Here is a 226002-nt window from a genome sequence, read left to right on the forward strand (position 1 = left end):
GACGAGCCAGGCGCTGCCCAGGACGTGGAGGCTGTGGGCGGTCGCGAGGCCGAACACCGGAACCACCACCGCGATCACGGCGTAGACCCGGCAGACGCGGTGCAGCGTGCGGACGGTGGCGAGGTGGGCGGGGTCGCCCGGTGCGGCCGCGGCGCTGCGGGCGGCGGGCGGGAACATGCCGGCGGCCACGGTGACCGGGCCGATGGTGATGATGGCCGCCAGGACGTGCACGGCGAGGAGGAGTTTCGTCACGGGAGGGCGTTTCCGGGGTGCTCGGGAGTCGGGCGGAGGGGCTGGTCGTCAGAAGGCGGCGGGTACCGGGCCCGTGGCGCGCCAGACCGTACCCCGGCGCTCGTGGTCGAACAGCTGCTCCACCGCGTGCGCGATGCGCGGGCCGAGTTCACGCTCCAGCAGGTAGAGGCCGAGGTCCAGGCCGGAGGTGACGCCGGCTCCGCTCACCAGGTCCCCGTCGTCGACGACGCGGGCGTCGATCGCGACGGCGCCGGCCGCATGCAGCAGGTCGAGGCCCAGACGGTTGGTGGTGGCGTGACGGCCTTCGATCAGCCCGGCCATGGCGAGCACCATGGAGCCTCCGCACACGGTGGCCACGATCGAGTCCGGCCGGTCGAGGGCTTCCTTCAGCAGGGCCGGCAGCCCGGTGGTGACCGTACGGGCCAGCAGCGCGGGGATGGTGTCCCGGCTGCCCGGCGCGTCCGGGTCCGCCCCGTCGGCCGGCCCGTCCGCGGCGCCGAGCGGTCCCGCCGCTCCCGGTACCAGGAGCAGGTCGGCCCGCTGCGGGTCGAGGCGGGCGGTCGCCCGCAGGGTGAGCGGCCCGGAGCCGCTGGGCACCTCGCGCGGGCCCTCGGCCGAGACGAGTTCGACGGTCAGCGCGCCCGGAGCCGCCATCGAGCCGGCGAACAGCACCTCGTACGGGGCGATGACGTCCAGCGGGTCGAAGCCGTCGAACAGCACGATCTGACAGAGCATCGGCAAGGGTCCTCTCCAGGGGGTGGGACACCCCACGCGGGGTGCCGGAGCCGACGGTAGTCACCGCCATCGGCGATCAGCAGTGGCTGGATTGCCAGCTTCCACCGGATTCCGGCCAGGCCGGAAGGCGGCTGTTCCGTGCCCCTTCCCGGCCGCCGGACGGGCGAGGTGCCGCGATCGGCGGCTTGGCCGGAATGCGGGGCAGCCCTAGGGTTGGGCCATGCATACCGTGGCCGTCCTCGCACTGGACGGAGTCATCGCCTTCGACCTGTCCACTCCCATCGAGGTCTTCGGACGCACCCGGCTGCCCGGCGGCCGCCCCGCCTACCGCGTCCGCGTCTGCGCGGCCGCGGGCGAGGTGGACGCGGGCGCGTTCACCCTCAAGGCGCCCTGGCCGCTCCGGACCCTCGCGGAGGCGGACACGATCGTGCTGCCCGGCGTCGCCGACCCCGACGTGCCGTTCCCGCCCGAGGTCCTCGACGCGCTGCGCGAGGCCGCCGGACGCGGCACCCGCATCGCCTCGATCTGCACCGGCGCCTTCGTACTCGCCGCCACCGGCCTGCTCGACGGGCTGCGCGCCACCACCCACTGGGTGGCCGCCCCGCTGCTGGCCGCCCGGTACCCGGCGATCGAGGTGGATCCGGACGTGCTCTACGTGGACAACGGGCAGTTCCTGACCTCGGCCGGAGCCGCCGCAGGACTGGACCTGTCCCTGCACCTGATCCGGCGTGACCACGGCTCGGCCGTCGCCGCGGACGCCGCCAGGCTGTCCGTCATGCCGCTGGAACGCGACGGCGGGCAGGCGCAGTTCATCGTCCACGAGCACCCGCCCGCCCCGCGCGGATCCACGCTGGAGCCGCTGCTGCGCTGGATGGAGGAGAACGCCCGCTGCGAGCTCACGCTGGACGAGGTCGCCGCGCGGGCCGGGATGAGCGTACGCACTCTGAACCGCCGCTTTCGCGAGCACACCGGCACCTCGCCCCTCCAGTGGCTGCACCGTGCCCGGGTCCGTCAGGCCCAGTACCTGCTGGAGACCACCGGCCACCCCGTCGAGCGGATCGCCTCCCAGGTCGGCTTCGGCTCGCCCACCGCCTTCCGGGACCGCTTCCGGCGCATCACCGGCACGAGTCCGAACGCCTACCGTCGCGCCTTCCAGGGCCAGGCCGCGCGGTGACCCCGGCCTTCCGGCTCCACCGCCCCGCCCCTGAGCTCACCCCAGGGTGAACAGGAAATTGGCGGAGTTGTAGTAGTCGGGCAGCTGCACCAGCGCCGAACCCTGGCGCGGGGGATCGGACTTGGGCCAGTTCCGCGGGCCCAGCAGGTGGTCGGCGTAGTCGCTCCTGGAGACCGGGGGCACGAACCAGAGCCGGAAGGCGCCGGATCGTCCGGCCTGCTCGGACTTCCAGAGCTGCGTCTCACGGCCGGGGCCGGAGCGGCAGGCGCGCAGGGTGACGTCGACGACGTTCCCGCCGGCGCCGGTTCCGTCGAGGCAGGTCCCGGTGCCCGTGTTCCGGAACTGGTACGTGTTGCGGCCGGCGGGCAGGCGCTGCCAGCCCTGGGACGCTTCGCCGGTGCACGCCTGGAGCCGCAGCGGCCCTTCGGAACCGCTGCCGGCGAAGCCCACGCACAGACCCGACGCGGTGTTGACCAGGCGCAGCCCGGTGGGGGCGGGGGTCGGCGAGGGCGCCGCGGAGGACGGCGCGGGGGTGGCGGGGGTGGAGGGGGCGGCGACGCCCGACACGGGGAGGCCGATGGACACGATCGGGGGCGCCGACTCCGTCGCGTCCGGCAGCGGGTACGGGTCCGGCTCCTCGCTCGGCTTCGGGCTCGCGACCATGGGTACCGGCGCCGCTTGTTCGATCCGCTCCTCGGCCGGCAGCAGGGCGAACGCGGTGAGCGTCGTGCCCGCGACGGCCGCCGCCGCGGTCCACTTCGGCGCGCCGAACCGCGCCGCGGCCAGCTTGAGACCGACCACCTTGCCCGCCGCCAGGTGGTGCGCGCCGTGCGCACCGGCGGACAGCACGGAGGAGGCGGGGTGCCACAGCAGGATCCCGGCCGGCAGCAGGGCGCCCAACCGGTTGTTGACGGCCCGCAGATCACGCTCGGCCCGTCCGCACTCCCCGCACGCCCGCAGATGGCGTGACAGGTCCCTGGTGATGCGCTTGCCCGGCCGACGCAGCGCGGCGGCGAGCAGGCCGCCGTAGTGCCGGCACTCGTCGCTCGCGCTCTCGTCCAGGTGGGCGCGCAGGTACGCCTCGCGCAGGCCCTCGCGGGCGCGCGCCGCCAGCGAGCCGACGCCGCCCGCCGATATCCCGAGGCGCCGGGCCGTCTCGGCCGCGGGCTCGCTCTCCACGACCGCGTGCCACAGGACGGCCTGCCAGCGCTCGGGCAGCGACCGGAACGCGCGCAGGACCAGCGAGCCCTCCTCGGCCGCCAGCGCGGCGCCTTCGACGTCCTGGTCGTCGGACAGACCGGCGGCCCACGTGTCGAAGTCGTCCGACAGCTGGGTGCGGGCGCCCCGGCGCGCCCATTCGACCGCGACCCGGCGCACGCAGGTCAACAGGTACGCCCGCCAGGCGTACTCGGGGCCGGCCCCCCAGGCGACGGCCCGGTAGGTGCGGGCGAAGGCCTCGGCCGCGAGGTCGCCGGCGGTGGCCGGGTCGCGGCTGCAGGTGCGCGCGTAGGCGAGTACGGAGTCGTGGTGACGGGCGAACACCTCGCCCATCACGTCGCCGACGTCGGCACCCGACGCCGGGTCCCGCTCGCGGAGCAGCGCGCAGAGCTCCGCGTCGCTGAGGTCGTGGAGGTCCTGCCGGCGGGCAGTTCCCGATGTGCTCAACCTTGCTCCCGTTGACTTGCTGATGGCCGGCGTGGCGAATGCCAGGCAGGTGGGCAGTGGGGTGCGACGCTGCGCCCGGCCGGAATTCGCGCAAGTGTGCACGCTCCGGGGGTCCGTGGGCAACCGTGCCCTCGGGGACTGTCCGGCCTGACGCATTTTCAGTAAAGGCCTGGCAAAGCGGCGGGAGCGTGCCGAGGTCAAGCCCTCTCCCGAAGGGGATGCGGGTTGTTCTTGAATGGTCGCTCATGTATTTTTCTCACATGCCCAGACCCCGAGAGTTCGAGCCCGACGCCGTCCTGAACGTGGCCATGCTCCGGTTCTGGGAGCGCGGGTACCGGGCGGTGTCCGTCGAGGATCTGGTGAAGGCGACCGGGGTCAAGCCCGGCAGCCTCTACAGCGCCTTCCCGGGCGGCAAGCGTGCGCTCTTCCTGAAGTCGCTGGAGCGGTACTCGCAGCTGGTCGTCCCCCAGAAGCTGGGTGCACTGGAAGCGTCCGGCGCCTCGTTGGACGAGATCCGGGGCTACTTCGACGGACTGGTGCGCGATCTGCTCAGCCCCGAGGGCCGGCAGGGCTGCCTGCTCGTCAACACGGCGATCGAGAACGCCGCCGAGGACGACGAGGCGGCGGCCGTCGTCCGCGGACATCTGGCCCGCCTGGAGCGGTGCATGACCCACGCGCTGGAGAACGCGGCCCGCAGGCGGCAGGTGCGCGCCTCGCTGGACTGTTCCGGCAGCGCCAAACTGCTGGTCGCCACCTGTCAGGGGCTCATGGTCGTCGGCAAGGCCGATCCCGATGAGCGGCTCCTGCGTGCGATCGTCGACAACGCCTTCCTCGCTCTCGCCTGACGGCGGGGCATACGGGCCACCGTGTGCGGTGGCCCTTCTTTCGCGCCGATAGTTGAATGACTGCTCAAGAATGGAGTCGGTACATGAAGGCCATCGTCATCTCCGCCCACGGCGGACCCGAGGTACTCACCCTCACCGAACTGCCGGACCCGGTACCCGCCGACGGCGAAGTGCTGATCCGGGTCAAGGCGTTCGGCCTCAACCACGCCGAGGCCTACATGCGTAGCGGCGCCTGGGGGAAGGTCGCGGCCGTCCCCGGCATCGAGTGCGCCGGGGTGGTGGAGGCGAACCCGTCCGGCGAACTCGCCCCCGGCACGCGGGTCGTGGCGATCCTCGGCGGCATGGGGCGCACTCGCAACGGAAGTTACGCGGAGTTGGTGACCGTACCGGCCACCAACGTGGTGGCCGTCCGCTCTTCGCTGGACTGGGTCGACCTCGCGGCCGTTCCCGAGGTGTACGCGACGGCGTGGAGCGGCCTGTTCGGCAATCTGGACCTGCGGCCGGGCGAGACGGTCCTGGTGAGGGGAGCGACCTCCTCGCTCGGCCAGGCCGCGGTCAACCTGGCGGTCGACCACGGCGCCACCGTCCTCGCCACGACCCGGGACCCGCTGCGGGCGCCCCTGCTGAAGGAGCTCGGGGCTGCCGACGTGCTGATCGACGACGGCGCGCTCGCCGTGCAGGCCGCGGAGCGGGAGATCGGCGTCGACGCGGTGTTCGATGTGGTCGGCAACAGCGTCCTGCGCGACTCGCTGGCCCTGGTCCGGCCGCGCGGCCGCGTCTGCCAGCTCGGCTTCCTGGGCGGATTCGAGCCCGTACGCGACTTCGACCCGATCGCCGACCTCCCCAGCGGGGTCCGGCTCAGCTTCTTCGGCAGCGCCTTCGTGCTGGGCACGCCCGCGTTCCCGCTCGGCGACGTACCGCTGGACGAGATGTACGCCAAGGTCCAGTCCGGTGTCCTGCGGGCCCGTCCCGCCCGGGTCTTCCGGTTCGAGGAGATCGTGGAGGCCCACCGGGCCATGGAAGCCGGAGAGGCCCTCGGGAAGATGGTCGTCACCGTCGGCTGAACCCCTGCCCCGGGGCAGCCGCGTTAGCTGCCGGGCCGCACCACGAAGGCCACCGCGTCCACGGGTCCGCTGCGCCGGAAATGCAGGACGAAGGGGACGGCGTCCCCCTCCTTCCAGCGGACCTTCACCCTCGCCATCACGTCCACGGAGCCCGGCCTCATGGTCAGGCGGCCGCCGGCCGGGATGTCCAGGGACGCGACCATCCGCATCGCGTCGGCGCCCTCGCCCACCCGCTCGTGCCGGCTGAGCATCACCTCCTCCAGGGCCGGCGAGGTCACGGACACCAGTTGGTCATCGGCTCCGCCGGTGTTGGCGATCGTGAAGAAGGCGGCCGTACGTTCCTTGTCGGCGTAGGGCAGGAAGACCAGCCCTACGCCGACCTCGATGCGCGCCGGGCTGCCGGCCGCCCCCGCTTTCGTCCACGCCGTCAGGCCGACGAGCGCCGTCAGACAGGCGACGAGGGGCACGAGCGCGGCGACCAGCCCGTCGCGCAGGCGCCGGCGGTCGGGCCGTCGTCCTTCGGAGGCCGTCCGGCCGGGAGAGGAGGTCATCGGCGGGAGGCCTTTCGGAAGGCGGCCGCGGAGCGCGCGGGCGAGGGCCGCCAGGTGCGCAGGCGCAGGCTGTTGGCCACGACGAGGAGCGAACTGGCGGACATCGCCGCCGCGGCGACCATCGGGTTCAGCCACCCCACGGCCGCCAGGGGAACGGTCACCAGGTTGTAGCCGAACGCCCACACGAGGTTGAGGCGGATCGTCGCCAGCGTGCGCCGGGCGAGGTGGACGGCATCGGCGACCGCCTCGATGTCCCCCCGTACGAGCGTCACGTCGGCGGCCCCGATGGCCACGTCCGTTCCGCTGCCCATCGCGATCCCGAGGTCGGCCTCCGCCAGCGCCCCCGCGTCGTTGACGCCGTCCCCGATCACCGCCACCCGGTGCCCACGCCCCTTCAACTCCCTCACCAGCGCGGCCTTGTCCTGCGGTGTGCAGCGGGCGTGGACCGCGGCGATGCCGAGCTCCGTCGCGACCGCCCGGGCCGTGGCCTCGCGGTCGCCGGTGGCGAGGACCGGCTCCAAACCCAGCCGCCGCAGCCGGTCGACGGCCCGGAAGCTGCCGGGGCGCAGGACGTCGCCCAGCGCGACGAGGGCCTCGTCGGCCCCGTCCACCCGCACGAGGACCGGCGTGAGCGCGGCGGCCTCCGCCTCGGCCAGCGCCCGCGCCAGCGGGCGGGGCAGGCCGTCGCCGGGGACTCGTACCTCCACGCGGTGGCCTTCCACCTCACCCGCGACGCCGTGCCCCGGGGTCGCCCGGAAGCCGGTGACCTCGGGCAAGGGGCCCTCGCGCAGCAGGCGCCGTGCGCAGGAGACGAGCGTGCGGCCCAGCGGGTGCTCGGACCCCTGCTCCACGGCCCCGGCCAGCCGTATCGCCGCGTCCCGGCCGACACCGCCGTCGACGGCCGTGACCCGTACGACCGACATGTGGCCGGTGGTGAGGGTGCCGGTCTTGTCCAGAACGATCACGTCGACGTGGCGAAGGGCCTCCAGCGCCTGCGGTCCGCTGACCAGAACGCCGAGTTGAGCACCGCGGCCGGTCGCGGCCATGAGCGCGGTGGGGGTCGCCAGTCCCAGGGCGCAGGGGCAGGCGACGACGAGGATCGCCACGGACGCCGTGACGGCGGCCTGCGGATCGGCCCCGGCGCCGAGCCAGAAGCCGAGGACGGTGACGGCCAGGGTGAGGACGACCGGTACGAACACGCCCGCCACCCGGTCCGCCAGGCGTTGGGCGCGGGCCTTGCCCGCCTGGGCCTCGGTGACCATACGGGTGATCCTGGCGAGCTGCGTGTCCGCGCCCACCGCGGTGGCCCGTACGAGCAGCAGCCCGCCCGCGTTGACGGCTGCGCCGACCACCGGCCGGCCCGGGCCCACCTCGACCGGGTCGCTCTCCCCGGTCACCAGGGAGAGGTCCAGGGCCGAACTGCCCGAAACCACCACGCCGTCGGCGGCGACCCGTTCGCCGGGCCGCACGACGAACTCCTGCCCCGGTCGCAGCTGTTCGATCGGCACCCGGCGCTCCTCGCCGCCCTCCCGCACGGTCACCTCCTTGGCGGCCAGCCCGGCCAGGGAGCGCAGGGCCTCACCGGTGCCGCGCCGGGCGCGCGCCTCCAGGTGGCGGCCGGTCAGGACGAAGAGGGGGACGCCGACCGCGGCCTCCAGGTAGACGTGCGCGACATCGCCTCCCGCCGAGGGAAACGGGCTGAACGGCATCCGCATGCCCGGATCGCCCGCACCGCCGAGGAACAGGGCGTACAGGGACCAGGCGAACGAGGCGAGGACGCCCAGGGACACGAGGGTGTCCATGGTGGCCGCGGAGTGCCGCAGCCCGCGGGCCGCCCTCAGGTGGAACGGCCAGGCGCTCCAGACCACCACCGGGGCGGAGAGCACGAGGCACAGCCACTGCCAGTTGCGGAACTGGAGCGCGGGCACCATCGACAGGACGATGACCGGCAGGCAGAGCAGAGCGGTGATCAGCAGCCGCTCGCGGTCCTCGCCGACGTGGTCGCCCTGCGCGCGCCCGCTCGGAGGGGTCGTGGGCGGGGCCCCGGGCGGGGACACGGGTGGGACGACGGGTTCGGCCCGGTAGCCGGCGCGTCCGACCGCTGCCAGCAGCTCGTCGGTGGTGACGTCCGGGGGGTGGGTCACTCTGGCCCTGCCGGTGGCCAGGTTCACCGCGGCGCTCACGCCGTCGAGCCTGGCCAGACGCTTCTCCACGCGGTTCACGCAGGCCGCACAGGTCATGCCGCTGACGAGGAGGTCCGTGGTCAGCGGGGCGACGTCCGCCACCTCGGCCGTCACCGCCCGGCACCCGGGTGCATGCCGCCGCCCATGCCGCCCATGCCGCCGGGATCGGAACCCCCGGGCGAGCCCGGATCCGTCCGCGGGGAGTGCATGCCGGGCGCGATGGGACCGGCTGCCGCCCCGACCCCGTACGCGAGGGCGAACATCGCCAGGAGCAGCAGCACGAACCCGGCCCATGCCGGGGGAGGCGCCCACCGCCCCGCCACCGCCGGCACCCGAAACACCGAGGGTCCTTCTTCGGTCATCGACTTCCCTGATCCGAGGATTCGCTCACGGATCTCCGCTCCATGAGCTCCGCGGAGGTGGTCGGACGAGACGGAGGCGCAGTTCCCGGAGGCCGGGATGGATCTCGGCGCCGGCAGGGGGGCGGCTCAGGCCGCGCAGCGCCCGGGTGCGTCCGGTACGCCGAAGGGCCCGGACCGCGTGGCGCGGTCCGGGCCCTCTGCCGCCCTGCGGGGCGGTGCGTCAGCTCTGTGCGGTGTCGTCGCCCGCCTGCTCCGTGCCCTCGGCCGCGCCCGCCTTCTCGCGCATCTTGCGCACCAGCTCCGCCTTCTGGTCGGCCGCGCTCCGGCGGTCGAGGTTGCGGTGCGGACCGTTGTTCTGCCGTTCGGCGCGGGACTGCCGCTTGCGCTGGCCGCCACCCTGGCCCACGGGGTTGTTGATGTTCTTGCTCACGGTCACGGTTTCTCCCGGCATGATGTGAAGTGATCTACCGGCGAGTGCCGGGACCAGCTGCCTTCAGCTGTTTCCTGTCAGCTGCCCGACTCGTCCAGGTACTGGCGCATGGACCTCTCGATCGTACCCCTGCCCCGCCGGGGGCGAGCGTGCGGGAGCGGGGCGTGACGACACCACTCGTCACGCCCCGCTCTTCCTCGGCTGCCGGGGCACCCTCGGCCCGGGCGGCGAACCGGGGCCCCTCAGCCCCGGTCGTACGTGTGGAACCCGCGGCCCGCCTTGCGGCCCAGCAGGCCTGCCTGGACCATCCGCCGCAGGAGCGGCGGCGGGGCGTAGAGGGGTTCCTTGAACTCGTCGTAGAGGGATTCCGCGATGGCGGCGACGGTGTCGAGCCCGATGAGGTCGGCGAGCTTCAGCGGACCCATGGGGTGGGCGCAGCCGAGCACCATCCCGTCGTCGATGTCGGCGGCGCTCGCGTAGCCGGATTCGGCCATGCGGATCGCCGACAGCAGGTACGGCACGAGCAGGGCGTTGACCACGAAGCCGGACCGGTCCCGGGAGCGGATCGCGGTCTTGCCGAGGGCGTCCCGGACGAAGGACTCCATCACCGCGACGGTGTCCGCCGTGGTGTGGAGCGAGGAGACGATCTCGACCAGGGGCAGCACCGGTACGGGGTTGAAGAAGTGCAGGCCCAGCACGCGGTCGGCGCGTCCGGTGGCCATGCCGAGGCGCATGATCGCGATGGCGGAGGTGTTGGAGGCGAGGATCGCCTCCGGGTCTTCCACGATCTTGTCGAGGGCGGTGAAGACCGCGGTCTTCGCGTCGGCGTTCTCGACGACGGCCTCGATGACCATCTGCCGGTCGGCGAGGTCCTCCAGGTCCCCGGTGAAGACCATCCGGGCCTCGGCGTCCTCGGCGCAGATGCGGTCCAGCTTCCCGCGCTGGACGGCGCGTTCGAGGGAGACGGCGACGCGTTCGCGGGCGGCGCGGGCGGCGGTGGCGTCGACCTCGCAGACGACGGTGTCGAGTCCGGCGCGGGCGCACACCTCGGCGATGCCGGCGCCCATCCGGCCGCCTCCGACGACGCCGATCCGGCGGATCGAGCTGCTCATGAGGGGGTCTCCGTCCGGCGCACGAGGTGGCGGGTGTAGGCCTCCGGGGTGAAGAAGGCGGGCAGGTGCGGCGTGAGCGCGGTGTCGACGAAGAGGTCCCGGGCCTCGGTGGCCAGGGCCCGGGGGTCCTCCTCGGCCAGGGCCTCGCATTCGGCGTCGAGGAGCGTGAGCACCGCCGAGCGCTCCACCCGGTCGTGGCGGAGCCACTGCCAGATCTGGACGCGGGCGATCTCGGCGGTCGCCGCGTCCTCCATGAGGCCGTTCAGGGCGACCGCGCCGCGTCCGCGGAGCCAGGCGTCGAAGTAGCGCAGTGCCACGGTCACGTTGGAGCGAAGGCCTTCGGAGGTCGGCGGGGCAGCGATCCGACGGACCGACAGCAGGTCGGCGGCGGCGACTTCGACGTCCTCGCGCGTGCGCTCCAGCTGGTTCGGCCGCTCTCCCAGCACGTTGTCGAAGACCTCGCGGCAGACGGGGACGAGGCCGGGGTGGGCCACCCAGGAGCCGTCGAAGCCGTCCTCGGCCTCGCGCTCCTTGTCGAGGCGGACCCTGGCGAGGGCGGCGGAGTGGGCCTGCGCGTCCTTGCCCGGGACGTGGGCGGCCATGCCGCCGATGGCGTGGGCTCCGCGCCGGTGGCAGGTGCGGACGAGGAGTTCGGTGTACGCCCGCAGGAAGGGGGCGGTCATGGTGACCGAGGACCGGTCGGGGAGCTGGAAGTCGGTGCGGTGGCCGAAGGTCTTGATGAGGCTGAAGAGGTAGTCCCAGCGGCCCGCGTTCAACCCGGCACTGTGCTCGCGCAGCTGGTAGAGGATCTCCTCCATCTCGAACGCGGCGGTGATCGTCTCGATCAGGACGGCGGCGCGCACGGTGCCGCGCGGGATGCCGAGCAGCTCCTGGGCGAACAGGAAGATGTCGTTCCACAGACGGGCCTCGTACCGGTTCTCCAGCTTGGGGAGGTAGAAGTACGGGCCGTGGCCGGCGTCGATCTGGCGCTGCGCGCAGTGGAAGAAGTACAGGCCGAAGTCGACGAGCGAGGCGGACACGGGACGGCCGTCGATCTCCAGGTGTTCTTCGAGGAGGTGCCAGCCGCGCGGGCGGACCATGATGGTCGCGAGGTCCGGCCCGAGCCGGTACTCCTTGCCCTCCGGGGTGGTGAAGTCGATCCGCCGCTCGATCACGTCGAGCAGGGTCAGCTGACCGCCGATGACGTTTTCCCAGGTGGGCGAGGTGGCGTCTTCGAGGTCGGCCATCCACACCCGGGCTCCGGAGTTGAGGGCGTTCACGGCCGTCCGGCGGTCGGGCGGCCCGGTGATCTCGACGCGGCGGTCGGTGAGGCCCGGCGCCGGCGGCGCGACCCTCCACTCGGCGTCGTCCCGGATCGCGCGCGTGGCGAGGGGGAAGACGAGCGGGGTACCGCCGGCCAGGTGGGTCGAGCGGCGGACGCGCTCCTTGAGGACCTCCAGGCGCCGGGAGTGGAACGCGTCGTCGAGCCGGGTGATGAAGTCCAGGGCCCCGGGGGTCAGGATCTCGTCGTGGCGGTCGCCCGGTGTCCCGAGGACCTCGACGCGGCGGGTCGGTGCGTGGATGGACATGCGGGTCTCCTCCAGGAGACGGGAGGGCCGGACGGAGGTGGTCCCCCGGCCTTCGCGGAACGCGGGTGACGGTGCGGGAGGGGTGCCCGGGTGGTGCTGCGCGTACGCGGGCACCCCGGCCCTGCGGCGGGGTGGAGCGTGCGGGGTTCCGCCGGACACCCCCTAGTGGAACTGCTCTTCCTCGGTGGAGCCCGTGAGGGCGGTGGTGGAGGAGGCGGGGTTGACGGCGGTGGAGACCAGGTCGAAGTAGCCGGTGCCGACCTCGCGCTGGTGCCTGACGGCGGTGAAACCGTGCTCCTGGGCGGCGAATTCGCGCTCCTGGAGGTCCACGTAGGCGGTCATGCCGTGCTCGGCGTAGCCCCGGGCGAGGTCGAACATGCCGTGGTTGAGGGAGTGGAAGCCGGCCAGGGTGATGAACTGGAAGCGGTAGCCCATCGCGCCGAGTTCGCGCTGGAACTTGGCGATCTGGTCGTCGTCCAGGGCCGCCTTCCAGTTGAAGGACGGCGAGCAGTTGTAGGCCAGCATCTGGTCCGGGTAATGCGCGTGGACCGCCTCGGCGAACTCGCGGGCCTGGGCGAGGTCCGGGGTGCCGGTCTCCATCCAGATGAGGTCGGCGTACGGGGCGTAGGCGAGCCCGCGGGCGATGACCGGGGCCATGCCGTTCCGGACGCGGTAGAAGCCCTCGGCGGTGCGCTCGCCCGTGCAGAACTGCGCGTCGCGCTCGTCGACGTCGCTGGTCAGCAGGTTCGCGGCGAGGGCGTCCGTACGGGCGATGATCAGGGTCGGGGTGTCCGCGATGTCGGCGGCCAGACGGGCCGCGTTCAGCGTGCGGATGTGCTGGGAGGTCGGCACGAGGACCTTGCCGCCGAGGTGGCCGCACTTCTTCTCGGAGGCCAGCTGGTCCTCGTAGTGGATGCCGGCCGCGCCCGCCGCGATCATCGCCTTGGTCAGCTCGAAGGCGTTCAGCGGGCCGCCGAAGCCGGCCTCGGCGTCCGCGACGATCGGCGCGAGCCAGTCGGTCGTGTCGGCGCCGCCCTCGGCGGTGGCGATCTGGTCGGCGCGCAGCAGCGCGTTGTTGATCCGACGCACCACCTGGGGAACGGAGTTGACCGGGTAGAGGCTCTGGTCGGGGTAGGTGTGGCCGGCCTGGTTGGCGTCGGCGGCGACCTGCCAGCCCGAGAGGTAGATGGCCTGGAGTCCGGCCCGCACCTGCTGGACGGCCTGGCCGCCGGTGAGGGCGCCGAGGGCGTGGACGTAGTCCTGCTCGTGGAGCCGGCGCCACAGCCGCTCGGCGCCGCGCCGCGCCAGGGTGTGCTCCTCGCGGACGCTGCCGGAGAGCCGGACGACGTCCTCGGCGGTGTGGGTGCGCTCGATGCCCGCCCACCGGGGATCCGTCGACCAGCGCTCGGCGAGGTCCGCTGCCGCTGCCGTCGCGTTCGTCGTGTCTGCCATGACCGTCACCGTCTCCGTGAGTTGCCGGGTGATGCCTCCACACCCGTCATGGGTGCGAAGTATTGGCACGAAGTGCCATGCGAGGGGATAGCGGCCCGCCGAACCGGTGTGGAACGAGCCGAGCAATGTTGCCGAACCACCTCGTCAGAACCTCACCAGAACCTGCCGAATCTCCGATATCAGGGCGTGAATCGGGCCCGGTGGGCGCTGTCGGTGCCGCCTGTTCCGGCGGGCCGCAGGACGACTCTCTCAGCGACACCCAGTGCCATCAATCGTGGACGGCTGCCAAGTTCTGCGAATCTTTTCCCGTCCGTTTGCCAAGTCTGCGAAGACCCCTGGGCGGGGACGGGCGCGTAGGGTGAGGTCCGCATACGAGGGAGGGGCGATGAGCAAGACGTACGCGGGCGCGAGGCTGCGGCGGCTGCGCGAGGAGCGCCGGATGAGCCAGGCAAACCTGGCCAGGGTCCTGGCGATCTCGCCGAGCTACCTGAACCAGATGGAGCACGATTCCCGCCCCCTGACGGTGCCCGTCCTGCTCAGGCTGACCGAGGCCTTCGGCGTCGACCCGGGCTTCTTCTCGGAGCGCGACACCAGCCGCCTGGTCGCGGACCTGCGCGAGGCGCTGGCCGGCGAGGTGGCCGAGGCCCGGGTCTCGGCCTCGGACCTGGCCGAGCTGGCGTCCCGGATGCCCGCCGTCGCCCAGGTGCTCCTCGACCTCGGCCGGCGCGGCCAGCTCCTCGCCGAGCGGTTGGCCGGGGCCGACGGCGACCGGGAGGGGCTGCCGGGGGCCGGTGGGCCGCGCTCTCCCCACGAGGAGATCCGGGAGTTCTTCTACCGCCGCCAGAACTACCTCCACGACATCGATCTCGCCGCCGAGGACCTGGCCCGCGCCATACGGATCCGGCCCGGGGAGGTCGTGCGGGCGCTGTCCGCGCGCCTCGCCGACCGCCACGGCGTACGGACGGCCGCCGATTGCGAGAACCTGCACCACTACGACGACTCCGCCCGCGTGCTGCACCTGTCCTCGGGGCTACGGCCGGGCCAGCAGGCCTTCCGGATGGCCACGCAGCTCGCGCTGCTGGAGCACGCCGAGGAGCTGGACGGGCTCGCGTCGGACTTCGCGCCCGGCTCCACCGCGCACGGGTTGGCCCGGATCGGCATCGCCAACTACTTCGCCGCCGCGCTGATCCTCCCGTACAAGGCGTTCCACAGCGCCGCAGAGGCATTCCGCTACGACATCGAACGCCTGACAGACCACTTCGGCATCGGCTACGAGACGGTCTGCCACCGCCTCAGCACTCTGCAACGCCCCAGGCTGCGCGGGGTGCCCTTCTCGTTCGTCCGGGTGGACCGGGCGGGCAACATGTCCAAGCGGCAGTCCGCCACCGGATTCCACTTCTCCCGCGCGGGCGGCACCTGCCCGCTCTGGAACGTCTACGAGGCCTTCGCCGCGCCCGGCCGGATCCACGTCCAGGTCGCCGCCATGCCCGACGGGCAGCGCCACCTGTGGACAGCCCGCGCGGTCACGCGCCATCGCGGCGGCTGGGGCCAGCCCGGCAAGACCTTCGCCATCGGGCTGGGCTGCGAGATCCGGCACGCCTCCCGGCTCGTGTACTCCGACGGCCTCGACCTGGACAACACCGCGGCCGCGACGCCCATCGGCATGGGCTGCCGACTCTGCGAGCGGCTCGACTGCCCCCAGCGGGCCGTCCCGCCCCTCGGGCGTCCGCTGGCCGTGGACGAGAACACCAGCACCTTCGTCCCGTACCAGGTCGCCGACCGCCCGGAGTAGGGCCCGGCCGCAGGAACCGGCCTCAGGAACCGCCCAGCCGGGAAGCCTCCGCCGCCGTCACCGGCTCGCCGGCCCGGACCCCGTGCAGGACGTGCGCCAGAACCTCCGCGCCGCGCACGACGCGGGGGCCCGGCCGGTTGAAGTAGGCGGGGCCGTCCACCACCCACACCGCGCCGGCCCGTACCGCGGGCAGTTCCTCCCAGCCGGGCAGGGACGTCAGCAGCTCCCGTTCGCGTACGGTGCGCTCCGGGGCGAACCCGCAGGGCAGCAGGAGCAGCACGTCCGGGCGGGCGGCCCGGACCGTCTCCCAGTCCATGGGCCGGGTGTGCTCGCCCGGGGCGGCGATCAGCGCCTCGCCGCCCGCGTACGTGATCTGCTCGGGCACCCAGTGCCCGGCCGGCCAGAGCGGATCCAGCCATTCGATCGCCACGACCCGGGGGCGCGGCCGCCCCGAGGTGAGCCCGCGTACGGCGTCCAGCCGGTCGGCGAGTTCCGCCCGCCGGGCCCGCGCGTGATCCGGTACGCCGAGCAGCTCACCCACCGTGACCAGGCAGTCCAGCACGTCGCCGAGAGTGCGCGGCTCCAGGCTGAGCACACGGGGCCCGCCGTCCAGGACGCGCACGGCCCGGCTGACCCCCGCGTACGAGACGGCGCAGACGTCGCACAGGTCCTGGGTCAGGACCACCTCGGGGGCCAGGGCGCCGAGGGCGTCGGTGTCGAGCGTGTACAGCGAGGAGCCGCTGTGAGCGGCGCCGCCGACCGCGTCGGAGATCTCCCGGCTGGTCAGGGCGTCGGAGGAGAGCCCGGCGGACGTCACCACCGGTACCCCGGCCACGGCCTGCGGAGGCCAGTCGCACTCGTGCGTACGGCCCACCAGATCGGCGGCGAGGCCGAGTTCGGCCACGATGTCGGTGGCTGCCGGGAGCAGCGAGACGATGCGCATGCCTTGAGCGTAGATCGAGCCGCGGAGTGGGGGTGGACTTACTAGGACGTCCAACTATATGTTCGTGACAAGCCCGCGGTGCAGGGAAGCCGGTGTGAATCCGGCGCGGTCCCGCCACTGTGACTGGGGAGTGCGTTCTTCAGCAGGTCAGGCCACTGACGGAAACCATCCGTCGGGAAGGCCGGAGAACGCGCGTCGATCCGGGAGCCAGGATACCGGCCGTGGGGTGTTCCGTGTTGTCCACGAGGATGGAGCAGACACGCATGGCACCGGTACGTGACCACGGCCCTGGTGATCCGGCGGAGTACCCGAACGGCGAGGGCCTGTCCTCGCGTTCGTGACTCGACGAGGGCGCCCCCGGCCCTTTCCTGTCCCCGCGGCGAGCCCGCAGTGCGCACCCCGATCGGTGCCGGACTGCGGCAGCGCCGCGCCTTCCTCGGATCCTCACCTGACGAGAGAGCAGGCATCGATGGTCCGCGAGCTCACCCATTTCATCGGCGGAAAGCACACCACCGGCACCTCCGGTCTCTTCGCCGACGTGTACGACCCCAACACCGGCACCGTCCAGGCCCGGGTCCCCCTGGCGGGCCGCGCCGACACCGAGGCGGCGATCGCGTCCGCCGAGGAGGCCCAGGAGGAATGGGGCCGGTGGAACCCTCAGCGGCGCGCCCGCGTCCTGCTGCGCTTCCTCGAACTCATCGAGGGCGAACGCGAGTCGCTGGCCCGGCTGCTGTCCTGTGAGCACGGCAAGACCGTCGCCGACGCCCACGGTGACCTCCAACGCGGCCTGGAAGTAGTGGAGTTCGCCGCCGGGATCCCGCACCTCCTCAAGGGCGAGTTCACCGACAACGCCGGCACCGGCATCGACGTGCACTCGCTGCGCGCGCCGCTGGGCGTCGTGGCCGGGATCACCCCGTTCAACTTCCCCGCGATGATCCCGCTGTGGCAGGCCGCGCCCGCCCTGGCCTGCGGAAACGCCTTCATCCTGAAGCCCTCCGAGCGCGCCCCCTCCGTACCCCTGCGGCTGGCCGAACTGTTCCTGGAGGCCGGCCTGCCGCCCGGCGTGCTCAACGTCGTCAACGGCGGTAAGGAAGCCGTGGACACCCTGCTCGAAGATCCCCGGGTCCAGGCCCTCGGATTCGTCGGGTCGACCCCCGTCGCCGCGCACGTCTACGCCACCGCCGCCGCGCACGGCAAGCGCGCCCAGTGCTTCGGCGGCGCCAAGAACCACATGATCGTGATGCCGGACGCCGACCTCGACCAGGCGGTGGAGGCCCTGATCGGTGCCGGCTACGGCTCCGCGGGTGAGCGCTGCATGGCCATCGCCGTCGCCGTGCCCGTGGGCGAGGAGACCGCCGACGCCCTGGTGGCGAAGCTGAAGGAGCGCATCGCCGCCCTGCGCATCGGCACCTCCGACGACCCGGAAGCCGACTTCGGGCCGCTGGTCAGCCAGGACGCCCTCGACCGGGTCCGGCGCTATGTGGACATAGGCGTCGACGAGGGCGCAGAACTCGCCGTGGACGGCAGGGGTTTCACCCTCCCCGGGCACGAGACCGGGTACTTCGCCGGAGCCACCCTCTTCGACCGGGTGACCCCGCAGATGCGGATCTACCGCGAGGAGATCTTCGGCCCGGTGCTGTCCGTCGTACGGGCCCGCGACTACGAGGAGGCCCTGCGCCTGCCCACGGAGCACCCGTACGGCAACGGCGTCGCGATCTTCACGCGCGACGGGGACACGGCACGCGACTTCACCCGCCGGGTGGGCGCCGGCATGGTCGGTGTCAACGTGCCGATCCCCGTACCGGTGGCCTACCACACCTTCGGCGGCTGGAAGCGGTCCGGCTTCGGCGACCTCAACCAGCACGGGCCCGACTCGATCCGCTTCTACACCCGCACCAAGACCGTCACCTCGCGCTGGCCCTCCGGGGCCAAGGAGAGCGCGAGCTTCACCATCCCGACGATGGGATGAGCGCCGTGACCACCCTCACGCAGGACCAGCTCGCCCTCGCCGAGGTCACCCTCGATTTCGCGCAGGAACACCTGGCCCCGCACGCCGTCGCCTGGGACCGGGACAAGCACTTTCCCGTCGACGTCATCCGACGGGCGGCCTCCCTCGGCCTCGGCGGGGTCTACGTCCGCGAGGAGCACGGCGGTTCGGGACTCAGCCGCAGCGACGGCGTCCTCGTCTTCGAGACGCTCGCCACCGGGTGCCCCTCCATCGCCGGATACCTGTCGATCCACAACATGGTCGCCTGGATGGTGGACCGCTACGGGGACGACGGACAGCGCCGGCGCTGGCTGCCCGCCCTGTGCGCCGCCGACACGCTGGGCAGCTACTGCCTGACCGAGCCCGGAACCGGCTCCGACGCCAGCGCCTTGCGCACCCGCGCCGTATGGGACGGGGACCACTACGTCCTGACCGGCGTCAAGCAGTTCATCTCCGGCGCCGGAGCGGCCGGCGTGTACCTCGTCATGGCCCGGACCGGACAGGCGGGCCCCCGGGGGATCTCGGCGTTCGTCGTCGAACGGGACGACCCCGGAGTCTCCTTCGGTGCCAACGAGCGGAAGATGGGCTGGAACGCCCAGCCCACCCGGCAGGTGGTCCTCGACGGGGTCCGCCTGCCGGCCGACCGCCGGCTCGGCGCGGAGGGCGACGGCTTCCGCATCGCCATGCACGGCCTCAACGGCGGACGCCTCGGCATCGCCGCCTGCTCGCTCGGCGGAGCCCAGAGCGCTCTGGACCGGAGCCTGGCCCACCTCGCCGACCGCGAGGCCTTCGGATCCCCGCTGCTGGACGCGCAGGCGCTGCAGTTCCGGCTGGCGGACATGGCCACCGGGCTGGCCGCGGCCCGCGCCCTGCTCCGTACGGCCGCCGAGGCACTCGACGCGGGGGACCCGAAGGCCGCGGAACTGTGTGCGATGGCCAAGCGGTTCGCCACCGATACGGGTTTCGCCGTGGCCGACGAGGCACTCCAGCTCCACGGCGGCTACGGCTACCTGAGTGAGTACGGCATCGAGAAGATCGTCCGCGATCTGCGGGTGCACCAGATCCTGGAAGGGACCAACGAGATCATGCGTGTCATCGTCGCCCGCGGCCTGACGGAGGCCCTGCGATGAGCGAAGGAGAAGAGGTTCTCGTCCGCACGGAGGGCCACTGCGGTCGCCTCGTCCTCAACCGCCCCAAGGCGCTCAACGCCCTCAACCACTCCATGGTGTTGAGGATCGAGGAAGCCCTGACCGCCTGGCGGGACGACCCCGCCGTGGAGACGGTGGTGATCTCCGGGGCGGGGGAGCGGGGACTCTGCGCGGGCGGTGACATCCGGGCGATCTACGAGGACGCCTGCACCGGCGGCGCCGCCTCGGCGGACTTCTGGCGCGACGAGTACCGGCTCAATGCCCTCGTCGCCCGCTATCCGAAGCCCTACGTGGCCCTCATGGACGGCGTCGTCATGGGCGGCGGCGTCGGCGTCTCGGCCCACGGATCGGTCCGGATCGTCACCGAACGCTCCCGGGTCGCCATGCCCGAGACCGGCATCGGTTTCGTCCCCGACGTCGGCGGTACGTACCTCCTCGCGCTCGCGCCCGGGGAGCTCGGGACCCACCTGGCCCTGACGGGCGCACCCGTCGGAGCCGCCGACGCACTGCTCTGCGGCCTCGCCGACCACTTCGTATCCGCCGAACGGCTCGGCGCACTGGCCGAGGACCTCGCCGCCGGGTCCGTACACGACGCCCTCGCCCCGCACGTGAGCCGAGCACCCGCCGGTGCACTCGCGGCCCACCGCGAGTGGATCGACCACTGCTACGCCGCGGACACGGTGGAGGAGATCACGGCCCGGCTCCTCGCCCACGGCGATGCGGCGGCGAAGGAGGCCGCGGCCACCCTGGCGGCCAAGTCACCGACAGCCCTGAAGGTCACCCTCGCCGCGCTGCGCAGCGCCCGCGCACTGGGCCCGCTGGAGCGGGTGCTGGAGCAGGAGTACCGCGTGTCCTGCGCGGCCCTGTCCTCGCCCGACCTCGTCGAGGGCATCCGCGCCCAGGTCATCGACAAGGACCGGAACCCGCGCTGGTCGCCCGCCCGGCTCTCCGACGTGACGGAGGCGGACACGGCACGCTACTTCGCCCCGCTCGGCGAGGACCGCGAACTCGTCCTCACCGCGACCGACTCGTTCCAGGAGGTGCCCTGGTGACCGGTGTGATCGCCTTCATCGGCCTCGGCCACATGGGCGGCCCGATGGCCGCCAACCTCGCCGCGGCCGGCCACCGCGTCCTCGGCTTCGACCTCGTGCCCCACGCGCGGGCCGCCGCCTCGGCGGCCGGGGTGGAGATCGCGGACTCCGCGGCGACGGCCGCCGCCGGTGCGGACGTGGTGATCACCATGCTCCCCGCCGGCCGGCACGTCCTGGCCCTCTACCGGGACGAGGGGCTGCTGGCGGCCGCCAGGCCCGGCACCCTGTTCATCGATTGCTCCACCATCGACGTCGCCGATGCCCGCACCGCTCATGAGCTGGCCGTCGCCGCCGGACACCGGGCGCTCGACGCCCCCGTCTCGGGCGGAGTGGTCGGCGCCGAGGCGGCGACCCTCACCTTCATGGCCGGGGGCGGCGAGGCGGAGTTCGCCCGGGCCGAACCGCTGCTCGCGGCCACGGGCAAGAAGGCGGTGCACTGCGGAGGAGCGGGCGCCGGGCAGGCCGCGAAGATCTGCAACAACATGATCCTCGGCATTTCGATGATCGCCGTCAGCGAGGCCTTCGTCCTCGGCGAGAGCCTCGGCCTGTCCCACCAGGCCCTGTACGACGTGGCCTCCACCGCCTCCGGCCAGTGCTGGGCGCTCACCACCAACTGCCCCGTCCCCGGCCCGGTCCCGGCCAGCCCCGCCAACCGCGAGTACCGGCCCGGGTTCGCCGCACCGCTCATGGCCAAGGACCTCGGCCTCGCCGCCAACGCCCTGCGGGCCGGCGGAATCGACGCCGGCCTCGGCCTGCGCGCGGCCGACATGTACGCGGCGTTCGCCGAAGCGAGCGGCGCCGCACAGGACTTCTCCGGCATCGTCCACGTCCTGCGCGACGCGGCGGCCCGTGCACCGAAGGGAACCACCCCGTGACCGAGACCACCCGCACCACCGCGTACGAGACGATCCTCGTCGAGCGCAAGGGGCGTACCGCCCTCCTCACCCTGAACCGGCCCAAGGCGCTCAACGCCCTCAACCTCCAGGTGATGAACGAGGTCGTCGCCGCCACCGAGGCCCTCGACCGGGACCCGGAGATCGGCTGCATCGTCCTCACCGGCTCCGCGAGGGCCTTCGCGGCCGGAGCCGACATCAAGGAGATGCAGCCGCGGGGGTACATGGACATGTACCTCACCGACTGGTTCACGGCCTGGGACCGCCTGGGCGAACTGCGCACCCCCACCGTGGCGGCCGTCTCCGGCTACGCCCTCGGCGGCGGCTGCGAACTGGCCATGCTCTGCGACATCCTGCTCGCCGCCGACACCGCCGTCTTCGGACAGCCCGAGATCAAGCTCGGCGTGATCCCCGGCATCGGCGGCTCCCAGCGGCTGACCCGGGCCGTGGGCAAGGCCAAGGCCATGGAACTCTGCCTGACCGGACGGACCATGGACGCCGCCGAGGCCGAACGGGCCGGCCTGGTCTCCCGTATCGTCCCGGCCGATGAGCTCCTCGCCGAGGCCCTCACCGTCGCCGAGACGGTGGCGGCCATGTCCGCCCCCGTGGCGATGATGGCCAAGGAGGCCGTCAACCGGGCCTTCGAAACCACCCTGGCGGAGGGCGTGCGCTTCGAACGCCGCCTCTTCCACGCGGTGTTCGCCACGGCGGACCAGAAGGAGGGCATGAGCGCCTTCGTGGACAAGAGGGCCCCGGACTTCACCCACCGCTGACGCCTGGTCAATACCGGCGCAGGTAGTAGGGGCGGTTGTGGGCGGCGACCGGCGGTGACTGGTAGGTCCAGACCCCCGCCGGGGCGTCGTCATCGAGCAGCCGGGTCAGGTCCTGGCCGACATCGGCGGCCGGGTCGAGGACGGCGAGGCCGGCCCGGTCCGCCGTGATGTCGGCGGGGGAGTACCAGAGGTAGGGCTGGTACACGTTCATGGGGCCGGCCAGCGGACGGCCGTCGTCGTCGGTGCCGTAGCCGGTGATGGGGGTGTTGTTCACGGGAGTACCGGTGAGTCCCGTGAGGTCGGCGGTGAGGGTGAACAGGCCGGTGGGGTGGCGTTCGATCTCGCCCTCGGGTGTGATGCCGGCCGCCTTGCAGGTCACGTGCCAGCTGTTGCCGGCCGGCCCGTTCAGGGACGGCATCGCCGCCTCGAACCATCCGGGGTACTTGGGTTCGGCGTAGAGCTTGCGTCCCGCGTCGATGGCGAGCGGGTTGTCGCACAGCACGTGGATGCGGGCGATGCCGAGCAGTTTGGTCTGGTCGTAGCCCTGCGCGTACTGCTCGTACGACAGGCCCGGCAGACGGTCCGCCGCGTCGGTGGGGAACGCGACGATGTTCACCTCCACCTCCTGGGTGATCCCCGCGCCGAACGGGTACTGGGCGAAGTACAGCTGGAAGTTCACCGAAACCAGCGCCGGCCCGCCGAACTCCGCGACGCTCAGGGCCGGATGGTGTTTGGCGAGCACGTCCCGCGCCGGGCCGGGATCGACCAGGAAGTCCACGCCGAGGTTGTGCAGAGCGCCGTAGTGGAAGGGGAGTTGGTACGGGCCGGAACGGGCGGCAGGGGCATCGGACTCACGAGGCGTCTCCGGTGGTGGTCGTGGCGGGTGCGGTACGGCGGTGCAGGGCGACCGGCCGGTCCCGCGCGGCCAGTTCGCCCTCGACGCGTTCGGCGCTGCGCAGGGCGAGCGCGGCCATCGTCAGCGTCGGGTTGGAGGTGGCGACCGAGGGCAGGCTGCCGCAGCCGATCGCGTACAGCCCCGGGTGGTCCCAGCAGCGCTGCCACTCGTCGACGACCGAGGTCGAGGGCGAGTCGCCCATGATGTGCGTCCCGGCGCCGTGCCCCGCCCCGCGGAAGGCGTAGGAGCGACCGTGGTGGACGAAATGCCCGGGCTGACCGGGGCCGGGTGCGTAATCGCTGTGATCCTCCGCGCCCAGCAGCGCGAAGATCTGGTCGGACACCTCCTTCGCCGCCGCGATGCCGTCCCTGACGTGCGGGGCGAGGTCGTACGTGGCGACCGGGCGCGGCAGCCCCAGGGCGTCGCGGGAACCGGGGTCGAGGGTGATGCGGTTGGCCGGATCCGCCCCCTGCTCCATCTCGAACTGCAGGGCGAACTGCCGGCCCACCCGGTCCCTCACGGCCGCGCGCAGCGCGGCTCCGCGCAGGCGGCCGCGTCCCTGCCGGCCGGCGGGCCCCAGAAGCGCGGCGAGGTCCCCTTCGGGGCCTCCCGTGGCCCAGACCCAGCCCCAGTTGCCGATCTCGATGCGGAAGGGCGCCCGCCGGCGGCGGGCCCGGCCGAAGCGGAAGCCTTCGAGGCCGGAGGTGGACCCGGGGCCCCGGTAGGGGCCCACCTGCTCCGGCATGAGCCCCCAGGCGAGCAGCACCGGGTGGTCCATCAGGTTCCGGCCGACCTGGTCGCTGCGGTTCGCGAGACCCGAGAGCAGCAGCAGTTTGGCGTTCTCCACGGCGTGGGCGGCCAGGACGACGACGTCCGCGGTGACGCGGTGCCGGTCGACCCCGCCCCCGTGCCCGTCCCCGTCCCCGTCTCCGTACGAGAGGTACTCCACCCCCGTGGCGCGGCCGGTGCCGTCCACCAGGACCCGGCTGACGACCGCCCGGTCGACCAGCGTCACCGTAGGGCTCCAGCGGGCCTGGGTCTTCAGCGGCGTGTACTTCGCCTGGGCGGGGCAGACCGGGATACAACTGGCGTGTCCGACGCAGCGGTTGTGCTGGTCCGGCTGCCCTGACGCGCCCACCGGGACGTACCCGGCGCCGCCTTCGTACGAGGGGTTCGGAACCCCGTTGCGGGCGTGCGGGGTTCCCACGACCCGCAGCTCCACCGGGTCCTCGGCGCCCGGGTCCTTCACGCACCGGCCGTCCAGCCGCCCCGCCATCAGGCGGTCCAGGTGACTGGGCGGCAGTGCGCGCATGGGGAAGACGTAGCCGTGGGGCAGGGGGAGTCCGACGCGGGCGCGCTGCTCTTCGGCGTCTGCCGCGACGCCGATCTCCCGCTCGGCGGCACGGTAGTACGGCTCCAGATCGGCGTAACCGATCGGCCAGGCACGGCCGTAGCCGAAGAGGTCCGTACGGAAGTCCTCCGGGTGCATCCGTGGAGTGAGCCCGGTCCACACGTTGCCGGTACCGCCGTTCGCGCGCACGTAGCCGCTGGCGTAGGGGAGCCCGCCCCGCTGGATCAGGTAGCCGTCCGACCGGTACCCCCCGCCGGACGCGCCGGTCAGGTCGGTGACCTCGGGCCAGGGCGCGGCCGGATGGGAGGGGTAGGGGGATCCCGGGACCTTGGCCGAGGCGGCGAGGTAGCTGTCCACCGCCCGCCGATGGCCCTGCGCGGCGTTGACCGCCCGTACCCCGGCTTCCAGGACCAGCACGCGCCGGCCGCGCTCACCGAGCCGGTGCGCCATCAGCGTCCCGGCGAAGCCCCCGCCGACGACGATCACGTCGTACACCTGCGGGCGACCCGGGCTCACCGCGCGGCCCCGGCCCCTGCGGCGACGTCCCCGGGAGCTCCGGCCCAGCTGCCGAAGCCGCCGGGCCCCACGCCCGGCGGCTGTCCGCCGAAGGCCCGCCACACGAGCCCCGCCGCGTAGGCGCGAGCGGACACGGTGAACGGCGCCGCTCCGTCGAGGCCGGGCCAACTCCCCGTGTACCAGAGGTGGATGACGGCGTCGGCGAGCTCCGCCCGGGCCTCTTGCGGCCCATGCCCCTCATCGGCCCGGTCAGGGCACGGCTCCTCTTCCATGAAGAGCCGGTAGCGATCGGCACCGGCCCGTTCCCGTACGACGGCCCGGTACTCCTGCGACATTCCCGTGGCCCGCAGCTCCTCCTCGCTGAATCCGGTCAGAGCCGCGGACTTCGCGAGGAACCCGTCGCCCCCGTCCAAGGCCTGCATGCCGTGCGACACCATGACGTCCCCCCTGCGCGTGGTTCTGAGCTCCGGCCGCCGACGCGTACGGCCGCGCGGCGGCGGACGGTCACGATCCGTTCCCCTCCCCGGGCCCCTCATGCGGCGGTGTCGGGGCGCAACGGGACGATCGGCGTGATCCGGCCATCCGTGTGAGCGGGGGCGGTCCGCCGGGGCTGCTGCCGACGGGTCCGTTGCCCGGGGGCGGCGGTATGAGCGCCGTCGTCGGGGGTTCGCCGGAGGGCCCGGGTTCCCGGCGGGAGGGGCCGGGAACCCGGGGCGTCCGGGTTCCGTACGGATCCGGGCGGCAGCCGCGTCGTACGGGCGGCCCTGCCGCATGCCACCGGGGGGAATGGCGGAATGCGGCGGGACCCACCCCGGAAGCACCCCGCCACAGGCGGCGGCTTCCGGTATCCACGCGTCTAACCGGCCCTCCGCCTTCCAAACGCCCTTTCCCCAAAGAATTCTGAGAAGACGTCAAGGATCGCGGGGGCCGCTCTGCACCCGCGACGCGCGACCGGCGCCGCTCCGCCGCTGTCCGGCGGGCGGAGGAGCCCCGGATGCCGTACCGGCCGGTCCGCAGCACTCTGGTTGCATGACGGATCAGACGGAGATCGTCGTCCACCCCGTATCACCGCAGGGCGGGCGGAAAGTGACCGTGCACGCGCTCGGCGTGGACGCGGACCTGGGCCGGGCGCACACGCCCGCGGACGTGTCGGAGTTCCTGCGCCGGGCCGGCCTGGAGGACGTGGACCTGTCCGAGGACGGGCCGATCCGGTGGGAAGGAGGCGGCCCCGAGGTGTGGTCCCCGCGCCCCAGCGGCTGATCTGAGACCCGGGACCGCCGGACCGGGGGGTACCTGGCGGCCGTGCGCGTCGCCGTGTCATTCTTTCGAGCGGCAGCCTGCTCTCCCCTCCGGAGGTCGACGTGGCGCTCCTTCCCGACATCACCGCCTTCTACGGTGACGGTGACGAGGCCGTCCGGCTCACGTCCGGACGTACGATCGGCACGATCGAGCTGGTCCGGACGCAGGAACTCCTGCGGGCTCATCTTCCGCCCGCGCCCGCGTCCGTCCTGGACGTCGGTGGCGGGCCCGGAGTGCACGCCCGCCGGCTCACCGACAGGGGCTACCGGGTTCTCGTCGTGGACCCGGTGGAGCAGCACGTACGACAGGCCCGCGCGCAGGGTCTGGCGGCGATCGTGGGGGACGCGCGCAATCTCCGCCACGCGGACGGTTCGTTCGACGCCGTGCTGATGCTCGGCCCCCTCTACCACCTGCCGGACGGCTCCGGTCGGGCCCGTGCCTGGCGGGAGGCCCGCCGCGTCGTCAGACCCGGCGGCCTGGTCGCCGCGGCCGCCCTCAACCGGTACGCAAAACTGCTGGACCTGGACTCACCCGCCGCCCTGGACATCGCGGCGACCGGGCTGCGCGTGCGCCGGGACGGCCCCACCACGTACTACCACGACCTCGCGGAACTCGGCGCCGAGGCCCGGCAGGCGGGCCTCGATCACCTCGGGATCCACGGGGTGCACGGGCCCGCCTACGAGGCGCTGCGGGCCGAAGAGCGCCGCACCGGGAGAAGGGACCTGGGGGAGCAGGTGTGCGAAGCCGCCCTCGCCGCCGCGCGGTTCGCCGACGGGCACCCGGAACTCGCGGTGTCCAGCCTGCACCTGCTGGCCTTCGCGCGCCGCCCGCGCCACGTCGCGCAGACGAGCCGCCCGATCGCCGCGGACCGCCGGCCCCGGTCGGATACGTGACGCCGACACAGGCTCGCAACTGCCCTGCCGCCCCGCCCACGATCTGGCTGCTCGCCCCCGACTCCACCGAAAGCGAGCGCGGCAAGCCGCGGTGCCGGCCGCCCCGGGCTCGGCCATGATCCGCCGGCGCACCGCCTAGCGGAAGCCCCAGCCGAGGCGGAGCACCGCGAGGTCGTCGGTGTGTCTCCCGGCGTTGAGTGCCCTGGTCTGGTGGATGAGGCTGTCCAGGTGCGCCGCGGGGTCGTGGGACGGGGTGGTGTTGATCAGCGGCAGGAGCCCCTCGATGCCCAGCCGGCCGCCGGCGTCACCGTTGTGCCCTTCCGTGAGGCCGTCGGTGTAGAGGGTGAGCGCCCCGGCGTCCGGGAGGCGGATGACCGTGGCGGGCCAGTCACCGTGGCCGGGGACGATGCCGAGCGCGATGCCGTGCTCGGCGGGCACCTCCAGGGTCTCCTCCGAGGTGGTGAGCAGGGGCTCGTGGTGGCCCGCCAGGTAGAGGGTGGCCGTGGAGCTCTTCTGGTCGAGGGTGAGGAGCGTGCAGGTGGCGAACAGGGGCTGGGAGCCGCGTTCCGCCACCAGCAGGCGTTCCATGAGGTGGAGCAGTTCGGTGCCGTGGTGCCCGGCCAGGACGAGCGAACGCCAGGCGATGCGCAGGCAGACGCCGAGGGCGGCGGCGTCGGGGCCGTGTCCGCTGACGTCACCGACGACGGCGTGCAGGAGCCCTTCGTCAGCCTCGACGACGTCGAGGAAGTCGCCGCCGAGCAGCGCCTGTTCCGCGCCGGGCAGGTAGCGGGTGGTCACCGTGACGGTGGAGGTGTCGAGGAGGGGCCGGGGCAGCAGTCCGCGTTCCAGGCGGGCGTTCTCCTCGGCGCGCTGCCGGGCCGACTGGGCTTCGGCCGCCGCGCGTTCGGCATGGCTCCGGTAGACGGCGTAGCGGACCGTGCGGCGCAGCAGGTCGGCTTCGACCTTGCCCTTGACGAGATAGTCCTGGGCCCCGGCGGCCATCGCCTCGGAGCCCGCCTGCTTCTCCGACAGGCCGGTCAGGACGATCACCGCGGTGTGCGGGGCCATGGCGCGGACGGTGGTGACCGCGTCGGTGCCCGACACGTCGGGCAGGTGCAGGTCGAGGAGGATGCAGTCGACGGCGCGGACGGCGAGTTCCGCGTGGGCTTCGGCCAGCGAGGCGCTGGTGGTGAGTTCGAAGCGCAGCTCCGTGTCGTGGAGGAGTTCTTCGACGAGCAGGGCGTCGTCGGCGTCGTCCTCTATGAGGAGGATCCGGTAGACCTGCTCGTTCGTGGTGACGTCGCCGAGGCCGCCGGAGTGGGGGAGGGTCGCGGTCACGGCGACGGCTCCGCGGCGGCCCGGGTCGCTTCGGCGATGGCCGAGGAGGGCGCGGCCTGGAGGGGCTCGGCTGCGAGGGTGAAGCTGATGCGCGTCCCGTCCCGGTATTCCGGGTCGACGGCGATGGTGCCGCCCTGGAACTCGACGATCTTCTTGCACATCGCCAGACCGATTCCGCTTCCGGGGTAGACGTCCTTGGTGTGGAGCCGCTGGAAGATCACGAATACCTTCTCGGCGTACTCGGGAGCGATGCCGATCCCGTTGTCGGTCACCGTGAACCGCCACAGCTCCCCGTCCCGGGCAGCCGTGACACGGATCTCCGGCGCCCGGTCCGGGCGGCGGAACTTGACCGCGTTTCCGATCAGGTTCTGCCAGAGCATGCCCATCTGGGTGGGATCGGCGACCAGGGTCGGCAGCGGATCGTGCGTGATCGACGCCCCCGCCTCCTCGATGCCCACGCTCAGTGCGGCCAAGGTCCTTTCCATGACCGCGTCGAGGTCGACCTTTTCGGGGTCGTGGTGGACACGGCCCACCCGGGAGAAGTCGAGAAGGTCGTTGATGAGCGTCTGCATACGGTTCGCGCCGTCGACCGCGATGCCGATGTACTGGTCCGCCTTGGCGTCGAGCTGGCCTCCGTAGCGCCGCTGGAGGAGCTGCGTGAAGCTGGATACCTTGCGCAGCGGCTCCTGCAGGTCGTGGGAGGCGACGTACGCGAACTGCTCCAGCTCGGCGTTGGAGCGCTGCAGGTCGGCGGTCTGCGCGTCCAGCCGCCGCCGGGCCTCCTCGCTGAAGGCCAGCTCGCGCACGAGCCGGCGGCGCATGAAGTCGATCTCGCTGCCCAGCCGCCGCAGGTCCGCCGGACCGGCCGAGGAGATGGGATGGCCGAAGTCGCCCCCGGCGACGGTGCGGGCGTCCGACGCCAGCTGCTCCAGCGGCCGGTTGATGCCGCGGCGCAGCCCTTCGAAGACCAGGGCCGCCAGAAGGACGATCACGGCTGCGATCGCCGCGAACACCCAGTTGCGCAGTCGGATGGTGGCGGCGAGGTCGGCCCGGGTCCGGGCCCGCTCGGCGCGCAACCGTTCCTGCTGGCCGGCCATGGCCTGGCGCACGGTGTCGAACGCCTCCTTGGCCTCGGCGGCGCGTTCGGTGGTCAGGGGCGAGGGCGCGCCGGGCGGCGAGGCGGCGACGGGGCGGGCGATCCTTTCCTGCCACCGGGAGACCGCGTCCCGGACCGCCTTCAGGTCGCCGAGTGCGCGGCTGTCGCCCTCCAGGAGTTGCGCGAGCTGCGCGGTGTAGGCGTTCTGATCCGTGAGACCCCGCTGATAGGGCTCCAGGAACTCCGGGGTCCCGGTGAGTCCGTAGCCGCGGATACCCGTCTCCTGGTTGAGGAGGGCCGATTCCAGGCGGAACGCCGTGGACAGCGCGGGCGACCGTACGTCCGCGAGCTCGTAGCTGATCGTCGCCGTACGCCCCAGCACCCACGCACCGGTCCCACCGAGCACGGCCAGCACCGCCAGCGATACGGCGACCCCGACACGGAGCCACCTCCGGGTCGTCCACACGAAGGGCTTCCGCGCACGCAGCGGCCTCGTCGTCTTGCCCGTCATCTTTCCGGATCCCTCCCGATACAGCCGCCATGAACAGAGGGCGCAGCGCACACTGTAGAGGGCATCGGACAACAGTTGTTGTCGCTTGTCGATCGAGGGCCTAGGGTACGGGGTATGCCCGGCAAGAACTTCCACCTGCGGACCACCCCGAAGGAGACGGCCGCCGTCGCCGACAAGGCTGTCGCCGACCTCGCCCGACGCCTGGCCCTCCAGCTGCAGACGGACTTCGCCCTCCCGGTGGCGGAAGGGCGGGCGCAGGCCCTGGCACGTCTGCACCTGCTGGACCACCTTCAGGAAGCCGCCGAACGTCTGCAGCGCGCGGCGGCCGAGGAAGCCGCGCGTGCCGGTGCCGGATACCCCCAGATCGGCCGCGCATGCGGCATGACCCGCCAGGGCGCCCGCCGCCGCTGGCCGGGACTCTTCAACCCCACCGACGAAGCACCCACGGAGCAATTGACGATGAACGCCCCCGCCCGCCCGTTCGACGTCCTGCTCGTGGAAGACGACATCGCCGACGCGATGCTCATCGAAGAGGCACTCTCCGAGCGCGGCGCCCGCAACCTCGTACAGGCCACCGATGGTGTCGCCGCCCTGGAGCACCTGCGCGACCCCGACAGCCCGCGGCCCGACCTGATCGTGCTCGACCTGAACATGCCCCGCATGAACGGCCGCGACCTGCTCCGCATCCTGAAGAGCGACGCCGACTTGCAGACCATCCCCGTCGTCGTCCTCACCACGTCCTCCGCCCCCGACGACGTGGCAGGCGCCTACACCAGCCACGCCAACGCCTACGTGACGAAGCCCGTCAACCTGGAGGAGTTCGAGCAGGCCGTCCAGAGCATCGACGCCTTCTACCTGGACACCGCGACGCGCCCGCCCCGCGCCTGACGTCCCGGGAGGGCGGCCGGGAGAGGAAGGCCGGGGGGTTCGACGGTGATCGACAGGGTAGGTGACGCTCACCTCATCGATCTCCTGGCGAAAGGCGACCACCCATGTTGATGGCTCACCCGGCCGTACTCCCCGGCCTCGTCGACCGGTACTGGGCGCTGTCCGTACTCGACGCCGCGGAGGGCGACTCGCCCGTGCGCAAGGAGATCGAGGCCGTGGAGCGGGCCCTGTGCGTGGCCACCGGCACGACCGACATACACGCGGCACTGATCGCCGCCCGCCACCACCTGCCCGGCACGGACCCGCTGGACGACTCCGTACTCGCCGCCGGCTGACCGGTGCGCGGCCGGGGTCACCCGTACGGATGCCGAGGGATGCCGGCGGGCAGGGCCCGGCAGAGGCTGGGCCCATGTCCGCAAAGGTGACGGAGACGGGCCCGGTCGTCGTGTTCGCGAACTTCCTCTCGGACGTGGCGGTGGATCTCGACGAGGGGGAGATCCTGGCGCAGTGGGCGCAGCAGGCGCCGCGGAAGGCGTGGCTGCTGCGGCCGGGAGACGTGCTGGTCACTCCCGTGCCGCTGAGCCGGGAGTTCTTGCGTTACGTGTACGACCTGACGGGGGTGCCCGCAGAATCGGTGGCCGTCGTCGAGGTACCACCTGCGGGCGCCGTCCCGCTGGCACGGGCGGTACGCGAGGCCGGACTCGCCGAGCACGTCCGGGCCCTCGCCGGAGACCGCGGCGCGGCGCTGCTGCCGACGGCGCTGGACGCGTCGGCGATCGCGTTCGCCCGGGAGGTCGGCCTCGCCGTCCACCCGTACCCCACGGTCGCCGCTGCCGAGGCCGCGCTGAAGGTGACCATGCTGCTCAATACGAAGACCGGCTTCCGCGAGACGGCCGGGCACTTGGGCCTGCGACTGCCCACGGGCCGGATGTGCCGGCGCGCGCAGGCCGAGGGCGTGGCCCGCGAGCTCCTGCGGGACCATGCGCGTGTCGTGGTGAAGCCCGACCGCTCGGCGGGCGGGCACGGGATGCGTTTCGTGTCCCGCGACGACCTGAGGGGTGGTGCGAGCCTGCCGCTCGACGCGGTCGGTGGGCCGGACGGCATGTGGGTGGTGGAGGAGTGCCTGGACGTGACCGCGTCGGTCAGCATCCAGCTGGAGGTGACCGCCTCCGGGACGCACGCGCTCTTCAGCGGGGCGATGCGTACGGCGCAGGGATCCTTCACGGGATACGCCTCCCCGTTGCCGCCGTCATCCGCGCACGTGGCCGGTGAGCTGGAGGAGTGGGGGAAGGCGCTGGGCCGTCACCTGTCCGATCACGGCTACGCCGGACCCTTCGGACTCGACGGGCTCGTCGACGCGGCAGGCGTCCTGTACGCGAGCGAGAGCAACATCCGCCGTACGGCCACCACCACACCGCACGCCATGGTCACCCGGTTGACGGCGGGATCGGCCGATCCGCACCCCGCGTGGTCGGTGTCGAGGGGCCGGACGCGCAACCCCGTGGACTTCGAAGGGGCCCTCGCCCGGCTCCGCGCATCCGGCCTCGCGTTCGACCCGGCCCGCGGCGAGGGCGTGGTCCTCTACGCGGACGCGCCGCCCGACGGCCGTTCCTGGCGGTACGCGGTGATCGCCGGGAGCGCCCAGGACGTGGAAGAGCAGGAGGCCGCGTTGGCCGAGGTCCTGGCATTCGAGGACGGCTGACCGTCGTGTTTCTCGGCCGCCCCACGACGCCGGTCCCGGCACCCACCTCGGGTGCCGGGACCGGCGTCGTCGTGCGCGGGGGAGCGGATCAGGCGGGGCGGCCGCCGAAGGGGGCGCCGGTGCCGTAATAGGTGCCCAGCTCCTCACGGTACCCGGCGTCGCCGAGGTGCTTGTCGCGGTGGAACTCGGGGGCGTTCTTGATCTGCTCCTTGGTGCGGTCGACGAAGATCTTCCGCTCCTCCGGGTCGATCTTGACGACCGTGCGCGCCGGCAGCAGGACCTCCTTGCCGAAGATCCATACGCCGGTGTCGACGACCAGGTAGGCGTCACCGACCTCGTCGGAGTGCTTGTCGACCTTGCCGATGCTCCCGTCGGTCGCCTCGACCTTGTAGCCGGTCAGATCGGTACCGGCCAGGTGACCCGCGGTCGGCTGGTAACTCCACAGATGTTCAGTCACGCGAAAACAACTCCTCGGTCAATGGGGACGGCGGGGAAATGCCTCTCCGCCGGTCCTCCTTGTTCCGTACGTCGTGCTGGGCGGCCGTGCTGATTCCGCCTGGACTTCGCTTGCCCCACCGTGTCGAATTCACGCACCCGGATCGAATTCGAGACCGGGGCGGCCGTCGATCACCGGAAGGCTTTCGTACGGCTACCAGCGGTACCAGCGGCCGCTACTTCCCTTCGGGCGGGCGACGAATCCGATGAGCCACAGCACCAGGAGTGCGATAGCGACCCACCAGAGAATCTTGAGCGCGAAACCCGCGCCGGCGAGGATCAGGATGAGCAGAAGAACGAGAAGCAGGGGAACCATAGTTATCAACCTCCGAAGCGCCGTGTGCCCGACCGCATCCGGGACATGCATGCCTTTTTTATTTGTTTCTTAACCCGATGGCGGGGCAAGTGCGCCGTGACCCACGGCATGCACAGCTCAACGAGGAGGATCCGCGATGGCGGTTCGCCACTCAGCCCGTGAGGAGATGACGGGCGGTCGTCCCCTCGTCGCGGCGGACGTCCTGGGCCTCTTCGCCGCTCAGGCTCTGCTGGCCACGTGCATCGCCGCCGTCGCCCTGGTCCTGCCGGTGTCGACGGCAGCCCTCGCCATCGCCGGCCTGGTCGCGGCAGCAGCCGCGGTGACCGCGCTTGCCGGCAAGCAGCGGAGAGCACACCGCTGAACCACCGATGGAGCCACCGATCCCGCACGGCCCGGACCGAGGCCCGAACCGGGGCCCAACCAAGGAGAGGACCGCAGCCATGAAGCAGCACACCACCGAAAAGGTCTCCCTGATCGCCGACCAGATCCGCGAGAAGGCGGGGCAGGCCGCCCAGCTGGCGAGGGAGAAGACCCCCTACCCGGTCGTGGACAAGACCACCCAGGCCGCGGCGCAGGTGTGGGACAGCGCGACCCGAGTCGGCCAGTTCGCGGCCGACAAGACCCCCGACCCGCTGCTGGAGAAGGCCGGCCAGGCCGCGACGGCCGCGCGCGGGAAGCGCACTCCGCTCCTGATCGCCGGCGCGGTGGTCGTCGCGTTCGTACTGGCGCGCCGCAGCAGCCGCGGACGTCGTCGCCGGTAAAGGCGCCCGAGCCCGCCCGGCCGGTCACTGCCGTAGTCCGTACGGGGGAGGCCGGCGGGGGCGTGCTGCGCGCCCGGGCGCGCCAGGGGCCAGGCTGGGAAGCCGAAGGGACATTCCCTCCCCGAACGCACGCCAAGGGAGCCCGTCGTGGCCCACGCAACCGACCCGCCCTCCCGTCGACCCGATCCAGGCGCCGGCCCCGGACCGGCGCCGCGCCCGCCGGACGACGCGCTCGCCGGGGCCGGCCGCTCCCCTGTGGCCCTCCGCGTCAACGGCGTCCACCACGACCTCGACCTGGACCACCGGGTCACGCTGCTCGACGCCCTGCGCGAGCACCTGGACCTGACCGGCGCCAAGAAGGGCTGCGACCACGGCCAGTGCGGCGCCTGCACCGTCCTGGTGGACGGGCGGCGCGCCAACAGCTGCCTGCTCCTCGCCGTGGCCCTCGACGACTGCGAGATCACCACCGTCGAGGGCCTGGCGGGCCCCGACGGTGTCCTGCACCCGCTCCAGCGCGCCTTCATCGAGCACGACGCCTTCCAGTGCGGCTACTGCACCCCCGGCCAGCTCTGCTCCGCGCTCGGCGCCCTCCGCGAAGCCGCCGCCGGCCACCCCTCGCACGTCACCACCGACCTGACCCCGGCTGCGCCCGGACCCGCCGCGCTGACCGCCGACGAGATCAGGGAACGACTCAGCGGGAACCTCTGCCGCTGCGGCGCCTACCCCGCGATCGTCCGGGCCGTCGCCGATGCGGGAGCCGACGCCGATGCCACCTCCGCCCCGGCCGGTACCACGGCCACCACCGCGGCCGGCACCACGACTGGCGCGGAGGTGACCGCGTGAAGCCCTTCGCCTACGTACGCGCCACCAGCCTCCAGGCCGCCGCCGACGCCTACGCCGCCCACCCCGGCTCCCGCTACCTCGGCGGCGGCACCAACCTCGTGGACCTGATGAAACTCGGCGTCGAGACCCCCGGCGCCCTCATCGACCTCTCCCGCCTGCCCCTGGACGAGATCCGGGAGCTTCCCGACGGCGGCCTGCGCGTCGGAGCCACGGTCCGCAACAGCGACCTGGCCGCCGACCCCCTGGTGCGCACCCGCTACCCGCTCCTCAGCCAGGCGCTGCTCTCCGGCGCCTCCGGCCAGCTGCGCAACGTCGCCACCACCGGCGGCAACCTGCTCCAGCGCACCCGCTGCGGTTATTTCCAGGACCTCTCCAAACCCTGCAACAAGCGCGAGCCCGGCACAGGCTGCGGGGCCCGTGAGGGCCTCCACCGCGACCACGCGGTACTCGGCCACTCCGAGCACTGCATCGCCACCCACCCCTCCGACATGGCCGTGGCCCTCGCCGCGCTCGACGCCCGGGTCGAGCTGTACGGCGCGGCGGGCACCACCCGTACGGTCGCGGCGGCCGAGTTCCACCGGCTCCCCGCCGACCGGCCCGAGCAGGACACCGTCATCCGTCCCGGGGAGATCATCACGGCGGTCATCCTGCCCGCTCCCGCGCCCGGTGCCCGTTCCCTCTACCGCAAGGCCCGCGAACGCGCCTCGTACGCCTTCGCCCTCGTCTCGGTCGCCGTCGTCCTCGACCTCGATCTCGACGACGGCGGGGCGGGCCGGGTGCGCCGGATCGCCCTCGCCTTCGGCGGCCTGGCCCACCGGCCCTGGCGCGCGACCACCGCCGAGGGACGGCTGACGGGCGCCGTACCGCACCCCGACGCCGTCCGCGAGGCAGTGGACGCCGAACTCGCGGGGGCCAGGGCCCTGCGCGACAACGCGTACAAGATTCCGCTCGCCCGCAACCTCGCCTGCGACGCCATCGCCGAGCTGGCGGGCACGCGCCCCGGTTCCCCCGCCACGCCGTAGCGGCGCCACCCACGCGCCGACCAGGAACAGGACCACGATGAGCCCGACCTCCGCCACCCTCGACCCCACCGCCCCCGCCACCGCCGCTCTCGGCGCCGACGTCCCACGGCGCGAAGGCCGGGAGAAGGTGACCGGCGCCGCCCGCTACGCCGCCGAACAGCACCTTCCGCAGCGGGCCTACGCCTGGCCGGTGCCCGCGACCGTCGCCCGCGGCCGGGTCACCGCCGTCGACACCGCCGACGCCCTGGCCCTGCCCGGCGTACTGGGCGTCCTCACCCCCTTCGACGCCCCCCGGCTGGGCCCCTCCGACGACCCCACCCTGCAACTCCTCCAGGACACACGGGTGCCCCACCGCGGCTGGTACGTCGCGCTCGCCATCGCCGACACCCTGGAGCGCGCCCGAGCCGCCGCCGACGCCGTGCGCGTCACGTACGAGAGCGAGCCGCACGACGTCACCCTGCACGAGGGGCACCCGGGCCTCTACACTCCCGAGACGGCCAACGGCGGCTACCCGGCCCATCGCGAACAGGGCGATCCCGATAGGGCGTTCGCCGAAGCACCCGTACGCGTCGACGTCCGCTACTCCGTTCCGCCGCTGCACAACCACGCCATGGAACCGCACGCCGCCACCGCCGACTGGGACGCCGAACGCGGCCACCTCACCGTGTACGACTCCTGCCAGGGCACCACGGTGGTGCGCAACGTCCTGGCCGGGCTGTTCCGGCTGGCCCAGGATCGGATCACCGTCCTGGCCGAGCACGTCGGCGGCGGATTCGGATCCAAGGGCACACCACGCCCCCACGTCGTCCTCGCCGTGATGGCTACCCGCCACTGCGGTCGCCCCGTCACGCTGTCCCTGCCCCGACAGCACATGGCCGCCACCGTCGGACACCGCGCGCCCACCCTGCACCACCTCCGGCTCGGAGCCCGCCCCGACGGCACCCTCACCTCCCTCGTCCACGAGGTCACCACGCACACCTCGCAGGTCCGAGAGTTCGTCGAACAGGCCGCCGTACCGGCCCGGGTGATGTACGCCGCTCCGGACACCCGCACCACCCACCGCGTCACCGGGCTCGACGTGCCCACTCCCTCCTGGATGCGCGCCCCGGGCGAAACACCCGGCATGTACGCCCTGGAGTCGGCCATGGACGAGCTGGCCGACGCTCTCGGTATGGACCCCGTCGAGCTGCGCGTACGCAACGACGCGGCCACCGAGCCCGACAGCGGACGCCCGTTCAGCAGCCGCCACCTCGTGGAGTGCCTGCGCGAGGGCGCCCGCCGGTTCGGCTGGGCCGGCCGCAGGGCGCCCCGCCGCGAGGGGCCGCTCCTCATCGGCACCGGTGTGGCCGCCGCCACCTATCCCGTGTACATCGCCCCTCGGGCGCCCGGGCGCACGCCCGCCCCGACGGGAGCTACCTGGTCGAGGTCAACGCCACCGACATCGGTACCGGCGCGCGCACGGTCATGGCCCAGATCGCCGCCGACGCCCTGCACGTACCGCTCGGCGCCGTCTCGGTGGCCATCGGCAACAGCGCGCTGCCGCCCGGCGCCGTCGCCGGCGGCTCCACGGGTACGGCGTCCTGGGGCTGGGCGGTGCACGACGCGTGCACCGCGCTGACCGACCGGCTGGCCCGGCACGAGGGGCCGCTGCCCGCCGCCGGTCTCTCCGCCTCCGCCGACACCACGCAGTCCGCGAAGCAGAAGTCCCCTTACGCGCGCCACGCGTTCGGGGCCCACTTCGCCGAGGTCCAGGCCGACACCGTCACGGGTGAGGTCCACGTCCGCAGACTGCTCGGCGTCTACGCGGCAGGCCGCATCCTCAACCCGCGCACCGCCCGCTCGCAGTTCATCGGGGGGATGGTGATGGGGCTGGGCATGGCGCTCACCGAGCACAGTGCGCTCGACCCCGCGTTCGGCGACTTCGCGGAACGGGACCTGGCCTCGTACCACGTACCGGCCAACGCCGACGTGCCCGTCATCGAGGCCCACTGGATCGAGGAGCACGACAAGCACCTCAACCCGATGGGCAGCAAGGGCATCGGGGAGATCGGCATCGTCGGCACGGCCGCGGCGATCGGCAACGCCGTGTGCCACGCCACCGGCCGGCGGCTGCGGGAGCTGCCGCTGACCCCCGACCGGGTCCTGGCCGCGATCGAAGCCGGGCCGTGAGGGCGGAGCGTCGCTCGGGCCCGGTCGCTGGTCCTCGGTGCGCGGGAGCGCCGGCCGCGTGATGGCGGGGGGTGCCATCACGCGGCTCGGGCCCGCTCGGGAATCCCGCGCCGCTCACCGCCGCGGACTCCCGTGACCACGCTTATGGCCGGTATCCCGCGCCGCAAACGTGGGGAATCCCTTCTCCTGGTCAGGGCCGACGGCTATCCGTCAGTCGCGGTACACGAGGATGAAGGCGCCGCAGGGGTGGGAGCCGGAACGTCCCGCCGTCTGCGCCAGGGCGCGGCGCAGGTCGTGGAGGTGGGTGGTGGTGAGCTGGAGCGGAGGCTCGTCCGGCTGGTGGGTGGTACCCCGCGGGTAGTCGGTGTTCGGCTGCGTGGTCATCTCGATGTGGCAGCCGAGGAGGTGCGTGATCGGGCGGCCGGCGCAGAAGTCCACGAGCCGCTCCACCGTGTCGGCGTAGGCCGCCCGGTCCTCCACGTAGAGCCGCCCGGGGTAGAGGGAATCGCCGGTCAGCAGCAGACCCGTGTGCCGGTCGTGGAAGACCAGGGCGGCGGCCTGGTGGCCGGGCCCGGGGATGAGGTCGAGGACGCGTCCGCCCAGGTCGAGCTCGGCGGTGCGGTGCGGCCAGTCGTCGAGTCCGAAGTGGGCGGTGACCTCGTCCGGCTCCGGGCCGACGATCGTGGTGTCCGGTCTGCCGGCGAACTGTCCGTCGCCCGCGATGTGGTCGCCGTGCCCGTGCGTGTGCGCGACCGTCAGCCCGTACCGTCCGCGGGGATTGCGCGTCAGCCACTCCTCGATCAGGGCGTCGACGGTCGCGCGCAGCGGGAAGTGGGCCGGGTCGGCGGTGGCCCCGGTGTCGATCAGCAGCGCCCGCTCGTTCCCGAAGAGGAGGAAGAGGAACGGCGCCTCGTAGTGCACCGACTTGTTCTGGCGCAGGATCAGCGTGTCCGGGGTGTACGCGTGGACCTGGATCTCGGGGGCGGGATCGTGCTTGGGCGACGGCCAGCCCGCGTGCCACACGGCGTCCAGGCTGCCGGGGACCGGGGCGTCGAGGAGAAAATCGATCACACCCCCAACCTATCCCCGGTCGGGGGCCGCAGGTGCATTACGGTCACGTCATGAGCGACCCGGAGAAGAACAAGGCCAGCGCCATGGCGTTCTACGACCTGATGTTCAACGAGTGCCGCCCCGCCGAGGCGATCGACCGGTACGCCGGTGACACCTACATCCAGCACAACCCGCACGTCGCGGACGGCAAGCAGGCGTTCGTCGACTACTTCGAGCGGATGGCCGCGGAGTACCCCGGCAAGCGGGTCGAGTTCAAGCGCGCCGTCGCCGAAGGCGACCACGTCGTCCTGCACTGCCGGCAGACCTGGCCGGACGAGGAGTACGCGGGCATCGACATCTTCCGCTTCGACCGGAACGGCAAGATCGTCGAGCATTGGGACGTGCTCCAGGTCGTCCCACCCACGTCCCGGAACGACAACACCATGTTCTGAGGCCGGAGCCGGGACGGGTGAGTGCCGCGAGCCGGCGCAGGCCTTAAGGGGGGATCAGCTCAACCTTAAGCCTGCCTGTGGTCCGTTCGCCTCCGCGTCGCGCAGGGGCCGGCATCAGCGCCGCACGCGCTTCGACCCCCCTCGGCCGCAGGCCGCTCACCTGCGCCGTTGAGTGCTCCCCGAGGGCGTCCGAGTCGCCGGGACGGGCCGCAGGGAGTTCGAAACCTCCTCGCGGATGGATTTGTACGAGGGCGACAAGGTTTGCGATCGAGCGTGATGGACGCCGTAAGCAGGACGGGGAGAGGCCAGCATCCATCGGATCGAGGAGTGTCGATGTCCCGAAAGCGGACCATGAGTCTCAAGAAGAAGCTCGTGCTCACCGGTGCCACAGGAGCTCTGGTGACCGGGGCGGTCGTCACGACGATGGCCACCGGCAACGCGGCCGCCCCCGACGTCGTGTGCAAGGGGTCCACGGTGACGTTGTCGGGGGAGGGGGGTGCTCCGGCGGCGAGTAGTGGGACGTTTCCGGTGGGGACGAAGCTGAAGGTGACGAATCTGGACAACGGTCAGTCGACGACGGTGGCGGTGAACGGTCCTTCGGGCAGTTGTGTGTTGTTGAACAATGCGGCTTTCGACAAGGTCCGTGAGCCGGGGAAGAACCTGATCCGTCGCGCGCGCATCGAGCGTGTGGGTGGTGGTGCCGCGCCGGCCGGTGCGACGGGTGCGGCGGGTGCGCCCGGTGCGGCGGGCGTGCAGGTGCCGCCGGCCACCGGGGAGGTGGTGTGCAAGGGGTCCACGGTGACGTTGTCGGGGGAGGGGGGTGCTCCGGCGGCGAGTAGTGGGACGTTTCCGGTGGGGACGAAGCTGAAGGTGACGAATCTCGACAACGGTCAGTCGACGACGGTGGCGGTGAACGGTCCGTCGGGCAGTTGTGTGTTGTTGAACAACTCGGCTTTCGACAAGGTCCGTGAGCCGGGGAAGAACCTGATCCGCCGCGCGCGCATCGAGCGCGTCGGCTGACCGACCGCAAGGGCGCGCCGCCCTCCCGGGAGGGAGGCGGCGCGCCCGCGTCCGTCCGAGTGCCCGGTCACAGGTCCCACGGGGCGGGACCGACCCCGGCCGACCAGTCGAGCAGCGCCTCGCGGCCGAAGCAGAGGATCGCGCACTGTTCTGCGTACTCCGCCGCGGGCTGCGTGAAGTCGCTGGTGGTGACCACGGCGGCGACCTCGGCCTCGTGCACGGCGTAACACGTGCCCCCGAAGCGCTGCAGGTCTTGCGAACCGACCTTGTGGACGGGCCCGTAGCGCTTGCACTGGATGACGAGGCGCCTGCCGTCGGGGGCGGTGGCGAGTACGTCGGCGCCGAGGTCCCCCGCGCCGCCGACGACGCGGACGTCCCGGCAGCCGTCCCGCTCGCACAGCGCGGCCACCGCGCTCTCGAACGCGTCGGCGTCCAGCGCGTCGAAGTCCATCGTGAACCCGCCGACCGGGGGCTGATCGATCGGGCCGCCATCGAGCGGGACCTCATCGAGCGTGGCGCAGCCGACTCCCGCCTCGGCCTCGGCGACCGCGGCTTCCGGGATCGGTGGCCGGGCGGACGCCCGCGTGGTTTCCGCCGCGGCCTCCGCAGCCGCCTGCAGGGTCCGTGCCGTACTGCGGGCCAGCCGGCGTATGCGAAGCCGTCGCAGGCCGGGCGCGGCGACCGCGCCGGTGGCCGCGCAGGCCATGACGGCGGTCACCGCCCCGGCAGGGTGCTCCGCGGCCGCCTCGGCCAGCACCCGTACGGTGGCGCCCACCCCGCACACCGCCAGCGCGACCAGAGCGAACCACCATGCGGTGACGCGCGTGCTGAACCGGTTCCGACGTCTTCTGGGCTGCTCCTGTTGGGGCAGAACGGTCATCTGCTGCACACTCCCCGCCTCGTCAAGATCGTTCCTGACGTGTGCCCCGCCGGCCCGCCCCCAAGCAGCCGGCCGTACGGCCCCCCAGGGGGCTCAGGCCAGGGCGGCGTCGACGTCGGCGTAGAGGGGGAAGACCTGGTCGAGGCCGACGATGCGCAGGATGCGCCGGGTGTCGGGGGGCACGGCGGCGAGTGCGATCTGCGCGTCGGCGGCGTGGGCGTGATGGTGCCCGGAGATCAGGGCGGTGATGCCGCTGGAGTCGCAGAACGTCATGCCGGACAGGTCCAGGACGAGGCGTTGGCCCGGTCGGAGTGTCAGTCCGGCGAGGACGTCCCGCAGCTCGGGGGCGCTGGCGTAGTCGAGGTCGCCGGTGACTTCCAGAACGGGACCTGTCGTGGCGTCTCGGGTAGTGATCTTCAGCGAGGTCATGGTCTGTGATGCGTCCAGCGGTCAGAGGCGGGGGGCGCCGAGGGCGAGGAGTGCGGTGTCGTCGTCGAGGCCGTCGCCGAAGTCGTCCAGGAGACCGGTCAGAGCCTTGATGACGGCGTGCGGGGGCCGGCCCGCGTGGTCGGTGGCGAAGCCGAGCAGGGCCTCGTCCCCGTACAGGCTGGTCCGGCTCTGGCCGGTGCGTGCTTCCGTGAGGCCGTCCGTGTAGAGCAGCAGGGTGTCGCCGGGAACCAGGGTCGTGGTCGCGGTGGCGAAGTGCGCGGCGGGCAGGACGCCGACGAGGAGGCCGCCGGGGGTGGGCAGGAAGTCGGCGGTGCCGTCGGCGCGCATGACGACGGCCGGCGGGTGGCCGCCGGAGGCGATGCGCACGGCGACGTTGCCGGTCTCGGGATCGGGGTCGAGGACGCCGAAGATCGCGGTGCAGTAGCGCGGGTCGCCGCCGGTGTACCGCTCGTGGAGCACCTTGTTGAGGGTCGACAGGGCGGACACGGGATCGGCGTCGTGCAGGGCGGCGGCGCGCAAGGTGTAGCGGGTCAGTGACGTGACCGCCGCCGCTTGCGGGCCCTTGCCGCACACGTCGCCGAGGAAGAAGGCGAAGCGTCTGCCGTCGACGCGGAAGACGTCGTAGAAGTCGCCGCCGAGCCGGTCGGGTGAGGCGGTGTGGTAGTGGGCGGCCGCCTCGACCCCGGGCACCTCCGGCAAGGTGTCGGGCAGCAGGGACTGCTGGAGCACGGCGAGGGCGTCCTGGAGCCGGGCACGGTCGGCCTCTGCCTGTCTGAGGGCCTCTTCGGCGACTTTCCGGCCGCGCAGGAGCTCGCGTTCGTACGCGCGCCGGTCCCGGGCGTCGAAGACCGTCGTCCGGATCAGCTGGGGCTCGCCGTCACTGCCGTGCTTGACGGCGGAGGAGACGAGCACCGGTATGCGTTCGCCGCCGGCCTGCTTGATGTCCAGGGCGATCCCGCTGATCTCGCCCCGCATGCGCAGCAGCGGCGCGAAATGCGTCTCGTGGTACAGCTTGCCGCCCACGGTGAGCAGGTCGGTGAACCGCATGCGGCCCACCACGGCTGACCGCTCCAGGCCGAGCCAGCCCAGCAGCGTCGTGTTGATCTTCGCGACGGTGCCGTCCATAAGCGTGGACAGGTATCCGCACGGCGCGCTCTCGTACAGCTCCTCGGCGCTGTCCTCCATGAGTGCGGCGAACGTCGCGGCCGAAGCCCTGTCGTCTTCGGCCTCGGGGTGATCGGGCAACGGCCCGGCGGGGCACATCACCGCAGGCCGGCCAGGAACGTCGTGATCGCCTCATTGGTAGCCTCGGGAGCGGACAGGTGTGGACAGTGCCCGGTCGCGTCGAGCGTCACCAGCGTCGAGCCGGGGATCGCGTGATGGACGAAGGCGCCGACCTCGCGAGGGGCGATGGCGTCCTGGGCGCACTCCAGCACCAGCGTCGGCACGCCCACGCCCTTCAGGTCGTCCCGCGAATCCGACAGGAAGGTGGTGTGCGCGAAGACGCGTGCCATGTCCGGGTCGGTTGCGCAGAAGCTGTTCTTCAACTCCTCACCCAGTTCGGGCCGTTCCGCGTTCCCCATGATCACCGGTGCCATCGCCGCCGACCAGCCGAGGTAGTTCGATTCCAGCGACTCCAGCAGCTCGTCGATGTCCTCGGCGCTGAACCCGCCCCGGTAGTCCGCGTCGTCGACGTACCGGGGCGACGGAGCGACCATCACCAGCGCCCCGATGCGCTCCGGAGCCAGCCCTGCGGCCAGTACCCCGATCATCGAGCTGACCGAATGCCCCACGAACACGGCATCGCGCAGATCGAGCGCCTCGCACACCTCCACCACGTCCTGGGCGTAGCCGCCCAGGGTGGCGTAGCGGTCCTGCGAGAACGCGGACAGGTCCGAGCGCCCGGCGCCCACGTAGTCGAACAGCACCACCCGGTATTCCTCGGCCAGCGCAGGTACCGTCAACCGCCACATGTTCTGGTCGCAGCCGAACCCGTGGGCCAGCACCACCGCGGGTCCCTGGGGGTTGCCGGTGACCGTGACGTTGTTCCTGCGGCGAATATCCATACCTGCCACCCTCGCAGGTATCACGCGGATCTCCACCCCGGCCCCGAACCCACCACCCGTTCCACCCGAGACGTTCACCACCCGCATCCGCGCGTGAGGGCGGCCGTGGACGGACGGTGACGCGGCAGCGGGAGCCACCGGAACGTGTCGTAGCTCACCGGAAAAGGTGACAGGCCCGCAGCCGTCAGCGCCCCAGCGCGTTGCGGACGGTCAGCCCGTGGTGGTGGTGCAGCCGGTGCATCTCCCACCAGGACAGGGCCGTGACGGTGAGGGGGGCGCCGAGGATGAAGACCGCCCGGGCGCCCGCCGGGACCTGCGGGTACGCGCCCGTGACCAGGTCCAGGAGCGCCATCTCCCACACCAGGACGCCGGCGAGGACCGGCGGCACCACCTCGTGGATGTCGGCGGTGCGGAAGACGTGCACGAGCGACAGACCGATGCCGTAGAGGGCGAAACCGATCGACCACAGGCACGCCACCCCGATGACGATCTTTCCGGGCAGTCCTACGGCGTCCCGGAGCCCCGCCAACTCCGGCGCCATCGCGAGCGCCGAGGTACCCATGGACGCCATGATGGCCACCACCGCGCCCAGCGGACGCAGGGCCCGGCGCAGGTAGACGCGCCGCAACCCTCCTCGGGCGGCCGCGACGAACGCGCCGACGACCACCGGGAAGGTGCACACCAGCACCAGAACGCTCGACCAGCTCTGGTCGAGGCGGTCGTCCGCCACGGCCTTGACGTCGTCGGCGCTGACGACGGCCTTGTACGCGACCATCAGACCCACCCAGGCCACCAGCCCCAGCGCCGTACGCCACAGCTGGAGCTTGCGGACCTCCGGATCGTGCACGATCCCCGGACGGGAAGGGCGGAAGGCCCGCTGGGAGGCGTAGAAGGGGTTGTAGAGGCCGCGCAGGATCTTCCGGCCCCTCGAAGGCTCGACGCCCGGCGGTGGGACCGGCGGTGGGGCCCACGCGTACGGATACGGCTGCGGCGGGACCGGCTGCGCGTACGGGTACCCCGCCGGCGGGGCGTACGGGGGCCCCTGCGGCGGGACCGGGGAGCCCTGGCCCGCCCACCCCGGCGGCGGCTGCCCGCCCGCCCCGCCCACCGGACCGCCGTAGCCGCCCCCGCCGTAACCGCTCACGCCGCGCACCCCCGTCGTACTGCCCTGCCGAACCCACGCATCGTAGTCGGCACGAGCCCACGAAGGGGGCCACCGGCGGCGGCCCTTGACGGAGCGTAAGGTCGTGTCCTAGGCGCGCGGCAGCCAGCCATCGGCGAAGTCGGAGCGGTCCCGGACGCGCTGCGCCTTCTCCTCCAGGAGGCGGCGGAAGCCGGCCAGGGCGTAGCGCTCCCCGGTGGCCGCCCGGGGGCCCGGGATACCGGCCACGGTGGCCATGCACTGCTGGGGCTGGGGCTGCCAGCCGGTGACCAGGACCCGCAGGCGCATGCGTTCCGCACGCCGGTGCAGGTTCAGGAGGTGGAGCAGGCCGTCGACGTCCATGGCCGTGACGGCGTGCAGGTCCACCAGGAGGTCTCGCTCGTCCATGGTCACGCGGTCGAGCGCGCGCTGGAGCACCTCTCCCGCACCCTCGTCGAGCTCCCCGTTGGCGCTGATCAGAATCGAGCTGCCGCAGTGCTGGACGTCAACGTTGATCAATGTTCTGCTCCCGTCGCCCGAAGGCTCCGGACCCACGGGCCCCCATCCTGGCGCGATACGGCGTGCGGCCGGTGCGCGACGCGCTGAGGCGGCGGTAGTACTGTCGGCGCACGGTCAGGGGCGGGACGCCCGGATGATCCAGGCCGCGGAGGCGTAGAGGACGCCCGTATCGCCGTCATGCGCGGCGAGGGCGGCTCTCAACGCGTCGACGGCGCGACGCCGGTCCTGCTCGTCGAGGTCGTCGAGCATCCAGCCGAGCATGCCGAGCGTGAACCGCTCCGCGTCGGCCGCGTCCTCGCCGAACCACATCGGCTCGCTGCGCGGATCCAGCCGGACGTCCGTGAAACCCGCGGCGCCCAGTACGGTCCGTACGCGTGCGGGATCGGACAGCGAGAACGGCCCGGGGGCGTCGGCGGCGGGGGCCGGCATCGGGCGGCCGAGGGCCAGGGCCCGGGTCAGCGAAAGGAACCACTCGTTGTCGGCCAGGGGCTGCCAGACCATCTGCACGAGACGTCCGCCGGGGCGCAGAGCGTCGCCGACGTTGCCGAAGGCTGCGACGGGGTCGGCGAAGAACATCGTCCCGGACCGGCTGACGGCCACGTCGAACGCCGCAGCGGGGAACGCATGGATCTGGGCGTCCGCCTGCACGAAATCGGCATTGCTCAACGCTTCGGCCGCCGCGCGCCGCCGTGCGACCCGCAGCATCGCGGCCGACAGGTCCACACCCAGGGCCCGGCCGCCGGCCGCCTGCCGCGCGAGGTCGCGGGTGGTCTCGCCGGTCCCGCAGCCGATGTCCAGCACCCGGTCGTCGGCGGATACACCGGCCGCGGCCAGGAAGGCCGGGCGGTAGGCGCGTACCGCCCGGTCGAAGCGATCGGCGTGCTCCGCCCAGTACGCACCTTCCTGCCCGTCCCAGGCACGTGCCTGATCGGCGTTGGACGGATCGGTCCGAAGAGCACCGGCCACGGCCACCACCTCCCACGACCCCAAAATACGCCTACCGTGTGCCGGGGGCCGGGGGTGTGGTCAGCAGGGTGCGCAGGTCGATGACGCGGTAGCCGCGGGTGCCGATCGCTTCGAGGATCCGCGGCAGGGCCTGGGCATCGAGCACCTCGGTGCGGCCCTCGGGGGCGCCGATGTGCATCTGGATGATCGCTCCCGGGCGCAGGGCGTCGAGGGCCCTGCCGACGGCCCGGTCCACGGTCATGCCGCCCTCGGTGCCCATCCACCCGTTGGTGTCGGTGGTGAACTCGATGTCCGCGAAGCCGAGTGCGTTGACCTCCGTGATGTGTTCGGGACGGGTCTCGCTGTAGGGGAACCGGAAGTAGGGGGTGAGGGCCGCTCCCGCCCCGGCGGTACGCAGCGCCCGGTCCGCCGCCCCGACCTCCTCGCGTCGTCCGGCGGCGGTCAGGTCCGCGAAGTAGGGGTGGCTGTACGAGTGGTTGCCCAGCCCGTGTCCGGCGGTGGCGATGCGCCTGACGACCTCCGGGTGACGGTCGGCGAAGTCGCCGGTGAGGAAGAACGTGGCGGGCGCGTGCCGGCGGGCGAGCTCGTCGAGGACGGGGTCCAGTCCGGCGTCGTTCCAGGCCGCGTTGAACGTCACCGCGACCACCCGCTCGGGCGTACGGATCTCACGGTTCTCCGACCCGAACAGGGACCGCAGACCGTCGTCGGCCGCCATGGCCGTGGCCGACGGCCCGGTCGTCACCGCCCAGAGGACGGCGGACAGAGCGGCGAACACGGCGAGGAGCCGGCGGTACGCGGCAGTGCGTACGGGGGCGAAAGAGCGCGTTTCCATGGCACTGCCATCGGCCCGTCGGGACCCGCCCTTGAGCCCCCCGGCTGCGGCGTGTGCGGCGGTGCGGGCCGCGGACTCGGCGGGCGTGGCGAGGGGCACGGACCGGCCGGCGACGGGTCCGTGCGGTTCGTCGCGGACGGCCTACGCTGTCCCAGGCCGTCCAAGTCCCCGAACGCGAGCTGGACGCGGACCTGTTCCACCGGATCGGCCGACCTGACCGAGACCGCCGCGCCACCGGCCCAGAGGGACCGCCTCTGAGCCACATCGGCGATACGTGTTGGACCCGGACGCGTTCGCCTACGAGCAGTACGACTGGTCCTGCGAGCGCTACCTCCGCCACGGATCGATGATGCCCGAGGACGGACCGGAGCAGCTCCGCCGCCATGACGCGATCCTCCTCGGCGCCGTCGGCCACCCGGGCGTGCCCGACCACGTCTCCCTCTGGGGGCTGCTCATCCCGATTCGCCGGGCCTTCGACCAGTACGTCAACCTCCGCCCCATCCGCGTCTTCGAGGGCCTTCCCAGCCCCGTCCGCGGGGCCGTACCCGGTGAGGTGGACTTTGTGGTCGTCCGCGAGAACACCGAGGGCGAGTACAGCGAGATCGGCGGTCGGATGAACCGCGGGTTCCCCGATGAAATGGCCGTACAGCAAGCGGTGTTCACACGCCCGGGAGTGACCCGGCTCGTCGACTTCGCCTTCGGCCTCGCCGAACGGCGCGGCGGCACCCTCACGTCGGCGACGAAGTCCAACGGGATCGTGCACACCATGCCGTTCTGGGACGAGCTCGTGGCCGAGCGCGGCGCCGCGCACCCGGCCGTCGAGTGGAACCAGGAGCACATCGACGCGCCGGCCGCCAAGTTCGTCCTCGATCCCGCACGCTTCGACGTCGTCGTCGCGTCCAACCTCTTCGGGGACACACCCGTGACCTCGGCGGCTCCGCTTCCACCACCGAGTTCACGTCCGCCATCCTCAAGCACCTCTGAAGAGGGGCCGGCGGGTCGCGGGCCGGTCGCCGCTCCCGGACCGCGGGCGTGACCGGCGGCTTTATTTTCTGGCGCCGCGGACTGCGATTTTTGCAGGTCCAGCAAGGAAGTTTTTTTCCGCGGCGCACGGTGCGAAATTCTTCAGCCCCCATCGGACGCCACGGCGTGCTACTGTCGATGTCAGTTGCAGTTTTGGTACCCAAACGCGCTTTATATTGCCGGAGATTTTCCGGGCGGGGCATCATCGCGGCGACACGGTGTCCGTGCAGTGCGGATCCCGATGTACTGCCCCAAAGGAGACATGCATGCCGGCTGGCACAGTCAAGTGGTTCAACGCGGCCAAGGGTTTCGGCTTCATCGAGCAGGACGGTGGCGGCCCTGACGTGTTCGCCCACTTCTCGAACATCGCCGCCCAGGGCTTTCGTGAGCTGACCGAAGGCCAGAAGGTCACCTTCGACGTCGCGCAGGGCCAGAAGGGCCCGACCGCCGAGAACATCCTTCCCGCCTGACGGCGGCGCGCACTCTGTAGCTGGGGCCCGCATCCCTCGGGGTGCGGGCCCCAGCTACAGGCATCACCTCCCGCAGTGGGTTCACCTGCGGGATTCCCTCCAGGCTGCAGACCGGAATTTCACCCCGGCATCACCTGTTTCAGCGACTGTGCCCGCACGGACTTCCTGCTGCCAGTTTCGCCTCCGTATTTCATTCGGCCCGTTCTTGCGATTCCCCGCGCTGTGTTTCCGCTGCTGGAATTCCTTGATACGTGCCGCATCAAGGAAGGTTCTCAATGAACCCCGCACGTACGAACAACCGTTCCGCTCGCACCCGCAGCCGTACCGGCGGCCCCGCATTCGGCGCCGCCTCGGGCTCCGGCCGCGGCGGCCGCTTCGGCTCGCCCGCAGCCGGCCGTTCGGGTTCCCCCGGCCGTTCGGGCGGCGGCCCGAGCCGTTCGGGCGGCTACGGCCGACGGCCCGCCGCGTTGCAGGGCGAGTTCGCCCCGCCGAAGACGATTACTCCCGCTCTCCCGGCCGTCGAGACCTTCGCCGACCTGGACATGCCCCGGGAGCTGCTGGCCGCCCTCGGCACGCAGGGCGTGACCGTGCCGTTCCCCATCCAGGGAGCCACCCTGCCCAACACCCTCGCGGGCCGCGACGTACTCGGCCGTGGCCGCACCGGCTCCGGCAAGACCCTGGCCTTCGGCCTCGCGCTGCTGGCTCGTACCGCCGGACAGCGGGCCGAGCCCCGCCAGCCCCTCGCCCTGATCCTCGTACCGACCCGTGAGCTCGCGCAGCAGGTGACCGACGCACTGACCCCCTACGCCCGCTCGGTCAAGCTGCGCCTGGCCACCGTCGTGGGCGGAATGTCGATCGGCAAGCAGGCCGGAGCACTGCGCGGCGGGTCCGAAGTCGTCGTCGCGACCCCGGGCCGCCTCAAGGACCTCATCGACCGCGGTGACTGCCGGCTGAACCAGGTCGCCATCACCGTCCTGGACGAAGCCGACCAGATGGCCGACATGGGCTTCATGCCCCAGGTCACCGCTCTTCTGGACCAGGTGCGCCCCGAGGGCCAGCGGATGCTCTTCTCCGCCACCCTCGACCGCAATGTCGACCTTCTGGTGCGCCGGTACCTGACCGACCCCGTCGTGCACTCGGTGGACCCCTCGGCCGGTGCGGTCACCACGATGGAACACCACGTCCTGCACGTCCAAGGCGCCGACAAGCAGCGGACGACGACGGAGATCGCGGCGCGCGACGGCCGGGTGATGATGTTCCTGGACACGAAGCACGCAGTCGACCGGCTGACCCAGGACCTGCTGCGCAGCGGTGTCCGGGCCGCGGCCCTGCACGGCGGGAAGTCGCAGCCGCAGCGCACCCGCACCCTCGCCCAGTTCAAGACCGGGCACGTCACCGTGCTGGTCGCCACCAACGTCGCCGCACGCGGCATCCACGTCGACAGCCTCGACCTGGTCGTCAACGTGGACCCGCCCACCGACCCCAAGGACTACCTCCACCGCGGCGGCCGCACCGCCCGGGCCGGCGAGTCCGGCAGCGTCGTCACCCTCGTCACCCCGAACCAGCGGCGCGACATGAGCCGCCTCATGGCCGCCGCCGGCATCGTCCCCCAGACCACCGAGGTCCGCTCGGGCGAGGAATCCCTGAGCAGGATCACCGGCGCTCAGGCACCTTCCGGCATCCCCGTCACCATCACCGCGCCGGTCTCCGAGCGGTCCGGGCGCAGCACCACCTCGCGCGGCCGACGCAGCTCCGCCGCGAGCGCGCGACGGGTCGGCGGCCGGCGTTCCGCCGGGGACGCGGCGGCCTGAGAACCACGTGATCAGAAAGCTGACCCATCTCTGCAGGAGGCACCTTTTGACGCTACTCCCGATGCAAACCCCCACGGCGGAAGCCGACCCTGCGCACAGGACGGCGTCCGAGGACGCGGATCAGGCCTGCCCGCAGGTCGGCGACGACATGACGGTCGAAGTGGCCCTGTCCGTCATGGCCAGTGCCCGCGCGGGACATCTGCTGGTCTGCGACGAGCACGGCCTGTGCACCGGGCTGGTCACCCCGGCCCAGCTCGCCGCCGCCCGTCGCAGCGACACGTACACGGACCGGGTCAGGCTGCGCGACATCCTCGGCGATCGCAGCGTCATGGGCCGCAGCCGGCCCGATGCCCTGCCCATCGCCGTCGAACAAGGCGGCGTGGCGGGCACCCCCGGCCTCGCCCTCGCACGCTGAACCGCCCCACCGCGGTCGGACCGTACTCCTCTTCCCCTGTGAGGCATCATGCGCTGTGTCATCGCCCGCTTCCCGTTCGACCTCACCAAGAGCGGCGTCCTGGAAACGATGAAGGACGTCAAGCCCGAACCGGTCACCGGTGAATCCGTGATCATCGGCCGCCGCACCTACCCCGTCAAGCAGGTCGGCCAGGCCGTCACCCGCCAGGACCGGCGTGACTTCAGCGTCGGCGAGGTCCTGCGGGCCATGACCCAGCTGGGGTTCACCTGCCGCGGCATTCCGCGGGCCGCCGTACCCACGCGCGGCCTCAGCCCGCTCCAACAGGCCTCCGCCATGCTCGGAACCCCGGCGAGCCTCTGACCGCAGGGCCCGGCGCGAGCCGGCAGGAGCACAGCGCGCAGGGCCCGGCCGGCACACCCCGGCCGGGCCCTTCCGCGTACCGGGGGCGGCGGCGCAGGGCCCCGTACGCGTGCCGGGTCAGGGCATCTCGTCGGGGTCGCAGCTGGCCCGGCGCAGGCCGATCGTGCGCAGGGCCCGCATCAGGGCTTCGGAGTCCCCCTCGCGCACGACGTGGACGGCGCCCTCGACCGCGAGGCCGGATACGGCTCGGGGAATGCGGTCGGCGGCCGTCCGCAGCACCACCCCGCCCGGCGGGTCCAGGGCGCGCACCCCGCGGAACACGCTGAGGAAGCCCGGGTCCGCATCGAGGCTGTCGAGCCCGGCGGGCAGGGACACCACCGTGATGTCGGGGAGGAGGAGGCGGGCGTGCGCGAGGGCGACGGCGGGGTCGTGGGCGTGCGACAGGACCTGGAAGTGCGGATTGCGCTGGATACCGGCGCGCAGTAGCTCAAGCTGCTCGCCATCGGGCACGCCGACCACCAAAACCGTCATCACCTGCTCCATCCTGCGTTCCGGCACGCGGTGACGCGACCCGGGACGCATACGACGCGCAGAACGGGGTGATGTGGGGTCGGAGCGGCCGGTGTCGCCCTCGGGCAGCCACACTGGGGGCATGACCGAGCACCCCTTCACCGTCGACCTGGCCGGCACCCACAGCACCAGCGGTACCCCGACACACACCGGCAGGCACCAGTACCGCCACCACCTGCGGTACGAGAACCCCGCCGGTGAAGCCTGGACCAGTCCCGAGGGTCACACGCTGCGCACGCCCCGCGGTCTGACCGTCGTGACGTGTGCCTGCGGCCTCGCGACGGAGGCGCTCCCGAGCGATGACGCACGGCTCGTCTACGAGGAACACCGCAACGTGATCCGCGACGAGACGAGGCGTGACAACCCTCTGTAGGACGCCTCCCGGGGGCCGACTCGGCCTGATCCCGCCCCACATCAAGCGCGTGGTCGGCTGGGAGGCGATCGCGTGGCACGGCTCACCGAGGACTGCGGGGTCACAGGCCGTGGGCGACGGGGTGCAGCGGTTCGTACAGCGGAAGTTCGGCGCCGCTGGGAAGCCGTACGGCCGTCAGTTTGCCCCACCGCTGTTCGCTGACCGGGCGCGTGATCTCGACGCCCTTGGCGCGGAACTCGCCGAGCTGGGAATCGAGGTCGTCGCACATCAGGTAGAGCTCGTGCCGCGGCGGGCCATCGGCCGGGTGGACGGCGACTTCGGCCGGCGGCAACGTGAAGATGAGCCAGCCGCCCCCCGCGTCGATGCCGGGGAAACCGAGGACGTCACGGATGAAAGCACGGTCGGCGTCGGCGTCCTGGCTGTAGAGATGACATGTGCACCGCTGATCATGGCTGTCTGTCCCTGCCCATCGACGTGCTGACGGTCGTGTCCCGGGCATCCTGGCACGCCGCTACCGGCTCTGGGCGCGGATCGCGTTCTGCCACGCGGCGTTGACGGCGGACTGGATGCGCAGTGTCGCTTCCGGGAGGGGGCCGGGAAGGTGCACCGGTGCGCCGAGGTGCACGTGCAGGCCCGGCCGTCGCAGGGGCGCGGTCACGGCTCCGGCGAGTTGTTTGACCGGGCCGCCCGAGCACAGCCGCCGGGCACCGGCCTGGCCGACGGGGACGAGCGGCGCTCCGGTCATGGCAGCCAGCCGTGCCGGGCCGCTGCGGAAGGGCCCGGGTGCCGCCTCGCCCGAATCGGTGCGCTCGGGCAGTCGGCCTTCCCCGTAGAGCAGGACGCAGCGCCCGGCCGCGAGTGCGGCCGCCGCGGCATCGAGGCATTCGGCGGCGCGCGCGGTGCCCCGCCGGACCGGGATGTGCCCTTCGCGGCGCAGCGCCGCCCCGAGCAGCGGCAGCCGCCACAGGCCCGCGGTGGCCATGACGACGGGCTCGATCCGGTACCGCCGCAGCGCCGCGATCACGACGGCGGGATCGGCGAGCGAGGTGTGGTTGGCCACCAGGATGCTGCCGGCGTGGGGACCCGCCGCGCGTTCGGAGGTGACGGTCAGCTTTCCGGCAACGGGGACGACTGCGGCGGCGATGCGGCTGAGCATGGAGGGCCTCGTTCGGGTGTCTGTGAACTGACACCCTCATCGTCGGCCGCCGCCGATCGCCGGTCATGAGTAGCCGTACTCACCCCTCAGGGCTACCGACCCCAGTAGGTGCTCCGGGCGTCACCCGTGTTCCTTCATGCCCTCGGCGATGAGCGCAACGCCGACCCCCAGCAGCCAGACGTCCTTGGCCAGCGCGATGCCCTGTTCGGTGGGACGCAGGCTGCCTTCCTCGCGCATGCCCGGCGTACGGAGGTAGAGCCCGATGGTGCCCACGGAGAACGCGGTCAGCGCCACCCCCGGCGACCGCGGCGGGGACGAACGGCACGAGGAGCGCGGCGGCAATGGCGAGCTCCCCGGCGGAGAGCACGCGTACGAACTTCTGGGCGTCCTGCTCGCCCAGGAACGGGTACGTTCCGGCGGCGAACTGCTGGAGACCCTCGGCCGTCGCCTCGTCCGCACCGCGTTTGGAGAGCCCGGAACTCAGGAAGAAGGCGCCGGTCGTGAGCCTGAGCGGCAGCTGCCGCGCCGCCGAACGCCATGTCCCACAGGAAACCATGCCGAGCCTCCCAGCGATGACCCCACCCATCCACCCTGCCACCGCTCCGAGGCGTGTCAAGCGGGAACCGGTGAGAGCCCGTGGAGCCGTCGGCCCACCGCCACGCGCCCGGAGCCGCCATGGCCGGCAGCTCTGACTCCGCCCGTACCGGCCAACCTCGTGGAATTGCCGCTTCGGCGGGCGTGTGAGCCGGGGGCGGCCCGCGCGGCGGTGTTTGCTGGCGGCAGCAAGGACCTCACCCGCGAGGCCGCCACGCGCCAGGAGGAACCGGAAGCATGAAGTTCGCCCAGATCATCGACTTCGAGACCGAGCGCATCGAAGAAGTGCGCGAGCTCATGCGCTCCTATGAGGAGCGGGCCCGCACGGAAGGCCGCAGCGGCGCCCCTGATTCCCGCACTCTGCTCAAGGACCGGGCCAACCCGAACCGCTATCTCGCCGTGGTCGAGTTCGAGTCGTACGAGGCCGCCATGGCCAACAGCAACGCGCCCGAGACCAACGAGCTGGCCCAGCAGCTCTCGGCGCTGATGACCAGGCCGCCGGTCTACACCGACTGCGACCTCCAGGATCGGCAGAGCATCGGCTGACCTCGGCGGTCGCGCCGCCGGCATGTCCGGCGGGGCGGCGGGTACGACCCCTTCCGTACGCAGCGGCACACAGGCCGCCGAGGAACCAGGGGACCGGAAATGATTCGAAAGCTGCAGGCAGTGGCGCTGGACTGCGCCGACCCGGTACGGCTCGCAGGCTTCTACGCGGAGCTGCTCGGCGGCCGGGCGGTCCCGGACCCTGAGGACCCCGACTGGGTCGAGGTGCACGGGTTCGAGGGGACGCCACTGGCCTGCCAGCGGGTGGAGGGCTACCGACCACCCGAATGGCCCGGCCAGCGGCATCCACAGCAGCTGCACCTGGACTTCGACGTGGACGATCTGGACGGCGAGGAGAAGCGGGCGCTCGCGCTCGGCGCGACCGTGCTGGAGCGGACGGACCAGCTGCGCCCGGACGCCAACTGGCGGGTCTACGCGGACCCGGCCGGCCACCCGTTCTGCCTCTGCCTTCACTGATCCGCGGTCTCACCGTCCCGGCTCGGCCGGTGGGACCGGTTCGCCGACTGCGGCCGGGTGAAGTAGTGGGTGTCCTTGGGGCGCCCTTGGTCACGGCTGCCCGGCCGCGGGGCCGGCTCCAGGTGCGGTATGTGCTTGGAGCAGTGGATGTAGGCCTCCTCGACGGTGAGGTGGACCCACAGGTGCGGTGTGCGGCCGGGCGTGGTGTCCTGGGGCAGGTCGGGGTGGCTGCGTCGCAGTTCGCCGTCCTGGCACAGCCGGGCCACCCCGTTGACGTGGAGTCCCACGTGGTGGTGGGTGAAGTCCACGAAGAGCATGCCCAGGTGGGGGTTTTCGAGCATGTTGCCGGCGCTGGCGTGCACGCCGTTGCCGCGGAACTCGGGGTAGGCGAGTGACTGCTCGTCGATGACGTGCACGAACCCCGGAGTTCCTGCCCGGAAGCTCGCGTCGCACTCCCCGCGGGAGTCGGCGGTGGCGAGGAACACCATGGCCTGGCGGCCGATGAAGTCACGCATCTCCGGCGTGAGGTGCGGACGTACCTGCTGGTCGTAGAAGCGCGCGGCGCGATCGGCGGTCCCAAGGTGGTGCTGAAGCCGGTGTTCACCAGCTGATCCGAAGGGCGGCGGGGGCAAGGTCACGGGGTACTCCTGGTACTCCTGGTACTCCTGGCACGGCGGGCGGGGAGCGGATCAGCGGGCGGACAGGACGGGTGTCTCGAAGGGGTCGTAGTGGATGTGGTCGGGCAGCGTGCCGTGGAGGGTGAGCGCCTCGTCGGCCGACGCGACCATGGAGGCGGGACCGCTGAGGAAGCAGTCGTGCTGGTACCACGGCCCGTACTCGGCGAGCACCTGCGGCAACGAACCGCGGATTCCGGGGATGTGTTCGTGGGAGACCGCGCCGCGGAGGGTCAGCCAGTGGTGTCGCTGCGCCATCCGGAGCATGTCGTCGATCCCGTAGAGCTCCGAGCTGGTCCGGGCGCCGAGGAACAGGTCCACCTGGTGGCGGCCCCCGCGACGGGCGATCTCCTCGATGAGGGCCCGGATCGGGGCGAGGCCCGTGCCGCCCGCCACGCACAACAGGTCGGAGTGGACGGCGGCGTCGAGCACCATGTCGCCCATCGGCGGGCCGAGTTGCAGGACATCGCCCACCACCGCCCGGTGGACGAGGGCGTCGCTGACCGTGCCGCCGGGCACGGCGCGTACGTGGAAGGTGAGGGTGCCGTCCTCGCGCGGTGCGTTGGCGGGGGAGTAGTAGCGCCACTGCTTGGGCCACCACGGCGTTTCGAGGCTGACGTACTGCCCGGCGGCGTACTCGTACGGCAGGTGCGGACGGACGGTGATCTCGGCGATGCCGTGTCCCCGCGAGAGCCGGTGCACCACTCTCGCCGGCCATGCGGCGGGCCGCACGGCCGCGTCCTCCTCGGCCGCGCTGATCATGACCTGGGCCACAGCTCCGTACGCCTTCGTCCACGCGGCGGCGATCTCCGCGCTCCAGGCCGGGCCGGCGAAGCGGGCCAGCGCGGCGAGCAGGCACTCGCCCACCGCCGGGAAGTGCGCGGCGAGGGTCCCGAACTTGCGGTGGTCGCGGCCGAGGTGCCCGCAGAAGCGCACCAGGCCCGCCGGATCGTCCACGAGGTCCACGATCCGCAGCAGCGCGCGCAGCAGGCGGCCGCGCTGGGCGTCCATCCCGGGCGGGAACATCGGGCGGACCTCGGGATACCGGGCGAAGAGGATGGCGTAGAAGTAGACCGTCATGTCCGCTGCCAGGGGCTCCACTACGGCAACGGAGGCCCTGATGAGGGATATTTCCCGGTCGGTCAGGGGGGCCGGTGCGGCCGTCGGCTCGGCGGGAGCGGGTGTCGGGTGCTCTCGCTCGTCGGGGCGGGGCGCGTACGGACTGTTGGTGCGGCTGATCCGGAACCTCAAGGGGTCAGTGCCCCCCTGTCACTGCGGAATCTGCGTGCCGCGAACGGGGGCGGCGGGGCGGACAGTGCAAGCATGGTTCCTCATCTGGGGTCGACCGGTGACTGAGCGGCCTTGGATATTTCCGGTCATCTCGCGGGGCGGGCGTTCACCGGGTGTGGCGGTGTCGGCCGTGCTTGTGCGGTTCGCTGGTCGTCAGCAGCACGAGGGCCAGCCCGAGAGGCAGCAGGGACAGCAGCAGCAGAGTCATGCCACCGCGTGTGCCCACTCGAAAGCCGTCGACACCCGGCCCCCGTGCCGGGACCTCAGGCCGTGGGCTCCTGGGGGGCGGGATCCTCGGTCGGGTGGTCATGCCCGGTCCGGGATTCGTCCTCGTCACCCTTCCCGCCCTCCGGTTCCCTGACGGCGCGGAGGTCGGGCGCCGGAGGGTCCAGCGGGGGGAGGTCGGGAGTGAGGGCGTTCCCGCTCTCGGGAACCCTCGGGGGCAGTTCGGGTTCGGGCGCGCCGGGGGCGTGGGTCTCTCGTTCATCGGTCATGTGGCCCACCTGCCCCTCATTCAGGTCCGAACACCTCCCCGCCGCTCAGCACTCGCCAGAGCCTGGCCAGTGCTGAGCGGCCATGTGGCTGAAGGATGCTTGGGCATCGGTGCGGTCCGGGAACCGGTAGTGGGGTGACGCGATCCGCGCGTCAGCGTGCACGAGAGGAACAGATGATGACCGATTTCACCCAGGTGTCGCACGGGCCCATCAGCGACGGCGCCGATGCCGAGTTCGTCGACGCGACCAATCTCTTCGTCTCGGGAGGCGGGCTGGCGGGCATCGAGCAGCTCGCCCGGGCGGGGGTCGGCGACCCGATCACGGAGGAGATGAAGGCAAGCGCGATCGGAGTCGTGAAGCTGTTCGGCGGCATCGGCTAGGTCGCTCGGCGGTCAGGCGGGAACGCCTGCCCGGTTCAGGACAGCGGCCATCTCGTCCTCGGGGAGCGCAGGGTTGGCTCCCGCGCTGGAGGCCAGTTCAGGGACATGAAGCGCCTCGCGGAGCCGGTGGAGCGGGAGGCGCGGGTCGCCGACCGCCGCCTGGCGTGTCCAGACCGCGGGGTCATGGCTGAGCCGTTCGACCAGCGCGGGTGTTGCGGCCGGGTCCCGGACGGCCAGCCGTCGGTAGTTGCCGTCCGGGTGGTCCGCGTAGCGCGCGGCGAGACCCTCGCGGGGGAAGCGGGGGTGCGTCTCCGCCATCCATGCGGAGAACGTGCCGCCGAGCCGTGCGTACACGCGCATCAGTACCTCCTCCGGGGTGTCGGGATGGTGCACACTCAAGAGGTCTTCCACCAGGGGGTCCTCGGTGCGTGCGAGCAGGCGCACGAGATCGGGCGGCAGGTGGGGGCTCTGGGCGGCGGTGCGCCGGAGCAGCGGGTGGGCGGAGGTCGCGGCCCGTCGCAGCACCTCGGGGTCGGCGAGCCCGTCCCGTACCCACTCGACGTCCCCCCTGTCGAAGGCCCCCACCGTGAAGTCGATCGTCATGCGCCGCGTCTCGCCGAGTTCGGGCCTGAGGGAGACCGCGAGCCGTACGGCCTCGTCGGGGTCGACGGCGAGCTGCTCCACGAGGTGGGTGGGCAGCGACGGGTTCTCGGCGAGGGCGGCCAGGTGCGTCCGCTCGGCGACGCACCGTTCGGCGTCGGCGCGGTGCAGGAGACCGCGACGCAGCGCCTCGGCGGCGGACTTCGGGTCGCGCAGGAGTTCGGCGGTGACGCGTGCGTCCCCTCGGCACTCCCGCAGTGCGGCGGCCCGCCGCACCTCGGGGTCGGGGTCGGCAAGCAGCGCCGACCGCTCGTCCGGCGGCAGCTTCTCCCATGCGCGCGCTGCGCTCCGGCGCGCTGCCGGATCGCGGTGCGTGGCCAAGGAGGCCACGAACGAAGGCGCGAGATGGGGAGAGTCCAGCAGGGCCGTCCGTACGGAAGGGTCGGGGTCGTCGAGCAGGCGGGCGCACACGTCGTCCGGCAGCGGCGCGACCGTCGTACGCGGCGCGCTCCACTCGGGTCCGTACGCGAGAGCGGCCCGCACCGTGGGGGAAGGGTCGTCCGCGAGCCGGGCCCGCTGCGCGGGCTCGGCCCTGGCGCTCCTCGCGAAGTCGATCCGAGCGCCCGGGTTCGGGTGGGCCAGGATCACCGCGACGGCAGGCTCGGGGAGTCCAACCCGCTGGAGGGCGTGACGGGGCGGGCCGTCACCGCCGCCGTCGAAGGCGACCAAGCGCAGCAGCAACGGTGTCGGCAGCGCCGGGTTGCGGGCGACTCCGTCCAGCGCGGACGCGTGGAACGCGACCATGATTCCCCTACCCCTGTGTCTCCGTCGGCTGGTCCACGACCATGATCCCACCGCCCGTCAGGCCGTCTGGCGGTCGGGCCGGTCGACCCCGGTCATCGGGACGCGCGTCCCGCGCCAGGCATCGTCGAGCAGAGCCAGGTCCACGCCCTCGGCGCGGGGTCCCACCACGTTCCGGTGCACCTGCTCGGCCGCGAGCGAGAGGTCCACCAGTGGCACGGTCACGCGACACGCGCACCGGTCATCGGGCACTCGCGGCGGGCCGGACCACGATCTCGTTGACGTCGACCCGCGCCGGCTGGGAAACGGCGTACGCGATGGCCTCGGCGCTGCCTGGGTGCACCGCACCCAGGTAGCACCTCGTCGCCGGCGCTAGCCTGACGACATGCCCGACAACCAGCTGGGAGAATTCCTCCGCGCCCGCCGAGCGGGTCTGCGCCCCCGAGACGTCGGCATGCCCGACCACGGCGTACGAAGGGTCGCCGGACTGCGCCGGGAAGAGGTCGCGGTTCTGGCCGGCGTGAACGCGGACTACTACGCGCGCCTGGAACAGGGACGTGAACGCCACCCTTCGGCCCAGCTGCTCGACGCCCTCGCCCGCGCCCTGCGCCTGGACCCCGACGCCTGCGCGCACCTGCATCAACTGGCCGGTACGGCGCCGCCGGTACCCCTCACGCCCACCGCCGTCCCGGACCGTGTCGCTCCCGCCCTGCGCCAACTGCTGGACGGTCTTCCGGGCGCCCCGGCGTTCGTCGTGAACCGGGCGCTGGACATCCTCGCGGCGAACGCCCTCGCCCGGGCCCTGTACTCGCCCTTCGCCCCGGCCGACAACCTCGCCCGCATGGTCTTCCTCGACCCGGCGGGACGGAGCTTCCACACCCGGTGGGACCACACGGCGCACGCCGTCGTCGCCCACCTGCGCCAGGCGGCCGGCCTTGAGCCCGACCACCCGCGCCTGCGCGGCATCGTCCGCGAACTCAGCGAGCACAGCGTGGAATTCACCCGCCTGTGGAACACGCACGCCGTGCGGGGCAAGACCATGGACGCCAAGGACTTCCGCCACCCCGCCGTCGGCCCCCTGACCCTCACCTACCAGGCCTTCGACGTACGCGGGGCACCGGGCCGGCAACTCATCGTCTACCAGGCCGACCCCGCCACCCCGAGCGCCGAGGCACTCACCCTCCTGGGAACCCTCCACGCCACCGCGCAATGGTGTTGAACGACCCTCAGTCGGCGCAGGCGCGGCGGATCGCGGCGAGGGTGCGGGTCACGTCCTCGTCCGTCGTCGACCAGTTGCTCACCGAGATCCGCATGACACGGCGGCCGCGCCAGGTCGAACCGCTGATCCACGCCGTGCCGTCGGCGAGCAACCGGGCGAGCACCCGTTCCGTACGTTCGTCGCTGCCGAACTCGGCGCACACCTGCGTGAACACCACGTCGTTGACGACCCGCGCGCCGTCGATCCCGGCGATGCCCGCGGCGAACGCGCCGGCGTGCCGGCACAGCCGCTCGACGAGCTCGGCTACCCCCGACCGGCCCAGGGACCTGAGGGCCGCCCACACGGTGAAGGCCCTGCCCCGCCGGGACAGTTCGGGAACCTTGTCGGTCGGGTCGCCCTCGTCGTGCTGGATGAGGTAGTCGCCGCGCTTGCCCATGGCCGCCCGGAGCGCGGAGGGGGCACGCACGATGGCGAGCCCGCAGTCGTAGGGGACGTTCAGGGTCTTGTGGGCGTCGGTCGCCCAGGAGTCGGCTTCCGGGCAGCCCGCCGTCAGGTGCGCGTAGCGCGGGGATGCGGCCGCCCACAGTCCGAAGGCGCCGTCCACGTGCACCCACGCGTCCGCCGCCCGAGCCGTACGGATCGTCTCGGCGAAGGGATCGAACGCACCGGAGTGGATGTCCCCGGCCTGGAGGACCACGATCGTCGGACTCCGTCCGCCGGCCGCCAGGGCGGCGCGCAGGGCCTCGGGGACGATGCGTCCCTGATCGTCCGCCGCCACCGGCTCCGGCCGGCCCAGCCCGAGATACCGCAGCGCGAGGTCGACGGTCATGTGGCGGTCCTCGCCGACGAGGACGCGGACCGCCGGCCCACCCGCGAGCCCGTCGCGGGCGACGTCCCGGCCCGCACGGCGCAGCACCGCATCGCGTCCGGCGGCGATGCAGGTGAAGTTCGCCATCATGGCACCGGTGGTGAAGCCGACGGCGCTGCCACTAGGCAGGTCGAGCAGGTCGAGCAGCCAGCTGCCGGCGATGTCCTCCGCCGCCGCGTACGCGGGGGAGACGGCGCGCATTACGCAGTTCTGGTCCCACGCGCTGACCAGCCAGTCCGCGGCGAGGGCGGCCGGCTCGGTGCCGCCGATGACGAACCCGTAGAAGCGGCCGCCGGGGAAGGCGGTCAGCCCCGGCTCACAGGCCGTGGCCAGCAGATCGACGACGTCGGAGGGCGGGCTCGGGCCGTCGGGCAGCTCGGCGCCCAGCGCGCCCACGATCTCCTCGACCGAAGCGCGGGCGGGCACCGGGCGGCCGTCCAGGCTCGCCAGCCATGCGGCGGCGTGCTCGTACGCCCGTCGGAGCGCCTCCTGTCGCGCGTCCATACCTCGGACTATGCGACCGTCGCCGCGGCTCCGCAATCGGCGCGGCGGCCGGTCGCCGCGTCAGCCGACGACCTGGTCCCCGTCGGGCACGTCCTCGACCGTGACGAGCCCGCCGGGCACCGCGAGCCCCCGTGACACGGCATCGGCGAGTCCCTCGGGGTCCGGGTGCGACGGGTACGGCGGCTGCTCCTCGTCGCCGTAGCTCTCGATCGCCTTGACGAAGTAGCCGGGGTGCCAGGCACCTACGGCCCCCTTGACCTGGACCGCGATCACGGGGCGCCCCGCGGTGAGCTGCTTGAGCGCGGCCAGGATCTCGTCGGATCGCAGTTCGCCCGGCACCTGGAACAGGCTGGCGTGAGCGCCGACGAGTCCGCCGTCCCGCAGGCGCACGGTCACGGTGAGGCAGCTGGTGACGCTGGGGTAGGTGATCACGCCTCCCGGCGCGACCTCCCTGACCTGCCCTTCCGTGATCGTGGCCGCCTTGCCGGGTATCCCCGGACCGATCGCGGTGTGCGGTGGCGCCCCGGCGGGCGCGGACAGGGCGTGGGTGGAGGCGGTACCGGGTGGGGCCAGCGCCACCGTGCCGGCGAGGGCGACCGCGAAGAGGGTGATGCCGCGCTTGAGTTCGATCATGAATCCACATTCTCCGGCATCGGCTCCCTCGGCCGGCTCAGCGCGTGAGGATGACGCCCCGGCGGACCCACAGGCGGGCCGCCACCGGGTGCGGGCGGGGCCGGGCCGCTCCCGTCCGCCCCGGTAGATTGGGCACACGTTGGAAGATGTTTTGTCTACTTTGACGTAGACGCTGGTGGGGTGGACGGGCCGAGTCGCTCCAGCTGATGATGCCGGAGGTCGGTAGAGATGGCGGACAAGCGCCGGGACGACAGACGCCCGCACGGTGAGCTCGTCTCGGACGTACTGGCAGTGCTGTGGGAGGCCGGCACACCCATGAGCGCCCAGCAGGTCAACGCGGCGCTCGGCCAGGGGTTGGCGCGGACGACGATGGCCACCATCCTGACCCGCCTCTACGAGAAGGGCACGCTGCGCCGTGTCCCCTCGGGGCGGGGCTTCGCCTACGAACCGGTGGAGGACGCGGCCGGGCTCGTCGCCGGCCGCATGCGCCGCGAACTGGAGCGCGAACCGCGCCGGGACCTGGTGCTGAAGCGGTTCGTCTCCTCTCTGTCGGAAAACGACGAGGAGACGCTGCGGCGCCTGCTCCTCGAAGCCGAAGCCGAAGCAGACGACGAGGCCGAAGCCGGGGGCGCCCCCGCGTGACGTACGTACTGCTGCTCGTCGTGCTGGCCCTCGCGTTCCCGTGGGGCGCGGCCGAGGTGGCCCGCCGTCTGGCCGGTGCCCTGCCGCCGCGAACGGCGTGCTGGGCCCTGACTGCCTCGGCGGTCCTCATGGCCGGCGGTACGATCGCGGCGCTGTTCGGCCTGCTCCAGGTGCCGTTCCTCGCGTCACTGGAAGAGCTGCCTCCCGGTCGCGTGCTGGAGGTGTGGCCGGCAGCGCTCCCGATGGCCGGTGCGGCCGGAGCGGTCATGCTCGTCCAACTCGTGCTGCTGGTACGCCGGTGGCTCCAGCACCGCTCGCTGCTCAAGCGCGCCTGGCAGTCGGCGGCCGGGGGAACGGGCGGCGGCGACCTGCTGGTCGTGCCGGGAAGCGATGTGGACGCCTTCGCGCTGCCCGGATACCGGGGCCGCGGCGGCAGGATCGTGGTCACCTCCGGGATGATGCGCGCCCTGAAGGCCGCAGAGCGAGAGGTGCTGTTCGCCCATGAACGCGCCCATCTGACCGGCCGCCACCACCTGCTCTCGGCCGTCGTGGACCTGTCCGCGACGGTCCACCCCGCGGTGCGGCGGGTCAAGGAGTCTCTGGAGTACCACCTCGAACGGTGGGCGGACGAGGCCGCGGCCGCCTCGGTCGGCGACCGTAAGGTGGTCGCCGCCGCCATCGCCAGGGCGGCCCTGGCCGGCACCGCACAGCAGCGGCGCGCCGGTGGCGGGCATCGCGGGTATCCACTGCTGTCGGTCGCGACCGGGCCGGTGCCGCAGCGGGTGCGAGCGCTGCTCGGGCCGGAACCGGTCGCACCGCAGGGTGGCGCGCAACGGGCCGGGGCCCTGGGCCTGGCAGCGGCCGTGGCCGTCTCGGCGCTGGGCGCCGTCGCCCTGGCGTACGGGCTGCACGAGTACGTCGAATACGCGGCCGTCGCGCTACGGGGAGGCTGACCTCGGTCCGGCGCGTGGACTTCCGGCGCTCCGACGCCCCGACCGCGCCGGTACGACACGGCGCTGAACGCCCGGGTCGCAGCCGCCCCGGCCACGGCCGAGGTGGGCACCTGACCGGGGTCGTCGAGTGCCCGCAGCACCGATGACTCACGCGTCGGTGCCGGGCTCGCGGACTTCGGGAGCGGCGCGCCGGACCAGCCGGAACCCGCCGCGGGGCGGTGGCTTCCTCCCGGGCCGGCGCGGCCGGTACCCGCCCGGCACGTAGCCGCCGCGCGGTCTCGACGGCCGCACCCCACGTGCGGCTTCCAACAGGTCCTCAAGCGCGGACGACGCCTTGAGCAGCGCACGGAACCGGTTGTGCCGGAAGCCCGCGAGCGTGATGGCGTCGAGTTTGGTGGTCCCCTGGCTCATGGCGAGCAGCAGCACCCGGAGCATGGCGGACGTGCTCTGTCGCCCCGGCCGGATTCCGTGCGCGGACGCCAGGGCCGCCGCGGCGTCGAGAGCCGCCGCGAAGGAGGGGTCGGTCTCGGTCCAGCCGTGCAGAACGTGCTCGGGGACACCGGCCCATACGGCTGCGGCCTGCCGGGAGAGGCCCTGGGCGGTGGCCTGGAGTACATCGCCCATCCGCGCCAGGGTGACGTCCCGTTCGCTCGGGGGGTCTCCGAGGGAACTCTGCAGCACCCGCTCGACCGTGTCGCGGTCCTTCAGCCAGGCGATCACCCGACGCGCCTGCGGCGGAACCTGCGCCGACGCGGAATCGAGTCCCTTCGGTTCGTACACTTCCCTCCCCTCACACGTGCTCTCCGCCGTCCGGTGGCGCTCCTACCGGCACGACACGAGCACGGGAGCGGGTGCGCTCAGCCCGGACCGAGAAGGTCGGGGGTCGGGAGCCGCCGTGGAGTCTACATTTATGTAGTCGCTGAAGGAAGGTGTCCCGAGGTCAAGGCCCTCCCGGTGGATCTCGCCTCAGTCGGAGGGGTGTTCGCCCTGTGCGATCTCCACCCCACGGTGCAGCCAGATGCTCCCGGCGAGGGAGGACGCACCGGCCGCGGTGCACAGCAGAGCCATCGCCATCACGGCGGGGATCACCCGGCGCGCGGGGCCCTCGGTCAGCAGGGCCCTGACCCGGGCGGGCACCGGCCCGGTGGTTCCGCCGGGCGCCAGGGCCGGCTGCCGCACCCCGTCCCGGCGGGCAGTGGCGGCAAGGGCCGCCCGGCCGACGGCTCGCGCGGCCAGTCTCCGGTCTCCGCACGCCACGGCGGCAGCCTCGTCCGCGGCGCGTTCGGCGGCGAAGGAGACATCGGGGACGACCGCGGCCAGCGCGGGATGGCACCAGCCGGCGAGCTGCGCGAGGGCGAGGAACAGGTGGTGGCGGGCGGCCAGATGGGCGCGCTCGTGACCGATCAGGGCCTCTCGTTCCCGCGGGTCCAGGGCCCGGAGCATGCCCGCGGTCACCACGATCCGGCCCGCCGCACCCCGCAGGCCCGGCAGTGCGAAGGCGTCCGGCCGGTCGTCGTCGAGGACGCACATGCCTCCGGCGTCCGGCAGTCCTGCCACGCGTACGTGGGCCGCGCGCAGCCGCCCGACTTCCGACGCGGCGCCCCGAACCGCGGCGATCGCGCATACGGCGAGTGCGCCGGCCGCCAGCGCCGAAGCGCCGAACGCGAGGACCGCCGGCCCCGCTTGGACCGGCCGGAGGAGGTGTGCGAACCGGGCGAGCTCGGGTACGTGGAGCGCGAGCGGCAGGAGCAGGGCGCCGAGGCAGGCCACGACCCCGAGGGCCAGAGCCGCCGAGGCTCCGGTGATCGCGCGCAGGGCGATGTCCGGACGCACCCTCTCGGCCGTACGGCGTGCCAGCGGCGGCAGGGCCCAGGGCAGGAGCAGGGGGAGCAGGAGGAGTGCGATCACGGGCGCCCCTCGTCCAGGAGCCGGCGCAGCTCGGCCTCGTCGTGGGCATCGAGTCCCTCGACGAAGCGGGCCAGCACGAGGCTGCGGTCTCCGGCTCCCTGATCGAGCTCGCGGTGCATGCGCCGGGCTGCCAGGCCGTGGGCGTCCTGTACGGCGAAGTAGACGAACCCGCGCCCTCCGGGCTGCCGTCCTGCCATCCCCTTCTCGCACAGCCTGCCCAGCAGCGTCGCCACGGTCGTCCGTGCCAGATCCTGCGGGATCGCCGCTCTGACCTGGGCGGCCGATTGCGGTCTGCCGGCTGCCCACAGCGCCGCGAGCACACTGGCCTCCAGCTCGCCGGCGGGTCTGCGCTCGCCCCCGGAGTCCGTCACGGAACCCCTCCACTCCTATGGCGTCGTCGGCGACGCAAGCCGACTACTGTCTTGTAGACAGCATAGGGGCTCAGGAGGGTCGCGGCGGGGTCGGTAACAATTCAACCAGGTCCGAGCCGGGTGGAGTAAGGCTCGACTTACTTAGGCTAGCCTCCCCTTATGCAGCTCATACATCTGGCCGCCTCGGCCGGTTACACCGTGCCCGCGACCTGGCGAGTCCTCACCAAGGCCGGATACTTCATCGGCCTCTCCGGGGCCATCGGCGCGACGGTCACCTACGCGGCGTCGGTACGTCCGTCCCTGGGCGAGGCGAGGAGCCGAGGCGGCGACGTCGAGGTGACCAGACGAAGAACGGCGACCTACCTCGCCTGGGCCGGGGTGGTCCTGCTCGTCGCGGGGTACTTCCAGCTCGCGGCCCGGGTGGCCCGGGCAGGGAAGGGCATGCCGTTCGGCGACGCGCTCTCGCCGGCGCGGATCCGGGACTACCTGCGGGCCCCGGCGGCCAAGGACGCCTGGATCGCCCAGGGCACGATCCACCTGGTCCAGAACATCGTGCTGCTGCTCGCCTCCGCCGTCCTGATCGCATTGTTCCTCCCGCGGGCACGGCGACACGTCAACGTGATCGCGCTGACGGCCCTCCCGCTGAGCCTCGCGGTGACGCTCATCGCGGCCGTACCGGCCACCGCACCCAAGAACGCGGACAAGGTGCTGGACCTCGTGTTCGACCAAGTCCACATCGTCAGCGGCGTGGTCTGGGTCGGCGGCCTGGCCTTCCTCGCCGCCCTCGCCACCGCCCGCCGCCAACCGGGCGAGGGCGCGGGCCTGCTGTGGGCCGACACCTGGCGCCGCTTCTCACTCGTCGCCCTCGTCTGCGTCGGCGCGGTGCTCACGTCCGGACTGTGGCTGAGCTGGAAGCACGTGGGCTCGGTCAGCCAGCTGTGGACGACGACCTACGGGCTCTTCGTCCTCGTCAAGATCCTTCTCGTGCTCGCCATGGTGACGGCCGGCGCCGTCAACCAGTTCTGGCTGATGCCCCGCATCGTCGAGGCCCGCCGGGACGACGACGCCTCCTCGCTCCTGCACCTGACCCTGCGGCACTTCCCCAAGGTCGTCTGGGGTGAGGTCGTCCTCGGCGTCGCGGTCCTGGCCGTGGTCCCCTTCCTCAGCGGCTCCGCCCGTTCCGAAGCCGGCAGTCCGCCCGCCGTCTCCTCGGGCAGCGTCTTCGCGGTGGGTGCGCTGCTCGTCCTCACCCTGGCGGCCTCCTTCTACGCCACCGTCAGGGCGTCCGACGCCCTCGCCAGGCGCACGGCCCCCACCGCGGCCTGACCCGCCGCAGCCTGACCCGCCGGGGCCTGACCCGCCACCGCCTGGCCCGTCACGGCCTGACCCTTCGCGGAGTCCCGCTCGAAGGACCGGAGCAGGTCCGCCGCGACGCTCACCGCGATCGTGGCGGGCTCCTTGCCGGTGATCCCGGCGATTCCGATCGGGGTCTTGATCCGGTCGATGGCAGCGGCGTCGTGGCCGCCCTCGGTGGCCAGCCGTTGCCGGAACCGCGCCCATTTCGCTGATGAGCCGATCAACCCGATCGAGCCGAGACCGGCAGTGCGCAGGGCGGCGTCGCACAGTGCGGCGTCCTCGGCGTGATCGTGGGTCATGATCAGGACATGGGCGCCCGGTGGCAGCTCCGCGAGCACCGCCTCCGGAAGCAGAGGGGTGTGGTGCACGTGGACCTGCGCCACCGCATCCGCGAGGACGCCGAGCCGTTCGTCGGTGAGCATGTCGGGGCGGGTGTCGATCAGGTGCAGGTCGAGCTGGTGGCGGGCGAGAATGCGCGCCAGTTCCAGTCCGACGTGCCCGACGCCGAAGACCGCCACCGCCGGGACCACCGGCAGCGGTTCCAGCAGTACGGTGACGGCTCCGCCGCAGCACTGCACGCCGTGCCGGCCGGTGACCTTGTCGTTGAGGGCGAACTCCATCAGCTCCGGCTCCGATTCCGGCTCCGGCTCCGCGGCGGCCGCGCCGATCAACTCGCGCGCCCGGTCGACGGCCACGGCCTCGATGTTGCCGCCGCCGATCGAGCCCCAGGTCTCGGTCCGTCCCACGACGAGCTTGGCACCGGCCCGGCGGGGCGCGTGGCCGCGCACGGTCGCGACGGTCACGAGCACGCCGGGTTCCCGGCGCGCCCGCAACCGCGCGACCGCGGCCACCCAGCCCATGTCAGGCATTGCTCAAGGCACTTGCGTCGGAGGGGACCCCGCTGCCGTCCGGTACGGAACCCTCCGGCCGAACGCCGCCCCTGCGAGCCGCCTCGACGGCCCAGTACACCGCTTCCGGTGTCGCTGGGGAGGCGAGCTCCACGCCGGCACCGCCGGGCCCGAACTCCCCGGCGGCCTGCCGCAGTGCCTCGCGTACCGAGAAGGCCAGCATCAGCGGAGGCTCACCCACCGCCTTGGACCCGTACACCGCACCCTCCTCGGTGGCGTTCTCCAGCAGCCTGACGTTGAACTCCTCGGGCATCTCGGAGAAGCTCGGCAGCTTGTAGGTGCTCGCGGCCTGGGTGAGCAGCCGGCCGCGGTTCGGCCCGTCCCCGGTGTCCCACCGCATGTCCTCAAGCGTGAGCCAGCCCGCGCCCTGCACGAAACCGCCCTCGACCTGACCGATGTCGATCATGGGGGAGAGGCTGTCGCCGACATCGTGCACGATGTCCACCCGCCGGATCCGGTACGCCCCGGTGAAGCCGTCCACCTCCACCTCGGTCGCGGCGGCGCCGTACGAGAAGTACTTGAACGGCGAGCCCTGGAAAGCCTTCGCATCCCAGTGCAGGCCCTCGGTCCGGTAGAAACCGGCCGCCGACAGCTGGACCCGCTGGAAGTACGCGGTGCGCACCAGATCGTCCCAGGCCAGCGTCTTGTCGTCGCCGAGGACGCGTGCGACGCCCTCGACGATGCGCACGTCCGAGGCGTTCGCGCCCAACTGGGTTCCGGCCACTTGCAGCAGCCGCCCGCGCAGCTGCTCGCAGGCGTTCTTGACCGCCGCACCGTTGAGGTCCGCCCCGGCACTGGCGGCCGTCGCGGAGGTGTTGGGCACCTTGTCGGTGCGCGTCGGGGCCAGCCGCACCTTGTGCAGCGGAATGCCCAGCGTGGTCGCGGCCACCTGCAGCATCTTGGTGTGCAGGCCCTGGCCCATCTCGGTGCCGCCGTGGTTGATCAGGACCGAGCCGTCCTTGTAGATCAGCACGAGCGCGCCGGCCTGGTTGAAGGCGGTGAGGTTGAACGAGATGCCGAACTTGATCCCGGTGACCGCGAGGGCCCGCTTGGTGTTCGGGTGCGCCGCGTTGAAGGCCGCGATCTCGCGCTTGCGGTCGGCGACGGCGGCGTCCTCCTGGACCTGCCGCCAGATGACGGAGATCCGTTCGGGATGGGCCACCGGCTGTCCGTAGGGCGTCGAATGCCCCTGCCGGTAGAAGTTGCGCTCGCGCAACTCCATCGGATCCAGGCCGAGCAGCGGCGCGCACCGGCCCATGATGTCCTCGATCACCAGCATGCCCTGCGGTCCGCCGAAGCCGCGGAAGGCGGTGTTGGAGACCTTGTTGGTCTTGGCGATGCGACCGGTGACGCGTGCGTTGGGGATCCAGTACGTGTTGTCGATGTGGCACAGCGCCCGGGCCACCACGGGCTCGGACAGGTCGAGGCTCCAGCCGCCGTCCGCGGTCAAGGTGGCGTCCAGTGCCTGGATGCGGCCCTCGGCGTCGAAGCCGATCTTCCACGTGGCGTGGAAGCCGTGGCGCTTGCCGGACATGGTCAGGTCCTGGGTCCGGTTGAGCCGTACCCGGACCGGCCGGCCGGTCAGCATGGCGCCGAGTGCGGCGACGGCCGCGAACCCGTGCGGCTGCATCTCCTTGCCGCCGAAACCGCCGCCCATCCGCAGGCACTGGACGGTCACCTCGTGGCTGTGCAGGCCGAGTACGTGCGCGACGATCTCCTGCGTCTCCGAGGGATGCTGGGTGCTGCTCTGGACGAACATCTGCCCGCCCTCGTCGACCTGGGCCAGCGCCGCGTGCGTTTCGAGATAGAAGTGTTCCTGGTCGGAGAAGTGGAACTCGCCGGTGAACACGTGAGCGGAGTCGTCGAACCCGGCGTCCACGTCGCCGGTCAGCATCACCGGTCGGGCGCCGTGAAAACTCCCGGCCGCGATGGCCTCCTGAAGCGTGATCACGGAGGGCTTCTCGTCGAGTTCCACCTCGACGGCCGCCGCACCGAGCCGGGCCGCCTCCAGCGTCTCGGCGAGCACCCAGGCGACGGCGTGGCCGTGGAACATGACCTCGTCGGGGAAGAGCGGTTCGTCGTGCTTCATACCGGCGTCGTTGACGCCGGGAACGTCGGCGCCGGTCAGCACGCGGACCACACCGGGCACGGCGAGCGCGGGCTCGGTGCGCAGCGCGGTGATCCTGCCGTGGGCCTTCATGACCTGGACCGGGTGGGCGTGCAGTACGTCCTTGGTGCGGTGGACCAGGTCGTCGGTGTAGAGCGCGGCGCCGGTGACGTGCAGGTTGGCGCTCTCGTGGGGCATGGAGACACCGACGACGGGCTTCTCGGGACGTTCGGACAAGTGACTCATGACGACACCGCCTCGGTGGTTTGCGCGTACAGCTTCAGCAGGCTCTGGCCGAGCATCGCGGAGCGGTATCCGGCGCTCGCGCGGTGGTCGTCCATGGGCGTGCCCTGGGCCCGCAGCACCCGGGCCGCGGCCTCGACGGTCTCCGCCGCCCACGGCTTGCCCTCCAGGGCCGCCTCGGTGGCGAGGGCCCGGATCGGGGTTGCGGCCACGCCGCCCAGGCCGATGCGGGCCTTGCGCACGATCCCGTCCTCGATGTCGAGCGCGAAAGCGACCGCCACGCTGGAGATGTCGTCGAACCGCCGTTTGGCGATCTTGTGGAAGGCCGTCACGGGCGACAGCGGCAGCGGTACGCGCACCGCGCGGATCAGCTCGCCGGGGCGGCGCACGCTCTGCCGGTACCCGGTGAAGTAGTCGGCGAGGGGGACCTCGCGCTCACCGTCGGCGTCGGCAAGTACCACCGATGCCTCCAGAGCGAGCAGTACCGGCGGGCTGTCACCGATGGGGGAGCCGGTACCCAGATTGCCGCCGAGGGTGGCGCTGTTGCGGATGAGCCGGGAGGCGAACTGCGGGAAGAGTTCCGCGAGCAGGGGGACGCTGCCGTCGAGGCGGCGTTCGATCTCGGTGAGGGTCTGCGCCGCGCCGATCTCGATGTGGTCGGATTCGACGCGCAGTTCGCGCAGTTCGGGCAGACGGTCGACCGCGATCACGCAATTCGCCCGGCGGGAGCGGATGTTCACCTCCACGCCCCAGTCGGTGCTCCCGGCGACGACCACCGCGTCGGGCCGCTCGCGCAGCAGCCCCAGCGCGCCGGCCAGCGTGCTCGGCCGCAGGAACGAGCTGTCGTCACGGGTGTATTCGGTGGAGACCGGTTCCGGCGGGGACTGCTCGCGACGCCGAGCCAGGGGGTCGTTCTCGGTGGGCGTGCCGACGGCGAACGCGGCGTCGCGGATCGGCCGGTAGCCGGTGCAGCGGCAGAGGTTGCCGCTCAGCGCGTGCAGATCGAAACCGTTCGGACCGTGCTCGGTGCCGGTGCCGGTGCCGGTGCTTGCGCCGGTGTCCTCGGTCGGGTCCGGGTGCGCGCAGCGGTCGGGGCGGTAGTACTCGGAGGCCATGCTGCAGATGAATCCCGGTGTGCAGTAACCGCATTGGGAGCCGCCGCGGACGGCCATCTCCTCCTGCACGGGGTGCAAGGCGGCAGGCATGCCGGGCTCGCCGGGGGTGGCGAGGCCTTCGGAGGTGATGACTTCCTGGCCGTCGAGCGCCGCGACCGGGACCAGGCAGGCGTTGACCGCCACCCAGTCGGTGGGCTTGTTCACCCCGGGACGGGCCACCAGCACCGAACAGGCGCCGCATTCGCCCTCGGCGCAGCCCTCCTTGGTGCCGGTGAGGCCGCGCTCGCGCAGGAAGTCCAGCACGGTGGTGTGGGGTGCCGCCGGCGCGATCGGAGCCTCTTGCCCGTTGACCGTGATCCGCGCCGCTACCACTGCGCACTCGCATTTCCGCGCGCGGCCGATGTGACTGTCCAAGTCGCCATTTCAGGAGCTTTCTCTTTCGGTGGTCGCAGCTCGATGACCGCGAGCGCGACAGATCGACACGCAACGACGTGCCGCAGAGGGTGACGGAGAGAGGAAGGTGCCGGGGCCGCTGATCGGGCACGCCGGCGAGAGGGGGCTGGTCAGCAGCCGTGTGCTACACGACCGGGAGCCCAGGCGATCCGGTGCGCGAGGCGAAGCAGCTCGGAGAAGGTCGACATCCGGCTTCGCCCCCTTCCGGTCCTGGCTCGCGAGTCGGTGCGGTCGAAGTTACGTTGCCGCAGGTTCGCCGGTCAAGCGTGTGTGGGTCGATTCCCTGAGCGCGGGCCAGTTCGTGTGGCGGATGTTCGTACGCGACACCAGTGGTGTCCGGAGCTGATCCGCTGCTCTACTGACTTCCACTCGGAACCGGGCAGCGCAACGGCGCAGGGGCCGGCGGTCCTCCCCGGACCCCGGCCCCGCCCCGCCCGTCCCGCCCCGAACGCCGGTGTCCTATACGGCCGCCGGCGGCAGGACGTGGTCGCCGGTCTTGTCCGTGCTCAGGCACAGCGAGCAGACGACCGCCCCGTGGGTGACGCAGGCGGTGAGGTCGGGGCGCTCGTAGGGCTGACGGCAGACGTGGCAGTCGAGGGTGACCGCGCTCGGGTTCCCGTCGGTGTCCAGCAGGGGCTCGCCGATCCCGTCGTCGGTGCGGCGCAGGTAGTAGCGGCCCTTGGTGACCACGGCCATCAGCGGGGTGACGAGGAAGGCGATGACGGCCGCGGCCACGGGTGAGTACGGCTGGAGGGTGTCGCCGAGGAGGTGGAAGTACATGGCGATCGACAGTCCGGAGGCGGCGACGAAGGCCACGACGCCGACCGGATTGACCGCGTGCAGCATGCCCCGGCGGAACTCCGGCTGGAGCGGGGACAGCTTCAGCACGTACTTGTTGATGCCGATGTCGGTGGCCACGGTGACCACCCAGGCGATCGCGCAGTTCGAGTAGAAGCCGAGGATGCCGCCCAGGAAGCTGAACATGTCGGCTTCCATCAGGGCGAGTGCGAAGGCCAGGTTGACCAGGACGAAGACCATGCGGCCGGGGTAGTGCTTCGTGACGCGGGTGAAGGAGTTCGTCCAGGCCAGGGAGCCGGAGTAGGCGTTCGTCACGTTGATCTTGATCTGGCTGATCACCACCAGGGCCACGGCCAGCGGCACGACCATCCAGGACGGCATCATCGCGTCGAAGGCGCTGCGGAACTGCTGGATGGGCTCGGGCGCGGCCGCCGGTCCGACCTCGGCGATGATGTAGACGGCGAGGAAGACACCGATGGCCTGCTTGAGCGCGCCGAGTACGACCCACCCGGGGCCGGCCATGACCACGGCGGTCCACCAAGTGCGCTTGTTCGCCTCGGTCTTGGGCGGCATGAAGCGCAGGTAGTCGATCTGCTCGCCGATCTGCGCGATCAAGGACAGGCACACACCCGCTCCGAGCATGACGGAGGCGGTGTCGACGCCGCCCTCGCCGCTCGTGCCGGGGTAGGCCAGGAAGCGGTCGACGGTGCCGGGGTCGTCGACGATGAGGTAGACCAGCGGACCGGCCATGAGGAGCAGCCAGATCGGGGTGGTCCACACCTGGAGCGTGCTGAGCGCCTTCATTCCGTAGACGACCAACGGGATCACCAGCAGCGTGGAGACGGCGTAGCCCAGCCACAGCGGAAGTCCGAGGCCGAGTCTGAGGCCCTGGGCCATGATCGAGCCTTCGAGGGCGAAGAAGATGAAGGTGAAACTGGCGAAGATGACGCTGGTGACGACCGAGCCGTAGTAGCCGAAGCCGGAGCCGCGGGTGATCAGGTCGAGGTCGATGTTGTACCGCGCGCCGTAGTAGGCCAGGGGGAAGCCGGTGATGAAGATGACGACCGCGGCGACGGCGATGGCCACCAGGGCGTTGCCGGTGCCGTGGGCGAGGCCGATGCCGGCGCCGATGGAGAAGTCGGCCATGTAGGCGATGCCGCCGAGGGCCGTGGTGGCCACGACCATGGGGGTCCAGCGGCGGTAACTGCGGGGTGCGAAGCGGAGGGTGTAGTCCTCCAACGTCTCCTTGACCGCCTGGTCGGCGGCAGTGCTCGGGGCTTCTGCCGTGGTCTGTCGCGACTCGGTGGTACTCATGCCACGCCTCCCGTGGGGGCTGGGTGCACTGGGTGCAGGTGCTGCGAAGCCGAGCCCCGTACGACACCGTTGGCAGGACGGGGTGATGGGCCGTCATGAGTGGTGTCCGGCAACCCGGTTCACCGCCGTGGTCCCACGGTCGGTCACGCTAGGAACCGGTTGTTTCCCCGAGGGCGCGTTGCGGTGAACAGCGTGTTGCCGCGGGAGGCCGGGCCATGGGCCGCCAGCGGGACGTCACACCACTGACCCTGCTGACCCTCCTGACCCTGCTCCGCCCCCGCCCCCGCCGTCGCGGGAAGTCAGGCTTCGTCGGCCACGGTGTCGGCGGAGGGCGGGACCGCCCGTCGCCGGTAGGCCACCACCCCGCATGCCGCGAGGAGGAGGGCGGCCACGGCGGACACCCCGAGGGCCGTGTGCTCGGCGAAGAGCCGCCCCAGCACTTCGAGGACGCCGAGCCCGGCGGTCGCGTAGATCAGCGCCCAGGCCGCTCCGCCCAGGAAGAGGGCGGGGAGGTAGCGCGGCAATGGCATGCGCATGCTGCCCGCGAGAAAGTTGGCGGCGGTCTGGAAACCGACGGTCAGGAAGGAGACGGCGACCACCGGTGCGCCCCACCGCTGGATCGCCCGCTCGGCGCGCCGGAACTTCGCCGAGGAGATCCGTTCGGCGAACCTGCTGCGCCGGGCACCGGCACCGGCGAGCCATCCGACGGCAAACGTCCCGCCGGCGCGAAGCAGGACGATGGCGTACAGAGCGCCGGCGGTGAGCGCGATCTTATCCACGGCGCCTCGTCCCGCGCGCAGGGGTGGGACCCACGTCCCTCGTCACCCGTACGGGCGTCCCGCCCCCGCCCGGCGCGCGACGCGCACAAGCCGCCCGGTCACCGTCTCTCACCTGCGCCCCGTCTCTGCCCGTTCCGTCCTGTGGGTCACCGCCTGGGGCACCGGAACCCGAACCCGCATGTCGGGGTCCGCGCGCCAAGCCAGGTAAGCCTAACCGAACGTGCTTCCGGCGGACACGGGGCGCCGGGCCACGGCGGTCCACAAGCGGCGGACGCCGAGCCGGCGGCCCGACCCGACCGTCAGGCCCGGGCCCCCGTCGTCGGCTATCGCGGGGCGGGGCGGCTCAGCGGCCGACGATCTTGCGTACGTTCTCGATGCTGCCGCAGTCGGACGCGAGCTGCCTCTCACGCTCCCGCAGGAACGCGGTCCCCAGTTCCGCCCTGCGCTCGTCGGGAACGTTCTCCCTGGCGCCGTTGAGGATCGTCCGCTCCTCCTCGTCCAAGTGGTGGGAGACCGCCTTGACCAGGGCCTCCAGCCGCGTGTCCCACTCCTCGGAGCCGACGTCGTCGACTTCCAGCAGCGCCAGCAGGGCCTCGTTGCCCTCGGTGTGCTCCTCCTCGCCGTGCTCGACTTCCTCGTTGTCGACGCCCCTGAAGCGCTTGAGCGCCCCGTAGACCTCGGCCTCCTCGGCCTCGCCGTGCGCGATGAGCAGGGCCGCGAACTCCTCCCTGGCCGCCGCCCGGTCCGCCTCGACGCTCCTCATGCGGCGGAACAGTTCCTCCATGGTGCGGTGGTCCTTGAGGATCACCGCGACGACGTCCTGGTCCTTGTTCTCTCCCGCCATACAGCGCACCTCCTCGATCATCCCGGACCGTACCGGCGGTAACGGCACCCTCCGGAGCCCGGGTCGCGAAGCCCACCGCCCGGGATCGGCGCAGTGGACATACGGGCGACTGCCCGTACCCGCCGCGTTCATGCGGACCCCGTCGCGGCGGTCAGCGCGTCGGCCGGCCGGTGCCCTGCGGGTGCGACGGGGCCGGGGCGCTGTCGTCCGGCGCCGTCCGTGCGGCGGGCAGCGGAGCGGGTGGCGCCTGCCAGACGTATGCGGCGGGATCGAAGCGGTTCAGCCGACGCGTGAGGCGAGGGGTGGACCACGGCCAGGCGAAGGTGTTGCGGCCACTGGAGCTGAGGTAGTAGCTGGTGCAGCCGCCGGTGTTGTAGACCGTGGTCGCCAGAGCGGCTTGTACGGCGCTGTTGTGGGCGTCCTGCACCCCCGGGCGGACCTCCAAGGCCCGGCCGGCACTTCGGTCGAGGTGCCCCAGGGCGGCGGTGAGGTAGGTGAGCTGGGCCTCCAGCACGGTGATGGCGGAGGTGGATCCGCCGAGCAGGTTGGGGCCCAGCAGCAGGAAGAGGTTCGGGAAGCCGCCGACCGTGGTGCCGAGGTAGGCCTGCGGCTCGCCGCCCCAGACATCGGCCAGGCTGCGGCCGTCCGTACCGTGCACGTTCGCGGCGAGGGGGAGTTCACCGACGCGGAAACCGGTGGCGGTGACGAGGACGTCCGTCTCGGCGACCGTGCCGTCGGCGCCGACGACCTCGTTGCCCCGTACGGCGCTCACCGCGGTCGCGTGCAGGCGTACGTGCGGCCGGTTCAGGGCGGGGTAATACGTGCTGGAGGTGAGCAGACGCTTGCAGCCCAGCCGGTAGCCGGGCGTGAGGGCCCGGCGCAGCTGCGGATCGGGAACGGAGAGCCGAAGGTGCGCCCGGGCGCCGGCTTCGAGGAGGCGGGCGAGCCCGGGGTGGCGGAAGGCGTAGCCGAAGCTCTCCTGCAGGGCGTACTGGGAGGCGCGCAGCCCGCGCCGGGCGCCGGGCAGCCGGTTGACGACCTGGTGGAACGCGGGGACAGGGCCAGGTCGGGTTTGGGCAGCACCCACTGGGCCGTTCGCTGGAAGACGTGCACGGCCGCCGCCCTGCCGGTGATGGCGGGTACGACCTGTACGGCCGAGGCGCCGCTGCCGACCACGCTCACCCGTTTCCCGGCTAGGTCGACGCTGTCGTCCCAGCGGGCGGTGTGGAGTACGGGGCCGGCGAATCCGTCGATCCCCGGCACGTCCAACGTACGGGGGACGTGCCACGGACCGGTGGCCATGACCAGGACCGCGGCGCTGTAGGAACCGTCGCTGGTCTCCAGCTGCCAGCGACCGGCAGCCGGATCCCACCGCGCCTCGTGCAGCGCCACGCCGCAGCGCAGGACCTCGGCGAGGCCGTACCGCTCGGCCGTGGCGGCGAGATAGGCGCGGATCTCCTCCTGCCCCGCGAACACACGGCTCCAGCCCGCGTCCGGGGCGAAGGAGTAGCTGTAGAGCGTCGAGGGTACGTCGCAGGCGCAGCCCGGATAGGTGTTGTCCCGCCACGTACCGCCCAGCTGCTCCGCCTTCTCCAGCACCAGCACATCGCGAAACCCCGCCTCACGCAGCCGGATGCCTGCGCCGAGCCCCGAGAACCCCGCGCCGACCACCACCACGCGTACGTCCCGTTCGCCCTGCCCGGGAATCACCGCGTCTCTCCGGCCCGCGCGACCGCGTCCCGCCACGCGGCATCGCTCATGCAGGTCGGTCCCGGGCACACGAAACTCTTCAGCAACGACATGCGAGGCATGATCTCCCCGACCGCCGGGGGCTGTTGACGCGTCACCGACCGCCACGGGCCCGTGATGAAACGTCCCACGCTGGGCGTCCGGCGTCGTCGTGACGGGACGCCGAGGTCCCCCGAACGGGGTCCTCGTGCGAGCCGGTCCCCGGGCCGGGTTGCTCTCCGGGCCGCCGGGCTCTACTCCTCGTCGGCCGCCGTCCGGGATGACGCGGCCGCCCCGGCCTGCGCGGTCGGCCACTTGAGTTCGATCTCCAGCTCGATCTCCCCGTCGCCGACCTCGACCTCGACTTCGGTACGGATCTCGTCAGGGATGCGCAGGCTCAGGGTTCCGGGGCCGAGTTCCAGCTCGGCATTGCCGCCGTGCCTCAGGGCCTCCGCGAGGGCGGAGAGCTGATCGGCGGCCTCAAGGCGTGACAGGGAGCTCTTCTGTTCGAACTTGAGGTCACTCACGGATGCCTCCAAACCGCTGCGACCAGCGGGTACGGCAGGTACTGCTCATTGTGGCGCGGAGCGGCGGGGCGGGCATCCCCAGGGCGTCGCAGACGGATTGCGCCGCAGCTCAGCGTTGCGGTGCATGGGCGAGCACGCCGGCGGCATCGGCGGGGGACCGGCCGGGTACGGACGCGGACACGATGTCCGTACCCCTGCCCTGGCGCGGAACGAAGAGGGTCACCAGCGCGCCGAGGAGGGCGACACCGGCGAAGGCGTAGAACGCGTGGTGCGGCGAGACCCCGGCGCTCACCAGGGCTCCGCCGACGAGCGGCCCGCCGATGCCGCCGAGCCGGCCGAACCCGGCGCACCAGGCCACCCCGGCAGCGCGGGCCCGGGTGTCGTAGTAGTTCGCGACGAAGCCGTACACCAGGACCTGGGTGCCGATCGTACCGATCCCGGCCACCGCGACCAGGGCCAGCAGAGCACCGAGAGGCAGCCCCAGCGTGAGAAGCACGAGGGAGACGGCGGCCAGCACGAACGTCGACGTGATCACACGCTGCGGGCCCCTCCGATCGGCGGCCCGGGAGGCGAGTACCCCGCCGATGATCGCCCCGCCGTTCAGGGCGAGCAGGAACACCAGCGAGTACGACTTGCCGAAGCCGCTCTGCCCCATGATCTCGGGGAGCCACGTGTTCAGGGCGTAGGTGAGCAGAAGACCGGAGCAGCTCATCAGGCCGAGCAGCAGCGTGGGCAGCGCGTAGCGACGGCTCGCCAGAGCCGCGAAACCGACCTTCTTGCCCTCGGGCGCCCGCGTCGACTCGCCCAGCGTGACTCCGGTGCGCTCGGAGACCAGGTGGGCCCGCTCGGTGTGCCCGCGCGCCAGCAGCCACTTCGGGGACTCGGGCAGGCGCAGCAGTGTGACCGGCAGGAGGACCACGAGAGGGGCCGCACCGAAGAGAAACAGGGTGCGCCAGCTGTCCCCACCGGACACGAGGAGGGCCATGACCGCGGCGAGGACACCGCCCACGGGGACGCCGCTGTAGACGATCGCGTTGTAGACGTTGCGGCGGTGGTGCGGTGCGAACTCGGCGACCATCGCGGCGGCGGTGGCCACCAGGGCGCCGACGCCGGTGCCGGTGAAGAAGCGCAGGACGCCGAACGAGGTGAGGCTCGTGGCGAATGCGCTCAGCCCCATGGCGACGGAGAACCAGATGATTCCCGCGATCATGATGCGACGTCGTCCGACGTGGTCGCCGACCGCTCCGGCAGTCAGTGCGCCGACCATGACCCCCATGAGCGCGTACGAGCCGAGCGCGCCGGCCTGGGCGACGGAGAGGTGGCCGATCTGGCTCGGGTCGCGCAGGAAGTCGGGCACCACAGTCCCGTAGACGACCAGGTCATAGCCGTCGAAGACCAGCGTGAGGGTGGTGATGGCAATGATCCAGCGCAGCGTCGTGCGGTGCTGCGGGCTGAGTCCGGTGTGCTGGGAGGTGTTCATCGTAGAGCCCCAATTGACCGTCTGATGGCGGTGGTAGAGCGTGAGCCAGTTGAACGTACGTCCGATGCCCCGCCGTCAAGGCCCGCGGGCTCGACATCCGTCATGTCGTACCCCGCCAGCGGCTTGCGGGCCCCGAGGAACGCCACGCGCTCCCGTGCGCCCCGCCTCCCGGGGCCGGTGTCGGCGAGCGTGAATCCTTTCCGGAGCTCCTCGCCTCTTGTGTGCGTACCGGTTGAACGGGCCGGTGGAACCGTGAGGAAGGAACAACCATGACGGTCATCGGCCTGGTAGTGATCGGAGCCCTGCTCATCGGCGCGTGCAGCTGGCACCTGGTGCGGCGCTACCGGAGCGGAAGCTGACCGGCGCCCGCACGCGGAGGACACTTCCGAGGATGAGGAACAGATGAACCCACGCCACACCTGGCCGGACGAGCGGCTGATCAAGGCCGCTCAGGACGGCGACGTCACCTCGCTCACCACCGTCGTGGTGGAATCGCAGCCGCATGTGCGCAAGTTCGCGCTGTCGCTGTGCGCCTCGCCGCAGGACGCGGAGGACGCGGCGCAGGAGGCGCTGATCATCCTCTACAGGAAGATCGGCACCCTGCGGGCCACGGGCGCCCTCGCCTCGTGGATGTTCCGGATCGTGCGCAACGAATGCCTGCGGCAGGTCGGACTGCTCGTCTCGCGCGGCGACGGGGCGTCGACCGTTCCGGAGGCCCCGGCGGAGCCGTCCGCCGAGGACGCGGTGCTGCGCAGGCTGGAGGTGGAGAGGGTCGCGGCCGCGGTCGGCGCCCTTCCCCGCGACCAGCGGCAGGTACTGATCATGCGGGACCTACAGGGTCTGCCGGGCAGGACCGTGGCCCATTCGCTCGGTCTGAGCGGCGCCGCGATGAAATCGCGGCTGCACCGAGCACGTGCGGCACTGCGCCACGCACTGGCGACGACCGAGCGGACGACCGCCCCCGCGTCCGACCGATCCGTCGACCCGTCAGCCGAAAGGGACGCAACACAGTGAACACAGTGAACACAGTGAACACAGCGAACCCCGTGCGCAGGAACAGCACTCAAGGCGCGCAGGGCCGGCCCATCGCACCGTGCGCCTCATCCGTAGCGGCCGGGAGGAACTTCGCCAGCACGTCCGTCCCGCGCCACCTGGCGCGCGGTGCCATCGGATTGGGGTTGATCATCGGCTCGATCGCCTCGGTACCCACCCTCGGACCGGCTTCCCTGCTGGCGGCCCCCCTGGCCCTGGTCGCCTTCCGGGGCTGTCCCACCTGCTGGTTGGTGGGTCTCGCGCAGACCATCTCCCGAGGCCGGCTGGAGCGCCGGTGCGCGGACGGCGTCTGCACCCTCACCAAGGCGCACCCGTCGTAGACGAGGGACGCGGGCGGCGGTCGGGCAGGCGACGGGACCGGAACACGGCCGGAATGGAAAATGTTTTCCGCAGACGCCTATGGAAGGCCCGTCGGCTGGGAATGCTGGGTGTAATCTCCCGCATCTGCTCGACGCGCCGTCACCGCGTCGTCCGGGCGGGCCTTCCGTTCTGAGCTCTCGGGAGGTACCACGCCATGCAGTCGAACCCCACTCCGCCGCCGGCCCGCAGCCGCCGCGATCTCCTCACCGGCCTCGGCGCGGCCGCCGCCGCCCCGCTCCTCCTCGGTGCCACCGCCCGCTCCGCCCCCCGTAACGGCCTCGCCCACCGCCCCGTTCCGGTCAGCCGTACGGTCCTGCTCCGGGGCGCCGCCCTGGTGCTCACCATGGACCCCGCCTTAGGCAGCGGCCCCCTCGGCCCGGTGGAGAACGCCGACGTCCTGATGCGGAACGGAGCCATCGCCTCCGTGGGCAAGGCGCTCCATGCCCCGCCCGGCGCCTCGGTGGTGGACACCTCGGGCAAGCTGGTCATGCCGGGCTTCGTCGACACCCACACACACCTCTGGCAGGCCGCGATCCGCGGCGGCTGTACCGACGGTGACCTGTTCGGCTGGTTCGAGCGTTGTACCGACCCCGCGCGCGGCCGGCTGACCCCTGCGGCGCTCCACAGTTTCGTACGCCTGGCCGCCCTCGACGCCGTCCAGTCGGGCGTGACCACCCTCGTGGACTGGGTGGACATCTTCGCCTACGACCTCGTCGAGAGCTACGTACGGGCACTGGCCGGCAGCGGGGTGCGGTTCACCTACGCGATGTACCCGCCCAAGCCCGATGGGGCCCTGCTCACGAAGGTGAAGAAGGAACTCGTGGACCCGGTACCCCTCGGTTCCTTCCAGGTCGCCACGCACGCGGCGCGGTCGGCCCAGTACCTCAACCGCGCGCACTGGGAGGCCGCCCAGGACATGGGAGTCATGCTCAACTCCCATGTCCTGGAACGCCCCGAGCAGCGCGCCGACGACCCCGTCGGGGTCCTCGCCGACATCGGGGCGCTGGGGCCGCGGCTCCTGGTCAACCACGCGATCCACCTGACCGACGAGGAGATCGCCGCTCTCGCGGACCACGACGCGCGTGCGGTCCACTGCCCGTTGAGCAACATGCGTCTGGGATCCGGCGTCATGAGGCTCTCGGAGTTCAGACGACGGGGCGTCAAGGTCGGCCTCGGGCTGGACGGCGGCACCAACGACACCTCCGACTTCCAGGCCCTGATGAAGACGGCCATCGGCCTGCAACGCTCCCATGCCATGGACGCGGGGGTCTTCCCGCAGGTGCAGGACGTCCTGCGGATGGCCACTCTGGGCGGCGCCGAGGCCATCGGCATCGCCGACCGGGTGGGCTCCCTGACTCCCGGCAAGCGGGCTGACGTGATCGTCATCGACCCGGCGGCCCTGAACTTCGCGCCCCGCTTCGAGTGGGTCGGCCAGATCGTCTTCAACGGCCGGCCCGAGAACATCGACTCCGTGTTCGTGGACGGACGCCCGCTGAAATTCGGTGGCCGACTGGTCGACATCGACACGGGCGAAGTGGTGCGGGAGGCCGAGACGGCGGCCACCCGCCTCCACGCAGCCGGATAACTGATCGTTTCAGAATGAGTTGAGCCGCTGGTCTTGTACCCGACGGTCTTGGTCCGCAGGGGGTCAAGAGTGCGCGTTGGTCTGGTTCCCGACGACCTGTGGGAGCGGGTGGCCCCGCTGCTGCCGCCTGCTCCCGAACGGCGCCATCGCCACCCCAGGCGGCTACGCGTTCCCGACCGAGTGGCACTCGTCGGCACCATGTATGTGCTGCGGCCAGGCGTCGCATGGCGTGATGTCCCTGCGGAGACGGTGGGTTGTTCCGGGGTGACTGCCTGGCGCCGGCGGCGAGAACGGACCGAGGCCAGCGTCTGGCGGCGCCTGCACGCCGCCCTGCTGACCGAACTTCGCCGCGCCGGCCTGCTGGACCTGGACGACTGCTCCTTAGACGGCACGCACCTCCGGGCCCTCAGAGGGGGGATCAGGTCGGGCCCTCGCCCGTCGACCGCGCCCGTCCCGGCTCCAAGCACCACCGACGCCGTCCCGTCGATCCGGGGTCCGCGGGGGCGTCCCCGCCGCAAGCCTCAGCGACTGTATGCCGACCGAGGCTACGACTTCGACAAGTGCCGCCGCCTGCTGTGGAAGCGGGGCATCAAGCCGTTCATCGCGCGACGCGGCTTCGCTCATGGTCCCGGACTGGGCAAGGTGCGCTGGGTGGTCGAGCGCGCCTTCGCCTGGCTGCACCAGTTCAAACGGCTCCGCACCCGCTACGAGCGACGCGCCGATCTCCACCAGGGCCTGCTCGAACTGGCCTGCAGCCTCATATGCCTGCGCCGCCTGCGCACCTCTTCCTGACGCGATCAATTGGCTGCGCTGAACCACCCCGGTCGCACCTCGGTCAGAAGTGATTGCAAGGACCGTGCCGCTGTCCGCAGGTCCTGCTCCGTGACGTCAAGAGGCTCCGGCAGGCTCAGCCCGTACCGGCGCAGCCGCCAGAGGTCGAAGATTTCGCTCCCGTCAGCTGCGAAGTCGACGTCGACCTCGGTGCCGTTGTCGCCGACGAAGCGGCACCCTGCCCCATGCACCGTGTAGGAGTAGGTGCCGATGCGCCCACTGCGGCTGAGGATACGGCGCGAGCGGACCAAGCCGACGACATCTGCGAGTCGCTCAAGCGACGGGATTGCCGCCCGCGTGGCCTCGTCAACTGCGTTCAGAGCGTCGACGTAACCAAGCACGAGTTCCCGTGCATCCCCAACCCGTTCCATACGGCGTCATCCCCCTGAGCCTGTGGCTGAAGGCATTGTTCCATGGGCTGCCAGCGTCTCCGCAGCTCAGTCCCCTTCGGTGGGCAGCCAGCAGCCGTGCAGGCCGAGCGGGACCCGGACGGGGACGCGGGCGCGCGCCACCGGCCCGGAGGCCGGGTCCTCGGCGGGGACGACCAGGAACCAGCTCGCCCCGTCGGTGCGGTCGGTGGCGAAGGTGAGCCAGTAGCCGCGCTCCTCGGAGTCGGTACCCGGCTCGGGAGCGAAGACCGGCTCTCCGACCGACAGGTCTCCGGCGTCCCAGACCCTCGCGCCCCCCGTCAGCGCGTCGTGGAAGCGCACCGCGTCGTACTCGCCGGCCAGCAGGTCCGACCGGCCGGTCGACGTGGCCAGTGCGGTGTACCGATGGCGCCGGCCGATGAGGCGGTCGTTGATGCGGGGGAACTCCACCCGGGCGTCGTCCAGCAGGGTGCGGGTCATGGTGCCCGCCCGGGGGTCGATGCGCGCCCGTGCCAGACCGCCGCTGACCGGGTCCTGCGCCGCCCCCGGTGCGTCCCCGACGGTCAGCCGGCTCCACTGCACGTAGTCCAGCACCACCGGGGCGTCCGCGCCCGGGCCGTCGTCGTACGCGTTCACGGTGTGCCACAGCCAGAAGGCCTCGTCGGCCGCCCAGCGCGGAGGCCCGCCGTCGCGCGGGATCAGGACCACACGGGTACCCCGCTCGGGCCGCCAGGCCAGGAACGATTCGCCCGCCATGGCGGCGTCCAGGTCGAAGAAGGCGGGCGCGAGGACCAGGACGGCGTAGCGGCCGGTCAACGCCATGTCGTGGATCATCATCGGCTCGTCCACGCCCTCGACGGGCGTGGGACCGTGGGTGACTACGCCGTCGCGGCCGATGACCGACCAGGTCAGGTAGGGCGGCTCCAGGCCGTAACAGAAGACGACCATCTCGCCCGTGACCGGGTCGATCTTGGGGTGGGCGGTGATCCCCGCCGGCAGGCTCCCGTCGAAGTCCTCGCGGCCCAGCGTCTCCAGCCCGGCGCCGATCCGGTACGGGCAGGCCGACTCGGCGAGCGCCAGCAGCCGGCCCCCGTGCCGTACGACGTTGATGTCGGGCAGGTCCCGGAAGGTGCCGGCGAGCTCCGGTCCGACCTGCGCGGCATCCGGCATGATCATCGACTCCAGCCCTCCCACAGGGCCCGCCCGGCCCGCTCCTCGGCCTCCAGGGCGGGGGTGCGTACGAACCGGTTGCGATAGCGGGCGCGGCCTTCCGAGAGCCACACCCCGTGCAGCATGCCGTCGCCGTCGATGGGGTACAGGTACGAGCCGATCGGCGTGAAGCGGGGATTGGGCCCGTTGCGCAGGTACAGGCCGTCCAGCGCGGCCGGGATCCGGCCCGTCACCTCCAGCTCGGCGACGTCGACCTCCTCGGTCACCGGCGCGAAGGGGCCCAGCAGGTGGGGGACGCGGGTGGGGTCGAAACGGGGCGGCGTGTGCGTGTTCACGGAACCTCCCGGAGCCTGGTGCGGCACCTCCCGGCACCTTCCAGTGAAACGCGGCACGGCCCCCCTGCCACGCGCCCCGGCGGCACCGAGAACCGGCCGACGACCGCCCCTTCCCGGCTGACGTCCCTGATTTCCGCGTGGCCCTACGGTCGGCCGTCGCGTAGTGCCGCTCTCACCAGGGGCTGCGGATCCGGACTTCCAGGGCGCGGATCCGGTCCTGGTCGTTCGGGCGAAGTCTCAGCAGCAAGTCCTCGGCGACGACGCGGTCACGCTGCCAGATGGTGCACAGCGTCTCCAGGGCGGCTTCGGAGACCTCCCGCTGTTCGTCGGTGGCGGCGTCCGCCAAGGCCTCCATGACCTGCCTGGAGCGCAGTCCGGCGACCGCCCGTGCAATCCGGACCCGCTGCTCGGTGGAGACTGTCGGGTCGGAGAGCGAGACGAGCACATCGGCTGTGTCGTGGGCATCCTGACGGGGCAGCACCCAGAAGACGAAGACGAGCTGCGTACCCACCATGACCAGGTACGACAACGGCATGAGCAGGCCTACGGGCAGTGGCAGGAGCAGCGGGAGCGCGACCATCCAGCCACCCCGGATCCGCTGAATGCCGCCGTCGGGCGGTTCGAATCGCCTGTCGGCCAACAGGATGATCACGAACATGGTGGCGATCGTGAGGAGCGGCACCCCGATCAGCCCCAGTCCCATGCCCGCGACGAACACCTCACCGAAGGGGTCGTCGGCGCGCGGCAGAATCGCCACCGCGATGGCCCAGCCGAGCAGTGCGGTCAGGACGTAGCGCTGCGAAGAGAGGCGCAGCCACGCTCCCGTCGTCATTCCTCGTGCCTCGTTTCGTACCTGTACTTCCCGCGGAGGTTCGTGACGCTGGAGCTGTGCTCGGCCAGGGGGTTTCCCTTGATCCGGCGTCACCCTACCCCACCTAATTGAACGCGTTCAATGCTGTCCGGTGTCATGACAGGTAGTCCCCTCGGGCGGCTCGGTCCGCGGTCGTGTCCCGGGTACGGAGAGGCCCCGCACCTTCGGGGAAGGTGCGGGGCCTTGGGGCTATCGGCGGGGAGCCGGCCGGGTCACCAGGTGCCGGGCAGGGACTGCCAGCTCTGGAGGCCGTTCTCGAAACCGCCGTCCGCGCGGCTCTTGAACGTGAAGGTGCTGGCGGCGCCGCTCGCGTAGTTGTACACGATGCCGACGTCCTCCCGGCCGTCACCGTCGGTGTCGCCCGAGACCGGCAGGGCAGCGCTGGTGCCGTACCAGTACCCCTCCGGCGTGTCCCAGCTGCGGACGTTCTCGCCGACCGTGCCGTCGGCCTTGCCGAGCAGGGTGTCCAGCGAGGAGTGACCGTCACCGTGGTCGTACATCAAGGCGACGTCGGCGCGCTTGTCGCCGTCGTAGTCGCCTACGGTGATCTTCGTCTTCGCGTACTCCCAGACCCCGGCGGGCTTCGCCCAGTGCTTCACCGGGGCGGCGAAGCCGCCGTTCGGCTGGGCGAGTCCGGTGAACAGGGCCGTGCCGTAGGAGGCGTAACCGTACATGGCCAGGAAGTCGTCGCGGCTGTCGCCGTTCATGTCGCCGACGCGGAAGGTGGCGTAGTCGATCCACCACTTGCCGGTGCCCGTGCGCCAGCTCGCGACGGAGGCGTTGAAGGTGTTGTCGCCCTTCGACGTCCACGTGTGGGCGCCCATGTCGCCGTTGCCGTAGTCCTGGATCAGGGCGAGGTCGGCCCGCTTGTCGCCGTTGAAGTCACCCGCCAGGGGCTGGGACTTGGCCCAGGTGTACACGCCCTTGGCGACGGTGATGCTCTTCACCGGGGTGAAGGTGCCCGTGGTGTTGGAGACGAAGTTCCACAGCGCGGTGCTGCCGTCCTCGTACCCGTACCAGGCGCCGATGTCGGCCCGGCCGTCACCGTTGAAGTCGCCCGCGACCCACTTCGCCCGGCCGGTGGAGAAGCTGCCCTTCGCGCTGGTCCAGCGGACCGTCGGCTCCGAGAAGCCGCCGCCCGGCAGGGCGTCGAAGACCCACAGCGCGGTGGTGTCGTCGCCGTAGTCGTACACGGTGGCCAGGTCGCTGCGGCCGTCCCCGTTGAAGTCGCCCGACAGGTCGGTCCGCAGGTGTGCGGTCCGGTCGGCGGGCTGGTGCTCGACGGTGCTGCCGGTGGTGCGGTTGTGGCGGATGTAGCCCTTCTCGAAGTCCTCCCGGGGGCCGCCCGCGACCTCGTACTCGTCGGAGGTGGGGTACCCGAGGGCGCTCTTCTCTCCACCCAGCGCGATCCACTTCTTGCGGATCGAACCGAACACCGACCAGGCGCCGCTGGCCTTGGTCCAGTAGACGGAGCCGGTGTCGGCGGTGTCGGAGCGCTTGCGGAAGTGGTTGAAGCGGGCCACGCCGCCATCGCCCACGTTCGTCTCGTCCGTGGTCGGATAGCCGAGGAAACTGGCCGGGCCGCCGAGCGAGGCGTACTTGTTGAAGATCGATCCGTGGACGGACCAGGCGCCGGTCTCGGCGGACCAGTAGATGCCGCCCTTGCCGCCGGCGGTGGAGGAGAAGGTGGAGTTGTAGCCCGCGCCGTCGAAGTTCTTGGCCTCGTCGGAGACGGGATAGCCCATGATGGACTTCTCGGCGCCCATGCTGAGCCACTTGGCCCGGATGGCGCCCCACACGACCCAGGCACCGCTGCTCGGGTGCCAGTAGATGGAGCCGTTGTCACTGGTCGCGCCCGGGCCGCGGAGGTTCACGTACCGGCCCACGCCGTCGGCGGGGACGAGGACGTCGGTCGTCGGGTAGCCGAGCGACGTGCCGCCCTTGGCCAGGAACTTGGACAGGATCGGGCCGCACAGCGTGTGCGTGCCGGTGGCCGTCGAGGTGAAGGCCTGGCACTCGGACCACGAGGTGCCGCCGAGGACCAGCGGACGGCCCGCCGCGAAGGCGGAGCCCGCGGACGGGGCCCGGCCCGGGAACTCGGTGATCCGGCCGTCGCCGCCGCGGGACCACAGGTCCGCGAAGCCGTCGTTCTCGAAGTCGCCGTTGCTGGACAGGTGCGGGTACGCGGCGCCGGTGAACCCGGTGGCGATCTCACTCTCGCGGGCTGAGGGCTCGCCGAAGACCGCGAGGTCGGCGACGGTGGTCGCGCCGGGCTCCGTGGTGCGGCGGCTGGTGTACTGGTGGATCTTGCCGGTGACGGTGTCGCGGGCCCAGACCTCGGGCAGCTGGTCGCCGTTGAGGTCGCCGGGCGCCATGATCGTCATGTTCTTCCAGTCGGCGTTGCCGAGCGTGACGGGCTCGCCGAACGCGTCGAGGAAGCCGACCGCGGATCCGAGGTACAGCCACAGCTGGTCGCCGGACTTGACCAGCAGGTCGGGCTGGTCATTGTCGTCGGTGCGGCCGTCGCCGTTGTCGTCGTTGACGCTGCCGATGGAGACGACCTGGTCGGCGTTGGCCCAGTGGTCGTCCGCGTCGGGGTTGCCGACTTCTAGTTCAAGACGGTTGGCGTCCGTGGTTTCCAGATCGCCGTCGCCCTTGTTCGGGTAGACGTACAGGTTCTTGCGCGAGCCGTCGGGGCTGGGCCGCAGGACCACGAGGTCCTCGTAGTAGTCCTCGTTCCAGCTGCCGCGGTGCGCCAGCGAGGTGGCGTCGGCGAAGGAACCCTGGTCGAGCTGGCGGGACAGGTCGAAGGTGCCGTCGCCCTTGCCCGGGTGCAGCCACAGGGTGCCGGCGCCCGGGTCGACGCTCCAGATGTCGACGGTGCCGTCGCCGTTGAGGTCGCCGTGCTTGTCACGGGTGGCCAGGCGCTTGGCGTAGAAGAGGTATTCCTTCAGGTTCGACCGGTTGCCGGAGGCGTCCAGACTGCGGACGAAGAGCCGCTGCGGACCGGCGGTGGTCGGCGTGTACTTGACGTCGACCGAGCCGCCCTGGGTGGTCGGCGCGATCTTGTTGACCTTGGGGTTGGAGTCGGTCCACCACTCGAATGAGGTGACGTCCTTCACGCCGTTGGCGCCCAGGGTGAAGACGCCCTCGGTGCGGGCGAAGCCCGTCTTCTCGGGGTCGTCCTCGTTCTCGGGGAACTGGCCGGACTTCACGGACGGGGTCTTGTCCGGCCGGGTGCGGTCGATCGTGAAGGTGCACTGGCCGGCCCAGGGGCCGGGGGCGCCGACCTTGTCCAGGGCCCGGACGTCCCAGCGGTAGGTGCCGTCGAGCCCGGTCGCGGGTATGGGCAGCTGGGCCACGTTGCCGTTGCTGACCGCCCTTTCGACCTTGGTGGGGGTCGAGGCGCCTTCCTTCCAGTAGTGGAACTCGGCCCAGAGGCCGACGTCCGTCTTGTCCTTGTCCTTCACGCGGGCCCGCAGGACGACCTGGTCGGTGGTCCCGATGATGCCGCCGGTGCAGGGGACGGAGGGATCGGTGGACCGCTCGGTCACCTTCTCAGGGATGGTGTTGAAGGTGACCGAGATCTGGGCGCTGTTCGGGTCCAGCTTGCGCCAGGAGACGTCGACGGTGTCCTTGGCCGCCTTCAGGCCGAACGTCCAGTTGCCCCAGTGCTTCTGGGCGGCCATGGCTACGGCCGACTTCACGTTCAGCTCGATCAGGTCGCCGTCACCGGGGCAGTTGCGCCCGCCGTAGGACTGGCCGGTCGCGTCGACCATCCGGACCCAGCTGGGCTGGTTGTTCCAGGTGGTGGACTTGGAGATGGTGCCGGTGTCCCAGACCTGGATGTCACCGGACTTGCAGCTCCAGGAGCCCGCCGACTTCTGCTTGATGCGCAGGGTCGACTCGATGATCTGCTTGTCCCAGTAGTCGGTCATGCCGACCTGGAAGAAGGTCTTGGCGCAGATCACCGCGTTGCCGTTGGCGGCGTCCTTGGCGCAGCCGACGCGGGCGTCCTTGCTGAGCGTGCCGCCGTTCCAGTAGTTGGTGTTCGGCGAGGACGGGAACGCGTTGTGCTTGTACGCGATCGTCCAGGCCTGCTTCCAGGCGTCCCAGGTCGGGTCGATCACGACGGGGTACGTGGTGTCCGGGGCCCGCAGCAGGCTCTGGTCCGGGGTCAGCGTGAGCGTGGACCCGGAGAGCCGGATGCCGAGGTCGGCCTGCTTGGCGCCGGTGGTGACGCCCTCGACCGGGGCGGCGGATGCCTTGGGGGCCTCGGCTGCCGGTGCAGCGGCCGCGAGTGCAGCGGCGGCCGGAGCCGAGGCCTGGCGCGGCGCCTTGGCCGACGGGCTCGCCGGGGCGGCGCCTTCGGCGGACTGGGGCTGGGGCTGCGTCTGCGGCTGGGCCTGCGGGTCGGCGGTCTTCTGCCCGCCCGCGTCCCACATCTGAGGCTTCGCCGAGCCGAACACGGTCTGGCCGTTCGGGTCCAGTGCGCGCAGCTGGCCGTCGGCCTCGGCGCGTACGGTCAGCCCCTTGGCCTTGAGGCCGAAGTCGAGCTGCGTGAGGGCCGGATTGGACGCCGCCTCCCGGGACTTGACGATCAGGGCGTGGGAGAAGCTGTCGACGGTCGCGCTGACGCGCAGGTCGACTCCGGGGAGGACCTCGGGGTAGACGGCGCTGTCGCCCTCCAGCTTCGGCTCGGGAAGCGGCTTGGGCCAGGACAGGGACACATCACGGCCGTTTTCCGACATCACCGCCAGCGGAGCCTCGCCGCCGCCGGAGAAGGTCAGGCCCATTGCCGTTGCTTTAGGTGCGATACGTCCGTCGCGGCCGCGCTCCAGCGTGGTGTCGACCGGAATCAGCTTTCCGCCCTTGCGGACCCGGACGGGCACCAGCGAGCGATTGGCCGTTTTGGTCCCGTCAGGGTTGGCCCACACGTCGTCGGTCTCGGTGCGCCCGCTCACGATCTCGACCGGCTTGCCGGTCCGCTTGGCCTCTGCGGCCGCCCTTTCGGCGTCGGTCCGGGCGGCGGGATCCTGACTGCGGGCAGCCGCGCCGTGGGCACCGGCCGCCACGGCGGTGGGTGCCGTGGCCAGCAGGCCGGCAGTCAGGGCCACGGTGGTGACCAGCGCCGATGCCCGTAGGCGTGGCTGGCCGATGGCGCGGAGCCGCGCCAGGGGTGGTCTCACGGGTGTTCCTTGAAGTCGTCCCGCGCGCTCCGGGAACGGTTCCTGCGCGCGGATGGCTCGAATCGGACCGGGTGAGCTTCTCACGTGGGATGCGCCGAAAATAAAGCGGAAGAGGAAATTCCGATTCCGATGACTTGGAGTCCGCCTTTGCCCGTCCTTGGTTTGCTCAAAGACGTGTGGAAACCTGCGGTAACAGGGGCCATAAAGTGTGACGCACTCCTCGCTGTTACTTTTTGGGTCGTTGTCGAAACAGCGTGTAGATTGCTTTCGCGTGTGACTCTCCACGAAATCGACTTTGCCAAATCCCAATTCGTACGGTAGGGGGCAGGCGGCGCAGACGATCGCTCGGCTGATCGGTACCAGCCCTGGCCGTCAGCCCGCTCGTCACAGGACTCGGCGCACCGCCCGTGACGGCCGCCGCGCCGGGATGCTCACCGCTCCGGCGGCGGGTGACACCGAAGCTCCGGCCACGCCCAAGGTGTGGCCACCGACGCGCAGTGCTTCGCCTACGACTACGTGCGCCGTACGTCGGACGCCTGGACGGCGACCGACGACTGCGCCGCCCAGCCGGGCGCGAAGGTCGACACCGCCGGTCCCGGCGTCGCGGGCCGAGCCCTACACCTACGACGAGATCGGCAACACCCGCCCGCGGACCGTCCAGGGCAACACCCAGAACCTGGAATGGGACATCGAGGGGCACCTCGCGAAGGCCACCGAGGCTCGCAGACGACCGAGTACGTCTACGACACCACGGGCAGCGGGCGCGCGTCGTCTTCCGGCAGGCGGACGCCGCCGAAGCGGTGATCTCCATCTCCGTCCTCGCGGACGGTGAGCCCCTGGAGGTGCGGGGCGGCGCGGAGGCCCTGGCCTACCTTGCCCCCTACATCGAGGGCTTCCCCGAGGACGGTGACGCGACCGGGCACCTCCCCCCGGAGTACCCGGGGCACGACTATCTGGCGGAGGAATCGGATCCGCTGGTCGTCGCTCTCGACGAGGGGGCCTCCTCCCCGTCCTGACCGGCGTACCCCACAGGGCCCTGCCGCGGCGTCACCGCCGCGGCAGGGCCTTCCCGTTGCCCGGGCTCTTGCCGATGAAGCCCTAGAGGGCGGCCTCGCGCGCAACGCGGTAGCGGAGGTAGACGAACTTCGAGTTGAAGGTGCGGGTCTCGACGAGTTCGAGATCCACCCGGCGCTCGTTCCGGGCGAAGAACGGAATACCACCGCCGACCAGTACGGGATGGACGATCACCTGGTACTCGTCGATCAGCCCCGACGCGGACGCCTCTGCAGCGAGGGTCGCCCCGCCGATCGCGATGTCGCCCTCCGCGGGCTCGGCACGCAACCGCGCGATCTCCTCCGCCAGGCCCCCGGAGGCCAGACGGGCATGGCCCTGCACCGTCGACAGCGTCGTGGAGAACACCACCTTCGGCAGCGGGTTCCAGAGCGAGGCCCACTCCAGCTCGGCGGCGCCGAGCGACGGATCCTGGTCGGCGGTCTCCCAGTACAGCATCGTCTCGTACAGCCGCCGGCCCATCAGGTGGACGCCGACCTGGCGGATCTCGTCGATCCAGAAGCGGAAGACGTCCGGGTCGGGCGCCGTCCAGTCGAACCCGCCGTCCGGACCGACGATGTAGCCGTCGAGGGAGACACCCATTGAGTAGGTCACGGTGCGCATCAGAAGTCCTCCTCCTCGGGAACTGGATTCGACCGTACGGCAGCGTGGGCGCGGCCGCCGGGGAGGAATCCGGGGCCGCGCCCACGTGGTCACACGGGGAACCGGCAGGGTTCCGCGGTGTGTTGCGGTGTGTTGCGGTGTGGGGTCAGGTCAGGCGTTGACGCAGGTGTTGCCGAAGGCCGGGTTGAGCAGCCCGATGACGTTGACGCTGTTGCCGCACACGTTGACGGGGATGTGGACCGGGACCTGGACGGCGTTGCCGGAGGCCACGCCGGGAGAGCCGATGGCCGCGCCGCTGGCGCCGGCGTCGGCGGAGGCGATGCCCGCGCCGGCGAGGAGGATGGCGCCGGTGGCGGTGATGACGGCCGTGGTCTTCTTCATGGGGGTCTCCTGCAAGATATGGGTCTGAGTGGTGAGCCAAAGCGGCCCCCGCCGTGGGTCCGGTGGACGGGCCCACCACGAGGCGTGCTTTTCCCCCCTAACCGGCCGACGGGCCGCGCGGACACGGCCATCGACCCGTACGGGTGCGGCAACGTGTGGTCGGACCGCCGGCAGACTGCCTCGCGCCGATGGTCGGGCGGCGCTCCTGCCAGACCCGGGCCTCCGCGCCTCTGTCATGCTTGCGCCATGTCCGAACCGGAAAACCCAGGTGTCGCGACCGCGACCGCGGCCGCAGCTCGGCGCAAGCGGCTGATCGCGTCCGTGATTTCGCTCGCGGCCATGGGAATCGGCGTGGTCCACGTCGTCAGGCCCGATGTGAAGATCGACGGCACGACCCTGGCGCTCGCCGCCATCGCGGTCGTGCCGTGGCTGGGCGACCTCTTCGAGAGCATCGAACTCCCCGGCGGGACCAAGCTCCAGTACCACAGGCTGGAAGAGCGGATCGACGCAACCGAGCAGCGTACGGAGGAAATCCGGCAAGCGGCCGACGACGCGGCCCGGCAGGCCCGGGTCGCCCTGGTGACCTCGGTGAGCGAGGACACGACAGGTGCCTCACCGGCGGAGCGGGCCGCACAGCTCGCCCACGAGTTCAACGAGCTGAGGCGAACCGAACCCTCCGGTCCCGGCCGGACCCACCGCCAGGAGCAGATCTTCGCCGAGCTGGTCAGGCTCACCCCGCACCTGGCCGACATGGATCCGCACGCAGCGCTCGCCTCGGACGACAGCGGGACGCGCCTGACCGCATACGCGCGCCTGTACGCGATACCGGGGCCGCAGTACCTCAGAGCACTGGTGGAGGCGGCCGCCGAGGAGAACGTCCCCTTCAACCAGTACTGGGCCTTCCACGCGGTCGGCGCGGTGATCGACACCATCGGGGCGGGCCGGGTCGAGCTGGCCACCGCCCGGCGCCTTCGCGCCTGCGTCTCACGGGTCCCGGAGAACAGCGACCGCGCCCGCGCGCTGAGCGCCGTCCTCACGAGACTGGACGACGACGCGGCCTGACGGGGAGGCGGCCTGACGGGTGGACGACGGGCGTCACCCGCACCGGCCTCCGACTCGTCCGCGCCACCGCGAAGGCGCCGGGGGTGAGAGGCGAGCCCGTTCACCCGTGCATGCGGGCGCCCTTGAGGACCTTGTCCACGGCGTTGCGCGGCCCGTGGACGGCGATACCGACCAGGTCGAGCCGGTCCTTGCCCACGGCCGCCACCGCTGCCCGGTTCGCGCGGTCGTGGCCCGTGGCGAACAGGTCCGAGGTGAAGACCGCGGTCGGCAGTCCCCGCCGCACCGCCCGCTCGTGCGCCGCGGTCACCGCCTCCTTCCCGCCCTCGAAGACCAGCACGGGCTGGCGGAACATCGGCAGGTAGCGGGTGCCGTCGGCGTCCTGGTACGGCTCCCCGACCACCTCGGGGAGGACCGTCCCGAGCCCGCTGACGAGGAACGCGGTGACGTTGAGCCGCTGCCACGTCTCCAGGTCGTCGCGCAGCAGTACCGCGATCTTGGTGTCGAAGCGTACGGGCGCATCGTTGTCTTCGTTGTCTTTGTTCTTCGTCTCGTTGCTCATGGCTTGAGACTGCCGGGCGCCGCCCCGCGCGGTCTTGTACGTTCTTTGCGTGCAGCCCCAGCAGGAAGTCTCGGCCTGGCACCCGCCGGTCGCGGGTGTCGTCGAGGTCTTCCACGCCCGTTTCACCGAGCACGCGTACCCCATGCACGTCCATGACGAGTGGACCCTGCTGATCGTCGACGACGGCGCCGTCCACTACGACCTGGACCGCCACCGGCGCGCCACCCCGGGCGGCGCCGTGAGCCTTCTCCCGCCCCAGGTCGCGCACAACGGCTCCGCCGCCACCTCGCACGGGTTCCGCAAGCGCGTCGTCTACCTCGACACGACGGTGCTGGACGAGCGCTTCATCGGCGCCGCCGTGGACGGCCCGGACCTCGCCGATCCGCTCCTGCGCCGGCGCGTCGGGCAGCTCCACCAGGTCCTGGCCTCTCCCGGTGACGCGTTCGAGGCGGAGAGCAGACTGGCCCTGATCGGCGAACGGCTGCGCGTCCTGCTCCAGCCGCGCCTCGAACATCCCGGCGCCCACACCGCATCGCCCCGCCCCGGCATCGCCCGCGGCCTGCGCGAACTGCTCGACGAGCGGGTGGTCGAGGGCATCTCCCTGCCGGAAGCGGCGACTTTGATCCAGGCACACCCCGCCCACCTCGTCCGGACGTTCAGTGCCGCCTTCGGCATCGCCCCGCACCAGTACCTGATCGCGCGCCGGGTCGCCCTGGCCCGCCGGATGCTCCTCGACGGCCGCCCGGCCGCCGAGGTGGCGGCCGAGGGCGGATTCCACGACCAGTCCCACTTCACCCGGCACTTCAAACGGATCGTGGCACCACCCCCGGGCGCTACGCCGGCTCCGCGCCGGTGCGGCGGGCGGGTTGATCCGGCGCGCCCGCCAGGAGTTCCCGTACGAGTCCACCGACCTGCTCCGTCTCCAACAGGAATCCGTCGTGCCCGTACGGGGAGCGGACGACCCGGACCCCGTCCGCGGACGCAATCCCCGCCGCCAGTTCCTCCTGCTGTACGAGGGGGTAGAGGTGGTCGGAGTCCACCCCGGCCACCACCGTCCGCGCCCGTACCCGGCCGAGGGCCGCCCGCGTACCGCCGCGGCCCCGCCCGATGTCATGCGTGTTCATGGCCTCGACCAGCGCCACGTAACTGGCCGCGTCGAACCGCCGGACGAGCTTGGCGGCCTGGTGGTCGAGGTACGACTCGACGCGGTACCGCCCTCCGCGCCAGGGATGTTCCCCCTCCTGGGCCTCGTGGCCGAAGCGGGACTGCAATTCCCCGGCCGAGCGGTAGGTGACGTGTGCGATGCGGCGGGCGATGCCCAGACCCGTGTGCGGTCCCCGCCCGGGGCCGGCATCGTGGTAGTCGCCGCCCCGCCAGTGGGGGTCGGCGCGGATCGCGTGCAGCTGCGCGGAGGCCCAGGCGATCTGCTCCGCGCTCGCCGCCGCCGGACAGGCCAGCAGCAGCAGCGCGCTCACGCGCCGGGATTCCCCGACGGCCCACTCCAACGCCCGCATCCCGCCCATGGATCCGCCGATCACCAGCGCCCAGCGTTCGATGCCGAGCGCGTCGGCGAGACCGACCTCGGCACGTACCTGGTCGCGCTGGGTCAGTCGGGGGAAGGCGCTGCCCCATGCCTTCCCGCCGGGGCCGGGGGAGGCGGGTCCCGTGCTTCCCTGGCAGCCGCCCAGTACGTTCGGCGCGACCACGAACCACCGGTCGGTGTCGAGGGCGCGGCCCGGGCCGACCAGCGCCTCCCACCAGCCGGCGGTCGGGTGGCCGGGTCCGGCGGCGCCGGCGACGTGGCTGTCGCCGGTCAGCGCGTGCAGGACGAGGACCGCGTTCGAACGGTCGGGCGAGAGCCGTCCCCAGGTCTCGAACGCCAGCCGCACCCCCGGGAGTACACCGCCCGCCTCCAGCTCCAGCGGCTGTGTGCGCCGGTACCACTGGCGGCGCCCGGGCGGGTCCCCTTCCCGCCACGCACCGGTGGCGGGAAGGGGGACCTCGGTGGCCGGGGCCGCTGCGGCGGGGTTCAGGACACTGCCTTCGCGGCGCGGAAGCCGGCCTCCAGGTCGGCCTTCAGGTCCGCCGCGTTCTCGATGCCGACCGACAGGCGCACGAGCCCCGCGGTGGTGCCCGTCGCGGCGAGCTGTGCCTCGTCGAGCTGGCTGTGGGTGGTGGACGCGGGATGGATGACGAGGCTGCGGACGTCACCGATGTTCGCGAGGTGGCTGAACAGCTCCAGTCCGTCCACGAACCGCCGGCCCGCCTCGACGCCCCCGCGCAGCTCGAACGAGAGGACGGCCCCGGCGCCGCGCGGCAGGTAGCGGCGCCCCGCCTCGTACCAGCGGCTCGACGGCAGGCCGGGGTAGTGGACCGCCGACACCTCGTCGCGCCTTTCGAGCCACTCTGCCAGCGCCAGGGCGTTCGAGGAATGCCGCTCCAGCCGCAGGCTCAGCGTTTCGACGCCCTGGAGCAGCAGGAACGCCGAGTGCGGTGCGATGGCGGGGCCGAGGTCGCGCAGCAGTTGCACGCGCAGCTTGACGGCGTACGCGCCCGCACCGAGCGCGGGCCAGTAACGCAGGCCGTGGTAGCTGGGATCGGGTTCGGTGAAGTCGGGGAAACGCTCCGGGTGCGCGCCGAAGTCGAAGGTGCCCGCGTCGACGACCACACCTCCGATGGTGGTGCCGTGCCCGCCGAGGAACTTGGTGGCCGAGTGGACGACGACGTCCGCCCCGTGCTCGATGGGGCGCAGCAGGTACGGGGTGGGCACGGTGTTGTCGACGATGAGCGGCAGGCCGGCCGCGTGCGCGACGTCGGCCACGCCCCGGACGTCGAGGACGTTGCCGCGCGGGTTGCCGAGGGTCTCGGCGAACAGCGCCTTGGTGTGGGGCCGTACGGCGGCCCGCCACGCGTCGAGGTCGTCGGGGTCCTCGACGAAGGACACCTCGATGCCGAACCTCGGCAGGGTGTGCCGGAACAGGTTGTACGTGCCGCCGTAGAGGGAGGCGCTGGAGACGATGTGATCGCCGGACGAGGCCACGTTCAGGAGCGCGAGGGTCTCGGCGGCCTGCCCAGAGGCGAGGGCGACGGCGGCGACACCGCCTTCGAGGGCGGCGACGCGCTGTTCGAGGGCGTCCTGGGTGGGGTTGTGGATGCGGGTGTAGATGTTGCCGGGTTCGGCGAGGGAGAAGAGGTCGGCGGCGTGCCGGGTGTCACGGAAGACGAAGGAGGTGGTCTGGTAGATCGGGACCGCGCGGGCGCCGGTGGCCGGGTCGGGGGCGGTGCCGGCGTGGAGCTGCTTGGTCTCGAACGACCAGGCCGGCGTACCGGCTCCGGCGGGCTCGCCGTCGGGGGTGTGACCTGCGGTGACGGCGTCGATGGGCTGGCTCATGGGTCTCCTCGGCGATGAGGGTGAACAGGGTGGAGGCGGGCGGCCGCCGGCACTCGCAACGGAGCCCCGACGCCGCGGACGGGCGTGGGCGCGTTACGGGTACGGGATGGGTACGGGTACGACGGAGCCGGCGCGGGCGGCGCGCGTGGGGGAGTTCACCGTGGAGCCGCGGCCCGGCGTCGGACGGCCCCCGCCCGGCAGCAGCAGCCGTGGTGGCCACGACGACGGGGCGGAGCGGGAGTACGTACGACGGGTACGCGGGCGCGTGGTGGAAGGCGCGGGACTATGCCGCGCGGCGCCGCGTCAGCGGGTGACGGGACAACCCGTGGTCGTGACACGCACGTAGTCGACGTGGCGACGGGTCACGAGTACGGTCATGCACCCAGGTAACCACAGGCCGGGCGCGCCGCACCAGCTCTTTCGTCCAGGAGGAGCCTCAGTACGGCTTCCCGCCGGTCCGCGGTGGGCGCGCCGCCCGTCACGGTGGCGGGCTTGAGGGCCGAGCCGGGGCGGGCGCAGGTGGTCTCGGCGGCGCCGCGCGAGAGGGCGATGCGCTTCTGTGGCGGAGCCGCGCCGGAGGCGGCACCCGGCGGCGGCGCGGGCGGGTCGGCCGGCCGGTGTCCCGCGATCGGTTTCACGTGCGCCTCGGCCGGCCGGACGTACAGCAGGGACATGCAGGGCGGTCGTTCGCGACGAGGTGGTGTGCAGCAGCCGGACCGTCACAATGCCAAGTCACCGCCGGTACCTGATCGAACTGGCCGACCGGGTCGTGGAACTGCGCGACGGCCACGTCATCGGGTCCGAAGCCCCACGCTGATGCGGGCGTCCCGCCCGCCGCGTGCCGCGCCCGGCCGGACCGGGTGTGGTCAGGCGGCGAGGATGCCGGTGCCGAGGAGTCCGAAGAGCAGGATTCCGACGGCGATGCGGTAGATGACGAAGGCGTTGAAGGAGTGCTTGGCGACGAACTTGAGGAGCCAGGCGATGGAGGCGTAGGCGACGGCGAAGGAGACGGCGGTGCCGACGACCAGCGGCAGCGTGTCGACTCCGGCGCCGACGGCGTCCTTGAGCTCGTAGAGTCCGGCGCCGGTCAGGGCGGGGATCCCGAGGAAGAAGGACAGGCGAGTGGCGGCGACGCGTTCGAGGTCGAGGATGAGGCCGGTGGACATGGTGGCGCCGGAGCGGGAGAAGCCGGGGAAGAGCAGGGCGAGGATCTGCGAACAGCCCACCAGCATGGCGTCCTTGAGGCCGGTGTCGTCCTCGCCGCGCTTGTGGCGTCCCATCTGGTCGGCGGCCCACATGAGGCCGCTGCCGACGATGAGGGAGCCGGCGACCACCCACAGGGAGGCCAGGGTGCTCTCGATGAGGGGTTTCGCGGCGAGCCCGACGACCACGATCGGGATGGTGGCGTAGATGACCCACCAGGCGAACTTGTAGTCGTGGTGGTAGCGCTCCTCGCGGTTGACGAGGCCGCGTCCCCAGGCGGTCATGATCCGCACGATGTCCTTGAAGAAGTAGACGAGGACCGCGGCGATCGCTCCGACCTGGATGACCGCGGTGAAGGCGACGACGGCCTTGTCGTCCACGGGGATCCCCATCAGGCCCTCGGTGATCTTCAGGTGGCCGGTCGAGGAGACCGGCAGGAACTCGGTGACCCCCTCGACGATGCCGAGGACCGCTGCCTGCCCGATACCGATGGTGCTCAATTCGTCCGTCCCTGGGGTTGGTTCGATCTGCTGCTGGTCACAACGCGGCTGACCGCCGCACGGTCCGGGGCTGTGGATTCGGCGGCAGGGTGCGGCGGGCCGCCGGGCAGCGCGGTCGCGCCCGGAGCCCTTTCCCCGCGGTGCAGTTGGACCCCGGGGCGCACGCCACGGCTGACTATAGCGTCTACTGTGATGTAGACACACGGAAAGGCGGCCGCGTTCCGCTCGGCCGACCTCAGAGCGTCCCTGCCGCTTCGGCGGGCGTGTGAACGCGGAGCGTGTCGGCGGCGGGCCGTATTCACCCCGGTCTACGGTGGAGCCGAGGTCCGGCGCCCCGTCATTCCGGGACCTCCCCGTACGCCTTCCCCTGCGAGGAGCGGCACATGAACGCGACAACAAGGGCGACCGGCGCCATCGGCTACGCCCGAAGCCGCACGACCCTGACGGCGCATGCGATCTGAACTGCCGCCGCGCCCGGGAGGGGTTCGGCCGTGAGCGGAAAGCGCTCGTCCGACACGGACCGTTCGAGCCCGCAGGAGCCGGGGCCGAAGGGCGGGCCCCGCACCGAGAGGCGCTGGCCGATGGCCGCAGCGGTCATCGCTTCCGCGGTGCTCACCCTGCTGCTGCCGGACGACCTGCGCCTTGGGCCCCGATGGGCGCTCCCCCTCGCAGAAGGCCTGCTGCTGGTGGTGCTGATCTCGGGAGACCCCGGTCGGATCAGCCGCCGCTCGACCGTCCTGCGCTCAGTGGCGATCGCCTTGGTCGTCGTACTCGTCGGCAGCGCCATGTGGTCGACCCTCCAACTGATCGACGATCTCATCCACGGCGGGCATGAGACCAACTCAGCCGACGCCCTTCTGCTGGCCGGTGGCAGCGTCTGGGCCACCACCGTCCTCGCCTTCTCCCTCCTGTACTTCGAACTCGACAGCGGCGGGCCGGCCGCCCGGACCCACCACATGCCCCCCACTCCGGCGCTCGCCTTCCCCCAGCACCTCAGCCCCGAACTGCAGGCCGCGGACTGGCGCCCCCACTACATCGACTACCTCTACCTTGGGTTCACCAATTCCACCGCGCTGAGCCCCACCGACGTCATGCCGCTCGCCCCGTGGGCCAAGAGCGTCATGACCCTCCAGTCCGTCCTCTCCCTCATGATCCTGGGACTCGTCGTCGCCAGGGCCGTGAACGTCCTGGCCTGAGCGGGCCTGTCGCTCGGCGCCGGCTCCTGCGACGCGGTCAGGACCAGGGCGGCGAGGACAGCGGCTTGCCCGTCTCGACATAGGTCTTGAGGTTGGACAGCACTGCCGACCAGCCGCCGGAGGCCTGGCGGTGCTCTTCCTCGTCGCGCAGGTTCTCGTGGGTGACGGTGAGCCGGACGACGCTGTCGCCGAGCGGCCTGAGGTCGAAGGTGACCGTGGAGGGGCCGTCCGGGCGGTCTTCGTCGGGGCCGGCCCAGGTGAAGACGAGGCGCTTGCCCGGGATGGCTTCGACGACGGTGCCCACCACGTCGGCGATGCCGGAGCCGTCGGTGCGGCGGTGCTCCCAGGCGGAACCGGGCTGCCAGTCGGAGACGTTGCTGTGGCCCCAGTAGGCGGCGGTCGTCTCGGGGTCGGTCAGTGCCTCCCAGACCTTGTCCGCGGTGGCCTCGATGTAGGTGGTGTAGACGAATTGCGGCTTGTCGGACATGGCGTGCTCGGCCTTCCGTTTCAGTGCGCTCAGGGTCCGCAGGCGCGGGCGTTCGAACTTGTCGATCCACCGTTCCTGGATCTCGTGGAGCGGTACGGGGTTGAGGTAGTGGAGTTTCTCCCGGCCCCTTCTGGTCGTGCTGACGAGGTTCGCGGCCTCCAGCAGAGCCAGGTGCTGGGTGGCGGCCTGACGGGACATCGCCAGGCCGTCGCACAGCTCGCTGAGCGTCTGGCCGTTGTTCACGTACAGCCGGTCCAGCAGGTGCCGGCGGGTCGCATCGGACAGAGCCTTGAAGACCTTGTCCATCTCATCGCTCACATCACCCATCATGCAAGTAATTACCTGCATGTCAAACGGGCGGGACGCACAACCCACCCATTGCGAAGCCGCCGCCCCGAGGCTGTGGGGCAATCGGGTGAATCGGCACAACCTGCCCGGGGTGCCGTCGTTGATCAAGGCGTTCGTCACCCTGCACTCGGGCAACAGAAGGACCCCTGATGATCAAGAAGATGATGGCCACCGCCGCCGCCACCGCGTCGATCCTTGGTGCGGGCGCTGCTGTGGCAGCCCCGGCCATGGCCATCGGCAACGACAACGGGATCAACACCGTCAACGGGAACGGTGCCCAGCAGATCTACGGCAACCAGAAGACCGAAGGCGCGCAGAGCCCGCAGCTCAGCCTGGTCCAGGGCACCCTCAACAAGCCCTGCATCGGCCTGCCGGTCAAGGTCAACGCCCAGTCGATCCTGGCGGCCCTCAACATCGGCGTCCAGGACGTCAACGTCCTGTCCAACCCGATGAACCAGCAGTGCACCGAGAACTCCACCCAGGCCAAGGGCGACGAGCCGCTCTCCCACATCCTGGACAACATCCCGGTCCTGTCCGGCAACCTCTCCGCCGGCAGCTGACGCACAACCCCCTCTGCGAGCCGGGGCCTCCGACGCCCGCGCGAGTGCCCACGAGGCCCCGGCTTGTTCCCTGCGGATCCGAGGATCTTTCCGCCCCCGGCCGCGGCTCCCCGCCCGCTGCTCCCGGGCCGCTGCTCCCCGTCCGCCGTTGCCGTGACCACGCCGGCCGGCCGCGGGTGGTCGGTCGGACGTTTGCGCCGCCGCAGGAGCGCATCCGCCAGAAGGTGCCGATCAGCCCTGCTCGCGTACGCCCCAGGGGGAGCCGTACGCGGTCAGCAGGTCCAGGAACGGGCGCGGCGGAAGGGCCTCCGGGCCCAGTACGCCCGACTCCGCCCAGACTCCGCCGGCCATGAGTTCGAGCGCCACGACCGGGTTGACCGCGGTCTGCCACACCACGGCCTGCGAACCGTACTCGCGCATCGACCACTGGTTGTCCACCACGTGGTACAGGTACACCTCGCGCGGCCGGCCGTCCTTGGTGCCCTTCACCCAGGTCCCCGCGCAGGTCTTGCCCGACATACGGTCGCCCAGCGTGGCCGGGTCGGGCAGGCAGGCCGCGACCACGTCGCGCGGGGAGACCCGTACCGGCGTACCGTCCGCGCCGCGCACCGTGACCGGTTCGGTCGAGTCCAGGCCCAGCGCGTGCAGCGTCTTCAACTTGCCGATGAAGTCCTCGCCCAGGCCGTACTTGAAGGTGACGCGCCGGGCGTCCACCCAGCGGGGGACCAGCAGCACCTCCTCGTGCTCCACGTTGACGCACTCGACCGGCCCGATGCCCTCCGGGAAGTCGAACACCTCCGGCTCGCTGAACGGCTCGGTGGTGAACCATCCACGGTCCCGCTCGTAGACCACGGGCGGGTTCAGGCACTCCTCGATCGTCGTCCAGATGTTGAAGGACGGGGCGAACTCGTGACCCTCGACCGTCAGGTTCGCCCCGTCGCGGATGCCGATCTCCACGACCTCGTCGAAGAGTTCGTCGGCCGCGTACCGGGCGAAGACGTCCGAAAGTCCGGGCTCCACGCCCATGCCGACCAGGGCCAGCCGCCCGGACTTCTCCCAAGCCCCGGCCCGCGCGAACTGCTCGTCGCCGAGCTTGACCCCGCACTCCGCGTAGGGTCGGCCCGGGTGCGGCCGGGACAGGGACATCGCCATGTCCACGTAGTGGCTGTCCGCCGCGAGCGCCGCCTCGAACAACGGCATCACGAACCGCGGATCCGTGGCGTTCAGCAGTACGTCGCACCGCTCCTCGGTGAGGAGCGCGGCCACCGCCGCCTGGTCGGAGGCGTCGACGCGGCGCGCCTCGAACCGGCCGGCGCCGGCCTCGCCGAGCGCGGCCACGGCCGCCTCGGCACGGGCCAGGTCGTAGTCGGCGACCACGAAGCGGTCGAAGAAGTCCCGGCGGGCCGCGATCCGGGTGATCGCGGTACCGACGCCACCGGCGCCCACAAGCAGAACACGCATGACGAAACCCTCTCTCGGTGAGGTCCGCGGAGATCCGCGCCTCGTGGGAGGGATGAAAGCCGGGGTCGCGAGATAAGGTCAATGGTGTTGGCATAAGGAGGAAGGTGCCCGATGGCCAAGCCCGTGGTCCCCGAAGAATCCCGCAGGCGGCGACGCCCCACCCGGCAGGGCGTCGTCCTGTCCGAGCGGCTGATCGTCGACACGGCCCTGCGCATGCTGCGCGAACACGGCAGCGCCGGCCTGTCCGCCCGCCGGCTCGGCGCCGCCCTCGGCGCCGATCCGAGCACCCTCTACCGGTACTTCGACGGCATGGACGGCCTCACCCTCGCCATCGGCGAGGAGCTCATCGGCCGCGCCCTCGACGGCTGGGCCATCACCGGCCAGTGGCGTCCTGACCTGCGCGAACTCGGGCTGCGCATCCACAGCGCCTACCTCTCGCACCCGCAGGCCGCCGTACTGACCGCCGGCCGCGTGACCGGCCGGCCCCGCGAGATCGCCGCCGACGAGGCCGTCCTCGGCATCCTGCGCACCGCGGGCTTCCCCGATCCGGAAGCGGTCCTGATCTACCACGCCTTCATCGACCAGAGCCTGGCCTTCGCGGCCCTCGACGCCGGCGCCCTCGCCCTGACCGAGCCCGCCCGGACCTCCGACGAGGGGCAGTGGGAGTCCACGTACGCCCGCTTGCCGGCCGACGCGTACCCGCACATCGCCGCCACCAGGGAACTGCTCGCCGCCCGCATGAACCACAGCGCGTACCCGGTCGCCCTGGACATGCTGCTCGCGAGCGCCGAGGCCCGGCTCCAGGCCCTGCGGGCCGGCTGACCCGGTCGGAGTCCGCTCCAGGGCGGCCGGACTCCGCCCCCCGGGCCCCGTGCGGGCCCCTTATGCCAACACCATTGACCTCTTCCGGTCCGCGCGGGTTTCCTCTTCGCAGTTCACGCCCTGTTCACGCCGAGCCCGCCCAGGCGCGGCCCGCACACCGCACCCAGTACAGCGAGGGACGATGGCCGCAGACACCCCGCCGCAAACCACCCCCCGATCCGCCACGGGGACCGCCACGGCCACCGCCGCGCCCGCAGCACCGGGCGCCACGCCCACCGAAGCCGCCACGGTCGGTACGGCCGCCCCGGCCGGCATCGCGGCCCCGAGCGGAAACGGCATACCGACGGCACCCGCTGCGGCCGGGGCCCTCACACCGGACGCGATCGGCTTCCTCGACGCCCTCGCCATCGGCCTCAACGCCACCTCGCCCGCCTACTCGCTGGCCGCCGTCATCGGACCCCTCGTCGCCTTGGTCGGCGTCCACGCGCCCGGAGTGATGCTCGCGTCCTTCGTTCCCATGCTGCTGATCGCCTCGGCCTTCCACTTCCTCAACCGGGCCGATCCCGACTGCGGCACGACCTTCTCCTGGGTCACCCGCGCCCTCGGCCCCACCACGGGATGGCTGGGCGGCTGGGCCATCGCGATGACCGGGGTGCTCGTCGTGGGCTCGCTCGCCGACGTCGCCGTCGGATTCGGCCTGCTCGCCGTCGGGGCCGACGGCCTGGCCGACAACACGCTGCTCCGCGAGGCCCTCACCGTCGTGCTGATCCTCCTCATGTCCTGGCTCTGCGTACGGGGCACCGAGGTGTCGGCCCGCTTCCAGAACGTGCTCGTGCTGCTCCAGGTCCTGTGCCTCGTCGTGTTCGCGGCCGTAGCCGTGTACCGCGTGTACGCCGGCACGGGATCCCTGGACGCCGTCCGCCCGTCCGCAGGCTGGCTCGACCCCTTCGGGGCGGGTGGCCCCGCGCTCACCGGCGGACTGCTGCTCGGCGTCTTCGCGTATTGGGGCTGGGAATCCGCCCTCAACCTGACCGAGGAGACCAAGGACTCCGCCAACGCCCCCGGCCGGGCCGGCATCTGGTCGACGGTGGTACTGCTGGCGACGTACGTGGCCGTGGCCTTCGCGGTCGTCGCCTACGCCGGCACCGCCTACCTCGCCGGACAGGCCGACGCGGAGGAGGACGTCTTCGCCTCGCTCGCCCGCGAGGTGCTCGGGGGCTGGGACTGGATCCTGCTCCTCGCCGTGGCCACCTCCGCCCTCGCCTCGACGCAGACGACCATCATCCCGGCCTCCCGTACGGCACTGTCCATGGCCCGCCGCCGGGCCCTGCCCGGCGCATTCGCGCACATTGACGCCCGTCGCGGCACACCGAGCACCAGCACCTGGTGGGTCACCGGCACCGCGATCGTCTGGTACGTCGTCATCCACCGGATCAGCGAGAACGCCCTCGCGGACTCCCTCACCGCACTGTCGTTGCTCATCGCCTTCTACTACGCCCTCACCGGCATCGCCTGCGCCGTCTGGTACCGGCGCCGGCTGTTGCGGGGGCCGGGCCCCTTCCTGCTGCTCGGCGCGGGTCCCCTGCTCGGCTCGGCCATGCTGATCTGGCTGCTGGTCGAGTCCGTGGGCGACATGGCCGACCCGAGCAACGCCTCCAGTTCGACCGCTTGGTTCGGGTTGGGTGCCCCGCTGGTCATCGCGCTCTTCCTGGCCGGCGCCGGGGTGGTGCTGATGCTGCTGCGCAGGGCCGCGTCCGGAGCCTTCTGGCGCGAACGCCCGGGCGTGGCCCCCGAGGCTTCGGTCAGGCGGGCGTGAAGACGTCCTCGTCGGCGTCGTCCAGGATGAGCCCGAGGTCGAAGCGGACACGGACCGTCACACGCTGTCGCTGCTCCTGATAGGCGGTCCACGCCGGTTCCAACGAGGTGATCTGCTCTTCGAGTTGCTTCCTGCTTCCCGCGGGCATGTCCCGGCCGAACGCGTCGAGCAGCGACGTGAGCCGTTCGTACTCGCGCGCCTCGTGGCTCTGGTGTTCGTGCTCCACCACGCGCTCGACGGTGCCCTCGATGCCCGCTGCCAGCAGGAGGGACCCGGCCACGCCCCCGGCGACGTCGGGGAGTCCTGCGTCATCGCGGCCCCATCGGTGAGCCGGGTGTCGGCGGCCAGCTTCACCCGCTGGCCTTCCTTCAGCGTCATGGACTCTGCTCTTCATCTCTTGAGGGCGGTACGGGCCTTCGCGCGCGGCGGCCCGGGGGTGGTGCCATTATCCGCGTCGGCCGCGGTCTCCGGACGCCCGGTGCCGGCCGCCGGGCCGGGCCGGGCCGGGCCCGTGCGCACGCCGAGTCCGGGTCGTCCCGCTTGGCCCCGACGGGCCCGGCAGCTTCTTTTCGTCCTCTTGACGATATTGAAGGGGGCTTGTTATCGTCATTTTGACGAAATCGAGGGGGATTCCCATGGCCGACATCACCCGGCGCTTCGGCTGGCGCCACCTGCGCTCCGCGCCCACCACCCACATCCGCCACCACAAGCGCGGCCGACTCGTCCACGACGGGCTCGGGCTCAGCTTCTGGTACCGGTCGCTCTCGGCGGCGCTGTCCGAAGTGCCGGTCGACGACCGGGAGCTGGCCATGGCGTTCCACGCCCGTACGTCCGACTTCCAGGACGTCGCCGTGCAGGCCACCGTCACCTACCGGATCAGCGACCCGGCCGAAGCCGCGGCCCGGCTCGACTTCTCCGTCGACCCGGACACCGGCAGCTGGCGCGGAGCCCCCTTGGAGCAGATCGCCACTCTCCTCACCGAGACCGCGCAGCAGCACACGCTGGCCGTCCTGGCCCGGACCCCGCTGGCGGCCGCCCTGGTGGACGGCGTCGCCTCCGTGCGGGGGAGCGTCACCGCCGGTCTCGCGGCCGAGCCCAGGCTCCCGGCCACCGGCATCGAGGTCGTGGCCGTACGGGTCGTGGCCATCCGCCCCGAGGCCGAGGTGGAGCGCGCCCTGCGCACCCCGGCCCGCGAGCAGATCCAGCAGGAGGCGGACCGGGCCACCTACGAGCGGCGGGCCGTCGCCGTCGAGCGTGAACGGGCCATCGCCGAGAACGAACTGGCCAGCCAGATCGAACTGGCCAGGCGCGAGGAGCAGCTGATCGACCAGCGCGGCACCAATGCCCGTCGCGAGGCCGAGGAGAAGGCGGCGGCCGACGGCATCCGGACCGAGACCGAGGCGGCCCGGAAGGTCCGCCTGGCCCGTGCGGACGCCGAGGCGGCGCGCGAGACGGGCGCGGCGCGCGCCGAGGTCCAGGCTGCGTGGCTGCGCGTGCACGACGAGGCCGGCCCGGGCACGCTGCACGCCCTGGCGGCGACCCGACTGGCGGAGAACCTGCCGCGGATCGAGAGCATCACGCTGTCCCCCGATGTGCTCACCGGGCTCCTCGCCAAGCTCGGACGTCCGGAAGGCGGCTCGGGCGAGTGAGCCTGGCCCCGCGCGCGGTGCTCGTACACCGCAGGACCGAGTACGAGGAACTGCTCGCCCGGCACGGGACGCACGGGCAGGCCGCCTTCTTCCTTTCCAGCCGGGGCCGGTCGATCGACGAGGTGGTCCGCCGCCACGAGCGGACGCGGCAGGCGCTGCGGGAGGTGGCGGCGGCGGTGCCGCTCACCTGGCGCAGCGCCCGGGTGGAGCGGGCGGACCTGGACCGCTTCCTGTTCGCCCCGGAGGACGTGGTGGTCGTGGTCGGCCAGGACGGCCTGGTCGCCAACACCGCGAAATATCTGCGCGGGCAGCCGGTCGTGGGCATCGACACCGATCCGGGGCGAAACCCGGGCGTCCTGGTCCGTCACCGCTGCGCCGACGCGGCACCGTTGCTGCACGCGGCGGTCGCCGCCGGGGGCCGGGCGGAGGAACTCACCATGGTCGAGGCCGTTGCCGACGACACCCAGCGACTTGTCGCGCTGAACGAGATCTATCTGGGCTCGTCCGGTCACCAGACGGCCCGCTACCGCCTGGGCTCCGACGGCGACCGGGCCCCGGGTGAGGCCCAGGCGTCCTCCGGGGTGCTGGTGGGCACCGGCACGGGTGCCACCGGCTGGCTGCGTTCCCTGTGGCTGGAGCGCGGCAGCTCCGTGGGGCTGCCCGCGCCCTGCGAGCGCCGGCTCCTGTGGTTCGTACGGGAAGCCTGGCCCTCGCCCGCGACCGGAACGACGAGGGTCGCCGGTGAACTGGGCCGGGGGCAGGGGCTGCGGCTCACCGTGGAGTCGGACCGGATGGTGGTGTTCGGCGACGGGATGGAGGGCGACGCCCTGGAACTGACCTGGGGCCAGAGCGTACGGCTGGGCATCGCGGAAACGTCGCTGCACCTGGTGACGTAAGAGGTGCCCGCAGCCCACGCGACGGTGCCCACCGCCGAGGCCCACGGGCGCCGGTCCACCCGGTCCGGTGCCCGTCGAAGAGAACGGCGCGGACGGGGGTCCGTGTGCTGCGGGGCGGAGGGGCCTCTACGGCCATCCGGGTGCGCGGCGATCGAGTGGTGTGGCAGCCGCGCCAGTGATCGGTCTGGTCCTCGGAGCGTGCCTGAGCCCCGGCGGAGCCAACACCAGCAACCAGAGGTTGGGTCTGAACACCCCCTGAGCAACCGACAGGTCGGCACCCTGGCCCACTCCGCCCACGTTCCGCCTCCTCGAAGGATTGCGTCCCTGCCTCGGCTGCTGACGCCGCTGCCGGCGCGGACTCTGGGACACCCGGGTGGAGCGGTGCCTCGGTGACCTGCCGGGAAGGCCTGCGCGAGAAGCCGGGGCGCGAGATGCTGGATGCATGCCATGGCCTCGTGCTGTCCTCCCCGGGCTCCAGGCCCGGGCGGGAGAGGAACTGCTGCTCAGGGTCGCCGGTCCTGCAGCCCGTCAGCGGCGTGCCCGTATCCACGGGGCTCCGGGGCCGCGCTGGTTCGCGCCCGACCGTCCGATCCGACTCGTCCATGCGGATGCCTCGATGTACGTCGGAGGGCTCGCCGCGCTGCTCCTGCAATCGCTGCACCCCCTCGCCATGGCGGCCGTCTGGGCACACTCCGGGTTCAGGGGGGATCCCTGGGGGCGGCTCCAGCGCACCAGCACCTTCCTGGCCTTCACCACCTTCGGAACCGACCGGGACGCGGCACAGGCCGTACTTCGGGTACGAGCGGTGCACGAGCGGATCCGGGGCACCACGGCCGAGGGCGTGGCGTACCGTGCCGGCGATCCGCATCTGCTGGCCTGGGTCCACCTCGCCGAGACGGAGTGCTTCCTGCGGGCGTACCAGCGCTACGGGCGCCGGCCCCTGGACGGCCGCGGACAGGACGGGTACGTGGCCGACATGGTGTACGTCGCGCGCCGGCTCGGAGCCGAAGCACCACCGGTGACCCGGGAGGAGCTGAGCGCCCGCCTCGACGGATACCGCAAGGAGCTCCGGCCCACCGCCGCGTCACGGGCGACCACCCGCTACCTGCTGTCGCATCCCCCACTGCCGGCCGCGGTGCGCGTCCCGTACGCCCTTCTGGCGACCGCGGCGGCGGATGTGCTTCCCGGGTGGGCCAGAGCACAGCTCGCACTGCCCCTCACCAGTCGGCTCTTGTCGCCGGTGGCGGGGCCCGGCGGGCGGGCGGTGACCGCGGCCATCCGGTGGGCGACGCCGCCGCTGCCCGCCTCCCACGCGTAGCCCCCGAATCCCGCCGCAGCGAGCGGGCCGTCGTCCCGCGGCGGTGGGAATCAGAGGCCGGTGACGCGGGGCACGGCAGCGGCAACGTCATCCGCGAGCCGGTTGACGTCCTTGCGCAGGAACGGAGCCGCGAGCCGGGCGACGCCCTTGAATCCGAAGGTCGCCCTGTAGGTCAGCCGCGTCGAATCGGCGGACACCGGCGTGAACCTCAGATCGTCCGTGATGAGGACGCTGCCGTTCTCGCCGGTGAACACCAGACGGTCGACCTCCAGGACATCGAGCCGGTACGACACCTCGCTGGTGCGCCCGCGGAAGCGTGAGACGTTGCGCCACCGCGCGCCCGGCTCGACGGGACCCTGGTCGAGGCGGACACATGAGACGGTCGCGGGATCCCACTCCCGGGCGTGTGCGAAGTCGGCGAAGTAGGCCACGGCGTCCCGCACAGGACGGGAAACGAGCATCGTGCGCACCACATTGATCATTGTCGCCTCCTCGTCGGACTGCCACCTTCCTTCTGGAGACTTCCGGTATCGGCCGTCTCCCGGATGCACCACCGCGATCCGCTCCCGGACCCGCTCCCGGCCCCGCGCCCGGCCGCGCATCGAATTCGCTTCGTAGTATGGATGGCATGACCGAAACAGCCCTCGGTGTCACGACGGGCGCGGTGGCACGGCGTCTGGGCGTTTCACCGACCACGGTGCGTTCCTGGGAGCAGCGGTACGGCATCGGGCCGCAAGTGCGGGAGGGCGGCAGGCACCGGCGGTGGATGCCCGGTGACGTCGCGATGCTCGAAGAGATGTGCCGGCTCACCTCGTCCGGCATCCCTCCGGCCGAGGCCGCCCGCGCGGCGGCAGCCCTGCGCGGTCGATCCGATGCGGCGGACCGCGCCGAACCCTCGCTGCCCGTTCCGGCGGATGCGATCGCGCCGCCGGAGGTGCAGCCCCGGCGCCGTCAGGGCGGTCCGGGTGGCGGGCTGCCTCTGGGCGAGGTGCGGCAGGAGTGCCGGGGGCTGGCACGCGCCGCGGTGAGGCTCGACGGCCCGGCCATGGAGACCCTGCTGCAGCAGACGGTGGAAACGCACGGCCTGGTGACCGCGTGGGAGGAGGTGATGGCGCCCACTTTGCACGCCGTGGGGCGCAAGTGGGAATCCACGGAGGACCGGTACGTCGAGGTGGAGCATCTGCTGTCCTGGTACGTGTCGACCGTGCTGCGGCGGGCGGCCGTCACTGCCCCTCGGGCGTCGGGTCATACGGCGCCGGTGGTGCTGGCCTGTCTTCCCGGGGAGCAGCACACGCTGCCTTTGGAGGCGCTGACCGCGGGTCTGGCCGAACGGGGGCTGCCGGCCCGGATGTTCGGTGCTGCCGTGCCGGCGGAGGCGCTACGGGCGGCGGTGGGCCGGTCGGGTCCGATGGCCGTCGTGCTGTGGTCACAGTCCCGGTCGACGGCCGACAGCGTGCTGGCCCGGGTGGTGGCGTCCACGGCGTTCGGCCTCAAAGGGGCGAGGACCACCCCTCTGGTCCTCCTCGCGGGCCCGGGGTGGTCCGTGCGGTCCGTGACCGCGGGCATGGTGCGTCCTCGGGGGTTGAGGGAGGCCCTGGACGTGATCTCCACGCTCTATGCCCAGCCGCACGCTGTCGTGGCCGAGGACGCGGTGCCCGGTGGGGCGGGCGGTCCCGGCGGCCGTCTCACGGCGAAGAAACCCGGATGAGCGTTCCGGTCTTCACCGCGGCCGGTCCCCGGAGCGTGGTGGCCGGGGTGGCCGGGGGAAGAAGCCGCTGGTGCGGGCCAGGTAGTCGGCGTAGCCGGGGCGGCCGGCCATGTGCGCCTCCAACAGGCGTTTGCCGCTGCCCTTGATGAGCAGGAGGCTCATCAGGAGTGGGGAGATGACGGCGGCGGCCGCGGTCTGCCAGGTGGCGCAGGCCGTCAGGTACAGGCCCCACCAGACGAGGAAGTCGCCGAAGTAGTTGGGGTGGCGGGTCCAGGCCCACAGCCCGCGGTCCATGATGCGGCCCTTGTTCGCCGGGTCGGACTTGAACCGGGCGAGTTGGTGGTCGCCGAGCGCCTCGAAGAACAGTCCGACGGCCCAGAGGGCCAGCCCCACCGCGGCCGCGGCGTCCAGGGACCGGGGCAGCAGCACGGCGATCTGGACGGGGAGCGAGACCAGCCAGACGAGGGCGCCCTGAAGGAGATAGATGCTGCGCAGGGCATATACGGCCGGGTTGCCCGGTGCCCGGGCGAGCATACGGGCGTACCGCGGGTCCTCTCCGTGCCCGCGGCCGCGCCGTGCGATGTGTACCGCGAGGCGCAGCCCCCACACCACGGTGGCAAGGGCCACGACGGTCCTTCGCGCCGGATCGCCGTAGCCGGCCGAGAGGAACCAGGCGACGACGGCGACGGCCGCGAAGGCCGCACCCCAGGCGCTGTCGACGATCCTGTGGACCCCCTTGACCGTGGCCAGGGCGAAGGTGAGCAGCATGACGGCGAGCGCCGTGCCCGCCGACGCGGCGAGGACGGTGACGAGGGCTCCGGTGTCAACGGGGCTCACGCGAGCGCCCCTGTCGTGCCGTGCGGCTCCGACCCGCCGGTGAGCACGAGCTGGCGTACGTCGAGGTAGCGGGAGCGGAAGCCGGCCTCGGAGTAGGCGAGGTAGAGCTCCCACATCCGGCGGAAGGCGTGGTCGAAGCCGAGGGCCGTCACCTCGGCGGACCGACTCAGGAAGCGCTCGCGCCACAGCCGGAGCGTTTCCGCGTAGTGGTCGCCGTAGCCGGCGTCGTGGACGACGCGCAGTCCCGCGGCCTCGCTCTGCCGGCTGATGGCCTCCCTGGAGGGGATCAGACCGCCGGGGAACACGTACTTGCTGATCCAGGTGTGGGTGCGGGCGGTGTTCAGCATCCGTTCGTGCGGCATGGTGATGGCCTGGAGCACGGCTCGGCCGCCGGGGGCGAGCAGGCGGCGCAGGGCGCCGAAGTAGGCGGGCCAGTAGGCGGCTCCGACGGCTTCGATCATCTCGACGCTCACGACGGCGTCGTACCTTCCGTCCAGGCGGCGGTAGTCGCACAGCTCCACGGTGACCCGGTCGGCGACCCCGGCGTCCGCGATGCGCCGCAGCGCGAGCGCGCGCTGCTCCTGGGAGAGCGTGACGGTGCGCACCCGGGCGCCGCGCAGGGCGGCGCGGACGGCGAGTTCGCCCCAACCCGTGCCGATCTCCAGGAGATGGGTTCCGGGTCCGGTCCCGGCAAGATCGAGGAGGCGGTCGATCTTGCGGTGCTGCGCGGCGGGCAGGTCCGCAGGGCCGGCCGGGAGCGACGCGAAGAGGGCCGAGGAGTAGGTCAGGGTGGGGTCGAGGAAAGTGGCGAAGAGGTCGTTGGACAGGTCGTAGTGGCGGTGGATGTTGCGGCGGGCCCCGTCGACGGTGTTCAGGTCCGAGGTGGGCCTGCGGTGGACCCAGGCGCCGCGCATACGGCGCAGGGCCTGCGGTACGAGGTCGTCCACGTGGCGGGCGAGGACGGTCAGGGTGGCGACCAGGTCGTCGCTGTCCCATTCGCCGGCCATGTAGGACTCTCCGAAGCCGATCAGGCCGTCCGTGCCGATCCGCCGGTAGAACGCTTCGGGGTCGCGCAGGGTCAGAGTCGGCGGGCTGCCGGCCGCTCCCTCGGGCTGCCGGGTGTCGCATGTCTCGGCGGCGGCGATCCGCACCCGCAGCGGCAGGCGGGTGAGAGCGCGTTCCACGATCCGGCGCGCGACCGCGGTGCGCAGGGCCGAGGTGCGTGGCAGGCGGGCGACGTCGGGCCAGCGTTCGGCGTCGACCAGGTCGCGGCCGGCCCGGGTACCGGAGTCGGGAGCGGGAGGCAGGGTGAGGGTCACGGCGATTCTTCCTGGGCGGGATGAGCCTGGCAGTGGGTGGGCCGGGGCTGGACGGGCAGGCCTTTGAGGTAGAGGCGGATTCCGTGCCGGCGGATGCCGAGCGAGACTCCGGCGGTCGACCACGGGTTGCGCAGCAGGGCCGCGAGGAGGCCGCGGGTCCCGGCCGGGCGGTGCGTTCCCCGGACCGTCGCGGTCAGGGGGCGCGAACCGTCGCCGTGGCGGAGCTGGACGGTGAGGTCGAGACGGTCTCCGGGCAGCGGCAGCCTCATCCGGTAGCTGCCCTCGACGCCGAAGAACGGGGAGACGTAGAAGTCCTTGGCCACCTCGGAACGGCCCTGGTCGTCGGGGTGCACGAGATAGCAGTGGCGTTCGCCGTAGGTGTTGTGGACCTCGACGACGACGCAGACGAGGCGTTCGGACCTGTCGTGGCACCAGTACAGGGTCAAGGGGTTGAAGACGTGGCCCAGTACGCGAGCGTGGGCGAGCATGACGACCCGCCCGTCCGCGCCGAGGACGCCCTGCGCGGCGAGGTAGGCGTCGAGACCGGCGCGCAGGCTGGAGGCATCGCCCGAGAAGTGGTCGCGGGGGTCGAAACGGGCGAACGGGCGCAGCAGGCGGGGCAGGTCGGGAAGGTCGTCCACGTCGACGAGCCACAGGTAGGTCCGGTGCCGCAAGGTGTACGTGACGGGCGTGGACCGGGTGTGCCGCACCTCGGTCGCGTACAAGGCGGGCATACGCGGTGCCGGGCGGGTGCGGGCGCCATTCACCAGGTCACCCCCAGAGATCCGGCGGCCTCGGCGCCCGAACGGCAGCCGTCCTCGTGGAAGCCCCATCCGTGGTAGGCGCCCGCATAGGCGGTGACGCCGTCGTTGAGGGTGGGCAGCAGTCGCTGCGCCGCCACCGACTCGGCCGTGTAGACCGGGTGTTCGTACGTCATCCGGGCGAGGACCGTGGTCTCGTCGATGCGGTCGCCGGGGTTGAGCGTGACGATGTGCGGCTCGTGGGAGGGCAGGCGTTGCAGGCGGTTCAGGTCGTAGCTGACCCGAACGGATCCCGGGCGGGCCGAGCAGGAGGGGAGCCAGTAGTTCCATGACGCCCGTGCGTGGCCGGCCCGCGGGAGGACGGCGGTGTCGCGGTGCAGGACGGTCGGGTTCCGGGAGTAGGTGAAGGCGCCCAGCACGCGCCGTTCCCGCTCGGACGGATCGGCGAGGAGTCTCAGTGCCTGGTCGGGGTGGACGGCGATGACGACGGCGGCGTGCTCGGCAGTCTCACCGTCCTCGGTGATCAGGCGTACGCGGCCGGCTCCGCGCACGACCGTGCGCACCGGTGTGGAGGTCAGGACGCGGGCGGGGGACTTGGCGGCCCGCTCGACGTAGGCCTTGGACCCGCCGGTGACGGTCTTCCACTGCGGGGAACCGGTGACGGCCAGCAGTCCGTGGTGGTCGAGGAAGCGGAAGAGGTAGGTGGCCGGGTAGTCCAGGGCGGTCGCCGGCGCGCAGGACCAGACGGCCGCGACGAGCGGGATCGCGAAGTGGCCGACGAAGTAGGACGAGAAGCGGTGCCGGCGCAGGAAATCGCCCAGGGTGGGGGTCGTGTCGCCGTCGGCGAGCAGCCGGCGGGCGGCGCGGTGGAAACGGGGCACGTCGGCGAGCATCAACAGATGGCGGCCGCGCAGCAGGTTCGCGCCGCCCAGGAGTCCGAGGGGCCCGCGGGCACCGGCGTACTCCAGGCCGCAACCGTCGCACCGGACGGACATGCTCATCTCGGAGTCCTGTGTGCTCACGCCCAGTTCGCGGAAGAGTCGCAGGAGGTGGGGATACGTGCGTTCGTTGTGGACGATGAACCCGGTGTCGACGTCGACCGTCCCGCCACCGCTGATCGGCACCTCGTGGGTGTGCGCGTGGCCGCCGAGGCGTTCGTCCGCCTCGTAGAGGTGCACGTCGTGGGCGCGGGACAGCACGTGCGCGGCCGTGAGTCCGGACACTCCTGACCCGATCACCGCGATGCTCTTTCGGTCCATCCACTCCACCCCCAGGTGTCTTGGGTCCGGGAACGCCGTCCCGTGACCTCGCTTCCGTCGGATGATTCGGTGCGCCGCCTCTGCCGGATGGGAGCCGGTTTCAGCGGCCCCGCAGCGGGAGCGATACACCCTCGGAGTCCGGCGGACGGTTGCCACCAGGGTGTCCAGGTGCGATGCGTTGACTCAACTTGCAGCGTTTTCGCATCGAATCCCGCGTCGTTTGCCGGGCGAGGCCGTGCGCGCCGGAAGTCCCACGGGCTCGGTCTTCAGCCCTCGCCGGAACCGGCAGGGCAGGCGCTCATCGCCCGACGAGGGCGAGCTGCCGGTTCATTTCGGTGAGGAAGCGCACCACCACGTGGAGTTCGTCGTCGGTGAAGTGGTCGCGCGCGGCGTCCGTACCGGTGGCCAGGGGGCGGAAGTAGTCCCGGGCGACCTTCCTGGCCGCCTGGGCGTAGTGCAGGTGGACCACCCGGCGGTCATCGGCCGCCCTGACGCGGCGGATGTGGCCCGCCCTCTCCAGTCGGTCCAGGCACGCGGTCATGGCACCGGAGGTGAGGTTCATCTGCTTGCGCAGCCGTCCCGGCGTCATGGGGCCGGCATCCTCGCCGTCGTCCGCGTCCAATACGGCGATGAGGGCCTGTACGTCGGTGAGGTGAAGGCCCTGGGCGTGGGCGAACTCCTGCGCGATGCGATTGAACTCCGCGTTCATCCTGCGCAGCAAGACGGCGAAGGACTGCAACCCGATGGGGTCGTGAGTCGGAAGTGAAGGCGAGGGACTGTCGGTGTCGCGCATGCTCAGAGCATATAGTCTCTCGATGATTGACATTCTTTATGAGTGACTTAATCCGAGCAGTGAGGGACTCACCTTGAAGAGCACACCGAGATGGGCCCGCTGGATCGTGCCGCTCGCGTTGCTGATCGTGTGGCTCGGCATCGGCGGGACGCTGGGACCGTATGCGGGGAAGCTGGGCGAGGTCGCCACCAACGACCAGGCGGCGTTCCTGCCGCGCAACGCCGAGTCCACGCAAGTCCTCGAAGCCCGCAAGGCGTTCGAGACGTCGCCCTCGGTCCCCGCCATCATCGTCTGGACGGCGAACGGCAACCGGATCAGCGCCGCACAGCAGGAAGCCGCCACTCAGGCGGTCAGCGGTCTCGCCGGCGGCAACGGTGTCGTTGCTGCGCCTTCCCCGGCCGTCGTCTCCGCCGACGGAGAGGCGATGCAGGCGGTCGTTCGGCTGGCCACCGATCTGGGCGATGAGTTGCCGACGGTCGTGGGGGAGGTGCGGCAGGCCGCCCAGCGGGTGACCGGTACCACGGTCCAGATCGCCGGACCCGCGGCCAGCCAGGCGGACCTGTCCGACGCGTTCGCCGGCATCGACGGACTGCTGCTCGGTGTGGCCCTCGCGGCGGTGCTGCTGATCCTGCTCCTGGTCTACCGCAGCGTGCTGCTGCCCCTCGTGATCATCATCAGCGCGGTGTTCGCCCTCGGTCTGGCCTGCGCGGTGGTCTACGCGCTGGCGGACCGGGGCGTAGTACGGGTGGACGGCCAGGTCCAGGGGATCTTGTCGATCCTGGTCATCGGCGCCGCGACCGACTACGCGCTGCTCCTGGCAGCGCGCTTCCGTGAGGAGCTCGCCCGCCGGGGGGACCGCATGGACGCGGCGAAGGCCGCGGTACGCAGGTCGGCCGGAGCCATCACGGCCAGTGCGGCGACCGTGGCCCTGGGCCTCTTGGCCCTGCTGGCCAGCGACCTCACCAACAACCGGGCCCTCGGACCGGTCGGTGCCATCGGCATCGCCTGCTCGGTCCTCGCCACTCTCACCTTCCTGCCGGCCGCTCTGGTGCTGCTGGGCCGGGCCGCCTACTGGCCCGCCACTCCCAAGCCCGCCGACGCCGATCTCGAAGGCCACAGGGTGTGGCGCCGCATCGCCGCGGTGATCGACCGGGCACCGAGGCGGGTCTGGGTGTCCACCGCTCTGCTGCTCGTCGTGCTGGCGGGCTTCTCCTCCACCCTGTCGTCCAAGGGCGTGCCGCTGGACGAGATCTTCGTCAACGACGCTCCTTCGGTCGGTGCCCAACAGACCCTGGCCCGCCACTTCCCCGGCGGTTCGGGCAACCCCGCCGTGATCATCACCAACGTGGGCCGAGCCGCCGAAGTACGTGCGGCCGCCGAGGGGACGGACGGCGTCGCCGCCGTCCTCCCGGCCACCGCGAGCGGACGACCGGGAACGGAGGCCCCGCTCGTCGTCGACGGCCGAGTACGCCTGGACGCCACGCTCAAGGCCGCGGCGGACAGCGGCGCCGCCAACGGGACGGTCCGGCAGCTGCGCGACCGCGTGCACGCCGTGGCGGGCGCCGACGCCCTCGTCGGCGGCTACACCGCCCAGCAGTACGACACCCAGCGGACCGCCGCCCGCGACCGCACCGTCATCGTCCCGATCGTCCTCGGCATCATCCTGCTGATCCTGATCGCCCTGCTGCGCTCCGTGCTCGTACCGGTCCTGCTCGTCGCTACGGTCGCCCTCAACTTCCTGGCGACCCTGGGCGTGTCCGCTCTCGTCTTCGAACACCTGCTGGGCTTCACCGGCACGGACGCCTCCGTACCGCTCTACGGGTTCGTCTTCCTCGTCGCCCTCGGAGTCGACTACAACATCTTCCTGATGTCCCGGGTCCGCGAGGAAGCCCTCGTCCTCGGCGCCCGCCAGGGCGTGCTGCGAGGGCTCACCACCACGGGAGGCGTGATCACCTCCGCTGGCGTCGTCCTCGCCGCGACCTTCGCCGCACTGATGGTGATCCCGCTGGCCTTCCTCGTCCAGATCGCCTTCATCGTCGCCTTCGGCGTCCTGCTCGACACCCTGGTCGTACGGTCCTTGCTGGTACCGGCCCTCGTCATCGACATCGGCCCGCGCGCCTGGTGGCCCGGCGCGCTGTCCCGTCGAGCGGGATCCTCCTGAGGTGGTGGCGCGCGGGGGAGCCGCTTCGCGGAGCCCGGGTGAGGGGGCGCCGTCGAGTCGACGGGGCCCCGGTCGGTGGAATCTCCGGCCGTTCAGGGGGTAGACGGCAGGCTGCGCGTCAGCGCGCCTCTCGTGCGGTAAGCCGTAGCAGCCGCTCGATCGCCGTACCGGATCACCGGCAGTGGGCTCGCCGTCCATGCCGCCCGACACGCATACAGGTGGAGCATGACTCAGACGATCGAACGTACGGCGCCGGAGGGTCAGGACGGGCCGGCAGCAGACCTCTGCGCGGAGCGTGCACAGCGGCTCAGACGCAGACTGGAGCGGCTCATCGGCATCGCGGCGACCGAGGGCAACACCCTCGTTCCGCTGCGCAACGGTGATGAGATCTTCGCGGCGATGCTCGGTGCGATCCGGCGGGCGGAGCACACCGTGGACATGATGACCTTCGTCTACTGGCGTGGTGACATCGCCCACAAGTTCGCCGCGGCGCTCGCCGAGCGCGCCCGTGCCGGGGTGCGCGTGCGGCTCATGCTGGACGGGTTCGGCAGCCGGCTCATAGAGAAGGACGACCTGGCCCTGATGGACGAGGCCGGGGTGGACGTGGCCTGGTTCCGCAAGCCGCTCTACCTCTCACCGCTCAAACAGAACCACCGTTGCCACCGCAAGGTCCTCGTCGTCGACGAGCGCACCGCCTTCACCGGCGGCGTCGGAATAGCGGAGGAGTGGTGCGGTAACGCCCGCAACGAGAGCGAGTGGCGCGATACGCACGTCCAGGTCACCGGTCCCGCCGTCGACGGCCTGGCCGCCGCCTTCGCCCAGAACTGGGCCGAGTGCCACGACGAACTCTTCGACGACCGCGACCGGTTCATCGACGGCGAGCACCACGGCGACTCCGTCGTTCAAGTGGTCCGCGGCTCCGCCTCCTTCGGATGGCAGGACATGCAGACCCTGATGCGTGTCGTCCTGGAGTCGGCCGAGGAGAGGGTCCGCCTCACCACCGCCTACTTCGCCCCCGACGGCTACTTCACCGGGCTGCTCTGCGACACCGCCCGACGCGGGGTGGACGTGGAGATCCTGCTGCCCGGACCGCACACCGACAAGCGGGTCTGCCAGTTGGCGGGGCAGCGCTACTACGAGGACCTGACGGCCTGCGGTGTGAAGATCTACCAGTACCAGCCGACGATGATGCATGCCAAGACGCTCACGATCGACAGGGTCGCCTCGCTGGTCGGCTCCACCAACTTCAACCGGCGCTCCCTCGACCACGACGAGGAGGTGATGCTCGCCGTTCTCGATCGCGAGTTCACCGCCACTTTGGATGGTCACTTCGATGAGGACCGGGAGAAGAGCGTGCTCATCGAGGCCGGCCGCTGGAAGCGTCGTGACCTGCTGCAGAGGGCCCGGGAAGCGGCCGTCCTGCCGATCCGTCGCTTCTTGTGAGAACCGGGCGATCACTCGTGGTTGCGTGGGCGGCGAGGAGGTGTCCGTTTGCCAGGGGCCGACCACGTGAGAGATTGTTGCCTTCGAGCAACGTTTTCCGTCGAGTTGATGAGGTGAGGGATTCGCACAGCGGATCCTGCTTATTTGGATCACACCCGAGCGCGCACCATCGCGGAGCCGGATGCTGACTTCCCCTGGGGCGCAGCCCCCCATCCCGTCCTGGTCGTCGACGTGGACGGCGCCCTCGTACGGCGCAACGACGCGGCCGCCGCGCTCCTGCCACGGGCGGAGCCCGGCACGCCTCTGGTGGACGTGGCCCCGGCCTGGCTCGCCGAGGCGCACCGTACGGTGCGCCTCCCCGGCCCGTACGCCGCCCCGGATGCGGACCCCGCGCTCTGCGGTGTGATCGGCGGGCGCCGCTACGAGGCGCACCCCAGCGTGCGGGACGACGGCACGGTGGGGTGGTGGCTGGTCGACGACACCGACCACCAGCTCGTTCGGGACGCCCTGCACAAGGAGCGCGAGCGGACCGCCTTCCTCGCCAAGGTGTCGAGCGCCCTGCTCTCCACCCTCAATCTGGGGCGCTGTATGGACGTGACCGCGCAGATGGCCGCGGAGAGCCTCGCGGACGCGGCGCTCGCGATCGCCCCCAGCCGAGGGCGCAGGCTTCCGGTGGTGACCTGCCTGCGGGGCGGTGTGCCCGAGCTTTCGCACCATTCGGTGGACCCCGACGAGGTGCCGGGCCTGGGTGAGGCGCTGCGCGGGTTTCCGCCGGTGCCCGCCCGGTGGATCGATCCGTCGACGGCGCCGCCGTGGCTGGTGCCCGAGGGCTTCGGGCCGGTCGGATCGATAGTGATCACGCCGTTGCCCGGGCACGGCGTCCCGGCCGGGGCGCTGGTCCTGCTGCGCAGGGCGAAGACCGACTCCTTCAGTGACGAGGAGGAGGTCTTCGCCCGGTCGTTCGCCGCTCGTGCGGGGGCGGCGATGTCGGCCGCCCGCCTCTACGCGGAGCAGACCGCCATCACGGACGTGCTGATGCGGGAGCTGCTGCCCCCGACCCTGCACCAGGTCTCCGGAGTGGACTTCGCGGGCCGCTACCGGCCCTCGGCCGACCACGAGCGCGTCGGCGGGGACTTCTACGACGTGCACCCGGCCGGCGACGGCGGAGCCTCCCTGGTCGCTCTCGGGGACGTGTGCGGCAAGGGCCTGGAGGCCGCCGTCCTCACGGGCAAGATCCGCAGCACGTTGCACGCCCTGCTGCCCTTGGCGGACGACCACCAGCGGATGCTCTCGCTGCTGAACACCGCCCTGCTCAACTCCCACCACGCGCGGTTCGCGACCCTGGTCCTGGCCTCCGCCGTGCTCCGGGGCAACGAGGTGGACCTCAAGCTGACCAGTGCCGGCCACCCGACCCCGCTGATCGTCCGAGGGGACGGCACCGTCGAAGAGGCCGACACCGGCGGCACCCTGGTCGGAGCCATCCGCGAGGTGTCCGCCCGTACCGCGGCCGTCACCCTCGCACCGGGGGAGTGCTGCGTCCTGTACACCGACGGAATCACCGAAGCCAAGGGCGGGCCGATGGGCGACGTCCTCTTCGGGGACGAGCGCCTCAAGCGCGCCCTTTCCGCATGCGCGGGGATGACCGCCGAAGGCATCGTAGAGCACGTGCAGATGCTGGCTGCCCAGTGGCTCGGAAGCCGGCGTCACGACGACATGGCCGTGGTCGTGATCGCAGCGCCGCGCACCCACCATCTGAGCGCGGTGAACGGGCACACTCGGGGCAGGTTCACCGGATGAGCACGAGCACATCGCCCTCCCTCCCGCGCAGCGGCCACCCGGAGCACCTGGCGGACCGGCTGTTGGACGCGGCCCTGGCGGGAGACGAGCGTTCCGCCGCCGACCTGGTACTGCGCGCCCTCGACGAAGGGGCGGACCCGGAGAGCGTCCTGCTCGACGTGATCGCACCGGTCCAGGGCAAGGTCGGTCAGGAGTGGGCGGAGAACCGGATCACCGTCGCGCAGGAACACGCCGCCACCGCCATCAACGAAAGGGTCATCACCGCCCTCGGAGCCCACCCCGCCGCCCGCAGGGCCATCACCCGGGGCCGCATCACCGTGGCCTGCGTCGACGGCGAATGGCATGCCCTGCCCGCCCGCCTGCTGGCCGAGGTCCTGAAGCTGCGCGGCTGGCGGATCGACTACCTCGGCGCCCAGCTCCCCACCCCGCACCTCATCGCCCACCTCCACATGACCGGTGCCGACGCGGTGGCCCTCTCCAGCTCGATCGCCACGAGGCTGCCCACCACACATGCGGCCATCACCGCATGCCAGGCCATCGGCGTCCCCGTCCTCGTGGGCGGCGCCGCCTTCGGGCCCACGGGCCGGTACGCGGAACTCCTCGGGGCCGACGCCTGGGCCCCCGACGCCCGCGCCGCCGCCGAGCACCTCGCCCGCAGCCCCCTGTCCCGTCCGCCGCTCGACCATCAGCCGATCGACGACCTGCCCCACCTGGCGGATCAGGAATACACCCTGGTCACCCGCAACGGCGACGCCCTGGTGCGGACCGTGTTCACGGCCCTGGAAGACGCGCTGCCGTTCATGAACGCGTACAGCGATCTGCAGCGTGAGCGGACAGCGGAAGATCTCGCATCCATCGTCGAGTTCCTTGCCACCGCCCTCTATCTCGACGACGAAGACCTCTTCACCGGGTTCATCGCCTGGACCGCGCAGGTCCTCAGCGCGCGGGGCGTGCCCGCGCGGAGCCTGGGGCCGGCCCTGCACCTCCTCGCCCTGGAGCTCAAGGACTTCCCGCGGGCGACCCGCGTCCTCCACGCCGCGACGCGAGCGGTCACCGCCCTCCACCCCTCCGAGGCAGGGAACCCCGCATGACCACACCGCCCCCTGACCATCTGCGCCTGACCAGGGTCGACACCGAGGACCGGGTGCGCATAGAGCTCGACGGCGATCTCGATCACGACACGGCCGACCTCCTCGTGAACGAGGCCACGGCGCAGCTCTCGGCCAGGCCCGGACTGGGCGACCTGCACCTGCACTGCAGAGGACTCGGCGTGATCGACTCCATGGGCCTGTCCGCCCTGCTGATGATCAGCCGTCGTACCACCGCGGCCGGGGTACGTTTGCATTTGGAGGACCGGCCCGCGAACCTGGACCGGGTCCTGCGCCTCACCGGCACCTTCGACCACCTCACGGCACCTGCCACCACCAGCGGCGCCGCCGGGGACTCGACGCACCAGGAGGAGGCCACGGTGTTCCGTCCCACTCGGCCGGACGCCGGCACCTGAGCCACTGCCCGGCCGTTCACCGGGCAGACGCACACACTGACGGGCAGTGATGAACGCACCAGACGCCGCACCCAGCGGGATAGTTCACGAGGCGACCCAGTCGGCCGGTTCCATCACCGAACTCCTCGACGTGATGTGGGAGTACGCCAGAAATTCCACTGCCGATGTCACAGCGCCCGGCTCGGCGTCCCAACTGCGCCTGATGTACGTCGTCGACCGGCAGGACGGCATCCGTATGCGGACGGTGTGCCAGCAGCTCGCCTCCGCACCGCCGACCGTCACCCGCATGTGCGACCGACTTCAAGCCATCGGCTTCCTCGAACGCATGGCGTCACCCGACAGCGGCCGTGAGATCGCCTTGCGACTGACCCCTGCGGGGAAACGGCATCTGCAGCGCATCCGGGAGCAGCGCGACAGCATGCTGCACCAGGCCATCGACAACATGCCCTCCGCCGAGCGCCGTGCACTGGCCAAAGGGCTCGCAGGGCTCACCGCCCAGCTCAAAGCCACCGATGAGGAGGGCAGGAGACCGAGCGGTCACTCCGTGGCATGAGCTGTTCCACGGTCACTGCGAACGCGCGGGGCCGCGGCCGAACCAGTCGAGGCAGACGACCAGGGCGTCGTCGTCGGGGTCCGCTTCCCGGTACGCCCTCAGCTCCTCCAGCAGCGCCCGTGGGACCGCGGCGGCGGGCAGGAAACTGACGGCTTGGATGGCCCGCGCGAGCGCCCGCTCCTCGTAGGCTTCCCCGGCTCCGGAGACGGCGCCGTAGACCCCGTCGCTGACGAAGATCAGACGGTCTCCGGGCAGAGCCTGGAACTCCTGCGCCTCGTAGAGGGTCTCGTCGAACATGCCCAGCGGATGCTGTGCCACGAAGTCGACGCGCTCCACGACCCTGTCGCGCTGACGCCAGAGCTGGGGCGATCCGGCGTCCACCACCTGCACGCGGCCCGTGGGGATTTCGAAGAACAGGAGCAAGGTCGACACGTATTGCGCGCCCTGGTATTGGGCGTAGATGGCCTGATCGGCGAGCGCCGCCTGGTCCGCGATGCCGATTCCTGCCCTGCGGGCGTTACGGAGGGCATTGACGGCAAGATTCGTCAGAAGAGACGCGTGGATTCCCTCACCCATTCCGTTGGTGACGGTGAGGGTGAGGGTGTCGGCCGTAGTGGACCAGTCGAAATTGTCCCCGTGGATATCGTAAGCGGGTTCCAGCTGTCCCCCGATGGCGTATTCCTGGCGCGCACAGGACCGGGCGGGCAGCAGTTGCCACTGCATCTCCGCCGCCAGGGTGAGCCGCTGGCGGCGGCGGGCCTGCAGGTAGAGGTCGGTGTCACGCTCGGCCACGAGGATCTCGTGGCCGAGGAGTTCGGCGAGTCCCATCATTTCCTCGACCGCCTGAGGCGTGCATCTGTGCTCGGGGAGGCGCACGGTCAGGATCCCGAGCCGGTCGCCGCGCACGGTCACCGGCAGATGCAGATCGATCGTCGTCCCGTCCTGGGAGGTGTACTTGCCGAAGGGTTCCTGGCTGATGAAGGCGCGCCCCTCCGGACTCGTCTGCACTGCCAAAGGCCGGTCCGTATGCGGGAGATCGGTCACCGGCTGGAGGACGGTGGAGCTGTAGTCCGCCACGAGCAGGTCGACTTCGGTGGCCTCGAATTGCTCGATCAACGCGTCGCGCAGCGTGCCGAGGAGTTCGTGGGGGGCGCCTGTACGCAGTGCGCGCTCAACGGTAGGGAAATGCGTCACGAGGGGCGCCGTTCATCGGAATGATACTGAGAATATCGTCTTGCGAGGGCCTCACATCATATCGTGCGCTGCCGTTGCCGGGGGAGTCCTGAAGGCCTGTTCCAGCCGGTCGCGCCCTAGACTGGACGTGGCACCGCCCCTGGCCGGAAGGAACCCGGATGGCGCGCACCGGCAGCGAACCCCACGGGCAGAACCAGCCGCTCCCGGCTTGGGTGGTGGCAGTCGACGGAGGCCGCCCGGAGGGACGCACGTGCGCCCACGCGAAGGATCTGCCCGCGGATCCGGGGACGCCGCTTCAGGTGTGCGGGCAATGCCGCACCCGCGGCTGGACCTGGACCCGGCTGAGGTGGTGCTCCACGTGCGGGCACGTCGGATGCTGCGACAGCTCCCGGGGCCGGCACGCCTACGACCACCATGCGCGGACGGGCCATCCCGTGGTCCTTTCCCTGGCCCGCGACGAAGCCTGGGCCTGGTGCTACACCGACGAGGTGTTCCTCCTGCGGGGCCGGTGATTCTCGCCGACGCGGGTGATCGCGGTCAGGGCGTACCCGTGGTTCCCAGGTCGGCGATCACCTCGCGGGCTGCCCTGGCCCCCGAGGCCAGTGCCCCCTGTAGCGAGCCCGTCGCCCGATGGTCGCCGCAGACGTAGCGGCCCCTCGCGAAGCGGGTGGTGCGGGTCAACGGCAACGGCGGGGGCATGGCGGGCAGGGCGCCTCGTACCGTCACGCGGTGCACCGGTTCCCAGGTGCCGGTGTCCGTGCCGTACGCCTCGGCGAGGGCGGCGAGCACGGCGGCCTCCTCCACCGGGCCGGGCGTGCCGAGCACGGAGGTCGACACGAGGGCCCTGCCGTCCCCGGAGTAGCCGGGCTGTACCTCGGTGAGGACGCACGTGTTCAAGAACCTGAGGCGGGCGTCGACCAGCAGGGTGGGCTCGGGCAGGGGCGAGCGTTCGACAGCGTGGTACAGCGTCGTGACGGTGCGGCCCGCAGGCGGTGCGAGGCCGGGCAGGAGGCGCGCCGCGGCGCCGGCTCCGGTGGCGACGACGACGGCCCGCGCCCGTAGTTCCTCGCCGCCGAGGAGCACGCCGGTCGGCGTCAGCTCCGACACGGGCGACGAGGTGCGCAGCACCTCCGGGGGCAGCCCGGCGGCGAGTTGTGCCGGTACGGCGCCGATGCCGTCACGCGGCAGACAGAGCGTGCCGCGCAGCATGCTGCGCCACACCAGGTGGAAGAAGCGGGCCGAGGTCTCCAGCGAGTCCTCCAGGAACACCCCTGCCAGGAAGGGCCGGAAGAACGTCTCGACGAAGTCCTCGGAGAAGCCCGCGTCGGCCAGGGCGGTGCGGGTGGTGACGTCGGGCCGGGCCCGGACACGGGATGCGGGCGCGAGCATCGCGCGTGCCGACAGGAGACCGAAGGCCAGCAGATCGCGTGGCTTGACCCGGCCGCCCGTGAACAAGGCGATGCCGTCGCGCGGACGCCGTGTGGGATCCGTGAGGCGCAGCGTCCCGTCGTCGGTGTGGACCAGCACACCCGGAGTGAAGGGCCGCAGGAAGAGGGCGGGCAGGTCGAGGCGGCGTTTGACCTGCGGGTAGGAGGTGTTGAACACCTGGAAACCGCGGTCGGCGGTGAAACCCGCGACCCGGTCCGTGCGGATGCGGCCGCCCACCGTGTCCTGCGCCTCCACGAGGCGCACGCGCAGGCCGGCCGCGGTGAGGTCGGATGCGCATGCCAGGCCGGCGGCTCCCGCGCCGATGACCGCCACGTCGTGCCCGTCGTCCTGCGTCTTGGCCACGAATGCCCTCACATTCCTTGCCGGACCGGGGTTGCAGCGGCTGCCGCCAGGCTACGCGCGCACGCCCGTACGACGACGTCGGACGCGCCGCTCCGAGAAGACGACCGCCGCCTCCCCTCGGCGCCCGCAGCTCATCGGGAGCGCTGTTCGCGGGTGTCCTGACGCTGTCATCCTCCTGACGACGCCATGCTTGTCATCGTTTCGATGACATGTTACAACGGAGGCACGTTGAAGCGCATGGGCAGTTCCTGCCTGAACCAACTGGAGGTGTTTCGCGATGCTGATGCGCACCGACCCGTTCCGCGAGATGGACCGCATCGTCCAGCAGCTGTCGGGCACGTCGGGCACGTGGTCGAAGCCGTCCGTGATGCCGATGGACGCCTACCGTGAGGGCGACGCGTACGTGATCGCCTTCGACCTCCCCGGAGTGAGCACCGAGGCGATCGAGATCGACGTCGAGCGGAACATGCTGACGGTGAAGGCCGAGCGCCGGCCCGCGGGGAAGTCCGACGGCGTGCAGATGGAACTCTCCGAGCGGCCCCTGGGCGTCTTCTCCCGCCAGATCATGCTGGCCGACACCCTCGACACCGAGCACATCGAGGCGGACTACGACGCGGGTGTCCTGACCCTGCGGATCCCGATCGTCGAGCGTGCCAAGCCGCGGAAGATCGCCATCGGCGGCGAGTCCGGCCGCAAGCAGATCTCCGGCTGACCGAGCCCGCACCGGCGGCGGAGGACGGGGAACCCGACCCCTCCGGCACCCCGTCCTCCGCGCTCCCCCGCACCCGCGTCCGGCTGCGCCCCCTTCCCGCGTCGCCGGCCCGCCTGATCGCCCGCCGCCGTCCGGAACCCGGGCCCTTGAAGAGAAAGGCAACCGCAGCACCATGTACGACCAGCCTCGACCGAACCCGGCCCGGCCCGCCATGACGTTCGACCGGATGCTGGAACGCGTGCGGTACGAGGGCGCCTACCCCACCCGCGAACGTGCGGAGGAAGCGGTCCGCACCGTCCTGGCCGCCCTCGGCCGGCAGATCACCGCGGACGAACGCGTCGACCTGGCACAGGCCCTGCCCGTCGAAGCCGCCCTCACCCTGACCGCCCAGATCCCCGACACCGAGCAACTCACCGGCTGGGGCTTCGTCAAAGACCTGGCCACCCGCAGGGGCATCACGCCCGCCATCGCCCGGTGGGACACCGGCACGGTACTCGCCGTCGTCGCCCGCCTCGCCGGCCCGGACCTGCTCGCCCGCATCCTTCGCCGGCTCCCCGGCGGCTACGCCCTCCTCTTCGGCCAGGCAGAACTACGACAGCCCCAGCCTGTACGCGGTGGTCACGCCGCCCCCGTGCACGTCTAACAGGCGGGCGACGAGCCCTTCTGGCCCTTGAGGTCACGGTTGTACAGCCATCCGGTGGCGTTCGTGCCGTCCACCCGCACGAACGTCCACTGGTTGCCGTACGAGTTGACGATGTAGCACTGGTACCAGAGCTTGGTGCCGTCCTTCACCAGACCGCCCTGCGAGCAATGTTGGTACGGCGCGGCCAGCAAGTGGTGGTCGCCGGAGATGTAGCCGTAGGTGCCCGCAGCCGGGTCCCTGTGGGTCCAGCCGGCGCAGCCCGTCGGTACGGGGTGGCTCGGGGCGGCCGTGGCGCCCTTCGCGATGGGTGCGGAGCCGGAGGGGGACGCCACCGCTCGCGCTCGGTCGTCGCCGCCGCCCGAGGCCACGGCGTACGTGACGCCGCCGGCGAGTACGGCGAGTACGGCGACGACCGCGAGGGTCAGCGCGGTACGGCTGCGACGCCGCGCCCGGTCCACATCCGCCGGGCCGGTCCGGTTCACGGTGACGTGATGACCGGGCAGGGGGCCCTGCGCGAGGCCGTGCGACGGGAATCCGGACTGCGGAGTGGGGGCGTAGGGCTGCGGAAACGACACGGCGCCCGCGTCGAACGCGGCCCGAGGCGGGGGCCCGAAGCCGGGAGCGGGCCCGGACCCGGGCTGCTCGGTGACGGGCGGGGGAGCCGTTACCGGCACCGCCGCGGGGACAGCGCCGCCGGCCGCCACCTCCTCCAGCATCGCGCGGGCCCGGTCGGCGGTGGGCCGGTGCTCCGGATCCTTCGCCATGAGCGCCCGCAGCACCGGGGTGAGCGGCCCGGCGCGCCGGGGCTCGGGCAGTGGCTCGCCCACGATCGCAGCCATCGTGGACCACACCGAGGTACGGCGGAACGGCGAGACGCCCTCCACCGCCGCGTACAGGGTCATCCCGAGCGACCATATGTCGGAGGGCGGTCCGGGCTCCCTGCCCTGTGCGCGCTCCGGCGGCAAGTAGTCGAGCGAGCCGACCAGCTGACCGCTGCGGGTGAGCTTCGCCATCGCCTCGTCGTCGGAGGTCTCGATGGCGGCGATGCCGAAGTCCGTGAGCACGACCCGGCCGTCGCGCTCCAGCAGCACGTTGCCCGGCTTCACGTCCCGGTGGAGAACGCCCGCGCGGTGGGCGGCGTCGAGGGCGTCCGTCAGCTTGGCGCCGATCGCGGCGGCCTCGTGCGGGTCGAGCACGCCACGCTGCGTCAGCACTTCGTCGAGCGAGGGCCCGTCGACGAGTTCCATGACGATGACGGGCAGACCCTGCTCATGCGTGACGTCGTGCACGGTGACCACGCCGGTGTGCCGGATTCGGGCAGCGGCCTGCGCCTCACGCCTCATCCGGGAGCGCAGAGCGGCCAGTTCGAGGTCACTGGAGTCGGTGTACGCCCGCAGGACCTTGACGGCGACCTCGCGGGCGAGCAGCTCGTCGACGGCCCGCGCGACCACGCCCATGCCTCCGCGGCCCACGACCGAGATCACACGGTAGCGTCCCCCGAGCACCTTTCCGATGAGGTCACCGTCACGCGCTTCCCCCGCTTCCCCCGCTGGCACCGCGTACTCCGTTCCACGACCGGTCGGCCGCCCCGACTCCCGGACGAGCACCAGCGTAGGCGCATGATCCGCGGCCGGGCACGCCTCTGCCGCCGGCGGACGGCGCCGGGTTCCCGAACGGGTGATGCGGCCGTATTCCGTCCCGATCCGTGGCGGGTGCATTCGACACTTGACGCATCAGCTGGGAACGCGCAGGTGGGGAGCATCATGTCGAACGGTAGTGTTCTTTTGGCCTTGCGTGAGGACCCCATGGGCGGGGGAGTCAGCAGCGAGCAGCTGCGCCGGATCGGCAAAGAGCTGGAGAACCGCGGGCTGCACGTGCGGTGGGCGCGGACGGTCGAGGGAGCCCGCGCCGCCCTGCGTACGGAGGCGGGCCTGACCGCCGCCGTCATCGCCTGGGACCTGCCGTCGGAGACGGGAGGCGACGCGGGCGGCGGGGGAGGGACGGTCCTGCAGCAGATCACCAGCCGGTTCACCGCCCTGCCCGTCTTCGTCGTCATGAGCGAGGAATCCGACCACGGCCTCGAACGGCTGCCCCTGTGGGTGGCCGAGACCGCGGTCGGCTACATCTGGCCGCTGGAGGACACACCGTCCTTCATCGCAGGTCGCGTCTTCAACGCGGCCCGCGCCTACGGGGCTTCCGTCCTGCCCCCGTTCTTCAGAGCGCTGCGCCAGTTCGACGACGCCCACGAGTACTCATGGCACACCCCCGCACACTCGGGAGGGGTGGCGTTCTTGAAGTCGCCCGTCGGCCGCGCGTTCTTCGACTACTACGGCGAGCGGCTCTTCCGGACCGACCTGTCGATCTCGGTGGAGGAGCTGGGTTCCCTCTTCGAGCACAGCGGGCCCATCGGGGACGCCGAGCGCAACGCCGCCCGCGTCTTCGGCGCCGACCGGACGTACTTCGTGCTGCACGGCGACTCCACCGCCGACCGTATGGTCGGCCACTACTGCGTCACGGCCGACGAGATCGCGTTGGTGGACCGGAACTGCCACAAGTCGGTGCTGCACGGGCTGGTGATCTCGGGTGCGCGCCCCGTCTACCTCATTCCGACGCGCAACGGATACGGGCTCGCCGGCCCCCTGCCCGCCCGTGAGACCTCGTCCGGCGCGGTGGCGGCCAGGATCGCCGCGCACCCGCTGACCGCGGGTGCCGTCTCCCCCGACGCCCAGTACGCGGTGATCACCAACTCGACCTACGACGGGCTCTGCTATGACACCGTCCGCACCGCACGGGCTCTGGCACCCAGTGCGCCCCGTCTCCACTTCGACGAGGCCTGGTTCGCCTACGCCCGTTTCCACCCCCTCTACGCGGGCCGTTACGGCATGGCCGTCGGCCCGGACACGTTCGCGAGCGACGAACGCCCCACCGTCTTCGCCACCCAGTCCACGCACAAGCTGCTGGCCGCCTTGTCACAGAGCGCCATGGTGCACGTGAAGTCCTCGCCCCGGGCGCCGGTCGAGCACCACCGGTTCAACGAGGCGTTCATGATGCACGGCACCACCTCGGCCCTGTACCCGGTCATCGCCTCGCTGGACGTGGCCGCGGCGATGATGGACGGTCCACAGGGGGAGTGGCTGGTCAACGAGGCGGTCACAGAAGCGATCCGCTTCCGGCAGGCCGTCGTACGGACCGGGCGCCGCATCGCGGACGCGGGTGACCGGCTGCCCTGGTTCTTCGGAGTCTGGCAGCCCGACACCGTCATCGACGCGGTCCACGGGACCGCCGTTCCCTTCGCCGACGCTCCGCCCGCACTGCTGGCCGGCGATCCGCGCTGCTGGGAGCTCGAACCGGACGCGGACTGGCACGGCTTCCCCGGCCTGGTGAAGGGGCAGTGCATGCTGGACCCCATCAAGGTGACGCTGACCTGCCCGGGCGTCAACGCGCGCGGGGAGGCGGACTCGTGGGGGATTCCGGCCCGGATCCTCACGGCATACCTCGCCCACCGCGGCATCGTGGTGGAGAAGACCGACACCTACACGACCCTCGTCCTGTTCTCCATGGGCATCACCAAGGGGAAGTGGGGAACCCTGATGGACGCCCTGATGGACTTCAAAGCCCTCCACGACGCCGACACCCCCCTGCGACAGGTGCTGCCCCACCTGGTCGAACGCCATCCGCAGCGCTACAGCGGCATGACCTTGCGCGGACTGTGCCAGGAGATGCACGAGCACCTCACCCGGGCCGAACTGATCGATGCGCTGGACACCGCCTTCCGGGACCTTCCCGAACCGGTCGTCCCGCCGCGGAGCTGCTACCAGCAGCTCATCCGCGGTGGTACCGAACGTCTTCCCCTCGCCCGGGCGGCAGGGAGGGTGGCGGCCGCCATGGTCACCGTGACCCCGCCCGGGATCCCCGTCCTGATGCCCGGAGAAGCACTCGGAGCCCCCGACGGCCCGGTCCTGCGCTACCTCGGAGCACTGGAGGCGTTCGACCGGGCCTTCCCCGGGTTCCACAGCGAGGCGCACGGCGTCACCATCGACCCCCACACCGGCGACTACCTCATCGAATGCGTGCGGCCCGACCGCGTCCCCGGCACAGCCGGGGGGTGACCACGGTCGCTTCTCCTGCACCCGGGCCCTCCCCGGGACCGGGTGCCGCTTCGTGTCATTCGCCGCCGCGGGCCCGGTCCTCCGGGGTCGAGGTGAAGGCGATGCATTCCACATCGATGCTGTCGGCGAGCTCATCGAGGACTCCCGCCAGACCGTCCACGGTCTGGCGGTCGACTGCCGGATCGGCGTCGTCCCCGGCGTTCATCCAGTCGACGGCGATGGCACGCAGGAGCGCCGTGACCCGGTCGGCGGGAATCAGCGGTACGCCGTCCTCTCCCGGGATGAGCGGAATCGTGACGTGGATCATGAGACCGCCTCCGGCGGGAGTGTGTGGGCGGGTGATGACGCCGGGACTGCGGGTAACGGCGAAGGCATCCGCGAGGGGGCGCCGACAAGCGCGTACCCGGCGTGCGCGCGGCCAACCCCCGAGGTGTGCACGTCGAAGCCCGTGCTTACCCCCGGCGGGGGTGGGTAGGCGCTGTAGCGCAAGGCCCCCTTCCAGCATCGGGAGGATGGATGACCCGACGAGTGCACCGAGTGCACGAGGTGATGACGGGAAACCCGGTAACGGTCGAGCAGCTGACGACGCTGGCGGAGGCCGCACGGGTGATGCGGGACGCCGGTATCGGAGACGTCCTGGTCGTTGACCGGGGCCGGCTTCGCGGCATCCTCACGGACAGGGACATCGTGGTCCGGGCGTTGGCCGAGGACCGCGACCCGGCCGAAACGACCGTGCGGGCCATCTGCAGCACCGATCCGCTCACGGTCAAGCCCGACGACCGCGTGGATCACGCCGTCGATCTCATGCGACGGCACGCGCTCCGGCGCCTGCCGGTGCAGGCCGACGACGGTGAACTCGTCGGCATCGTCACCCTCGGTGACCTGGAGGTCGAGCGCGATCCGGGCTCGCCGCTCTCCGCCATCGCCGCGGCCGAAGCGATGCCCCGCTGAAGCGCCCGCTGAAGCGGACGTACCGGTGATCCGTGGTCGGACGGGTCAGACCATGACCAGCAGGCGCGTGTTCGGAACCAGCTTCCGATTCACGCTGGTGCTCTGCACGAAGATGGTGAAGTCGTCGTTGTGGTCCGGCTTGACCCGGACTTCCGTATTCGGCAGGCCGAGCAGGGCCCGGGCCTCCGGTCCCGTGTACACCTGGTCCGTCTTCTTCTCCAGTACCGCGATCTGCTTCCGCGCCTGAATCTTTTCCGACTTGCTCAGCTCGTAGAACGCACAACCGGTCCGGTAATCCTGTCCGCATTCGATGACCCATTCCCGGATCGCAGCATCGCGAGCCACGGGAACCAGCTCGTACTGCGACGGATCGACCGGAGTGAGGCCCGCAGCGGCAATGGTCTCCTTGTTGACCACCTCGGCACCCGTGGAGAACACCGCCTTCGATCCCCGGATGCCCTTGCTACGGCCCACCATGAAGGTTTCGGTGGCCTTCAGGATCACCTTGCCGGCTTCTTCCAGGCCCTTTGTGCTCGTGGCGTCCCAAATGGCGATGTTGTCCTTCGGGAAACCGCACTGCATGGCCTCGCGCTTGCCCATCTGGTCCGGTACGAGGACGGCCAGGGTCCAGTTGTCCTGCTGCGTTTCGATCATGGTGGCCACGGCCTGCACCAGGTCACGAGCGCTGCGGGAAGGGGCGTCCGGGCAGCGGTGACTCGCGTTCTCCTGGCCGTCGGTCAGTACGAAAGTGAGGAAGCTGTGGTCCCCGTAGAGCTGGGCCGTCTGTGCCAGCTCCCGCTGCGACTTCAGCGTGGCAGCCAGCAGGGCCGTCATTCCCCCGGCCCGGTACAGCTGCTTCAGGGAGGGCATGCGCAGCACGTCCTTGTCGTAGACGACGCACTCCACCTTGTCCGCGAAGACGTACACCGTGACACGGGTTTCCTGGTCCAGTTCCTGTGACCGGCGGGCCAGATAGGCGATCTGCTGATCGGCGACTTCGACCACCTTGCCACTCAGGTGCGACATGGACGAGCTGGCGTCCAGCACGAGAGCGACGTGATTGATGTAGTTCTGCTTTCCGGACATGGCGGTTCCCCCTGTTTCCCGACTTGATACTTCAATCCTCCCATCCACCACTGACAATCGATCTTGGAGAACGGGCTCCGTGGGTCCGCTCCGGACTGCTGGAGCGTGCGCCCGCGCGGCACCGGAACGACCCCGGACCCGGTCACATGGGCTGCTCCTCCTGGGCGAAGCGCAGCAGGAGCAGGGCGATGTCGTCGGTACGGGGAGCTCCGCCGCGGCCCCGGCTGATGAGGTCGTCCGCCAGCCTGCCCACCGGGTGGTGTTCGGCGGTTGCGGTGATGCGGGCCGCGACGGCCTCGATGCCGTCCTCAAGGTCCTCGCCGCGGACCTCCACCAGCCCGTCGGTGAACAACGTGAGCAGGCTGCCCGGCTCGAACGGGACCTCGACGGACGTGTACGAGGCGTCCGGGTCGATGCCGAGGAGCAGCCCGGGCGGCAGGTGGAGCATCTTCGCCGGGCCACCGGCGTGGCGCAGCAGCGGAGGCGGGTGGCCGGCCGTGGCCAGGTGGGCGGTGCGGGTCGCGAGGTCGATGTGGGCGTACACGCAGCTGGTGAAGAGTCCGGGGTCGAGGTCGGTCAGGAGCCGGTTGGTACGGGCGAGGACCTCCGCCGGGCGCTCGCCCGCGGAGGCGTGGACGGCCGTGCGGACCTGCCCCATGAGGGCGGCCGCGTTCACGTTGTGCCCCTGGACGTCGCCGACGGCCGCCGCGACGGTGGTGTCGTCGATCCGGATGAGGTCGTAGAAGTCGCCGCCGATGTCGAAGCCGTGCGCCGCCGGCAGGTATCGGGCGGCGACTTCGAGGTGCGGGACGTCCGGCAGCGCGCGTGGCAGCACGCCGGTCTGCAGGCTGTGGGCGAGCTGGTGGGTGGTGTCGTAGAGGCGGGCGCGGTCCAGGGCCTGGGCGATGAGTCCGGCGAGGGAGGTCAGGATCGCCCGTTCGCCGGGCACGAACGGGTGGGGGCGCGCGTAGGCCAGGATGAGGGTACCGATGGGCCGGCCGGAAGCGATGAGGGGCAGGAAGGCCCACGCCGCCATGCCGTCCCCGATCACGACGGCCGGGAAGGCGGCCGCGAGCTCGCCCGTGTCCGCGAAGAACAGCGGATCGCCCGTGCGCAGTCCATGGGTGCTGGCCGTGTGGATGCCGAGCGGGATGCCGTCGTAGCGGGCCATCAGCTCGGCCGTGTAGCCGCGGAAGCCGACGATGCGCAGGCGTTGTTCCTCGGCCACCAGTAGGGCCAGGGCCTGGGCGCCGAGCGCGGGGACGAGCAGGTCGGCCGCCTGGTCGACGACGTCGCGGGCGTGGACGGCCTCCGTGAGGGCGGCCGCCAGGTGCATGAGCTGGTAGAGGGCGGTGGCCCGGCTGGGTGCGGGTTCCGCGGGGGCGGCGGTCCGTGGGGCGGGTGGCGGTACGGGCTCGTCGGCTGCGGCCGGGGTGATGCGGACGCTGATCCCGGTGTCGTCCGGGTAGAGGTCGAAGCGCAGGTTGCGGCCGATCGGGGGCGCGGCGGTGAAGCTGCGCGGCAGCCGGCTGATCGCCGCGGCCCGGTAGTGGTCCTCGATGACGGGTGTGTCCATCCAGGGAAGCGCTTCCCAGGGCAGGGCTCCGATGAGGCGGGAGACGGGTGCGCGCAGGAGCTCGGCCGCCTCCGTGGTGATGAAGGTGATCGTGCCGTTCAGATCGAGTGAGCAGTTGCCTCCGGGCAGGCGCCGGATGAAGGCCATGGCGGCGGCCGCTTCGGCCGGCCCGGGCGTGGGAGGGGGAGGCGGTCGCAGCATGACCGGCTGCGCCGGCGGACGGACGGGGTGTCCGGCGGCGGCGGCCTGGCGCAGGTGGTTCGCGAGACGGCGACAAGCCGCGTCCACGGCGTCGCGTTCCCGCTCGGTCAGGTGGGGCGGGTGGGAGCCGGGCCACAGGAGGACGAGACCGGCCCCGGTGGGCTCCGCCGGCTCGGGCACCGGGTCGGGGACGAGCGGGGCCGCGGCGAGGGCGAAGTCGTACGGGAGGACGAGGCCGAGGCGCGGGTAGCGCCGGGCCGTCTCCTCCTGGCCGCCGAGCCAGACGAACCGCCCGTCGCGGACCGCGTCGGCCACCGGGATGGGATCGTCCACCACGACCCGGGACCAGGGCAGCGCGAACTCACGGGCCAGCCCGAAGGTCATCGCCAGATGCAGGACGCGGCGGGTGGGGTCGGGCAGGTAGATCATGCCGATGGACGCCCCCGCGGCCGCGCAGGCCCGGATCAGTGCCTCGCCGAGCGCCCGCTGTCCGGCCCCGTCGGCGCCCTCGGCGGGTCCTGCGGGCTCGGGCGGCTCGGCCGCCCCCTGGTCACGCCCTGGAAGGTTTCGCACCCGTCCATCGTCCCCCCACACCCCGTCCGCGCGTTGGTACCGGGCCCGCCCCGGCGAGCCCGGGCCCGGAGCCTCCGCACGGGTGCACGGACGGCTACCGGGTGTCACGCGCAGGCGGCCGCACAGCGCCTCCGGGGAACGACAGGGCTCAGCGGTCTCCGACGGGCCGGCGGCGCAAGGCGGGATCCGTGAGCGCGACGGGCTGCCAGACGCCATCGGGGTGGTACAGGTTGGTGCCCGGCGGCACGATCGCGTCGATCCGGTCCAGGGTCGCGTCGTCGGGTACCACCGACACCCCCTTCAGCAGGGATTCCAGCTGTTCCATGGTCCGCGGCCCGATGATCACCGAGGTGACCGCCGGGTGCACCAGCGGGAAGGCCACCGCCAGTTCCGGCAGCGTACAGCCGAACTCCGATGCCACCTCGATCAGTTCTCCGGCGGCGGCCAGCTTGGCGGCGTTCCCCGGGATCGCGGGATCGAACCGCGCGGGCGTCAGCGCCGCCCTGCCGCGGCTGAGGTCGACCTCCTGGCCAGCCCGGTACTTCCCGCTGAGGAAGCCCGAGGCAAGGGGGCTCCAGGTCAACACGCCCATGTCGTAACGCCGGGCGACCGCCAGCACGTCCTTCTCCACTCCGCGCGCCAGGATCGAGTACGGCGGCTGCTCGGTCCGGAACCGGGGCAGGCCGCGCCGTTCTGACACGTGGTGCGCCTCGGTGATCTCCTCGGCCGGGAACGTGGAGCAGCCGAAGGCCCGGATCTTTCCTGCCCGCACCAGGTCGCCCAGAACGCCGAGGGTCTCCTCGATGTCGGTCCGCGGGTCCGGCCGGTGGACCTGGTAGAGGTCGATCACATCGGTGCCCAGCCGGGTGAGACTGTCCTCCACCGCACGTGTCAGCCACCGCCGTGAGTTGCCCCCGCGATTGCGCCCCTCGCCCATCGGGAAATGGCCCTTGGTGGCGAGCACCACGTCGTCCCGGCGCTTTCCGCGGAGCGCCTTCCCGACGATGGTCTCCGACTCCCCGGCCGAGTACATGTCCGCGGTGTCCACGAAGTTGATGCCGGCGTCCAAGGCCGCGTGGATGATCCGTACGCAGTCCTCGTGGTCGGGGTTGCCGACCGCCCCGAACATCATCGTGCCCAGGCACTGCACGCTCACTTCGAGCCCGGTTCCGCCCAGGAATCTGTATCGCATGGTCATACGGGCGGACCATATGACCTGGAGCGCACTCGAACGCAAGCCCCCGCCCGCTGACGGCAGGGCAGGCAGGGTACGTTTCGCTGCCGGCCGGGCACCGTACGCGGGAATAGGCTCGGGCCGTGGGAGAGCGAGAGCCTGAGCAGCGCGCCGAGGGTGCAGGACCGTTCACCACCCGGCTCACCTGGCGCCGGCCCGAAGGGCCGACGGTGGTATGGGAGTCGCGGCCGGCGCGCAGGCGCGGTGCGCTGTCGCTCCGCGGTCCGGGGGGCGAGGCCGCGACGTCCCCTGCGGCCGATGCCGAGGCCCTCGCCCGCCTTCGCAGACTCAATGCCATCGCCTCGGGCGCGTTCGTCATCGGCGGAGCGCTCTTCGCCCTCGGCGCCGCCATCGCGCAGTTCGGATCAGGGACAGCGGTCGAGAGCGCCTCGGTCTACTTCGCCGGGGGCCTGTTCTTCAACATCGGCGGCTACACCTCGCTGCTACAGGTCCTCAACGCACCCCGCCACTGCGCGGGGGACGGCCGCCTCGTCACGGCCGCCTGGCGGTGGTGGGGGTACGAGCCGATGCTCCTGGCCTGGGTGAGCACGTTCGTCCTGTTCGTCGGGACGCTCGTGTTCGCCGTCAACCTGCTCGACTCCTTCCTGCAGGGGCTCACCGTCCAGCAGGTCAACCGGCTGATCTGGACTCCCGACGTCATCGGATGCGTCCTGTTCCTCGTCTCGGGGCATCTCGCGTTCGCCGAGATCTGCCACCGGTCCCGGCCCTGCCTGCGCTCCCGCAGCCTCGGCTGGTGGGTCGTCGCGGTCAACCAGCTCGGGTCGGTTCTGTTCATGGTCTCGGCGCTGGCCGCCTTCACCCGGCCCGCCACCGGCAGCCTGGTCAACACCGACATCGCCAACTGGGGGACGCTGACCGGCGCGCTCTGCTTCTCGCTCGGCGGCGTGCTCCAGGCGTTCGAACGCCCCTGAGCCGTCGGAACATTGGGCCCGGCGGCCCGGACGCCGGGGACGCAGAGCGGCCGCGCCACCCGGACGCGACGAAGGCGACCAAGGCACAGCGGGGCGGGAGGGCCGCGCCGGCGACGGTGGGCGTGTCCTCCCGATGGCGAGATGTACGGCACGGCACGGTGGACCAGGCAAGACTCGCACCGAGCCCGACTTCGCCCCGGAGGTTCCATGTCGAAGAGCGGCGCGCCCCGCATCGACGATCCGCGCGATGCCCCGGCGCGGGCGTCGCTCGTTCTTGCGTCCCTGATCATCGTCGCCGCAGTGGCCAACCTGAACCTGTCGGTTGCCAACGTGGCGCTGCCCGCGATCGGCAAGGCCTTCGACTCCTCCCAGACCACGCTGAACCTGGTCGCCGTGGGGTACTCCCTCGGCCTCGCCGCATCGGTGCTCTATCTCGGGGCGATCGGCGACCGCCACGGGCGCAAGCTGCTGCTGCTCCTCGGCGTCGCCCTGTCCGTCCCCGCCTGCCTGCTCGCCGCGTACGCGCCGAACGACACCGTCCTCGTGGCCGGCCGGATCCTCGGCGGGCTCTCGGCCGGCATGGCCTACCCGACCACCCTGGCGCTGATCACCGCCCTGTGGGCGGGGCCGGGGCGGACGAAGGCGATCGCACTGTGGTCGGCCCTGGGCGGCGGCATCTCCATGCTCGGGCCGGTGATCGCGGGCGCGCTGCTCGAACGCTTCTCCTGGGGGTCGGTGTTCCTGGTCACCCTGCCCCTCGCCGTGGTCGCGCTGGTCATGGCCCTTCTGTTCGTCCCCGCGCACGCCACGAGTCGACCGAACCGGTGGACAACCTCGGCGGCATCCTGTCCGTCCTGCTGATCGCCGGACTGGTGCTGGCGATCAACTTCGCCGCCGTCCCCGACGAGGGGGCCCTGGTCGTCGGCCTCTCCGTGGTCGCCCTGGTGGCCGGAGCGGGGTTCTTCTGGCGTCAGCGCCGGGCCCCCAACCCGTTGTACGACCTCCACGTCGCCGGCCGGCGTACGTTCTGGGTCGCCGCGTGCGCGGGAATCATCGTGTTCGGCTCCATGATGGGGTCGGCCTTCGTCAGCCAGCAGTACCTGCAGAACGTGCTCCGGTACAACCCCGTCGAAGCCGGCGCCGCCATCCTCCCCCTCGTCGTGATGATGGTGCTCGTGGCGCCGCGGTCCGCGAAGCTGGTCGAGACGCGCGGCGCCCGCACGACCCTGCTGACCGGTTACGCCTTCCTCTTCCTCGCCTTCGGCTGGATGCTGCTGTTCTGGGACGAGGACAGCAGCTACTGGCAGATCGGCGTCGCCTACGTGCTCATCGGCATCGGTGCCGGCTTTGCGGGAACGCCCGCGTCCCACTCGCTGACCGGATCGGTGCCCGTACGACGGGCCGGGATGGCCTCGGGCACCGCCGACCTGCAACGGGACCTCGGCGGGGCCGTCATGCAGTCCATCATGGGCGTGCTCCTCACCGCCGGCTACGCCTCGGCCTTCAGCGCGGCGATCGCCGCTTCCCCGAGGGCAAGGACGTGTCGGACCAGGTCCAGAGCGAGCTGACGAAGTCGTTCGCCTCCGCCTGGCAGGTCGCCCAGCAGCACCCCCAGTACGCCGACCAGATCGTCGCGGCGGCACGCCAGTCGTTCCTCCACGGCGACGACTGGGCTTACACCGTCGGCCTGGCCGCGATCGCCCTGGGTGCGCTGCTGATCTTCTTCATGTTCCCGCACCGGGACGCCGAGCGGGAACTCCTGCGCAGTTACCACACCGCGGACTCCGCCTCGGCCGCCACCGGGAGCCCGAACGGACGGGCGGCCTGAGAATGCGTCCGCAGCGCTGCCCGACTTCACTGACCGGTCCGCCCAACCACCCGCGGCGGACGGTCCCTACACCCAGGAGCGGTTGATCCCATGGTCCTCGATCTGGTGGTGATCGGTATGGCCGTCACCTTGGGGCCTTTGCACAACAGCGCCTTCATCCTGCTCCTCTCCGCACGGCGCGGTGTCCGCCTGGGCCTGGTGTTCCTGCTGTCGTGGCTGGCCAACCTGATCGTGGTCATCGCCTGCGTGATGCTGCTGACCGGCGGACAGCCCCCGGCCCGTCACAGCGCGCCCTCGACCGCCGCGATCGTCGCGAAACTCATCATCGGCGTGGCCCTGGTGCTGTACGGCGTCCACCGGCGCCGCCGCCCGCCCCGCCCGCACGGCCCACCCCGCTGGAGCGCCCGGATCGACAACGCCTCCCTGGCCACCGCGGCCGGCCTGGCCTGGCTGTTGCAACCCTGGGCACTGGTCGGCGCCGGCGCCGCGACGGCCGTCGACGCGGACCTCTCCACCTCAACCGACTGGCTCGCACTGACCGGCTACTGCCTGCTGGCCACGCTCAGCCTCATCGCCATGGAGGTGTACGCGCTCCGCGCGCCCGAGGCCGCGGACACCCGGCTGAACGCCCTGCGGAGCTGGCTGGAGCAGCACCAGGAGAAGCTGATCGTCACGCTCTCCCTGCTCGCCGGCCTCTGGCTGACGGCCCGGAGCATCTACGAGCTGGCCACTTGACACGGACGGCCCCGCGCCACGAGCCGCCGCACGCGGCGCCACGGATGGTGCGGCCGCTCAGTTCGTCGGCCGGGGCCAGGTCCGGCGCAGCTGGCTGTCGGTCATGGCAGGGGCGTGCGCTGCTGCGTGCCCCTCTTCCAGGCCGAAGCCGGTCAGCAGGATCTCGGCGTAGCGGCGCCAGGAGTCGGGGGCGATCCCCTGGGTGCGGTCGGCAACGGCGCCGACCATGTGCAGGAAGGCGTACACGTCGGCTCCGGCGAAGTCGGCGCGGACCGCGCCCGCCGCCACCGCCCGTTCCGCCAGGCCCTCTACACGTCGGGCGAGGTCGTCGCGCATCACGGCGATCGGCTCCGCCTCCACGTCGGCGTTGGCGAGGATCACCTCCAGCGCGCGGTCCCGGGCACGCCACTGAGCCGCCTCCAGGAGGTAGTGGCGCAGGGCCTGGCCGGGGTCCGGTTCCTGCGCGGCCGCCGAGGCGATATCGAGGAAGGTGGTGAACCGTTCGGTGAACAGGGCGTCGAGCAGCGCCTGGAGGTCAGGGAAGCGCCGGTACGCGGTGGCCACCCCGATGCCCGCCTCGCGCGCGATCTCGTTGAGGGGGACGGTCGCCCCGCGCTGCGCGAACAAACGGGCGGCTGTCTGCATGATCAGCTGACGGTTTCGTTCCGCGTCCGCTCGCAGCGGGCGCACGCTCTCGCCGGTCATGCCGGGGCGCTCTCCGCCGTGGCGGGCCGGCGGCGCAGGTGTCCGGCCAGGAGCAGGGTGCCCGTGACCGCACTCCACAGCAGCCAGGAGTAGACGCCGCCGCGCTCGAAGAGACCGGCCGTGCTCGCGGACGCGCCCACGAACGCCTCGCTCAGCAGGCCCAGTACGCCCACCGCGATGCCGAAGGCACGGTAGGCGGGCGGCGCGCCGAGGCTGCGCAGCGCACCCGACAGGATGGCCACGGTGTTCGCGCACAGGATGCCGACCGCCGCGGCGCCGCCGTGGATGAAGAGGGTGTAGTCCGGACCGTCCACGGAGCCGTGGAACAGTCCGACCAGCACCATCGCCACACCGTGCGCGACGGCCAGGGCGACGAAGGCCCGACGGGCGCGCCCCGTGGCCAGGCAGGACAGCAGCACCACGCCAGTGGCGAACAGGATTCCTTCGAGCGCGAAGGACATGTTCATCAGCGGGTGCAGCGGCGAACACAGCTCGCGGCCCTGGAACAGCGCACCGCAGTCGGGAACACCGAGATCGCTGATGTAGTTGGCGGCGTAGCTGTAGGGCGGGGCGGTCCAGGCCGCCGCCGAGACCGCCTCGGCGGCCACCCACTGCACCGCGTTCAGGAGCAGGATGACGGCTCCCAGGGAAAGCCGGACGTTGCGTGGCACTGGAGCTCCCTTCGGAGTGCGGGACTCCACCGTAGCAGCTAAGTGGACTAATCTATCCGCTTGACGCGCCGTCTTGCCGGACGTGGCGCGCCCTCGGCCTCCGGCGGACGGCCGCCGGCGCAGCGCAGGAGCCGAACGCCTCCAACTCCTCGCATACCTGCGCGCGACCGTCGCGCTCTCAGGGTGAGCCACGGATCGAAGGCCAAGGCTCAGGTGGGGGACTTTCGTAAACCGCCATTCGACTGGACTTGCCGCGCGCTCCGACGTGTGCCCGCACGATCGTGCCGCCGCTCGGTGAAGCTCGACGGGTCCGGCGGCTCTGGGGGCCGGAGTGGCTCCTCGCCGCCGCTGTCCCGAAACGGAAGGCCAGCCGCGACCATGCTCATGAACCAGCTCGCGCTCGTACCCGAGACCAAGATCAACCAGATCAGCCCCTCACAGCTGAACATGGTCGCCGCCGCGCTCCAGAAACAGGCGAGTCGCGACTTCGCACCGCTGTGGCAAGTGAACGCGACCGTGGACGCCTTCGACAGACTGGAGGACGTTCCCGTCGGCTACTGGCCGCTGATCGTGGTCGACGACGTACCCGACGCGGCAGGGTTCCACACGGACGAGAACGGACAGCCGTTCTCCCTGATCGAGTTCAGCGACAGCTGGTCGCTGACCGCGAGCCACGAAATGCTGGAAATGCTGGCCGACCCGTTCGGGAACCGTGTGGTGTCCGGCAAGTCCCCCCACCCCGACCAAGGACAGGCGGAGTTCCTCGTGGAGGTCGCCGACCCCTCGGAGGCCGAGGAGTTCGGCTACACCGTCAACGGCCAGCTCGTCTCCGACTTCTTTACCCCGCGCTTCTACGATCCGGTCACCGTCCCAGGCGTGCGCTACAGCTTCGGCGGCCACATCGCGGCGCCCCGGACGATCCTGCGCGGCGGGTACATCAGCTGGCGGGACCCGGTCAAGGACGAGTGGTGGCAGCAGACCTGGTTCAAGGGCAAGGAGCCGACCTTCCGCAAACTCGGCAAACTGACGGGCAGCGGCAGCATCCGCGAGGCCATCGACGCCCAGACCAAGACCGTCAGCCGCCTGGCCGCCAGCGGCCCCTCCTCGAAGTCCTACCTGGCCGCACGGACCCTCACGGCCCGCGCCGGCGAGTCCACCGGCGCCCGGGCCGACGAATGGCGCGCCCAGATCGAGCGGCTGAGGGGGGCGAACCCGGCGGCGAAAGCCTTCAAGGCCACGGCCACGGCCATGGCCAAGGGCAAGGCCAAGGGGAAGTAGGGCGAAGTGAGGCGGACAATCGTTACGGTACGGCCTTCAGCCCGCCCGACAGGGAGGCTGTCATGAGTGAGGAAGCCCAGCAGCGTAAGGAGCGCGCGGAGCGCCTGCGCGAGAGGATCCGGCGGCCCGAGGCCAAGCCCGGGTCGCCGGAGCAGGAGAGCCTGAAGGAAGGCGTCGAGCGCCGCATGCGAGAGCTCGACGAAGCCGACCGTGAGAATCGGCGGAATCGCGAGGGCGACCACGATCGCCCGGCGTCCGGGGCGAAGCCGGCGAACCCTGAGGACACGGGTACCGCGCCCGGTCGGAGCGGCACCCGACCGGGCGCACGGGCCCGCCTCCGAGAAGGGCGCAGAGCCGCAGCCGGCCAGCCGTATCGCGCCGGCGCCGTCCGCTGCGGGCACCGGGGCGAAGCCCTCCTCGCGCAACCCCCTCAAGAGCACGTCCCGTAGGGGATGGTCGTCCTCGACCACGAGGATGCGGCCGTCCACCTCACGGCTCCCTTCGGACGGAGGACGGAGCCCACCGCAGGTACGCCCAGACGACGAGGCACACCCACCCGATGGCGAAGAGCCAGCCCGCCAGCACGTCCGTGAACCAGTGGACGCCGAGGTACACGCGCGTCAGCCCCACCGCGACGCCCCACGACCCGATCAGGACGACGGCGATGCGCGGGGCCCTCCGGCTGCCGAGGGACAACGCGGCGATGACGAGGGCCGCGGTCATGGCGGCCGTGGTGGTGTGGCCCGAGGGGAAGGACCAGCCCGAGGCGTGGGCGGCCCAGTCGCCGACCGGCGGGCGCTGACGTGCGACCAGCGACATGGCCGCGTACCGAAGGGCCTGCCCCGCGCCGAGGCACAGCATCAGCGCGAGCGCCACGCCGCACCGCCGGTGCGCGGTGCGCCCCACGTACATGCCGACCGTGAGCAGCGCGGCGTACGGGATGACCCCGGTACCCGTGTCGGTGACCGCCCTGGCCGAAGCCGCCGCGGGGGCCGGCCGGTGCGCCACGGACCAGGAGTGCAGGCTCGCGTCGGTCGGCAGCAGGTGGCCGGGGGTTCGCGTCACCCACAGCGTCAGTACGGCCAGGAGCACGAACGCGGAGACGGCCAGCCATCCTGCCCGGCGACCGGCGGCCCGGCCGCAGCGCCCGGAGGCGGGTCGGGGGCTCACGCCGTCGTCAGGAGCGGGCGCAGGCGGCTACGGCCGAGCCGGCCGGCCAACGTGGTCTGCCGGCGCCGCACGGCCCCGCCGCACACGGCGGCCACCAGGGCGCCGACGGCGAGACCGGCGACGACGTCGTGGGGGTAGTGCGCCCCGACCCACACCCGGGAGCCGGCCATCAGCAGCGCGGCGACCACGGCGACGGCGCCCAGGCGACGGGAGACGAACAGCAGGGCGACCGCCGCCGCGGCGCCGATGGCGGCGTGGTTGCTGGGGAAGGACCAGTCCCCGGGGGCGGGGCAGGCTTCCAGCACGGCCACGCGCAGGCTCTGGCAGGGCCGGTCCTCGCGGAAGACGAGCTTGAGCAGCAGGTCGGCGCCGAACCCCAGGAGTGTGATCAGCGGGACCGCCAGCGCGGTGACGGCCGACGGGGAACCGGTGCGGCGGGCCCTCCACCACGCCCCGACCATCAGCACGGCGAACAGGGCCAGGCCGTAGACGGACCAGGCGGCGATGGCGTCGTTGAGCCAGTTCGGCGTCCGGTGGGCCATGTCGGTGATGTCGACGTAGGCGTTGCCGTCGACGCCGGAGCCGTTGTGGCCGGAGGTCACTGCGCCGTTCCGTTCTGCTGCTTGCCGCTCCGTCGCGAGCGGAGGAGTTCGATCGCCACGGGCAGCAGCGAAATCGCCACGATCAGGCCCACGATCGGCAGGAGGTAGGTGTCCACGCTGGGGATCGAGGAGCCGAGGGCGTACCCGGCCAGAACCAGCCCCACCGTCCACAGCAGCCCGCCGGCGACCTGCCAGAACGTGAACACCCGGGCCGGAATGTTCAGCACCCCGGCCAGGGGATTGAGGACCGTACGGACCACCGGTACGAACCGGGCCAGCACGATCGCCTTGGCATGGCCGTACTTGGCCAGCAGTTCCTCGGCCCGCGCCGCGCCCTCGTGGAGCTTCTCGGAGCGGCTGCGGGCCAGGAGGGCGGGGCCGGCCCGGCGACCGATGAGGTACCCGCACTGGGCGCCGGCCAGCGCGCCGATCACGGAGGCCGCCAGCACCGGGGGCAGGGACAGGTGCGCGCCCTTGTCCGCGGTACCCGCGCACAGCAGGCCCGCGGTGAACAGCAGTGAGTCACCGGGCAGGAAGAACCCGACCAGCAGGCCGGTCTCGGCGAACATCACCACCGCGATGCCGATCACACCGAACGTGGCGAGGAGTGAATGGGCATCGAGGAGATTTACCGCGAGCGCGGCGGAAGCGGACGTGGCCATGGAGCGGATCGGCCTCTCTCACTGGTTCGGACGCGGGGGACAGCCCGAAGGAGCCCCGTCGACTACAGTCAAGTAGACGGTCTACTGCACTGTAGACGATCGAGGTGCCCGGAGACGACCAGGACCCCCGGGCCTCCTCGCGGTCGCGCGAACCGGCTCACCCGTTCGGACGCACGCCGATGGCCGATCAGCAGATCAGCAAGGTCGGCAGATCAGCAGGTCAGCAGGTCGGCAGGTCAGCGGCCCCAGCGCAGCGCCGCCGTCTGCACCGGCGCGTCCCACAGCCGCAGCATCTCCTCATCGGCCCTGCACAGCGTGACCGAGCACCCCGCCATGTCCAGGGACGTGACGTAGTTGCCGACCAGGGTCCGCGCGACCGGCACGCCCCGCGCCGCCAGTACCCGGACCACCTCCGCGTGGAAGCCGTACAGCTCCAGCAGCGGCGTCGCGCCCATCCCGTTCACCAGGGCCAGTACCGGCGCGTCGGCGGCCGCGGCCGGGGCCGCGTCCGCCATGTCGTCCAGTACGGCGCCCACCGCGACCTCGGCGATCTCCGCCGCCGTCATCATGGCCCGGCGCTCCCGGCCCGGCTCGCCGTGGATCCCGATGCCCAGCTCCAGCTCGCCGTCCGGCAGGTCGAAAGTGGGACTGCCCTTGGCCGGAGTGGTGCAGGCGCTCAGAGCCACGCCGAAGCTGCCCGAGGCCTCGTTGACCCGTCGGGCGACCGCGGCGACCTGCTCCAGTGGCGCACCCTCCTCGGCGGCCGCGCCGGCGATCTTCTCGACGAAGAGCGTGGCCCCGGTGCCGCGGCGCCCGGCGGTGTAGAGGCTGTCGGTCACGGCGACGTCGTCGTTGACCAGAACCCGCTCGACCCGGATGCCGTCCTCCTCGGCGAGCTCGGCGGCCATGTCGAAGTTCAGTACGTCCCCGGTGTAGTTCTTGACGACGAACAGCACCCCCTGGCCGGAGTCCACGGCCTTGGCCGCCCGCAGCATCTGGTCGGGCACGGGGGAGGTGAACACCTCGCCCGGACAGGCCGCGGACAACATTCCGTATCCGACGAAGCCGGCGTGCAAGGGTTCGTGTCCGGAGCCGCCGCCGGAGACGAGACCGACCCGCCCGCCCTGCCGCGCGTCGCGCCGTACGACGACCCGGGCCTCGGGGTCCACGTCCAGATCCGGGTGGGCCGCGGCCAGCCCGCGCAGGGCGTCCGCGACCACGGTCTGCGGGCTGTTGATCAGCATCTTCATCGTGTGCCTCCCGGTCGGAGCCGACGGGTGAGCGTCCAGCCGTCACGGAGCACCGATCACCGATCACCGATCACCGCGCGCCGGGCGGGCGCGTCGCGTCAGCGAGGACGCGCCATACGAACAGTGTGCTGCCACGCCGCCGACATCCGCGAGGGCTCGGGCGACCGGCCCGGGCAGGGGCCGGGCAAGGACCGGGAAACCCCGTGCGGGCCCCGGTCCCGGCGGGTCGGCCCTCGCTCGCCTTTCCGGTACGGGCGAGCCGACTTACCCTGAACCCGGGGGGCTCGGGGCAGGCGAATGCCGGTCTTCGGACCGGCGGGAAGCGGGCACCCATGAAGGAGCGCCTCAAAGCGTCGGGGCTGGTCGGCGAATTGTCAGCCGAATTCGCCGGCACCATGATCCTCATCCTCTTCGGCTGTGGTGTCGTCGCCCAGGTGGTCGCCGGCGGAGCCCTGACGGACCCGGCGGGCGGCCTGGGAAACCACGACAGCATCGCCTGGGCCTGGGGCCTCGGCGTCACCCTGGGCGTCTACGCCGCAGCACGGCTCAGCGGCGCCCACCTCAACCCTGCAGTGACCGTGGCCCTGGCCGCTTTCAAGGGGTTCCCGTGGAAGAAGGTCGCCCCCTACGCGCTGGCCCAGCTGGCCGGAGCCTTCGTGGCGGCCCTGATCGTCCGCTGGAACTACACCGAAGCGCTGGCCAAGGCCGACCCCGGCCACACCATCAAGACGCAAGGCGTCTTCTCCACGCTCCCGGCCAACGGAAACCCGAACCTGCCGGTGACCGAGTGGGGGGCGCTGCGCGACCAGATCATCGGCACCGCGATCCTGCTGCTGCTCATCTTCGCGGTCACGGACCTGCTGGGCACGCCGCCCGGAGCCAACCTGGCGCCGTTCATCGTCGGCCTGATCGTCGTGGCGATCGGCATGGCGTGGGGTACCAACGCCGGGTACGCGATCAACCCGGCCCGTGACCTCGGCCCCCGTCTGGCCAGCTTCCTCACCGGATACGGCGGTGCATGGAGGGATCAGTACGGCAACTTCTACTTCTGGGTGCCGATCATCGGCCCCTTCATCGGCGGTCTGCTCGGAGCGGGCATCTACAAGCTGCTCATCGGCAGGTTCCTGCCGACCGCAGAACCGGAGCCTCCCGGACGCGTACCGGCGCCTGAAGAGTAGAGATGACCGGGTCCGCGGCGGGCGGGAAACGGCACGCCCCCAACCCGTCCCGCCCCTACCCGTCCCGTCCCGACCCGTTCCGGCCCGTCCGGTACGACAGCCCCCACACGGCATCCCAAGAGGAGGCGGCATCCCATGGCTGACTTCGTCGGCGCAGTGGACCAGGGGACCACGAGCACCCGTTTCATGATCTTCGACCACGCCGGCAACGAGGTGGCGCGGCACCAGCTGGAGCACAACCAGATCCTCCCGCGCTCGGGATGGGTCGAACACGACCCGGTCGAGATCTGGGAACGCACCAACTCGGTGATCCAGAACGCCCTCCGGCACGGAAACCTCTCCGCCTCGGACCTGGCGGCCGTCGGCATCACCAACCAGCGCGAGACGACCGTCGTCTGGGATCCCCGCACCGGGCGCCCGTACTACAACGCCATCGTCTGGCAGGACACCCGCACCGACACCATCGCCTCGGCACTGGAGCGCGGCGGCCAAGGCGAGGTCATCCGCCGCAAGGCGGGGCTGCCCCCGGCCACCTACTTCTCCGGCGGCAAGATCCAGTGGATCCTGGAGAACGTCGACGGCGTACGGGAGGCCGCCGAGCAGGGCAACGCCCTCTTCGGCAACACCGACTGCTGGGTGCTGTGGAACCTCACCGGAGGCCCCGACGGCGGCATCCACGCCACCGACGTCACCAACGCCAGCCGCACCATGCTCATGGACCTGGAGACCCTCGACTGGGACGACGAACTGCTGGGGTTCTTCAACATCCCCCGCTCGATGCTGCCCACCATCAACCCGTCCTCCCACCCCGAGGCGTACGGACGGACGCGCACCTCCAGGCCGCTGCGCGAGGCCATCCCCATCACCGGCGTCCTCGGCGACCAGCAGGCGGCCACCGTCGGGCAGGTCTGTTACGCGCCGGGCGAGGCCAAGAACACGTACGGGACCGGCAACTTCCTGGTGCTCAACACCGGCACGGAACTGGTCCGCTCCCAGCACGGCCTCCTGACCACCGTGGCCTACCAGTTCGGCGACAGCCCCGCGATCTACGCACTCGAAGGATCCATCGCCGTCACCGGCTCGGCCGTGCAATGGCTGCGCGACCAGCTGAAGATCATCGGTGACGCGGCCGAGAGCGAGCGCCTGGCCAAGACCGTCGAGGACAGCGGCGGTATCTACTTCGTGCCCGCCTTCTCCGGCCTGTTCGCCCCGTACTGGCGCTCCGACGCCCGCGGCGCGATCGTCGGTCTGGCCCGCTACCACGACAACGGGCACTTGGCGCGGGCCACCCTGGAAGCCATCTGCTACCAGTCCCGCGACGTGGTGGAAGCCATGGAACAGGACTCCGGCGTCCACCTCGACGTACTCAAGGTCGACGGCGGAGTCACCGCCAACGACCTCTGCATGCAGACCCAGGCCGACGTCCTCGGCGTACCGGTCAGCCGTCCCGTGGTCGCCGAGACGACCGCGCTCGGCGCCGCATACGCCGCCGGGCTCGCCACCGGCTTCTGGCGGGACACCGACGAACTGCGCACCCACTGGCAGGAGTCCAAGCGCTGGCAGCCCGAGTGGTCGGAGGAACGGCGCACGGAGGGCTACGAGGGCTGGAAGCGCGCGGTGGAGCGCACGCTCGACTGGGCCAAGGTCGAATAGGTTCCGGCCGCGGGCCCGCAGCACCGAGGAGGAGACCATGGTCGATCCGGTAGCCCTCTCACCCCGGGCCCGCACCCAGGCCCTCGCCGAGATGGGACGGGGCGAACTCGACGTCCTCGTCGTCGGAGGCGGCGTCGTCGGTGCCGGGTCCGCCCTTGACGCCGCCACTCGCGGCCTGAGCGTCGGACTCGTCGAAGCCCGCGACTGGGCCTCGGGTACGTCCAGCCGCTCCAGCAAACTCATCCACGGAGGCCTGCGCTACCTGGAGATGCTCGACTTCCGCCTCGTCGCCGAGGCGCTCAAGGAGCGGGGCCTCCTGCTCCGCTACCTCGCCCCCCACCTGGTGCGCCCGGTGGCGTTCCTCTACCCCTGCAACACCGCGTCACGGAGCGCCCGTACGTCGGCAGCGGCGTGCTGCTCTACGACGCGATGGCCCGGGCCTCCGGCACCTCCGGAGGCCTGCCCCACCACCGCCACCTGAGCAGACGCGGCGCCCTGCGCGAGGCACCCGCCCTGCGCGCCGACGCGCTGGTGGGCGCCATCCAGTACTGGGACGCCCAGGTCGACGACGCCCGGCACACCCTCTTCCTCGCCCGTACGGCAGCCGCGTACGGGGCCCTGATCGCCAACCGCACCCGCGTCAGCCGCTTCCTGCGCCAGGGCGAGCGGGTCGTCGGCGCCGTCGTCACCGATCTGGAGAGCGGCGACGAGACGCAGGTGCGGGCCAAGCAGGTCATCAACGCGACCGGGGTGTGGACGGACGACACCCAGGCCATGGCCGGGACCCGCGGCCAGTTCCACGTCCGCGCCTCCAAGGGCGTCCACCTGCTCGTCCCGCGCGACCGGATCAACTCCCGTACCGGGCTGATCCTGCGCACCGAGAAGAGCGTGCTGTTCGTCATCCCCTGGGGCCGGCACTGGATCATCGGAACCACCGACACCGACTGGACGCTCGACAAGGCCCACCCCGCCCTCAGCTCCAAGGACGTCACCTACCTGCTGGAACACGTCAACAGCGTCCTGACGACCCCCCTGGCCCCCGAGGACGTCGAGGGCGTCTACGCGGGCCTGCGGCCCCTGCTGTCCGGCGAGGCGGCGGAGACCAGCAAACTGTCCCGGGAGCACCTCGTCGCCCACCCCGTACCCGGACTCGTGGTGGTGGCGGGCGGCAAGTACACGACGTACCGGGTCATGGCCAAGGACGCGGTCGACGAGGCCGTCCGAGGCCTGGACGAGAAGGTTCCCGCCTGCGTCACGCACCGCGTTCCGCTGCTGGGCGCCGACGGCTACTTGGCGCTGTGGAACTCCCGGCAACGGCTCGCCGAGCGCTCCGGGCTCCATGCCGCCCGCATCGAACACCTCCTGAACCGGTACGGATCGCTGGCGCCCGAACTGCTCGCCCTGGTGGCCGCCGACCCCACGCTCGGCGAGGCACTGCCGAGCTCCGACGACTACCTGAGGGTCGAGGCGGTGTACGCGGTGACCCACGAGGGCGCCCGCCACGTCGAGGACGTCCTCGCCCGGCGCACCCGGATCTCCATCGAGTCCTGGGACCGCGGGGTGGACGCGGCGCCGACCGTGGCCGAGCTGATGGCACCCCACCTGGGATGGGACCGGGCGCACCAGGACCGCGAGGTCGACCACTACCTCAAGCGCGTCGCCGCCGAGCGCGAGGCCCAGCAGCAGCCGGACGACCTGACGGCCGACGCGGTACGGCTCGGCGCCCCGGACATCATCCCGGTGAACTGAACCCCCGCACCCGGAGGCCCCCCGTTACGTCCCCGGGCCGCGGCTGACGCGGCTCGCACGGCGAGGCGCGGCCCTCCGCCGGCGCCGGCCCGGCCTCACGGCCGGTCACGACACGGCCCCCCCGATAACCCCGCGCCCGGGTTGCGACTGTCGGACACCGTCGAGGGTCACCCTCCACGGGATGGGCGGGCACCGATGAGTTCTGTGGTCGGTCGAGGTCTACCTTCCCGTAGGCCCGAGAAACCCGTAGCCGCCCAGGAAGGGTGCAGACCATGAAGTACATGATCCAGATGAACGTGCCGGCCGACCAGTGGGACGCCTTCATGTCCTCCTATTCCAAGGACGACATGAAGGCCATGTTCGCCCACATGAACGCCCTGAACACGGAGCTCACCGCGGCCGGGGAGTGGGTGGACGGGCAGGGTCTGGGCGGACCGTCGCAGGTCAAGACGGTGCGGGCCGCGAGCGACGGACGCCCGCAGGTGAGCGACGGACCGGCGCAGCCGGGACACATCCTGGCCGGCTACTGGCTGGTCGACGTCGCGAGCGAGGACCGGGCAGTGGAGATCGCCGCACGGGCGTCGGCATGCCCCGGCCCGGGCGGGAAGCCCGGCAACGACCCTGTCGAGGTGCACGCGATTCCCGGGGATCCGACGCAGGCCTGATCCCGCTCAGACGAAGCCGAGCGCGAGGACGGCCCGACGGCTGGGTGCGGTCGAACGCTGGGGTAGTCCCGCCGGCGAGCGGGGGTGTCACGGCCCTGTCGGCAGCCTTGGCCTGCGGCGCCGCTTCTCGTACGCTTCCCGGATCCCACCGGCCAGTCCGAGGAGGACCGCCGCCCCGATCGCCACCTCGGCTGCCGTGCGCAGGCCCCAGCCGTGGACGTCCCCGGCGGCCCGTGGGGAGACTTTGCCCTGCGGGTCGTGCACCACGGCCAGGGACTCGCCCTGCTTCGCGAGCCGCGAGGGGCTGTCCATGTGCTCCGGGCCGCCCGGTGGGCAGTCCAGGCGGTGGTCGTACGAGGTCCGGGTCGTGGAGGTCCAGTGGCCCTGGGCGTCCGTGGAGGATTCCGTCTCGGTGTGCTCGGTGACCTTCAGCACGATGCAGCTGATCTCGACGCCCCGGTCCTCCAGCGCGCTGTGCCCCACGGACGCGAGTGCCAGGATGGCGCCGAGGCCGGCAGGCAGGGCGGACAGCGCGATCAGCGAGGCTCCGCGGCGCGTGGCGAGGGCGGCGTGCCAGCCGAGCAGGACCAGCGGGAGCAGCAGCCCGCCGAGGAGGAATCCCCAGGTGGCCAGCGACCCGTACGCCGACTCCCAGGCCACCTCGAACGCCAGGGCTGCGGCCAGCGGCGGGGCGGCCGACGCCGCTGCGGTCCGCCAGAGGCCGCGCGCCCATCCGCCCTGCCAGCCCGCCATGCCCGCCCCCGTGCTCGTACGTGTGCCTTCCAGATAACCGCGACGGCTCGGGCACGTAAAGGGCGTGGCTATGAGGCGGCAAAGCTGATCAGGCCCTTCACACCGGCGGCACCGCTGACCGCATCCGCCCCGGGGGCTAATCCCGCGGGCGGATGCTCCGCGGTGGGCCCGCGTGACAGCGTTTCTCCGTGCCCACGGACTGTCCGTCGCGGCACGGTTGACGATCCGTCATGGGAGGAGAGCTCGTGATCACCACGCCGTTCATCAGCCGGAGGGGCATGACGCGCCGCAGCATGATGAGAGCCGTGATGGCCGCCGGTGCCGCCGTGCCGCTTGCCGCCGCTGCCGGCCCCGCGTGGGCCGCTCCGGGGGCCCCGGCCGGGGCCGTTCCCGCCGCGGCGCGGCTCACGTTGCCGGAGCCGACCGGGCCGCATCTGGTGGGCACGGTTCAACTGCATCTCGTTGACCGGTCCCGTCCGGACGCCCTCGCGGGCCCGGGGCATTTCCGCGAGCTGATGACCACCGTCTGGTATCCCGCCCGGGACGTCCAGCGGTACCCGGTGGCGCCTTGGATGTCGGTCGGCGCGTTCCAGGCGTTCCTCGCCGACGTCGGGCTCAGCGATCTGGCCCCTCTGGGGCCGCTCACTGCCGCCCACGTGGGCGCTCCGGTGCTGCGCGCGAGCCGACGGCTGCCCGTCATCGTGTTCTCGCACGGCGCGCACAGCCACCAGGGCGACCACACCGTCGTCGTCCAGGAGCTCGCCAGCCACGGATACGCCGTGGTGACAGTGGCTCACCAGTACGACACGTACACCGAGTACCCCGACGGCCGGATCGCCGTCCCGCGCCGCGACCCGCAGGCGCCGACGCTGCCCGGGGACTTCGCGGCCGACCTGCGCTTCGTCCTCGACTGCGTCGAGCAGCTCGCCGCCGGATGCAATCCCGATGTCGACCACAAGGAGCTGCCGGCCGGGCTGCTCGGCTCGCTCGACCCGCGGTGCATGGGCGCGTTCGGCTGGTCGAAGGGCGGGACGGCCACCGCCTGCGCCACGCTCGCGGACGAGCGCATCCGGGCCGGTCTGAGCCTCGACGCCCCGATGCAGATGAACCCGCCGCTGGCCGGAGACCTGGACCGGCCGTTCATGATGATGTCCGCCGTCTTCACCCGCGCCACGGATCCCGAGGCCGCCGCGTTCTGGTCGCACCTGCGAGGCTGGCGGCTGAACGTACAGGCCCAGGGCGCCGCCCACGTCTCGTACGGCGACAACGAGGCACTGTTCCCGCAGGTGGCGAAGGTGCTCGGATGGAGCGGACAGCAGCTCCAGGACGTGATCGGCACCCTCGATCCCGCCCAGGCGGTGAAGATACAGCAGGCGTACCCGCTGGCCTTCTTCGACGAGCACCTGCGCCACCGTCGGGGGCACTTGCTCGACGGTCCGTCCCCGACCTTCCCGGCAGTGACGTTCGTCGGAGATCAGTGACGACAATCGCTGCCACGGGCCCGTTCCCGGACGACCGGACGATCACTGGGGCGGGGCGGTGTCCGTTTCCGTTTCCGTGCGTGGGGCAACGGTGAGAGGGGAGCCGTTCAGTTCGGTTCGGCCGGTGGAGGTCCACCACAGCTCTCCTCCTGTGGTGAGGTAGGGCGTGTCGCCGTCCACGTTCCCGCCGTTGTCGAGTGCGTCGGCCACGGCGGTCAGGTATACGGCCAGCGAGGGCCAGCCGTCGTCGAAGTGGGCCCTGTCGTCGTGTGCTGTACTGCCGAGGCGGCCTTGGCCTGGCCCTTCGCGCATGTCGATGATCTGGGAGTCGCCGTCGCTCTGCGCCCACGGGATCCACTGCGGGTGCCACCAGGGTTCCTCGTGCCCGTGAGGTCCGCTCGGATCGGATTCTTCCGCGGCGATCTCGACGCACATCTGCCAGTGGTCGAGGATCCCCGCGACGGACATGGGAGGCTGATCGGGGACCACGTTGGCCCACTCGGTGAGTCCGTCGTGGCAGGCCAGCGAGTGCAGGAGGTCGGCGGGGAAGCGCACGCCCATCGCCTCCTGAGCAGCCTCGACTTCGGCGGGGTCGGCGGGCGGGGCGAGCAGTGCGTACGAGGCGGGCGCATGTCGCTGCATCCAGCCGTCGATCCTGGCCCAGGAGCGGGTCACGGGTTGGGGTGTGGGGAAGGCAAGGACCCTGCGCAGGAGATACAGGCGGCGGCGCCACTGGAGGTACCTGTCGGTCGTCGCCCAGGGCTCGCGTAGCAAGGAGGCCTCGGAGGCTTTGGCGTCGACCCGGTCCAGGGCGAGGACGGCGAGCTCTCGTAGGCCGACCGGCAGCGCGGGGACGGGCAGGTCGGGTCCGTACGGGCTGGTGACCGGCCGTCCGCCGGGGTACTGGGCGGCAACGAGGGCTGCGGCAGCCACCGCTTCGACCACCACGTGCCGGCCGGAGGGGTCGTCGGAGCCGAGGACGCGGACGAGCGCGTCCCGTACGAGGCCGGGCCTGTCGGCCTCGGCGGTCGCGTCGAGGCAGGCGTGGAAATCCGCGGTGGTGTCGTCGTTGACGGGGCCGATGTCCCAGGTGCCCATGGGTCTCCTTGAGATGGGGTGCTTTCGGGATAGTGCCGGGCGGCCGTCGGTGTGGCTGCGGTCCACGGGGCGGGCGACGGCGGGTCGGGTTGCCGGGCGCGCTGGCGGAGTTCGAGTGGATCGTGCTCGACGGCGTCGCCGGGTTTCCGGGCGGGGAGTGCCGCCCGGCCGGTCACGGCCACCCGCGCCGCGTCCGTGAACGCAGTCGCGGGCTTCAGCCCCGTCGGTCCCGCCGCTGCAGCCCCTGCGGCAGGCGGCTCCGGCCGAAGTCGTTCAGGGGGTGGGGGTTTGGCGGTACCGGTGGGCGGGCCCGGGGCGGTGGGGGCGTCCGGCGAGATTGAGGAGGAACTCTGTGACGGGGCCGGGAGCCTCTTGCCACTCGCCTTCATCCGTCTCGACGACCATGCGCCAGTCGGCCGGGTCCGGCTCTTCGGGAAGGAAGTAGTAGACGGCGCCGTCTTCTTCTCCGCCCCATTCGATGAGGCCGCCGGGCTGGGGGTGGAACGGGAACGGGTAGCGATCAGGATCGTCGAGGTGCGACTTGGGTCCGGACGTGGGCCACAGCCGCTCCAGCTCGGCGGCCGTGCCGTCCACGGGCCGGTCCATGTGGAGGAACCCGTCGAAGGCGCCGGGGCCGTACAGATCGAGGAACGCCTTGTAGCCGGCGGGGAGCGGGACACCGAGGTGTCCCTCGGCGGCCTCCCACAGGCGGGGCCGTGCCCAGCCCCAGCAGGCCGGCTCGCCGAGCAGTTCCTTCAGTCGTTCCAAGGCGGTGGCTGTCATCTGCTCTCCAGGTCGGCTACGTGGCCAACCCTCGCATGCGGGGACGACAGTGGGAGTCCGTGCGTGCGCCGGGCCTCCGCGCCAAAGGGCTCACGCAGTGGATGCCGAGGTCGGCCCGTGCACGGCGCTGCCCGCGCACCTGCACCGCAGGGCGACGGCGTCGGGGCACGAAGGGGCCACGGCGGTGGGCGTATCTTTGCGGCCGAGGGGACGTGCCCGGACTGCGAAGGCGGTATTGCGGCCGCGAAGCAGGTGGAGGAGGGGTACCGATGAGCGACGCCCTGGCGGGGATCGACGACATCGACTGGGCGGAGCTGGAGCACGCCTACGGTACGGCCGAGGACGTGCCCGGCATGCTGCGAGATCTGTACCGGTCCGAGAAGGCCGCCGATGCCGCCGATGACCTGCTCGTCCACGTCTACCACCAAGGCGGCGCGGTCTGCTCCGCGGCGCCGGCCGCACTTCCGTACGTGCTCCGGGCCGCGGCCGATCCGGCCATCGCCCCGGCCGTCCGCCGCGAACTCCTGGAGCTCGGCGGTTCCTTGGCCTACACGGCGAACACCGCGGATCCCCGCTTCGTCACCGATGCCTGGCCCGCCGTCTGGGATCAGGCGGTATCGGATCTGCTGCCGGTGCTCCACGATCCGGCGCCCACGAGCCGCATCGCCGCCGCGGACGCCCTCGCCGAGGCCCGTCACCGGGCCGACGAGGTGATCGCGGCGCTGCGGGCGCGGTGGCTCGTGGAGCCGGACCAGGAGTCGCGGACCCAGCTCATCGATGGGGTCGGCTCGCTGGTACCCCACGCCGACCCACCGTGCGAGGACTCCCTCGACTGGCTACGGCAGCTCATGCAGGGCGCCGAGCCTGCCACCCGTCTCGCTGCCGTGCGGGCCCTGCGCCGCGCGCTGCCGGGGGAGGACGACAGCGCGTACGCGCGGACGGTGTCCGAGGTGCTGTTCGGCAGCGAACCGGCCACCTGGAAGCCGGGCGGCGGCGCACGCAAGGCGACGGTCGTCTGGGCGATCGGTCTACTGGGAGGAGACGGCGCGAGCCGGGCCGAAGCGATCCGGAGGCTGCTCACTCATGTGCACCCCTTGGTACGCGCGGGCGCACTGGAGGCGGCCGCCGACATGCTCAGCCGTCGGCGCTCCGCCGTGACCGAGCTGCTCCCGGAGGTGGCCCGCCTGCTGTCCGACGCCGAGCCCGACAACCGGCTCTTCGCCGCCCGGGTCCTCGGCATGTGCGGGTACGCTGCCCGCCCTTGGGCCGACACGCTGGCGGCCATGGTGACGGACGAGGGCGAGCCGTACCTGCCCGCCCAGTCCCACGCGGTCTGGGCGCTGTCAAGGCTCGGCGACGCGCGGTGCGTACCGCCGCTCGCACGCCGCCTCGCGGGCGAGCGGCTCGGATTCTCGTACCACTCGGTCCACGCCGACGGCTGGGGGACGTACGAGCTGAGCCTGACCGAGGTCGGCGCAGGGCTCGGAGCCCACGCCGACGTGCTGCTGCCCCCGTTGCGGGCCCGGCTCTCCGCCGCCCCCACCCTCGACGAGCGTCGAGCACTCTGCCAGCTGCTGGAGTCATGGGGCGCGGCAGCGGCCCCCGCGATCCCCGAGCTGATCGACCTCCTGGACACCGACGCCGCGGTGTGGGCTCTGGACGCCCTCGCGGCCATCGGGCCGGTCGCGGCCGAGGCTGTGCCAGAGAGCCGGCTGCGTGCCCTGCTCGACGCCCCGCCCGAGGGCCAGCCGTTCGCGCCGCGCTGCCTGGCGCTCGCCTACGGGAGGCTGACCGAGGACCGGGAGCCCGCGCTCGAACTGCTGCTTCCGAAGCTGGGCGAGCCGTATGGTCAGGGCAACCCCGCAACGTTGCTGGGGGAGTTGGGGTCAGCGGGGGCCCCGTATGCAGCGCGGTTGCGCGAACTCCTCCCCGTACACGAAGAAGGCTGGCTGCCGCTCCGCGTCGCCGAAGCGCTGTGGAAGATCACCGGACGGGCCGACGAGGTCGTCCCCGTCCTCGTACGGGCCATCGCGCCGTTCGCTGAGCGTGGCGGCGCCTACCGGGCGATCACTGAGACGGTGAAACTCCTGGCCGAGATAGGCGCGCCCGCGGCCCCCGCCGAGCCCGTCCTGAAGGCGTTCCTGGACGCCGACGAGCGGTCCGTCCCGCACGGGACATGGCGTTCCGTACCGGAGGACGACGAGTTGTGTGCCGCCGCGCGCGCCGCACTGCTCGCAATCTCCGACGACGGCCTGCACGAACTCCAGCCTCCGCGCTGAACATTGGGGCCGTTCAGTGGGTGCACCGGGTGGGGCCCCGACGTTCACGACCACGACGAAGCGAGGGGGACGGCCCGACGTTCCACGCGGAGACGACGGCGAAGGCGCCCTACCGGTTGATCGCCAGGAAGGGCCGGGTGGGAGACCCATTCGACCCATCGATAGCCTGCGTCGTCATGATGCGCGTTTGGATCTTGCCGATGCTGTTCGTACTCTGCGGCTCAGCGGTCGCGACCGGGCTCTACTTCGAGGAGGGACCCGGTACAGCCGCAGCGCTCCTGCTGCCCTTCCTGGCGCTCGCCGGCGTGCACTCACCTCTGATCTTCCCGAGATCGATCGGGGCGCGAGAGGCAGAGCGCCGTAGCGCGGTCGACGGTCGACCGGTCGTCTTCTGGCGCCCGGGCTGCAAGTACTGCGTGCGGCTGCGCCTGCGGCTGGGCCGCAGCGCACGCCAGTTGCACTGGGTCGACATCTGGCGCGATGAGGCAGGAGCGGCGGAGGTGAGGGCTGCCAACCACGGCAACGAGACCGTGCCCACCGTCGTCGTGGCGGGCCGGCCACACACCAACCCCGATGCCGCCTGGGTACGCGAACAGCTCTCCCCACGCGCATGAGCGCGCAGCGGCGCACAGAGACAAAAAGACACTGCATCGGACGCTGCCGCCCCATAAGACGCCGTCCGACGACTTCGTCTCGGTGATGCGCAGGGATGCGCCCGCGCCGGTGAAGGAAGAGACCGCCTCGTCCCATTGTCGGGACCGTTGTCTCGCGAGAGGTCGGCACGGCCCTGGCGATCCTGACCGGAATACAACGAGAGCAGCCGGCGCCTTTCGGCTGCCGAGTCCGTCTTCGCTCCCGGCGGCCTGAGGATCCGGGACACCGTCACCGCAGTCACTGCGCTGCCCGGATGCTGATGCCGCACGCGAGCTACACGACGCCGGCGTTCTCGGTCTCGGCCAGGACCTATGGCTTGGCTGCCGCACCGCTGTCCGGCGTACTGGCGCTGGTGCGGGCGATGTACATCGTCGAACCGGCCGTCGAGTTGACGACGGGGACGGTGACGGTCGCATCCGTGGTCCACGGCTGGTTGTCGGTGTCGAAGGTCCAGGTACCCGTGACCTTCTTGCCGACGGCCGCGAAGTCGACCCAGGCGTAGTTCTTCGCCGGGACCTCCACGGTGATGCCGTTGACCGTCGTCTCGTCCGAGGAGTACGTCTGCGTCACGGACAACTGGCTGGAGATCATGGCCTGGACCTGCACGGAGACCCCGACGGAGGTGGAGACGCCGGCCGAGTACGACTGTTCCCAACCGGAGTGGTAGATCGTCGTGAAGATCTGCTTCATCGTGCTGTCGGTGCCGTTGTACCAGACGGACGAGGCGATCCGGCGGGGCAGGACCTCGGGCTGTCCCTCGGACTTCTCGGTCCACGAGCAGGTCGACGTGTTCTTGGAACACAGGTCCGCGTAGTAGTCGAGCGCGAGGCTTCGCGCTTCGGCGGCCTTCGACGCGGGGACCGTCCATTCCTGGCTCGCGCTGCCGTTGCAGGGGTTGGGCTGGGCGAGGATCCCCCACAGGTGGAGGCCGCCCCGGTTGTCCATGCAGTACTCGGTGCCGCTGGAGTTGTCGCGGCGGACGATCCCGAACCTGTTGGGCTTGCCGTCGACGGGGCGGAAGTGCCACTGCTCGCCTTCCTTGCCGCAGGACTGCTGCTGGGCGGGCTGGGAGGCGTAGATGCATTTTCCGGATGCGGTGTTGGCGATGTTGAACTGGCCGGGGTTCGCGAGCTTGATCAGGCGCCAGTTCGGGTAGTTGGTTCCGTCGGGGGTGACGGAGATCTGGTTCCCGTCGTTGTTGCCCGTCGCATTGAGGGTGCCGTCCGCGTTGGTGAAGGTATACGTATCGGCCGCGGTCGCGGCGGCTGCGGGGCTCGCGGCGAGACCGAGTACCGGCGTGATGACGACGAGGGCGAGAGCGGGGGCCGTCAAGAGCTTCACGGTGCGTAAGAAGTGGGTTTTCATGGCCGCCTTCGGTTGGGTCTTCCTGTGGGTCCCGCTGCTGAGAGCGGTGAACGCAAGGGGCGGTGGACGGCGCGCCAGACGGCCGAGCACCTTCGGCACCCAGTCACGCATGCACATCCCGGGCCGCCAACCCGTAACGATCCGGAGTGACAACGCGGTCGGCGTCGTGGTCGAAGACCCGCAGCTGCCGCGGATCGGAGCGATCCGGCACCTGGTTGACGACGATCTGCGCTCTTGGGTGGGACATGCGCCGCCAGTCGGCGTGGGAGCGCCTCGTCAGGAGCGGCGGATCAGCGGATCAACAGCCGTGCGCACGGGGGATGTCGGCCCGAAACAGCATGGTCGACACACGTAGCAGGTCTACGTCGCGACGCGATACGAGTACGGGGACCATGGGCCGCATCCTGTCGGCGCGTGCGGCCAGCGTGCGAGCGGCGTTGCCGCGCCATCCTGGCGGCGGTCCTCGGCGGTCCTCGGCGGTCATGGAGCCACCCCCGCCGCGAGGGGGCGGTGCGCTCGATCGCCGCTGCCGAGAGTCGGTGAATGAGCATCAATTGCCGTTCACTCCGCGACAGTTCTTTACGGGCGTGTTGCGAATACCTGTGCCATCTGTGTCGGCACGTATCGAGATCTTGTTCTTCCCGTGAAGAGGTGGGCGGCGAATCCGACATGAGCGGCCGAACCGCCATTTACGCCCCGTGACATGTCCACGGCCTCTTGAGAGTCTCGCTGCTCATCAAGGCATTCCTCCTTGCAGAGGTGGACGGCGATCCCGTCCAACTCCCCACGACTCTCTGGAGAATCCGCATGTTCTCGATCACACCCGCCAGCGGCAGGGCGCGCCGGCTGGCCCTCGTGTCCGGCGCAGCCGTCCTCACCGGCACCCTCCTCGCCGCCGGCACTTCCGCGGCGTCAGCGGGAGCCGTCCCGGCGCCCGGCGAAGTCAACTCCGCTGCGGCCACTGCCGCGTCCCTCGGACTCGGTGGCGAGGAGAAGCTGGTCGTCAAGGACGTCATCAAGGACGCAGACGGCACGGTCCACACCCGCTACGAGCGCACTTACGCCGGCCTTCCCGTCCTCGGCGGCGACCTGGTCGTCCACCGCAGCGCCGACGGCGCCGTCACATCGGTCACCAAGGCCACCGAGGCCGACATCAAGGTCGCCTCGGTCACCCCGAAGCTGGCCCCGACCGCAGCCAACTCCGCCGCGGTCCAGGCTGCCGAGGCCGCGAACACCAAGGGCGCCGCCACCGGCGACGCCCCGCGCAAGGTCATCTGGGCCGCCGACGGCAAGCCCGTCCTCGCCTACGAGACCGTCGTCACGGGCACCCAGCACGACGGCGTCACCCCGAGCCGGCTGCGCGTCATCACCGACGCCAACACCGGCCAGAAGCTGTACGAGGCCCAGCTCATCCGCGACATAGCCGGCGGCATCACCGCGAAGAGCGGTTCCACGGCCGCGAAGCCCAGCGCCGCCGCGCCCGCCGCCGCGGTCGGCACCGGCGCCAGCCAGTACAGCGGTAGCGTCGCCCTCAACACCACCAAGACGTCCACGGGTTACTCCCTGGTCGACAGCGTGCGCGGCGGCTCCAGCACCGTCGACCTCAAGCACAAGACGAGCGGCAAGGGCACGGTCTTCACCGACGCGGACAACAAGTGGGGGAACGGCCTGCCCGCCAACAACCAGACGGCCGCCGTTGACGCCGCCTACGGCGCCGCCCAGACGTGGGACTTCTACAAGAACGTCCTGCACCGCAACGGCATCAAGAACGACGGGCGGGCTCCGGTCTCCCGTGTCCACTACGGAAACGCCTACCAGAACGCGTTCTGGGACGACCAGTCCTTCACGATCACCTATGGCGACGGCGCGAGCAACCAGCACGCCCTCACCCAGCTCGACGTGGCCGGCCACGAGTTCAGCCACGGCGTCACCTCCGCCACCGCGGACCTCCAGTACTCCGGCGAGTCCGGCGGCCTGAACGAGGCCACCTCGGACATCTTCGGCACCGCGGTGGAGTGGAACGCGAACAACGCCCAGGACAAGGGCGACTACCTGCTCGGCGAGAAGATCGACATCTTCGGCAACGGCAAGCCGCTGCGCTACCAGGACAAGCCGAGCAAGGACGGCCGCGGCTCGGCCGACTACTGGAGCGCCGGTGTCGGCGACCTCGACGTGCACTACTCCTCCGGCGTCGCCAACCACTTCTTCTACCTGCTGTCCGAGGGCAGCGGCGCGAAGGACATCAACGGCGTGCACTACGACAGCCCGACCGTGGACGGCTCGACCGTCACCGGCATCGGCCGGGACAAGGCGGTTCAGATCTGGTACAAGGCGCTGACCGCGTACTTCACGTCCACCACCGACTACCACGGGGCCCGCGAGGGCACGCTGAAGGCAGCCGCTGACCTGTACGGCGCGAACAGTGCCGAGGCCAAGGCGGTGGACGCCGCCTGGGCCGGGGTGAACGTCAAGCCCTGACCACCGGAGCAAGCACGCGGCGCCGCACCGATGTCGAACCGGTGCGGCGCCGCCGCGCTTCGCCCATCGCTCCGCGCCGTGCCCCGCCGGCTGCGGGCTGCGGGCTGCGGTGGCACCACCCGCGAGAACGCCCGTACGACGGCCTCTTGCGGCGGTACGCGGTCGCCGGACTCGAAGCGGCGCAGCGGCCCAGCTCTCAGCGTCACCCCCTACTTTCGGCGGTACCCGTGACCGCCGGGCCAAGTCCGGCGGGGAGGCGGGCCACCGCCAGGGCGACGGCCTCTTCTGCTGTGACGGCCTCGTCGATGACGTCGGAGTGAGGATGTTTCAGCACGCGGAACGGACTGCCGCCGTGCGACGGGGCGATGGCGACCTCGTTGCGGAACGGGAATCCGGTGCAGGAGCTGAAGCCGAGCGTCCAGTGGCTGGAGAACACGTAGAGCTCTCGCAGCCGCCGTTCGGCGTGTGCCGCTTCTACGAGGGCGCCGAACTCAGGGAAATCCGGTGCCTCGGCCGCCTGTCTCCGCATCGAACGCCACTGCAGCTCCACTACCGCGACCGGCCCGCGGTCGTGCGCCTCGGCGCGCTCGTCGGAGTGCAGAAACGGCAGCGCCGCCCGCAGCTCCCGCAGGCTCCTGCCCTGTCCCCAGGCCACGCCCGACCTGACGACATCCGCCAGGTCGGGCGTGGATCCGGTGATGAGTTCTACCCCCTGGCTCCAGCCGGAGACACCGAACCGACGGCTGTCGGCCCCGATGTGCACGGACAGCGGCTTCCGCTCGGGGACCGACGCGGCGATGCCCGCCGAAACGAGTTCCCCCCAGTCGCCGGGCACCACCGCGAGATCGGCACCCAGGTCGGCCGCCAGTAGTTCCAGCGCGGCGGCAAGGCTGCCCGCGGCTGCCAGTTCGGGATAGAGATCGGCGTTCACCTCCGAAGTCTGCCATTGCCCTGCCGGCCGCCGCCGAAGGGCTGGACTGCTGCCGGGCCGTTCGTGCACCGCTGAGGGGTGTTCCACACGGGTGAGTCGTCGTGTGACCCTGCGCGCCGTGCGAATGCGTGCTCGAAGACGTCGTTATCGTGCGGGTCGACGCGATGTGCACCCGCGAGCCGAGAGGTGCTGACTGTCCAGTGACCGGAAAACCACTCCCGCTGTGTCTGGCGGCACTGTGCCTCCTCGCCTCTGCTGCCTGCGGTACGGCCCGCAGCACCACGGCGGCCCCTCCTGCCGGCCGTGACGTCACCGCACCCGCACCCGCACCCGCAACCTCGGCGCCGGCACTGAAGCTCGTCCATGCGTTCGCTGAGGGGCGGGTCGGTGGCATTCCCTTCAACTGTGAGGCCACCAGGCACCACGGTTCCGGCGGGCGGCCCGCGGTCTGGGTGTCGTCGCAGACGACCGACACCCGGGCGGTAGCCCTGGGATCTCGGTCGGCCCTCTGTCTGTCCGGCTTTCCGGGTACCGGGCCGATCACCGTCACGGTGAAGGCCGGAGGGCGCACCTACACCACTCCTCTGAAGCGCGTGAGCAAGTCCGTCTCCAAGCAGTCGGACGCCGCTCTCTTCGACGGCCGCGAGATGGAGGTCACGGAAAGGGGCGGCGGCATGCTGACGAGCGGCGACTGGATCTTCCTTCCCTCCGGCTCCATCCGAGAGGCGCTCGGAAGGTCCGGCCGGCTCGACCTGACGGCCGTTTCCGGTGACGTGAAGGCCGCCAACGCGGAGCCCCTGAGCCGACAACCGGGGGCGGCCACCGAGGACGGCTGGGAGCGAAGTCGCCGGATCGCTCTGTACGGATATCCGGCCGGCTCCCGCGTGCCGGTCGGGCTCTACCGGGTGAAGGCCTCCTCGACGGAGGGGCGAAACGCAGTGCTGGAGAGGCAGGTCGGCGTGGTGGCGATGCCGGCCTCGCGCGTTGCCGACTTCACCGTTCCCCAGGACGTGTTCCGCACCGTCAGCGTGGCCGCCCCGCAAGGCAAGGACACGTACTGCTTGTCCGTCCCCGGGGTAGACCAGAGCGTCACACATCCGCTCTGACAGCCGACCGGCAGGTGTGGTCGGGCTCCGCGTCCGGCGACGCGGTCAGCGACGCGTCGGGCCGGCCCACCCCCGTCACCGTGCCCGCTGCCCGGCCTGCTGCGCACCTTGGGGACTCGGGGGATCGGCCCGTTCGCGCGTACTCCGTTCACATCGGCACGCTGCGCACGCTGCGCACGCCGCCCCGGCGGCCGTCAGGCCGTGGGCTCGATGCCGAGTTCGGTGAGCAGGGAGCGGATGCGCCCTTCGATCTCGTCGCGGATCGGCCGTACCGCGGAGACGCCTTGGCCGGCCGGGTCTGCGAGCTGCCAGTCCAGGTAGCGCTTGCCGGGGAAGTAGGGACAGGCATCGCCGCAGCCCATGGTGATCACCACGTCCGAGGACTGCACCGCTTCCGCGGTGAGCACCTTGGGGGTTTCGGCGGAGATGTCGATCCCGGCCTCCCGCATGGCCTCGACCACCGCCGGGTTCACCGTGTCGGCGGGGGCGGATCCGGCCGAGCGGACCTGGACGCGGTCGCCGCCGAGGTGGGTGAGGAAGGCGGCGGCCATTTGGGACCGGCCGGCGTTGTGCACGCAGACGAACAGGACGGACGGGGTGGTGGAGGTGCTCATCGGGCGAGGGCGCTTTCTTCGGCGGAAGGTGCGGGAGCGGCGGGCTGCTGCCCGCCGGTGACGGCCGGGTCGGCGAAGGACGTCGAGGAGGTCGACCAGTACGCCGCCCCGATGGACCTGTACGCCGCCCCAATGGAGGAGGCGACCGGCAGCGGCGCGAGGTGCGCACGGCCGGCGCGGGCCAAGCCGAGCCCGAAGACGGCTGCGAGGGAGATGGCCGGCAGCTGGGTTCCGGCGTCGAGGGTCAGTCCGGACGCCTGGATCCCGGAGCCGACCACCGCCGCGACCAGCGCAGCCGTCACCGTCCCCTCCACCGCCGCCCGCCGAATCAGCGGCGCGGACGCCCTCACGTGAGGGCCTTCGCGGGTCCGGCGGGGATCTGGAGCAGAGCCGACAGCTTCGCCAAGGCCTCGGGGAGCACCCAGTAGTACACCCAGGTCCCGCGGCGCTCGGAGTCGACCAGCCCGGCGTCGCGCAGCACCTTGAGGTGGTGGGAGATCGTCGGCTGGGAGACGTCGAACGGGCCGGTGAGATCGCACACGCACGCCTCGCCGCCCTCGTGCGAGGCGATCAGGGACAGCAGCCGCAGCCGGACCGGGTCCGACAGCGCCTTGAACATCCGCGACAGCTCCGCCGCGGCCTCCTCGCCCAGCGGCTCGCGGACCATCGGCGCGCAGCACACCGCATCGTCGTCCTGCCCGAGCACCGGCAGACCAGCTTGTTTCGACATTCCTCAATATTGACAGCCGTCGATCCCGGCGGCAAGGTCGGCCGCGGGTGCGGCCCGGGGGCGGCGCGGGCCGGCCGGACGAGAACGACGTCCGCCCGAACCGCCGCCGCGCGAGCTCCCGGGATTCCCGGCCACCGGCTACGCCGGGCCGGTGGTCCACGGCCACCTCGCCGCGCGGCCGGCCTCGATCAGGCCGATCAAACGGAACGCGGTGTCCGTGAGGCCGCCGAAGGTGTGGCGGTAGGGGCCCGCGGGGGCATGGGCGGGCTGGTATCCGGCCAGGTTCCAGGTGTAGACCGGGGTCTCCGACGGGACCGGTTCGGTCGGTCCGTGGCAGCCGCAGTGGTGTGAGGCCTGTTCGTCGGTGACGATCAGAACTCGGTCGTGCCCGCGGTAGTGGGTGCGCACGGCCTTCGCGGTCTCGGTTCCGCCAAGGCTGTGGAATCGTTTCAGCACTTCGAGTACGGGCTCGCCCGCTTGGAATCGCACCACTGCGTTCGACGAGCCGAACTCCACCAGGTCCGCGTGCTCGGCGCGCATCGCCAACGCGGCACCGAACACGGCCGCCGCGTCCGCCCGGCGCAGCTTGGACCGCTCCGAGACGGTGTCCCAGAACATGGAGTCGGAGCGGTCCACCAGGATCAGCGTGCGGCCGGGCAGGGCCGGTACGTTGGCCAGGGAGTGGCCCAGTGCCTGTTCCAGCGGGGCCGACCAGCGCGGTGATGGCGCGTGCCGGTGGGCGGCCAGGTAGCGGAACGGGAACTGCCGGGAGCGGGCGACTTCGGCGGGGTCCGCGATCCGCGCGGCGACCTGCGCGGCCACCTCGTCCGAGACTCCCGCCTCGTCGAAGTTCCGCAGGTTGCGCACGAGCGCCATCGGTCCCATCGAGGGGATCACCGCCTCCCAGACGGCCGCGTCCATCGGCCCGTGGAGCCAGCCCGCCAAAGCCTCCCAGGTCATGCCGGCCGAGGCCAACCGCTCGGCGCCGTCCGGTCCGGTCACCACGGCCCGCCGCTCGTCCGCGGGTACGGCGAGCAGGGCCTGGTGCGCGGTCAGCAGCCGGTCGGAGGCCGGTACGAGCGCCTGGTCCGGGTGGTGGCGGCGGTCCAAGGCGTACCGGAAGAGCGCGTCCTGCCAGGGCTTTTGCGGGTCGGGGGCCGCGTGGACCAGGTTGAGTACGTCGCCGAGGCGAAAGGCTCTGGACGCGGTGTCGTACTTCAGTAGGGCGCGGGAGGAGTAGAGGCGTCGTACGGCGTCGGCGATGCCGCGCTTCACGGGTTGCGGGACCCTGCGCCCGTACGCCGAGGTCCAGTGGGCGAGCAGTTCGCCGGGCTCGTCGGCGCGCTGGAGTACCGAGTCGATCACGGACCGGTTGGACGGGCCGTCGCAGGCTCCCGCCGTGAGCCGGGCCCGGACGTACGTGGCGGCGCCCACCAGCGACGCCGTACGCATGTTGCCCTCGGTGCGGAGCCAGCGCAGGAGACCGGCCGTCCATACGGGGTCCTCGACGGCGAGTTGGCCTACGAGGCGGGCGTAGCGGTCGTCGCGCCCGCGGGCGCTCTCGTAGAAGGTCTGCTGGGAGACGAAGTTCCCGACCGCCAGGAGGAAGAGCTCCTCGCGCGGCTCTCGTGCGAAGGCCGGGGCGGCTTCGTAGGTGTGGAACGGGCGCCCAGGCGGACAGCGGTGGACGCCGGCCGGTGGGGACAGTGTCCGGGCGGCCGCCGAGACGTGCGGGGCCACGAGCATCTCGGACCAGACTTTGGAGACGCGCTGGGTGTAACGAGGCAGTGAATCCCCCCGGATTCAAAGGAACGGGCACCGCCTCGACCGCGAGGTCCGGTCGGGCGGCGGGCGAAGACGGACCGCGCCTGCCGAGAACAGAAAGGGGCGGCGGCGTCACTTGGTTTCGGAAGGAAGTAGCCGCAGCCGGGCGCATCGGAGGCGCGGTCGCGAGGCCAACATATGGGGCCGCACGAAGCGGATGCCAGTGATTAAACGTCGGGGCCCGGCCTGGACTTCGGGCCGATCGGCGTCTGCCGGCAACCGGGGCCGGAGCCGTCGTGCCCGCGCGGCGAATGCAACGGAGCCACCTGTACCGCGGCCGCCCGCGGGCGCCTCTGCTGCGCCAACCCGGCAACGTGATGCGGACGTGTACCGGTGAACAGCGGTGGAACGGACGCGGCCGACGTACCGTCGAGCTACGGGCCGAGCCCTGCGGCCGACACCGCGCACCCCGGCGTCGGCCTCCCGGGCCGGCGCCTCGACGCCATGACCGGACCGGACCAGGAGCGGAGCAGCCCATGCTTCTCTACGCCCAGACCCCAGCACGGCGGAACCGCCAGATCCTCGCGGACCTGATCGCCCTGGTCGTGATCGCCGGTGCGGTGTGGTTCGCGCTGGCCGTCCACGACGCGATCATGCTGCTGGCCGAGCCGGGACGAAAGGTGGAGAGCGCCGGCCAAGGCTTCGCCAGCGCTCTCGACAACGCCGGTGAAACAGCCTCGGACGTGCCGTTGGTCGGCGGCCTCCTGAAGAAGCCGTTCCATTCCGCGGCCGACGCCGGCACCGGGCTCGCCGACGCCGGGCAGTCCCTGCAGGACGCCGTCAGCCAGTTGGCCACCCTGGTCGCCGTCGTTCTGATCGTCGTCCCCGTGGCCTTCGTACTGCTGGTGTGGCTCCCCCTGCGCCTGCGCTGGATGCGTCGCAGCGCCACCGTCCGAAGCCTGTACGACGGACCCGGAGGCGCCGACCTCCTCGCGCTGCGCGCCCTCACCGGCCCGCCTGGCGACCTCCGCGCGATCCCCGCCCCGCCGGGCGGCCTCGCGGACGGTTGGCGCCGCGGCGACCAGCAGGTCATCGCCGCCTTGTCGGAGATCGCGCTCAGGCGGGCGGGCCTGCGGCCCTGACAGGCGCAACTGACGACGCCCTCGCCCCTGCCCACCGTCCTCAATGCCCGGGCAGCACCCCCGGGCGGACACCTGCGGACAGGAGTGGACACCCGTCGCCTCCGTATGGCCTGGCAGGTGGACAGCGGTCTGCCGGAACCTTGGATCACGCCGACGAGCGCACCGAAAGGGTGGCGCCGAAGGCCCGAGCGAACGTGCTCGCCAATGACCGAGAAGCGCACATCGTCGCTTCACATCACGGGAGAATCCGATGAAGCAGCTGCTGTTCCCGAACAACATCCAGTTCTGGTACGAGACCCTGCGCTCGATGAGCCACATCGCTTACGGTGGCGCCGACTTCGGCGAGGTGGTCTCCACGGGTGAGCGGATCATCGAGGGTGACTACGACAGCTGGTACGTCGAGTGGATGGCCACCGCGGACCGTGTGTCGCAGGACGCGGAGAAGGCGCTGGCGGCCGGTCACCGCATCAGCGCCCGGGACGGTTTCCTGCGCGCCTCGAACTACTACCGTTCGGCCGAGTTCTTCCTGCACGGCCACCCCTGCGACCCGCGTCACGACGGCGCCTACGACCGCTCGGTGGCCTGTTTCAAGGCGGCGGCGGCGCTGTTCACCCCGGTCATCGAGCCGGTCGAGATCCCCTACGAGGACACGACCCTCCCCGGCTACTTCTACCGGGTCGACGACTCGGGGACGCCCCGGCCGACGCTGATCATGCACAACGGTTTCGACGGGACCGCGGAGGAGCTGCACTTCTTCGGGGCGATGGCCGGTGTCGAGCGGGGATACAACGTGCTGGCATTCGACGGCCCCGGCATGCCGGGCCCGCGTCACCGCCAGGGCCTGGTCTTCCGCCCGGACTGGGAGAACGTGATCACGCCCGTGGTGGACTTCGCCGAGACCCTCCCCGGGGTCGATGACAGCCGCATCGCACTCCTCGGTGTCAGCATGGGCGGCGTCCTCGCCCCCCGGGCCGCCGCGTTCGAGCACCGTCTGGCCGCGCTGATCGCCGTGGACGGCCTCTACGACCTCGGCCAGACCTCCGTCCGCAACGTTCCCGGCACCCGCGAGGAGGCCGAGCGGCTCCTGCGGGCCGAGTCCGCTCCGGAACTCGATGCCGCCTTCGAACAGGCCATGGCCAATGACCCGATCGCGCGCTGGGCGATCAACCACGGCATGTACGTCATGGGCGTGGAAACCCCCCGCGCGTTCAACGCCTCCTACCTGGACTACACCCTCGCCGGGGGCATCGCCGAGCGGATCCAGTGCCCCACCCTCGTGTGCGACGCCGAAGAGGACATGTTCTTCAAGGGCCAGCCCGAGCAGCTCTACGACCACCTGACCTGCCCCAAGGCGCTCATGGTGTTCACCACGGAGGAAGGCGCCGGCGCGCACTGCCACCCCGGTGCGATGCGCCTGGCCACCGCCCGCATCTACGACTGGCTCGACGACACCCTCGCTGCCGCAGCCTGAGCGGGCCGTGGAAGCACAGGTGCCCTGCACCTGACATGGCCCGGAGCAGCCCCGCCCGCGCCGACCCGGCACCCGCCGGTGCTTCCGCCGTGTCCGACCGCACAACCACCGCGTCCACTCATGCGCCTTCGGCCGGCCCGTGGACCGGCGGGTGCCGGGTCGGCGCGGGCGGGGCTGCTCCGGTCGAGCGGGCGTATTCGGTGGGAGTCTGACCGTAGTGCTTCTTGAAGGCTCGGGTGAAGTGACTGCCGTCCGCGAACTGCCAGTGTGCGGCGAGTTCCGAGATACTGAGGCGCCCTGACGGCGCGACCAGGGCGAGCCGGGCCTCATGCAGTCGCCGGTGGCGGATGTAGGTGCTCACCTGCTCACCCACCGCGGCGAATGCCCGGTGCAGCGTACGGACGGAGACGTTGAGTTCACGTGCAAGCAGCGCCGGCGAAAGTTCGGGATCAGCGAGCCGACGATCCGCGAGGTCCTTGGCCGCCTGGGTGAGCGCGGGAGCCAATCGGGGTTCCACGTCGTCGAACCGGCCCTTCGCCACTGCCTTGGCCAGCTCGACCAGGGTGTTTTGGGCAGCTGTCACACCGGCCGGGCCGAGGTCGGCCACGGTTGTGTGGATCATGTCGGTGAAGGCCGTCAGCAAGCGCATCTCGGCCGAGTCCGCCGGCCCGGTGATGGCCCGGGTCCCGAGCAGGGGTTTCAGCTCGTCGGGGGGCAGGACGAGGAACTTCGCCGTGAGGTGCGCCGACGTGTCGAAGGCCGTCAGGCGCCCGAGGTGCCGGACGAGGAACTGCCCGGCCGACACGGTCTGGTCGCCGTAACCGGGCGGGCCGCCCAGAGTCCATGCACCGCGCCGCACGACGTACATGGCGATCAGGTCCTGATCGCCGCCGGGGACGTCCGCGGTCCGGGTCGCCGACGCGGCGTGCAGATCGGCGATTGCCGCGCCGTGCACCTTCGTCACGTTGCCCTTGACCCGGAAGTCACCGATCGTGTCCGGGGTGAAGGCCGGCAGTTGGAAGACATCGTCGCCGACCTGCGTCTTCCACCCGTGCCGGAAAGCGTCGAGCCCCCGCGGTGCGGCGTCCGGGGCGGTCGAGTCCACTGCGAACACCCCGCGCGCGCCGTCGACTTTCGCTCCCGTACCGCGCATCGCTCTCCGACCCCCGTACTCATTGCTTCAACGCCGTCCTGTGGTGATCGTGTTCCGCAGGACGGCGCCATGTCTCATGTGGACACCGTGCCAATCTTCCTATGGACGGGTCGCATGACAGCGGTCAAGGGGCAGCGCTGATGCTTCTGAGCCACCCGCAGTCGGCGCGGCTCGACGGTCAGCGGGCGATGGAGATGGCGAAGGGGGTGAATCCGGTGGACCGGATGATGTGCGGGACGAAGAGTATGGCGGCTTCCGTGGCGCGGGCGGTCCGGATTCCGCCGAGATCGGTGATCCATTCCTTGTGCCAGCCGAGGTCGGCGAGCAGGTCGCGGACGGTCTGCTTGGCGAGGGGGTCCTCGCCGGAGAGGAAGGCGGTGGGCGTCTGGGTGAGGGTGGCCGGGGCGGTCATCACGGGGAAGAGCATGGTGTTGAGGGTCTTGACGACGTGGGTTTCGGGCAGTGCTTCCTGGAGTTGTTCGGCGAGGCTGGAGCCGGGGTGGATGAGCTCGGCGGGCAGTCCGTCGGGTCCGTCGACGGTGGCGTTGGAGACGTCGACGAGGATCTTGCCGCGCAGCTCCCCGCGCAGGGCGGTGAGGCGTTCCAGGGAGCCGGCGCCGGGGGTGGCGTTGATGACGATCCCGGCCGCCCGGGCGGCGTCGGCGGCGGCGCCGGGCGCGCGGCCCACCGCGGTGACCTGGTGGCCCGCCCGGGTGAGGGCGGTGGCCAGATTGCCGCCGACGCGGCCGTTTCCCAGAACAGCGATCGAGGTCATGAAGATGTGGTCCTTACACGGGTGCGGGTCGTCGGATTGCGGGGTGCGGGGTCAGCGGGAGAGTGTGGCCACGGCCTGGGTGTGCAGGGCGGGGGCGGCGGCCAGGAAACTGTCGCTCTGCGGGGTCCAGGGACGGCCCTGGGCGTCGGAGATCCGCCCGCCGGCCTCGGTGACCAGCAGCGCGCCGGGCAGCAGATCGGCGCGGGCGCCGGCGAACTGCCAGAACGCGTCGATCCGCCCGGCGGCCACGTTCACCAGGTGCAAGGTCGCAGGCACGGCGGTGCGCACGACCAGCGCGTCGAAGAGCATCGCCGTGATCGAGGAACCGACCCGCCGCACCACCGCCTCGTCCTCGTCCGGCCGGGCCTGGCTGGTGGCCACGATCCCCAGACCCAGCTCCGCGGTCGGCGACACGTGCAGCGGACGGCCGTCCACGAAGGCACCCCCACCGGCGAGCGCGGTATAGGTCTCACCGGTCAAGGGCAGGTGGACCACCGTCAGCACCGGCCGGTTCTCCCGCACCAAAGTGGCCGTCACCGCCCACTCCGCAAGAGCATGCAGATGATTGACGTTGCCCTCCGCCGGATCCACCACCCACCACTCACCCGCCGGCAACGCCCCACCGCCCAGCTCGTCCTCCACCCAGCGGGCATGGGGACGCAAAACCGTCAGAGCAGGACGCAAGACGTCCAGAGCCGCCTCGTCATTCGCCGCGAGCGCCCCCATCAGCTCCTCACGGGACTCATAACGCACCACCTCCCCGAAACGCTCACGCAGCACCGCACCAGCGGCACGCACGGCGATCTCGGTCTGGTCGAGCAGGTCGGCATCGGAGGTGACGACGTCGGGGGTCTGAAGCGTTTCGGACATGGCGGTACTCCGGTGTGAGGTGGGGGCGATGGGGCCGCTCGGGCCCGAGGATGAAGCGCGTGGCGGGAGCGCCGTGGGGCGGACGAAGGCTCAGTCGAGCAGTTCGGCAGCCCGTTCGGCGATGGCGTAGACGGTCGCGTTGGTGTTGGCCGAGGGGATGGACGGCATCACCGAGGCATCGGCGACCCGCAGCCCGGCGATCCCATGTACGCGAAGGTTGGCCGGGTCGACGACGGCATCGGCGTCGGTTCCCATGCGGCAGGTGCCGGTGAAGTGGAAGTAGGGGCCGGTGGCCTTGCGGATGAACCCATCCACGGATGCACCGCTCGTCCCGGGGCCCGGCACCGCTTCCTGCTTGCGCCAGTCGGCGAACGCATCCGCCTCGCCGATGCGGCGTGCCACTGCCAGGCCCTTGCGCATGACTTCCAGGTCACGGTCGTCGCTCAGGTAGCCGGGGTCGACGACGGGAGCGCCGGCGGGATCGGCGTCCGCCAGGCGCACGGTGCCGCTGCTGTGCGGAGCCATCGCGGAGAAGGCGATGGTGTAGCCGTTGGCCGGCGGCTGGCCCCACGCCGACGGGAGCGGTGCGGCGACGACGTAGACCTGAAGGTCCGGCCGGGCCGCGGTGGGGTCGCTGTACAGCAGGCCCATCATTTCGGCCGGCGGGTTGGCAGGAAGGAACGGTACGGGCCGGCTGGCCTCGTACACCACACCCGCCATCGGATGGTCCTGCAGATGGGATCCCACTCCCGGCAGGTCGGCGACGACGCCGATGCCGTGTTCGCCGAGGTGTCGTGCCGGGCCGATCCCGGACAGCATCAAGAGGTGCGCGGAACCGATGGCCCCCGCGGTCGATATGACCTCGGCGCTCTCGACGGACAAGTGCTCGCCACCCACGGTGTACTCGACGCCGGTGCAGCGGCCCGCGGTGATGCGCAGCCGGTGCACGGTCGCGTCCGTGACGACGTCCAGGTTCGGCCGGTCGAGGAACGGACGGATGTAGGCGTCGGCCGCGCTCTGGCGGGCGCCGCCGGGCAGATTCATGTCACTCCACCCGAAGCCGGTTTCCAGCCCGCCGCCGATGTCGTCGGCGCGCGTGAACCCGGCTTGCACCGCGGCCTCGACGCCCGCAGTGGCCAGGGGATGGGGTTCCGGTACGGGGGCGACCACGACGGGCCCGTCCGTACCGCGCACGGACGCATCGCGACTGCGAGTGCTCTCGCTGCGGCGGAAATAGGGCAGCAGATCGTCGAAACCCCAGCCCGGAGCGCCGAGTCCGGGCCATTCGTCGTAACCGGAGCGGTGCCCCCGCAGGTGGTAGAGGCCGTTGATGCTCGACGATCCGCCGAGCGCCTTGCCTCGCAGTACGTCAGCGGCCCTGCCCGTACCGGCCTGCACGGTCGAGGCGCTCAGCCAGAGGGACGACGGGTCGAACCCCAGGAACCCCCAAGGAGATGCCATCGCCTCGGTCGCGTCCCGCGCTCCCGCCTCCAGCAACAGCACCCGCACGCCGGGGCGTTCCGAAAGGCGGGAGGCAATCACGCACCCCGCCGTCCCCGCTCCCACAACGACATAGTCATAAGGACTCTGGCCCATCATGTCTCCGCTTCCCACGGCGGCACTGTCCGACCGCCGGGCTTCAGGAAGAGCTCCTCGACGATCAAAGAGCTGTTTGCTTGCAAGTGATGAACGGGCCGAAAGGTTGGGATGGCTCCTCCCTTCAGGTCGGCCCTGCGCCTCGCTCGGCCACCGCCGAACTGGGCGCGCAGAAGGTGTGGAACCGGCTGATCCGCAGCGAGCGGGTTCCAGTGGAACAGGGCTGTCCGGAGGCAGGCCGCGCGCTCCTTGCCCTTGGTGCGTACCCGTCCAGGAACAGCCCGGATTTCCCTTCTGTAGTTGGATCTTAGGAATGCCGGCACGGCACGGACTTGGACCTCCGCGACGTCCGTTCGGAACCTCAGCGCCATACGAGGGGCGAGGCGGTCGGTGCCAGGTGGTGAGCGTCGGATGGATTGCACGTCATGGAGTGCGCACCTGGTGTGTTCCTCCACTGTCCGCACGGTTCAGGGATTGTGCAGACTGCCGGGCATGTCTGCTCTCCCCCTGCCGCCGGTGACGGGCGTGGCCGAAGCCCCGACGGACAAAGGCCTGGCCGCCGCTGCCCGGCTGAGGTCGGTTCCGCTGGCGTTCGGGGCCGGTGCGATGGTCGGCGTGCTCGGCGGCCTGATCGGCCTGGGCGGAGCGGAGTTCCGGCTGCCGCTGCTGATCGGCGTGTTCGGTTTCGCGGCCCTGTCCGCGGTGATCCTCAACAAGGCGTTGAGCCTGGTCGTCGTGGTCACCGCCCTGCCCGCCCGGCTCGCCGCGGTCTCCGTCGGTGACCTCGGCGGGCACTGGTCGATTGCGGTCAATCTGCTGGCCGGCAGCCTCCTCGGCGCCTGGGCAGGGGCTTGCTGGGCGGTACGGATGCGGTCCGCGACCCTCTACAAGGTCCTCGCCGTCCTGATGGTGGGCATGGCCGCCGCGCTGACCCTCGCCCACTCCACCACCGTCGGATCGCTCGACCTGCCGGGGCCGGTCCAGGTGGTGGCCGGCGTGGTCGCCGGGTTCGGGATCGGCGTGGTCGCCGCCATCATGGGCGTCGCGGGCGGGGAGCTCCTGATACCCACGATCGTGTTGCTGTTCGGGGCGGACATCAAGCTCGCCGGGAGCCTGTCGCTGCTCGTGTCCCTGCCCACGATGCTCGTCGCGTTCGCCCGCTACAGCCGCGCCGGAAGCTTCGCCGTCCTCGGCGCCAACCTGCGCTTCGCCGCCCTCATGGCCGCCGGCTCGATCACCGGCGCGCTCCTCGGCGGGATGCTCCTGGGCGTGATTGCGGACCTGGTCCTGATCCCCGCCCTCGCGGTGGTTCTGCTGGTTTCGGCGGTGAAGGTCGCCCGACACGACTGACCGCGTTTCCTGCGGCGGTGGGGCCGGTCACGTGCGTGACTGCGCGCCGGGGGAGTTCCGGGGGAGTGGGGCTTCGTGCGCTCGCCGAGATGCGGGGCGGGCGAGACATGGATCCCCTGTCAAGTGCGTGAGGGCGCTGCTAGAACCAGGCTGCCACCGAGGCGGCGACGGGGTCGGCGTCCGGCTCGCGCAGGGCGTAGAGCGTCTTCGCGCCGACCCATAGGAGGGTCTTGCCGTAGAGGAGGTCGAGGTGCCGGGCGACCGGCGAACTCGTTGTGCGCGGTCGCTGGAGTCGATGGTCACGAGCTGCGGCTCGGCCGGTGCGCGGAGAACGTATCCAGTGGGTTCCAGCGGGCGGGGTCGATCTCCAGAGGACCGGCCGCGTCGAGGTGCGGTGCCGGTGGAGCGACTGCCAGGGGGATCCCAGACATCGAGGTTGCCCGGAAGTGCAACAGCAGGACCTGCCTCACACCAGATGCCCGGGTGTAGGACCCTGCCGCGGGGATCTGCGACGTCGACCCGACCAAGGCATGGCGATCGGTCTACCTAGGATCGACGCTACGCCACAGCCGAGGAAGCCGGCGCGGTCGACCCGCACGCCCTCTGCGGGCGACTCGCCGTGCTCTTCGAGGGCGCCAACGCGCTGGCGGCCTCCCGCAACGACGTGCAGGTGTTCGCGGATGCCCGGCAGGCGGCGCAGGCGCTGCTGGGTATTGCCTTGGGTGCCGCGCCCGGCGGGTGAGGCCTGTACGACGTCGACGACGGCAAGCGGGCGGACCAGCGCACCGACGCCGCAGGCACGGTGCTCGACGGGACCCCCGCCGGGTCGCCGGAGCCCTCAGCTGCGCCTCACCCAGCCCCGTACCGCCCGCGGGTCCCGACTATGCGACGGATTCCCGGCCTTCGATGATGGGGGTCAGGCCGTCGAGGAGCGCCTTGAGGCCGAATTCGAAGAGCCCGTCGAGACGCAGGTCGTAGCCGTTCTCGAAGGATCCGACGACCTTGGCGAAGGTCGGGAAGCGGCCGGATTCCACCAGCCCTCGGAGCGTGGGGGCGTGGCTGTCCATCCACTGGTCTTCCGACTGGCCCGTGACGGCTTCGGCGTGCGCCTCCATTTCGAGGTGCACCGCCAGGCCCTGCACATGGCTGTAGAGCAGTACGTGGATGTCGAACAGTGTCGTGGGGTCGAGACCGTGGCCGTCGAGGGCACCCAGCACCCACTCGCCGTGGACCATGAGGTTGGGCACGAGCAACGGGCGTGTGAGGGAGCTGAGCTGGGCCAGCCACGGGTGTTTGCGGTACAGGCCCCACAGGGTCCGGGCGCCCAACTCGATGCGGGTACGCCAATCCCCGGCGGCGTCCGAGCGGTAGGGCGACTCCTCGCCGAACGCGGCGTCGGCCATGTGCAGGACGAGGTCCTCCTTGCTCGGGACGTACCGGTAGGTCGACATCGGGGCGACGCCCAGCCGCGCCGCGACGCCGCGCATCGAGAGCGCGGCGAGCCCTTCGGCGTCGGCGATGTCGATCGCGGTACGGACGATGCGGTCGAGGCCCAGCTCCTGCTCGGGGTCCGGAGCGGGTGATGGGCGTCTGCGGGCCGGGGTGGCGGGTGCGGTTCCGGCGACGACCGTGCCGATGCGGGGCCGGGCCTCGACAAGTCCCTCCAGGCGCAGGGTGGTCAGGGCCTTGGTGGCGGTGGCGAGGGCGACGCCCCAGTCCGCTGCGATCTGCCGGGTCGAGGGGACCCGGTCCCCGGGGACGAGTTCCCCGTCCGCGATGCTCCGCCGGATCGCGGCGACGATGCGCAGATAGGGCGGGTCGCCCACTGTGCCTGTGGCCTTCGTCACGTCCTGCCGCCTTCCTGTCGTGTACTAGTACAGAGGGTAGCAGCGGCGATGGTCGGGCAGAGGGGTACTGACCTAGTACAGGTTCCGTATTTGGCCAGTTGAGGCGGCTGAGTATACGGCGTACGTTCAGAGCGCGTACACCGTACAAGCGTCAAGGGAGCTTCCCATGCAGACCGTACTCATCTCCGGCGGCGGCATCGCCGGGCCCGTTCTCGCCTACTGGCTGCGCCACCACGGCTTCGCGCCCACCGTCGTCGAACGGGCTCCGGGCCGGCGACCGGGTGGTCAGGCCGTGGACATCCGCGGCGTGGCGCTCGAAGTCGTGGAGCGGATGGGCCTGCTGGAGCGGGCGCGCAGCATGCGGACGCGGATGCGGGGCATGTCGATCCTCGACCCCGACGGCCACGAGGTCGACCGTTCCACCGAGGCGACCTTCAGCAGTGGCCGGCTCGACAGCGAGGACATCGAGGTGCTGCGCGAGGACTTGGTCCGGTTGGTGTACGACCACACGTCCGCAGGCATCGAGTACCTCTTCGGCGACAGCATCACCGCGCTCGACGAGGACGAGAGCGGTGTGCGCGTTGACTTCGCGCACGGACCGTCCCGCACCTTCGACCTCGTGGTCGGGGCCGACGGCCTCCACTCCACGGTCCGGCGCCTGGCCTTCGGTCCGGAGGAGCGGTTCGCCCACCACCTGGGCAGCTACCTGTCGGTCTTCAGCGCGGACAACTTCCTCGGCCTGGACGACTGGCAGATGTGGCTGCGGGACGGCGAGACGGGCTTCGGCATCATGCCCGTACGCGACAACACCGAACTCAGGGTCGCCTTCGGCTTCGCGTCCGCCCCCCTTGACCGCGACCACCGTGACGTCGCCACACTGCGTCAGCTCGTCGTGGACAGGCTCGCGTCGATGCGGTGGGAAGGCCCCCGCCTGGCCGAGGCTGCGCGCAAGGCGCCCGACTTCTACTGCGACGCCATGGCCCAGATCCGGATGGACCAGTGGTCGCGGGGCCGGGTGACCCTGCTCGGGGACGCCGGCTACTGTCCTTCGCCCCTTTCGGGGCAGGGCACCAGCCTGGCGCTCGTGGGCGCCCACGTGCTGGCGGACTGCCTCGCCCGGTCAGGCGGCGACCACCGCACCGCGTATGCCCGCTACGAGCAGCGGATGCGCCCCTTCGTCGCCGCCAACCAGGCCCTGGCCACCGAGAACCCCGGCGGACCCGCCGCGGAGGAATCCGTCGCGCATGCCAAGAACGCGCTCTCCCTGGACAGCTGAGCTCCCGACCCGAACCGGAGGTCACCGCAGGCGGCGGCGGCCCGCCGTGGCGGCTGCCCGGACCGCGCCCGCGTGGTGAACCGCGCCACGCGCAGGCCCGGCACTGGGGCGGCGGGCCCCCGCGCGCGCATACGCCCCACGCGCCCCTCTTTCACCACCGCACGCCGTGTCACGTTGCGTTGCCTACGCCTACTTTGAGCAATGAAAGCTGGTGGGAGCGGGCGAAAGGTGACGGGCGATGCGAGTGACACGGCGTGCGGGGAAGGTTTTGGGGGCGTGTGCGGCGGCCGCGGTCCTGGCGCTGGCAGCTCCCGGTACGGCTCAGGCGGCTCAGGGGGTGCTGTTCATCGATCGCGCGCCGCACCAGGACCCGAGCGGCTGCTTCCCGCTGGGTGACTTCGCCCCGTCAGAAGTGGCCAACCATACGGACGGTGTGGCCTGGGTATGGTCCGGCCCGAACTGTGACGGCCGGGTGACACAGGCGATCCTCCCCGGCCGGATCGCGATCGGGCACGGCATGAGCCTGTTCATCGAGTGAGTGGCCAGCCGGCCGTTCGTGGAGGGGGGGGCGGGCTCAGGCGGGGAGGAAGAACCCGGTGACGTCGGTGAGGGGGTTGCCGCGGCGGACCGCGCTGCTGCCGATGCCGGTCATGAAGGCCTGGCCGTCGGGGCCGACCTGAGCCCAGCGGGCCAGTGAGTGGTCGTGGTGGTCGTGGACACCTTCGATGCGGAAGCGGTGTCCGGGGAACGCCGCGGCGAAGCCGTTCATGTAGGCGTCGAGTGCAGCCGGACCGGCGACCCCGGTTCCCCAGGTCCCGGTGGGTGACGTCATGGGCGACGGGCCGCACCGAGTGCGGGCCCGTCCCACCGCGGGGTCGGCCCAGGCCCTGGTAGAGGGTCAGAGGCTGGATGACCGAGGCCTCGATGCCGATCTCGCCACCGGGTGCGTCCCGGTCGCCGCCTCGAGGTCCCAGACCAGGCTGGTCCGCAGTGTGTGCGTGACCGCGACGGCGTAGCGGACGAGGGCGGGCGTCCGGACGAGGGTCTGGCGCCCGCCCTCCTCGGTGATGTTTCGTTCCGCGGCCGGGTGGCCGCGCGTGGCGCGTCAGCAGCGACGTCAGTGGGTTGAACCGCGCCCACGACATAGATATTGACTAGCGATTGTGACTATCTTGACAGTGATTCGCCGTCAAATCTAGAGTTCGGTCAGGGCTCCCTGTGGGCCCGTGTCCACAGGGTTGCCGATAGGGGTAAATGTGTCTTCCGAATACGGACATTTGATTTGGCGCAACGGCACCTTCATGCCGTGGGAAGAGGCGACGGTCCACATCAGTTCCGTCGGACACGCCTCGGTCTCCGCCGCGTTCGAGGGCGTGCACTCCTACTGGAGCGCCGAGCGGGGCGTCCTGCACGGCTTCCGGCTCCGCGACCACATGCAGCGGCTGCTGGACTCGCTCCGGCTGAGCTGGCTGGAGCCCGAGTTCGACGCGGACGCGCTCGTCGCCGCCACCGTCGAACTGCTCGCCTCGTGGAAGGCCAGCGGCAAGGACCTCTACGTGCGCCCGTGGGGCTTCGCCGCCGGGACGCACAAGGAGCAGATGGTGCCGCGCGGCACTCCGGCCGAGATAGCCATCGAGACCTGGGAGTTCGAGAGCAAGCTCGGCCAGGGGCGTACCTGCACGCTGGCCGTCAGCTCCTGGCCCCGCTTCAACCCGGGTGCCTCTCCGGCGTCGATGAAGGTGTTCTCGAACTACCACAACGGCCGGCTGGGCAATGTCGACGCCCGGGCCCGCGGCGCCGACTGGCCCGTCTTCCTCAACGGCGCCGGGAACGTCACGGAGTCGTCCGGCTCGTGCATCGCCCTGGTCAAGGGCGGCCGGATCATCACCCCGGACCTGGCCAGCGGAGTCCTGGACAGCATCACGCGCAAGACCCTGTTCCAGCTGGCCGAGGAGGAACTCGGCCTGACCGTCGAGGCCCGGCCGGTGGAGCGCACGGAGCTGTACCTCGCCGACGAGATCTTCCTGATGGGCACCGCGGCGGAGGTGCTGCCGGCCGTGGAGGTCGACGGGTTCCGCCTCGGTGACGGCAAGACGGCGGGGGAGGTCACCCGGGCGCTGGAGGCGTGCTACCACGACACGGTCCGCGCCGTCACCGCCAAGCACGACGAGTGGCTCACTCCCGTTCCGGCGGCTCCGGCACGCTGAAGCGCGGCTCGGCCGCCCGGATGCGGGCGGCGTAGAGCGCGGGGTCGAGGCCCAGTACGCGGAAGGCCGCCAGCCGTACGAGCAGCACCGGGTGGGCCCCGCGGCGGTACAGGGCGGCGACGTCGCCCCGGAGCAGCTCGTCCCGCTCGTCGGCGGTCAGCGGGCGGTCCGCGAGCTCCCGTCGCGGGTCCGCCCGCAGCCGTTCCAGGGTTCCCGGCTCGTGCGCGATGTCGTAGCAGAGGCGGTCGATCGCGTGGACGCTCATCAGGGGGTCCTTCCGTCGTTCGTGGTGTGTCCTGTGCGGCTCCGGCACGCGTCGATCGCGTGCCGGAGCCGTTCGCCTCGCCCGCACCGTGCGGGCGAGGCGCGGCCGGCCCGCGGAGGTTCAGGCCGGTCCCCACGCCGCGAAGGCGTGTCCCTCGCCGTGCCGGTGGTCCATGTGGGCGACGGACAGGTCCGCGGCCATCTCGGCGGCGGCGATCCACGGCAGTACCTCGCCGGCGACCGTGCCGGCCTCCTCGATGCGCCGCTCCGTCGTCTGCGCCACCAGCCCGTCCAGGTCCCCGCGGTGCAGCCGGTCGGCGACCGTCCGGGCCCAGCCGGGCCGCGGTACGCCGTACAACTGGTCGGGCAGCATCCGGGGCCCGCCGACCTCCAGGGAGAAGCTGCCGCTGGCGACCACCGCGATGCGGCGGCCCGGCAGGCCCTCCAGGGCGCCCCGCAGCACCCGGCCGAGCCTTCGGCAGCGTTCGGCCGAAGGGCGGGGCGCCACCATGCCGTTGAGGTACACCGGGACGACGGGCAGCCCGCGCCTGTTGAGGAAGTGCAGCGGCACCACGACGGAGTGGTCGACCGAGTGGCCGCGCAGGGCCACCGGGTCGAAGTCCTGGCCCACCAGGCCCCGGTGCAGGGTCGCGCCGACGCCCGCGTCGAGCGCGTACGCGGTGGGGGGGACGCCCGGGACCTCGTCGCTCGGACCCAGCGCGCCGTCCCCGGTGGCAATGGCGAACGTCGGCCACATGTCCGGGGTGAACGTGTTGATGTGGTCGCAGGTCAGGACGATGAGGACGTCCGCGTCCGCCCGTTCGACCACCTCGTCGACCGCCGCGTAGCGCTGTGCCACGTCCGCCCCGGCGGCCGTGTCGGTGCGGGCCAGGGCGGGGAAGCCGGGGGTGTGAGGGACCCCGGCGACCGCGACGATCTCAGCCACGCGCCGTCACCGCGCCCACGGCCGCGGTCCCGGACGGCGCCGCGGCCCCGCTCCCGCCCGCGGACCGTGCCCCGCTCCCGCCCGCGGACGCTGCCCCTCCCTCGGAGCGGGCCGTACGGTACATCTCCCGGAGCAGGCGCAGGGTGTCGAGCCCCGCCGTGCCGTCGGCGGCCATGGTGTGCCGGGGGTCGCGGACGGCGGCGGCGAAGTCGGCGATCTGCCGGCGGTGCGAGATGCCGTAGTAGCCGATTCCGGCGGGCGGGGGTGAGACCTGCCCGCGCACCGTGCCGGCCGCCGCGCGCAGCGCGTCTCCGCCCTCGGCCAGGTGCAGCGTGCCGGGGTGGTCCAGGTCGAAGAGGACCGAGCCGTCGGTGCCGACGAGTTCGATGCGCGTGCGCCAGGTGATGCTGCTCGCGACCGTGACCTGGTACGTCACCAACGCGCCCTGCGGGCCCCGCAGGACGGCCGCCAGGGTGTCCTCCGTCTCCATGCCGCCACGGGGAGCCGTGTGCCCGGTGGCGGCGCCGACCACGGAGAGGCCGCCGGTCAGCCAGCGCGTCACGTCGAGTGCGTGGTAGCCCTGGTTCACCAGGGCGGAGCCGCCCTCGCCGGCGAAGGTGCCGCGCCAGTAGCTCTCGGCGTAGTACGCGTCGTCGCGACCGCACTGGAGGCTGACGGTGCCGGACACGAGGCGTCCGAGCAGGCCTTCGGCGATCCAGTCGCGCACGGCGGTGACGACCGGGTCGTAGCGGTGCTGGGAGACGACCGACAGGACGCGGCCGGCGCGTTCGGCGAGGGCCGTCAGGGCGGCGCCGTCCTCGACGGTCATGGCCAGCGGCTTCTCCACCAGGACGTGCTTGCCCGCGGTGAGCGCAGCGGCGACCAGTTCGTAGTGTCCGGCGTGGTCGACGGCGACGGAGACGCTGTCGACCTCGGGGTCCGCCAAGACCTCGCGCACGTCCGAGGTCACCCGTGGGAGTCCGTACTCCCGGGCCAGGGCGCGCGCCCGGGCCAGGTCGCGGTCGCAGGCCCAGCGCAGTTCGGCGTCCGGCAGCGCGGTGAATCCGTCGACGTGGTTGGGGGCTACGCGGCCGCAGCCCACCACGGCATGGACAAGGGGTTTCACGGAGAACTCCTCGGGTCTCGCGGTTGCCCGCCGGACGGCAGCGCGAATGAAGGGAAAAGGCGCGCGGCGGGCTCTCGACTTCAGTCAATGTCACGCGACTTGTGAATGTCAATGCGTGGACACTTCTCCCGGTCATTCACGAAGGCCAGTTAGTGACTAGGTTAGTGACTGTGCTTGACAAGTAGTCATGAAGCGGCTTGACTCTGCCTCGCCCGGCGTTGGGGCGCCGCCTCGCCGGCCGCCCCGGGGAGCTCCCTCAGCGGATCCCCGCCGGCTGATACGCACCCGACCCACGAGCCGCCCCGTCGCGGCAGACCGGAGGACGTCGTGCTCCACCCGGACGAACTGGCCCGGCGTGCCCGGCAGCGGGTCGTCGAACTGGCCGCACGCAAGGCGGTCCACCTCGGCGCCGCACTGTCCATGACCGACCTGCTCGCCGTCCTCTACACCCGAGGCCTGCGCTACCGCCCGGACCGGCCCGACTGGCCCGACCGGGATCTGCTCGTCCTCAGCAAGGGCCACGGGGCCTACGGCCTGTACGCGGTCCTCGCCGAACTCGGCGTCATCGAGGCCGATCTGGCCACCCTGCCCGGCCATCCCTCCGACTCCGTGCCCGGTGTCGAAGCCGCGACCGGCGCCCTCGGCCACGGACTGTCCCTCGGCTGCGGCATGGCCCTCGGCGCGCGACTGGCCGGCCGGGACCAGCGGGTCGTCGTCGTGACCGGCGACGGCGAGCTCGACGAAGGAAGCAACTGGGAGGCCGCGCAGTTCGCCGCGCACCACCGCCTCGGCAACCTCGTCGCCGTCGTGGACCGCAACCGGCTCCAGCAGGAGGGGGACACCGAGAACGTGAACGCACTCGAACCGCTCGCCGACAAGTGGCGGGCCTTCGGCTGGCGCGTCGCCGAGGCCGACGGGCACGACACGGCCGCGATCACCGACGCCCTGGCCGGACTCCGCTCCGGCGACGGCCCCGCGGTACTGATCGCGCACACCGTCAAGGGCAAGGGCGTCCCCTTCGCCGAGGGCGATCCCGCCTGGCACATGGGCTCGTTGGACGCGCAGCAGCTCCGGACGGCCCTCGCCGCCCTCGCCGCACCCGCCGTCCCCGCCCTGGCGGCCGCCCGAGGTGGCCGGACATGACCACCACTGCACCGCCCACCATGCGCACCGCACTCGCCGCCGCACTCGCCGAGGCGGTGGACGCGGACCCCTCCCTGATCACCCTGGGCGCCGACGGACAGGCCCTGTTCCAGGGCGTCATGGCCCGCCACCCGCGCCGCTACCTCGACGTCGGCATCGCCGAGGCCAACCTCGTCGGGGTCGCCGCCGGACTCGCCCGCAGCGGACTGCGCCCCGTCGCCGCCGCCATGGCCCCGTTCCTCGTCCGCCGCGCCTACGAACAGCTGCGCCTCGACGTGTGCGTGCCCGCACTGCCCGTCGTCCTGCTCGGCGTCGGCGGGGGACTGGGCTACGGACCCCTCGGCCCCACCCACCACGCCACCGACGACATCACGCTCATGTCGGCGCTGCCCCACATGAGCGTGTACTGCCCCGCCGACGCCGCCGACGCCGTGTCCGTCCTGCGCAGCGCGCTGTCGTCGGGCGGTCCCGCGTACGTACGGCTCTCCGCGCGCCAGGACCCGCCGCTGCCCGCCGCGGCGTCCGACGGCGACCCGGGCACACCCCGGCTGCTGCGCGACGGCGACGACGTCCTGCTGCTCGCCACCGGCCGCTGCGTGGCCGAGGCCCTCACCGCGGCCGACGCCCTCGCCGCCGACGGAGTGGACGCCGCCGTGGCCTCCGTGACCACCCTGCACCCCTTCCCCGCAGACGCCGTCCGCGCCCTGACCAGCCGCCGGGCGCTCGTCGTCACCGCCGCGGAGTCCCTGGGCCCCGGCGGCCTGGGGGACCGCACCGCACTGACCCTCGGCCGCGAAGGCCCCCCGTTGGTGCGCCTGGAGACCGACCACCGCTACCCGCCGGTCGCCTCCCACGAAGACCTTCTCCACTTCTACGGCGTGGACAGCCGCGGCATCCGGTCCGCCGTGCTCGGCCGGTTCACCAGGAACACGAGGAAAGCGTGACGATGAGGATCCTCTCCAGCGCCCAGGCCTGCGGATTCGGGCCCGTCTCCAAGCTGGTCGCCATCACCCCCCTGCTCGCCGGCAGCCGCGTCGACTTCGTCGGCCAAGGCGTCGCACTCGACTTCGCCCGGCGCCACAGCCACCGCTTCCACCGCATCACCGAAGGCGACACCAGCCGGCACGAGGACCTCGCACAGGGCCTCGCCGACGCCGACCTCGTGGTCAGCGTCATGGACGCCGAGCTCGTCTTCCGCGCGGTGCGCGCCGGCCGCCCCGTACTCTTCTTCGACAGCCTCCTCGGCTTCTGGCTGACCGACCGCAGCTTCGAGGAACTGGCGGCGCGCGCGCAGCTCGTCCGCTGGGCCGACCACGACACCGCCCGCTACGTCTTCGACACCCTCGCCCCGCACGAGCGCATCCTGCTGGCGCACCTCCTCGCCCGCCGGTCCTACGCGCAGAACTTCCCCGGGGTCCCCGCGCGCATCGCCGCCCTGGCCGCGACGGGCGCCGACCACATCGAGCTGTGCGGTCCCATCGTCGACCGGGGCGCCCTGGAAGGCGCACTCACCCAACCGCCCCCGGAGCGGCCCGCCGGCCTGCTGATCAACCTCGGCGGCTTCCAGAACTTCTTCCTGGACTACGAGTCTCACAACGCCTACCTCGACCTCGTGCGCCGCTGGGTCTCCGAACTGGCCGTGGCCCGGCCCGAACTCGGCCGCATCCTGGTCTGCGGCGGAGCGTTCCGCCGGGGCGTCACCGAGACCCACGGCGACGTCGAGGTCGAGTACGCCTTCCTGCCCCAGACGGAATTCCTGCGCCAGCTCGCCCACGCCCCGCTCTACGCCGTCCCGCCGAGCCTCACCTCGCTGCACGAGTCCGTCATCCTGCGCCGGCTCCCGCTGCTGCTCCCCGAGCAGCACTACGGACACATCGCCAACCTCAGGGCCCTGCGCGGCACCGTCGCCGGCGACATCGCGGCCAGCCTCACCGACCTCGGCAGCAGGTTCATCGTCCCCGAGGACGACCTGGAGGGCACCAAGGCCCTCGACCGGCTCACCCGCGAGCTGCTCACGGACGAGTCCGGCTACCGCCGGCTCGCCGACCACCTGGACACACGCCTGACCGCCTACCAGGAGCTGACGCAAGAGGAGCGCGGCGCCGCCGTCGACGAACTCGGAGCGCTGCTCGGCGGCCCCGCGCTCGCCGAACTCCTGGACCTCGTCGACCTCACCCCCGCCACCGCCGGGAGCACCGCATGACCAGCACCCCCGCCCCGCCCCCGCCCGCCCCCGCGGACCTCGCCGACCTGACCGAACGCAGCGTCGACACCGACGAGGTGGCCCGGCTGATGCTCGCCGCCCACCTGGAACGCACCGGCACCCCCGAGCCCGGTCCCGACCGCGTGCGCTCGGCCACCTGGACACCGGCCGGCGCCCGCAAGGTCCGCCGCCGCACCTTCGTCCGGCTCGACATCGACGGCGCGCCCGTCGCCGTCGCCAAGGTCCCGCTGTCCGTCACCGATCCCAAACTCGCCCGGGAGCTGGAGGTCCTGCGCGGCTTCCCCGCCCCCGCCCCCCTCGGCAGCCCCGTGCCGCTGGACGCCCTGTGCGGCGGGTTCACCATGACCCACCTGCCCGGCGTCGACCTGCCGACCGCCGTCGCGGGCACCGACGGGCCCGCCGCCCTGTGGCAGGTGCTGCGCCCCGCCGTCGAACGGGTGGCCGAACTGCACCTGTCCGGCGGAACGTCCGGCCGGGTGACCACCGCGGACCAGGCCCTGGAGACGGCCGCCGCGTACGTCCGCGAACCCGAGTTCGGAGTACGGCACGCCGACGAGGCGCTGCGCACGGCCCTGCTCGCACCCACCCACGGCGACCTGGGCCCGTGGAACGTGCGCTACGACGCCCGTGACGGCTCCGCCCGGGTGCTGGACTTCGAGGACTACCGTGCCACCGGCATCGCCGCCATGGACGTCGTGAACCTGCTCGTCACGACGGCCCTGCCGGTCTTCCCGGACTACCCGGAACACGGCTTCGACTGGCTCTACGACCAGGTCTTCGCCTCCGACCACTGGTTCCGGTCCGTACTGGGGCAGGGACTGGACCACTACGCCGCACTGACCGGGCAGCACCCCGGCCGCGTCCTCGACCTGCTGCCCTTCACCTGCCAGTGGCTCATCGAGCGCATCGAGGCCGAAGGCCGGGACACCAGCGGGCTCTTCTACCGCACCTTCGTCGAGCGCTACCTGGAGCGGCGCCCCACGGACCACCACGGGAGCAGCCATGTCTGAGCAGACCCGCACCACGCCCGCGGACACGGTCGTCATCGGCGGCGGCCCCGCCGGACTGTTCGCCGCGCTCACCCTGGTCCGGGCGGGCCGGCGCGTCGTCCTCCTCGAAGCGGGCGGCGACATGACCGAGAGCCTGTGCCCCCGGCTCGTGGCCCGCATGAAGGGGCGCACGGTCCGCGACGCGGAGAAGTTCCGCCTGCAGTGCGCGCGCTGCACCTGCCTCACCGGACTCGGCGGCGCGGCGTTCCACTTCGACACCAACCTCGGGTACATCTCCTCGCTCACCCGCTCCAAGATCGAGACGGCGCCCGACGGGACGGTCCGCTCCTACAGCGGCCTGGAGCGCGCCCTCGGCTCCTTCGACCGCGCCCAGGACCTCATATCCGAGGCGTACCGCATCCTCTACGAGCTGGGCCTGCCGCCCGCCGGACCGGCGCACGAGGCCGACGGAGCCCTCCTCGGCGACGGCACCGTCTTCCAGCACGTCGACACGGCGTACTCGCAGAGCGTCACCGTGGACGACTCCCTCGTCGTCATCGCCCGGCTCAGGGCCGAACTGGAAGACGGCGGCGGCAGCGTCCTGCTGCGCCACCGGGCCACCGATGTCGAGCCGCTGACCGGGGGCGGCTTCCACGTCCGCGCCGACACCCCCGACGGGCCCGCCGTGTTCCGCGCCGCCGACGTCATCGTCGGGGTCGGCAAGCTCGGCCTGCCCTGGGTGCGGGACCTCGCCGGACGGATCGGCGTACGCCACCGGCCCAGCAGCCGCGTCGACCTGGGCGTGCGACTGGAGGCGGCCCGCGAGGACCTCGCACCCCTGCTGGACGGCTGCCACAACCCCAAACTGTCGTTCCTCAACGAAGAGGGCCACTCGGTCCGGACGTTCTGCGTGTGCGAAGGCGGTCGCGTCATGCAGTACGGCTTCCTCGACGCCGTCGCGCTCGACGGGCAGCACTGCCTGAACCAGCCCACCACCAAGTCCAACCTCGGCATCCTCACCACCGTCGACCTGCCCGAAGGAACCGACGGTACCGAACACGCCGCCGCCTTCGCCCGGCGCGTCGCCGCCCACGGCTCCGGCAGGCCCGTCGTCAGCACCGTCGACGAACTGGCCGGACGGCCCGCCCCGGACGGGCCGCTCGCCACCAGCCTCATCAACTACCACCACGGCGACCTGCGCGACTGCCTGCCCGCCTCCACCGTCCGCGACGTCCTCGCCATGGTCGACCGGCTCAACACCCTCCACCCGGGGCTCGTTCCCGGCACGGCCACGGTCGCGGCGCCCGTCGTCGAACGCCTCTTCCCCGACCTGGACCTCTCCGACGACCTGGAGTCCTCCGTCCCCGGCCTGTACTTCGTCGGCGACAGTTCCTCGAAGATCATCGGCATCACGTACGGCGCCGCCACCGGCATGGCCGCGGCCCGCTCCGTCCTGCGGCGCCGGGGCGCCACACCACCTGCGGCCGGCCCGGCCACGGCCATGACCCCGGCCGCGAGCGGGGGACCCCGATGATCGTCCTGCCGCACCGCGTACGCGCCGCCACCCCGCCCCGCCCGGCGCACTGCACCACCCCCCTGTCCGCACCCGCGGCGGCCCTGCTCGCCGGACCCGAAGGCCACCTGGCGCTCGCCGCGCTGACCCATCTGCTGCTCCACCGCTACGGAGCCGGCTGGGACGTCTTCGGCGCCGCCGGCGCCACACCGCTGCGCTACCTCCCCTGCGAGGACCAGGAGAGCGCCACCCTGGCACAGCTCACCGCGTCCGTCCGCGCCGTCGACACCGCCCTGCCGTCCGACGGCGCACCGTACGCGGCGGTGCTCCCCGCCGGCCCGGGCACCGAGCCGTCCGCCCTCGGGCGGCCCGTCTGGACCGCCGCCGCCGACGGCCGGGACCTCCACCTCTCCTACGACGGCGCCCTCGTGGACGCCACCACCGCGGAGCACGCGGCCCGGCACCTGGGGCTGCTCGCCGACCGCGCGGCGCGGGAGCCCTCAACCACCGCGGGAGCCGTCGACCTGCTCCTGCCGGACGAACGCGAACTGCTGCTGGACGCCTGGAACGCACCCCCCACCCCGCACGCGGACACCACCCTGCACCGCATGATCCGCGAACAGGCCGCCCGCACCCCCGACGCGATCGCCCTGCGGGACGGCGCCGACGAGCTGACGTACGGCGAACTCGACGCCGCCTCCGACCGGTTCGCCCACCGGCTGCTGCCGCACCTCGCCGGCCCCGGTGACCTCGTGGTCCTCACCGGCGACCGGGACCTCGCGCTCTTCACCGCCGTCCTCGGCATCTGGAAGGCCGGGGCCGGCTTCGTCCACCTCGACCCGCACCTGCCGGACCTACGGGCCGAGGAGGTGCTGCGCGTCACCGCGCCCGCGATCACGCTGACCACCGCGACAGGTCACCGGGCCGTCGCGGACCGGGCCCTCGATGCCGCGGCGTTCCTCGACGGCGCACCGGGCCCCGGCGCGGGCGACGGCCCGCCCGGTGCCCCCGAGGACCGGGCCCGCCCCGACACCACCGCCTACGTCCTGTTCACCTCCGGCAGCACCGGCACCCCCAAGGGCGTCGTCCGTCCGCACCGCATGCACACCTCGCGCATCCGGCTGGAACAGGCGATGTACGGCATGGGCCCGGACGACCGGCACCTGCTGAAGTCGCCCATCAGCTTCCGGGAGTTCGCCTGGCCGCTGGCGACCGGCGGCACGGCGGTGCTGGCGGCTCCCGGCAAGGACCGCGACGACCGCCACCTCGCGGAACTCATCCACGACCAGCGCATCACCACCGTCAGCTTCGTGCCGTCCATGCTGCGCCTGCTGCTCACCCAGCCCGCGTTCCGCACCGCGCCCGCACTGCGCCACGTCTTCGTCGGCGGCGAGGCCCTCGGACAGGACCTGGAGGACGAACTGCGCTTCCTCGGCTTCGAGGTCCACAACACGTACACCCTCAGCGAGGCGGACTACGTGTGCCACCGCACCGGACCGCTCACCGCCCCCCGGCCCGAGGGCGCGGTCGGGACCGTCGTCGGCGTTCCGCTCGACATGCGGACCTACCTCTGCGACACGGCGGGCCGGCTGGTGCCGCCCGGCGTCGTCGGCGAGATCCACACCGGCGGACCCGGGCTGGCCGACGGCTACCTCGGCCGCCCGGACCTGACCGCCGAGCGCTTCCGCCCCAACCGGATCGACCCCACCGGCCCCGCGGTCCTCTTCCGCACCGGAGACCTCGCGCGTCACCTGCCCGACGGCCAGATCGAGTACCTCGGACGCGCCGACGACCAGGTCAAGGTCCGCGGGCAGCGGGTGGAGCCCGCCGAGGTGGAGACCGTACTGCGCACCCACCCGGGCATCGCCGACGCGGCCGTCGTCGGCATCCCCGACCCCGACCAGGGCGCCGTCCTCGCGGCCTACGTCGTGCCCGAGAACGACGAGGTCCCGCCCCAGCGGCTGCGCGAGCATCTCGCCGCCCGGCTCCCGGACTTCATGGTGCCCGCGCACCTGGCCTCGGTCCCCGCGCTGCCGCTGCTCGGCAGCGGCAAGGTCGACCGGGGCGCGCTGCGGGTGTCACCGCGCACCCGCCCCGCCCTCGACGTGCCCTGCACCCCGCCCGCCACCGCCGACCAGGAGCGCGCCGCCGTACTCGTGGCACGCGTCCTCGGCCTCGACACCGTGGGCATCGACGACGACTTCTTCGCCCTGGGCGGCGACTCCCTGCGCCTGATGATGCTGCGCGGCGCGCTGGAGTCGGCCAGCGGCCGGGCGATCGCCCTCGCCGACGTCCTCGCCGCCCGCACCCCGCGCGGCCACGCCCGGCTCCTCGGCGAGGCGACCGGCTCCGGCGCCGGCTCCGGCGCCGTCGCCGCCCGCCGCCCCGCCGAACGCCGGCGCCCTTCGCGGCGCGCAGGCACCGCCACAGCCCCCCGTACCCGACCGTCCGAAGGAGGCGAACCCAGGTGAGCGCCCCCCTGCCCGGCCACCACGCGCCGGCCCCGGCCCCGGCCGCGGCTCCGGCCGCGGCCGCGGACGACGAGTACGCCGTGGCCGTCGTCGGCATGGCCGTCCGCCTGCCCGGCTGCGAAAGCCTCGACCACTACTGGGAGATCCTCGCGGCGGGCGAGGACGCCGTCACCCGGCGCACGCAGCAGCCCGGCACCTTCGTCCCGGCCTACGGCTCCGTCCCCCGTCCCGCCCACTTCGACCCGGCACGCTTCGGCATCGCCCCCTCCGAGGCCCTGCTCCTCGATCCGCAGCACCGGCTGCTCCTGGAAGCCGCCGACGAGGCGCTGGAGGCCGCCAACGTCGACCGCGTCCGCACCCCGGCCATCAGCGTCTACGCCGGTGTCGGCCACAACGACTACGAACGCTGGGTGGGCACCGCCCTCGCCGGGCAGCCCGGCGTCGACGCCCAGGCCCTGGAGGTCACCAACCGCGGCGACTACGCCGCCACCCGCGTCGCCTACCGGCTCGGCCTGCACGGCGCCGCCATCACCGTCCAGTCCGCCTGCTCCACCGCGCTCACCGCCGTCCACCTCGCCGTGCAGGACCTCCTCGCACACGGCAGCGACCTCGCCGTCGCCGGCGTCGCCGCCGTGCGGGTGCCCGCCCCGGGCGGATACGACGCGCCACTCGGCGGCATCGGATCGCCGGACGGCGTGTGCCGCCCCTTCGACCAGGCGGCCGGCGGCTCCGTACCGGGCGACGGCGCCGGCGCCGTGGTCCTCAAGCGCCTCGGCGACGCGGTGCGCGACGGCGACGACATCTGGGCGGTCGTCCGCGGCACCGCGATGAACAACGACGGCTCCGGCAAATCCGGCTTCGCCGGCGTCGACGCCGCCGCACAGGCCGAGGTCATCCGGGCCGCCCTGCACGTCGCCGGTCTCCGGCCGCAGGACATCGACTACGTCGAGGCGCACGGCAGCGGCACCCGCATCGGCGACGCCACCGAGTGGAGCGCCCTCGCCGAGGTCTTCGCCGACGTGGACCACCCCGTCCGCGTGGGCGCCGCCAAGGGCGGCCTCGGCCACCTCCGGGAGGCCGCGGGGCTCGCCGGACTGGTCAAGGCCGTGCTGTCGCTGCGGCACGGACGGCTCGTCGCCACCCCGCACTTCGACCGGTTGCCCACCGACCTCGCCCGTACGGGCGGCCCGCTGCACCCGCTCGGCGAAGCCCTCGACTGGCCGCCTGCCGACGGCCGCCCCCGGCGCGCCGGAGTCAGCGCCTTCGGCCTCGGCGGGACGAACTGCCACGTCGTCCTCGAAGAGGCCCCGCCACGGCCCCGGGAGCACGGACAGGGCACGGACGCCGCGCAGTTGCTGCTGGTCTCCAGCCATCACCCCGACGCGCTGAGCACCGACCTCGACGCCCTGCGCGACCACCTCGACCTGCACCCCGCGCGTGCGGCCGACACCGCCTGGACCACCCAGACCGCGCGCCACCGCCACCCGCACCGCGGCTACGCCGTCGTCACCCCCGAAGGCGGCACCCGGGCGGCCTTCGACGCCGACCGCCTGCGCGTCCAGCACGGCCGGGCCCCGTCCGCACCGCCCGAGGTCGTCTTCGTCCTGCCGGGCATCGGCAGCCACTACCCGGGCATGGGAGCCGGACTCGCCGCCACCGACCCGGTCTTCGCGAGCCACCTGCGGGCCGCCGTCGAGATCGCCGACGGGCTGACGGACGGAGCCGTGGGCCGGTCCTTCGCCGCCCCCGGGCCCCGCCCCGCCGGTGACGGCGGCCGCGTCGACCTGCGGGCCCTGCTGCGCCGCGACGGCGCCGCCCGTCCGCCCCGCCGCGCGTTGCGCGAGGTCCACCTGTCGCTGTTCTGCCTCGAACACGCCATGGCCCGCACCCTCATCGACCTCGGCATCCGGCCCGCCGCCCTCCTCGGGCACAGCCTGGGGGAGTGGGTGGCCGCCGTACTGGCCGGCGTCATAGGCCTCGACGACGCCATGGCGGCCGTGGCCCGCCGGGCCGACCTCGTCGTGACGGCCGGGGAGGGCGCCATGCTCGGCGTGCTCGCCCCCGCCGAGGACGTCGAGAAGTACGCCGGCGACGACACCTGGCTCGCCGCCGACAACGGACCCGGGCACTGCGTGTTCTCCGGGCGCCCGGACGCGGTCACCGCACTCGCGGGCCGGCTGCGCGACGACGGCTTCACCGTCCTGCCCGTCGACACCGCCCACCCCTTCCACACCCCCCAGCTCACCCGGGCCGCCGACCTGCTGGGCGAGGACATGCGCGACGTGCCGCTGGGCCCGGCGCGCATCCCGATCGCCTCCAGCGTCCTCGGCCGCTGGCTCGACGGGGAGACGCCCACGCCCTCCTACTGGCGCGACCACATGGTCGGCCGCGTCCGGTTCAAGGCCGCCGCCGGGCTGGTCCTGGCCCGTCACCGCGTCCTGATCGAGGTGGGCCCCGGCACCGCCCGCCCGTGGATCGGCCAGAGCGACCCCGACGCCGTCTGCGTACGGACCGTCCGGCAGTCCTACGAGCACGTGCCCGACCGGCAGGTCCTGCTGGAGGCCCTCGGTGAACTGTGGACCCACGGCGTCGAGGCCGAGTGGGAGCGGCTGCACCCGGTACCCGGCCGCAGGACCACCCTGCCGCCCCGGAACCTGATCCGACGCCGGTACCTCCCCGACGCACCGCCGCCCGCCGACCAATTCGCGCCCTCGGCGCCCGTACCGGCGGCCGGCGCACCCGCGACCGGGGCCGGGGCCGGGGCCGGGGTCGGGGTCGGGGGAGAGCAGACCGGACCGCAGCACCGCCCGGACCCGGCGGCCGGCCCGCAGCCGCCCTCGACGGTGGGCGGGTACCTCGCGGAGCGCTTCCGCCTGCTCCTCGGCCTGCGCGAGGTCCACCCCGACGACCACTTCTTCCACCTCGGCGGCGACTCGCTGATGGGGGTCCACCTGATCGCGGGCCTGAAGGAACTCACCGGCACGGCCGTGCCCCCCTCCATCGTCTTCGCCTCCGCGACCCTCGGCGGCATGACGCGCGAGGTGGAGGCCTGGCTGGCCGCCGCGGGGCAACAGCAGCCAGAACCCCTCGACGACAACGAAAGCCGCAGGCCATGACCCCACCCACCATCGGCGTGCTCGGAGCCGGAGTCATCGGATCCAGCGTCGCCCACGCCGCCGCGGCGGCCGGCTACACGGTGACGCTCGTCGACTCCGACCCCGCAGCGCTCGACACCGCCCGCCGCACCGTCCGCCGCCACCAGCGCCTGGCCACCCTCCTCGGCGGCACGCGCGCCCCGGCGCTCGACATCCGCCCCACAACCGACCTCGCCGCCCTCGCGGACGTCGGGTTCGTCGTGGAGAACACCACCGAGTCGGAGCGGGCCAAACGGGCCCTCTACCCGGAGCTGGAGAAGGTCCTCGCCCCGGGCACGACCATCGCCGCCAACACCTCCGCGGTCCCCATCGGCCGGCTCGCCGAAGGGCTCACCGACCCGGGACGGGTCGTCGGCGTCCACTTCATGAACCCGGTCGACCGGATCGACATGGTCGAGGTCGTCCGCGGCGAGGACACCTCCGACGCCGCCCTGCGGGACGTCGAAGTGATGCTGCGGCGCCTGGGCAAGAAGGCCGTCGTCGTCCGGGACGCGCCCGGCTTCGTGATCAACCGCGTCCTGATGCCGGTCGTCAACCTCGCCGCCGCCGTCGTCGCGGACGGCGTCGCCACACCGAGTCAGGTCGACGACCTCTTCAAGGGCTGCCTCGGCCACACCTCCGGCCCGCTGCGCACCGCGGACCTCATCGGCATAGACACCGTCGTCCGCACCCTGGAGGTGCTGCACGAGCACTACGGGACCGACGAGTTCGTCACCCATCCGGCGCTGCGCCGGATGGTCGACCAGGGCCGGCTCGGCGCGAAGAGCGGCCGAGGCTTCTACTCCTACGACGGGAACTGACCATGGCTGCTCCGCAGACCACCACCCCCCGCCCGCACACCCCCGAGGAAGTCACCGCCACGGTACGGCAGTTCATCAGCCGGCTCAGCGGGCGCACAGCCATCGAGGACGACCGGCCGCTGATCTCCGACGGGGTCCTCGACTCCGTCGCCGCCGTCCAGATGGTCGACTTCGTCGAGCGCACCTTCGACGTCGAGATCGCCGACGAGGACCTCGAACTCGCCAACTTCGACTCCATCCGGGGCCTGGCCGGGCTCGTCAACCGCCGGCTGGCCGCATCGTGACCGGCCCCGCCCCCGCAGCCCTCCTGGCGGCCCTGCGCGACGACGCGTTCACCGCCCGCGCCACCGCCTGGGAGCGCGCCGGAGCCGTCCCGCGCGCGGCCATCGACGAACTGGCCGCCCTCGGCCTGCTCGGTCTCACCGTGGACACCGCCCACCGGGGCAGCGGCACGCCCCCGGCCGCCGTCACCGACGTGCACCGCCTGGTGGCCGCCGCCTCACCGAGCCTGCACAGCCTGCTCGTCGTCCACGCCATGGTCTGCCACGCGGTGCGCCGCTGGGCGTCCGCCGAACTGCGCGACGCGCTGCTGCCCGAGCTGGCGACCGGCCGGATGCTCGCCGCGTTCGCGCTCACCGAGCAACAGGCCGGCGCCGACACCGGCGCCCTGACCACCACCATCGATCGGGTCGGCGACACCCTGCGGATCACCGGCACCAAACGCTGGCTGTCGTTCGGCCAGATCGCCGACGCCTACCTCGTCTTCGGCAGCACGGACGGGCGCGGCTCCTGCGCCCTGGTGGACGCAGGAGCGGGCGTGCGCGTCGCCGTGGAACCCGTCACCGCGGGGCTGCGCGCCGCCCGGCTCGCCCGCGTCACCTTCGACGGCGCCACGGCACCGGCCTCCCGCGCGGTCGGCCGCCCCGGCATCGGCATCCCGTTCGTGGTGACCTCCTGCCTGACGCTGGGCCGGCTGTACGTCGCCGCCGGCGCCGTGGGCGTCGCCGAGGCCGCCCTGCGCCTGGCCGCCGACCACGCTGCCACCCGCGCCCACGGCGGTACCACCCTCGGTGACCGGCAACTCGTCCGGGGCCTGCTGGCCGACGCCGCCCTCGCCACCGACGCCGCCGCCCGCTACGTACGGCACACCGCCCAGGAGATCGAGGACCGGGAGCCGTCCGCAGCGGTCACCGCCGCCCGCGCCAAGCTGCTGGCCAGCAGGGCGGCCACCACCGCCACCGCGACCGCCTCCCGCCTCCTGGGCGCGGCCGGGCAGACCGAGGACCACCCCCTGGCCCGCCTGCACGCCGCCGCGCGCGTCCACGAGGTCATCGAGGGCCCCACCGAAGTACTCCAGGACATCATCGCCGCCGACCTCCTGCGGGGCCGGCCCGGCACCACGGACCGCGCCCCCTCCCCGGCGGCGCCGTACCGGAAGGAGGACGACCACCGTGCAGAGCACTGAGCCGCACACCCCGCCGCCCCCGCAGGTCAAATGCGTGGTCTGGGACCTCGACGACACCCTGTGGGACGGGACCCTCCTGGAGGGCGACGACCTCAGCGTCCCCGAGGCCAACCGGCAACTGGTCCGCACCCTCGACGAGCACGGCATCCTCCAGTCCGTCGCCAGCCGCAACGAACCCGACGCCGTCGCCGAGCAGCTGCGCGCCTTCGGGCTCGACGAGTACTTCCTGTACCCGCAGGTCGGCTGGTCGGCCAAGTCCGCCTCCCTGCGCGCCGTCGCCGAGGAGCTGAACATCGCGCCCGAGAGCGTGCTGTTCGTGGACGACTCCGAGTTCGAACGCGCCGAAGTGGCCGGCGTACTGCCCGACGTGCGCTGCATGACCCGGCAGGAGCTCCACGCCCTGGTGGCGGCCGGCGCCGTGCTGCCCGCGCAGGTGACCGACGACGCGCGGCGCCGCCGCGCGATGTACCTGGCGGAGAGCAGGCGCCGCACCCACGAGGTGGCGTTCGACGGCCCGGCGGCGGAGTTCCTGGAGTCCCTCGACATGACGCTGCGCGTACGTGAGGCGAGCACCGCGGACCTCGCGCGCGCCGCCGAACTGACCCAGCGCACCCACCAGCTCAACACCACCGGGATCACTTTCGGCCAGGACGAACTGGCCTCACTGATCCTGGACCCGGGCCACCGCGTGCTCGTCGCCGAACTCGACGACCGCTTCGGCACGTACGGCACCATCGGGCTCGCCGTCGTCGCCACCGGTACGACCGGCCGGCCGGGGGCCGGGCCGCGCGCCGCCGCACCCCCGCCCCGCTGGACGATCCGGCTGCTGCTGATGTCGTGCCGCGTCATGGGACGCAACATCGGCACCAGCCTCATCGCCGCCGTCGCCCAACTGGCCGCGGCGCACGGCGCCGGCACCGTCGCCCACTTCCGGCCCACCGACCGCAACCGGCAGATGCTCGTCACCTACCGGTTCGCGGGATTCACCGTCGAGTCCCGCACGGACGACCTGGTCGTCCTCTCCCTCCCCGAGGCGGGCGGCCCGGCCGTGCCCGGCTACGTACGCCTCGTCATCGAAGACACCCCCGCCGCCCCGCGCGGCACGAGTCAGGAGCTCATCGCATGACCGCCTTCACGCAGACCTGGACCGACACCTTCTCCTCGGTGTACGCGCAGGAACCGCTCGCCAAGCTCTCCTGGTTCAACGCCTCTCCGGGGCTCGAACTCATCAAGCGCGTCATCGACGGCACCCTCAAGCCCGGCCAGCGCCTCGTCGACCTGGGCAGCGGCCCGGGCGTCGACGCCGTGTTCCTCTCGGTACAGGGACTCGACGTGACCGGCGTCGACCTGTCGCCCGACGCGGTGGCCCGTGCCCGCCGGTGGGCCGAACTCGCCGGTGCACCGGCCGAGTTCATCCAGGGCGACGTGCTCGACGTACCGCTTCCCGACCACTCTGCCGACGTCGTGACCGACTCGTTCGTCTTCCACAACATGCGCGACGACGCGCGGGAGCGGTACGCCGACGAGGTCCACCGCCTGCTGAAGCCGGGCGGCCTGTTCCTGCTCAACTCCTTCTCCGACCACATGGTCGAGGGCACCGGCCCGCGCCGCATCACCAGCGAGGAGATCCTCGCCACCTTCCGCTCCGACCGGTTCACCTGCGTGGGGCTGTACGTCTACCGCAACGTTCCCACCCAGGCCAAGCCCGACCAGCTGCACTGGTTCGGCGAATTCCGGGCCCGCTGATGCGCGTCGTGGTCACGGGCGGCGGACGGGGCATCGGACGCGCCGTAGCCCTCGGATTCGCCGAGCGCGGCGCCCGCGTCGCCCTGATGGCCCGTACCGCCGCCCAGGTGGAGTCGGTGGCCGCCGAGATCAAGGCCCTCGGCGCCGAGAGCCTCGCGCTCCCGGCCGACGTCTCCGACGAACAGCAGGTCGAACGGTGCGCCGAGCAGGTGGACCGGGCGTTCGGCGGCGTGGACGTGCTCGTCAACGCCGCCGGGCTGTTCGACCTCGGCCCGACCACCGGCTTCTCCGTGGACGCCGCCCGCGGCCTGCTCGACACGAACGTCATCGGCACCTTCCTCACCTGCAAGGTGTTCGGCGGACGGCTCCTGGAGCAGGGCCACGGCAAGGTCGTCAACTTCTGCTCCCTGCTCTCCTACACCGCCTTCCCGGAACGGGCGCTGTACGCGGCGAGCAAGGGCGGGGTCCTGCAGCTGACCCGGAGCCTGGGCGTCGAGTGGGCGGCGCGCGGCGTCAACGTCAACGCGGTGGCCCCCGGCATGATCCGCATCGAGACCCCTCACCCGGCCGCGCTCGCCGAGGACGCCATCGTGGGCCGGATCCCCGCCCGCCGGCGCGGCAGACCGCAGGACATCGTCGGCCCGGTGCTCTTCCTGGCCTCCCCGGAGGCCGACTACATCAACGGCCAGACGCTGGTCGTCGACGGAGGCTGGCTCAGCTATGGATACCTCTGAACACCGCCCGCCCCCGGGCCCCCGCGGCCGGGCCTCCCCGGGTGATCCGCCCAGGCGCGCCGTGCCCGCGTCCGTACCGGACGGTGCTGACCGGTGAAGGCGGCGGCACGCAGGGAGCCGCTGCCCCTCTACACGGGGTTCCTCACCGGCTGGGGTGCCACCACGTTCGGCACCGGCCTCATGCTGCCGCTCACCGTGGCCTACCTCCGGGAGGTCCTGGGCCTGCCCACCTCCGGCGTCTCGCTGTATTTCGCCCTGTTCGCGGTGGCCGGACTCGCCGTCAACCCGCTCGCTGGCAGGATCGGCCGGATCCACGGCCCCGGTCTGCCCGCGATCGGGGCCACCGTCCTCCAGGCCGCCGGCGCGGCCTGGCTGGCCCTGGCGGACTCGATGGCCGCCACCGTGCCGGCTGCCTGCCTCTCCGGCGCGGGCACCGGCGCCTACTACGCGGTCCAGACCCCGCTGCTCACCAAGGCGTTCGGCACCTCGCAGCTGAGCCGCGTGCTCTCCGCCCAGCACCGCGTCTCCGCCCTGACCGTGGCCGTGGGAGCGCTCCTGGGCGGGCAGGCCGTGGAACACCTCGGCGAGGGCGGCTACACCCTGTGCGTGGTCGCCAACGCGGCCAGCTACCTGCTGTACGGGGCGACGCTCGTACGGCTGCGCCGGGCGCGGGGGCGACCCGCCGCACCCGGTACGCACCCCGCGGATCGAGGCGCCCCGCGGGCCGACCCGGGGGAGCGGGGCACGGCGCTGCGGGACCCGGTGTTCCGGCGGCTCCTCCTCCTGCAGACGGCCCTGGTCGTCTTCGGGCTGGCCCAGGTGGACGCCGTGGTGCCCGCGATCCTGCGCAACGCGCACCTGTCGGTGTCCGCCGTCAGCATCGTGGTCGCCTGCAACACCGTCGGCGTGATCGCCTTCCAGGGCCTGGCCCTGCGGGTCGTCGAGCGGATCGGGTACGTCGCCGCGCTGACGGCGGCCATCCTGGTCTGGGTGGTCGCCATGGCCGCCCTGACGGCAGCCGTGCTGGTGCCCGGAACCGGTGTACGCCTGCTGCTCGGCGCCCTGTTCGGGCTGGTCTTCGCAGTAGGGGAGTGCCTGATCGCCCCGAGCGTCCAGCCGCTCGTCACGCTGGCCGCCCCGGCGGCCCGGCTGGAGAGCTACGCCGCCGCCACCTCGCTCGCGCACGGCCTCGGTGCGTTCGTCGCGCCGCTGGTGCTGCTGCCGGTGGTGGACGGCGGCGGGGTCTGGAGCTACCTCGCCCTGCAACTGGGCGGTTACGCGTTCGCGTTGTACGCCCTGCTCTCGTTCCGCGGCCGCAGCGCGCGCCGCATCGCCGCCCCCGCCCTGAGCAAGGAGGCACCCCCTTAGACAGACACATTCGTGAAAGGAGCCCCCCATGCGCCCCGAGCCACCGTGGTACGCACCGCCGGCCGCGACGACGGGGGACGGCCGGCCCGCGCGCGGCGACCTGCCGGGACCGGGCGAGGCCGCCGTCTGGGTCGTCCCCCTGGACTCCGCGCCCGACGCCCGCCACGAGCGGGTGCTCGACCCGCGGGAGCGGGCCCGGGCGGCCGCGTTCCAGGACGCCCCCGCGCGGCGCCGCTACGTCGCCTCGCACCTCGCGTTGCGGACCGTCCTCGGCGGATGCCTCGGCATCGGGCCCGGGGAGGTGCGCCTGACCCGTGCGCCCTGCGGCCTGCCGCACTGCGCCGGACCGCACGGGCGGCCCAGGACGGCGGGCGACGGGCAGGCCGTCGAGTTCTCGCTGTCGCGAGCGGGCGACCTGGCCGTCGTGGCGCTCGCCGCGGTCACCGTAGGCGTCGACGTCGAGTCACGAGCCTTCCGCCACCCCGACAGCCCCCTCGACGGCATGATCCGGCGGCTGCACCCGGCCGAACGCGCGGCGCTCGCCGAACTCCCGCCCGAGCGGCGGGAGGAGGGCTTCCTCAGCTGCTGGGTGCGGAAGGAGGCCTACCTGAAGGCCATCGGCACGGGGCTGCCCGGCGGACTGGCCGGCCCGTGCGTGGGCCTGGCCGCCGACGCGGCCGCCGACGGGAAGGGGCCGGAGCCGAACACCCGGGGCTGGGCGTTCGCCGATCTCGACCTGCCGCCCGGCCACCGTGCGGCCCTCGCCGTCGCGGCGCCGGACGAGCCGCCGCGTACGCCGGTCGTGACCGTGCGGACCCTCCGCCTACCTCCGCAAGAATATTAGTGACTCGTTTACTGACTGATCTTGACAGTGAGTCGTAGAGATATTTGACTCTCTTTTATCCACCTCGATCGGCGACTGCGGAACCCGACCGGACCGAGAGGAAGACACGTGACACACGACCGTGCGGGCAGCCGCGAGACGCTGCTCGTCGTGGGGTCGGGCTACCGCGCCGGCCACGAGCGCCTGCTGGCCCAGATGGCCGCGGACGCCGACCTCGTCCTGCTCAACCCCGAACCGCCGACCTGGCAGCTGCACTGGGTCCAGGACTGCGCGGTCTTCGACGCCTCCGCGGGCGGTGACACCGACGGCGACGCCCTGCGCGCCGCGAAGGCCCTCCTGGCACGCCGCCGGGTCGCGGCCGTGGTCACCTACGAGGAGACCATGGTCGTCACCGCGGCCCGCCTGGCCCGTGGCCTGGGACTGCCGGGCGTGCCGGTCGCCGCGGCCGAACTGGCACGCGACAAGCACCGCCAGCGCACCCTGCTCGCCGACACCGGCATCTCCCCGACCCGCTCCCACCTCGTCCACGACCTGGACGAGGCCCGCCGGGCCGCCCGCGACATCGGCTACCCGCTGATCGTCAAACCGCGCGGCCTGTCCGGCAGCGCCGGCGTGCGCCGAGTGGACGAGGAATCCGAGTTCGACGCCGCTTTCGACGCCGCGCTGCACGCGGACAAGATGGGTCTCGAAAGCGAGGGAATCCTCGTCGAGGAATTCCTGGAGGGCTTCGAATTCGACGTGGACTGCCTCGTCCACGACGGCACGGCCACCCCCGTCTCCTGGGCCCGCAAGATCTGGGCCTACGACCCCTACCCGGTCGAAGCCGGTTTCATCACCGGCCACGGCACCCTGGGCCGGGCCGAGATGACCGAGGGGTTCGACCTCGCCTGCCGCAGCGTCCTCGCCGCCGGGATCGACCGCACCGTGGCCCACGTCGAGGTCAAGATGACCCCGGCGGGACCGCGCATCATCGAACTGAACGCGCGACCGGGCGGCGACATCGCCTCCCGCATCGTGGAGCTGGCCCGTGGAGTGCGCCTGGGCTCCCTGCTCACCGCCGCCGCCCTGGGCCGCGCGCCGGAGATCGCCTCCAGCGGCGACCGCTCGGCCGGCATCCGCTTCCTCTACCCCCGCACCCGCCAGCGCTTCGACGGCCTCGCCGAAGCCCCCACGCTGCGCGCCCGCCCCTGGATCCACGAGATCGGGGAGCTGCGCCCGCGCGGCGAGACGGTGACGCCCCCTCCGCAGGACCTCTACGGGCGCGTCGGTTACGTCATGGCCACCGGCCCGCACGCCGACGAGGTCGAGGACCGCCTGCTCCTGGCCCACCACGAGCTGCGCGTCCTCGGTTCCTGACCCCACCGCCCGAACCCCACCGCCCGAACCCCACCGCACCACCCCGGACCACGAGAAAGGCCCACACCATGACCGACTGGAAGCCCGAGACGTACGGCCCCCGCTGGAAGAGCGTGTACGACGAGATCGACTGGCCGCAGCCCGAGGGAGCGGTCGACTTCCTCGCCAAGCGCGTCGGCGGCGGCCGGGCCCTCGAACTCGCCATCGGGACCGGCCGCGTCGCCCTCCCGCTCGCGCAGCGCGGCGTCCCCCTCGACGGGCTCGACGCGTCCCCCGAGATCGTCGACGTGATGCGCACCAAGCCCGGCGGCGAATCCATCGAGGTGTCCATCGGCAACATCGCCGACTTCACCTCCGAGCGCCGCTACTCCCTCATCTTCCTGCTGCTCAACTCGCTGTACGCGTTGCAGACCCAGGAGGAGCAGATCCAGTGCTTCGAATCGGTGGCCGCCCACCTGGAGCCCGGCGGGCTCTTCGTCGTCGAGACCTTCGTGCCCGACCCGACCCGCTTCCGTTTCAACGGCCGCGCCCACGTGTACGACGTCGGACTCGACCACGTCCGCATCGAGGCCGACACCTTCGACCGGGCCACCCAGCACATCAAGGAGAACCACGTCGAGATCCGGGAGGAGGGCATCAAGCTCTACCCGGCCTTCCTGCGGTACACGTGGCCCTCCGAGCTCGACCTCATGGCCAGGATCGCCGGACTCGAGCTCAGCGAGCGCTGGGGCGACTGGGGCAACGTTCCCTACGACACGTACTCCGAGAACCACATCGGCGTTTACCGCAAGGCGGGCTGACACCGTGCCGGACGAACGGGCCCCCGCCGTCCTGACCCCGGAGGTGGCCGACGCCCGCTGCGACCCCGGGCTGCCGCCGGCCGGCCCGCACACCGGGCGGCCCCATCCGGTGGCCGCCCTCGTGGACCGGATCGGGGACCTGTTCGTGCCGCTCGGCTTCGACGTCGTCGACCTGCCCCTGCTGGAGTCGGCCCGCGACAACTTCGACGTGCTCGGTTACCCGCAGGACCACCCGACCCGGACCCGACTGAGCTTCTTCCCGGCCCCCGACCTGGTCCTGCGCACCCACGCCACGTCCGGCGGCCCGCAGGCCATGCGGGCCGCCGCCCCCGGCCCGCTGCGCACCCTGCTCGTGGGCACCTGCTTCCGCAACGAACTCTCCTCCCCCTACTCGGGCTCCCAGTTCACCCAGATCGACGGACTGGTGGTCCAGCCGGGCGCGGGCCTGCCGGACCTCATGGGGCTCTTCGACCGTCTGGTGTCCGGCCTGTTCGGACACGGACACCCGTGGCGCGTGCGCCGCGGCGACTACCCCTTCGCCTCACCCGGGTTCGCCGTGGACGTGGCCTGCCCCCGATGCGTCCCGGGCTGCGACGAGTGCGAGGGCCGCGGGCGCATCGAGATCGGCGCCGGCGGCCTGCTGCGCGACGAGGTCCTCACCGCCGGGGGCTACGACCCGCACGAGGTCGTGGGGCTGAGCTTCGGCTGCTCCGTCGAGCGCCTGCTCAGACTCACCCACGGACTGACCGACATCCGGGAACTGCTGGTCAACGACGTGCGCCTGCTGGAGCAGTTCGACCACGCCGGCCTGCCGGCGGGACCGCCGCAGAAAGGAACCGACCGACCGTGAAGATCCCCCTCGCCTGGCTGGAGCAGGAGTGCGGCGGCCCCGTCGACCGCGCCGCCCTCCTGGACCACCTCCACGAGAGCGGAGCTCGCGCAGGGTTGTACGCCGATCACCTGGTGGAGGTCCTGCCCCCGCCCGAGCTCGCCCACCTCGGCTCCGTCCGCGGACTGGCCGCCGAGGTCCGCGCCCGCAACGCGGCCGGGGCGAACGCGCCCCAGCGGTCGGCATCCCCGGGGTCGGCATCCCCGGCGGCGCCGCTCCCCGACGGCCTCGCCCTGACGGCGGAGGACGGCCTCCCCGCCCGCGTGGCGGCGGCCGTCGTCCGGCTCCCGGGCGAGGTCCGCCTGCCGGGCGCGGCAGCGGACCGGCTGCGCGCGGCGGGCGTGCCGCTCACCGGAACCGTGGCCGACCTTGCGGCGTACGTCGGGATCGAGACGGGGCACCCCATCGGCGCGGCCGACGCCGGGGAACTCGACGTCACCGGCCTGCGACTGCGCTCCGCGGGCCCCGCCGATCCGGCGGGCCCCGCCGATCCCGCGGATCCGGCCGGGCCGCCCCCCGGAGGCCTGCTGCTCCGCGCCGGGGAACGCACCGTGGCCGTCCTCGGACGGGACACCCCGGCGGCAGCCGTCCCCGCCGACGGCCGCGACACCCTGGTGTGGGCCTGGTGGCTCGACCCGGCGGCAGCGCACCCCGCGCCCGGGTCCGGCCCGCGCCCCGACCCCGACGGACCCCCCGCCGTACGGGGACACGACCCGCGCTCCTGCGACCGGGCGGTGGCCCGCCTCGTCGCGCTCGTCACCGACTGGGCGGGTGGCACCGTCACGGCGGCCGGCGGGGCCGGCGCGGACGCGCCCGCACCGCGCGTGCTGCGCCCGGACCCCGGAGAACTGCGCCGCCTGGTCGACCCGGACCTCGACCTCGCGACGCTGGCCGCCCTGCTGACCGCCGGCGGAGCGCTCGTCGCGCCTCCCGAGCAGGGCCGCCCGCTGCACGTCACGGTGCCCGCCGCCCGGCCGGACCTGGACGGGGTCCCTGCGCTGGCGGGGGAGGCCGCCCGGGTCCGCGGCTACCCGACGCTGCCGCGCCGACTGCCGCCCTCCGCCGCCGGCCCGTGGCCGGACCGGGCGCGCCTGCTGCGTCGCGGCCTCACCACGGCGGCCCTGAGACGGGGGTTGCAGCAGGTCACCACCCCGGTGCTGCTGCGCTCCGGCGAGCCCCTCGGCGCGGTCGGCACCCCACCGGCGGCCGAGCCCGTCACCGTGCACGGGCGGGCCGGACTGCGCGCCATGCGGGTGCGCGGTTCGCTGCTGCCCGGCCTGCTCGTCGTCGCGGGCCGAGCGCTGCGCCGGGCCGGAGCGGCCCACGTCTTCGAAGTCGGGCAGGTCCCGCGTTCCGCCGCGCTCGGGGACGAGTCCTGGCGGTTCGCCGCCGTACTCGCCGGAGCCGTCGCGCCCCCGTCCCTGGTCGAACCCCGGCCACGGACCACGGGCTTCGCCGACCTCAACGGCCTCCTGCGGACGGCGGCCTCCGCGGCGGGTCACGAGGCGTTCGAGCTGACGCCCGAACCCCATGCGGAGTTCGCGGCGGGCGCGTCCTTCACCGTCCGCGTCCGCGGCACCGCGGTGGGCCGGGCGGGGATCCTCTCCGAGGAGACCGCGGCCCTCGCCGACGCCGCGGGGGAGCGGGTGTGCTGCGCCGAACTCGACCTGGACCTTCTGGGCGGCCCCGCGCCGGCCCCGCCCACCGTGCGGGTTCCGGAGCCGCTCCCGCCGCCCGCGTTCAACGTCACCGTCGTCGTGCCCGAAGCCGTCTCGGCCGGTGAGGTCCTGCGGGTCGTCGCCCGGGCCGGCGGCACCGAGGACCGGCGGGTCGCGGTGAAGGACCTGCTTCAGGGCGGCCAGGTGCCCACGGGGCACCTCTCGCTCACCGTACGCGCGGAGTTCCTCCGTACGGACGACGGCCCCCTCCGCGACGAACGCCGCCGCCGCCGAGAAGCGGTGCTGCGGGAGCTCGCCGACCGCGGCTGGAGCGGACGATGACGGAACGGGACACACCCGGCGGCGAGCACCCCGGGCACGCCGAGGAGGTCGTGGAGAGCTTCACCGCCTGGCTGCGCGCCGACACGTTCACCTGTCTGGGCGCCCGCGCCGCACTCCAGCGCGGCGAACTGGTCACCGGCGTCTACGGGACCCTGGGCGACCGCGAGGACCTGCACCGGCTCCGCACGGACCTCTTGCGGTTCGTCACCGGCCCCCTGGCGGGCCCCGGACGCTTCCACACCTTCGCGGCCATCTTCACGCGGTCCGATCCGGCGGACGAGGAGGTGTTCGAGGAGCTGCTCTGGCAGCAGCTGAACGCACTCCACCGGGCCGACCGCGCGGACCACCCCTGGGCCCGCGAGGTCTCGCCCGACCCGCGCGACCCCCGGTTCGGGATCAGCGTCGGCGGCCACCCCTTCTTCGTCATCGGCCTGCACCGCCGTGCCTCGCGCATCTCGCGGCGCTTCGCCCATCCCGTTCTGGTCTTCAATTCCCACCGCCAGTTCGCCGAACTCAAGCGCACCGGCGTCTACCGGGGAATGCAGACGAAAATACGCGGCAAGGAAGTGGCGCTCCAGGGTGATGTGAATCCGATGCTCGCCGAGCACGGCGAGATCTCCGAAGCACGGCAGTACTCCGGCCGCGCGGTCCCCCCGCACTGGACGTGTCCGTTCGACCGGCACGGCTAGGCCGTGACCTAAGTCCCGCCCCACCGGCCGGACCCGTACCGGGCCGGCCACTTCGCCGCCACCCGCCCCCAAGGGCCCGGCCTCGGCCCGCCGGCGACTGACGCACCACCGGGTCCCACTTGATCCGACCTGGTACCGCCCGGTCTTGACCGAGTATATTCACTCGCTCTGTCCCGCAGTCAGTCACAATGAAGGGGAAGCCGCCATGGCGGAATCGCAGGCTCTGGGGTCACGGATCCGCCGGCTGCGCCGGGAGGCGGGCCTGTCGCAGATGGACCTGGCCGGCACGGAGCTCTCCCCGAGCTACATCTCGCTGCTGGAGGCCGGCAAGCGGACCCCCTCCCCGGAGGTGCTGGAGCAGATCGCCGCCCGGCTCGGCTGCCCGCCCGAGCACCTGCTGGAGATGGTGGCGACCGATCGGCCCGACACCCTCCAGACCGATCTGCGCTACGCGGAGATCAGCCTGCGCAACGGCGACCCGCGGACCGCGCTGGACACGTTCACCGCGGTCCGCGACGCGGCCGCCGCCCAGGGCAAGGACGCGGTCCGGCTCTCCGCCGAGTACGGCGTGGCCCAGGCGCTGGAGCACGACGGCCGGCTGGAGGAGGCCGCCGAGCGCTACCAGGCGCTGCTCGACCACGCCGGATACGGGCAGTCGCTGGTGCCGCGGCTCGCGGTCGCGGTGGCGCTGTGCCGCTGCCACCGCGAGATGGGCGACCTCGCCCACGCCGTCGACCTGGCCACCGCCACCCTGGAAGAAGCCCGCCGGCTCCGGATCACCCCGACCGTGCTGGGTGTCGAACTGATGGCCACACTCGTCGGACTGCACTGCGAACGCGGAGATCTGCACCGTGCCGCCGCGCTGGCCCGGACCGCCATCGAGGAGGCCGAGGGGGTCAGCGACCGCAAGGCCCTGGGCGCCGCGTACTGGAACGCCGGTGTGGTGGCGCACCGCAGCGGTGAGTCCGCAGACGCCCTGCTCCTGCTGGAGCGCGCCCTGGCCATCTACTCCGAGGGCGACGACGCCCGTGCCCTGTCCCGGCTGCGCAACGCCTACGCGTCGGTACTCATGCAGTCGGAGACCGGCGACATCGCGGAGGCCAAGGCGCAGCTGACACGGAGCGCGGAGGCCCTCGCCGACCACGGCAGCACCGTCGACATGGCCTACTGCGAGACGTCGCTGGCCCGCGCCTGCCTGCTGGAGTCCGACGCCCCCCAGGCGGAGCGGCACGCCCGCCGGGCCCTGGAGCTGCTGGGCTCCGGGCACCGGCTGGAGACGGCCCGGACCCTTCTGGTGCTGGCGGGCGCCCAACTGCAGCTGGGCGAAGCGGCAGCGGCCGAAGCCGGTTGCGAGCGGGCCGCGCTGTTGCTGGAGGCCTCCGAAGCCGACCGGCAGGCCGCCTCCGCGTGGAACGACCTCGGTGAGCTGCTGGAGCGCTCCGGGCGCACCGAGCGGGCCGTGTGGGCGTACCGGCAGAGTCTGCGCTGCCTCGGCCAGCGCAGCAGCCTGCTCCCTGCCGCCGGCGCATCCACCGGGGCGTCCGCCGGCGGCGACCGCGGTCAACAGGGGTCGGCCCGGGCATAGATCGGTTGCTGATCCTGTGTTGATCGTCGGCGACTAGCGTCGGACACGACAGGCCGGGACGGGCCGCAACCCTCTCCGCGTTCCCTCTCCCCGGTCCATGCCCCGACGAAAGTAGCGCTCGCATGTCGCACGTCCCCAGCCGCTCCACCGGTGCCCCCACCCCCCGGGCCGCCGCCACCAGACCTTCGCCCCGGCTGACGGCCCGCGCGGTGGTCCTGGCCCTGCTGCTGGCCCTGTGCCCCGTCCACCTCGCCCTCGCCTCGACAGCGGACCGTGACGCCCTGTCGACCGAGCACCAGAGCCTGCGCACCCCGGGCGACATCCCGCTGTGCTGCTGACGCGACCCGCCGGCACCACCGCACCGCCCCCCAGCACCCACCGGTGGACCACCGGTGGTGACCGTCAAGGAGGACCACCCATGTCCAAGCTGCCCACCGCCCGCCCCGCCCTCGGCCTGCTGGCCCTTCTGGCCGCGGCCGTCCTCGGCCTCGCGGGAGCCGGTTCCGCCCCCGACCTCGACACGGCGGGCGGTGGCCGCACCCTCGCGGTCAACAACACCGGGTCGGACTACACGCCGCCGGGACCCATCATGTGACGCACGCTCCAAGGACGGCCGTCCGGCAGCGCGGTCACCCCGCGCCGGGCGGCTGTTGCGCACCCGGGGTTCCCGTCCCCCGTAACGGGAACCCCGGTCAGGCCAAGGTGGCCAGCAGCTCCGACACATCGGCCGCGTCGGGCAGCCCGAGCCGTGTGAACACGCCGTGGGCCTGCTTCAGCTGCTCCCTGGCCCGGTACGTCTCACCCAGGTCCGCGAGCGCCCGCCCCATCGCCACCCAAGCCTGCGCGCGGTCGCGCTCCGAGCACGCCTCCTCGCAGCGCTCGACCGCCGCGGCCGCGTGCTCCACCGCTTCCGGCACCCGCCCGGTCCGCCGCAGCGTCTCCGCCAGCCGGTACAGCACCTGCGCCTCCCGCTCCCGCAGCCCGGCCGCCCGGCACACCGCCAGAGCCTCGCCGTAGCGCACTGCGGCCTCCTCGAAGCGGCCCACCCCGTGCAACGCCAACCCGAGCACGTACAAGGCGTACGCCGCCCCGACCTGGTCCTCCAACTCGTCCATGACCGACAGCGCGGACTCACAAGCGGGAACCGCATCCGCGGGCGACCCGCTGCGCACCCGGGCCAGCGCCGCGTTGACGCTCGTCACGGCCGCACCGGACCGGTGGCCCAGGGTGTGCGCCAGGGCGATCGCCTCGTCGTAGCAGGCCGCCGCCTCCTCGAACCGACGCAGGAACTGGGCGACCAGCCCCAGGTCGTTGAGGGCCTGGCGGAGCGTGTAGACGTCGCCCGCGGCACGGGCCGCCGCCACGGACAGCTCGGCGTGCCGCCCCGCCTCCTCGATCCTGTCCGCGCGCAGGGCGATGCCGCTGCACAGCATCCGCGACCGCCCGATGGTCCGCCGGCAGCCGCTCAGCTCCGCGGCCTCGGTCAGCGCCAGCGCCACCGGCGCCATCCGCTCGTACCAGACGGCGGGGGTGAACGGGCTGACCGCGAGCAGCAGGTCGACCGCGCCGGCGAGCCGGTCCCCGGCCGGGTCCGGCAGCCGCAGGGTGACGGTGCTCAGCGCGGCGGCCATCAGGCCGTCGATCTCGGTCACCACCCAGGCCCGGGCTGCGTGCACGTCGCCGAACTCCAGCCCGACCGAGCGCAGCGGACCGAACGCGTTCGCCACCGCGTCGCCGGGGATCGCGTGCGGGAAGGCACTGGCGGCCGTGGCCAGCAGGAAGTCCAGCAGTCTGCCGAAGGCCTCCGCCGCCTCCGCGGGGTCGTGCGACTCGGCACGCTGCCGGGCGAAGACCCGCACCAGGTCGTGGAAACCGTAGCGGCCGGGCTTGACCGACTCCACCATCGCGGCATCGGTCAGCGACTCCAGCAGGTCCTCGGCCGTCGATTCGTCGACGCCCAGCGCCGCGGCGGCCGTCGGCACCCCGACGCACGCCGCACCGGCCAGGGAGACCAACCGGAACGCCCTCGCCTGGGCGTCGGTGAGCTGCTGGTAGCCCAGTTCGAAGACGGCGTCGATGGCCAGCGTGCCGATCCGCAGCTCGGCGATGCGCCGCTGCTCGTCCGCCAGGCGCGCGGTCAGCGTCGCCACCGGCCACGACGGGCGGGCCGACAGCCGGGCGGCCACGATCCGCACCGCGAGGGGCAGATGGCCGCAGGCCTCGACCAGCCGCAGCGCCTCCTCCCGCTGCGCGGCCAGCCGCTCCCGGCCGATGAGCGCCCCGATCAGCTCCATTGCCTCGTCGGTGCGGAACGGCTCCAGCAGCAGCTGGGACGTCAACGACAGGTCGAACATGGGCGACCTGCTCGTGATGACGACCGCGCAACTCGGTGACCCGGGGATGAGCTCGCGGACCTGGGCGGCATCCCGGGCGTTGTCCAGGACGATCAGCAGCCGCCGCCCGTCGATCAGCGACCGGAAGAGCCTGCCCCGGTCCTCGACGCCGTCCGGCACCTGGTCCTCCGGCACCCCCAGGGCAGCCAGGAACCCGGCCAGGACGAAACCCGGTTCCGCCGGGTCTGGCCCGTTGCCCCGCAGATCGGCATGGAGCTGGCCGTCCGGGTAGTGGGAGCGCGCCCGGTGGGCGACGTACAGGGCGAGGCAGGTCTTGCCGACACCCCCCATTCCCGCGGCGGCCAGCACGACCGGCGTCCGGCGCACCGGCTCGGTCAGCAGCGCGTGCCAGACGTCGACCTGATCGCGCCGTCCCACGAAGTCCGGCGCGTCGTACGGCAGCTGGGCGGGCACCACGCCTTCGGTCCCGGCCCCCACCGCGCCCGGCTCCGGTGACGCCTCCGGCGCTGACGCCGGGGCCGACGGCACCGGCCCCGTCCCGGCCTGTACGAGATCGCCGACGAGGATCCGACGGTGCACCTCGGCCAGCTCCGGCCCGGGCTCGATGCCCTGTTCCTCGATCAGCAGGTCCCGGACCCGCCCGAACACCGCCAGGGCATCGGCCTGCCGCCCCGCCTTGTGCAGCGCCCGCATCAGCAGGCCGTAGGGACGCTCGCGCAGCGGGTGCGCCTCGGTCAGTTCGACCAGATCCGGAATGGCCGCGCGGTGCCGGCCCAGCGCCAGGGCGAGCTCGAAGTGCTCCTCGCACAAGGTCAGCCGCAACTCCTCCAGGCGGACCCGCTGCCGCTCCGCGAACGGCCCGGGCACCCCGGCCAGCGGCTCCGCCTGCCACAGCTCCAACCCCTGCGCCAGCAGCCGGGCGCCCTCCTCGGTCCGGCCGTCGGAGGTGGCGCGCGCGGCCGCGGCCGCCAGCCCTTCCGCCCGGCAGAGGTCCAGCGCCCCGTCGGGCACCGTCAGCCGGTAGCCGTCACCGGCCAGCTCCAGGGCGGTCGGCGCGTCTTCCCCCGGCTCCAGCAGCTTCCGCAGCCGCCACACGTACGTGCGGACGGTGGTCACCGCGCGGGCCGGCGGCTCGTCCCCCCACAACGCCCCGACGATCTGCGCCATGGATACGGGTTGGTTCCCCCGCAGCAGCAGGAGTGACAGTAACGCCTGCTGCTGTGGCGGCCCCACCCGCAGCTCGACGTCCCCCCGGTAGGCGCGCACCGCGCCGAGTATCTCGAATCGGAATGCTCCGGCCACTTGGTGGTTCTCCTTGCAAGAGCTTGTACCAACACAGGCGGATGACGCCTGTGGTTCTCTGGAAGACGCGATTCGCAGCGTCGAGGATCCACTTCTCAGGCCGTGAGGTGATGACGACAATGATGTCGTCGCAGTTCAGGCGGCCGCGATCTCGGTGATCGGGCCCTCCACGAGCGTGCCGAACCGCTCGCGGACCGGCCGGACCGCGTCGAGGCCCCGGCCGGTCGTGACGCGGATCCCGCCGGAGCATGCCCGTCCGGCCGCTGGTCCAACGAGTGGCGGGCCCAACCGTCTTCAGGGCCTCACGATCGGGGCCCGGCAGGCTCAGTGGCCGCCGCGGATCTCGTCGATGCGCTTCGCCAGCGCCTCCGTCTCGGCGATCAGCCGCGCGTGAGCCGTCTTCTGCTCCGCTCCACCCTGCGCCCTGAACGCCGCGCTGAAATGGGGCTGGAGCTGGGTCCACCAGCCGTAGTCCAGCATGGCCCACGCCTGCGGGCACAAGGGGGCGCGGGTCTTGGGGAGGTATCCGCTGTCGACCAGGGACCGCTGGTACTTCTTCGGGTCGCTGCCCTCCAGGTAGCACAGGAAGTTGAAGGCGCGCTGCTGGGTGACGGGGTGGTCGCTCGCGAAGCCTTCCAGCGTCGGGTGGCCTTCCTTCCGGGCGATTTCGTCGAAGAGGACCGTGGCGGCCAGCGACGGGCCAGGGCCCACCTCGTTCACGGTGTAGAAGGACGCGAAACCGTCGGCCGCGTCCTCTTCGAGGCCGAGGTTGGCCAGGAGGAGCTGACGTTGCAACGCGTGGCCCATCTCGTGTCCGAAGATGAACTCGGTCGACAGGACGGTCAGATCGTCGGTGTTGTACTCGGACGCGGGGATCGGGGCGGGCCGTTCGACGGTCTTCACCACGTCGGCGAGGGCCTTCTCGATGTCGGTCAGGAACGAGGGCGGGACGAAGATCGTCCTGCCGTCGGGCTGGGTGACGGCGTCGGTGACGCCGGGCGGTACGGCCGCGGTGACCTTGACGGTCATGTCGTGCGGGAGGACGAGCGCTCTGTTCACCCAGTCGGCCGTCCGTTCCAGCACACGGGAGCCCCGGATCAAGGCCACGACCTCTCGGTCCTCCGGTTTGACCGTCCGGGCCTCGTAGACGACCGTTACCTTGCCGGAGCGAGCTGCCTGGGGGCGAGGCCCTGCGCCTGGCCCCTGCCCGGCGTCGCGGGCGTCGCCGCCGCACCCGGTCAGCAGGACCCCGCCGAGGGCCAACACGCCTGACAGCGCGATGCGCGCCCTCTTCGAGCAACCGGCGGTGTTCGGCATCCTTGGTCGGCTCCCGTCGCGTGTCCCCCCACTGATCCTCCGGCCGGCGGGAGGCGGGTGCCCGCCGAGCCGCCCGTTCGGGGGAGGCACCGGCGCGCAGGATCCCGCCCGTCGCAGGCGCGGGTCAGTCGATCTGCCAGGAACGGAGGCGCGCGGCGATCCCGTAGGAATCCTGGCGCAGGGCCCGGACATCGTTGATCAGGTCGCGCCACATCTCGTACGAGGTGTCGACGCGCTTCCCGGAGGCCTCCAGGTAGGCGATGGCGACGCCGTACCCGTACGCCTCGTTGCGGGCGGGGAGAGGGCGCAGGAGCACGCACTCTTCCAGGAACACCGCGGCGCGCCAGAAGGCGTCCGGGTCGGCCTCGTCCAGGCGGGGGGTGTTGACTCGATGGCGGGCGGCCATGCCGACGAGTACGGAGAGGTCGTTCACGGTGAGGTCGGAGCGGAGGATGTCCTCCTGGCGGTCCAGGAGCCATCGGTAGTCGACGAGCAGTTCCACCGGGTCAGGCCGCCCGCGGGGTGTCGTGGGCGGTGGCCGGCGGCATCCCGCCGAAGTCGGCGTCGAACCGGTCCAGGATGCCGGGGGCGCCGATGACGCGCCGGAAGGCAGCCGTGGCGGTGTCGAGCTGCTGCTCGTGCTCCTTCTCCTCGGCGACCCGTGCGAGGTAGTCCTTCATGGACATGCCTGCGGCGGCGGCCAGGGCCTTGAGGCGGTTCCTGGTGGTGTCGTCGATCTTCACGGTGCTGTCAGCCATGAGTCGAGTATGCCCGCCGGTATACCGGCTGGGATACCTTTCGGGGAATCTGCCCTTTGACCTGTGCGTTTATCCATCCACTTCCCTGGTGGGGAATCGCCGGTAGGGCGGAATGGGTCCACGCCTGCTGAAGCCGAGGCTGCCGTTGGGCCGCCTGTAGTCGTGGTCGGCGAGGGGCGGAGTCCACGTTCGTGTCCAGGCCCGCCCGCAGGCAGAGGACCCCACCCTGGGGGGCGCGGGCGGCCAAGGGCCGCGACACCTGAAGCCTGGCGTCGCGCGTGCCACCGGCTGGTCCGAGGCGTGCTGGCGTGCGTCATGTCCGAGAAAATCGCCCAGCGGACGACGGACCCGTCGCTGCCGCCGTAGGGACGGCACGCCGATCTGGTGCCATACCCGGCACAAGAAGTCGGGGAAGCCCCCTGCCGGACCATCAAAGGCATCTTGATCGTCGACACGGAGAGTGATCGGCCCACCGCCGTCCACGGACCGGATCGGCCGACATCAGGGGCTCGATCCGGCCCACATCGCATCAGCGGAGCACTAGGGCCCCGGTCAGATCGTGACCGGGCCGTGGGCGGTGGCGAACTCGACCGAGACCAGGCCCGGTTCCTCATCCTCGACCCAGGTGACGTCGATCTGGTCGAGGGGGTGATCGGCCGGTTCGCCGAGGAATTCGGCGATGGAGGCGGCGTCGCCGGCGATGGAGACCCCGTGGATGGTGGTGGAGGTGCGCGGGTCGGCGCTCGGGCGCTCCTCGGTGGGAACCAACCATTGCAGGAAGTAGGGCAGTTGCGGGTCCTCCAGCAGTTCCAGGAGGCCGATCTGCTTCCACCTCAGGTCGAACCCGTCGGGGCGGACACGGTGGCCCTCGGCCGAGGTGCGGCCGAGGCGGGCCTCGACCGGGGCGATGTCGTCGACGGAGACCACCCAACCCAGCCAGCCGCCGCCCTCGGCGGCGCGGCGCGCGACCGCCTGGCCGAAGGGTGCGCGGTCGGCGGCGGGGTGGTCGAGCGTGGTGACGACCTCGACGTAGGTGCCGCCGCCCAGCGGAAGAATGAAATTGCGGGTGCCGAATCGCGGGTGCACACCCCCGTCGACGAAGCCGGCGCCGAGGGCCGATCCGATCCACTGGACGGTCGAGACGAAGCTGTCGCGGGCCACCGCATAGGACACGTGATCAAGTCGCACAACGCCATCATCACCCGACATCCCGCACAAATCCCGGCGCCACGCCCGCCGACCCGGCCGCGTCCGCCGTGGATTCAGCTGTGGAGCGGATTGATCATCGCCATCCCGGCGGGGAGCACCAACCCAGGCCAGCCAGCGGCGCCGGCTTGACTGCGGCCGCTGCCGACTGCTGTCCAACGGTGACGTCCCGCGCAGGAGCTTGCGGGTGACCGCATCGTCGAGGTCGCCGCCGGCGACGTCGGTGGCCGGCTACTTGCCGCGGGCCTGATCGACGAGGTGCGCATGGACGTCGTACCCGTCGTGTTCGGTTCCGGCAAGCGCTACTTCGGGTGCCGGGCGGGGGCGTTTCTGCCTGGCAGCTGCGGACTCCCGGCATTTCGACCGTGCGGATCGCCTCCGGTCGGCGGTGCGCGCCGCGTTTCCATGCGTGGAGTCATCTGTCAGGAGCGCACCAGGGGCGAACGCGGAGCCGTCGGGTGCGGAATCCGGGCGGCAACCGGCCGGGTCCGCGGTGGATTCGGTCCCGCGCTGGACGCGGGCTGACCGGTGGGCGGTTGACGGTGCCGGGGCGGCTCGCCCCGGCACCCTCAACCGGTCCGATCGGGTGGTGGTGGCGGGGCGCGCGGGCGGGTCGGGGTTCGGCGGATCGATTCGCCGCCGGGCCCTGCTTCTAGGGTCGGGCCCGCATCATCCGTGATGATCTCCGGAAGGGATATCCCTGTCATGAACGTCCGTACCACGCTGGGTGCCGGTCTCGGCGCGCTCGCTCTGGTCCTGTCGATGGCCGGCTCGGCCCAGGCCGCCCAGGGCGACTTCACCTACAAGTACGTCGACGGCTTCGGCGTGGAGCGCCAGACCATCCTCCACGACCCGCACAGCGGCAAGTGCATCAACCTCCACGCCGTCGGCGACGACAAGGTGCAGCCGGGCTACGGCCCGCACAACGCCACCGATACCGCCGTGACCGTCTACCTCGGTGCGAACTGCCAGGGCCCCGAGTGGCGGCTGAAGGCACACGGTCAGCCGGCCAAGGACACCCTGGAAGTCCGCTCGGTGCGCTTCGACGCCCCGCAGGCCAGGTAGACGGCGAAGCGGGGAAGGCTGGCGGGATCTCGGCGAGTGCGCCGCTGTGCGCGTCGGTCGCTGCCTTCCCTCGCTCGCGCGGCGGGTGGGGGTGATCGGGTGAAGCAGCAGAACCTGCCCGGGGTCCCGTCGTTGATCAAGCTGTTCACCATCGTGCGCTCGTATAAGCAAAGGGACCAATGATGTTCAAGAAGATCATGACTGCTGCCGCGGTCACCGCCGCCGCCGTCGGTGCGGGCGCTGCTGTTGCGGCCCCGGCCATGGCCATCGGCAACGACAACGGGATCAACACCGTCAACGGGAACGGTGCCCAGCAGATCTACGGCAACCAGAAGACCGAAGGCGCGCAGAGCCCGCAGCTCAGCCTGGTCCAGGGCACCCTCAACAAGCCCTGCATCGGCCTGCCGGCCAAGGTGAACGCCCAGTCGCTGCTGGCCGTCATCGCCAACGTCGGTGTCCAGGACATCAACGTCCTGTCCAACCCGATGAACCAGCAGTGCACCGAGAACTCCACCCAGGCCAAGGGCGACGAGTCGCTCTCCCACATCCTGGACAACATCCCGGTCCTGTCCGGCAACCTCTCCGCCGGCAGCTGAGGCACACCCCTTTTGCGAGCCGGGGCCCCCACGGCCTGCACGAGAGCCCACGGGGCCCCGGCTTCTCCCACACAATTCCGCCTGGAAGCAGGCCCGCCCCCGGACCTCGCGGGCCGCATGGTCGGCCAGGTCCTGTGCGCCCTGACCACCCCTCCCGGCGCCCCTGACTGCCCCAGCGTGCCCCCCCGCCCGCGGAGCCCGCGGTACCCGCGCACCGCCGACAGGATGTGTCTGCCGGCGGCCGGGGCCGGGCCCTGCAGGACGTGCGGCGTGTCGGAACGAAGTGTCCATGTGTCCCCTACGGAGGGAGCAGCGCTGGTGGGGGTAATGGCGCGCAGGCGCCGCCGTGTTGGGTGCAGCGTCCTGGCGGGGACGCTGCTCGGTGTGGCCGGCTGGTGGGCGGACTGGGCCGGGTACGGGACCACGGGCACGGTGTTGGGAGTGGCGGCCGGGGCGGCGGTACTGGCCGGTGCCTGGCGTACGGGCGCCCAGCACTTGTCGTGGGCCGAGGAACCGCCGCTGGGGGAGGAAACACCGCCGGACGCGGACCGGGACCGGTAGCTGCGGCTGCCGTACGCGATCGGCGCCGCCGGCGAGGGGGAGGGCGGCGTGGGGGAGTGCCCGGTCTTCGAGCGGATCGCGCCGCACGGCCTCGTCCGGGCGCCGGGGCGGCCGTATCCGCCGCCGGGCCGCCGGCCCCGTCGTGGGGGCAACGCCTCGCAGGAGCGGGGCGGGAGCCGGGCGCAGGGTGGAACGCGGTGCGGGTTCGGCCGCGGTGGACCGGTGTGAGCCGGCTGCGGGTTACGACCCGAGCTCGAAGACCCGCCCGGTCTCCGCGCCCTCGATGGAGCGCACGTACGCCTGTGCCACCTCAGCGAGGCCCACCGGGGCGAAGCCGGGGAAGAAGTCCCCGTACACGTCCAGGGCTTCGGTGAACACTGTCGGGCTGACCGCGTTGATCCGCTGCGGTGCGATTTCGATCGCAGCGGCCCGTACGAAGGCCTCTACCGCGCCGTTCGCCAGCGAGGCCGCAGCGCCCGTCACGATGGGGCTGCGCGCGAGCACCCCGGTGATCAGCGTGAACGAGCCGCGCGGCGACAGCTGGTCAAGGCCCTGGCGGACCAGCTCGACCTGGCTGAGTACCTTGCCCTGGAAGGCGGCGGTCCAGTCCTGCGGGGTCATCTCGGCCACCGGCCGGTACGGGACCGAACCGGCGGCGCTCGCCACCGCGTCCAGCTGGCCGTCCCGCCCGGCGGCTTCGTACAGGGCGGCGATCTGCGCCGGGTCCGTGATGTCGTACCGCAGGTCGCCGCTGGAACGTCCGGCGGTGACGAGCTTGTGGCCGCGGTCGGTGAGTGCCTGGTGCACGGCCGAGCCGAGGAGGCCGCCGGCGCCGATCAGGAGGATTCGCATGCGCTCGATGCTAGGCATCCTCCCCGCGGTCAGGGAAATGCCTTCCATGCAGGAGCTATGCTTTCCGGTTATGAATGTCGAGCTCAGGCACCTGCGGGCGCTGGCCGCCATCGGCGACGAGGGGTCCATCACCGGCGCCGCGGCGGTCCTGGGGATCAGCCAGCCCGCCCTGTCGCGGACGCTGGACCAGCTGGAGCGCCGCGTCGGCACCCGTCTCGTGGAACGGACGACGCGCCGCCTCGCCTTCACCACCGAGGGCGAGCGCCTGAAGGAACGCGCCCACCGCATCCTCGGTGAGCTGGACGACGCCCTCGCCGAGGCGGCCGGCGCCACCCGGCCCCTGCGCATCGGCTTCGCCTGGGCAGCCCTCGGCGAACACACCGTCGACCTCCTGCGCGGCTGGCGCCAGGAGCACCCCCGCACTCCGGTCGATGTCCACCACCTGACGGACCCCTACACCGCCCTTCTCCGCGGGTCCGTCGACGCCGTGTTCCTGCGCGCGCTGCCCGAAAGGGCGGCACCGGACCTGACCGTCCTGCCGCTCTACAGCGAACCCCGCGTCGCCGCCGTGAGCCGGGACGACCCCCTGGCGGCCCGCCCCGACGTCACCCTCGGCGACCTGACCGGCCGCACCGTCGTGCTGTGCGCGACGGCCGCGACCACCAGCAGCGCCTTGTGGCCGGCCGGCAGCGGACCGGCAGCCACTCGGGTCGTCTCCAACGTGGACGAGTGGCTCACCTCCATCGCCACCGGCGAGGCCGTCGGCATCACAGCCGAGGCCACCCGCCACAGCCACCCGCATCCCGCGGTGCGCTACCTCCCGCTCACCGACGCCGGGCCCGTCACGGTCCACTTCCTGGCGCCCGCCGTCCCCGGCCACCCGGCCACCGCGGCATTCCGCGACCATGTCCGCGAGGCGCTTCCCGCCACGGGGACGGCGCACCCCGTTCTCAGCCGGAAGGATGCCAGAGCCTGAACCGGTCGTGCCGGGACGGATCCCACCGCGTGCAGTGCGGGGCCGCCAGGGGTGTTGGCCCCGGATGCTCAGTCGCCCAGCCGCAGGCGACTGCCGTGATCGGGCGCGGGGCGCGGATGTCAGGGGTGGGAGGGGCGGGTGTCGGTCCAGTCGACCATCAGGAGGCGTTCGGCGAAAAGCCAGGCGCCCTCGTGTTTGACCATGGTGTCGAGGTAGCGGATCGAGGCGATCATCAGCGTCCGGGAGCCGTCCTCGGCCTCGGTGACGTGGTGGGCGAGGCAGTACGTGACGCCGGTCGCCTGGTCGCCGTCCAGGGTGACGGTGCTCTGGCCGTTGAAGTGGGTGGTGGCGGCGTACGCGTTGAGCGCGTCGAACACCGGTGCCAGCGATGCGCGCCCGTGCAGCTCCTGTGTGGGGTTCGGGTCGCGGGCGTCCATGTACACCACGAAGCGGGTGTCCTGGGTGAACAGTGCCATCTGCCTCTTGGCGTCGCGTCGGTCGGCGCAGTGCGCGTAGGCGTCGACCAGTTCGCGCAGGGCGAGCCGGTCTGCGGCATCCGCCGGAGTGAGTGGCGCGTGGGTACTCATGATGCCGTTCCTCCCTCCCCGTCCCGGTCAGGCGGCGAGCCGGTTGATGTCGGCGGTGTGCAGGATGCGGGGTGCGGCGCCGTTCAGGCGGGTGGCGGCGAGCATGGCACGGCCCATCTGCTCGGTGCTGGTGACGTAGCGCGGGACCACACGGCGGATGACCGGGTACAGCCAGGAAGCGAGGCGATACATCACGCGGTACCAGCGGGTGCCGGAGGTCTCGCCGTGGACGGGCTGGATCCATCCCGGCCTGAAGGCGTAGGCGTGCATGTCCATGGCCAGGAGGGCGTTCTCCGTGCGGCCCTTCACCCGGGCCCAGGCCGAGCGGCCCGCCTCGGTACTGTCGGTGCCCTCTCCGGAGACGTAGACGAACGTCAGCGTGGGGTTGCCGGAGGCGACCACGCGGGCCGCCTCCAGTGTGTAGGTGTAGGTGATGGTCTCGTACTCGGTGGCGTCTCGCCCGGCCGCTGAGACGCCCAGGCAGTAGAAGCACGCGTCGGCTCCGGCCAGTTCACCGGCGATCGGGGTGAGGTCGGTGAAGTCGGAGTGGATGACTTCGCGGAGCTTGGGGTGGGTGCGGTCGTAAGGACGGCGGACCACGGCGAGGACCTCGGTCACCCCGGGGTCCTCCAGGCAGGCGCGCAGCACCCCTTGGCCGACCATGCCGGACGCCCCGAACAGAATTACCTTCACCGCGTTGTCTCTCCTTGCGCTGTCCGTACGGGGGCGGCGCCGACGGCGGCCGTCACTTCGGCGTAAAGGCAGTGAAGCTTTGACAATAAAGTCAAGCGGATGCTTCACTTTTCCCATGGTAGAGGAAAAGCCGGATCTGCGCCGCGAGGCAGGTCAGCGCAGGCGTGACACCCTCCTGGAGGCGGCGTTGGAGCTCCTGGCCGAGCGCGGCCAAGAGGGGGTGACGCTCCGCGAGATCACCGATCGGGCGGGGGCCAACGTCGCTGCGGTCAGCTACCACTTCGGCTCGCTGAAGGGGCTGTGCGAGACGGTCATCGAGCAGGCGCTGGAGCGGTACCTCGACGCGCAGATCGACGCGCTCGACTCCCTCGGGTCGGCTCCGACGCTTTCGGAGCTGGCCGAGGCGTTCGCCCGGCCCATGTTGCGCGCCCTGGCGGCGGGAGGCCGGGAGCTGGCCGTCATGCGAACGGTGGCCCGCGTCGGCATCGAACCGCCGCAGGGGTGGGGTCGGCTGGCGGGGAAGTTCGAGCGGATCCGCCACGACGCGGCGCGGGCGCTGGCCGCGCAACTGCCCGACGTCGGCGAGGAGGAGCTGGCGTTCCGTGCCCGGTGCGCGGCCGGCATGCTGAACTGGCTCGCGCTGTCGCCGATCAATGCCGAGCTGGCCGCCAAGCCTGCCGCCGAGGTCGAGCGACTCGTGCTTCCCGTTGTGGCCGGAGCGTTCCGCGGGTACCGAAACCCGGCCTGACCTGGCCGAACGCTGCCTCCGCCGCCACAAGTGAAACAAGCGCTTGACAAGATGCCGAACGCTGGACACGATGTTAATCAAGCATTCGCTTTCTTTAAGGGAGTCGTGATGACCACCAGTGCAGAGGCAGAGGCAGTCGTCCGGGCGGCGTACCACGCAGCCGAAGGCTCGGTTCTGGACGTCGAAGGCTTCAAGAACCTGTTCACCGAGGACGGCGTGTTCAACAACGTCGTCGCAGGTGAGGTCTACCGCGGCGAGCACCTCGGCGACATGGTCACGGTGATGGGGCAGCTGCTGCCCGACGTCCACCGTGAGCTGCACCGGTTCCACGTCACGGACGACCTCGTCACTGTGGAGCTGACGATCGAGGGCACCTTCGGAGGGCCGTTCCCGACGCCCGCCGGTGTCATCCCGCCCAACGGCGCCAAGCTGTCCATCCCCACCGCGGACTTCTGGTACCTCAAGGACGGCAAGATCAAGGAGTTCAACTGCTACG

General features: G+C 72.0%; 215 protein-coding genes, 9 pseudogenes and 1 riboswitch (2 of these 225 cut by a window edge). Of the genes and pseudogenes, 112 read left to right on the plus strand and 112 right to left on the minus strand.

Going from position 1 to position 226002, the window contains the following annotated elements:
* Both CP980_RS32445 and CP980_RS32450 read right to left on the minus strand, forming a co-directional pair.
* Nucleotides 1-252: the 5' portion of a hypothetical protein gene (locus CP980_RS32445; protein WP_150529789.1), read on the minus strand. It extends 228 nt beyond the left edge of the window; only the first 252 of its 480 coding nucleotides appear in the window; it begins with the start codon at nt 250-252; its stop codon lies beyond the left edge, outside the window.
* Nucleotides 253-300: 48 nt separating this feature from the next.
* Entirely contained in the window at nt 301-987 is a 687-nt protein-coding gene (locus CP980_RS32450) for a DJ-1/PfpI family protein (RefSeq protein ID WP_150529790.1), read from the minus strand.
* A 220-nt stretch (nt 988-1207) separates the two neighbouring features.
* Here CP980_RS32450 and CP980_RS32455 point away from each other — a divergent pair, with 220 nt between their 5' ends.
* Nucleotides 1208-2161, plus strand: coding sequence for a GlxA family transcriptional regulator (locus CP980_RS32455; protein WP_150529791.1), 954 nt, complete (start codon nt 1208-1210; stop codon nt 2159-2161).
* Nucleotides 2162-2197: 36 nt separating this feature from the next.
* Here the strand turns inward: CP980_RS32455 and CP980_RS32460 are convergent, their stop codons facing one another.
* Entirely contained in the window at nt 2198-3826 is a 1629-nt protein-coding gene (locus CP980_RS32460) for a sigma-70 family RNA polymerase sigma factor (RefSeq protein WP_167535914.1), read from the minus strand.
* Between the two features lie 260 nt (nt 3827-4086).
* Between CP980_RS32460 and CP980_RS32465 the strand changes: the two genes are divergently transcribed.
* Nucleotides 4087-4671: a TetR/AcrR family transcriptional regulator gene (locus tag CP980_RS32465; RefSeq protein ID WP_167535915.1), complete on the plus strand. Its 585-nt coding sequence runs from the start codon at nt 4087-4089 to the stop codon at nt 4669-4671.
* Between the two features lie 83 nt (nt 4672-4754).
* Nucleotides 4755-5735 (plus strand): zinc-binding dehydrogenase, encoded by a 981-nt coding sequence (locus CP980_RS32470; RefSeq protein WP_150529794.1) that lies wholly within the window; start codon nt 4755-4757, stop codon nt 5733-5735.
* Nucleotides 5736-5758: 23 nt separating this feature from the next.
* On the opposite strand, the gene CP980_RS32475 is transcribed toward CP980_RS32470, so the two are convergent.
* The 7 genes from CP980_RS32475 to aceA all read right to left on the minus strand — a co-directional run bounded on the left by CP980_RS32475 (nt 5759) and on the right by aceA (nt 13414).
* A complete protein-coding gene (locus CP980_RS32475; RefSeq protein ID WP_150529795.1) occupies nt 5759-6286 on the minus strand; it encodes a copper chaperone PCu(A)C in 528 nt (175 codons plus the stop codon).
* The gene (locus CP980_RS32480) at nt 6283-8526 is read right to left on the minus strand and encodes a heavy metal translocating P-type ATPase (RefSeq protein ID WP_150530440.1); all 2244 of its coding nucleotides are present in this window, start codon (nt 8524-8526) and stop codon (nt 6283-6285) included. Before CP980_RS32480 ends, CP980_RS32475 begins: the two co-directional genes overlap by 4 nt.
* Nucleotides 8527-8579: 53 nt before the next feature.
* A complete protein-coding gene (locus tag CP980_RS32485) occupies nt 8580-8831 on the minus strand; it encodes a hypothetical protein (RefSeq protein WP_150529796.1) in 252 nt (83 codons plus the stop codon).
* Nucleotides 8832-9051: 220 nt separating this feature from the next.
* Entirely contained in the window at nt 9052-9267 is a 216-nt protein-coding gene (locus CP980_RS32490; protein ID WP_099887931.1) for a DUF6243 family protein, read from the minus strand.
* 236 nt (nt 9268-9503) lie between these two features.
* Complete coding sequence (locus CP980_RS32495; RefSeq protein ID WP_150529797.1) at nt 9504-10373, minus strand: 3-hydroxybutyryl-CoA dehydrogenase; 870 nt, start codon at nt 10371-10373, stop codon at nt 9504-9506.
* A complete protein-coding gene (aceB, locus tag CP980_RS32500) occupies nt 10370-11962 on the minus strand; it encodes a malate synthase A (protein ID WP_150529798.1) in 1593 nt (530 codons plus the stop codon). The genes CP980_RS32495 and aceB overlap by 4 nt, the downstream gene beginning before the upstream one ends.
* Before the next feature lie 162 nt (nt 11963-12124).
* Entirely contained in the window at nt 12125-13414 is a 1290-nt protein-coding gene (gene aceA / locus CP980_RS32505) for an isocitrate lyase (protein ID WP_150529799.1), read from the minus strand.
* A 385-nt stretch (nt 13415-13799) separates the two neighbouring features.
* On the opposite strand from aceA, the gene CP980_RS32510 reads away from it, so the two are divergent.
* Complete coding sequence (locus tag CP980_RS32510; protein ID WP_150529800.1) at nt 13800-15206, plus strand: short-chain fatty acyl-CoA regulator family protein; 1407 nt, start codon at nt 13800-13802, stop codon at nt 15204-15206.
* A gap of 22 nt (nt 15207-15228) precedes the next feature.
* On the opposite strand, the gene CP980_RS32515 is transcribed toward CP980_RS32510, so the two are convergent.
* Nucleotides 15229-16149 (minus strand): cobalamin-binding protein, encoded by a 921-nt coding sequence (locus tag CP980_RS32515; RefSeq protein ID WP_150529801.1) that lies wholly within the window; start codon nt 16147-16149, stop codon nt 15229-15231.
* Nucleotides 16150-16208: 59 nt separating this feature from the next.
* A riboswitch (cobalamin riboswitch) is annotated at nt 16209-16387 on the plus strand.
* A gap of 231 nt (nt 16388-16618) precedes the next feature.
* On the opposite strand from CP980_RS32515, the gene CP980_RS32520 reads away from it, so the two are divergent.
* The 5 genes from CP980_RS32520 to CP980_RS32540 are packed head-to-tail and all read left to right on the plus strand — an operon-like array spanning nt 16619 to nt 22041.
* Nucleotides 16619-18118, plus strand: coding sequence for a CoA-acylating methylmalonate-semialdehyde dehydrogenase (locus tag CP980_RS32520; protein WP_150529802.1), 1500 nt, complete (start codon nt 16619-16621; stop codon nt 18116-18118).
* Nucleotides 18115-19266 (plus strand): acyl-CoA dehydrogenase family protein, encoded by a 1152-nt coding sequence (locus CP980_RS32525; protein ID WP_150529803.1) that lies wholly within the window; start codon nt 18115-18117, stop codon nt 19264-19266. Before CP980_RS32520 ends, CP980_RS32525 begins: the two co-directional genes overlap by 4 nt.
* Nucleotides 19263-20336, plus strand: a complete 1074-nt coding sequence (locus CP980_RS32530) for an enoyl-CoA hydratase/isomerase family protein (RefSeq protein ID WP_150529804.1) — start codon at nt 19263-19265, stop codon at nt 20334-20336. The genes CP980_RS32525 and CP980_RS32530 overlap by 4 nt, the downstream gene beginning before the upstream one ends.
* A complete protein-coding gene (mmsB, locus tag CP980_RS32535; RefSeq protein WP_150529805.1) occupies nt 20333-21250 on the plus strand; it encodes a 3-hydroxyisobutyrate dehydrogenase in 918 nt (305 codons plus the stop codon). Before CP980_RS32530 ends, mmsB begins: the two co-directional genes overlap by 4 nt.
* Nucleotides 21247-22041: an enoyl-CoA hydratase gene (locus tag CP980_RS32540; RefSeq protein ID WP_150529806.1), complete on the plus strand. Its 795-nt coding sequence runs from the start codon at nt 21247-21249 to the stop codon at nt 22039-22041. The genes mmsB and CP980_RS32540 overlap by 4 nt, the downstream gene beginning before the upstream one ends.
* 7 nt (nt 22042-22048) lie before the next feature.
* Here CP980_RS32540 and CP980_RS32545 read toward each other — a convergent pair whose 3' ends face one another.
* The 3 genes from CP980_RS32545 to CP980_RS32555 all read right to left on the minus strand — a co-directional run bounded on the left by CP980_RS32545 (nt 22049) and on the right by CP980_RS32555 (nt 25225).
* Nucleotides 22049-22819 (minus strand): hypothetical protein, encoded by a 771-nt coding sequence (locus tag CP980_RS32545; protein ID WP_244328238.1) that lies wholly within the window; start codon nt 22817-22819, stop codon nt 22049-22051.
* Between the two features lie 73 nt (nt 22820-22892).
* Nucleotides 22893-24803 carry a GMC family oxidoreductase gene (locus tag CP980_RS32550; protein ID WP_268257472.1) on the minus strand — a complete coding sequence of 637 codons (1911 nt, stop codon included), beginning with the start codon at nt 24801-24803 and terminating at the stop codon, nt 22893-22895.
* Nucleotides 24800-25225, minus strand: a complete 426-nt coding sequence (locus tag CP980_RS32555) for a hypothetical protein (RefSeq protein ID WP_132761114.1) — start codon at nt 25223-25225, stop codon at nt 24800-24802. The genes CP980_RS32550 and CP980_RS32555 overlap by 4 nt, the downstream gene beginning before the upstream one ends.
* A 607-nt stretch (nt 25226-25832) precedes the next feature.
* Between CP980_RS32555 and CP980_RS32560 the strand changes: the two genes are divergently transcribed.
* A complete protein-coding gene (locus tag CP980_RS32560; RefSeq protein ID WP_132760992.1) occupies nt 25833-26063 on the plus strand; it encodes a hypothetical protein in 231 nt (76 codons plus the stop codon).
* Between the two features lie 101 nt (nt 26064-26164).
* Entirely contained in the window at nt 26165-26995 is an 831-nt protein-coding gene (locus CP980_RS32565; RefSeq protein WP_150529807.1) for a class I SAM-dependent methyltransferase, read from the plus strand.
* Nucleotides 26996-27130: 135 nt separating this feature from the next.
* Here the strand turns inward: CP980_RS32565 and CP980_RS36095 are convergent, their stop codons facing one another.
* Together CP980_RS36095 and CP980_RS36100 are read right to left on the minus strand one after the other, a co-directional pair.
* On the minus strand, nt 27131-28333 hold the full coding sequence (locus CP980_RS36095; RefSeq protein WP_229907366.1) for a PP2C family protein-serine/threonine phosphatase: 1203 nt from the start codon (nt 28331-28333) through the stop codon (nt 27131-27133).
* The gene (locus CP980_RS36100) at nt 28330-29940 is read right to left on the minus strand and encodes a sensor histidine kinase (protein WP_229907365.1); all 1611 of its coding nucleotides are present in this window, start codon (nt 29938-29940) and stop codon (nt 28330-28332) included. The genes CP980_RS36095 and CP980_RS36100 overlap by 4 nt, the downstream gene beginning before the upstream one ends.
* 114 nt (nt 29941-30054) lie before the next feature.
* Between CP980_RS36100 and CP980_RS32575 the strand changes: the two genes are divergently transcribed.
* The 3 genes from CP980_RS32575 to CP980_RS32585 all read left to right on the plus strand — a co-directional run bounded on the left by CP980_RS32575 (nt 30055) and on the right by CP980_RS32585 (nt 32530).
* On the plus strand, nt 30055-30828 hold the full coding sequence (locus CP980_RS32575; RefSeq protein ID WP_132760994.1) for a response regulator: 774 nt from the start codon (nt 30055-30057) through the stop codon (nt 30826-30828).
* A gap of 104 nt (nt 30829-30932) precedes the next feature.
* A complete protein-coding gene (locus CP980_RS32580) occupies nt 30933-31163 on the plus strand; it encodes a DUF5133 domain-containing protein (protein ID WP_132760995.1) in 231 nt (76 codons plus the stop codon).
* Between the two features lie 74 nt (nt 31164-31237).
* Nucleotides 31238-32530, plus strand: a complete 1293-nt coding sequence (locus tag CP980_RS32585; RefSeq protein ID WP_132760996.1) for a preATP grasp domain-containing protein — start codon at nt 31238-31240, stop codon at nt 32528-32530.
* An 88-nt stretch (nt 32531-32618) separates the two neighbouring features.
* Here CP980_RS32585 and CP980_RS32590 read toward each other — a convergent pair whose 3' ends face one another.
* Both CP980_RS32590 and CP980_RS32595 read right to left on the minus strand, forming a co-directional pair.
* The gene (locus tag CP980_RS32590; RefSeq protein ID WP_132760997.1) at nt 32619-32987 is read right to left on the minus strand and encodes a PRC-barrel domain-containing protein; all 369 of its coding nucleotides are present in this window, start codon (nt 32985-32987) and stop codon (nt 32619-32621) included.
* A 192-nt stretch (nt 32988-33179) separates the two neighbouring features.
* Nucleotides 33180-33341, minus strand: a complete 162-nt coding sequence (locus CP980_RS32595) for a hydrophobic protein (RefSeq protein WP_132760155.1) — start codon at nt 33339-33341, stop codon at nt 33180-33182.
* 136 nt (nt 33342-33477) lie between these two features.
* On the opposite strand from CP980_RS32595, the gene CP980_RS32600 reads away from it, so the two are divergent.
* The 5 genes and pseudogenes from CP980_RS32600 (at nt 33478) to CP980_RS32620 (ending at nt 38136) form a co-directional block, all read left to right on the plus strand.
* On the plus strand, nt 33478-33702 hold the full coding sequence (locus tag CP980_RS32600) for a phage holin family protein (protein ID WP_150529808.1): 225 nt from the start codon (nt 33478-33480) through the stop codon (nt 33700-33702).
* Nucleotides 33703-33781: 79 nt separating this feature from the next.
* Entirely contained in the window at nt 33782-34102 is a 321-nt protein-coding gene (locus CP980_RS32605; protein WP_150529809.1) for a hypothetical protein, read from the plus strand.
* A gap of 147 nt (nt 34103-34249) precedes the next feature.
* Nucleotides 34250-34945 carry a 2Fe-2S iron-sulfur cluster-binding protein gene (locus CP980_RS32610; protein ID WP_132761000.1) on the plus strand — a complete coding sequence of 232 codons (696 nt, stop codon included), beginning with the start codon at nt 34250-34252 and terminating at the stop codon, nt 34943-34945.
* On the plus strand, nt 34942-35967 hold the full coding sequence (locus CP980_RS32615; RefSeq protein WP_150529810.1) for an FAD binding domain-containing protein: 1026 nt from the start codon (nt 34942-34944) through the stop codon (nt 35965-35967). The genes CP980_RS32610 and CP980_RS32615 overlap by 4 nt, the downstream gene beginning before the upstream one ends.
* A 37-nt stretch (nt 35968-36004) precedes the next feature.
* Nucleotides 36005-38136 (plus strand): annotated as a pseudogene (locus CP980_RS32620) (xanthine dehydrogenase family protein molybdopterin-binding subunit).
* Nucleotides 38137-38346: 210 nt separating this feature from the next.
* On the opposite strand, the gene CP980_RS32625 reads toward CP980_RS32620, so the two are convergent.
* On the minus strand, nt 38347-39207 hold the full coding sequence (locus CP980_RS32625) for an MBL fold metallo-hydrolase (protein ID WP_150529811.1): 861 nt from the start codon (nt 39205-39207) through the stop codon (nt 38347-38349).
* Between the two features lie 50 nt (nt 39208-39257).
* On the opposite strand from CP980_RS32625, the gene CP980_RS32630 reads away from it, so the two are divergent.
* Both CP980_RS32630 and CP980_RS32635 read left to right on the plus strand, forming a co-directional pair.
* Nucleotides 39258-39638: a nuclear transport factor 2 family protein gene (locus CP980_RS32630; RefSeq protein WP_132761004.1), complete on the plus strand. Its 381-nt coding sequence runs from the start codon at nt 39258-39260 to the stop codon at nt 39636-39638.
* 351 nt (nt 39639-39989) lie between these two features.
* A complete protein-coding gene (locus CP980_RS32635; RefSeq protein ID WP_229907364.1) occupies nt 39990-40658 on the plus strand; it encodes a septal ring lytic transglycosylase RlpA family protein in 669 nt (222 codons plus the stop codon).
* Nucleotides 40659-40725: 67 nt separating this feature from the next.
* Here CP980_RS32635 and CP980_RS32640 read toward each other — a convergent pair whose 3' ends face one another.
* The 8 genes from CP980_RS32640 to CP980_RS32675 all read right to left on the minus strand — a co-directional run bounded on the left by CP980_RS32640 (nt 40726) and on the right by CP980_RS32675 (nt 47512).
* Nucleotides 40726-41538: a restriction endonuclease gene (locus CP980_RS32640; RefSeq protein WP_150529813.1), complete on the minus strand. Its 813-nt coding sequence runs from the start codon at nt 41536-41538 to the stop codon at nt 40726-40728.
* A 93-nt stretch (nt 41539-41631) separates the two neighbouring features.
* Nucleotides 41632-41967, minus strand: coding sequence for an STAS domain-containing protein (locus CP980_RS32645; protein WP_132761007.1), 336 nt, complete (start codon nt 41965-41967; stop codon nt 41632-41634).
* Nucleotides 41968-41988: 21 nt separating this feature from the next.
* A complete protein-coding gene (locus CP980_RS32650) occupies nt 41989-43251 on the minus strand; it encodes a PP2C family protein-serine/threonine phosphatase (RefSeq protein WP_132761008.1) in 1263 nt (420 codons plus the stop codon).
* A complete protein-coding gene (locus CP980_RS32655) occupies nt 43251-44054 on the minus strand; it encodes an alpha/beta fold hydrolase (RefSeq protein WP_150529814.1) in 804 nt (267 codons plus the stop codon). The genes CP980_RS32650 and CP980_RS32655 overlap by 1 nt, the downstream gene beginning before the upstream one ends.
* A gap of 184 nt (nt 44055-44238) precedes the next feature.
* On the minus strand, nt 44239-45198 hold the full coding sequence (locus tag CP980_RS32660; RefSeq protein ID WP_229907363.1) for a hypothetical protein: 960 nt from the start codon (nt 45196-45198) through the stop codon (nt 44239-44241).
* 108 nt (nt 45199-45306) lie between these two features.
* The gene (locus tag CP980_RS32665; RefSeq protein ID WP_150529816.1) at nt 45307-45714 is read right to left on the minus strand and encodes an STAS domain-containing protein; all 408 of its coding nucleotides are present in this window, start codon (nt 45712-45714) and stop codon (nt 45307-45309) included.
* A 114-nt stretch (nt 45715-45828) separates the two neighbouring features.
* Nucleotides 45829-46680 carry a class I SAM-dependent methyltransferase gene (locus CP980_RS32670; RefSeq protein ID WP_150529817.1) on the minus strand — a complete coding sequence of 284 codons (852 nt, stop codon included), beginning with the start codon at nt 46678-46680 and terminating at the stop codon, nt 45829-45831.
* Between the two features lie 31 nt (nt 46681-46711).
* Nucleotides 46712-47512: a polysaccharide deacetylase family protein gene (locus CP980_RS32675; RefSeq protein ID WP_150529818.1), complete on the minus strand. Its 801-nt coding sequence runs from the start codon at nt 47510-47512 to the stop codon at nt 46712-46714.
* Nucleotides 47513-47804: 292 nt separating this feature from the next.
* Between CP980_RS32675 and CP980_RS32680 the strand changes: the two are divergent.
* From CP980_RS32680 to CP980_RS32700, 5 genes and pseudogenes are all read left to right on the plus strand, one after another.
* A pseudogene (locus CP980_RS32680) lies at nt 47805-48432 on the plus strand (isocitrate/isopropylmalate family dehydrogenase); the annotation flags it as partial.
* 369 nt (nt 48433-48801) lie between these two features.
* Nucleotides 48802-49005, plus strand: a complete 204-nt coding sequence (locus CP980_RS32685; protein ID WP_099887892.1) for a cold-shock protein — start codon at nt 48802-48804, stop codon at nt 49003-49005.
* A gap of 275 nt (nt 49006-49280) precedes the next feature.
* Nucleotides 49281-50816, plus strand: coding sequence for a DEAD/DEAH box helicase (locus CP980_RS32690; protein WP_150529820.1), 1536 nt, complete (start codon nt 49281-49283; stop codon nt 50814-50816).
* A 46-nt stretch (nt 50817-50862) separates the two neighbouring features.
* Nucleotides 50863-51231 (plus strand): CBS domain-containing protein, encoded by a 369-nt coding sequence (locus CP980_RS32695; protein WP_150529821.1) that lies wholly within the window; start codon nt 50863-50865, stop codon nt 51229-51231.
* Between the two features lie 48 nt (nt 51232-51279).
* A complete protein-coding gene (locus tag CP980_RS32700) occupies nt 51280-51591 on the plus strand; it encodes an SCO5918 family protein (protein ID WP_132761016.1) in 312 nt (103 codons plus the stop codon).
* A 117-nt stretch (nt 51592-51708) separates the two neighbouring features.
* Here CP980_RS32700 and CP980_RS32705 read toward each other — a convergent pair whose 3' ends face one another.
* The gene (locus CP980_RS32705) at nt 51709-52122 is read right to left on the minus strand and encodes a response regulator (RefSeq protein ID WP_132761017.1); all 414 of its coding nucleotides are present in this window, start codon (nt 52120-52122) and stop codon (nt 51709-51711) included.
* 121 nt (nt 52123-52243) lie between these two features.
* Here CP980_RS32705 and CP980_RS32710 point away from each other — a divergent pair, with 121 nt between their 5' ends.
* Nucleotides 52244-52534: a hypothetical protein gene (locus CP980_RS32710; RefSeq protein WP_150529822.1), complete on the plus strand. Its 291-nt coding sequence runs from the start codon at nt 52244-52246 to the stop codon at nt 52532-52534.
* A gap of 100 nt (nt 52535-52634) precedes the next feature.
* Here the strand turns inward: CP980_RS32710 and CP980_RS32715 are convergent, their stop codons facing one another.
* The 3 genes from CP980_RS32715 to CP980_RS36105 form a co-directional block, all read right to left on the minus strand.
* Entirely contained in the window at nt 52635-52865 is a 231-nt protein-coding gene (locus CP980_RS32715) for a VOC family protein (protein WP_229907361.1), read from the minus strand.
* A 180-nt stretch (nt 52866-53045) separates the two neighbouring features.
* The gene (locus tag CP980_RS32720; protein WP_150529823.1) at nt 53046-53690 is read right to left on the minus strand and encodes a lysophospholipid acyltransferase family protein; all 645 of its coding nucleotides are present in this window, start codon (nt 53688-53690) and stop codon (nt 53046-53048) included.
* Between the two features lie 120 nt (nt 53691-53810).
* On the minus strand, nt 53811-53984 hold the full coding sequence (locus CP980_RS36105; RefSeq protein ID WP_229907360.1) for a hypothetical protein: 174 nt from the start codon (nt 53982-53984) through the stop codon (nt 53811-53813).
* 537 nt (nt 53985-54521) lie between these two features.
* On the opposite strand from CP980_RS36105, the gene CP980_RS32730 reads away from it, so the two are divergent.
* The gene (locus CP980_RS32730; protein ID WP_150529824.1) at nt 54522-54830 is read left to right on the plus strand and encodes a putative quinol monooxygenase; all 309 of its coding nucleotides are present in this window, start codon (nt 54522-54524) and stop codon (nt 54828-54830) included.
* 99 nt (nt 54831-54929) lie between these two features.
* Nucleotides 54930-55304 carry a VOC family protein gene (locus tag CP980_RS32735; protein WP_132761023.1) on the plus strand — a complete coding sequence of 125 codons (375 nt, stop codon included), beginning with the start codon at nt 54930-54932 and terminating at the stop codon, nt 55302-55304.
* On the opposite strand, the gene CP980_RS32740 is transcribed toward CP980_RS32735, so the two are convergent.
* The 3 genes from CP980_RS32740 to CP980_RS32750 all read right to left on the minus strand — a co-directional run bounded on the left by CP980_RS32740 (nt 55298) and on the right by CP980_RS32750 (nt 57762).
* Entirely contained in the window at nt 55298-55942 is a 645-nt protein-coding gene (locus CP980_RS32740; RefSeq protein WP_150529825.1) for a pyridoxamine 5'-phosphate oxidase family protein, read from the minus strand. The two genes, CP980_RS32735 and CP980_RS32740, sit on opposite strands and share 7 nt — an antisense overlap.
* A 51-nt stretch (nt 55943-55993) precedes the next feature.
* Nucleotides 55994-57079 (minus strand): globin domain-containing protein, encoded by a 1086-nt coding sequence (locus CP980_RS32745; RefSeq protein WP_229907359.1) that lies wholly within the window; start codon nt 57077-57079, stop codon nt 55994-55996.
* Nucleotides 57080-57531: 452 nt separating this feature from the next.
* Nucleotides 57532-57762 carry a hypothetical protein gene (locus CP980_RS32750; protein ID WP_150529827.1) on the minus strand — a complete coding sequence of 77 codons (231 nt, stop codon included), beginning with the start codon at nt 57760-57762 and terminating at the stop codon, nt 57532-57534.
* A gap of 176 nt (nt 57763-57938) precedes the next feature.
* Between CP980_RS32750 and CP980_RS32755 the strand changes: the two genes are divergently transcribed.
* Entirely contained in the window at nt 57939-58142 is a 204-nt protein-coding gene (locus CP980_RS32755; RefSeq protein WP_150529828.1) for a hypothetical protein, read from the plus strand.
* A gap of 12 nt (nt 58143-58154) precedes the next feature.
* On the opposite strand, the gene CP980_RS32760 is transcribed toward CP980_RS32755, so the two are convergent.
* The 3 genes and pseudogenes from CP980_RS32760 to CP980_RS36110 form a co-directional block, all read right to left on the minus strand.
* A complete protein-coding gene (locus tag CP980_RS32760) occupies nt 58155-59546 on the minus strand; it encodes a Mucin-2 (protein ID WP_150529829.1) in 1392 nt (463 codons plus the stop codon).
* A 57-nt stretch (nt 59547-59603) separates the two neighbouring features.
* On the minus strand, nt 59604-59768 hold the full coding sequence (locus CP980_RS35335; RefSeq protein ID WP_165937467.1) for a hypothetical protein: 165 nt from the start codon (nt 59766-59768) through the stop codon (nt 59604-59606).
* A 16-nt stretch (nt 59769-59784) separates the two neighbouring features.
* A pseudogene (locus CP980_RS36110) lies at nt 59785-59874 on the minus strand (oxidoreductase); the annotation flags it as partial.
* Between the two features lie 54 nt (nt 59875-59928).
* On the opposite strand from CP980_RS36110, the gene CP980_RS32770 reads away from it, so the two are divergent.
* Nucleotides 59929-60762, plus strand: a complete 834-nt coding sequence (locus CP980_RS32770) for a helix-turn-helix domain-containing protein (protein WP_150529830.1) — start codon at nt 59929-59931, stop codon at nt 60760-60762.
* A gap of 7 nt (nt 60763-60769) precedes the next feature.
* Here CP980_RS32770 and CP980_RS32775 read toward each other — a convergent pair whose 3' ends face one another.
* Nucleotides 60770-62134, minus strand: coding sequence for a pyridoxal phosphate-dependent decarboxylase family protein (locus CP980_RS32775; protein ID WP_150529831.1), 1365 nt, complete (start codon nt 62132-62134; stop codon nt 60770-60772).
* 60 nt (nt 62135-62194) lie between these two features.
* Nucleotides 62195-62767 carry a hypothetical protein gene (locus CP980_RS32780; protein WP_150529832.1) on the minus strand — a complete coding sequence of 191 codons (573 nt, stop codon included), beginning with the start codon at nt 62765-62767 and terminating at the stop codon, nt 62195-62197.
* 228 nt (nt 62768-62995) lie between these two features.
* Between CP980_RS32780 and CP980_RS32785 the strand changes: the two genes are divergently transcribed.
* A complete protein-coding gene (locus tag CP980_RS32785) occupies nt 62996-63409 on the plus strand; it encodes a BlaI/MecI/CopY family transcriptional regulator (protein ID WP_150529833.1) in 414 nt (137 codons plus the stop codon).
* Nucleotides 63406-64362, plus strand: a complete 957-nt coding sequence (locus CP980_RS32790) for a M56 family metallopeptidase (RefSeq protein ID WP_150529834.1) — start codon at nt 63406-63408, stop codon at nt 64360-64362. The genes CP980_RS32785 and CP980_RS32790 overlap by 4 nt, the downstream gene beginning before the upstream one ends.
* A gap of 147 nt (nt 64363-64509) precedes the next feature.
* On the opposite strand, the gene CP980_RS32795 is transcribed toward CP980_RS32790, so the two are convergent.
* The 3 genes from CP980_RS32795 to CP980_RS32805 form a co-directional block, all read right to left on the minus strand.
* Nucleotides 64510-65142, minus strand: a complete 633-nt coding sequence (locus CP980_RS32795) for a hypothetical protein (protein ID WP_150529835.1) — start codon at nt 65140-65142, stop codon at nt 64510-64512.
* A gap of 186 nt (nt 65143-65328) precedes the next feature.
* Nucleotides 65329-66270: a M48 family metalloprotease gene (locus tag CP980_RS32800; protein WP_150529836.1), complete on the minus strand. Its 942-nt coding sequence runs from the start codon at nt 66268-66270 to the stop codon at nt 65329-65331.
* Nucleotides 66267-66641, minus strand: coding sequence for a BlaI/MecI/CopY family transcriptional regulator (locus tag CP980_RS32805; protein ID WP_132761036.1), 375 nt, complete (start codon nt 66639-66641; stop codon nt 66267-66269). Before CP980_RS32805 ends, CP980_RS32800 begins: the two co-directional genes overlap by 4 nt.
* A 159-nt stretch (nt 66642-66800) precedes the next feature.
* On the opposite strand from CP980_RS32805, the gene CP980_RS32810 reads away from it, so the two are divergent.
* Complete coding sequence (locus tag CP980_RS32810) at nt 66801-67967, plus strand: copper resistance D family protein (protein WP_150529837.1); 1167 nt, start codon at nt 66801-66803, stop codon at nt 67965-67967.
* Here the strand turns inward: CP980_RS32810 and xdhC are convergent.
* From xdhC to CP980_RS32855, 10 genes are all read right to left on the minus strand, one after another.
* Entirely contained in the window at nt 67907-68857 is a 951-nt protein-coding gene (gene xdhC, locus CP980_RS32815) for a xanthine dehydrogenase accessory protein XdhC (protein WP_150530443.1), read from the minus strand. The genes CP980_RS32810 and xdhC overlap by 61 nt on opposite strands.
* 1 nt (nt 68858) lies before the next feature.
* Nucleotides 68859-71258 (minus strand): xanthine dehydrogenase molybdopterin binding subunit, encoded by a 2400-nt coding sequence (gene xdhB / locus CP980_RS32820; protein WP_150529838.1) that lies wholly within the window; start codon nt 71256-71258, stop codon nt 68859-68861.
* A complete protein-coding gene (locus CP980_RS32825; RefSeq protein ID WP_150530444.1) occupies nt 71255-72742 on the minus strand; it encodes a xanthine dehydrogenase small subunit in 1488 nt (495 codons plus the stop codon). The genes xdhB and CP980_RS32825 overlap by 4 nt, the downstream gene beginning before the upstream one ends.
* 540 nt (nt 72743-73282) lie before the next feature.
* On the minus strand, nt 73283-74935 hold the full coding sequence (locus CP980_RS32830) for an allantoin permease (RefSeq protein WP_150529839.1): 1653 nt from the start codon (nt 74933-74935) through the stop codon (nt 73283-73285).
* Nucleotides 74936-75234: 299 nt separating this feature from the next.
* On the minus strand, nt 75235-75714 hold the full coding sequence (locus CP980_RS32835; protein WP_132761040.1) for a DedA family protein: 480 nt from the start codon (nt 75712-75714) through the stop codon (nt 75235-75237).
* A gap of 343 nt (nt 75715-76057) precedes the next feature.
* Nucleotides 76058-76558, minus strand: coding sequence for a hemerythrin domain-containing protein (locus tag CP980_RS32840; protein ID WP_132761041.1), 501 nt, complete (start codon nt 76556-76558; stop codon nt 76058-76060).
* Between the two features lie 151 nt (nt 76559-76709).
* Nucleotides 76710-77330 (minus strand): NAD(P)/FAD-dependent oxidoreductase, encoded by a 621-nt coding sequence (locus tag CP980_RS36115; RefSeq protein ID WP_244328239.1) that lies wholly within the window; start codon nt 77328-77330, stop codon nt 76710-76712.
* A gap of 32 nt (nt 77331-77362) precedes the next feature.
* A complete protein-coding gene (locus tag CP980_RS36120; RefSeq protein ID WP_244328240.1) occupies nt 77363-78268 on the minus strand; it encodes a flavin-containing monooxygenase in 906 nt (301 codons plus the stop codon).
* A 272-nt stretch (nt 78269-78540) separates the two neighbouring features.
* A complete protein-coding gene (locus tag CP980_RS32850) occupies nt 78541-78813 on the minus strand; it encodes an amphi-Trp domain-containing protein (protein ID WP_132761042.1) in 273 nt (90 codons plus the stop codon).
* Nucleotides 78814-78922: 109 nt separating this feature from the next.
* Nucleotides 78923-80293, minus strand: coding sequence for an MFS transporter (locus CP980_RS32855; RefSeq protein WP_150529840.1), 1371 nt, complete (start codon nt 80291-80293; stop codon nt 78923-78925).
* A gap of 402 nt (nt 80294-80695) precedes the next feature.
* On the opposite strand from CP980_RS32855, the gene CP980_RS32860 reads away from it, so the two are divergent.
* The 4 genes and pseudogenes from CP980_RS32860 to CP980_RS32875 all read left to right on the plus strand — a co-directional run bounded on the left by CP980_RS32860 (nt 80696) and on the right by CP980_RS32875 (nt 84083).
* The gene (locus CP980_RS32860; RefSeq protein ID WP_150529841.1) at nt 80696-81307 is read left to right on the plus strand and encodes an RNA polymerase sigma factor; all 612 of its coding nucleotides are present in this window, start codon (nt 80696-80698) and stop codon (nt 81305-81307) included.
* 71 nt (nt 81308-81378) lie between these two features.
* Complete coding sequence (locus CP980_RS32865; RefSeq protein ID WP_150530445.1) at nt 81379-81666, plus strand: hypothetical protein; 288 nt, start codon at nt 81379-81381, stop codon at nt 81664-81666.
* A 194-nt stretch (nt 81667-81860) separates the two neighbouring features.
* Nucleotides 81861-83291, plus strand: a complete 1431-nt coding sequence (locus CP980_RS32870; RefSeq protein WP_229907357.1) for an amidohydrolase family protein — start codon at nt 81861-81863, stop codon at nt 83289-83291.
* 69 nt (nt 83292-83360) lie between these two features.
* Nucleotides 83361-84083: pseudogene (locus CP980_RS32875) on the plus strand (transposase).
* Between the two features lie 5 nt (nt 84084-84088).
* On the opposite strand, the gene CP980_RS32880 reads toward CP980_RS32875, so the two are convergent.
* From CP980_RS32880 to CP980_RS32895, 4 genes and pseudogenes are all read right to left on the minus strand, one after another.
* On the minus strand, nt 84089-84493 hold the full coding sequence (locus CP980_RS32880) for a DUF6896 domain-containing protein (protein WP_150529842.1): 405 nt from the start codon (nt 84491-84493) through the stop codon (nt 84089-84091).
* Nucleotides 84494-84559: 66 nt separating this feature from the next.
* Nucleotides 84560-85995: pseudogene (locus CP980_RS32885) on the minus strand (carotenoid oxygenase family protein).
* A gap of 172 nt (nt 85996-86167) precedes the next feature.
* The gene (locus tag CP980_RS32890; RefSeq protein ID WP_150529843.1) at nt 86168-86827 is read right to left on the minus strand and encodes a hypothetical protein; all 660 of its coding nucleotides are present in this window, start codon (nt 86825-86827) and stop codon (nt 86168-86170) included.
* A gap of 251 nt (nt 86828-87078) precedes the next feature.
* Nucleotides 87079-92055 carry an FG-GAP-like repeat-containing protein gene (locus CP980_RS32895; RefSeq protein WP_150529844.1) on the minus strand — a complete coding sequence of 1659 codons (4977 nt, stop codon included), beginning with the start codon at nt 92053-92055 and terminating at the stop codon, nt 87079-87081.
* A gap of 800 nt (nt 92056-92855) precedes the next feature.
* Here CP980_RS32895 and CP980_RS32900 point away from each other — a divergent pair.
* Entirely contained in the window at nt 92856-93071 is a 216-nt protein-coding gene (locus CP980_RS32900) for an Imm32 family immunity protein (RefSeq protein WP_150529845.1), read from the plus strand.
* Between the two features lie 82 nt (nt 93072-93153).
* Here the strand turns inward: CP980_RS32900 and CP980_RS32905 are convergent, their stop codons facing one another.
* Both CP980_RS32905 and CP980_RS32910 read right to left on the minus strand, forming a co-directional pair.
* Nucleotides 93154-93729 (minus strand): dihydrofolate reductase family protein, encoded by a 576-nt coding sequence (locus CP980_RS32905; RefSeq protein ID WP_150529846.1) that lies wholly within the window; start codon nt 93727-93729, stop codon nt 93154-93156.
* 150 nt (nt 93730-93879) lie between these two features.
* Nucleotides 93880-94110 (minus strand): chaplin, encoded by a 231-nt coding sequence (locus CP980_RS32910; RefSeq protein WP_132761049.1) that lies wholly within the window; start codon nt 94108-94110, stop codon nt 93880-93882.
* A gap of 246 nt (nt 94111-94356) precedes the next feature.
* On the opposite strand from CP980_RS32910, the gene CP980_RS32915 reads away from it, so the two are divergent.
* Complete coding sequence (locus CP980_RS32915; RefSeq protein ID WP_150529847.1) at nt 94357-95172, plus strand: hypothetical protein; 816 nt, start codon at nt 94357-94359, stop codon at nt 95170-95172.
* A gap of 100 nt (nt 95173-95272) precedes the next feature.
* Here the strand turns inward: CP980_RS32915 and CP980_RS32920 are convergent, their stop codons facing one another.
* Nucleotides 95273-95731 (minus strand): DUF2000 domain-containing protein, encoded by a 459-nt coding sequence (locus CP980_RS32920; RefSeq protein WP_150529848.1) that lies wholly within the window; start codon nt 95729-95731, stop codon nt 95273-95275.
* A 49-nt stretch (nt 95732-95780) separates the two neighbouring features.
* Here CP980_RS32920 and CP980_RS32925 point away from each other — a divergent pair.
* Nucleotides 95781-96601 (plus strand): annotated as a pseudogene (locus CP980_RS32925) (helix-turn-helix domain-containing protein).
* Here the strand turns inward: CP980_RS32925 and metX are convergent.
* The 4 genes from metX to CP980_RS32945 form a co-directional block, all read right to left on the minus strand.
* Nucleotides 96565-97764, minus strand: coding sequence for a homoserine O-acetyltransferase MetX (metX, locus tag CP980_RS32930; RefSeq protein ID WP_132761053.1), 1200 nt, complete (start codon nt 97762-97764; stop codon nt 96565-96567). The pseudogene CP980_RS32925 and the gene metX overlap by 37 nt on opposite strands.
* Nucleotides 97761-99122 carry a bifunctional o-acetylhomoserine/o-acetylserine sulfhydrylase gene (locus CP980_RS32935; protein WP_150529849.1) on the minus strand — a complete coding sequence of 454 codons (1362 nt, stop codon included), beginning with the start codon at nt 99120-99122 and terminating at the stop codon, nt 97761-97763. The genes metX and CP980_RS32935 overlap by 4 nt, the downstream gene beginning before the upstream one ends.
* Before the next feature lie 374 nt (nt 99123-99496).
* Nucleotides 99497-99796, minus strand: coding sequence for a hypothetical protein (locus CP980_RS32940; RefSeq protein ID WP_132761055.1), 300 nt, complete (start codon nt 99794-99796; stop codon nt 99497-99499).
* A gap of 192 nt (nt 99797-99988) precedes the next feature.
* Complete coding sequence (locus CP980_RS32945; protein ID WP_132761056.1) at nt 99989-100825, minus strand: undecaprenyl-diphosphate phosphatase; 837 nt, start codon at nt 100823-100825, stop codon at nt 99989-99991.
* Between the two features lie 491 nt (nt 100826-101316).
* Here CP980_RS32945 and CP980_RS32950 point away from each other — a divergent pair, with 491 nt between their 5' ends.
* Nucleotides 101317-102021: a DUF1345 domain-containing protein gene (locus CP980_RS32950; RefSeq protein WP_132761057.1), complete on the plus strand. Its 705-nt coding sequence runs from the start codon at nt 101317-101319 to the stop codon at nt 102019-102021.
* 37 nt (nt 102022-102058) lie between these two features.
* On the opposite strand, the gene CP980_RS32955 is transcribed toward CP980_RS32950, so the two are convergent.
* On the minus strand, nt 102059-102814 hold the full coding sequence (locus CP980_RS32955) for an ArsR/SmtB family transcription factor (RefSeq protein WP_132761123.1): 756 nt from the start codon (nt 102812-102814) through the stop codon (nt 102059-102061).
* A gap of 191 nt (nt 102815-103005) precedes the next feature.
* On the opposite strand from CP980_RS32955, the gene CP980_RS32960 reads away from it, so the two are divergent.
* On the plus strand, nt 103006-103416 hold the full coding sequence (locus CP980_RS32960) for a rodlin (protein WP_132761058.1): 411 nt from the start codon (nt 103006-103008) through the stop codon (nt 103414-103416).
* Between the two features lie 231 nt (nt 103417-103647).
* Here the strand turns inward: CP980_RS32960 and CP980_RS32965 are convergent, their stop codons facing one another.
* Entirely contained in the window at nt 103648-104877 is a 1230-nt protein-coding gene (locus tag CP980_RS32965) for a saccharopine dehydrogenase family protein (protein ID WP_150529850.1), read from the minus strand.
* Nucleotides 104878-104988: 111 nt separating this feature from the next.
* On the opposite strand from CP980_RS32965, the gene CP980_RS32970 reads away from it, so the two are divergent.
* Complete coding sequence (locus CP980_RS32970; protein ID WP_132761060.1) at nt 104989-105699, plus strand: TetR/AcrR family transcriptional regulator; 711 nt, start codon at nt 104989-104991, stop codon at nt 105697-105699.
* Between the two features lie 181 nt (nt 105700-105880).
* On the plus strand, nt 105881-107515 hold the full coding sequence (locus CP980_RS32975) for an APC family permease (RefSeq protein WP_229907356.1): 1635 nt from the start codon (nt 105881-105883) through the stop codon (nt 107513-107515).
* Here CP980_RS32975 and CP980_RS32980 read toward each other — a convergent pair.
* The gene (locus CP980_RS32980) at nt 107502-107795 is read right to left on the minus strand and encodes a hypothetical protein (RefSeq protein WP_244328241.1); all 294 of its coding nucleotides are present in this window, start codon (nt 107793-107795) and stop codon (nt 107502-107504) included. The two genes, CP980_RS32975 and CP980_RS32980, sit on opposite strands and share 14 nt — an antisense overlap.
* 355 nt (nt 107796-108150) lie before the next feature.
* Here CP980_RS32980 and CP980_RS32985 point away from each other — a divergent pair, with 355 nt between their 5' ends.
* The 3 genes from CP980_RS32985 (at nt 108151) to CP980_RS32995 (ending at nt 111378) form a co-directional block, all read left to right on the plus strand.
* Nucleotides 108151-109164 (plus strand): SPFH domain-containing protein, encoded by a 1014-nt coding sequence (locus CP980_RS32985; protein ID WP_132761062.1) that lies wholly within the window; start codon nt 108151-108153, stop codon nt 109162-109164.
* Nucleotides 109161-110060, plus strand: a complete 900-nt coding sequence (locus CP980_RS32990; protein WP_150529851.1) for an NAD(+)/NADH kinase — start codon at nt 109161-109163, stop codon at nt 110058-110060. The genes CP980_RS32985 and CP980_RS32990 overlap by 4 nt, the downstream gene beginning before the upstream one ends.
* A gap of 442 nt (nt 110061-110502) precedes the next feature.
* Complete coding sequence (locus CP980_RS32995) at nt 110503-111378, plus strand: oxygenase MpaB family protein (RefSeq protein ID WP_150529852.1); 876 nt, start codon at nt 110503-110505, stop codon at nt 111376-111378.
* 50 nt (nt 111379-111428) lie between these two features.
* Here the strand turns inward: CP980_RS32995 and CP980_RS33000 are convergent, their stop codons facing one another.
* The gene (locus CP980_RS33000; RefSeq protein ID WP_150529853.1) at nt 111429-111860 is read right to left on the minus strand and encodes an SRPBCC family protein; all 432 of its coding nucleotides are present in this window, start codon (nt 111858-111860) and stop codon (nt 111429-111431) included.
* Nucleotides 111861-111997: 137 nt separating this feature from the next.
* Between CP980_RS33000 and CP980_RS33005 the strand changes: the two genes are divergently transcribed.
* Nucleotides 111998-113086: a MerR family transcriptional regulator gene (locus CP980_RS33005; protein WP_229907355.1), complete on the plus strand. Its 1089-nt coding sequence runs from the start codon at nt 111998-112000 to the stop codon at nt 113084-113086.
* A gap of 12 nt (nt 113087-113098) precedes the next feature.
* On the opposite strand, the gene CP980_RS33010 is transcribed toward CP980_RS33005, so the two are convergent.
* The 5 genes from CP980_RS33010 to CP980_RS33030 form a co-directional block, all read right to left on the minus strand.
* Nucleotides 113099-113923: a DUF1295 domain-containing protein gene (locus CP980_RS33010; protein WP_229907354.1), complete on the minus strand. Its 825-nt coding sequence runs from the start codon at nt 113921-113923 to the stop codon at nt 113099-113101.
* Nucleotides 113920-115242 carry an SAM-dependent methyltransferase gene (locus CP980_RS33015; protein ID WP_150529855.1) on the minus strand — a complete coding sequence of 441 codons (1323 nt, stop codon included), beginning with the start codon at nt 115240-115242 and terminating at the stop codon, nt 113920-113922. Before CP980_RS33015 ends, CP980_RS33010 begins: the two co-directional genes overlap by 4 nt.
* Complete coding sequence (locus tag CP980_RS33020) at nt 115239-115976, minus strand: DUF1365 domain-containing protein (RefSeq protein ID WP_150529856.1); 738 nt, start codon at nt 115974-115976, stop codon at nt 115239-115241. Before CP980_RS33020 ends, CP980_RS33015 begins: the two co-directional genes overlap by 4 nt.
* 29 nt (nt 115977-116005) lie before the next feature.
* Nucleotides 116006-117262, minus strand: a complete 1257-nt coding sequence (locus CP980_RS33025) for an NAD(P)/FAD-dependent oxidoreductase (protein ID WP_132761067.1) — start codon at nt 117260-117262, stop codon at nt 116006-116008.
* Between the two features lie 298 nt (nt 117263-117560).
* Nucleotides 117561-118055, minus strand: coding sequence for a MarR family winged helix-turn-helix transcriptional regulator (locus tag CP980_RS33030; RefSeq protein ID WP_132761068.1), 495 nt, complete (start codon nt 118053-118055; stop codon nt 117561-117563).
* A gap of 73 nt (nt 118056-118128) precedes the next feature.
* Between CP980_RS33030 and CP980_RS33035 the strand changes: the two genes are divergently transcribed.
* The 6 genes from CP980_RS33035 to CP980_RS33060 all read left to right on the plus strand — a co-directional run bounded on the left by CP980_RS33035 (nt 118129) and on the right by CP980_RS33060 (nt 125513).
* Nucleotides 118129-120216 (plus strand): MMPL family transporter, encoded by a 2088-nt coding sequence (locus CP980_RS33035; RefSeq protein WP_150529857.1) that lies wholly within the window; start codon nt 118129-118131, stop codon nt 120214-120216.
* 225 nt (nt 120217-120441) lie between these two features.
* Complete coding sequence (locus tag CP980_RS33040; protein WP_229907353.1) at nt 120442-121659, plus strand: phospholipase D-like domain-containing protein; 1218 nt, start codon at nt 120442-120444, stop codon at nt 121657-121659.
* Between the two features lie 144 nt (nt 121660-121803).
* Nucleotides 121804-123456, plus strand: a complete 1653-nt coding sequence (locus tag CP980_RS33045) for a PP2C family protein-serine/threonine phosphatase (protein WP_132761070.1) — start codon at nt 121804-121806, stop codon at nt 123454-123456.
* Entirely contained in the window at nt 123453-124547 is a 1095-nt protein-coding gene (locus tag CP980_RS33050) for a cobalamin B12-binding domain-containing protein (RefSeq protein WP_132761071.1), read from the plus strand. The genes CP980_RS33045 and CP980_RS33050 overlap by 4 nt, the downstream gene beginning before the upstream one ends.
* Nucleotides 124544-124960 carry an STAS domain-containing protein gene (locus CP980_RS33055; RefSeq protein ID WP_150529858.1) on the plus strand — a complete coding sequence of 139 codons (417 nt, stop codon included), beginning with the start codon at nt 124544-124546 and terminating at the stop codon, nt 124958-124960. Before CP980_RS33050 ends, CP980_RS33055 begins: the two co-directional genes overlap by 4 nt.
* 49 nt (nt 124961-125009) lie before the next feature.
* Complete coding sequence (locus CP980_RS33060) at nt 125010-125513, plus strand: MarR family winged helix-turn-helix transcriptional regulator (protein WP_132761073.1); 504 nt, start codon at nt 125010-125012, stop codon at nt 125511-125513.
* Between the two features lie 12 nt (nt 125514-125525).
* Here CP980_RS33060 and CP980_RS33065 read toward each other — a convergent pair whose 3' ends face one another.
* Complete coding sequence (locus tag CP980_RS33065; RefSeq protein ID WP_132761074.1) at nt 125526-126707, minus strand: PP2C family protein-serine/threonine phosphatase; 1182 nt, start codon at nt 126705-126707, stop codon at nt 125526-125528.
* A gap of 158 nt (nt 126708-126865) precedes the next feature.
* Here CP980_RS33065 and CP980_RS33070 point away from each other — a divergent pair, with 158 nt between their 5' ends.
* Nucleotides 126866-127219 carry a UBP-type zinc finger domain-containing protein gene (locus CP980_RS33070; RefSeq protein WP_150529859.1) on the plus strand — a complete coding sequence of 118 codons (354 nt, stop codon included), beginning with the start codon at nt 126866-126868 and terminating at the stop codon, nt 127217-127219.
* Between the two features lie 25 nt (nt 127220-127244).
* Here CP980_RS33070 and CP980_RS33075 read toward each other — a convergent pair whose 3' ends face one another.
* On the minus strand, nt 127245-128498 hold the full coding sequence (locus CP980_RS33075) for an FAD-dependent oxidoreductase (protein WP_150529860.1): 1254 nt from the start codon (nt 128496-128498) through the stop codon (nt 127245-127247).
* Nucleotides 128499-128775: 277 nt separating this feature from the next.
* Between CP980_RS33075 and CP980_RS33080 the strand changes: the two genes are divergently transcribed.
* Both CP980_RS33080 and CP980_RS33085 read left to right on the plus strand, forming a co-directional pair.
* Complete coding sequence (locus CP980_RS33080) at nt 128776-129210, plus strand: Hsp20/alpha crystallin family protein (RefSeq protein ID WP_150529861.1); 435 nt, start codon at nt 128776-128778, stop codon at nt 129208-129210.
* Between the two features lie 172 nt (nt 129211-129382).
* Nucleotides 129383-129853, plus strand: a complete 471-nt coding sequence (locus CP980_RS33085) for a DUF2267 domain-containing protein (protein WP_132761078.1) — start codon at nt 129383-129385, stop codon at nt 129851-129853.
* Here the strand turns inward: CP980_RS33085 and CP980_RS33090 are convergent.
* The gene (locus CP980_RS33090; RefSeq protein WP_229907375.1) at nt 129850-131310 is read right to left on the minus strand and encodes a serine/threonine-protein kinase; all 1461 of its coding nucleotides are present in this window, start codon (nt 131308-131310) and stop codon (nt 129850-129852) included. The genes CP980_RS33085 and CP980_RS33090 overlap by 4 nt on opposite strands.
* A 306-nt stretch (nt 131311-131616) precedes the next feature.
* Between CP980_RS33090 and CP980_RS33095 the strand changes: the two genes are divergently transcribed.
* Complete coding sequence (locus tag CP980_RS33095) at nt 131617-133962, plus strand: Orn/Lys/Arg family decarboxylase (protein WP_150529863.1); 2346 nt, start codon at nt 131617-131619, stop codon at nt 133960-133962.
* A 55-nt stretch (nt 133963-134017) separates the two neighbouring features.
* On the opposite strand, the gene CP980_RS33100 is transcribed toward CP980_RS33095, so the two are convergent.
* Nucleotides 134018-134269: a DUF6213 family protein gene (locus tag CP980_RS33100; RefSeq protein WP_132761081.1), complete on the minus strand. Its 252-nt coding sequence runs from the start codon at nt 134267-134269 to the stop codon at nt 134018-134020.
* 209 nt (nt 134270-134478) lie between these two features.
* Here CP980_RS33100 and CP980_RS33105 point away from each other — a divergent pair, with 209 nt between their 5' ends.
* The gene (locus CP980_RS33105; protein ID WP_132761082.1) at nt 134479-134913 is read left to right on the plus strand and encodes a CBS domain-containing protein; all 435 of its coding nucleotides are present in this window, start codon (nt 134479-134481) and stop codon (nt 134911-134913) included.
* Nucleotides 134914-134958: 45 nt separating this feature from the next.
* Here the strand turns inward: CP980_RS33105 and CP980_RS33110 are convergent, their stop codons facing one another.
* The 3 genes from CP980_RS33110 to CP980_RS33120 all read right to left on the minus strand — a co-directional run bounded on the left by CP980_RS33110 (nt 134959) and on the right by CP980_RS33120 (nt 139541).
* The gene (locus CP980_RS33110; RefSeq protein ID WP_150529864.1) at nt 134959-135999 is read right to left on the minus strand and encodes a vWA domain-containing protein; all 1041 of its coding nucleotides are present in this window, start codon (nt 135997-135999) and stop codon (nt 134959-134961) included.
* Nucleotides 136000-136141: 142 nt separating this feature from the next.
* Entirely contained in the window at nt 136142-138349 is a 2208-nt protein-coding gene (locus CP980_RS33115) for a PP2C family protein-serine/threonine phosphatase (RefSeq protein WP_229907352.1), read from the minus strand.
* A 148-nt stretch (nt 138350-138497) separates the two neighbouring features.
* On the minus strand, nt 138498-139541 hold the full coding sequence (locus CP980_RS33120) for an aldo/keto reductase (RefSeq protein WP_150530451.1): 1044 nt from the start codon (nt 139539-139541) through the stop codon (nt 138498-138500).
* A gap of 125 nt (nt 139542-139666) precedes the next feature.
* On the opposite strand from CP980_RS33120, the gene CP980_RS33125 reads away from it, so the two are divergent.
* The 5 genes from CP980_RS33125 (at nt 139667) to CP980_RS33135 (ending at nt 143078) form a co-directional block, all read left to right on the plus strand.
* Nucleotides 139667-140515, plus strand: coding sequence for a hypothetical protein (locus CP980_RS33125; RefSeq protein ID WP_132761084.1), 849 nt, complete (start codon nt 139667-139669; stop codon nt 140513-140515).
* A 207-nt stretch (nt 140516-140722) separates the two neighbouring features.
* On the plus strand, nt 140723-141376 hold the full coding sequence (locus CP980_RS35605) for an MFS transporter (protein WP_208834799.1): 654 nt from the start codon (nt 140723-140725) through the stop codon (nt 141374-141376).
* Nucleotides 141340-142083: an MFS transporter gene (locus CP980_RS35610; RefSeq protein WP_208834801.1), complete on the plus strand. Its 744-nt coding sequence runs from the start codon at nt 141340-141342 to the stop codon at nt 142081-142083. The genes CP980_RS35605 and CP980_RS35610 overlap by 37 nt, the downstream gene beginning before the upstream one ends.
* The gene (locus CP980_RS35615) at nt 142056-142343 is read left to right on the plus strand and encodes a hypothetical protein (protein ID WP_208834802.1); all 288 of its coding nucleotides are present in this window, start codon (nt 142056-142058) and stop codon (nt 142341-142343) included. Before CP980_RS35610 ends, CP980_RS35615 begins: the two co-directional genes overlap by 28 nt.
* 90 nt (nt 142344-142433) lie before the next feature.
* On the plus strand, nt 142434-143078 hold the full coding sequence (locus tag CP980_RS33135) for a GAP family protein (RefSeq protein ID WP_132761086.1): 645 nt from the start codon (nt 142434-142436) through the stop codon (nt 143076-143078).
* A 57-nt stretch (nt 143079-143135) separates the two neighbouring features.
* Here CP980_RS33135 and CP980_RS33140 read toward each other — a convergent pair whose 3' ends face one another.
* On the minus strand, nt 143136-143783 hold the full coding sequence (locus CP980_RS33140; RefSeq protein WP_229907350.1) for a TetR/AcrR family transcriptional regulator: 648 nt from the start codon (nt 143781-143783) through the stop codon (nt 143136-143138).
* Entirely contained in the window at nt 143780-144454 is a 675-nt protein-coding gene (locus tag CP980_RS33145) for a DUF998 domain-containing protein (RefSeq protein ID WP_150529865.1), read from the minus strand. Before CP980_RS33145 ends, CP980_RS33140 begins: the two co-directional genes overlap by 4 nt.
* A 384-nt stretch (nt 144455-144838) precedes the next feature.
* Here CP980_RS33145 and CP980_RS33150 point away from each other — a divergent pair, with 384 nt between their 5' ends.
* Nucleotides 144839-145732, plus strand: a complete 894-nt coding sequence (locus CP980_RS33150) for a hypothetical protein (RefSeq protein WP_189999072.1) — start codon at nt 144839-144841, stop codon at nt 145730-145732.
* 362 nt (nt 145733-146094) lie between these two features.
* Here CP980_RS33150 and CP980_RS36125 read toward each other — a convergent pair.
* The 5 genes and pseudogenes from CP980_RS36125 to dhaK form a co-directional block, all read right to left on the minus strand.
* A pseudogene (locus CP980_RS36125) lies at nt 146095-146220 on the minus strand (DNA-binding response regulator); the annotation flags it as partial.
* Nucleotide 146221: 1 nt separating this feature from the next.
* Nucleotides 146222-146902 (minus strand): phosphatase PAP2 family protein, encoded by a 681-nt coding sequence (locus CP980_RS33160; RefSeq protein ID WP_229907349.1) that lies wholly within the window; start codon nt 146900-146902, stop codon nt 146222-146224.
* A complete protein-coding gene (locus CP980_RS33165) occupies nt 146899-147504 on the minus strand; it encodes a phosphatase PAP2 family protein (RefSeq protein WP_373312985.1) in 606 nt (201 codons plus the stop codon). Before CP980_RS33165 ends, CP980_RS33160 begins: the two co-directional genes overlap by 4 nt.
* Nucleotides 147501-148166 carry a DedA family protein gene (locus CP980_RS33170; protein WP_132761088.1) on the minus strand — a complete coding sequence of 222 codons (666 nt, stop codon included), beginning with the start codon at nt 148164-148166 and terminating at the stop codon, nt 147501-147503. The genes CP980_RS33165 and CP980_RS33170 overlap by 4 nt, the downstream gene beginning before the upstream one ends.
* 236 nt (nt 148167-148402) lie before the next feature.
* Nucleotides 148403-149416 (minus strand): dihydroxyacetone kinase subunit DhaK, encoded by a 1014-nt coding sequence (gene dhaK / locus CP980_RS33175; protein ID WP_150529866.1) that lies wholly within the window; start codon nt 149414-149416, stop codon nt 148403-148405.
* Between the two features lie 332 nt (nt 149417-149748).
* Here dhaK and CP980_RS33180 point away from each other — a divergent pair, with 332 nt between their 5' ends.
* The 4 genes and pseudogenes from CP980_RS33180 (at nt 149749) to CP980_RS33195 (ending at nt 154661) form a co-directional block, all read left to right on the plus strand.
* Entirely contained in the window at nt 149749-150594 is an 846-nt protein-coding gene (locus tag CP980_RS33180; protein ID WP_099887809.1) for an MIP/aquaporin family protein, read from the plus strand.
* 135 nt (nt 150595-150729) lie between these two features.
* Nucleotides 150730-152247, plus strand: coding sequence for a glycerol kinase GlpK (gene glpK, locus CP980_RS33185; protein ID WP_132761090.1), 1518 nt, complete (start codon nt 150730-150732; stop codon nt 152245-152247).
* 37 nt (nt 152248-152284) lie between these two features.
* A pseudogene (locus tag CP980_RS36455) lies at nt 152285-153996 on the plus strand (glycerol-3-phosphate dehydrogenase/oxidase).
* A 272-nt stretch (nt 153997-154268) separates the two neighbouring features.
* Nucleotides 154269-154661, plus strand: a complete 393-nt coding sequence (locus CP980_RS33195; protein ID WP_167535917.1) for a YciI family protein — start codon at nt 154269-154271, stop codon at nt 154659-154661.
* Nucleotides 154662-154748: 87 nt separating this feature from the next.
* On the opposite strand, the gene CP980_RS33200 is transcribed toward CP980_RS33195, so the two are convergent.
* A complete protein-coding gene (locus CP980_RS33200; protein ID WP_150529867.1) occupies nt 154749-155414 on the minus strand; it encodes a hypothetical protein in 666 nt (221 codons plus the stop codon).
* 245 nt (nt 155415-155659) lie between these two features.
* Here CP980_RS33200 and CP980_RS33205 point away from each other — a divergent pair, with 245 nt between their 5' ends.
* On the plus strand, nt 155660-156895 hold the full coding sequence (locus tag CP980_RS33205) for an alpha/beta hydrolase family protein (protein WP_150529868.1): 1236 nt from the start codon (nt 155660-155662) through the stop codon (nt 156893-156895).
* 42 nt (nt 156896-156937) lie between these two features.
* Here the strand turns inward: CP980_RS33205 and CP980_RS36605 are convergent, their stop codons facing one another.
* Together CP980_RS36605 and CP980_RS33215 are read right to left on the minus strand one after the other, a co-directional pair.
* Nucleotides 156938-157993, minus strand: a complete 1056-nt coding sequence (locus CP980_RS36605) for a DUF4259 domain-containing protein (protein ID WP_150529869.1) — start codon at nt 157991-157993, stop codon at nt 156938-156940.
* Between the two features lie 273 nt (nt 157994-158266).
* The gene (locus tag CP980_RS33215) at nt 158267-158776 is read right to left on the minus strand and encodes an SMI1/KNR4 family protein (protein ID WP_150529870.1); all 510 of its coding nucleotides are present in this window, start codon (nt 158774-158776) and stop codon (nt 158267-158269) included.
* Between the two features lie 269 nt (nt 158777-159045).
* Between CP980_RS33215 and CP980_RS33220 the strand changes: the two genes are divergently transcribed.
* Together CP980_RS33220 and CP980_RS33225 are read left to right on the plus strand one after the other, a co-directional pair.
* Nucleotides 159046-161055, plus strand: a complete 2010-nt coding sequence (locus CP980_RS33220) for a hypothetical protein (protein ID WP_150529871.1) — start codon at nt 159046-159048, stop codon at nt 161053-161055.
* Between the two features lie 176 nt (nt 161056-161231).
* Nucleotides 161232-161669, plus strand: coding sequence for a glutaredoxin domain-containing protein (locus CP980_RS33225; protein WP_150530455.1), 438 nt, complete (start codon nt 161232-161234; stop codon nt 161667-161669).
* A 349-nt stretch (nt 161670-162018) separates the two neighbouring features.
* Here CP980_RS33225 and CP980_RS33230 read toward each other — a convergent pair whose 3' ends face one another.
* Nucleotides 162019-163050, minus strand: coding sequence for an RICIN domain-containing protein (locus CP980_RS33230; protein WP_150529872.1), 1032 nt, complete (start codon nt 163048-163050; stop codon nt 162019-162021).
* Nucleotides 163051-163881: 831 nt separating this feature from the next.
* Between CP980_RS33230 and CP980_RS33235 the strand changes: the two genes are divergently transcribed.
* A complete protein-coding gene (locus CP980_RS33235; protein WP_150529873.1) occupies nt 163882-165552 on the plus strand; it encodes a M4 family metallopeptidase in 1671 nt (556 codons plus the stop codon).
* Nucleotides 165553-165754: 202 nt separating this feature from the next.
* Here the strand turns inward: CP980_RS33235 and CP980_RS33240 are convergent, their stop codons facing one another.
* Nucleotides 165755-166483 carry a DUF6193 family natural product biosynthesis protein gene (locus tag CP980_RS33240; RefSeq protein WP_150529874.1) on the minus strand — a complete coding sequence of 243 codons (729 nt, stop codon included), beginning with the start codon at nt 166481-166483 and terminating at the stop codon, nt 165755-165757.
* Between the two features lie 128 nt (nt 166484-166611).
* Here CP980_RS33240 and CP980_RS33245 point away from each other — a divergent pair, with 128 nt between their 5' ends.
* Nucleotides 166612-167589: a hypothetical protein gene (locus CP980_RS33245; RefSeq protein WP_150529875.1), complete on the plus strand. Its 978-nt coding sequence runs from the start codon at nt 166612-166614 to the stop codon at nt 167587-167589.
* A 194-nt stretch (nt 167590-167783) separates the two neighbouring features.
* Here CP980_RS33245 and CP980_RS33250 read toward each other — a convergent pair whose 3' ends face one another.
* The 4 genes from CP980_RS33250 to CP980_RS33265 form a co-directional block, all read right to left on the minus strand.
* On the minus strand, nt 167784-168203 hold the full coding sequence (locus CP980_RS33250; RefSeq protein WP_132761101.1) for an arsenate reductase ArsC: 420 nt from the start codon (nt 168201-168203) through the stop codon (nt 167784-167786).
* Complete coding sequence (locus CP980_RS33255) at nt 168200-168505, minus strand: hypothetical protein (protein WP_150529876.1); 306 nt, start codon at nt 168503-168505, stop codon at nt 168200-168202. Before CP980_RS33255 ends, CP980_RS33250 begins: the two co-directional genes overlap by 4 nt.
* 44 nt (nt 168506-168549) lie before the next feature.
* A complete protein-coding gene (locus CP980_RS33260; protein WP_150529877.1) occupies nt 168550-168933 on the minus strand; it encodes an ArsR/SmtB family transcription factor in 384 nt (127 codons plus the stop codon).
* 138 nt (nt 168934-169071) lie between these two features.
* On the minus strand, nt 169072-170679 hold the full coding sequence (locus CP980_RS33265) for a TROVE domain-containing protein (protein ID WP_150529878.1): 1608 nt from the start codon (nt 170677-170679) through the stop codon (nt 169072-169074).
* A gap of 554 nt (nt 170680-171233) precedes the next feature.
* Between CP980_RS33265 and CP980_RS33270 the strand changes: the two genes are divergently transcribed.
* Entirely contained in the window at nt 171234-171839 is a 606-nt protein-coding gene (locus tag CP980_RS33270; RefSeq protein ID WP_150529879.1) for a hypothetical protein, read from the plus strand.
* A gap of 250 nt (nt 171840-172089) precedes the next feature.
* Complete coding sequence (locus CP980_RS33275; RefSeq protein ID WP_150529880.1) at nt 172090-173310, plus strand: alpha/beta hydrolase family protein; 1221 nt, start codon at nt 172090-172092, stop codon at nt 173308-173310.
* 118 nt (nt 173311-173428) lie between these two features.
* Here CP980_RS33275 and CP980_RS36150 read toward each other — a convergent pair whose 3' ends face one another.
* The 4 genes from CP980_RS36150 to CP980_RS33295 all read right to left on the minus strand — a co-directional run bounded on the left by CP980_RS36150 (nt 173429) and on the right by CP980_RS33295 (nt 177704).
* A complete protein-coding gene (locus tag CP980_RS36150) occupies nt 173429-174415 on the minus strand; it encodes a helix-turn-helix domain-containing protein (RefSeq protein ID WP_229907348.1) in 987 nt (328 codons plus the stop codon).
* A gap of 226 nt (nt 174416-174641) precedes the next feature.
* Nucleotides 174642-175238, minus strand: coding sequence for an NADPH-dependent F420 reductase (locus CP980_RS33285; RefSeq protein ID WP_150529882.1), 597 nt, complete (start codon nt 175236-175238; stop codon nt 174642-174644).
* A 51-nt stretch (nt 175239-175289) separates the two neighbouring features.
* Nucleotides 175290-176108 carry an inositol monophosphatase family protein gene (locus CP980_RS33290; protein WP_150529883.1) on the minus strand — a complete coding sequence of 273 codons (819 nt, stop codon included), beginning with the start codon at nt 176106-176108 and terminating at the stop codon, nt 175290-175292.
* Between the two features lie 90 nt (nt 176109-176198).
* Complete coding sequence (locus CP980_RS33295) at nt 176199-177704, minus strand: GMC family oxidoreductase (protein ID WP_150530456.1); 1506 nt, start codon at nt 177702-177704, stop codon at nt 176199-176201.
* A 492-nt stretch (nt 177705-178196) separates the two neighbouring features.
* On the opposite strand from CP980_RS33295, the gene CP980_RS33300 reads away from it, so the two are divergent.
* Both CP980_RS33300 and CP980_RS36460 read left to right on the plus strand, forming a co-directional pair.
* On the plus strand, nt 178197-179054 hold the full coding sequence (locus CP980_RS33300) for a sulfite exporter TauE/SafE family protein (RefSeq protein ID WP_150529884.1): 858 nt from the start codon (nt 178197-178199) through the stop codon (nt 179052-179054).
* Nucleotides 179055-179673: 619 nt separating this feature from the next.
* Complete coding sequence (locus CP980_RS36460; protein ID WP_268257425.1) at nt 179674-179796, plus strand: hypothetical protein; 123 nt, start codon at nt 179674-179676, stop codon at nt 179794-179796.
* Nucleotides 179797-179935: 139 nt separating this feature from the next.
* Here the strand turns inward: CP980_RS36460 and CP980_RS33305 are convergent, their stop codons facing one another.
* Nucleotides 179936-180901 (minus strand): TetR/AcrR family transcriptional regulator C-terminal domain-containing protein, encoded by a 966-nt coding sequence (locus tag CP980_RS33305; RefSeq protein WP_150529885.1) that lies wholly within the window; start codon nt 180899-180901, stop codon nt 179936-179938.
* A 166-nt stretch (nt 180902-181067) separates the two neighbouring features.
* Between CP980_RS33305 and CP980_RS33310 the strand changes: the two genes are divergently transcribed.
* Both CP980_RS33310 and CP980_RS33315 read left to right on the plus strand, forming a co-directional pair.
* Complete coding sequence (locus tag CP980_RS33310) at nt 181068-182177, plus strand: FAD-dependent monooxygenase (protein ID WP_150529886.1); 1110 nt, start codon at nt 181068-181070, stop codon at nt 182175-182177.
* A gap of 337 nt (nt 182178-182514) precedes the next feature.
* Nucleotides 182515-182715, plus strand: a complete 201-nt coding sequence (locus CP980_RS33315; RefSeq protein ID WP_132760753.1) for a hypothetical protein — start codon at nt 182515-182517, stop codon at nt 182713-182715.
* 36 nt (nt 182716-182751) lie between these two features.
* Here CP980_RS33315 and CP980_RS33320 read toward each other — a convergent pair whose 3' ends face one another.
* Nucleotides 182752-183009, minus strand: a complete 258-nt coding sequence (locus CP980_RS33320) for a hypothetical protein (RefSeq protein ID WP_150529887.1) — start codon at nt 183007-183009, stop codon at nt 182752-182754.
* A gap of 469 nt (nt 183010-183478) precedes the next feature.
* Between CP980_RS33320 and CP980_RS33325 the strand changes: the two genes are divergently transcribed.
* Nucleotides 183479-184384 carry an aminotransferase class IV gene (locus tag CP980_RS33325; protein ID WP_132760755.1) on the plus strand — a complete coding sequence of 302 codons (906 nt, stop codon included), beginning with the start codon at nt 183479-183481 and terminating at the stop codon, nt 184382-184384.
* On the opposite strand, the gene CP980_RS33330 is transcribed toward CP980_RS33325, so the two are convergent.
* From CP980_RS33330 to CP980_RS33340, 3 genes are all read right to left on the minus strand, one after another.
* A complete protein-coding gene (locus tag CP980_RS33330) occupies nt 184353-184649 on the minus strand; it encodes a hypothetical protein (RefSeq protein ID WP_150529888.1) in 297 nt (98 codons plus the stop codon). The genes CP980_RS33325 and CP980_RS33330 overlap by 32 nt on opposite strands.
* Nucleotides 184650-184769: 120 nt before the next feature.
* Nucleotides 184770-185594 (minus strand): DODA-type extradiol aromatic ring-opening family dioxygenase, encoded by an 825-nt coding sequence (locus CP980_RS33335; RefSeq protein WP_150529889.1) that lies wholly within the window; start codon nt 185592-185594, stop codon nt 184770-184772.
* On the minus strand, nt 185587-186720 hold the full coding sequence (locus tag CP980_RS33340) for a Gfo/Idh/MocA family protein (protein WP_150529890.1): 1134 nt from the start codon (nt 186718-186720) through the stop codon (nt 185587-185589). The genes CP980_RS33335 and CP980_RS33340 overlap by 8 nt, the downstream gene beginning before the upstream one ends.
* A gap of 327 nt (nt 186721-187047) precedes the next feature.
* Between CP980_RS33340 and CP980_RS33345 the strand changes: the two genes are divergently transcribed.
* From CP980_RS33345 to CP980_RS35340, 23 genes are all read left to right on the plus strand, one after another.
* A complete protein-coding gene (locus tag CP980_RS33345) occupies nt 187048-187863 on the plus strand; it encodes a transketolase (RefSeq protein WP_229907116.1) in 816 nt (271 codons plus the stop codon).
* Nucleotides 187860-188807, plus strand: coding sequence for a transketolase C-terminal domain-containing protein (locus CP980_RS33350; protein ID WP_150529891.1), 948 nt, complete (start codon nt 187860-187862; stop codon nt 188805-188807). Before CP980_RS33345 ends, CP980_RS33350 begins: the two co-directional genes overlap by 4 nt.
* Nucleotides 188808-188809: 2 nt before the next feature.
* Nucleotides 188810-190066 carry a hypothetical protein gene (locus tag CP980_RS33355; protein WP_150529892.1) on the plus strand — a complete coding sequence of 419 codons (1257 nt, stop codon included), beginning with the start codon at nt 188810-188812 and terminating at the stop codon, nt 190064-190066.
* Nucleotides 190063-191097: a phosphotransferase gene (locus tag CP980_RS33360; protein ID WP_132760761.1), complete on the plus strand. Its 1035-nt coding sequence runs from the start codon at nt 190063-190065 to the stop codon at nt 191095-191097. The genes CP980_RS33355 and CP980_RS33360 overlap by 4 nt, the downstream gene beginning before the upstream one ends.
* Complete coding sequence (locus CP980_RS33365; protein ID WP_132760762.1) at nt 191090-192610, plus strand: FAD-dependent oxidoreductase; 1521 nt, start codon at nt 191090-191092, stop codon at nt 192608-192610. The genes CP980_RS33360 and CP980_RS33365 overlap by 8 nt, the downstream gene beginning before the upstream one ends.
* Entirely contained in the window at nt 192607-195060 is a 2454-nt protein-coding gene (locus CP980_RS33370) for a non-ribosomal peptide synthetase (RefSeq protein ID WP_150529893.1), read from the plus strand. The genes CP980_RS33365 and CP980_RS33370 overlap by 4 nt, the downstream gene beginning before the upstream one ends.
* Complete coding sequence (locus CP980_RS33375) at nt 195057-198176, plus strand: type I polyketide synthase (RefSeq protein WP_150529894.1); 3120 nt, start codon at nt 195057-195059, stop codon at nt 198174-198176. Before CP980_RS33370 ends, CP980_RS33375 begins: the two co-directional genes overlap by 4 nt.
* On the plus strand, nt 198173-199015 hold the full coding sequence (locus tag CP980_RS33380; protein ID WP_150529895.1) for a 3-hydroxyacyl-CoA dehydrogenase family protein: 843 nt from the start codon (nt 198173-198175) through the stop codon (nt 199013-199015). Before CP980_RS33375 ends, CP980_RS33380 begins: the two co-directional genes overlap by 4 nt.
* A gap of 2 nt (nt 199016-199017) precedes the next feature.
* Nucleotides 199018-199299, plus strand: coding sequence for an acyl carrier protein (locus CP980_RS33385; RefSeq protein WP_132760766.1), 282 nt, complete (start codon nt 199018-199020; stop codon nt 199297-199299).
* Complete coding sequence (locus tag CP980_RS33390; protein ID WP_150529896.1) at nt 199296-200480, plus strand: acyl-CoA dehydrogenase family protein; 1185 nt, start codon at nt 199296-199298, stop codon at nt 200478-200480. The genes CP980_RS33385 and CP980_RS33390 overlap by 4 nt, the downstream gene beginning before the upstream one ends.
* A complete protein-coding gene (locus CP980_RS33395) occupies nt 200467-201606 on the plus strand; it encodes an HAD-IIIC family phosphatase (protein ID WP_150529897.1) in 1140 nt (379 codons plus the stop codon). Before CP980_RS33390 ends, CP980_RS33395 begins: the two co-directional genes overlap by 14 nt.
* Nucleotides 201603-202226: a class I SAM-dependent methyltransferase gene (locus CP980_RS33400; RefSeq protein ID WP_150529898.1), complete on the plus strand. Its 624-nt coding sequence runs from the start codon at nt 201603-201605 to the stop codon at nt 202224-202226. The genes CP980_RS33395 and CP980_RS33400 overlap by 4 nt, the downstream gene beginning before the upstream one ends.
* Nucleotides 202226-202960, plus strand: a complete 735-nt coding sequence (locus tag CP980_RS33405) for an SDR family NAD(P)-dependent oxidoreductase (RefSeq protein ID WP_150529899.1) — start codon at nt 202226-202228, stop codon at nt 202958-202960. The genes CP980_RS33400 and CP980_RS33405 overlap by 1 nt, the downstream gene beginning before the upstream one ends.
* A gap of 93 nt (nt 202961-203053) precedes the next feature.
* Complete coding sequence (locus tag CP980_RS33410; protein ID WP_132760771.1) at nt 203054-204328, plus strand: MFS transporter; 1275 nt, start codon at nt 203054-203056, stop codon at nt 204326-204328.
* Between the two features lie 28 nt (nt 204329-204356).
* Nucleotides 204357-205172, plus strand: coding sequence for a 4'-phosphopantetheinyl transferase family protein (locus CP980_RS33415; RefSeq protein WP_150529900.1), 816 nt, complete (start codon nt 204357-204359; stop codon nt 205170-205172).
* A gap of 108 nt (nt 205173-205280) precedes the next feature.
* A complete protein-coding gene (locus CP980_RS33420; RefSeq protein ID WP_229907117.1) occupies nt 205281-206528 on the plus strand; it encodes an ATP-grasp domain-containing protein in 1248 nt (415 codons plus the stop codon).
* Nucleotides 206529-206596: 68 nt separating this feature from the next.
* Nucleotides 206597-207328, plus strand: coding sequence for a class I SAM-dependent DNA methyltransferase (locus tag CP980_RS33425; RefSeq protein WP_132760773.1), 732 nt, complete (start codon nt 206597-206599; stop codon nt 207326-207328).
* Nucleotides 207329-207332: 4 nt separating this feature from the next.
* Nucleotides 207333-208178 (plus strand): tRNA ligase subunit PheS family protein, encoded by an 846-nt coding sequence (locus CP980_RS33430; protein WP_132760774.1) that lies wholly within the window; start codon nt 207333-207335, stop codon nt 208176-208178.
* Entirely contained in the window at nt 208175-210217 is a 2043-nt protein-coding gene (locus CP980_RS33435; protein WP_150529901.1) for a phenylalanine--tRNA ligase subunit beta, read from the plus strand. Before CP980_RS33430 ends, CP980_RS33435 begins: the two co-directional genes overlap by 4 nt.
* Nucleotides 210214-210906 (plus strand): guanitoxin biosynthesis heme-dependent pre-guanitoxin N-hydroxylase GntA, encoded by a 693-nt coding sequence (gntA, locus tag CP980_RS33440; protein WP_150529902.1) that lies wholly within the window; start codon nt 210214-210216, stop codon nt 210904-210906. The genes CP980_RS33435 and gntA overlap by 4 nt, the downstream gene beginning before the upstream one ends.
* A gap of 205 nt (nt 210907-211111) precedes the next feature.
* Entirely contained in the window at nt 211112-212491 is a 1380-nt protein-coding gene (locus CP980_RS33445) for a helix-turn-helix domain-containing protein (RefSeq protein ID WP_132760777.1), read from the plus strand.
* 122 nt (nt 212492-212613) lie between these two features.
* Complete coding sequence (locus tag CP980_RS33450; protein ID WP_132760778.1) at nt 212614-212829, plus strand: hypothetical protein; 216 nt, start codon at nt 212614-212616, stop codon at nt 212827-212829.
* Nucleotides 212830-212909: 80 nt separating this feature from the next.
* Nucleotides 212910-213086: a hypothetical protein gene (locus tag CP980_RS35340; protein ID WP_165937447.1), complete on the plus strand. Its 177-nt coding sequence runs from the start codon at nt 212910-212912 to the stop codon at nt 213084-213086.
* Between the two features lie 97 nt (nt 213087-213183).
* Here the strand turns inward: CP980_RS35340 and CP980_RS33455 are convergent, their stop codons facing one another.
* From CP980_RS33455 to CP980_RS33475, 5 genes are all read right to left on the minus strand, one after another.
* On the minus strand, nt 213184-216147 hold the full coding sequence (locus CP980_RS33455) for an AfsR/SARP family transcriptional regulator (RefSeq protein WP_229907118.1): 2964 nt from the start codon (nt 216145-216147) through the stop codon (nt 213184-213186).
* 324 nt (nt 216148-216471) lie between these two features.
* Complete coding sequence (locus tag CP980_RS33460; protein WP_308439376.1) at nt 216472-217656, minus strand: DUF4344 domain-containing metallopeptidase; 1185 nt, start codon at nt 217654-217656, stop codon at nt 216472-216474.
* Nucleotides 217589-217966: a toxin Doc gene (locus CP980_RS33465; RefSeq protein WP_132760779.1), complete on the minus strand. Its 378-nt coding sequence runs from the start codon at nt 217964-217966 to the stop codon at nt 217589-217591. The genes CP980_RS33460 and CP980_RS33465 overlap by 68 nt, the downstream gene beginning before the upstream one ends.
* Nucleotides 217967-217970: 4 nt before the next feature.
* Nucleotides 217971-218222, minus strand: a complete 252-nt coding sequence (locus CP980_RS33470) for an antitoxin MazE7 (protein WP_099887758.1) — start codon at nt 218220-218222, stop codon at nt 217971-217973.
* Between the two features lie 552 nt (nt 218223-218774).
* Entirely contained in the window at nt 218775-219410 is a 636-nt protein-coding gene (locus tag CP980_RS33475) for a VOC family protein (protein ID WP_123510291.1), read from the minus strand.
* A gap of 189 nt (nt 219411-219599) precedes the next feature.
* Here CP980_RS33475 and CP980_RS33480 point away from each other — a divergent pair.
* The 4 genes and pseudogenes from CP980_RS33480 to CP980_RS33495 all read left to right on the plus strand — a co-directional run.
* A pseudogene (locus CP980_RS33480) lies at nt 219600-219740 on the plus strand (dihydrofolate reductase family protein); the annotation flags it as partial.
* A gap of 393 nt (nt 219741-220133) precedes the next feature.
* Nucleotides 220134-220493 carry a hypothetical protein gene (locus CP980_RS33485; protein WP_132760780.1) on the plus strand — a complete coding sequence of 120 codons (360 nt, stop codon included), beginning with the start codon at nt 220134-220136 and terminating at the stop codon, nt 220491-220493.
* A 182-nt stretch (nt 220494-220675) separates the two neighbouring features.
* Nucleotides 220676-221089 (plus strand): rodlin, encoded by a 414-nt coding sequence (locus CP980_RS33490; RefSeq protein WP_132760781.1) that lies wholly within the window; start codon nt 220676-220678, stop codon nt 221087-221089.
* Nucleotides 221090-221407: 318 nt separating this feature from the next.
* On the plus strand, nt 221408-221650 hold the full coding sequence (locus CP980_RS33495) for a hypothetical protein (protein WP_150529903.1): 243 nt from the start codon (nt 221408-221410) through the stop codon (nt 221648-221650).
* Between the two features lie 240 nt (nt 221651-221890).
* Here CP980_RS33495 and CP980_RS33500 read toward each other — a convergent pair whose 3' ends face one another.
* Complete coding sequence (locus tag CP980_RS33500) at nt 221891-222502, minus strand: short chain dehydrogenase (protein ID WP_150529904.1); 612 nt, start codon at nt 222500-222502, stop codon at nt 221891-221893.
* Nucleotides 222503-222572: 70 nt separating this feature from the next.
* Between CP980_RS33500 and CP980_RS33505 the strand changes: the two genes are divergently transcribed.
* Nucleotides 222573-223478 carry a LysR family transcriptional regulator gene (locus tag CP980_RS33505; RefSeq protein ID WP_150529905.1) on the plus strand — a complete coding sequence of 302 codons (906 nt, stop codon included), beginning with the start codon at nt 222573-222575 and terminating at the stop codon, nt 223476-223478.
* A 119-nt stretch (nt 223479-223597) separates the two neighbouring features.
* Here the strand turns inward: CP980_RS33505 and CP980_RS33510 are convergent, their stop codons facing one another.
* Both CP980_RS33510 and CP980_RS33515 read right to left on the minus strand, forming a co-directional pair.
* Nucleotides 223598-224065, minus strand: a complete 468-nt coding sequence (locus tag CP980_RS33510; RefSeq protein WP_150529906.1) for a nuclear transport factor 2 family protein — start codon at nt 224063-224065, stop codon at nt 223598-223600.
* A gap of 27 nt (nt 224066-224092) precedes the next feature.
* On the minus strand, nt 224093-224758 hold the full coding sequence (locus CP980_RS33515) for an NAD(P)H-binding protein (protein ID WP_132760786.1): 666 nt from the start codon (nt 224756-224758) through the stop codon (nt 224093-224095).
* 115 nt (nt 224759-224873) lie between these two features.
* On the opposite strand from CP980_RS33515, the gene CP980_RS33520 reads away from it, so the two are divergent.
* On the plus strand, nt 224874-225506 hold the full coding sequence (locus CP980_RS33520; protein WP_150529908.1) for a TetR/AcrR family transcriptional regulator: 633 nt from the start codon (nt 224874-224876) through the stop codon (nt 225504-225506).
* Between the two features lie 108 nt (nt 225507-225614).
* Nucleotides 225615-226002, plus strand: the 5' portion of a protein-coding gene (locus tag CP980_RS33525; protein WP_132760788.1) for an ester cyclase. Its footprint extends 92 nt past the window's final position; the window shows 388 of its 480 coding nt (coding positions 1-388); it begins with the start codon at nt 225615-225617; its stop codon lies beyond the right edge, outside the window.

Origin of the sequence: Streptomyces vinaceus (assembly GCF_008704935.1) — a bacterium.
Lineage (GTDB): Bacteria > Actinomycetota > Actinomycetes > Streptomycetales > Streptomycetaceae > Streptomyces > Streptomyces vinaceus.

Bases quoted from the DNA above. Each gene is read 5' to 3' on its own strand.
- CP980_RS32450 (WP_150529790.1), bottom strand. From the start codon at position 987: ATGCTCTGTCAGATCGTGCTGTTCGACGGCTTCGACCCGCTGGACGTC.
- CP980_RS32455 (WP_150529791.1), top strand. From the start codon at position 1,208: ATGCATACCGTGGCCGTCCTCGCACTGGACGGAGTCATCGCCTTCGAC.
- CP980_RS32465 (WP_167535915.1), top strand. From the start codon at position 4,087: ATGCCCAGACCCCGAGAGTTCGAGCCCGACGCCGTCCTGAACGTGGCC.
- CP980_RS32470 (WP_150529794.1), top strand. From the start codon at position 4,755: ATGAAGGCCATCGTCATCTCCGCCCACGGCGGACCCGAGGTACTCACC.
- CP980_RS32475 (WP_150529795.1), bottom strand. From the start codon at position 6,286: ATGACCTCCTCTCCCGGCCGGACGGCCTCCGAAGGACGACGGCCCGAC.
- CP980_RS32480 (WP_150530440.1), bottom strand. From the start codon at position 8,526: ATGACCTGTGCGGCCTGCGTGAACCGCGTGGAGAAGCGTCTGGCCAGG.
- CP980_RS32485 (WP_150529796.1), bottom strand. From the start codon at position 8,831: ATGACCGAAGAAGGACCCTCGGTGTTTCGGGTGCCGGCGGTGGCGGGG.
- CP980_RS32495 (WP_150529797.1), bottom strand. From the start codon at position 10,373: ATGAGCAGCTCGATCCGCCGGATCGGCGTCGTCGGAGGCGGCCGGATG.
- aceB (WP_150529798.1), bottom strand. From the start codon at position 11,962: ATGTCCATCCACGCACCGACCCGCCGCGTCGAGGTCCTCGGGACACCG.
- aceA (WP_150529799.1), bottom strand. From the start codon at position 13,414: ATGGCAGACACGACGAACGCGACGGCAGCGGCAGCGGACCTCGCCGAG.
- CP980_RS32510 (WP_150529800.1), top strand. From the start codon at position 13,800: ATGAGCAAGACGTACGCGGGCGCGAGGCTGCGGCGGCTGCGCGAGGAG.
- CP980_RS32515 (WP_150529801.1), bottom strand. From the start codon at position 16,149: ATGCGCATCGTCTCGCTGCTCCCGGCAGCCACCGACATCGTGGCCGAA.
- CP980_RS32520 (WP_150529802.1), top strand. From the start codon at position 16,619: ATGGTCCGCGAGCTCACCCATTTCATCGGCGGAAAGCACACCACCGGC.
- CP980_RS32525 (WP_150529803.1), top strand. From the start codon at position 18,115: ATGAGCGCCGTGACCACCCTCACGCAGGACCAGCTCGCCCTCGCCGAG.
- CP980_RS32530 (WP_150529804.1), top strand. From the start codon at position 19,263: ATGAGCGAAGGAGAAGAGGTTCTCGTCCGCACGGAGGGCCACTGCGGT.
- CP980_RS32555 (WP_132761114.1), bottom strand. From the start codon at position 25,225: ATGCAGGCCTTGGACGGGGGCGACGGGTTCCTCGCGAAGTCCGCGGCT.
- CP980_RS32560 (WP_132760992.1), top strand. From the start codon at position 25,833: ATGACGGATCAGACGGAGATCGTCGTCCACCCCGTATCACCGCAGGGC.
- CP980_RS36100 (WP_229907365.1), bottom strand. From the start codon at position 29,940: ATGACGGGCAAGACGACGAGGCCGCTGCGTGCGCGGAAGCCCTTCGTG.
- CP980_RS32575 (WP_132760994.1), top strand. From the start codon at position 30,055: ATGCCCGGCAAGAACTTCCACCTGCGGACCACCCCGAAGGAGACGGCC.
- CP980_RS32580 (WP_132760995.1), top strand. From the start codon at position 30,933: ATGTTGATGGCTCACCCGGCCGTACTCCCCGGCCTCGTCGACCGGTAC.
- CP980_RS32585 (WP_132760996.1), top strand. From the start codon at position 31,238: ATGTCCGCAAAGGTGACGGAGACGGGCCCGGTCGTCGTGTTCGCGAAC.
- CP980_RS32595 (WP_132760155.1), bottom strand. From the start codon at position 33,341: ATGGTTCCCCTGCTTCTCGTTCTTCTGCTCATCCTGATCCTCGCCGGC.
- CP980_RS32600 (WP_150529808.1), top strand. From the start codon at position 33,478: ATGGCGGTTCGCCACTCAGCCCGTGAGGAGATGACGGGCGGTCGTCCC.
- CP980_RS32605 (WP_150529809.1), top strand. From the start codon at position 33,782: ATGAAGCAGCACACCACCGAAAAGGTCTCCCTGATCGCCGACCAGATC.
- CP980_RS32630 (WP_132761004.1), top strand. From the start codon at position 39,258: ATGAGCGACCCGGAGAAGAACAAGGCCAGCGCCATGGCGTTCTACGAC.
- CP980_RS32635 (WP_229907364.1), top strand. From the start codon at position 39,990: ATGAGTCTCAAGAAGAAGCTCGTGCTCACCGGTGCCACAGGAGCTCTG.
- CP980_RS32640 (WP_150529813.1), bottom strand. From the start codon at position 41,538: ATGACCGTTCTGCCCCAACAGGAGCAGCCCAGAAGACGTCGGAACCGG.
- CP980_RS32645 (WP_132761007.1), bottom strand. From the start codon at position 41,967: ATGACCTCGCTGAAGATCACTACCCGAGACGCCACGACAGGTCCCGTT.
- CP980_RS32650 (WP_132761008.1), bottom strand. From the start codon at position 43,251: ATGTGCCCCGCCGGGCCGTTGCCCGATCACCCCGAGGCCGAAGACGAC.
- CP980_RS32655 (WP_150529814.1), bottom strand. From the start codon at position 44,054: ATGGATATTCGCCGCAGGAACAACGTCACGGTCACCGGCAACCCCCAG.
- CP980_RS32675 (WP_150529818.1), bottom strand. From the start codon at position 47,512: ATGGAAACGCGCTCTTTCGCCCCCGTACGCACTGCCGCGTACCGCCGG.
- CP980_RS32685 (WP_099887892.1), top strand. From the start codon at position 48,802: ATGCCGGCTGGCACAGTCAAGTGGTTCAACGCGGCCAAGGGTTTCGGC.
- CP980_RS32690 (WP_150529820.1), top strand. From the start codon at position 49,281: ATGAACCCCGCACGTACGAACAACCGTTCCGCTCGCACCCGCAGCCGT.
- CP980_RS32700 (WP_132761016.1), top strand. From the start codon at position 51,280: ATGCGCTGTGTCATCGCCCGCTTCCCGTTCGACCTCACCAAGAGCGGC.
- CP980_RS32705 (WP_132761017.1), bottom strand. From the start codon at position 52,122: ATGACGGTTTTGGTGGTCGGCGTGCCCGATGGCGAGCAGCTTGAGCTA.
- CP980_RS32710 (WP_150529822.1), top strand. From the start codon at position 52,244: ATGACCGAGCACCCCTTCACCGTCGACCTGGCCGGCACCCACAGCACC.
- CP980_RS32720 (WP_150529823.1), bottom strand. From the start codon at position 53,690: ATGCTCAGCCGCATCGCCGCCGCAGTCGTCCCCGTTGCCGGAAAGCTG.
- CP980_RS32730 (WP_150529824.1), top strand. From the start codon at position 54,522: ATGAAGTTCGCCCAGATCATCGACTTCGAGACCGAGCGCATCGAAGAA.
- CP980_RS32735 (WP_132761023.1), top strand. From the start codon at position 54,930: ATGATTCGAAAGCTGCAGGCAGTGGCGCTGGACTGCGCCGACCCGGTA.
- CP980_RS32750 (WP_150529827.1), bottom strand. From the start codon at position 57,762: ATGACCGATGAACGAGAGACCCACGCCCCCGGCGCGCCCGAACCCGAA.
- CP980_RS32755 (WP_150529828.1), top strand. From the start codon at position 57,939: ATGACCGATTTCACCCAGGTGTCGCACGGGCCCATCAGCGACGGCGCC.
- CP980_RS32760 (WP_150529829.1), bottom strand. From the start codon at position 59,546: ATGGTCGCGTTCCACGCGTCCGCGCTGGACGGAGTCGCCCGCAACCCG.
- CP980_RS32770 (WP_150529830.1), top strand. From the start codon at position 59,929: ATGCCCGACAACCAGCTGGGAGAATTCCTCCGCGCCCGCCGAGCGGGT.
- CP980_RS32775 (WP_150529831.1), bottom strand. From the start codon at position 62,134: ATGGACGCGCGACAGGAGGCGCTCCGACGGGCGTACGAGCACGCCGCC.
- CP980_RS32780 (WP_150529832.1), bottom strand. From the start codon at position 62,767: ATGATCGAACTCAAGCGCGGCATCACCCTCTTCGCGGTCGCCCTCGCC.
- CP980_RS32785 (WP_150529833.1), top strand. From the start codon at position 62,996: ATGGCGGACAAGCGCCGGGACGACAGACGCCCGCACGGTGAGCTCGTC.
- CP980_RS32810 (WP_150529837.1), top strand. From the start codon at position 66,801: ATGCAGCTCATACATCTGGCCGCCTCGGCCGGTTACACCGTGCCCGCG.
- xdhC (WP_150530443.1), bottom strand. From the start codon at position 68,857: ATGGGCTGGGTGGCCGCGGTCGCGCGGTTGCGGGCGCGCCGGGAACCC.
- xdhB (WP_150529838.1), bottom strand. From the start codon at position 71,258: ATGAGTCACTTGTCCGAACGTCCCGAGAAGCCCGTCGTCGGTGTCTCC.
- CP980_RS32830 (WP_150529839.1), bottom strand. From the start codon at position 74,935: ATGAGTACCACCGAGTCGCGACAGACCACGGCAGAAGCCCCGAGCACT.
- CP980_RS32840 (WP_132761041.1), bottom strand. From the start codon at position 76,558: ATGGCGGGAGAGAACAAGGACCAGGACGTCGTCGCGGTGATCCTCAAG.
- CP980_RS32855 (WP_150529840.1), bottom strand. From the start codon at position 80,293: ATGAACACCTCCCAGCACACCGGACTCAGCCCGCAGCACCGCACGACG.
- CP980_RS32860 (WP_150529841.1), top strand. From the start codon at position 80,696: ATGAACCCACGCCACACCTGGCCGGACGAGCGGCTGATCAAGGCCGCT.
- CP980_RS32870 (WP_229907357.1), top strand. From the start codon at position 81,861: ATGCAGTCGAACCCCACTCCGCCGCCGGCCCGCAGCCGCCGCGATCTC.
- CP980_RS32880 (WP_150529842.1), bottom strand. From the start codon at position 84,493: ATGGAACGGGTTGGGGATGCACGGGAACTCGTGCTTGGTTACGTCGAC.
- CP980_RS32890 (WP_150529843.1), bottom strand. From the start codon at position 86,827: ATGACGACGGGAGCGTGGCTGCGCCTCTCTTCGCAGCGCTACGTCCTG.
- CP980_RS32905 (WP_150529846.1), bottom strand. From the start codon at position 93,729: ATGCGCACCGTGACCTACTCAATGGGTGTCTCCCTCGACGGCTACATC.
- CP980_RS32910 (WP_132761049.1), bottom strand. From the start codon at position 94,110: ATGAAGAAGACCACGGCCGTCATCACCGCCACCGGCGCCATCCTCCTC.
- CP980_RS32915 (WP_150529847.1), top strand. From the start codon at position 94,357: ATGTCCGAACCGGAAAACCCAGGTGTCGCGACCGCGACCGCGGCCGCA.
- CP980_RS32920 (WP_150529848.1), bottom strand. From the start codon at position 95,731: ATGAGCAACGAGACGAAGAACAAAGACAACGAAGACAACGATGCGCCC.
- CP980_RS32935 (WP_150529849.1), bottom strand. From the start codon at position 99,122: ATGAGCCAGCCCATCGACGCCGTCACCGCAGGTCACACCCCCGACGGC.
- CP980_RS32940 (WP_132761055.1), bottom strand. From the start codon at position 99,796: ATGTCCCTGCTGTACGTCCGGCCGGCCGAGGCGCACGTGAAACCGATC.
- CP980_RS32955 (WP_132761123.1), bottom strand. From the start codon at position 102,814: ATGGACAAGGTCTTCAAGGCTCTGTCCGATGCGACCCGCCGGCACCTG.
- CP980_RS32960 (WP_132761058.1), top strand. From the start codon at position 103,006: ATGATCAAGAAGATGATGGCCACCGCCGCCGCCACCGCGTCGATCCTT.
- CP980_RS32965 (WP_150529850.1), bottom strand. From the start codon at position 104,877: ATGCGTGTTCTGCTTGTGGGCGCCGGTGGCGTCGGTACCGCGATCACC.
- CP980_RS32970 (WP_132761060.1), top strand. From the start codon at position 104,989: ATGGCCAAGCCCGTGGTCCCCGAAGAATCCCGCAGGCGGCGACGCCCC.
- CP980_RS32975 (WP_229907356.1), top strand. From the start codon at position 105,881: ATGGCCGCAGACACCCCGCCGCAAACCACCCCCCGATCCGCCACGGGG.
- CP980_RS32985 (WP_132761062.1), top strand. From the start codon at position 108,151: ATGGCCGACATCACCCGGCGCTTCGGCTGGCGCCACCTGCGCTCCGCG.
- CP980_RS32995 (WP_150529852.1), top strand. From the start codon at position 110,503: ATGCCATGGCCTCGTGCTGTCCTCCCCGGGCTCCAGGCCCGGGCGGGA.
- CP980_RS33000 (WP_150529853.1), bottom strand. From the start codon at position 111,860: ATGATCAATGTGGTGCGCACGATGCTCGTTTCCCGTCCTGTGCGGGAC.
- CP980_RS33005 (WP_229907355.1), top strand. From the start codon at position 111,998: ATGGATGGCATGACCGAAACAGCCCTCGGTGTCACGACGGGCGCGGTG.
- CP980_RS33020 (WP_150529856.1), bottom strand. From the start codon at position 115,976: ATGCCCGCCTTGTACGCGACCGAGGTGCGGCACACCCGGTCCACGCCC.
- CP980_RS33025 (WP_132761067.1), bottom strand. From the start codon at position 117,262: ATGGACCGAAAGAGCATCGCGGTGATCGGGTCAGGAGTGTCCGGACTC.
- CP980_RS33030 (WP_132761068.1), bottom strand. From the start codon at position 118,055: ATGCGCGACACCGACAGTCCCTCGCCTTCACTTCCGACTCACGACCCC.
- CP980_RS33040 (WP_229907353.1), top strand. From the start codon at position 120,442: ATGACTCAGACGATCGAACGTACGGCGCCGGAGGGTCAGGACGGGCCG.
- CP980_RS33050 (WP_132761071.1), top strand. From the start codon at position 123,453: ATGAGCACGAGCACATCGCCCTCCCTCCCGCGCAGCGGCCACCCGGAG.
- CP980_RS33055 (WP_150529858.1), top strand. From the start codon at position 124,544: ATGACCACACCGCCCCCTGACCATCTGCGCCTGACCAGGGTCGACACC.
- CP980_RS33060 (WP_132761073.1), top strand. From the start codon at position 125,010: ATGAACGCACCAGACGCCGCACCCAGCGGGATAGTTCACGAGGCGACC.
- CP980_RS33070 (WP_150529859.1), top strand. From the start codon at position 126,866: ATGGCGCGCACCGGCAGCGAACCCCACGGGCAGAACCAGCCGCTCCCG.
- CP980_RS33080 (WP_150529861.1), top strand. From the start codon at position 128,776: ATGCTGATGCGCACCGACCCGTTCCGCGAGATGGACCGCATCGTCCAG.
- CP980_RS33085 (WP_132761078.1), top strand. From the start codon at position 129,383: ATGTACGACCAGCCTCGACCGAACCCGGCCCGGCCCGCCATGACGTTC.
- CP980_RS33090 (WP_229907375.1), bottom strand. From the start codon at position 131,310: ATGGGCGTGGTCGCGCGGGCCGTCGACGAGCTGCTCGCCCGCGAGGTC.
- CP980_RS33095 (WP_150529863.1), top strand. From the start codon at position 131,617: ATGTCGAACGGTAGTGTTCTTTTGGCCTTGCGTGAGGACCCCATGGGC.
- CP980_RS33100 (WP_132761081.1), bottom strand. From the start codon at position 134,269: ATGATCCACGTCACGATTCCGCTCATCCCGGGAGAGGACGGCGTACCG.
- CP980_RS33105 (WP_132761082.1), top strand. From the start codon at position 134,479: ATGACCCGACGAGTGCACCGAGTGCACGAGGTGATGACGGGAAACCCG.
- CP980_RS33110 (WP_150529864.1), bottom strand. From the start codon at position 135,999: ATGTCCGGAAAGCAGAACTACATCAATCACGTCGCTCTCGTGCTGGAC.
- CP980_RS33120 (WP_150530451.1), bottom strand. From the start codon at position 139,541: ATGCGATACAGATTCCTGGGCGGAACCGGGCTCGAAGTGAGCGTGCAG.
- CP980_RS35605 (WP_208834799.1), top strand. From the start codon at position 140,723: ATGTCGAAGAGCGGCGCGCCCCGCATCGACGATCCGCGCGATGCCCCG.
- CP980_RS33135 (WP_132761086.1), top strand. From the start codon at position 142,434: ATGGTCCTCGATCTGGTGGTGATCGGTATGGCCGTCACCTTGGGGCCT.
- CP980_RS33140 (WP_229907350.1), bottom strand. From the start codon at position 143,783: ATGACCGGCGAGAGCGTGCGCCCGCTGCGAGCGGACGCGGAACGAAAC.
- CP980_RS33150 (WP_189999072.1), top strand. From the start codon at position 144,839: ATGAACCAGCTCGCGCTCGTACCCGAGACCAAGATCAACCAGATCAGC.
- CP980_RS33170 (WP_132761088.1), bottom strand. From the start codon at position 148,166: ATGGCCACGTCCGCTTCCGCCGCGCTCGCGGTAAATCTCCTCGATGCC.
- dhaK (WP_150529866.1), bottom strand. From the start codon at position 149,416: ATGAAGATGCTGATCAACAGCCCGCAGACCGTGGTCGCGGACGCCCTG.
- CP980_RS33180 (WP_099887809.1), top strand. From the start codon at position 149,749: ATGAAGGAGCGCCTCAAAGCGTCGGGGCTGGTCGGCGAATTGTCAGCC.
- glpK (WP_132761090.1), top strand. From the start codon at position 150,730: ATGGCTGACTTCGTCGGCGCAGTGGACCAGGGGACCACGAGCACCCGT.
- CP980_RS33195 (WP_167535917.1), top strand. From the start codon at position 154,269: ATGAAGTACATGATCCAGATGAACGTGCCGGCCGACCAGTGGGACGCC.
- CP980_RS33200 (WP_150529867.1), bottom strand. From the start codon at position 155,414: ATGGCGGGCTGGCAGGGCGGATGGGCGCGCGGCCTCTGGCGGACCGCA.
- CP980_RS36605 (WP_150529869.1), bottom strand. From the start codon at position 157,993: ATGGGCACCTGGGACATCGGCCCCGTCAACGACGACACCACCGCGGAT.
- CP980_RS33215 (WP_150529870.1), bottom strand. From the start codon at position 158,776: ATGACAGCCACCGCCTTGGAACGACTGAAGGAACTGCTCGGCGAGCCG.
- CP980_RS33220 (WP_150529871.1), top strand. From the start codon at position 159,046: ATGAGCGACGCCCTGGCGGGGATCGACGACATCGACTGGGCGGAGCTG.
- CP980_RS33225 (WP_150530455.1), top strand. From the start codon at position 161,232: ATGATGCGCGTTTGGATCTTGCCGATGCTGTTCGTACTCTGCGGCTCA.
- CP980_RS33235 (WP_150529873.1), top strand. From the start codon at position 163,882: ATGTTCTCGATCACACCCGCCAGCGGCAGGGCGCGCCGGCTGGCCCTC.
- CP980_RS33250 (WP_132761101.1), bottom strand. From the start codon at position 168,203: ATGAGCACCTCCACCACCCCGTCCGTCCTGTTCGTCTGCGTGCACAAC.
- CP980_RS33260 (WP_150529877.1), bottom strand. From the start codon at position 168,933: ATGTCGAAACAAGCTGGTCTGCCGGTGCTCGGGCAGGACGACGATGCG.
- CP980_RS33265 (WP_150529878.1), bottom strand. From the start codon at position 170,679: ATGCTCGTGGCCCCGCACGTCTCGGCGGCCGCCCGGACACTGTCCCCA.
- CP980_RS33270 (WP_150529879.1), top strand. From the start codon at position 171,234: ATGCTTCTCTACGCCCAGACCCCAGCACGGCGGAACCGCCAGATCCTC.
- CP980_RS33275 (WP_150529880.1), top strand. From the start codon at position 172,090: ATGAAGCAGCTGCTGTTCCCGAACAACATCCAGTTCTGGTACGAGACC.
- CP980_RS33285 (WP_150529882.1), bottom strand. From the start codon at position 175,238: ATGACCTCGATCGCTGTTCTGGGAAACGGCCGCGTCGGCGGCAATCTG.
- CP980_RS33290 (WP_150529883.1), bottom strand. From the start codon at position 176,108: ATGTCCGAAACGCTTCAGACCCCCGACGTCGTCACCTCCGATGCCGAC.
- CP980_RS33295 (WP_150530456.1), bottom strand. From the start codon at position 177,704: ATGGGCCAGAGTCCTTATGACTATGTCGTTGTGGGAGCGGGGACGGCG.
- CP980_RS33300 (WP_150529884.1), top strand. From the start codon at position 178,197: ATGTCTGCTCTCCCCCTGCCGCCGGTGACGGGCGTGGCCGAAGCCCCG.
- CP980_RS33310 (WP_150529886.1), top strand. From the start codon at position 181,068: ATGCAGACCGTACTCATCTCCGGCGGCGGCATCGCCGGGCCCGTTCTC.
- CP980_RS33320 (WP_150529887.1), bottom strand. From the start codon at position 183,009: ATGACGTCACCCACCGGGACCTGGGGAACCGGGGTCGCCGGTCCGGCT.
- CP980_RS33325 (WP_132760755.1), top strand. From the start codon at position 183,479: ATGCCGTGGGAAGAGGCGACGGTCCACATCAGTTCCGTCGGACACGCC.
- CP980_RS33330 (WP_150529888.1), bottom strand. From the start codon at position 184,649: ATGAGCGTCCACGCGATCGACCGCCTCTGCTACGACATCGCGCACGAG.
- CP980_RS33350 (WP_150529891.1), top strand. From the start codon at position 187,860: ATGACCACCACTGCACCGCCCACCATGCGCACCGCACTCGCCGCCGCA.
- CP980_RS33355 (WP_150529892.1), top strand. From the start codon at position 188,810: ATGAGGATCCTCTCCAGCGCCCAGGCCTGCGGATTCGGGCCCGTCTCC.
- CP980_RS33360 (WP_132760761.1), top strand. From the start codon at position 190,063: ATGACCAGCACCCCCGCCCCGCCCCCGCCCGCCCCCGCGGACCTCGCC.
- CP980_RS33365 (WP_132760762.1), top strand. From the start codon at position 191,090: ATGTCTGAGCAGACCCGCACCACGCCCGCGGACACGGTCGTCATCGGC.
- CP980_RS33370 (WP_150529893.1), top strand. From the start codon at position 192,607: ATGATCGTCCTGCCGCACCGCGTACGCGCCGCCACCCCGCCCCGCCCG.
- CP980_RS33380 (WP_150529895.1), top strand. From the start codon at position 198,173: ATGACCCCACCCACCATCGGCGTGCTCGGAGCCGGAGTCATCGGATCC.
- CP980_RS33385 (WP_132760766.1), top strand. From the start codon at position 199,018: ATGGCTGCTCCGCAGACCACCACCCCCCGCCCGCACACCCCCGAGGAA.
- CP980_RS33400 (WP_150529898.1), top strand. From the start codon at position 201,603: ATGACCGCCTTCACGCAGACCTGGACCGACACCTTCTCCTCGGTGTAC.
- CP980_RS33405 (WP_150529899.1), top strand. From the start codon at position 202,226: ATGCGCGTCGTGGTCACGGGCGGCGGACGGGGCATCGGACGCGCCGTA.
- CP980_RS33415 (WP_150529900.1), top strand. From the start codon at position 204,357: ATGCGCCCCGAGCCACCGTGGTACGCACCGCCGGCCGCGACGACGGGG.
- CP980_RS33425 (WP_132760773.1), top strand. From the start codon at position 206,597: ATGACCGACTGGAAGCCCGAGACGTACGGCCCCCGCTGGAAGAGCGTG.
- gntA (WP_150529902.1), top strand. From the start codon at position 210,214: ATGACGGAACGGGACACACCCGGCGGCGAGCACCCCGGGCACGCCGAG.
- CP980_RS33445 (WP_132760777.1), top strand. From the start codon at position 211,112: ATGGCGGAATCGCAGGCTCTGGGGTCACGGATCCGCCGGCTGCGCCGG.
- CP980_RS33450 (WP_132760778.1), top strand. From the start codon at position 212,614: ATGTCGCACGTCCCCAGCCGCTCCACCGGTGCCCCCACCCCCCGGGCC.
- CP980_RS35340 (WP_165937447.1), top strand. From the start codon at position 212,910: ATGTCCAAGCTGCCCACCGCCCGCCCCGCCCTCGGCCTGCTGGCCCTT.
- CP980_RS33460 (WP_308439376.1), bottom strand. From the start codon at position 217,656: ATGTCCGGGCCCTGCGCCAGGATTCCTACGGGATCGCCGCGCGCCTCC.
- CP980_RS33470 (WP_099887758.1), bottom strand. From the start codon at position 218,222: ATGGCTGACAGCACCGTGAAGATCGACGACACCACCAGGAACCGCCTC.
- CP980_RS33485 (WP_132760780.1), top strand. From the start codon at position 220,134: ATGAACGTCCGTACCACGCTGGGTGCCGGTCTCGGCGCGCTCGCTCTG.
- CP980_RS33490 (WP_132760781.1), top strand. From the start codon at position 220,676: ATGTTCAAGAAGATCATGACTGCTGCCGCGGTCACCGCCGCCGCCGTC.
- CP980_RS33500 (WP_150529904.1), bottom strand. From the start codon at position 222,502: ATGCGAATCCTCCTGATCGGCGCCGGCGGCCTCCTCGGCTCGGCCGTG.
- CP980_RS33505 (WP_150529905.1), top strand. From the start codon at position 222,573: ATGAATGTCGAGCTCAGGCACCTGCGGGCGCTGGCCGCCATCGGCGAC.
- CP980_RS33510 (WP_150529906.1), bottom strand. From the start codon at position 224,065: ATGAGTACCCACGCGCCACTCACTCCGGCGGATGCCGCAGACCGGCTC.
- CP980_RS33520 (WP_150529908.1), top strand. From the start codon at position 224,874: ATGGTAGAGGAAAAGCCGGATCTGCGCCGCGAGGCAGGTCAGCGCAGG.